Genomic DNA, 227,224 nt, shown 5'->3' on the forward strand with positions numbered 1-227,224 from the left:
TGCTGCGCTCGAGCAACTGGTTTCACTATTCGGCCGATTACCGCATCGGCACGCGTTATATGGGCGAGTTCATCGTCGACAACTTCAAGGCCGAGGCCATGAAGGTGCCCTTCCTGCGCCAGCTGCTGCGCTCGGACTCGATCTATATCTCGTCCAACATCACCTTCGACAATCTGGATCCGCTGTCGACCTATCTCGGCACCCCCGGCAATCCGGACAAGGGCGGCCTGCCGCTAGGCGAATACCAGCGCCGGCAGGAGCAGCATCGCATTGCCGAGGTCGCGGCACTCAAGGACGTCACCCATTTCATCGAGCGCGCCAAGACGCTCTATGGCTATGACGATTTCATCGCCGATACCGGCGGCTCGCTGATCGAGGTGATCGATCCGACCGACCCGGAAGATCCGGTGGTCAAGGCGCTGGCCGCCTCCACGGCCCTGCTCTACATCCGCGGCACCGGCAAGGATGCGTCCGAATTGGTGCGCCGCTTCAAGCAGGCGCCCAAGCCGATGTATTATCGCCCGCCCTTCCTCGTCGAGAAATGGGCCCAGTACAAGCTGATCAACGGTATCGTCGAAGACTGCGACGTCGATCCGGCCGGCTTCGGCGCCTGGGGGTTCGAAGCGCTGCTGCATGACCGCCTGCCGCGCTACCAGGCGCTGGCCGACAATTTCGGCTATGTGGTGGAAGCATCGGACCTGGCGACGGTCCGGGATGGCGATGAATTTATCGATCTGATGGCTGCGGCAATCGAAAAGCGAATGCGCTAGCGCGCCCCTACGCGGGACGCGCCGCCTGAATCGCTTTTCCATCAAATCCTCTCAAGAGGCTGATATGCCTATTCGAATTCCCGACAACCTGCCCGCCCGCAAGACCCTCGAAGACGAGGGCGTCTATGTGATGGATTCAACCCGCGCCGCGCGGCAGGACATCCGTCCGCTCTCCATTGGCCTGCTCAACCTGATGCCCAACAAGGAGCGCACCGAAACCCAGTTCACCCGGCTGATCGGCTCGACGCCGCTTCAGGTAGAGCTGACGCTCGTGCGCATCACCGATCACCAGTCCAAGAACACCTCGGAAGACTATCTCAAGACCTTCTACAAGACCTGGGACCAGGTGAAGGAACACAAGTTCGACGGCTTCATCGTCACTGGGGCGCCTATCGCCAATATCCCCTTTGAGGAGGTGCGCTACTGGAACGAGATGGTCGAAATCATGGACTGGACGCAAACCAATGTGCACCATTCCATGTTCATCTGCTGGGGCGCGCAGGCGGCGCTGCACCATTTCCATGGCGCACAGCGCTACCGCATGGTCGACAAGGCCTTCGGCGTGTTCCGCCATCAGGTGGTCAACCCGCGCTCGCCCTATCTGCGCGGCTTTTCCGACAGCCCGATGATCCCGGTGTCGCGCTATAATGACATCGACCGCACGACCTTGGGCGCCGATCTCGAAGTGCTGATCGACAATGCGGAAATCGGCATTTCCATGCTGGGCGACGACAAGCACCGCGCCGTGCATTTCCTTAACCACCTCGAGTATGACAACCGCTCACTGGCCGACGAATATGAGCGCGACGTCAAAGCGGGGCTGGGCACGGCGCCGCCGGCCAATCTCTTCCCCAATGGCGACACCAGCGCCGTGCCGGAAAACCGCTGGCGCAGCCATGCGCATCTGCTGTTCCAGAACTGGATCAACGAGATTTACCAGACGACGCCGTACGAGATGAGCAAGATCGGTAGCGGCGAAGTCTGAACTGCTTGAACGCGCGGGACAAGTCCCTATCTTGGCCAGAGATAGAGAGACCCGCGCGTGCCCCAGCCTCCCACGACCATTGTCGACGAACTGGGCATAGCCCTTTCCAACCTGGCCGACGCCGCCACCGGCGCCTTTACGCCGACGCTGCGGCTCGGCGTCACCGGCCTTAGCCGCGCCGGCAAGACGATTTTCATCACCGCGCTGGTGCACAACCTTCTTACAGGCGGCCGCCTGCCCGGCTTTGCGCCGCTGACCGAGGGGCGGTTTATCGGCGCCAAGCTCGCCGAATATCCCGACGCTACTATCCCCCGTTTTGCCTATGAGCAGCACCTGGCGGCGCTGACCGGCAAGACGCCGTTCTGGCCGGAAAGCACGCGCCGGATCTCGCAGCTCCGGCTGGTGCTGAAGTTCCAGTCCAAGCATTGGTATGCGGGCATGACGGGACCTTCCACGGTCAATCTCGACATCGTCGACTATCCCGGCGAATGGCTGCTCGACCTGCCGCTGCTCGGCCTCAGCTTTGCCGAATGGAGCGCCGAGGCGCTGGACCGGGCCGACCGTCCAGATTCAGGCAAGGAGGCCGGACCCTTCCTCAAGCTGCTCGAAGAAATCGATCCGCTCAAGGATGCTAGGGACGTGGATGCCGAACGGCTGGCCACGGCCTTTACCGACTATCTGCGCCGCTCGCGCGAACATGGCGCGCTGTCGACCCTGCCCCCGGGCCGGTTCCTGCTGCCCGGTGATCTCGAAGGCTCGCCGGCGCTGACCTTTGCACCACTGCCGCCACAACGGCAGGCGGTGCGCGGCACCAGCCTCTATGCCATGCTGGAAGGCCGCTACGAGGCCTATAAGGACCAGGTGGTGCGGCCGTTCTTCCGCGAGCATTTCGCCCGGCTCGACCGCCAGATCGTGCTGGTCGATACGCTCCGCGCGCTGAATGCCGGGCCGACGGCAGTGGCCGATCTCGAAACCGCGCTGACCGCCGTGCTCGGCTGTTTCCGCCAGGGCGAGACCAATCCGCTGCTGCGGCCCTTCGTGCGCAAGATCGGCCGGATCCTGTTTGCGGCCACCAAGGCCGACCATGTGCATCACACCAGCCACGACAGGCTGGAGAGCATTCTCAATCGCCTGGTGTCCAATGCCAGCAAGCGGGCCCGCTTTGCCGGCGCCGAGACCAAGTCCATTGCGCTGGCCGGTATCCGCGCCACCCGCGAAGGCACGATCAGCGAAGGTGGAGAAACCCTGCCGACCATCATCGGCACGCCGATGGCCGGCGAGGTGCTGGATGGCGTGAGCTATGACGGCAGAACAGAAATCGCTTTATTTCCCGGGGACTTGCCGGAGCGGCCGGATTCACTGTTCGAGGACGGCAATCCTGTTGCGCTGAACTTCCTGCGCTTCACCCGGCCGCAAAAACTCGAGCTCAATGCCAGCGGCGATGTCGTGCTGCCGCATATCCGCTTCGACCGGGCGCTGGATTATCTGATCGGAGACTGGCTCGCATGAAACGCCCGATCGCCCGCCCCACCACCACCCTGACCGACGACACCGAGGCCTATCGCGCGCCGCGAGCCTTTGCGCCGGCCAATGTCGTGGTTGCCGAACCGCAATTCGATGCCGCCGAAGATGATGCCCTGATCGCGCCGACGCCGCGCCGCATGGGCTGGGTCGGACGTCTCGCCTGGACCACGGGTGGCGTTCTGGTCTCGGCCGGTCTCGGCCTTGCGGCAGACCGCCTGATCCGCGACCTGTTCGCCGCCAATGAATGGCTGGGCTGGCTGGGGCTGGGCGTGCTCGGCGCCTTCCTCGTCGCCGTACTGGCCCTGACCGCACGCGAAATTTTTGCGCTGCGCCGCCTGCGCGTGCTGGATGCGCTCAAGCGCGACGCCGCCTTGGCCACGGCTGAGAATGACGTACATCGCGCCAGGCGCGTGGTGGAACATCTGACCGGCATTTACGCGGCGCGGCCCGATCTGGCCCGCGCCCGGCAGAATGTCACCGACAGCCTGCAGCATCTCTTCGATGGCCACGAAACCGTAGCGCTGGCCGAACGCAGCCTGATGGCGCCGCTCGACGCCCGCGCCAAGAGCCTGACAGCCGCATCGGCCCGCCGCGTGGCATTGGTGACCGCCGTGTCACCGCGGGCGCTGGTGGACATCGCCTTCGTCATTTACGAAAGCATCCGCCTCGCCGGGGCCATTGCAGCGCTCTATGGCGCCCGTCCGGGCCTGCTCGGCTTCTTCCGGTTGACCGGTGCCGTCCTCGCCCATCTCGCCGTCACCGGCGGTCTGGTGCTGACCGATGGCGTGGTGGAACAACTGGTCGGCCAGGGCATCGCCGCAAAGCTCTCGGCCCGGCTGGGCGAAGGCGTGGTCAATGGCCTGATGACGGTGCGCGTCGGCATCGCCGCCATGCGCGTCGTCCGCCCCCTGCCCTTCGAAACCCAGAAACAGCCGATGGTGCGGGATTTCATTCCCGAACTCACCAAGCTGGCCGCCGATCCGAAATAGCTATTCAGCCGCCTGCATCAGCGGGCGATGCGCCACCTTGCCCTTGGGCTGCGGCTTGGCCTCGGGATGGGCCATGAAATAGCGCCCGCGCGCCTCGAGCACCCGCGGCCGGTTGTCGACCGCCCAGGCGCCGAGAATCTTCAGCGGCTTCTGCAGGTCATAACCCAGTTCAGTCAGCTCGTAGTCCACCCGCGGGGGAATCGATGGCGTGACCGTGCGGGTCACGAAGCCGTCCATCTCCAGCTCCCGCAAGGTCGCGGTCAGCACTTTCTGGCTGATGCCGCCGATCTGCTTCTTGATCTCGGAGAAGCGGAGCGGACCCCCGCTGAGCAGGTTGATGATCAGCACCGTCCACTTGCCGGCGATCTGATGGAGGATCTCGCCAACCGGCCTGCAGTCATTGTGGATATGGGGCTCAGCCGGTTTCATTTTTGTGCCTCGTGTTTCGAAAAAGTGCCGTCTTGCCGCAATTTAGCTGGTCACTCATATAGCGTCAGTTACCAACGGATACCACGGTTAGTTTTATGAAAAATGTCGTCGTCCTCGTCGCCAGCCCGAGCCCCAAGTCAGTCAATCGCAAGCTGGCAAACACGCTGGAAAAGCTGTCGGAGGGCAAGCTCAAGTTCGACTATCCCGACCTGTTCGCCCTGCCCTATTACGACGACCACCTGTGGGCCAATCCGCCCGCCGTCATTACCGACCTCAAGCGCCGTGTCGAGGCCGCCGATGCGGCGTTGATCGTGACCCCCGAATACAATCGCTCTTTCCCCGGTGTGCTCAAGAACGCGCTCGACTGGGCCTCGCGCCCCTATGCGCAGAGCTCATGGATGGACAAGCCGACCGCTCTGGTCGGGGCGACGCCGGGCGCCACCGGCACCGCAGCCGGCCAAGGCCATCTGCGCTCGGTCCTGCCGGTCTATGGCATGCTGGTGATGGGTCAGCCGGAAGTCTATTTCAACATGAAGCCGGGCCTGATCACCGATGAGCTCGAGATCACCGACGAAACGACCTTTGCTTTCCTCAATGGCTGGGTGCAGAAATTCAGCGCCTTCATCGAGCGCCATGGCGTCGACAAGGCCGAGGCCATCGCTGCCGAATAGGCTCAGGCGTCCTTGGAGGCGCTGGCGGCCAGCGTCAGCTTGAGGCCGTCGAGTGCGTCGCTGCAGAGGATCTGGCAGGAGAGGCGCGAGTTCGACTTCACGTCACCGACAGAGTCGAGCATGTCCTCTTCCTCGTCGCTCGGCGCGCCGACCGCGTCGAGCCAGTCCTTGTCGACATAGACATGGCAGGTGGCGCAGCTCATGGCGCCACCGCATTCGGCCTTGATGTCGAGGCCCCAGTCGCGGATCACTTCCATCACGCGCCAGCCTTCGAGGCCTTCAAGGGCGTGGTTTTCACCCGCCTGGTCGGTGACGTGAATGATCATGGGCGTATCCTCAACAACGGGGCGTCCATACCCCGCCGAGGCCCTTCCCGCAAGGGAAGAGCCCTTAGTTCTATGGTCTAGGCGACGCCCAGCTTCTTCTGCAGCTTGGTCGAGCTGGTGGTGTATTGGAACACCACGCGCTCGCCGGGGGAGACGATCGCCTTGGCGGCCTGGGCCATCAGGGCGGCCTCGTGGAAGCCCGAGAGGATCAGCTTGAGCTTGCCCGGATACCAGTTGATGTCGCCGATGGCGAAAATGCCGGGCACCGAAGTCTCGAAGCGCTCGGTATCGACCTTGATGGTGTTGTCATTGAGCTCGAGGCCCCAGTCGGCCACCGGACCGAGCTTCATGGTCAGGCCGAAGAAAGGCAACAGGCGCGTGGCCGGCACCGACAGGTCGCCGGCATCGGTGGTCAGGTGCACATGGTTGATCTGGCCGTTTTCGCCGTCGAGCTTGCCGATCTGGCCGAGGAGGAAGTTGATCTTCCCCTCCATGACCATTTCCTTCATCTTGTTGACCGAGGCCGGCGCCGCCTTGAAGGCGTCGCGGCGGTGCACCAGGGTCAGCGAGCGGGCGATGGGCTGCAGGTTCAGCGTCCAGTCGAGCGCCGAGTCGCCACCGCCGACGATGACCACGTCCTGGTCGCGGAAGTCGTCCATCTTGCGCACGGCATAGAAAACCGACTTGTTTTCAAAGGCTTCAATATTCTCAACCGGCGGGCGCTTGGGCTGGAACGAGCCACCGCCGGCCGCAATCACCACCACCTTGGTGTGGAAGATTTCGTCGGCATCGGTTTCAAGCTTGAACGAGCCGTCGGCCTGCTTCTGAATCGAATTGACCATGCGGTTGAAGTGGAATTCCGGCGCAAACGGCGCGATCTGCGCCATCAGATTGTCGGTCAGCTGCTGGCCGGTGACCACCGGGAAGCCGGGAATGTCATAGATCGGCTTTTCCGGATAAAGCTCGGCGCACTGCCCGCCGGGGCGATCCAGGATGTCGATGAAATGGCATTTGAGATCGAGCAATCCGAGTTCGAATGCGGCGAACAGCCCGCAGGGGCCGGCGCCGATGACAACGACATCGGTGGTGATTTCAGTGCTCATCTTGTCTCAAGTCCGGTTGCCGGAGGGTCAAGGCCTCCGGGTTAATATGATAGGCGCGATCCACTTAGCTCAGTGGACGCGACGAAGGAAGGGGCGCGTGCCGACGGGGACTTCTGTCACCCCGACCGGCTGGTAGAACAGGGCGACTTCGGGCAGGCGGTTCTCGACCAGTGCCTGGCGGGTCGGTTCGTGAGTGACTACGAAAGCGTTGAAGCCGCAGCGGCGCATCAGCGGGATCTGGTCCTGCAACACGTCACCAATGGCCCTGATCTCGTTAGCGTACTGGTAACGTTCAGCGAGCAGACGTGCGGTGGAATAGCCGCGGCCATCGGAAAAGGCCGGGAACTTGATAGCCACCGAGGCAAAGCGGGCCAAATCGCCTTCGACCTGTTCGACATTGTCGCCGGGAACGATCAGCAGGCCCAGCGGATGCTGGCTGGCGAGGAATTCATCGCGATGTTCGAGGAAGACCGGCAGCGGCACATGCTTGTAGCTGGCCGTGGCGGGCGTGCTCTCTTCGGTCCACTCGTGGAACGGGTCGGCGATGAAGGCGCCATCCTTCCAGAGGGTATGTCGGTTGGCAGCTTGCATAGGAGAGGCGATCGCTCCGCTGAAATCGTAATGGATGCCGCACTCTTTTTTATTGAGGCCGCGCCAGCGTCCGGCGCGCGGATCCTCGCCCTCGGCAACCACCGAGGTGCAGGGCGCGCAACCGATCGACTTATAGCCCTTAGCGAACAGCGGATGCTCGGGCAAGCCGTGGTCGATCTTGTATTGGTTGACGTCGACATCGTTGAAATAGGCCAGCGGATTGACCTTGATGCGATCGTCACTGGTCAGCTCGAAATGCGGCAACACGCCGCGTTCCTTCGTCTGGAAGCGCTTCCGGCCCGTGACCCAGCCGCCATATTGCTCGGTGATCGGCTCAAGCGGCTCGGTCTTACGGATATGGCAGCAGCTATCGGGATCGGTTTCCCACAGCGTGCCGGTCGGATCGAAGCGCTTCACATCCTCGGAATTAGGATGGATCGCGTGCACATTGATCAGGCCGAGGTGCTTTTTGAGGGTCTCGACATAGTCCAGCGTCTCGGCGAAATGCTTGCCGGTTTCGAGGAAATACACCGGCATGCTCGGATCGACCTGCGCCACGATATGCAGCAGCACGGCCGAGTCAGCGCCGAAGGACGAGACGATGGCCAGATCGCCCGGCAGCACGTCACTCACCGCATAGCGCAGCACGCCAACGGCATCCATTTCGTCGAACATGCCATTGAGGGCCAGGATGCCCAGCGCGCGCAGCTTGTCATGCGCAGCCTGGGCAGGCGCCAGTTTAGGCATTGCCATAGAGGGCCTCCTTGAACGGGGCTTCGCCGAGGCGGCGATAGGCCTCAATGAAGCTTTCGTCCTTGCTGGTGCGCTGGGCGATATAGGTATCCACCAACGTCTCGATGGCGCCGGGGACGTTTTCGGCTTCAAAGCCCGGGCCGATGATCTTGCCCACCGAAGCATGCTCGGTGGCGTCGCCGCCCAGGGTGATCTGATAGAGCTCGCCGCCCTTCTTCTCGACGCCGAGAATGCCAATGTGGCCCACGTGATGATGGCCGCAGGCATTGATGCAGCCGGAAATCTTGATCTTGAGATCGCCGATTTCGGCCTGGCGGGTCGGCTCGGCGAACTTGCGCGAAATTTCCTGCGCGATCGGGATCGAACGGGCATTGGCCAGGGCGCAGAAGTCGAGGCCGGGGCAGCAGATCATGTCGGTGATCAAACCCGTATTGCCCTCGGCAAAGCCGGTGGCGACCAGTGCCTCATAGACCGCGCGGAGATCGGCAATGGCGACATGAGGCAGCACCAGATTCTGCTCATGGGTCACGCGGAGTTCGTCAAAGCCATAGCGCTCGGCGATATCGGCAATGTCGTCCATCTGCTTGTCGGTCGCATCGCCCGGTGCGCCGCCGACTGGCTTGAGCGAAATCGTCACCGAGGCGTAGCCCGGCTCGCGGTGCGAATTGATATTGTGGTCGAGCCAGCGGCCATAGGCCGGGTCGATGATCGACTCGTAAGCGACATCGATTTTCGTCGCCTTCTGCGCCTTGAACTGAGGCGGCGCGAAATAGGCGGTGATGCGGTCTACTTCCTCGGATGGCAGGGTGAGAACGCCACCGCGCACTTCGGCAAATTCCGCCTCGACCTGGCCCTTGATGGTCTCAAGGCCTTCTTCATGGACCAGAATTTTGATGCGCGCCTTGTACTTGTTGTCCCGGCGGCCATAGCGGTTGTAAACGCGCATGATCGACTCGAGATAGGCCAGCAGATGCTCATTGGGCACGAAGCTATTGATCAGCTTGCCGATCATCGGCGTCCGGCCAAGGCCACCGCCAACCCAGACTTCCCAGCCGATATCGCCGGCCGCATTGGTCGCGGCCTGCAGGCCAATATCGTGGAAGCGGATGGCGGCGCGGTCATTCGGCGCACCGGTGACTGCAATCTTGAACTTGCGCGGCAGGTAGCTGAACTCGGGATGGAGGCTCGACCACTGGCGCAGGATTTCAGCGATCGGACGCGGGTCGATGATCTCGTCGGCGGCAGCGCCGGCAAAATGATCGGCAGTAACATTGCGGATGCAATTGCCCGAGGTCTGGATGGCATGCATTTCAACCGATGCCAGCTCTTCGAGGATCACCGGGATGTCCTTGAGCTTGGGCCAGTTGAACTGAATGTTCTGCCGCGTGGTGAAGTGGCCATAGCCGCGGTCATAGGTGCGGGCGATATGGGCAAACATCCGCATCTGTCTGGCCGACAGCGTGCCATAGGGCACGGCAATGCGCAGCATATAGGCATGCAGCTGCAGGTAGAGCCCGTTCATCAGGCGGAGCGGTCGGAACTGGTCCTCGCTCAACTCGCCCGACAGGCGGCGCTTCACCTGATCGGAAAACTGCGCGGTGCGGCCTGCAACGAAAGCCGCGTCGAATTCATCATATCGATACATGACCGTCCTCACCCAGATGCTGGCGGTCGTAAATCTCGCCCTTGATTGTCAGTGGAGCCGTCGGCCCGTTGGCGCGAATGCGTTCGCGCAAGCGCTTGGGGGTGATCACCCCGGCCTCCAGCGTCACTTCCTCGATCTCGAGGCTGATGACGCGGCCGGTGCCCTTGGTCGCGACCAAAGCGGCATCACGCTCGGCTGCCTCTTCCTTGGCGAACAGGCGCGCCGCCTGCAGGTCTTCGACCCAGCCTCCCTTTGCGTCGAGATAAACCGTCCCGCCGGACGTCAGTTCATTGCCAGTCAGAATTTCCATGCTGCTACGCTACCTTGAAGCTCATGCCGGCGAGCTGGGCGGCATTCGCCCAGTCTCCGGCCTCAACGGCTTCGCCTACGAGGATGATTGCGGGACCTTCACTGAACGCAACCTGACCGGCGGCCAAGGCTGATAGCGTGCCCGAATAGGTGGATTTGTCGGCCCGGCCAGCATTGACCACAATGCCGACGGGCAGGTCTGCCCGGGCGCCATGCGCGATCAGCCGTGCGGCGACATCTGACGCTATGGACTTGCCCATGTAGAGCGCCAGCGTCAGGCCGGACTGCGCCAGCGCGGCCCAATGGCTGAGGTCGCTGTCATCGGCACCATGGGCGGTGGCCATGATGAAGCCGCTCGACACTTTGCGCAGTGTGACCGGCGTTGCCGTATCGGCAGCAGCGGCCAGAGCGGCGCTGATGCCCGGTACGACCTGATAGGCCAAGCCGGCCTTGCGCAGGGCGGCGATTTCCTCGCCGGCACGACCGAAGACCATCGGATCGCCGGACTTGAGACGGGCGACGCGCTTGCCCTGCCCGGCCAGCCGCACGATCAGCGTATTGATCTGCGCCTGCGAAAAGCTGTGGTGGCCCTTGGCCTTGCCAACAAGGATGCGCTCCGCATCGCGACGGCCCATGTCGACCACGACCGTGGGCACCAGCTGGTCATGCACGATGACATCAGCCTCCTGCAGCAGCCGCTGGGCGCGCAGGGTGAGAAGGTCTTCCGAGCCGGGACCGGCGCCGATCAGCCAGACCACGCCTTGGCTTTCGCCAGTGACGTGCTGGTGCAGCAAGTCGGTTGCAGCGGCAAGCCCCTGCCCGGCCTGTTCGGCGGCCTCGATCTGTGGCGAGGAGACCAGCGCCTCATAGAAGCGACGGCGGGCCGCGCCATCGTGAATCAGGCTCTCAGTGGTTTTCCGTAACTGCCCGGCCAGCCTGGCGATTTTGCCAATGCCCGGCGACAGCATGGCTTCGATCCGGGCGCGGACGAGACGGGCCAGCACGGGCGCATCACCCTCGGTGGAAATGGCAATCGTCAGCGGCGCACGATCGACGATGGAGGGCGTGTAGAAATCGCACTCTGCAGGAACGTCGACGACATTGAGCGGAATGCCACGGGCGCGCGCTTCGGCCTTGGCTAGTTCGGCGTCATCGCTCTCTTCGGCCACGAAGACCAGAGCGGCATTGTCGAGGTCGGCAGCGCCGAAAGCACGCTCGTTCAACTCGACTTCGAAGGCATTGAAGAGGGGTTCGATATGCCGCGCAATAATCACGACCTGGGCGGTAGTCTTAGTAACCAATCGGACCTTGTTGAGGGCTTCTTCTCCACCGCCGATGATGACGATGCGCTGACCCTGTACTTTGTAGCTCAACGGAAATGTGTTGAGTTGACCCATTGGAACCCTGGTGATGGACGGTTGGAAAATAGTCCATACCGGCCTGTTGCTACAAGGCGTTGAAATTCAATCGCTTTTATATTCCCCTTGCGGGGCTGCGCTTGGAAAGCCCGAAGCGTTCCAGGGTAAAAGCCGCTAAATGAATCTTAGTGGGTCAAGCGCGGAGCAAATTTTGCTCGCAAGCCGGCCTAGCCCTGCCGGCTCGGAACGTGGACAACCAGGCCATCCAGCGCATCCTTGACCTTGATCTGGCAGCTCAGCCGGCTCTTGGCGGTGACGTCGAAGGCAAAATCCAGCATGTCTTCTTCCATGTTGGACGGGCCGCCGACCACTTCGGTCCAGGCGTCGTCGACATAGACATGGCAGGTGGCGCAGGTGCAGGCGCCGCCGCATTCGGCGATGATGCCGGGAATGCCGTTCATGATGGCGGTTTCCATCACGGTGGAGCCGTTCTGCGCTTCGGTTTCGACGCGTTCGCCGTCCTGCTGGACGAAGGTGATCTTGGTCATGGGTCTCGGGCTTGCTGTGTGAGACGGATATAGGCGATGGACGCGCCGGACGAAAGGGCTAGAGCCCCAGCAGGCCTTCGAGATAATGCCGCTCGATCCCGAACATCGCCTTCACATCTTCGATCTGCTTGAGCACCGCTTCGCGGTCGCGCCCGGCCCGGGCGTCCTTTTCGGCGACGATCAGGTTGTTCTTGGGCGTATGCGCGTCGGAGACGAATTCGAACACCTTGGTCTTGTAGCCATTGAGCTCCAGCAGCAGCGCGCGCAGCGTGTCGGTGACCATTTCGGCCTGGCGCTCAAGGAAAATGCCGTGGCGCAGCAGCACGTCAAGCTGGGTGGCCGGCTTGCCCGCCTCCATCTGGCGGCGGATCTGCTTGTGGCAGCAGGGGGCGACGGCGATCAGCGATGCACCGGCAGTGATGCCCTTGAAGATCGCGTCGTCGGTGGCCGTGTCGCAGGCATGCAGCGCGATGACCGCATCGGCGCCGCTGGCGTCATAATCGATGATGGTGCCGGGCACGAAGCTGAGGCCGTCAAAGCCTGACGCAGATGCGGTGGCATTGCCGTCGTTGACCAGCCCGTCGCGCATTTCGACGCCGATCACCTCGGCCGCCTTGCCGGTGGTGGAGAGATAATCGTAGAGCGCGAAATCGAGATAGCCCTTGCCGGCGCCCATATCGACAATGCGTGGCTTTTCGGAGCTGATGGCTTGAATCAATGGCGCGAAAATCTCGACCATCTTGTTGATTTGCCTGAACTTGTCCTGCGCATCATTGCGCACGACGCCGTCCTTGCCGGTGATCCCCAGGGCATAGAGATACGGCTTATTGGTCTCGGCGAGCGGGCGGTTCTTGGCGCGGTTATGCTCGGTCGAAACCGCCGTGCGGCCTTCGACTTCGGTCCGCTTGATCCGCACCTTGTCGCCATTGCGCTCGAAGCTCATGTCGAACTCGGTCGTGCTGAGCTGCGCCGAGCGGAACTCGTCCTTCAGCGCGATGCGCAGATTGCCCATGGCCTCGGGCTGGATCTGGTTCTTGATGATGTCGCGCGTCTTGTAGTGGAAGGTGAAGCTGAACTTGTCGCCGCCCTTGACCACGATCTTCTTGACGTCGATCGACTTGAGATCGGGCTCGGCGCCGTGATAGCCGCCGAGCTTGAGCTTGACGAGCGTATTGGCGACGAAGGCCGTCTTAACGGCAGCTAGGAATTCCTCGATGCGCTCGGTGCTCAATGCCGTTCCTTCGTGGTGAGGAAGGCGATCTTGGGGAAATCCTGCTTGGCGCGATCGGCCCACCAGGCGTTCTGCGCCAGGAACACTGGCGCGCCGGTGCGATCCTCGGCCATATTCATCTTCTGCGCGGTGATAAAGCGATCGAGCTCCTTGGGATCCTCGCTCTCAACCCAGCGCGCCACTTCGTAGTTGAGGCTCTCGAAGGTGATAGGCACGCCATATTCCTTGGCGACGCGCGAAGACAGCACTTCGAGCTGCAGCGCCCCGACCACGCCGACGATCCAGTCGGCGCCGACCATGCGGCGGAACACCTGGGTGACGCCTTCTTCGGAGAGGTCAGACAGCGCCTTGGCCATCTGCTTGGTCTTCATGTGATCGGTGAGGCGGACGCGGCGGATGATTTCCGGGGCGAAATTGGGAATGCCCGTGACGTTGATCGTCGCGCCCTCGGTCAGCGTATCGCCCACCGACAGCGTGCCATGATTGGGAATGCCGACGATGTCGCCAGCCACGGCCTGTTCGGCCAGCTCGCGATCATTGCCGAAGAAGAACATCGGATTGGAAACGGCCATGTCCTTGCCGGAGCGCACATTCTTGAGCCGCATGCCGCGGGTGAACGTGCCCGAGCAGAGGCGAACGAAGGCGATGCGATCGCGGTGATTGGCGTCCATATTCGCCTGCACCTTGAAGACGAAGCCAGTGACCTTCTTGTCATTGGGGTCGATGGGTGCAGGGATGGCCGGCTGCGGCCGCGGCTCTGGGCCCCATTCGCCCAGGGTACGCAGCAGTTCGGCCACGCCGATGCCCTTGAGCGCCGAACCGAACAGCACGGGGCTGAGATGGCCGGCATGGAAGGTCTCGAGATCGAAGGGCGGCAGCATAGTGGTGGCCATTTCCAGCGTCTCGAGCGCCGTCATGAACACCGGGTCTTCGATCAGCGTGTCATTGTCGAGCAGGTCCTCAATCGCATCATAATCGGCAATCGGCTTGCCCTGCGGGCTGACGACGCGCTTTTCCAGCAGATCGAGATAGCCATGGAAGTCGACGCCCTGCCCGATCGGCCAGAGCACGGGGGTGAGGTCGAGCGCCAGCTTGCCTTGGATTTCGTCGATCAGGTCGAGCGGGCTGAGGCCCTCGCGGTCCACCTTGTTGATGAAGGTGATGATCGGAATGTCGCGCAGGCGGCAGACTTCGAACAGTTTCAGCGTCTGACTTTCAATGCCCTTGGCGGCATCGATCACCATGATAGCGGCGTCGACGGCGGTCAGCGTGCGATAGGTATCCTCGGAAAAGTCCGAGTGGCCAGGTGTATCAAGCAGGTTGAGCGTCAGCCCGTCATAATCGAAGGTCATCACCGACGAGGTGATGGAAATGCCGCGCTGCTGCTCCATCTCCATCCAGTCCGAACGGGTCGAGCGCGTGCCGGCCTTGCCGCGCACGGCGCCGGCCGACTGGATCGCGCCGGCAGCCGCCAGCAAGCGCTCGGTCAGCGTGGTCTTGCCGGCGTCAGGGTGCGAGATGATCGCAAAGGTACGGCGGGTGCGATAGGGCTCGCTGGATAGGGCGCGGGACGGGCTCTGCGCCACCTGTGTCGACATGCTCATGGAAACTGCTTGGCCTTCGGTCGGCGGCGCCCCAGAGCGCGCGGATCACGGTCACAAATATGGGCGCTCTATAAGGCCAAGCAAGGCGGGGGTCAAACGCTGCCATAATTCTTGTGGCGCGCCGGCACGAAGTTCCCAGCGATACAGGGTTCGGCCCCAATCCATGGCACCGTCATATGCGACTGGAGGACCTCATATGACCGACATGCGCCGCCACAGCTGGCTTGCCGAACTCAAGATCGAGGGGCTGTTTCACGGCAAGCCGCAGCGCTTCCTGGAATGGCGATCCGTCATCGCCGATATCGTCGGCGCGCCGGTACACTATGTTTCGGTGCAGCACCCCTTCGACATTCCCACGACCATCCCCGCCCCGCCTTTGACGCTGGAATTCATCGAGGCAAGGGTGACAGACCAAGCTTGGCTCGCCCAGATGCCCCCGGGTTTTCGCCACGGCATCTGGGATGAGACGCCGGAAGAGCCGCTGTGGATCCTGCTGCTGGCATCGCTGCCTGGCGCGACATTCTACGCACGGCACGCTGCTGCGATATCCCAGCGTCTGGATGAGATCGACGAAATGGTTCACCACGTGGGCAAGGGATGGGTAACCGAACGTCACGAGATCATCCGGCAAAGCTTTGCCGAGCAGGCCAGGACAGGACGCGATATGACGATGTCGGGAGGCTACGAACCCACCGGCTGGTGGACGCCAAAACTGCCCTAAGCCGCGTCACCACTCAGCATGCGGGTGATGAAGCTGCGGCATTCCTCTACCGCGATGCCGAGGTCGGCGATGCGCTCGACGGTCAGGGGACGGCCGGCCTGCAGTTCGGTCTCGCAGGCCTTGGCCAGGTCGGCAATGGTCCAGGCGCCGACGCCTGAGGCGGCGCCTTTGATGGAATGCAGGTTCAGCGCCAGGTCGTCATAGCTCTCGGCCTGCTGCAACCGGCTGAAATAGGTTTTGGCCGTGGTGTCGAACAGGCGGAGGATTTCGAGCTCGAGATTCTCGTCGCCGAGGCATTGCTTGGCCAGATGCACCAGATCGATCGGTCGCATGGCGCGGATAAAGGGCGCCGGCTGGGCCTGCTTGGCACTGACTGCTGACGATGCCATCGGACCGGCTCCTTGCGCGCAAGTGGTGCCCTGCCCCGACAAATCTGGGCATTACCACCCTGTTAGCCTAAAGCGTCCTGGTGAACAGCTGATTAAGCCACATCTTCGCCTTGGTTGGTGGATTGAGGTGGCGCCGCGGTCTTCCCCAAAAAATTAACCTTTGGGTAAGATAGCGCTCGGTTTGCGTAAAATTGAATGTATTAATGAGCTTTGAACCAGCACGCGGCGGCGGAGGTTGGGGGAATGATGCGGGGCATTTGCATCGAATTGTTTCCATTTGGCGACGCGACCGGAAACGGGTGCGGCGCCATTAAAACTCCCGAAGTCCGCCTTGTTGCTGTGAAGCCGACGCGAGAGTTGTAAAGAGTATGGCGAAGAACCCGACCCCCAATAACGATCCTGCCGCGCTGGCCTTCTCGGCGGTGGAAGACGCTCTCAAGGATTCGGTGTTCAACCTCGATAGCACGCCTGAAAAAGCCCCCGAGCGCCGCTCTTCCGATGCTGCGCGCTCGGAACGCCTGCGTGCCGCCGACAAGATCGCCCAGCAGGCCGGCCCCGTCGCCAATGACGACCGCTTCCCGGCCTCGAAAATTCTCTACAACCTGCAGAACCGCTCCTCTTCCACTCCGACTTGGATCGCGCTCGTGCTCTCGGTCGTCTGGCTGGCCGTGTCCGGCGCCGTCGCCTGGCTGCGCTATGGCCCGCAGATGGCCAATTTCGGCCAGTTCGCCAGCACCATCGATTTCGTCGGCCTGCTCGCCATCATCTTCCTGCCGATAGTCGGCTTCTTTGCCGTCGCTACCCTGTTCCGTCGCGCGCAGGACCTGCGCAATGCCGCCTCTTCCATTACTCAGGCTGCCATGCGGCTGGCCGAGCCGGAAGTCACCGCCGCCGACAAGGTCGCCTCGGTAGGCCAGGCCGTGCGCCGCGAGGTCAATGCGCTGGGCGATGGCCTCGAGCGTGCCCTGTCGCGTGCCGGCGAGCTCGAAGTGATGATCCACAACGAGGTCACCGCGCTCGAACGCACCTATTCGGACAATGAATCGCGCATGCGGGCGCTGATCGCCGAACTGGCCAGCCAGCGCGAAAGCGTCCTCACCAATACCGAGCGCGTACGCGAAGCCATCACCGAGAGCCATACCGGCCTCGTCTTCGATCTCGACATGATCAGCCAGCGCATCGCCGGCACCATTGTCGAAAGTGGCGGCAACCTGACCCGCGCCCTCGAAACCGCCGGCAATACGCTGACCAACAGCTTTGGCGAGCGCACCGACAATTTCGTCTCGCTGGTCGACAACCGCACCACCGACTTCATCGGCGCGCTGGATGACAGCGCCGGCCGCCTGGCGCTGACCTTTGACGACAAGACTGCCACCATGGCGCAGGCGCTGGACCAGCGCGCGGCCGAACTCAATTCCGGCGTCGAACACCGTATCGCGTCGCTGACCGATGCGCTGGATTCCCACTCCATGTCGATTGCCGAGGCGATCGATTCGCGCACCCAGGCTATCGAACAGCGCACCGCGGCGCTGACCGGCAGCTTCGAGGATCGCACCCAAACCATCGCGGGGCTAATCGAAGCGCGCGGCCTCGAACTGACCACGGCGCTCGACGAACGCACGGCAAGCCTTTCGACCCTCCTCACCGATGGCGGCGCTTCGCTGCTCGACCAGTTGCGCGACCGCGGCCATGAAGTGACCGGCGGTCTCGACATGATCGGCCAGCGTATTGCCGACGATATCACCGCCCGGTCGCGCGAAGCCGAGGTGCTGCTCAGCGCCCTCACCCGCCAACTCGATGAATCGGTCTCGATCCAGCTCAATGCCATGGATAGCCGCCTGCAGTCGGCGATGATCGAAATCAACGGCGCGCTGGACGATACCTCCGAACGCGCCCGCATCACCTTGGCTTCGGCCGGCCAGGATTCGCTGGGTCAGTTCGACGCCCGCCTCACCGAAATCGCCTCGATCCTTGATACCCGCCTCCATACGCTGGACGGCGTCATCGGCGACAAGGGCGACACGCTGATCGCCCGCCTCGAAGCGCAGGGCACCAGTTTCGCCGCCCGCGCCAATGTGCTGGAAATGGCGCTGAACGAAGAATCCGGTCGCTTCAACGACGTGGTCACCGAGCGCACCCGCGAAATGGGCGAAGTGCTCGGCGCACGCACCAAGGCGATCACCGAGAGCCTCACCAACCGCACCCGCGAAATCTCCGATTCGCTGGACGATCATGCCGGCGTCATCGCCGAAGCCCTCGATGCCCGCACCAGCGCCGTCGACGAGCTGCTGGTTGCCCGCACCACTGAACTCAGCGAAGCCATCCGCGCCCGCGGCACTGAGCTCAGCGAAACCATCAACACCACAACCAGCACTTTCGATCAGGCAATCGCCGGCCGCACCCAGCGCCTTGCCGATACGCTGTCGGAAAAGACCACGGCCCTGTCGCTCGAAATTGACAGCCGCACCGGCACGCTCGCCAATCAGCTCGACGAGCGCACCCTGTCGCTGGTCAACCAGCTGGACGAGCGCACCGGCTCGCTCGGCGTCGGCCTCGAAGACCGCATCGGCACGCTGGTCACCCAGCTCGACGAACGCACCTCGGCCCTGCATGGCGAGCTCGAAGCCCGTTCGGTCGAATTCCGCACGACGCTTGATGGCGGCACCGCCCAGCTGGCCCAGGCCGTTGGCCACCGCACCCAGCAGCTGTCCGAAGCGCTCAACCAGCGCACCCAGGCGCTCAGCGACACGCTCGAAACCCATACTTCGTCGATTGGCGAGACCATCGGCCTGCGCACCAGCGAACTGGCCGATACCATTGCGCTGCAGGGCGAAGACGCTCGCATCAAGATCGACGGCGCGCTGCGCGAAGCCACCGACAACATGGGCCAGCGCGTCGATGCCATGTCCTCGCGCATTGCCGACAAGGTCTCCGAGCTCAACAGCAATCTCGGCACCGGCCTCGACAGCGCCATCACCCGCCTTACCGATGCCGAGCATGGCGTTACCGCCCGCATCGATGCCGCCAGCTCGACGGTCAGCGAAAGCGCCCGCAAGGCTGCCGAACTCATCGAGACCGGCGTCACTTCGGCGCGCAATGCCATCACCGAAATGGTCGACCAGCGCCTGGGCACCCTGCCCGAGGCGATCACCGCCCGCGCCGATATCACGGCCGAGCGCCTGGCAGCACTGAACGCCTCGATCAACACGTCCATTACCCAGTCGATGACCGATCTCGAAGCCGGCGCCGACCGGATCGAGGAGACCATTGCAACCCGCATCACCGTGGCGAGCCAGACCATCGTCGCCGACATCACGGCAACCGCCAACCGCATGGATGGCGCCGTCCGCACGGCGCTGGAGCATATCCGCTCGGCCGCGACCGATATCGACGAGTTGATCAGCGTCAAGGCGGTCAGCGCCGCGACCAGCATCGAATCCCGCCTCACCGACATCAACCAGTCGGTCGAGCAGCACACCTCGGCCTTTGCCCAGCTGGTCAACGAACGCTCCGCTCAGCTGCAGGGCGCCCTCTCCAGCCACGGCAACCTGCTGCGCGATGCCCTGGGCGAGAATGCCCGCGAGGCCGAAGCCATCATGGCCGTCTCGACCTCGCGCATCCTCACCGACGTCACCTCGGCGCTCGGCAAGCTCAATGACAGCAACCTGCTGCTGCAGCGCGTGCTCGATGCCTCCACGGCAAACCTGGCCAATCTCGAAACCAGCGTCGCCCAGCAAACGTCCACCTATTCGACCACGGTGCGCGACGCCATCGGCCAGACCGAACAGGCCGGCGCCATGGTCAGCCAGCACGTCCAGGCGCTGCAGGCCACCATCCGCGGCATGGTCACCGAATTCTCCTCGGTGCTCGGCAAGCTCGACGCCGAAGCCGCGCATATGTCGGAGGCTTCCACGGCCCTCACCATCACCGGCGACAATGCCCTGCAGACGCTGGAAGATCGCCGCGGCGCCATGGATGCGCTGGCCCAAAGCTTCGCCACCCGCGCCGACGATATCGATGGCCGCATGCGCATGTTTGCGCAGTCGATCGCCGATACGGTCAATGATACCGAACGCCGCCTGATCGGCGCCCGTCGCGCCATGGACGAAGCGCTGGTCGCCACCACCGGCACGATCGTCGAAACCATCGAAACCTCGACTACCACTGTCGCCCGGGCCATCCAGGGCAATGCCGACCAAGTCGACAATGCCGTGCAGCGCGCCGCCGACGCCGCCGCCGCCGCCCTCAGCCAGACTGCGGCCTCGGTCCGGATGGCGCTGGGCGACCAGAGTGCCCAGGTCAATTCCGCGCTCGAGGAAAATGCCAACCGCGTCAGCGACATCCTGTCTTCGACGGCCGGCAGCGTGACCGACGTTCTGACCTCGACCACCAGCTCGCTGGCCGACACGATCAACGACAGCTCAGCTTCGGTGCGCAACGCCATCGCCTCCAACACCGGCACCTTCCGTCGCGCAATGGACGAAACCACCGGCACCTTCCGCCAGGCGCTGGATGAAACCACCGGCGAAGTCGCCGAGAAGATGGGCGATTTCCGCACCGCCGCCGATGCCGAAAGTCGCCGCGCCGCCGCTGCCCTGCAGCAGGCACAGGAACAGATGGCCGGCGAAATGCAGCGCGCCATCGAAGCCGCCACCCTGCGCTTCAACGACACCGCCCGCGCCATGCGCGAGACGGCCCGCGAAGTGGGCAGCGAACTCGAAGCCACCCGCGCCGAACTGGCGCGCGGCGTCAACGAACTGCCGGAAGAAACCCGCGCCAGCGCCGCCGCCATGCGCCGCGTCGTGGCCGAGCAGATCGAGGCGCTGAGCGAGCTCAACGCCATCGTGCGCAGCCAGCCGGCCACGCATGACCTCAACGACCGCCGCCCGGCCCGCCCTGCCCCGCGCCAGGAAAGCCGCCCCGAAGCACCGACCTTCCAGCCGCGCCCGGTCGGGCCGGCCCGCGACAGCTATCGCGCCGCTCCCGCTCGCGAGGTACTGACCGATCCGATCCGCACTGTGGAACGCCAGCCCGAGCCCGTGCGTCAGGCCGAGCCGGTACGTCAGGCTGAACCGGTGCGCCAGCCGGAGCCCACGCGTCAGCCCGAGCCTGCCCAGGCCGAAGCTGCACCCGCCGCACAGGGTGACGGCGGCTGGCTGCGCGACGTGCTGCGCAATGCCACCGCCAAGCAGCAGGACAGCCAGCCCCAGCCGAGCCAGCAGAGCCTCTCCGGCCTCACCGAAGAGATCGCCCGCTCGATCGACGATCGCGCGCTGGCCGATGCCTGGGCCCGCTACCAGGCCGGCGAAAGCAATGTCTTCTCGCGCCGCATCTATACGCTCAGCGGCCAGGGTACCTATGACGACGTGCGCAAGAAGCTGCAGCGCGACCAGGATTTTGCCCGCACCGCCCAGGCCTATATGAGCGAGTTCGAGCAGTTGCTGAAGCGCGCCGCCGCCGGCGCCCAGCCCGCCGCCGAAACCCGCGAATACCTGCTGAGCGACCGCGGCAAGGTCTACACGACCCTGGCCCATGCCAGCGGCCGGTTGAACTGAGTGGTCTAAGATGAGTTGAAAACGGCCCCGGGAAACCGGGGCCGTTTTTGTTAGGGGGGTAGCGTCGGCATCGCGCGCAAACCCATCCCCACCCGACCCCTTCGGGGCCACCCTCCCCACAAGGGGGAGGGATAAAGATAGATCGAGACCGCTGAGCCATCCTATCCCTCCCCTGAATGGGGAGGGTGGCCCAGAAGGGGTCGGGTGGGGTGATGGCTAGGCTGGACGTGCCGGCTGTGAGACAGCCTTGGCTACCGCCCTACCCCGTCGCAATCGCATCTTCCTTCGGCTGCTTCATGCGCAGCGACAGCCAGATGCACAGTCCACCCAACCCGGCTGCCACTGACGCACCAAGATAGGCATAGGGCCCGAACCATCCCACCAGTGCCCCGAAGCCAATCAGCGCCACCACCGAGGTCATCTGCTGCAACACGGTGAACAGGCTCTGCGCCTCGGCAGCGATGTCCTCGCTGGTCCAGTTGGCGATGAAATGCACGCAGCCCAAAAAGCCCAGTGCAAAAGTGAAGCCATGCAGCATCTGCAACAGGAGCAGCGCCCAGACCGGGGGTGAAAAGGCCATCAGCAGCCAGCGCAGCAAGGCCACACCGGCGCAGATCAGCATCAGCTGCCGCGCCGAAACCCGGCTGCCAAAGCGCTTCCAGACAAACATCACCGCGGTTTCCGATAGCGAACCCAGCGCGATCAGCGGCCCGATGATGCTCTCGGAAATCCCCTGCTCCTTCCAGATCAGCGCACCAAAACCGCCGATCAGCTGATGGGTGCCGAACACCATGGCAAAGCCGAGCAGCGGCAGGGAAAACCATGGCTGCAGGATGATTTCGCGCAGTTTGCCCTTGGATGGTGTGGCGGCCGAAACCGTCGCCTGTTCGGGCGGTGCGCGGAAGGCCGGCAATTGCAGCGAGACCGCGGCACGCAGCAGCGCCAGGCCGACAAACAACGGTACGAAGATCGCAGAGCCGAACCACACCACCAGAAAGCCGGTCAGCGCGTTGAACATCATATAGCCCACCGTGCCCCAGGCACGGATAGTGGCGAAGTCGCTGCCATTGCGGCGCGCCATGCGCATGGTCGCGGCATCGAGCACTGGCCCTATGGCGCCACCGGGCAAAGCCGCCAGCGTCCAGAACAGCAAGATGCCCCAGAATTCGTTGACGAAAAACAGGCCGATCGGCACCACACCGGCGATCAGCGCGCCGATGACGATAACCTGCCGCCAATCACTTGCCTTGTCGGCCAGCCGCCCGACCACGAGATTGAGCGCCAGGATGATGAACACCGGCACGGCATTGATGATGCCGATCTGCTCGGTGCTGATGCCCTTTTCGCTCAGCCAGATTGGCAGGAACATCACGGCGGCGCCCGGCCCCATGAAGTAGCTGAAATAAAACGCCGTGGTGCGCGTCTCGGGCGTCAGGCGCGGCTGTGCCATCACTGCGCATCCTTGGGTGGCTTGAGGCGCAATGACACCAGCACGCAGGCCATGGCGACGAAAGACAGCGCCGAGAACAGCAGGAAGGAAGCCGAGCCGAAATGCACCACCAGCCAGCCGAACAACGTCAGCATGACGAAGGAGGCGCCCTGCAGCAGCATATTGGCAAAGCCCTGCGCCTCGGCGGCATTGGATTCCTCGGTCCAGTTGGCGACGAAATGCACCGTGCCGAGATAGCCGACCCCGAAGCTGACAGCATGGAGCATCTGCACTGCGAACAGCACGGCGACTGGCGGATTGAAGGCGGTGACGGTGAAGCGGATCAGTGACGCAATGCAGGCGGCAAGGATCATGTTGCGGGCGGTGACGCGGCCGCCAAAACGCCGCCAGCCGAACATCATGATCGCCTCGGCCGTGGCGGCAATGGCCAGCAAGGGTCCGATGAAATAAGACGGCACACCGCCCTGTTCCCAGACCAGCGCGCCAAAGCCGCCAATCACCGCATTGCCCGAATTGACCAGCGCGAAGGCGATCAGCGGCAACACGAACCAGAGCTGCAGCGAATCCTTGAGCCGCGACGGCGTCGCATCGGCCAGCGTCACTTTCGGGCCCGGCGTGCGGAAGCGCGGCAGCAATAGGCTGGCAATGGCGCGGAACAGCGCCATGGCGATGAACAGCGGCACGAAGGCATCGGCACCAAAGACGGTGAGCAGCAGGCCCAGCCCGCCGGCACCGACCACATAGCCGACAGTTGCCCAGACCCGGATCTGCCCGAAATCGCCGCCGGTGCGGCGCGTCATGCGCACGGTGGCGGCATCGATCAGCGGCGGAATGGAGCCATTGCCGAAAGTGCACAGCGTCCAAACCAGCACGATTCCCCAGAAGTCGCTGACGAAATGCAGGGCAAAGGGCACGGTCGCACCGAACAGCGCGATGGCCATGATCACATAACGCCAGTCACGCGCCCGGTCGGCAATGCGGCCAACCATTGTATTGAGCGCCAGCAGCACGAGAATCGGGATGGAGTTGACCAGGCCGATCTGATCGGCGGGAATGCCATGCTCGCTCAGCCAGATGCCAAGAAACACCGAGCTGACGGCGCCAGGCAGATAGACGGTGAACTGAAATAGCGAGGCGCGCAGCTCGGGGCTGGCCGAGCGCGAAAGTGCCGAAGGCATGGAAAAATCAACTCCGGGCAAATCACCGCCCGGCGTCCTTCGTGACTCGCATCCAAGGCAATGGCAAGGCCGTTTGCAACGTTATTGTGCGGCCGAGGCCCGCATTTTTGGAACTGTTGCATGCAGCGGCTGGAGTGCCGTGAAAAACTGCATGCCGCTCGCCGCCCAAGTGAAGCGCTCGCCGTGCGAGCGGGCATCCTCGCGGCGCAGCGTCAGAGCACGTCCGACGGCCACATTGAGATCGGTATGCATCGCGCCGGCTCTGGGATCGCTCAGCACGTCCAGCGGCCCCGTAACCGGATAGGCCGCAACAGGCGTGCCCGAAGCCAGCGCCTCGGTGATGACATTGCCGAAGGTGTCGGTGAGGCTCGGAAACACCATCACGTCGGCACTGCGATAGATCTCCCCCAGTTCTTCGCCATGGCGATATCCGAGAAACACCGCCTCGGGATGGTCGCGCATCAGGCGGGCACGGTCGGGTCCGTCGCCCACCACGATCTTGGTGCCGGCGATATCGAGCGCGAGGAAGGCTTCGATATTCTTTTCGGCAGCAACGCGGCCGATATGCAGCAGGTGTGGGCCCGGCAGGTCTTTGAACCAGGTCTTGGGGCCGGGTCGGAAGCGCTGGCCATCGACGCCGCGGCTCCACAGGCTGAGATTGGCAAAACCGCGTGCCAGGAGGTCATCGCGCAGCGATGGCGTCGGCACCATGGTGCGGGCGGCAGCCGAGTGGAACCAGCGCAGATATCCATAGGTCCAATCCTGGGGCACCGGCATGCGCATCGCCAGATATTCGGCAAAGCGGGTGTGGAAGCTGGTGGTGAAGTTGAGGTTCCGGTCGAGGCAATATTGCCGCGCTAGCAGGCCCAGCGGCCCCTCGGTGGCGATATGGATGTGATCGGCCTCGATGGCGCGGATCTGGCGCGCCACAGCGCTGCCGGTGGCCAGTGACAGCCGGATTTCCGGATAGGTCGGCACCGGCACGGTCCAGAATTTTTCTGGCGTCAGGTAATGCACCTCGTGGCCGGCCGCCATCAGCGTCTTGCCGACGCTTTCAAGGGTGCGGACGACGCCATTGATCTGCGGACGCCAGGCATCGGTGACGATGAGAATGCGAGTGGATTTGAACGCGTCGAGCTGCATGGCGGCACCGCATGGGTTCGAAATACCCCTGCAGTGTCCGCCGAGTCCGCGTCGATGGTGTGAATGTCAGGTGACGGAAGCGTGACGGCTAAACCGCCTTGCGCAGCCGGAACTTACGGGGTTCGCCGACCACCATTTCCGTCCATTTCACCAGTTCGAACTCGCCTTCCGGCGTTTCGACAATGGCGGTGCAGCTTTCGACCCAGTCGCCGGTATTGATGTAATGGATGCCGAGCCGGTCATGCATGTCGGCGAAATGGATGTGGCCACAGATCACGCCATCGACGCCCGATTCCTTGGCCTCATGCACCAGGGCTTCCTCGAAGCGCCCGATCACCGAGACAGCATTCTTGACCTTCTGCTTGGCCCAGGCCGACAGCGACCAATATTGCAGGCCCAGCCGGCGGCGCACCCAGTTGAGCGCCAGATTGATCCGCAGCGCGGCGTTATAGGCCCAGTCGCCGACATGGGCGAGCCACTTGGCATTCATCACCACCACGTCGAACTGATCGCCGTGGATCACCAGATAGGTTTTGCCGGTGGCCGTGGTGTGGACGGTGCGATCGACGAATTCGACCTCGCCGAAATAGGTGCCGAGATATTCGCGCAGGAATTCGTCGTGGTTGCCCGGCAGGTAGATGATGCGCGCGCCGGCTGCGGCCTTGTCGAGCAGCACCTGCACCAGCACATTATATTCGCTCGGCCAGTGCCAGTTCTTGGCGAGGCGCCAGCCGTCAACGATGTCGCCGACCAGATAGATGGTCTCGGCGTCATGGGCGCGCAGGAATTCGATCAGCTGCCCGACCCTGATGGGTTTCATGCCCAGATGAACATCCGAAATGAATATGGCCCGGACCTGTCGGACTTCGCGGTCTTCCGCCATCGAGCAACGACTCCTGCTTCTTGGGGCCGCACTTTATCTGCGGATGCGACACTAGGGAACCGTCCCCAGCGAGAAGATGGGGAAATGCCGCAGGCTCAGCGAATCCGCGCCTTGAGCGCAACGATCCGAGCATAACTCTCCTCGATCCGCGCCTTGAATTCGGGATCAGCCTCGGCCTCTGTCACCAGAATATCCAGCACTTCCTTGCCAAGGCTCGCCCGATAATCTGCGGTGTTGGAAAACAGCAGCACATCCATGCCGGCCCGTACCGCCATCGTGACGGTGTCATGCAGGTCGTAGTGCTCGCGGATGGCGCCCATTTCGAGATCGTCGCTGATCACCACGCCATCAAAGCCCAGGGTCTCGCGCAACACGCCGGTGATCCACTGTCGCGACAGCGAGGCCGGGGTCTGGGTGCCCTTGTCGGCATAGCCGGCGTGATAGAGGTGGCCGATCATGACCATGTCCACGACATCGTCCTTGATCATGGTGCGATAGGGATCGAGCTCGCTGTCCTGCCAGGTCTCGGTGATATCGACAAAACCCTCGTGGCTGTCGGCAGTGGACGAACCATGGCCGGGGAAATGCTTCAGCGCCGTCAGCAGGCCCGCAGCATGATGGGCGGCGATGAAGGCCTCGTCATAGCGTGCCACCACTTCCGGATCGGCGCTGAAGGCGCGGCCGAACTTGGCGATGACCTGATTGTTGGTGTTGAGATTGACGTCGGCCACCGGGCCGAAATTGACGCTGAAGCCCAGCTCGGCCATCGACGCGGCCATCCTGGCGTAGATCGCCTCGGCTTGTTCCGGCGTATTGGCCTTGGCGATAGCCGCGGCATTGGGGATTTCCTCAAAGCCCACGGCCTCGGTCAAGCGCTCGACCGCCCCGCCCTCCTGGTCAATCGTGATGAAGGGCAAAAGCTCCGGCGATGCCGCGCGGAACGCTGCGTTCATGGCGCTGGCCGCGTCGAGCGACTTGATATTGGTCTTGAGAAACATCACCCCGCCGAGGCGCCCGGCAGCCAGTTCGGCCGTCAGCGCCTTGACCGCCGCATCGTCGACATCGTCGCCCTGGAAGCCTGTGACGATCATCTGCCCGGCCATCTCTTCGAGCGTCTGGGCGTGAGCCGCGACGGGCAGGACGGCCAGCGACAGGGCAATGGCAAGGCGGGAGAAGAGGGTTGTCACGGGCAAGTCCGGTGGGGGAATCGATGCGAGACGATGACCGGGAAATGGGGGGGAAACAATGGCGATACGCGTGGAGCTGCATCAACAGGCGGTGTTCCCCCGGCTTGCACCATTGGTTCCCATACCCCCACCCGACCCCTTCGGGGCCACCCTCCCCCCAAGGGGGGAGGGATAAGAAAGAACGAGTGCTCTGAGCGCCGGCTTCCCTCCCCTGAATGGGGAGGGATTGAGGGTGGGGTGATGGCTAGCCACGAAGGCCGACTGACTACCTATTCTGCCGGTTCTCGATCAGATCCGTCACCACTGCCGGATCGGCCAGCGTCGACGTATCGCCGAGCGACCCAAAGTCATTCTCCGCCACCTTGCGCAAAATACGCCGCATGATCTTGCCCGAGCGAGTCTTCGGCAGGCCGGGCGCGAACTGGATCAGGTCCGGCGTGGCAATCGGACCGATTTCCTTGCGGACCCAGTTGCGCAGCTCGGTCTTGAGGGCGTCGTCGCTGCTCTCGCCGGCCATCAGGGTGACATAGCAATAGATGCCCTGCCCCTTGATGTCGTGCGGATAGCCGACCACGGCCGCCTCGGAAACCTTAGGATGCGCCACCAGCGCGCTTTCGACTTCGGCGGTGCCCAAGCGATGGCCGGAGACGTTCAGCACGTCGTCGACGCGACCGGTGATCCAGTAATAGCCATCCTCGTCGCGGCGGCAGCCGTCGCCGGTGAAGTAATAGCCCTTGTACTGGGTAAAATAGGTTTCAACGAAGCGCTGGTGGTCGCCATAGATCGAGCGCATCTGGCCCGGCCAGCTATCCTTGATGGCCAGCACGCCCTCGGCCTTGGTGGCCTCCTGCAGCTTGCCCTCGGGCGACAGCACCACCGGCTGCACACCGAAGAAGGGCTTAGTCGCCGAACCGGGCTTGGTGGCAATGGCGCCGGGGAATGGCGCGATCATGTGGCCGCCGGTTTCAGTCTGCCACCAGGCATCGACGATCTCGCAGCGCTCCTTGCCGACATGCTTGTGATACCACATCCAGGCTTCCGGATTGATCGGCTCGCCCACCGTGCCAAGCAGGCGGAGGCTCGGCATGTCGTATTTGTCGGCAAATTCCGACCCGGCACCCATCAGCGCGCGGATAGCTGTGGGCGCAGTGTGGAAGATGTTGACCTGATGCTTTTCCACCACCTGCCAGAGCCGGCTGGCGTCGGGATAGCTCGGAATGCCCTCGAACATCAGCGTGGTCGCGCCATTGGCCAGCGGGCCATAGACGATATAGGTGTGGCCGGTGATCCAGCCGACGTCGGCGGTGCACCAGAAGACGTCGCCATCCTGATAATCAAAGCTCAACTGATGCGTCAGCGAGCCATACAGCAGATAGCCCCCGGTGCTGTGCAGCACGCCCTTGGGCTTGCCGGTCGAGCCCGAAGTGTAGAGGATGAACAGCGGATCTTCCGCATTCATCGGCTCGGGCGGGCAATCGGCATCAACCGAAGCAACCGCCTCGTGGTACCAGACGTCACGGCCCTCGACCATGTTGACCGGATTGCCGGTCACCTTGACCACGATGACCTTTTCGACGCCCGACACCTTGGTCAGCGCTTCGTCAACATTCTTTTTCAGCGCAATGGTCTTGCCACCGCGACGGCCTTCGTCGGCGGTGAGGATGATCTTGCTGCCGCAGTCGGTGACGCGGCCGGCAATGGAATCGGGCGAAAAGCCGCCAAAAATCACCGAATGCACCGCGCCGATGCGCGAACAGGCCAGCATGGCCACGGCCGTGTCGATGACCATCGGCATGTAGATGGTGACGCGGTCGCCTTTCTTGACGCCATTGGCTTTCAGCACATTGGCATAGCGGCAGACCCGGTCATGCAGCTCGCGATAGGTCGCCTTGCCATCGGTCCCCGGCGTATCGCCTTCCCAGATGATGGCCACTTGGTCGCCACGCGTTTCCAAGTGCCGGTCGAGGCAATTGTAGGAGACGTTGAGCACGCCATCCTCGAACCATTTGATCGAGACATTGGGGTATTCGAACGTGGTGTTCTTGATTTTCGTCGGAAACCTGACCCAGTCGAGGCGCTTCGCCTGCTCGGCCCAGAACCCGTCGGGATCGCTGAGCGATCGCGCATAGAGCGCGTCATACTGGTCTTTGGTCACATGGGTGCGTGCGATCGCAGCCGCACTTGGCTGGAATACGAGCTGCTCGCTCATAGTCATCCTCCCTTATCTCTCCCAGCTCCCGTTCTAGAGAGCGGTCCTGCGCCGGGCAAGGCCTTGACGATATTAACTGACCTGACGTTGCGGGCTTCGGTGGCACGTCGCGCGGTGATATGTTGCGGGCATATCGGATCGGGAGTCCGCCATGAGCGATGCCGTGCTCGAAACAGCCGTGCCAGAGGAAAAGCCAAACGAGCGCAGCGCGCTGTTCCGGCCGGCGACCTATGCCGATATCGCCATGGTGCATGCCCGGCTCGCCGAATGCATCAACGGCATGCCCTTTTATAATGACGAGTTCAAAGCCTTCGAGATCGCCCGGCTGAGCCAGGATTACCTCGCTGCGCTGATCGACGCCGACCCGCATCATGTGATGATCTTCATCTACAAGGGCGAAACCGTCGGCTTCATGGTCTCGGGACCCGAGCTCGGTACGCTCTGGCTCTACTGGACCTATCTGTTCCCCGAAAAGCGCCGCAGCCCGATGGCCATGCATGGCATGCGCGCCTTTGTCGACCATTGGAACAATGGTCGCTTTCACAAGATTTCGACCTACACCATGGCCGGCAATGATCGCGCCCGGCTGATCATGGAGCGCTTCGGCTACACGCTGACGGCGACGCTGGAAAAGCACATCTTTGGCGAAGACTACATGCTCTATGAGCACAAGCTGAACAAGCTCGCGCCCGGCTATGACCATGGCCTCAAGACCGGCCTGCGGCACAGGCTGGTTCGCAGGTTGAAACGCGCCTTCGCCCGCTAATCCGCCTACTCCGCCGCGACGACAACCGCGCGGCGATTGCGGAACCACTGCATGATCGAGACGTCCATATGGGCGGTGCGCAGCGCCACCCACCAGAGGCCGACCGACCAGACGCTGATGGCGATGATGGCCGACAAAGCCGCGCCCATCAGGCCAAAGCTCGGCACCAGCAGCCAGTTGCCGATCACAAGGGTCACAATGCCCAAAGCCATGAACGGCAGGCTGGCATAGGGGCGGTCGTGGATGGAGAGGACCAGCGAGGCTGGGCCGGCCATCGAGCGGATGACCAGCGCCAGGCAGAGGACCGCCAAGGGTGCAGCGCCAGCCGAAAAGCTTGGGCCGAAGATCATCAGCAGGAATGGCGCGGCCAGCAGCATGCCGACGAACAGCGCCACGGAAATGACGCTGGCGACGAAATTGGCATCGCCCACCTTGCGCTTGAAGGCAGCGCGATCTTCATTGGCCTCGCTCTCGAACATATCCGGCAGCGTCACCGCATAGACGGCTGCGACACCAAAGGAGATCAGCGAGAACAGCCGTGTGCAGATGCCAAATACGGCCAGCTCTTCGCGGCTCAGCACCTGGCTGAGCAGCAGCAGGTCGATATCGAAGAAGAAGTCGGTGGCCAGTGAAATGAGAACCCATGGCAGGGCGAAGCGCCACCAGCGCCGCGATTCGCCAACCCGCGCCGGGCCGACATCGAGCACGCTCCGGAGCGAGTAGAGGGTGACCGCCACCTGGATCAGCGACACCACGACAAAGCCAATGGCGATGGCCCACATCATCAGGCGCAGCCCGTCGGCGGGCGTGGCCCATCCCATGATGCCAAGGAAGGCACCGATCACCAGCATCGGCCGGAAGATGGCATCTGCGAAAAAGCCGGCAAAGGGTCGCTTGACGCCGACGAGGATGGCACCGCTGACAAATACATTCGCCGCGGCAAAAGCCATCAGCGCCATCGGCACGAAATGATGCGCCACGGCGCCATCGCCGAGACCAAACAGGTTCAGCACGATCGGCCCGCCCAGCAGCAGCACGACCAGCGCGCCCAGCACATGGCCATAGGCCTGGCGGACAAAGACCCAGAGCTGCTTGCGCTCGCCCCGCGCCCGATATTCGGCAGTGAAATAGGTACCCACCGTGCTGAAGCCCAGCGGCATGACCATGGCGACGAGATTGACCGTGGCCATCACCACCAGATATTCGCCCAAAAGGTCCGCGCCCCAGACGCGGGCGATCAGCGCCTGTGCGACAAAGATCAGCCCGGCCCCGCCGAGGCGGGCACCAAAGATCACGGTCGATTGCGAGGCGAGACGCCGCTGCAGGCTCATTCGGACGCCTCGCCCGGCCGGGCCTGCGTCGGCCGCTTCTTGGGATTGACCAGGCCATCGATGGCGCGGCGCAGCCGGTGATAGGTATCGCGCGCCCAGAAGGCGCCGGTACCCACGAGATAGGCCAGCGGCTTGCTGCCATAATTGGCAACAGGCGGCACCGGCTGGATCACGCCGCGCGTGCCGACCATGCCGGTCTTGAACTGATGCAGGCCCTGGAAACCATCGGTCCCGCCGAGGTCATACCAGGTGGCGCGGGTATTATCGCGCAGCCAGCGGATGATGTGCCAATGCATGAAATAGCCGGCGCGCAACGGCAGCGCCTGGTCATTGGTTGCGCCATAGAGATAGACGGCGCGGTCACCGGCCTTGAAGATCAAGGCGCCGCCGACCAGCACGCCCTCATGGCGGACGTAAAACACTTCCGGGCGCAAAGCCGCCACCTGGATGCCCATCAGCGCAGGCACAGTTTCATAGGCCGAATGATCGGTGAACTGCTTGCGATCGGTCATCGCGTTGTAGAGCACGTCGAAGTCGCCCACGGCCTCGGCCGGCACATGCTCGAAGGTGAGCCCCGCCTTTTCCGACTTGTTGAGCTGGCGCCTCCAGGTCTGGCTGAAGCTTTTGCGCTGCTCCTCGTCGCTGAGGCGCAGGTTGACGATATAGCGATTGGGAAAACCGAGCACCGAGCCCTTCTTGAAGCCGCGGGCGATCAGCTGTTCGTAATCATGATTGGTATCGGTGATCGAGGCGCGCGGCAGGACGGAAAGCATATAGCCCCGCCTGTCGGCATAGTCGGCAATCATGGCCTCGACCATGCCGGCCTGAATGGCGGCGGCATCGACCCGCGACACATCGCGGAGCATAGGCGCCCATTTGGCGACGGCGATCTTGCCGAGATTGAGCGGCAGGCCCTGCAGCATGACCAGCGCACCGCCGACCATCTCACCATTCTGCAGGAACAGCATGGGCTCCTGCTCCACCGACGGCCAGCGCGCAGCGGCGAAGGTGTGCATCTGCTCCTGGCAGACGGCGTCGAAATCGGAAATTGCCTGGTCCCACTCCGCACCGCTGACGATCCGTGTCTCCAGCCGGGCCGCAACCACGCCGGTGGCGCGAGCGGCAGAAACGCTGGACAGGCCCGCAGGGGCAAGACGATCTGCGGTGAGGGACATTTTTCGGAACTTCCCGCTCATAGAACTCGAGCGGGAAGCTAGACTGTGGAGGTGAGTAAATCCCTATCCCGCCACGGCAAATGCCGCAAATCGGGACCAGTGGTTACCAAAGACTAATGGGCGACCGCCACGGCGCCAGCTGCGGCGTGAGGCGTGTAGAGCAGGGGAATTTCTGGAATGGTAACGAAACCGCCCAGACCCTCAAGCGTCATGCGAACAGCAACCAGTAGAATGATCAGCAGGCCAACCCAGGCAATCCAGCGGAAGCGGTGCAGCAGGCCGGCGATGAATGTGGCGCCGACGCCCATCATCACCACAGACAGCGCCAGACCGATGATCAGGGCCTCGAAGTGATGCGCGGCCGCGCCGGCCACGGCCAGCACATTGTCGAGCGACATGGAAACGTCGGCGATGATGATCTGGATGACCGCCTGGCGCAGCGTCTTGCGGGGCGCCTTGCCGGCAACCGTGCCATCGGCATTCGTGTCGCTGTTCTCGAGCGCTTCCTGGGCCTCGTGCTCATCAGCTTCCGACGTCGTCAGCTCGCGATACATCTTCCAGCACACATAGAGCAGCAGCAGTCCGCCGGCGATAAACAGCGCCGGTCCGAGCTGCAGCAGCTGCGTGGTGATCAGCGCGAAGAAGATGCGCAGCACGGTGGCGGCGAGGATGCCGATCAGAATCGCCTTGCGGCGCACATCGCTGGCCAGACCCGCTGCGGCAAGGCCGATGACCACGGCATTGTCACCGGCCAGCACGAGGTCGATCAGGATGACCTGAAGCAGAGAACTCAGGAAACTCGGGTCGAACATGAAGCAATCCTTGGGAACGGCGGAAACAGTTTGTCGCAGGCGGCTATACGCCGAAGCCTTGAGACTGAAAAGCGCTCACAGGCCCGTTATCGACAAAAGTGTTAGATTTATTGGGGTTTCAGCAGGTCTTTGACAGCTAGGCGACAGGTTGAACTCTCGTTCTGGCGCCGGGCGCCATGCCAGCACATCGATAAGCTGAAATTCGCAATTTAGATTCATTCCCCGACTTCGACATCATCATATGGAGTGGTCGCCATGGATGCTTCCACTGCTTCGGCGGGGCTTCTTTTTTTGCGGCTTGCCAGAAACAACAGAGGCGACCCGAAGGTCGCCTGTTACTGTCCCGATTGGGAGACTTTGGTGGGCGAGCACGGATTCGAACCGTGGACCCGATGATTAAGAGTCATCTGCTCTACCAGCTGAGCTACTCGCCCATCTGCTTGGGCTTCCAAAGTGGCGCCTCTATAGCCAACGGATTCTGCCCTGTCTACAGGCACATGACACTTTTCTCACAATCCTTGTTTGCTAGAGTGTCGCAGCCGCAAATTCCGCCAACAATCGGGGCCATATGACGATTACCCAATTCCTGATGATCCCCGTAACCTGGTTGACCCTCAATGCCTTGAGCCTGCTGGCCGCGATCGCCGTGGTGGTTGCCGGCTGGTATCTCGCCCGCCTCACCGCCCGCGCCATCAAGCAGCTGCTGCCGCTAGCCTATGGCGTGGACAAGAATTTTGCCCCCCTGCTCTCGCAGGCTGCGCGCTATGGCATCCTGATCTTTGCCGTGGTGACAGCGCTCAATCTGCTCGGCGTCGCCAGCACCTCGATTCTCGCCGTGTTGGGTGCCGCCGGCCTTGCCGTCGCGCTGGCCCTCCAGAACACCCTCGCCAATATCGCAGCCGGAATCATGCTGATCTGGCTGCGGCCTATCGCCATCGGCGAATTCATCCAGGGCGATGGGGTAGCAGGCGTGGTGGTGGAAATCGGCCTGTTCGGCACCCGGCTGCGCTCCTCGAGCGGGCTCTATATCTTCACGCCCAACCAGAAGCTCTGGGCCTCGGCCATCACCAATCACAGCCGCGAGCCGCGCCGGCGCATCGACGTCAATGTCAGCGTGCCCGACACCATCGACATCGCCAAATCGCGCAAAATCCTGCTGCGCATCGCCAATGCCGACAAGCGCGTGCTGCCCGACCCCATCCCCAATGTGCATGTCGACAGCTTCTCGGGCGCCGCGGTCAACATGCAGCTGCGCGCCTGGGTAGCGACCCCCGATTATCTCGAAACGCTCTATGGCCTGACCGAACAGGCCAAGATTGCGCTCAACCGCGAACTGGTCGGCAGCAAGGAAGACAAGGCGGGAATCACCGTCGGACCCAATCCCGACAATCCCAGTCCCGAAACCCAGGCGGGGAGCTGACCTGCAACACAAGCACGCAACCTTTTGCCATTCCTGAACTTTCGTCTCCAAAGCAATTGCCTGGAGCGAACCAATGAATGACGCCACCTTGTTCGGGATTTCGACCGCCTGGATCATCGCCAACGTCTGGTCACTGCTGACCGCATTGGTGGTCCTCGCCGCTGGCTGGTTCCTCGCCAAGATCGTGTCGCGCCAAGTGGCCACGCTCCTGTCGCAAAAGCTCAAGCGAGATGTGACCATCGGGCCGCTGGTCGGCCAGGTGATCCGCTACGCCGTCCTTTTCGTCACAATCATCGTCGTGCTGGGCCAGTTCGGCGTGCAGACCGCCTCGATTCTCGCCGTGCTCGGCGCTGCCGGCCTCGCCGTCGCTCTGGCGTTGCAGGGCACGCTGTCCAATATTGCCGCCGGCATCATGCTGCTGTTCCTGCGCCCCTTCAATGTCGGTGACTATATCGATGCCGAGGGCACGGTTGGCACCGTGGTGGAGGTCGGCCTCTTCGCCACCATCCTGCGCACCCAGGAAGGCGTGTTCCTGTTTGCGCCCAATTCAAAGCTCTCCAATGCGCGTATCATCAACTATACGCGCGAACCGTCCCGCATTGTCGAGATGAAGTTCACCGTGCCGCGCAATGCCGATCTGGCTCGCGTGCGCGCTGCGCTGGCCGAGGGCCTGAACTCCGCCCACATGCCGGCCAATGCCAAGCCCGAAGTGCTGGTCGATACGCTGGGTGATTCGTCGGTGACGCTGGCCGTTCGCGTGCCGGTGCGCAGCCAGGACTGGACGCAGGCCCGCTCGGACCTGCAGGAAAAGCTGCGGGCCATCCTCGATGACGCCAATGGTTTCGTCTCGGCCGCAGCCTGATCAGTCGCAACCCAGCTGGCGGTCGCGGAAGGCCGCCAGATCCAGCACATTGCCCGGCGTCACAGGTTTTTCCTGTGGCGCTTCATCCATCAGGGTAATGGTTCGCTCGATAATGTAGCGCAATTGCCGTGAGCGGCTGTCCCCGCCTTGCAGGATCGCCGCGGCGCGCTGCAGGTGTTCGCGCGCAATAAGATAGCTGGGCGGCATCGCAAGCTCCTTCGCATCAATCATTGAATATGCCAGGGAGGCAGACGCTGGGTCGACACTGCGCCCTCATGCCTTCCGCTGGCTTGCACATTTCCAACCAAATTGATTCGAAGGCAAATCAACAAACAGGTCGGGAAAAAATGCCCGGATCTGGCCTGTTCGCACCAACAGGTTGCTTGCACCAATTGTGCAAAACTATTCCCTCAAACCAACGCACTGGCAAAGTCGTTCCCTGCAGTCATAATAAAAAGACATTGTACCAAATGGTACAAAGAGGGGTTTGCCGGCCCGAATTGCTGCCGGCATGCGCTGGCTAGAAGCAGCGGAGGCGCTATAGGATCGGCGCCTCACCAGAGAGTCGCCGCATCGTGTCACGCCCGCCATTGTCGCCGATCACCGCCATCCTGCCCGAGACTGTGCCCTTCGTCGGGCCCGAGGCGATTGCCCGGCGCAGCGGCGTGCCCCTGCGCGCCCGCATCGGCGCCAATGAGAGCCCGTTTGGCCCGGCGCCATCGGTGATCGCCGCCATGGCCGCGGCGGCAAGCGAGAGCTGGCACTATGGCGATCCGGAAAATCACGATCTGCGCCAAGCGATTGCCGCCCACCTCGGCATCCCCGCCGCCAATGTCATGCCCGGCGAAGGCGTCGACGCCATCCTCGGCATGGCCGTGCGGCTCTATGCGGCGCCCGGCAGCACGGTGGTGACCTCGCTGGGCGGTTACCCCACCTTCAACTACCATCTGGCCGGCTATGGCGTGCAGATGCACACCGTGCCCTATGTCGGCGAGCGCGAGGATGTGGACGGGCTGGCCCGTGCGGCGCGCGAGACCAATGCGGCCATGGTCTATCTGGCCAATCCCGACAATCCGATGGGCTCCTGGTGGGACGCAGCCTCGGTGGAACGCTTCATCGCCGCCGTGCCCGAAACCACGATGGTCGTGCTCGACGAGGCCTATGGCGAGTTTGCGCCAGAAGGCACCCTGCCGCCTATCGACGTAACCCGGCCCAATCTCCTGCGCATGCGCACCTTCTCCAAGGCCTATGGCCTGGCCGGTGCGCGCGTCGGCTATGTGATCGGCGAGGCGCAAAGCGTTTCGGCCTTCAACCGCATCCGCAACCATTTTGGCATCAGCAATATCGCCCAGGCGGGCGCGCTCGCCGCTCTGGCGGATCAAACGCAGTTGCAGGCCTCCATAGCGGCCGTGCGGTCCTCCTTGGATGACACCGCCGGCATCGCCCGCCGCCATGGCCTGAAACCGCTGCCTACCGCCACCAACTTTGTCGCCGTGGATGCTGGCCGCGACGGCATCTATGCGCGAGCCATCGTCGACGGTCTGGCACAGCGCGGCGTCTTCATCCGCATGCCGGGCGTAGCAGGGCTCAATCGCTGCATCCGCGTCAGTGCCGGCACGGCAGCTGATCGGGCGCTGCTGGACAGTGCTCTGGGCGAAGTGCTGGCCGAACTCGGCTAGTAAAGGTCGACGGTCGCCATCAGGCCCAGGTGGTTTGAGCCAAACGCCTGCGGGGTCGGATCAATGGTCCGGATCAGCGCCGTACCGCGGCTGAACATGTTGTCGATCGGCACGCCGAGCGGCCCGAGCTCGACCGGCCAGGTGCCGGGATAGCGCGGTGGCGGAATGAGATTGGCGGCGGTGGCAAATTCGGAAATCTGGCTCGACCAGGCCGCCGCATTGAAATCGCCGGCCAGCACCAGCGGCCCCTCGACCTGCCCAAGGGCATGGCGCACCTGCTCGATATCATAGAGCACGGTATCGTCGAAATACGGCTTGGTCAGATGCGCCGCCACCACCGTCACCGGATGGTCCTCGCCCACCATGACGCTGACCTGGGTCAGGCGCTGCCGCGACAGCGCCCGCAGCATTTCCTGCTTGCTGGAGAGGAATGGCCAGCGCGACAGGATCGCCAGGTCGCAATCCCCGCCCGGCTCGCAGCCAATGCGATAGGGATAGCGCGCATCGAGCTCGGGCAATTGCGCCCCGATCCCGCGCGCCTCCATCACCACGACAACATCGGCGCCGCTGTCGATGATATATTGCGCCGCATCCGCGCCGGTCGGATTGCTGCCCAGCACGTTAAAGCTCAGGAGCTTGAAGCTCGCCACCGGCGCCGAAGCCTCGAGTGTATCGCGGCGCGCCTGCTGCTCGATGACGATAAAGGCGCCCTGCCCCAGGCTGATGCCGACCAGCACCAGCACCAGAGCACCGCGCAGCCGTGCCCCGGCCAGGATCATGGTCAGGGCCAGCAGCAGCACTAAAATGCCGATGTGGAAGCGCAGCGAATTGACCAATTCCTGGCCCGGCAGGCCAAGATTGACGCTGATGACCACGAGCAGCACCAGGGCCACCAGGGCCAGGCCGCTCAACACGCCACGAATTTCGGAGAGAATCTTCAGCCTGGCCACCGCTTTATTGCGCCACAGTGGTGGCCTAGCACGGCGCCCGAGACAAGAGCGCGACATGACAAGCTGCCATGCCGCGCTGTTCAAATCTTGGTGCTAGCCAGCCATCGCGCCCTGCGCCGAAGCGCCGCGCTCGATCAGCAGGCGGTTATAGGCATTGAGATAGGCACGGGCCGAAGCCACCAGCGTATCGGGCTCTGCCGCATTGCCGGAAACGATACGGCCGTTCATTTCGAGACGCACATGGGCCGAAGCCTGCGCATCGGTGCCTCCGGTGACGCCGTCCACGGCATAGAGCACCAGGTTCGGCTCGGTGCCGACGCCCTGCTTGATTGCATTGAAGATCGCATCGACCGAGCCAGTGCCCTCATAGGTCACAGTGCTCTCTTCGCCATCGATGCTGAGCGTCATGCTCGCGCGATGCACGCCGCCGGTCTTGGAAATGACTTCCATATCGACCAGCTTGATGCGATCGCCCACCGAGCCGACTTCGTCATCGACCAGCGCCACGATATCGGCGTCATAGACATGCTTTTTGCGGTCGGCCAAGTCCTTGAAGCGCACGAATGCTTCCTGGAAGGCATTGTCGCCCAACTCATAGCCCAGCTCGCGCAGCTTGTCCTTGAACGCAGCGCGGCCGGAATGCTTGCCCATCACCAAGGTGGTTTCCTTGATGCCAACGCTGGCCGGGGTCATGATCTCATAGGTCTCGGCATTCTTCAGCATGCCGTCCTGGTGGATGCCGCTCTCATGCGCGAAGGCATTCTTGCCGACGATCGCCTTGTTGTACTGCACCGGAAAATTGGCGGCCGCCGAGACGATCTTGCTGGCGCGGGCCAGATGGGTCGTCTCGATTTCGGTGTGATAGGGCATGGCATCGCCGCGGGTACGCAGCGCCATGACGATCTCTTCCAGCGCCGCATTGCCGGCGCGTTCGCCCAACCCATTGATGGTGCATTCCACCTGGCGCGCACCACCGCGCACGGCGGCCAGCGAATTGGCCACGGCGAGGCCCAGGTCATTGTGGCAATGGGCCGAGAAGATCGTCTTGTCGGCACCCGGCACCTGGCTGATGACGTCGCGGAACATCTTCTCGTGCTCTTCTGGGATGGCGTAGCCAACCGTATCGGGCAGGTTGATCGTGGTGGCGCCGGCCTTGATCGCGGCCTCGACGCAGCGCTTCAGGAACTCCAGCGGCGTGCGGGTAGCGTCCATTGCCGACCATTCGACATCGTCGATCAGATTGCGGGCATGGGCCACGGTGCGGGCGATGATCTCGATGACCTCGTCCTCGGTCTTTTTCATCTGATGCGCCAGATGGATCGGCGAGGTCGAGACGAAGGTGTGGATGCGGCCCTTTTTGGCGTGGCGCACCGCTTCGCCAGCCCGGTCGATATCGGCGGTGATGGCACGGGCCAGACCCGTCACGGTGGCCCGCTTGACCTGCTTGGCCACGGCCACCACGGCTTCGAAGTCGCCATTGGAGGCGATCGGGAAACCAGCCTCGATGATATCGACGCCCATCTCGTCGAGGGCTTCGGCAACCTGCAGCTTTTCTTCCAGCGTCATGGTGGCGCCGGGCGACTGCTCGCCGTCGCGCAGCGTGGTGTCGAAGATGAAGACGCGGTCTTTGTTGGTATCGGTGGTCGCGGACATATTGAAATTCCTATCGATCGGCCCAGAGGTCACAGCTCTGCAGGCCGGACATTTTCTGTTCGGCTTATGGCACTATCCCCTGACGACCCGCTCGTTCGAGCTGCCGGTGATCAGGGGCTGATAAGAAGGAGGAGAAGCGCGGCCGGAAGCAGCAGCATGCCAGCAGCAATCGTCAGGGCGCGGTTACGCTCCTGAGTTTTGGAGATTGCGATGGCAATGGCGCGCTTGCGCTGCATGGGTAAGATCCCGTTGATCCGCCAACAATGCGCGAATCCCCTAAAGCGTGCAAGCCCAGTAGCGGCACTTAATGAATTTTTGCTTTGCATCTTCGACCAAGTCAGTCGCCCAGATCGAGAACGCCCTCGGCGACGATCACCGCGTGCCCGCCAATGCCGCCATGGGTGAGCACGTCATTGTCCTTGCGCAATTGCAGCGTGATACGGCACGGCCGGCCCATTTCATGGCCCTGGCGCAACACCAGATCCAGCTGCCCCGTGCCGATATCGGCATGCTCAGCCAGAAGGCCGATCAGCGCCGCCGCAGCCGAACCGGTGCCTGGATCTTCCGAAAGCCCCATGCCCGGCGCAAACATCCGCGCGGCGAGATCATTGTCGGGCTCGTTCGGCGTCTGGGTGAAGATATAGACCGAGTTGCGGCCATGCGGGAAAACACTCGCCCACTGCCCCATATTGGGGGCAATCCGCTTCAGCACATCGGCATCGCGCACCGGCACCAGATGAAACGCCACCCCGGCACTGAACACAGCTGGCTGATAGGCGCCACAGCCGATTTCGTCGCGCTCGATACCCAGCGCCAGCGCAATCGCGGCGCGGTCATCGATGGACGCCAGCCGAGCCGGCAATTGCGGCAGGGCAAAGCGCGCCTCGCCGGAGCGCTTGTCGGTCTTTTCGAACAGCGCGGTGATCAGCCCAATTTGCTCTTCGAGCCGAACTGCCGAAACCTTGTTCTGCAGGCCAAGCACCACGGCGGCGCCAACGGTCGGGTGACCGGCAAATGGCAGTTCGACGCGTGGCGTGAAGATGCGCACCGAAGCAGTATTACGCTCGGCATGCGCCTTCTGGATGAACACCGTCTCGCTGAGATTGAACTCGCGAGCAAGGGCTTGCATTTCGCCATCGAGCAAGCCATCGGCTTTGCACACAACAGCCAGTTGGTTACCCTTTAGTCGTTCTTCTGTGAACACATCGAGCAGCAGATAATTGAGCTTCATGACCTATGCCTTCGGCAGCGCGTAAGCCGCGCGATCCACCCCGAGATGGTCGCAGATGGCATCCACCGCGACGCCGTGATCGTCGCGACCCGGCAGCCCCGAAATGGTCAGGCAACCGATGATTCCCGCGCCTTTGACGCGGATCGGAAAGCCCCCGCCGGCAATGACGAAATCCACCGGATCGGCACCCGACATTGGCGTGAACGTGACCTCGCCGCGCTCCAGCACCATGCGATAGCTGGCGCGCTGGAAGCGGCGCACCGTATTGATCTTGCGCCGCACCCATTCAGCATTGTCAGCGCTGGTGCCATCCGTCGCCGAAAAAAACATCTGCCGGTCCCAGCTGCGCACGTCGACCACCAGCGACAGCCCTTCAGCCAGCGCCCGTTCGCGAATGGCGCTGCCCAGCGCAAAGGCCACGTTCTCGTTGAACTCAGGCAGAACCAGGTCTTGTTCCTGCTTTTTGACGAGCGCGATGTCTTCGGCGGCGGCCATATCAAGTGTCCTTATGGGTAAATTGCGTCCAGGCGTCATAAAGCGGCGTTCGATCCGTGGCGCCCTTGGAAAAGTTGACCAGCGTTGGATCTATCACCGCCCAGGCGGCCTTGCTGTCGGTCCAGATATTGCCCACCGGCGCGGCCCAGTCGATGTCATCCAGCGTGCCGGCCCGCACGACCTTGATACCGGCCGCCGGCGGATCATTCCACAACCAGCCATGGCAATGGGCACAGAAATTCATGGTGATGACATTGCCGCTTTCTGCCCGTCGCGCATAGGTCTCGACCGCGCCGCTGACGTCGAAATCATCATCCCGCACGATCATCGACATCGACCAGCCGGCGCCCGAAAAGCGCTGGCAGTCCTTGCAATGACAATTGTAGACGCTGAGCGGGCTGGCCGTGAGCCGATAGCGCACCGCGCCACACTGGCATCCGCCCTCAACCGGAAAAGCCGGCAAACCCATCGCACCCTCCCCGATTCCACCGATGCTGACCGCGTCCGGGTTTTAGAGCAAGTTTGTTGCCGGCAGAAGACCTTCCCTAGATGGATGCTGCCGTTTCGCTGGCACCATGGCGGACTTGCTCGAGATGCTTCTCCTTGTTGAGCCATTCCTGCGCATCGGCGGACTGAAACATTTCCAGTTCCTCCTCGTGATCACTGACCGGGGTCATCGCAATATCGCTATAGGCGAGCTTGTCGGGGTCCTTCTCGACGCGGCGAAACACCATGCCATACTTCAGATAGAGCGCCGCCCAGCGCGCCAGCTTGACCGCCGTCTCGCCCCAATAGCGCGGATAGAACACCAGCGGACTTTCCAGGCCAAGTTCCGGCCGTCGTGCATGGCGGAACTTCAGCCGCACGCCGCCACCCTCGAGCGGATGCACCCCCTCGATCTTCACCGAGCCGACGAACCAGGTGGCGAGGAACAGGATATTGGACGGGGCAATGCCGCTGACCACCGCCCGGCGCATGATCGTCTCGACATGCGCGCTTGTGTAATAGCGGTCCCAGGCATGGGCATAAACACCCTCCCATTGCGCCCGGCTCATGATCGGATGCGCCGTCGTCATGTGGTTGAGGTCATATTTGTTGAGATCCTCGTCCATCGCCACGCCGGCGCGATGCAGCTTCTGGTGATCTTCCGAACCCGGCAGCGGGGTCAGGAAGAAAAATTCCAGGACATCGACCGGCAGCTCGCGCTTGATGACGTCGATATCGTGCTGGATGCGCTCGGGCGTATCGCCCGGAAAACCCAGGATATATCCTGCATAGGTGATGACATGCTGCGCCTTCCAGGCCAGCAGCATGGTGCGATATTCGGTGATCTTGTTCTGCTTCTTCTTGGCGCCAATCAGATTGGCCGGATTGACATTTTCCAGTCCGATGAAGACCCGCTTCACCCCGGCGCGAGCGCATTTCTCGACGAAATTCTCGATCCGGTGGCAGAGCGTATCGACCTGGATGATAAAGTTGAAATGTAATTTCTCCACCTCCCGCATGGCGATCAGCCGATCAAGGATCGGCTCCCAATCCTTGTTGCGGGCGAAATTGTCATCAGTGATGAAGAACCGATAGACGCCCTGCGCTAGATTGGCCCGCACGATCTTTTCAATATCGTCCGGTGACCGCCGCCGCGATTTCCGCCCCTGCACATTGATGATGGTGCAGAATGAGCATTGATAGGGACAGCCCCGGCCCGCATCGAAGCTCGTGAGATTATAGGCCGTCTTGCCGACATGGCCGGCCGGCATGAAGGGCACCGGGGAATCCTCGATGCCCGGCAGGTCATTCATGAAATTATACAGCGGCTTGAGCGTGCCGGCATAAGCGTCGCGCAACACCTCTTCGAGCCGGCCCTCAGCCTCGCCGGCAAACAGCGAAATGCCCATCGCCTGCGCTTCCTTGAAGCGCGCATCCTCGCCATCCAGCATGGAGATGACGCCCGAGACATGAAAGCCGCCGATACCGACCTGGATGCCTTTGGCGAGCAGCGGCCGGGCAATGTCCAGGGCGCGGGGAAACTGGTTAGACTGTACTCCGATCAGCATCACCATGCCGCCATCGGCCGCTGCGACATGCGCCGCAATGCGGTCGGTATGCACCTCGGTGTTGGTCTCGTCCATCGCCACGACGTCGATCTCGACATCCGGTCCCAGCACCTGCCGCTCGATGCAATCCTGCGTCAGCCCATAGACGGCGGCTAGCGAATTAGAGGGAATGGGCGACTTCCACCACTGGATCACATAGCCCTCGTCATCGTAATGCGAGGGCTTGATCAAGTAGAGCCTGAACACCTGACGCGATGGCACCATGGACCGAACCTCTCCCGAAGGTTGCCTGCCAGAACATGATCGACGCTGGGCGTAAGGTTAGGCCGAATACTCGAACTTGGAAAGTATTTCGGACATCAGAGACAACAAGGGCCCCGAAGGGCCCTTGCAACGCATCAAATATCTGGTAGCGATCAGTTCTTCTCTTTGTTCACCAGCGCGCCGGCCTTGATCCAGGGCATCATGTCGCGCAGCTGGGCGCCGACGGCCTCGATCTGGTGCTCGTCGGCCAGGCGACGGGTCGCCTTGAAGCGCGAACCGCCGGCCTTGATTTCCTGCATCCAGTCCGAGGTGAACTTGCCCGACTGGATATCATGCAGCACGCGCTTCATCTCGGCCTTGGTTTCCGAGGTGATGATGCGCGGGCCGGTGACATATTCACCCCACTCCGCAGTGTTGGAAATGGAATAGTTCATATTGGCAATGCCGCCCTGGTAGATCAGGTCGACGATCAGCTTCACTTCGTGCAGGCATTCGAAATAGGCCATTTCGGGCGCATAGCCGGCTTCCACCAGCGTTTCGAAGCCGGCGCGGATCAGCTCAACCAGGCCACCGCAGAGCACGGCCTGTTCGCCAAACAGGTCGGTTTCGCATTCTTCGCGGAAATTGGTCTCGATGACGCCCGAACGGCCGCCACCAACGCCCGATGCATAGGCCAGGGCGATGTCATGGGCATTGCCCGATGCGTCCTGATGCACGGCGATCAGGCAGGGCACGCCGCCACCCTTCTGATATTCGCCACGCACGGTGTGGCCCGGGCCCTTCGGCGCGATCATGATCACGTCGACGGTCGACTTGGGCTCGATCAGGTTGAAGTGCACGTTGAGGCCGTGCGCGAACGCCAGGGCAGCGCCGTCACGGATGTTGGGCTCGATGTGCTGCTTGTAGATATCGGCCTGCAGCTCGTCGGGGGTCAGCATCATGATGACGTCGGCCCACTTGGAGGCGTCGGCAACCGACATGACCTTGAGGCCTTCGCCCTCGGCCTTTTTGGCCGACGGGGAGCCGGGACGCAGGGCCACGACGACGTCGGTGACGCCGGAATCGCGCAGGTTCAGCACATGGGCATGGCCCTGCGAACCGTAGCCGACGATGGCGACCTTGCGGGACTTGATGATGTTGAGATCGGCATCCCGATCGTAATAGACGCGCATGGGTATCTCCCTTGAAATGTTATGTTATGCGTTATTGGCTTTCGCCCCGTAGAGGGCGAAAAACTGGTCTGTCGCAGCTTTCACATCGGCTTCGATGTTAGCCTCGATATTGGATTGGGTCAGCGCCTTGTCGCCCAGCAGCAGGCGGATCTGCACGTCGCGGACCACCAACCCGAAAAACGTGCGATAAGCGTCTTCGCTGCTGTCGAAGCGCAACAAGCGCGCATCGCGCCCGGCTTCAAGAATGGGCTTGAGCCGGCGGCGAATGGCCAGCGGGCCGTTCTCCAGCACGATCAGGCCAAGACTGTCTTTTTCCTGTGCCGCGTGCGTCACGGCGGTGCGGTTGAGCGTCACTGACACCTCGCCGACGATCACTGTCAGCAGGTCGCGGGCAAACTGTTCAATGGAAAGGCGCAGCGCCTTGGCATTGAGGTGAGAGCGATCCACCACCGGCATGCGCACTTTGGCGGCCTGCCACTGCACGGTGGCGGTCAGCAGGCCATCGCGATCACCGAACCACTTGTAGAGTGTTTCCTTGGAGCAGGAGGCGCGGCGCGCCACGGCGGTCATGGTCAGGCCATCGCCATTTTCGACGAGCAGGTCCAGCGCAGCAGTCAGCACGGCTTGCTGGCGCGGCGTAAACGTCTCTTCGTTGACCTTGATGGTCACTGGCACGGTCTGTCCCCAACTGACGGGCCGAACGGTTTCGGCACTTTTCGTCCGCTGGCGTACCGTACGGTACGGTTCTAGGCAAGCCCCTATTTGCGGGCGATCAACGGATTCATACCGGGAAAACCGGTTTGCGCCCGCCGACCCAGCGATTGAACCGCGCCAGAGCCAGCCCGAAACCGATCAGCAGCAGCCCGCCACCGAGGATCGACAGCGGCTGCGCGCCCAGCGCCATGAACCATTGCGTGAAGAAGTGGATCGCCCCGAACACAGCGACGGTATTGACCACCCAGCGCCGGTTGGCGAAGACTGCCCAGACGCCGAAGGCCAGCAGCGCCAGCGCCCAGGTCACCGAGAAATAGGCGCCCGGCCAGCCCAGCATCTCGTCGCCAAACACCGAACCGATAAAGAAGGCGGCATTGACCAGCAGGATCGCCGTGCGCATGGCGATGATGGCAAGCCGTTCATAAGCCGCCGGCAGGCGCAGCGACACGGGATAGAGCACCAGGGTCAGCAGCGACAATGCGCCGATCGCCGCCGCGAGATAATGCGTCGGCGTCCACAGATCGACATCCACCGTAATCGCCGCGGCAAACGCCATCACCGAGAGCGACACAAGCAGCCCCGAAAGGGCGGCCACGGCGGCAATGCCCAGCCCAAGCGTCAGCGCAATCCGCACCCAGAGTTCCTCGCCGAACAGCGCGAACAATCCGCCGCCCAGCGCCAGCGCACCGATCACCATGACGATCTGCGCGAACACCGACCATTGCGCGACCTGCGCCATGCGCATGCCGAAACCAAGCACAAACAGCGCCGCGCCCAGCGTGACGACCGTCTCGAGCGCCGGCACCATCACGCCGACACCAACTGCTACCGCCGCCGCGCCCAGTCCGAGCAGCACATTGATCGCCAATTGCCCGGTGTCGGCCGCCGCATAGCTCTTCAGCCGCTCGGCCTCTGCCGCCGTCAACTTGCCCTCGGCAACCAGAGCATCGAGGTCAAGGGTGATCTTCATGCCGCATTCTCCATCCCTGTTGGACCCTAGCATTGCATGCGCTGAGGGCAACACTGCGTCTTTCCATCGGCACTTGCCGATGGAGCGTCGAAGGTCCATCTATGCGCCAGAAATCATGAAAGAGCCGTCCATGTCCCAGCTGTTCTCCCCCATCACCCTGCGCGACCTGACCATCCGCAATCGCACAGTCGTCGCGCCGATGTGCCAATATTCGGCGCAGGATGGCTTTGCCAATGACTGGCACTTTGCCCATCTCGGGCGCTTTGCCATCGGTGGTTTTGGCCTGGTGATTCTGGAGGCGACGGCTGTGGTGCCGGAAGGCCGCATCACCTATGCCGACCTCGGTCTGTGGAAGGACGAGCAGATCGCCCCCCTCACCCGCATCGTCGACTTCCTGCACAGCCAGGGCGCCAGTGCCGGCATCCAGCTGGCCCATGCCGGCCGCAAGGCGTCCACCCCCGTGCCGTGGCGCAAGGGTTTTGACGAGACCGAAGAAGAAAGGCAGGCGCTGCATTTCGAGAGCTGGACGCCGGTCGCCCCCAGCGCCGAAATCCATGCCGAGAATAAGAATTTCACCAAGCCCGAGGCACTTGACGAGGCCGGCATCCGCAATGTGATCGACAGCTTTGTCGCCGCAACCAAGCGTGCCGAGACCGCCGGTTTCGACACTGTGGAAATCCACGCTGCCCACGGCTACCTGCTCGACCAGTTCCTCTCTCCGCTGGCCAACAAGCGCACCGACAATTATGGCGGCAGCCGCGAGAACCGCATGCGGCTGCTGCTCGAAGTTACCGAGGCCGTGCGCGCCGTCTGGCCCGCCCACAAGCCGCTGGTGGTCCGCCTCTCGGTCAGCGACTGGCATCCCGACGGCTGGCAGGTGGAGGACAGCATTGTCCTGACCAAGGCGCTCAAGGCGCTGGGCGTCGATGCCATCGACGCCTCGAGCGGCGGCTTTGAAGGCGCGCAGATGTCGGTTGGCGCCGACTATCAGGTGCCATTTGCCACCGCCATGCGCAACGAAGGCGGTCTGCCCTCCATGGCCGTTGGCCTGCTCGGTGACGTACAGCGCGCCGAAGCCATCATCGCCAATGGCGAAGCCGATTTCATCGCCTTGGCCCGCGGTGCCATGGACAATCCCAACTGGCCGCTGCATGCGCGCCACGAACTGGGTGCCGAGGACTATGACCTATGGCCGGACCAGACCAAGCGTGTGCGTGAACGCGACCGCTCGCTGGGCAAGCGCGCCTGGGCGTAAATATTCAGCAACAAACTTCCCCCAAACCACCTTCGCGGCAACGCAAATTTGCCGCGATTGACCGGCCACTCTTGTGCCGTCGCGACGTGATCACCAGATCAGCGATGGACAGGGAGAAGTTCGATGGATACCAAGGCCGCAATTTTAGCCCTCATGAGCGTCTGGGGCGTTGGCATCTGCACCCTGCCCGCCAATGCCCAGGACGCCGCTGACACGCCAGAAGACGTCAGCGATGACGTCGGCGATAGCGAAAATCCGCTGCTCAACAAGGTCTGGGTCCGCGCCGACTCCGACGAAAATCTCCCCGGTCCGATGCAGATCTTCTTGCAGGATGGCACGCTGGTGACCGACAGCTGCTGGGAAACCTATCGCCTGTCCAAATGGCAGCAGGTTTCCGACACCGCCATCAGCTGGGACGAAGACGGCATGACCATCAATGCCGATATTACCGAACTGACCGAAAGCGAGCTGGTGCTGAACCTCAAGCTGGGTAGCGAGGTTCAGGAGCAGCGCTATGTCACCGCAACCGTGCCGTATCTCTGCCCAGATATGGTGAAGTAGCGCCCCCTACAGCACCACCTGCGTGCCAATCTCCACCACACGCCCCGTCGGAATGTGGAAATACTCCGTGGCGTCGCTGGCATTCTTGGCGAGACGCGTGAAAAGCCGGTCCTGCCAGTAGCGCAGCGGGCTCCCCGATTTCGGCCCGGCCTTCAACGAGCGCCGCGACAGGAAGAACGACGTCGACATGATGTCGAACTTCCAGCCCAGCTTGCGCGCCAGTACCAGCGCCTTGGGGATATTGGGGCTTTCCATATAGCCGAAGGTCACCACCACGCGGCTGAACAGCTCGTTATAGGCGTCGATCGTTACCTTCTCATTGTCCGGCACGCGCGGTGAAACCGAGGTGCGGACTGTCAGGATAACATTCTGCTCGTGCAGCACCTTGTAGTGCTTGAGACTATGCAGCAGCGCCGTCGGCGCGCCTTCGATATCGCTGGTGAGGAACACCGCCGTGCCGGGCACCAGCGTCGGCTTTTTCTTGGCCAAATTGTCGACCAGGAACTGCAACGGCACCTCGTCGCGACGGGTCTTTTCCGCCAGCCGCTTCCGGCCCGCCATCCAGCTCCACATGATCACGGCCACGGCCAGCGCCACCACGGCCGGCACCCAGCCACCCTGGAACAGCTTGGACGCATTGGCGGCAAAGAAGCCGCCATCGATCACCGCAAACACCACGCCGAAGGCCACCACCGCCGCCGGATGCCATTTCCAGTTGCGCCACATCACCACGACCAAAAGCGTCAGCGTCATGATCATGACGCCCGACACCGCAATGCCATAGGCATGCGACAGCGCGCTCGAGCTGCGGAACATCAGCACCAGGATCAGCACGCCGATCATCAGCATAGTGTTGATCTGCGGCATGTAGATCTGGCCGCTCTGGGTTTCCGACGTATGGGTCACCACCATGCGCGGCAGCATGTTGAGCGCGATGGCCTGCTGGGTCAGGCTATAGGTGCCCGAGATTACTGCCTGGCTGGCGATGATCGTCGCCATGGTGGCAAGACCCACGAAGGGCAGCAGCGCCCAGTCGGGCTGCATTTCGAAGAACGGGCTTTCGACATTCTCCGGCCCGACCTGCAACACGAAGGCCGCCTGGCCGAAATAGTTGAGCAGCAGGCAGGGAAAGACCAGCGCAAACCAGACGATGACGATGGGCTTGCGGCCGAAATGGCCGAGGTCGACATAGAGCGCCTCCGCACCGGTCACCGCCAGGAAGATGGCACCGATGACGATGAAGGACAGGCCCAGGTGGGTTGCCAGGAATTCCAGACCCAGGAACGGGTTGAGCGCCAGCAACACGGCTGGATAGGCGATGATATGCACGAGGCCCGACAGGCCCAGCACCAGGAACCATAATCCCGTCACCGGCCCGAATACCACGGAGACCTTCGCGGTGCCGAAGCGCTGCACCGCAAACACGCCGATGATGATGACCAGGGTAATCGGAACAATCCAGCGTTCCATCCCCGGCGCAACCAGCTTGACGCCTTCCACGGCCGATAGCACCGACACGGCTGGCGTAATGATGGCGTCGCCAAAAAACATCGCCGCGCCCATCACGCCGAGCACGGTGATCCAGATCGGCGGATTTGTGAAAGTCTTGCGCGCCAGAGCCATCAGCGACAGCGTGCCGCCTTCGCCATTATTGTCGGCGCGGGTGACGAAGAACACATATTTCAGCGACACGGTCAGGGTCAGCGCCCAGACGATCAGCGACAGCAGGCCGAGGATTTCACTGCTGGTGGTCGAGGCGCCCGGCCGGATATGCATGGCCTCGCGGAAGGCATAGATCGGGCTGGTGCCGATATCGCCAAACACCACGCCCAAGGCGCCCAGCATGAGCATGGGCAGGTGCTTGGAGGAATGGGAATGGCTGGAGTGGTCGGTCACATCGACACCGGCAGGTTTGTCACCGGTCGCATTCTTCTGCGTCATGAAGCTGTTGCTCTTTTGGTCGAAGGCGCGCCGCTATACACCCGCCTATCGTCACACACAACTTCGAAACGTCCCAGAGGGCAAATCGCTCCTGTGGAGCGATTTGAGTTGAGAAGGCCATGAGGGCTATGCCCGAATGGCTGCGCCACAATGGCTCAAAGCAACAGGGGCTGCTCCTTGCGGAACAGCCCCTGCTGGTAAACGAAGATTTTGGAGGTCTTCGAATGGCTTATTCGGCAGCCTGGGCGGTCGCAGCATCTTCAGCGCGCGCAGCCTTGGCAGCAGCCGACCACCAGATGAGCTGGTCAAGGCTGTCCTTGGCGGAGTTGCCGATCGAAGCTTCCAGGTCGTTGAGCGACTTGGTGCCACCGAAACCGGGGTGCACGGCAGCGAAATCGGCGCCACCGATGTGAACGGCCGAACGGGTCGCAACCATCTGCAGCTCGATACCGATCGTGCGCAGGTGCTCGACGGCACGAGCGCCACCAACAGTGCCGTAGCCGACGGCGGTGAAGGCCTTCTTGTTCCAGTTCACATAGGCCTGGTCGAGAGCGTTCTTGAGGGCGCCAGTGATCGAGCGGTTGTATTCGGCGGTCACGAAGATGTAGCCATCGAATTCGCTGATCTTGTTCTGCCACTTGACGGCATTGGCGTTAGCCGAAGGCATCCAGGCATTGGACGCCATTTCGTCAAAGAACGGCAGGTCGAAATCGCGCAGGTCGACGATCTCGGCGTCGATCTCGGGACGCTCATTGGCCTTGGCCAGGATCCACTGGGCCGGGATATCGCCGAAACGGGTCGGACGGGTGGACGAGATGATGATGGCGATCTTGAGTTTGGACATGGGCTGCACTCCTTGGTAACAAATCGTAACTGAGGCGATATATGTGCCTATCGACGATTGCCACAAGGAGGCACTTTGTTGTGGTGCGGGGACAGCAATGACCCTAGGGCACAAAAAGGTAAGTATTGGCTGCGCCTAATAATTTTGAGAAATTATACGGCGCGGGCGGCACCTTGGAACAGCATGGGCTCTCCACCGGAACGCATTGTTCGATTCCAGCGATCAGTTCCGAAATTAACGACATCCAGCGATCTTGCACGGCCAGCGCTGCAACCGCCAAGTCTCCAGTTGCTTAACCCACTGGCGTTGTTGCATTTGGCGCTACGGAATACTCCGTAGACTCAGAGGAATGCATGCGCATCCAATCCATCGCCGCCATCACGCTTGCCGCCGCCGTCTTTGCATTGACCAACAGCGCAGCCATGGCGCTGGACCGCAAGGTACAGATCAACAACCAGACGTCCTATACGATCGTCGAGTTCTACGCGTCCAATACGGGCACGGCCGATTGGCAGGAAGACATCCTGGGCAGCGAAGTCCTGCCCTCCGGCAGCAGCGCAATGGTCAACATCGATGACGGTTCGGGCTACTGCAAGTTTGATTTCCTCGCAGTCTTCGAAGACGGCGACTCGGTGGTCTCGGCTGACAACAATGTCTGCGAACTGGCCACGTTCAACTTCACCGACTAAGTGCCGGCAATCATTGCATGTGGGGCGTCGGCTTTGGCCGGCGCCCTTTTCGTTTTCAGCTGCCCAGTACGGCCCGGTATTGTCGCACCGCTTCGGCAAAGCCGATCAGCAACGCGTCGGCAGTAATACCATGACCGATGGAAACTTCATCGACATGCGGCACGGCAGACTGGAAGGCCGGCAGGTTGGCCAGCGTCAGGTCATGCCCGGCATTGACGCCCATGCCCGCTGCATGCGCTGCCTGAGCGGTATGGGCCAGCGCTGCCAGCTCGCGCACGGCACGGTCGGCATCATCGTAGCAGCCACCATAGGGGCCGGTGTAAAGCTCGATCCGGTCGGCGCCCGTCGCCTTGGCGGCAGCCACGCCCTCGACGCCGGCATCGGGATCGCAGAACAGCGAAATCCGCCGGTTCGGTGCCTTGAGCCGCTGCACCACATCGGTCAGGAAATTGCCCTTGCCGAGAAAATCCCAGCCATGGTCGGACGTCGCCTGGGCAGGATCATCCGGCACCAGCGTCACCTGCTGCGGCTTGACCTCATCAACGAGGGCAAAAAAGTCCTCGCTCGGATAGCCTTCGATGTTGAATTCGGTTTCCGGATACTCATCCCGCAATAGCGCCGCCAGATCGAACACATCCGTACGGCGGATATGCCGCTCATCGGGCCTCGGATGAATGGTCACGCCGCTGGCCCCGGCATCGAGCACCACGCGCGCCAGCCCGACAATGCTCGGCCAGGGCAGATTGCGCCGGTTGCGCAGCTGGGCGACGGCATTGAGATTGACGGAGAGCAGGGTCATGGCAGGGACTCGCGAAACGATGTCCCTGCTCTATAGCAGACTGGGCGTGACGCCCAATCCTGTGTTGTGATGGCAGCGATCAGCGCTGCTGATCACATGCCCTGCGGACCGCGCGAAATTGCCGCCAGCCCGGTCCGCACCACTTCCACCAGCCCGAGCGGCTGCATCAAAGCGATGAAGCTGTCGATCTTGTCGGGCTTGCCGGTGACTTCAAAGACGAAGCTTTCGACCGTCGCGTCGACGATATGCGCACGGAAAGCATCGGCCAGCCGCAGGGTTTCGGCCCGATGCTCGCCCGAACCGGCCACCTTGATCAGCGCCAGCTCGCGCTCGATGCTTGCGCCCTCGGCCGTCAGGTCATGCACCTTGTGCACCGGCACGAGGCGTTCGAGCTGCAGCTTGATCTGGATCAGCGTCTTGGGCGTCGCGATCACCACGACGGTGATGCGACTAAGTCGCCGCCCGTGTTCCGTCTCGCTGACGGTGAGGCTTTCGATATTATAGCCGCGCGCCGAGAACAGACCCACGACGCGAGCCAGAATGCCCGGCTCGTTGTCGACCAGCACTGACAGCGTGTGGCGCTCCTGCTCCTGGGTCTCCTTGGTGATGAAATAGGCCGAACCGGTCGGCTGCAGATGTGCGTTCATGTCTTTGTTCCTCCCCGTGCCTAAACCAGCTGGCGGCCTTTTTCGTCGATGATGTCGCCGATATTGGCCGTATCGGGCAGGATGATCTCGTTGTGCGGCTTGCCCGACGGGATCATCGGCAGGCAGTTTTCGTCCTTCTCGACAATGACGTCGAACAGCACCGGGCCGTCATAGTCGAACATTTCGGCAATCGCCGCGTCGAGTTCGGCCGGGTTCTCGCAGCGGATGCCCTTGCCGCCATAGGCCTCGGCCAGCTTGACGAAATCGGGCAGCGATTCCGAATAGCTATGCGCATAGCGGCTGCCATGCAGCAGGTCTTGCCATTGCCGCACCATGCCCATGCGCTCATTGTTGAGGATGAAGATCTTGATCGGCAGGCGATACTGCACGGCTGTACTCATCTCCTGCATGGTCATCTGCACCGAGGCTTCGCCGGCGATGTCGATCACCAGCGCATCGGGATGCGCCACCTGCACGCCGACGGCAGCCGGCAGGCCATAGCCCATGGTGCCAAGGCCACCCGAAGTCATCCAGTGGTTGGGCTGGTCGAAATGGAAATGCTGGGCGGCCCACATCTGGTGCTGGCCGACTTCGGTGGTGATGAACACCTCCTTGCCCTGCTTCTTGCTCATCTCGTAGAGCCGCTCGATGGCATATTGCGGCTTGATGACCGTGTCCGAGTTCTTGTAGCCGAGCGAATTGACCGCGCGCCACTTCTCGATCTGGTTCCACCACGGCGCAATCGCCTCAGTGCGCGGCTGGTTGGTCTTGCTGCGCCAAACGCGCACCATTTCCGACAACACGCGCTCGCAATCGCCGATGATCGGCACGTCGACCCGCACCACCTTGTTGATCGACGACGGATCGATATCGACATGGATCTTGCGCGAATTGGGCGAGAAGGCGTCGATGCGGCCAGTGATGCGGTCATCGAAACGTGCGCCGATATTGATCATGACGTCGCAGTCATGCATCGCCCAATTGGCCTCGTAGGTGCCGTGCATGCCCAGCATGCCCATCCACTGCGGATTGCTGGCCGGGAAAGCGCCGAGACCCATCAGCGTCGACGTCACCGGGAAACCGGTCAGCTCGGCCAGCTCGCGCAAATGCTTGGAGGCTTCGGGCCCGGCATTGATCACGCCGCCACCGGTATAAAAGATCGGCCGCTCGGCCTTGAGCATCAGGTCCACGGCCGCTTCGATAGCGGCAGCATCACCATCCACCTGCGGACGATAGCTCTGATGACGCAGCGTCTCGAGGTCGGGCTTATAATAGTCGCCCAGCGCGAACTGCACGTCCTTGGGAATATCGATCACCACCGGGCCCGGACGGCCGGTCGTGGCGATGAGGAAGGCCTCATGCATGATGCGCGGCAGGTCTTCGACGCGCTTCACCAAGTAATTATACTTGGTGCAGCTACGGGTGATGCCGACAGTGTCACATTCCTGGAAGGCGTCCGAACCGATCAGCGTGGTCGGCACCTGGGCCGTGATGCAAACCATGGGAATGGAATCCATCAGCGCATCGGTGAGGCCGGTCACCGCATTGGTCGCGCCGGGGCCGGAAGTCACGAGAACCACGCCGCATTTGCCGGTCGAACGCGCATAGCCCTCGGCCATATGCGTCGCGCCCTGCTCGTGCCGCACCAGGATATGCTGCACCACATCCTGCTGGAACATGGCGTCATAGATCGGCAGGGCCGCGCCGCCCGGATAGCCGAAAATATGCTCGACCCCCTGATCGGTCAGCGCCTGGATCACCATTTCGGCGCCGGTCATTCTTTCGGCCATCGTCTATTCCTTCCTCAGTCCAATCCAGCCCAGTCTCGTAGCGGCAAAAACCGGGCAATAAAAAAGGCCCCGTTCGGGACCTGTTCTCGGCGCACCAGCTATCGCGCGGGATATTATCCCACGGTGCCGATGCGCCTGCCTACTACGAGAATGAGTGCCCGCACGGGACCTCTCCTTGAAATTACGGACGCATTGATAGGGTCATAGCGAGGAAACTGTCAAGGCCACATGCCGTTGGGTCCGACCACCCTGGCACGACGACAGGCAAGATACCCAAGAATGCTGGGCCTGAAGACAGGTTTGAATCGACAAAGCCGGCAAAGCATAGTCCTTAGACGCTGCATCCCCCGAAGGACCAAAACGCCACCAATGCCACGGACGATCTTGCCTCTTGGCATTGCCCTGCTGTTCCTGCTGCTGACCGCCTGTCTGGCTAATGTCGCCCTGCCGGCCGGGCCGATGCAGTGGCTGGTGATCCTCGGCGCCGTGGCCGCCGGTTATATGGCGCTTAACATTGGCGCCAATGACGTCGCCAATAATGTCGGCCCCGCCGTTGGCGCAAAGGCACTGACCATGGCCAGCGCGCTGGCCCTGGCCGCCGTCTTCGACGCGGCGGGCGCCCTGCTGGCGGGCAGCGATGTCGTCGATACCGTCGCCAATAACATCATTGCCTACAATGCCGGCCTGACGCCGCTAACCCTGATCCAGGTGATGATCGCCGCGCTCGTCGCTGCCGCCCTCTGGATCAATGCCTCGACCTTTGTCGGCGCTCCGGTTTCCACCACCCATGCCATCATTGGCGGCATTGTCGGCGCAGCGGTGGCTGCGGCCGGCTTTGGCGCGGTGAACTGGCCGACGGTTGGAGTCATTGCGGTCAGCTGGATGCTGTCGCCGCTGCTCGGCGCCATCTTTGCCGCGGCTTTGCATGGTACCATCCGCCGCACCATCACTCGTCGCGCCAACAAGATCGCCGCCGCCCGCATCTGGGTGCCGGTGCTGGTCGCCGCCATGTCGGGCATTTTTGCGATTTACCTGGCGACCAAGGCCCCACCTCATTGGTGGCAGCCTAACCTGCCCTCGATCATTGCCATCGGCATTGCCGCCGCCTCGATCGGCTGGCTCGTCGCCATGCCCTGGGTGCGCATCCGCTCCCTCGGCCTGACCAATCGCAAGAAGCAGGTGGCCAAGCTGTTCCGGCCGCCGCTGATCGTTGCCGCCGCCCTCTTGTCATTCGCCCACGGCGCCAACGACGTGGCCAATGCGCTGGGGCCGCTGGTCGCTATCGTGCGCGCAGCCCATCTTCTCCCTACCAGCGGCACGCTGGTCACCTCTTGGGAACTGGCGATCGGTGCCGCCGGCATTGCGCTGGGTATTGCCCTGTTCGGCCCGCGCGTCATCCATACGGTCGGCGAGCAGATCACCAAGCTCAATGAAATCCGCGCCTTCTGCGTCGCGCTCTCGGCAGCGGTCACGGTGCTGACGGCCTCGGCCTTGGGCCTGCCGGTCTCCTCGACCCATGTCGCCGTCGGCGCGGTGTTCGGTGTCGGCTTCGTGCGCGAATTCCTCGCCATCCGCAACATGAACGGCGCCGCCGTGCCGGTCCGGGCCAGCCTTGTAGATGCCACCATGCTCAATGATCGGCCCGAAGACGCCCTGGCACGCGAGCGGCGCAACGAGCGGCGCTATCTGGTGCGCCGTCTCAAGGTGGCGCAGATCGGGGTTGCCTGGCTGGTCACGCTGCCCGCCGCAGCCGCACTGGCCGCCCTGCTCTATCGCGTGCTGATCGCCTTTACTGGATAAACAGCCGCATGGTCAGGCGTCGGTGCAGCGTCTCGGCAATCTCCACCAGCGTCCGATCCGCCAGCAGACGCCTTGCCTCGGCCAGCAGCACCCAGTGCCGCAAGCGCTGGTCCATCTCGTCCCATGTCTCGTGCTGAACATCGACGCGCAGGGGATACACGTCGATATCGACCAGCGCGCCCTTGTCCGAGTTCTGATAGCTGCCGATCGGCTCGCTGCCGATCTGGCCGGTGACACCGGCCTCTTCCATCGCCTCCTTGGCGGCGCTGTCCCACGGCGTCATGCCGGCAATGATCGAGCCCTTGGGAAAAATCCAGCGCCCGGTCCGCCGCGAAGTTACCAAGAGGAACACCACGCGACCGTCGATCACCGTGTAGGGCAAGGCGCCCGACTGCCGCAGACTTGGCACGGGCTCGACGCTGGGGCTCCACAGGCGCAGAAGATCTCGCAGCATGGACCGCACTCCATCTGTTTGTTCCGGCGCGCAGACTTGCATGACCGGCGTCGCGGAGTCGACCCCAAGGGCCACTCCGGTAAAAAACCAACAAAAAAGGGCCCCATGGGGCCCTTCGGAAGACGCAGCTTAAACGCTTAGTCGAGAAGCGTCAGGTTGGTGGCCGATTCCTTGCCGTCACGGCCGGTCTCGAGCTCATAGGTCACCTTGTCGTTCTCATAGAGGCCCTGCAGGCCCGAACGCTGCACGGCAGAGATATGCACGAAAGCATCCTTGCCGCCGCCTTCTGGCGAGATAAAGCCGAAGCCCTTGGTGGTGTTGAAGAATTTAACGGTACCGGTGATGGTAGCCATGATGTGGTCCTCGCTAGTGGACACCGCCGCAGCGGTTGGGTTGCAAACGGGCAGTCTGGGCCCGCCTAACGATTCACCGATCTGGTAGCCAAGTTTCCGGCGTCTGCCGGTCGTTCAGATAGCGCAAGACAGTGGGTCGCAGATCGAAAATATGGCCGCTGAAGGTGAGAAATTCAAGCCGAATTGATCGCACAAACTAAGAGGCACCCGGCCTGGATTTCTCCGGGACGGGTGCCTTTGGCGCCCTAGGGCGCATGCAGCATGGGGCGATGCTGCAATTCGTATTAGCCGCGCGGGCAGGTGTCGCGGTAGCGGCTGCCGTCTGGACGCTGGTAAACGCAGATGTTGTTGCCGCTGCTCGAGCGGCCGACAACATCGCCGGCTGCTGCGCCAACAACAGCGCCGACACCGGCACCAACGGCGGTGCTGAGCACGCTACCGCCTGCTGCCGCGCCAATGACGCCACCGCCGACTGCGCCAATGGCTGCACCCTGCTGAGTGGTGGTGCAAGCGGCCAGGGACAGACAGGTTGCGGCGATGATCAGGATCTTATGCATTGGAAACCCTCCAGGAAACTATCGAGGGCAAAAATGCACGGCGCCGTGATTGGTTCCGGCTTTGGCCGAACTAAATTAACGAAATTCCGACTTAAGCTCGCCGCCAGACCAGGCCAGCCACGACAACCAGCAGCCAGCCACCGATCATGCCGACGCCACCAATCGGCGCCGCACCGGGAAACAGTCCATGGCCCTGCCATTCCCGCATGCCGAGATCGCCGGCAAAGACGATCGTTCCTACGGCGAGAAACGCCCCAGCCAAGCTCAACAATCGGCCATGCCCTGCAAGCGCCAGCGCCAGCAAAGCCGGTCCATGCGCCAGGCAGATCGCAGCGATAGCCGCCAGATTGCGTGATTCCCCCGCGTGCGACGCTGCCGCAGCGCTGGCCACGCCCACGGCGCCGATCAAGCCGGCCGCTGCCAGAATGGGTCGCATCATTTCTCTATCGGCGGCCATGGCCCAGCCCTCTTCCGCATTGGGGAGCTTTCCTCTAATCAATCCGGGCGAGTAGGACAATCAAATGACCGACCAGATAACGGCTGCGCCCGGCGCGGCCGCCGAGAACCTATCCAGCCGTGACAGCTGGATCGCCGAATTGCGCGCCACTTTTGCCTTGGCCTGGCCATTGGTGATCGCCCAACTGGCGCAGAATGCCCTCCACACCACTGACGTCATCCTGCTCGGCTGGCTCGGCTCCAACTATCTGGCCGCAGGAACACTCGCCACCACCTTCATGATGCCCTTCCTCGTCGGCGGCGTTGGCGTCGTCGGCGCCGTCGCGCCTCTGGTCGCCCAGGCGCGCGGCTCGCGCGACATCAAGGCCGTGCGCCGCATCGTCCGTCAGGGCTGCTGGGCCGCCATCGCCCTAGCCATAGTTTTGGTGCCCATCGTGCTGCAAATCCGCCCGATATTTGGTCTGCTCGGTCAGGACCCAGTGGCCACCGGCATGGCCGAGCAGTTCATCCAGATCGCCGCCTGGTCGCTGTTCCCGGCCATCGGCCTCATCGCCTTCCGCTCGCTGCTCTCGGCCTTTGACGCTACCCGCGCCATTCTGCTCATCACCGTCTTCGGCGTCCTGCTCAACGCCGCCATCGCCTATGTGCTGATCTTTGGCCATTTCGGTTTCCCGCGCCTCGAACTGCGCGGCGCCGCAATTGCCACGCTGGTCACCAATATCGCCATGTTCCTGCTGATGGTCGGCTACGTGCTGCGCCATCGCCGGCTCAAGCGCTTCCATGTGCTGGCGCGTTTCTGGAAACCCGACTGGTTCCGCTTCCGCGAAATCTTCCGCATCGGCACGCCGATCGGCCTGACGGTACTGGCCGAGGTCGGGCTCTTCACCGCCGCCGCCCTGCTGATGGGTCGTTTGGGCACCGATGAGGTCGCTGCCCATGCCATCGCCCTGCAATGCGCCTCCATGGCCTTCATGGTGCCTTTGGGCGTTGGCGTGGCCGCCACCGTGCGCGTCGGCATGGCCTATGGCCGCAGCGACCCCGAAGGCATCCGCAAGGCCGGCTGGACCGCCTTCGTGCTCGGCACCGGCTTCATGGCGCTGACCTGTACGCTGTTCCTGACCATGGGTCCGACCATCGTCACCTGGTTCCTCGATCCCCGCGTGCCCGGCAACGCCAATGCGCTAGCGCTGGCCGCCACCTTCCTCGTGGTCGCAGGCGTGTTCCAGCTGGTCGATGGCGCCCAGGTCACCGCCGCGCATGCCCTGCGCGGGCTCAGTGACACCAAGACACCCATGCTGCTCGCCATTCTCGGCTACTGGGCCGTCGGCCTGCCGATCGCCTACGTGCTGGGCTTCGTGGTCGGCTGGCGCGGCGTCGGCATCTGGATCGGTCTGGCCGCTGGCTTGGCCTTTGTCGCCGTGCTCCTCGTTACCCGCTTCGCCCTGCGCGAACGGCTAGGACTGCTCCGCCCCCGCTAGTCCGCGCCGCGGCCAGTCACCGAAGCGGTTGCGAAACCACGTCCGCTGCCGCTTGGCATATTGCTGCGTCGCGATCGTCGCCAGCTTGATCGCCTCGTCGCGGCCCAGCTTGCCATATAGCCAGTCGCCTATCTCGCGCACCCCGATTGCCTTCATCACCGGCAGCGCCGGATCGAGCTCGAGCGCCAGTAGCGCCTTCACCTCGTCCACCGCCCCGCCGGAAAACATCGCATCGAAACGCTGCGCGATCCGCTGGCGCAGCACGTCGCGATCCGGGTCCAGCACAATGCGATCAATCTGCAAGCAATCCGCAAGCAAGCTTGCTGCAATCTCGTCTTGGTAGGCAGAAAGCATGCGGCCAGTGGCCCGTTTGACGGCGATGGCGCGCGTCAATCTTTGCGGGTCCGCCACCTTCAACCGCGCTGCCGCCACCGGGTCTTCCCGCTCCAACAGCGCCAGCCGCTGCGCGCCATCCAGCGCTTGAATCTCTTGTTGAACTTCAAGCGTCACCGCCGGGGAAATCTCCGGCACATCGGCGAATCCATTCAACAGCGCATCGAAGTAAAGCCCTGTGCCGCCAGTGAAAATCAGTGGACGTGCCGGATCGATGCCCGCCATCACTTCGCTGACCGCCGTCAGCCATTGGCCTGTCGAAAACCGTACCGCCGCCGGCACCGTGCCATAGAGCCGATGCTCCGCCTGTGCCATCTCTTCATTCGAAGGCCGCGCCGTAACCACCTGCAGCGTATCATAAATCTGCATGGCATCGGCGTTGATGATGACGCCGTCCAGCTCCTGCGCCATGGCGAGCGCCAGCGCCGACTTGCCGCTGGCAGTCGGACCCGCTATCAGCACGGCACGCCCACGGACCGTCAAACAGTCCTCCTCAAAAAGGTCCCCATGCCAGTCCTTTGCCTCATCGCCAATCCCAATGATTCCGAACTCGATCCCAAGCTCGCTGAAGCGGTCATCCGCGAGGTCGGCGGCGAGCTGAACTGGCTCAACCATTCCATTGCCTGCGAGATCATCGAGCCGAAGTCAACCGACGCGCTGTCGCTGGCCTGCGAGATCATCGGCAATCGCGCCGTCGATGCTGCTGTGGTTCCTACAGAAAATCGCCGCAAGCAGATCCTCATTGCCGACATGGATTCCACCATGATCAACGAGGAATGCATCGACGAACTGGCGGCAGCCTTGGGCATCAAGGACCAGGTCGCCGAGATCACCGACCGCGCCATGCGCGGCGAGCTCGACTTCGGCCAGGCCCTCGATACCCGCGTCGCTCTGCTCAAAGGTCTTGAGCGCAAGGTCATCGAGGAAATTCGCCGCGAGAACATCACCCTCGCTCCCGGTGGCCGTGCGCTGGTGCAGACGATGAAGGAATATGGCGCCTATACCTCGCTGGTCTCGGGGGGCTTCACCTTCTTCGCCGACTATTTCGGCAAGCGCATCGGCTTCCACGAAGCCATTGCCAATGTTCTCGAATTCGACGGCGACGCGCTGACCGGCACGGTGGCAAAACCCATCGTCGACAAATCAACCAAGCGCGAACGGCTCGAAGCGCTCGCCGCCGAACACAATCTGCCGCTGAGCCAGACCATTGCCGTCGGCGATGGCGCCAATGACCTCGACATGATCCGCATCGCCGGCTTCGGCGTCGCCCTTCATGCCAAGCCCGCCGTCGCGGCCGAAGCCGGCATCCGCATCGACCACGGCGACCTCACCGCCCTGCTCTACCTGCAGGGCTTCAGCGACGAAGAGATCGTCCGCTAGTCTTTGGTCAGCGATCGCTGAAAACAAAAAGCCGGCGCTAAGCGCCGGCTTTCGTATTTTTGGCTAGGTCCCGATTACTGAGCGGCAGGTGCTGCAGCAGGGGCTTCGGCCGGAGCCGGAACGTCGGTGCCGACGGTCGGCGCCAGTTCCGAGCCGTCTTCCAGCGTGATGCTCGGCACGGTGCTTTCCTCGATCCCCAGACCATCGAGCGCAGGCTCGTTGGTCGCGGGCGCGGTGATCGGCGCCGCGGTCGGCTGGATCGGTGCCGCAAGGTTCGGATTGGCCGTTGGCAATTCGCCATTGGAGCCGAAATACTTGAAGAAGGCGCTTTCCGGCGACAGCATCATGGTCGTGCCGGTGTTCACCAGCGCGGTGCGATAGGCTTCCATCGAGCGGTAGAACTCGAAGAATTCCTCGTCCTGGCCGTAGGCAGCGGCGAACAGACGGTTCCGCTCGGCGTCGCCCGTACCACGGATGATTTCCGCGTCACGGGTGGCCGCTGCCACGATTTCGACGGCCTGACGGTCGGCGATAGCGCGCAATGACTGTGCCTGTTCCTGACCACGAGCACGCAGCAGGGCAGCTTCGGCAAGACGTTCGGCGCGCATGCGCTCGAAAGTCGTGGCCGAAACGTCCTGGTCAAGATCGGTACGCAGGATACGCACGTCGACAACGTCCACACCTAGCTCGGCAAGGTCCGGACGGATCAGGTCACGGGTTTCCTGCATCATCTGGGCCCGCTGGTCGCTCAGCGCTGCATTGAATTCGCGGGCTGCATAGACCTGGCGCAGGGCCGAGTCGAGGTTGGCGCCGATACGGTCTTCCACCACCGACAGCTGGCCGGTGGCGCGCTGACGGAACAGGCGGGCATCGGCAATGCGATAGGTCAGGAAGGCGTCGACCTGGTAGAAGGCATTACCCGAAACCTGGACGCGCATATTGGCGATATCATAACGCAGCAGACGATCTTCGATCAGCTGGACGCGATCGACGAAGTCGGTCGGGATCTTGAAATAGATGCCTGGCTCGGTGCGCACATCGGTGATCTGACCGAAGCGCGTGACGATGGCCTGTTCGCGCTCGTTGACCACATAGATCGACGAGAAGAACACATAGAGCGCGGCGAGAACGACCACGCCGATGACAATGAGACGATTTTGCATGGCTTAGTTCCCCGCCGGCGTGTTGGCGCCGGGGCGCAGTTCGGGCAATGGCAGATAGGGTATGACGCCCTGTCCTTCGGCACCGCCCTCGATCAGCACCTTTTCCGAGCTGCTCAGCACTTCTTCCATGGTTTCGAGGAACAGGCGCTTGCGCGTCACTTCGGGCGAATTGACATATTCGGCATAAATGGCGTTGAAGCGCTCGGATTCGCCGGTTGCTTCCTGCACCACGCGGTTGGTGTAGGCGGCTGCGTCTTCACGCAGGGCCGCCGCACGACCACGCGCATCACCCAACAGGGTATTGGCGTAGGAACGGGCTTCTTCCTGCAGACGGGTTTCGTCCTGGCGGGCACGCTGCACTTCATTGAAGGCGTCGATGACTTCAGCCGGCGGGCCGGCATTTTCGATCAGCACCTGGGTGACATTGACGCCCAGACCATAGCTGTCGAGCACGCCACGGATGATCCCCAGCACTTCGGTCTGGATGCCGGCGCGGTCGTCGGAATAGACTTCCTGTGCCGGACGACGGCCCACCACTTCGCGCATCGCGCTTTCCGCTGCATAGCGGATCATGGCTTCCTGGTCGCGCACGTTGAACAGGTATTCGATCGGGTCATTGATGGCCCAGAACACCGAGAACTGCACATTGACGATATTCTGGTCGCCCGACAGCATCATGCCGTCGCTGGCACCACCGGTCGTATTGCGGGTCTGCGTTGCCGCGCCCGAAGCCGTACCGATCTGGGTCTGGTTGAGGGTCAGCGGAACGCGCTCGACGCTCTCGATCGGCCAGATCAGGAAATGCAGGCCTTCACCGGACAGCTCTGGCTTGGGAGCACCAAAGCGCGATTCCACGCCCACTTCACTGGAGTTGATCGTATAGACCGAGTTGACGCCCCAAAACGCGATCAGGGCCAGCACGCCGCCGATAATGGCCCAACGGCCGCCCGGCAGGCCACCCTTGAACTGATCGCGGCCGCGATTGAGAATATCTTCGAGGTTGGGGGTATTGCCGCCCCCTGGTCGGCGCGGACCATTGCCGCCACCACCACCGGGCGCTTGCCCCCAGGGACCGCCATTATTATTGCGGCCACCCCCGCCTCCGTTATTCTCCCAAGGCATCGCGTTCCTTCTCGATCTTTTGGTTTCGTTGAGGACTTATATAGGCAAGCCCTTCACGCGATCAATGCGCAGGGTCTTTACGACGCACGTACACTTTGACGCGGTAGCTCGCCTCGTCCTTTGGACTGGGCGTCACTTCGGGCAGATCGACAACCGCCCAATCCTCGGGCTTTATCGCCGGAAACCGTACGTCGCCCTCGGGCGACAGGTCGATATGGCTGATGTAAAGCCGCTCGGCTTGCGGCATAAGCTGGGCATAAAGTTCGCCGCCACCGATGATCATGATTTCGTCAACGCCATCTGCGGTCGCGATTTCGCCCGCCTTTTGTAGCGCAGTATCGATGTCGTGGAACACCAGCACGCCCTCTGGCTGGTAGCCCTGTTGGCGGGTGATGACGATGTTGGTGCGACCGGGCAGCGGCCGCCCAACCGTCTCATATTGCTTGCGGCCCATCACAATGGGCTTGCCTAGTGTCGTCTTCTTGAAGAAGGCCATGTCGGACGGCACGCGCCAGGGAATGGTCTGGTCGCTGCCGATCACGCCATTCTCGGCCACACCGGCAATCATCGCGATGGTGATGCTCATGCCGCCCCCAGCTTCTTGAGCGCTTCGCCATCGACGCGCACCTTGGTCCATTCGTCCTGCATCACGCCACCCTGCGACTTGTAGAAGTCGATACTGGGCTCGTTCCAGTCCAGCACCCACCATTCGAAGCGGCCCAAGGCCTCGGCGACACAGCGCTGCGCCAGATTGACCAGCAGCGCCTTGCCGACGCCTTTGCCGCGCATCGACGGATCGACAAAGAGATCTTCCAGCCAGATGCCGTACCGACCCTGGAAGGTCGAATAGGTATAGAACCAGAGCGCGAAGCCGACCGGCTTGCCATCCCATTCGGCGATCTCGCAGAACACCTTGGGCTCGGCACCGAACAGGTCGCGGATAATGTCGGCCTCGGTCGCCTTGGCCTCGTGACTCAGCTTTTCATAAGCGGCGAGATCGGCAATGAATTGCACGATCGCGCCGGCATCAGCCGCGACGGCCGGACGAATGGCGAGCGCCATGCTACCAGTCGTTCCGGTTGAGGATCAGGATTTCCAGCTCGCGGTCCGGCCAGAAGTCGGTCTTGACCATTTCAAAGGTGGTCGGGCCGATCTTCTTGACGTCGTCGCCACAGAACGAGATGAGATTGTCTTCGCTGCCCTTGTCGACGACGAGGCGGAAATTGTTGATCACCCCACCGCCCCAGTTGCCGCCCGTGGTCAGGATGTAGGAAATCCAGCTCTCGGTGAAGGGCGCCGAATAGGGCTCGGCGGGATCCTTCAGCGTGCGACGCACTGCTGAGATAAAGGCCTCGTCGGTGCAATATTTGCTGTCGTATTCCCTGCGCGGATCATAGCCTTCATAGGCCTCGCCGAGGAAGGTGACGCCCACCGTGCCGCCAACGCTCGGCTTGTACTTGTGCTCGACCGTGACCAACTCGCCGGCAGGGAAGTCGCCCTCCCAAGTATAGGTCGCCTTGTAGGTCCAGGCCGGGTTGTAATGCATCTCCATGCCTTCGCCGACGTCATATTCGTCGGGGGTCAGCATGCCCAGATGCAGCAGCTGGTTGCGCGTCTCCTCATCCAGCGCATCAGCTGCTTCTCTGGCCTCTTGCGTGATCGGCAGCAGCGGCAGGCCGAGCTGGGTCAGCAGCTTGCTGCGATCGACCCCAAAGGCATAAGCATAGTCGTGCAGCGTTGCCTCGATGGGCTTGCCATTCAGCGTGGTCTCGAATTCGTAGTTATTGTTTTCCAGCCCAGCCGGATAGGCCACATCCGAATACCAATTGGGCACAATGTCGGGCATCGGGAAGGCCACGAGAATATTCTGGTCGGTCTGGCTGGTATTGCGGAACTGATAGACGACACGGATTTCGTCTTTCGAGATGAACAGCTCTTCGCTCTCCATCACGATGTCGAAATTGGTGACGAATTCCAGCCCACCCGTGGTGAGCACCGCCGTCGTGTCATTGGCCAGTGCAGGCGTCGCCGCCAGAAAAAGCAGTCCGGCAAAAATCTGTCGTGACGTCATCGCCTGTCCTCCGTTGCGCTACCAATAGCACCCGACCCTTATGGCGAAAGCAGAATTTGGGTTTCCCAGAGGTTTGAGACCACCGCTGAAGCCTAGACCGAGACCGCCGCCTTGATGTGCGGATGCGGATCATAGCCTTCGAAGGAAAAGTCCTCGAAGACGAAGTCCTCGATGCGCTTCACTTGCGGGTTGATCTTGAGCGTCGGCAGCGGCCGCGGCTCGCGGGTCAACTGGAGCTTCGCCTGTTCGAAATGGTTCGAATAAAGATGCACATCGCCAAAGGTATGCACGAAATCACCGACGCCCAGCCCCGTCACCTGCGCCACCATATGGGTCAGCAGAGCATAGGATGCCATGTTGAACGGCACGCCGAGGAACGTATCGGCCGAGCGCTGATAGAGCTGGCAGCTCAGCTTGCCATTGGCGACATAGAACTGGAACAGGCAGTGACACGGCGGCAGCGCCATGTCATCCACTTCGGCCGGGTTCCAGGCCGAGACGATATGCCGGCGTGAATCGGGCTTGCTCTTGATGCTCTCGATGACTTGCGCCAGCTGGTCGATCTTGCGCCCATCCGGCGCCGGCCAGCTGCGCCATTGCGAGCCATAGACCGGCCCGAGATCGCCATTCTCGTCGGCCCATTCGTCCCAGATCTTGACGCCGCGCTCCTGCAGCCAGCGCACATTGGTCTCGCCCCGAATAAACCAGAGCAGTTCATAGACGATGGATTTGAGATGCAGCTTCTTGGTGGTCAGCAGCGGAAAACCGGCATTGAGATCGAACCGCATCTGATAGCCGAACAGGCTCCGCGTGCCGGTGCCGGTCCGGTCGGCCTTGTCGGCACCGTGTTCGAGAATGTCGGAGATCAGTTTCAGATAGGGCTGCATAACACCACCGATACTGCGATTCGCTGCGGCTTGATGGTAGTCTAATACCGCGTCCCCTGCTGTCAGCAGCTGGCAGCACAACCGTGTCAGGAAACACAGGCGGCGCCACGGCGTTGTGCAGCAATCATCTAGGAGATCGAGAATGGCGGTCCAGCACATCAATCCCGACACCATGTACCACAGCCCCGTCTTTTCCCAGGGCATCATCATCCCGTCCAATGCCCGCATCCTGCTGATCGGCGGCCAGAATGGCGTCGACGAAAAAGGCGAAGTGGTCGACAAGACGGACATGGGCAAACAGACTGCGCAGGCCCTGGTCAATCTGCAGAAGGTGCTGACGGTTGCGGGCGCCAATCTGGAAGATCTCGTTAAAGTCAGCATCATCATGCGCAGCGATGCAGACCTGCGGGCCGGTTTCGGCGAATGGATGAAGGTCTGGGGAGCGCGAGCCAACCCGCCGGTGGTCACCAGCCTGCGCGTGCCGGAACTGGCCAACCCGGACTTCCTGATCGAGATCGAGGCCCAGGCGGTGCTGCCATGAGCCCGGCCCTTCGTCCGCTGCGCAAGCGCGAGGATATGCCCGACTTCGTGCGCGAGGCGCTCGAGGAGCGTGGTCTGCGCGACAAATACGACGCCCGGCCGCCCTATCAGCGCAATGACTACCTGCTCTGGATCAACAAGGTGAAACGCGAGGAGACCAAGGAAAAACACCTCGCCCAGATGCTCGACGAGCTCGAGGCTGGCGGGGTCTATATGGGCATGCAGTGGAACGGCTAAGCGGCCTGAGGCTTGCAAAACTGTCGTCCAATTATGCCAGTCTTTGCCCTGAGACAGGAGAGCACTATGAGATTGTTGCTGGTAGCAATGGCTTGGGCCGTATCGGGAAGTTTGGCGATGGCGCAACACAACCGCATAGATTCGCTACGCCCCGATGCGCCGGAACTGGCAGAGCGCGGCCGGCATGCGGTTGGCGTGCGCACCCTGGAGCTGGTGGATCGTGACCGCGCCGACATTCTCGCCGGCGGCGACGCCACCCAGGACCGGGTGCTGACGGTGGAACTCTGGTATCCCGCCGACGCCGACCCTGCTGCGGAAACCACTTATGAAAATGTCATGCTGCGCGACGGCGTGACTCGCGTCAACCTGACCGGCAGGGCGACCCGCGATGCTGCGCCAGCGGCCGCATCCGGCCTCTACCCGCTGGTCGTGGTCTCGCATGGGTTTCCCGGCAACAGATTCCTGCTCAGCCACTTCGGCGAGAATCTTGCGAGCAAGGGTTACGTGGTTGCGGCGGTGGATCACTTCGAAAGCACCTATGACAACCAGCTCGGCTTTGCCTCGACCCTCGCCAACCGCGCGCCCGACCAGCTCTTCGTGCTTGATGCGATGAGCAGGCTCGATGGCGAGCTGGCCGGCTTGGTGGACGCCGACAACAGCGCCATCATCGGCTATTCCATGGGTGGCTATGGCGCCCTGATCAGCGCCGGGGCCGGAACCTCGGCCGGCGCCGGCGAAGCCGGTTTCGCCCCACCGGAAACCTTCGCCGGCATCACGGCTGGCAGCGACGCCTATACCGAGCTGGCAGATCCCCGCCTCAAGGCCGTTATCGCCATTGGCCCCTGGGGTCGCCAGAACAATCTGTGGGATGCCGACGGTCTGGCGGGGATCGAAATTCCCGTCCTCTTCATGGCCGGCAGCCGCGACGAGGTCTCCAACTATCAGGCCGGTATTCGCCTGCTGTTCGAAGAAGCGGTCAACGCCGACCGCTACCTCCTGACCTTTGCTGAGGCCGGCCACAATGCCGCGGCGCCCATCCCCGCCCCGGCCGAAAGCTATGGGCTGGGCGACGGCGGCCCCTTCGAGCACTATGCCGATTTCGTCTGGGCCAATGAGAAGATGAACAATGTGGCGCAGCATTTCGCCACCGCTTTCCTCGACCTGCACCTCAAGGGCCAGGTCGATAGCGCCCGCTACCTGACCATCACCGAGGGCCAACCCTGGCCCGGCTTCGGCGAACGCAACGCCCGCGGCCTGACGCTGGAACACCTGCCGGCGGAAAAATAGCTCATGCCTCTTTCGGCAAAGGGCGACAGGGCCTATATAGGACCTGCTCGCAAGAGATATGGCGATAAATTGTCATCGTAATAAACCTATCGGACCCGGGGGCAGTACCCGGCGCCTCCACCATCTACTCTTCACGAGGGCAGCCAATGGGGGCGAAACAGGATCGACGAGGGCGTAAAGGGTGTGCTTTTGCTCGGTGAGGTACCACCGTTATCGGTCCGAAACTTATAGTTGCAAATGACAACAATAAGGCTCCAGTCGCTCTCGCTGCGTAAGCAGTGCTAGCATTGGGAAATTAAGTCCTCCACCCCTAGCCGGGTGACAGGCGGGGTCCGCAGGCACCTGGCAACAGAAGCCTGCACCTAATTCCCCTTTGCGTGTGCAAACGCCTTTGTCCTTGAATTCTCGCGGAACGTGAGGCTGATATGGGCCGTTCGGGATTCTATGCCCATTTGCCGTGATTTGACGCGGCAGCCGATATATCTGGAAGGTAGCCATGGCCGAAGATCACATGCGATACGACATTCTCGCTCAGGAAGCCCTGCGCGGCGTCGTGCGCAAGGTGCTGTCCGAAGTGGCCAAGACCGGCCTTCCCGGCGAACACCACTTCTTCATTTCATTCCTGACCCGCGCGCCCGGCGTGCGGCTGAGCGAGAAACTGCTCGGCCAGTATGACAAGGAAATGACCATCGTCATCCAGAACCAGTATTGGGATCTCAAGGCCAATGAGACCGGCTTTGAAGTGGGCCTGTCCTTCGACGGCATTCCCGAAACGCTGGTCATCCCCTTCTCAGCCATCAAGGGGTTCTTCGACCCCTCCGTGCAGTTCGGCCTGCAGTTTGACCCGGCTACGGCGCCTGGCGCTACAGCGGTCGAAGCCGATGCCGACGATGCGGTGGAATCCGCCGCCTCCGAGCCCGGCGATGAAAAGCCCGGCGAAAAGGTCGTGAGCCTCGACGCCTTCCGCAAGAAGCCCTGATCGTTCCTGATGGACAAGCGATCGCTGTCCATTGCCGGCCACCGCACCTCCATAGCGCTGGAGCCCGAATTCTGGGCGGCGCTTGAAACCATGGCCGCCGAAAAGGCGCAGCCCATGGCCGCCCTCATCCGCGACATCGACGAACAGCGCGAAACCGCCAACCTGTCATCGGCAGCGCGGCTGGCGGTATTGCGCTGGTATCAGACCCGGCTCGATCAGGCCTAGAATGGCCGGTTGACTGTCGGCCCGATCGGCTGGTTCACCTGCGGCGGCAGGGTCAGGATCATCGGCCCGGTGGGCGTCGTGGACGGCGCGGTCTGGGCCGGTGGCGCACTCGGTGCAACTTGCTGCTGCTGTTGCTGATCCAAGAGCAGCAGGCGTTGCGCTTCCTCTTCCGCAGCCTGGCGCGCGGCTTCTTCGGCAGCAATACGCGCCTGTTCTGCCGCGCGGCGACGCTGCTCCTCGATCAAACGGTTACGTTCCTCGGCCGCCGCACGCTGCCGGGCTGCATCCTCGGCCTGGAGCACCTCGAGGCGATCGACTTCCAGCTCATTGGCTCGCACCAGAATGGCTGCGATCATTTCCTCGAGGTCCAGCGTCACCGCCGGCGCCAGCAGCGTACCGGCGAGACGGGTGATGATGCGCGAGGTATCGGGGCCGACTAGCCCACTGGAATCCTCGAAGCCCAGCGGTGTCATGGCAAAGCTGCCAGCAAGGCCGAGCGTCGGCAGTGTCATGTTGAGGCTGCCGGCCAGCCCGGCCCCCTCGCCTTCCATGATCAGATTGGCCAGCCGCACCACGCCGCCAGCAATGGTGAAGGCGCCGGTGGCCGTCGGCGCGGTGAAGGCACCCTGCTCCAGCGCCTGCCCCATCAGAATGCCCATGGCATCGGGATCCATGTTGAGCACATCAGTAAAGTCGGCCACCGCCGGGAAGATCTCCGGCGACAGCCGGGTGGCGGACAGATCGGTCAGGGTGAAATTGCCCTCGCCCGCCGTCACCGCAAGCACTTCGGCAAGGCTCGCGCCGCTGCCTTCGAAGCGCACGCCACCGGCAACCTGCCCATCCAGCATGGCGGCGGCGGCAGGCGGCACAACCGCGTGGATCGGCAGGCCTTCCAGTGTCATCCGGCCACTCACCGTGCGATCAACCAGCGGCCCGGAACAACAGACGGAAATATCGAGCCCGAGCTTGCCCTCGCCCGACACCGCCTCGAAACGGGCGAGACGCATGCGGGTCTCATCCCAGCTCAGCTCGAAACTGGTAGCGCCAAACCGCTCCGTACCGCCTGCCGCCAGCGCCCCCGCCGAAACGGCAATGGTCCCGCGCGTCTGGCGGGTTTCGCTATCCATAGCCAGCGGCCCCTCGGGCCATAGGCCGTCGCCTTGTACCAAAGCTGCCGGCCCGAACAACGTCACGGCCAAGCCCTCGGCCGACACGACATCCACGGCAATGTCACCACTGACCGCGGTGGTCGTTCCGGTGCGCGACAGCGCCAGCTCGCCGGCAAAGCCGCTTTCGCCGGATGTGCCGGAAATTTCGGTCAGCCGCGCCAGCCGGTCGCCCTCGAAATGCAATTGCGCGCTACCGCTGGCCATCGGCAGGCTCAGGCCGCGCGCCCCCACCACCTGGGCCAGCGCACCAGCATCGGCAAGATTGGCATCCAAGCTGCCGGTGCCCTGAATCTCTCCATCATCGGTCGCCAGCAAGCTGCCGGAAAAACTGAGGTTTTCCTCGCCAAGGCTGGTGGTCAGGCTGGTGACGAGACTTTCCGTCGGTGACCCTTCGAGGCTGAAGCTGACCAGCATCGAGCCTTCGCCATCGAACAGCTGCGTCTCGCCAAAACCGATCTGCCGGGTCAGGCCCTCGATATCAGTGGATTCAACGGCACCGGTGACCAGCAGCGGCGCCGTGGCCAGTGCATTCAACCCGCCGCTGAGTTCAGCACGCAGGTTGAGATCCCCCGCCCCCAGCGTGCCGCCCAGCGTCACCATCTGCGCGCCATCCAGCGGCTCACCAACATTGACCAGGATTTCGGAAGGCGCGGACAGCGCGAGGAAGTCGCGCCACGCCTGCGGCATGTTCTGCAGGTCATAAAGCGCCGTCAGAGCGGGCGCCGCACCATGGGCGATGCGCAACAGCCCGGAACCCGACAGCTGCGGTTCGGCCAGCGTCCCGGTCGCCAGCAGCGTCGTATCAAAACCCACGCCGCCCCAATCAGCCGCCGACAGCCGCGACATGCTGATCCGGCCGTCGGCCCATTGCCCTTCAGCAACAAGATTTGTGCCGTCGAGGCCAAGTACTCGCGCGCTTTTGCCAGTCAGCGAAAAACTTCCCAGCGGGAAGCTGGTGCCGAAGCTTGGGCCAGAAGTGATGTCCGGCAAGAGAGCGCCAACCAGCGTGCTGCCCGCCGCACCCAATTCGTCGAAATGCCCGACTAGGTCGAGGCGTTTCTCATCGCCAAAGCCCAATCGCACCTCGAGGCCATGGCTGACCTGGTCCAACGTCAGAATGCCATTGGTGAAGCCGAAGGCATCGCCCACCAGCATAACGCGGCCATAAAGCGAGCCCGGCACGTTGAACAGCGGATCATTCTCGGCAGGCTTGCGCCACAGCGCGGCAAGACCGTCCAGCCGCGTGCTATTAAGCGAGACGTCGCCGCGAAAAGTCGGGCGGCCATTTTCGGCCAGCAATTGCCCATTGGCGCGCAATGTCGTCGCGCCCGGCAATTGCGCCGTGAACTGATCGACAGTCCAGCTCGTGCCATCGGTGGTCGCATCGACGCGCAGGTTACGCAGCGAAAAGCCGCGCAGCCCGACTTCGGCGAGATCGATTCCGACCCGGCCGGCCATGGGCGGAATGATCGGCGCCGGCAGTTCGGAGAGCAGCCGCACCGCTTCATAAGGCAGCGTGCTGGTGTCTTCCTTGGCGTCACGCGGCGGCAGCGAGAAGACGCCGCCCGACACCACCGCATCAAAGCTTCGCACATCGCCGAGCTGGATGCTGGCCGCGCCGGTCAGGCGGGTACCGGCGCGGTTCTCATCAGGCCGCAAGGTGTAACCCGACAGCACAACCCGGTCGGTGGACGCGGTGAGCGGGCTCTCGAACACCAGGTCGCCGCGGATCTGTTCGGCCGCCTCGGCCTCTGGCGGCTTCTGGCGATAGACCAGATTGCCCTCAAATTTCGGCGCCATGCCCGGCTGGAACTGCCCCTCGGCCGAGAGCGAAAAGGCGGTCGACAGTGGCTGAAGGAAGCTCGACACGGCGACCTTGCCCGCCGCGTCGGCTTCGCCCGAATTGAGCCGGACGCTATAGGCCTCGCCGCGATAGCTACCGGTACCGGTAAACGACAATGGCCCGCTGAAACTGGACAGCTTGAGGTCGCCGCTGACCTTGTCGGCGACAAAATTCTCGCCCGAACGGCTATCGATCAACCGCACCGTCGCATCGACAATACTGGTCTGCCCGAGCCCGACACCGCCATTGCCGGTATCGAGCGAGACGCCGCTGCCAAACAGCCCGCTTTCATCCACGGTAAAGTCGATCACCGGCTGGCGCAGCACCAGCTTGGTGATGCTGTAATTGTCGCGCAGAAAATCCATCAGCGAGAATTCGGCTTCGACATTGTCGACCGTCGCCGCCGGCTCCTCGGGCGAGCCCACCAGCACATCGGAAAACAACAGGCGCGGCTGTGGCAGCAGGGAAAATTCGATATCGCCGCGCACCGTCACCGGCGTGCCCAGCATGGTGGTCGCCAGCTCTTCCATCCGGCCGCGATAATCGCTCCAGCGGATGAAATTGGGCGCAATGAATGCGCCCGCCAGCACGACGATCGCGAGCAGCCCGACGATGATGTAGATGCGGTTGAGCACGGCCCGTTCTTCACCCGGTTAAGCATGGCAGAGTGTAGGCAACCTCGCCCTGCGCGCAAGCCTGCCACCACCTTGAATACACGACGGAATTGTCTTCGTTGATCAATCCCCGGTCATTGCGCCAAAAATGAAACGGCCGGGCACAGGGCCCGGCCGCTCAAGCTGTATGCATGCCAGTTTTCTTACAGGGCGCCAACCGACCAGAAGTGGGTTTCGCCCGAGGAGTCATCCACGCCGTCATTGTCGGTGATGACGAAGCCATTGCCTTCGGCGTCGATGGCAAAGCTTTCGACCTTGTCCACGACATAGCCGTTGAAGCTCTTGAGGCCGGGGATCAGGTCGAGGGCCAGGGTCTTGCTGACGAGCGGCAGTTCGCCGTCGAGAGCAGCCGGCACCAGATCGGCCAGAGCAACCTTGTAGATGGCCTTGAGGCCAGCCTTGTCGGCGATCTGGTTGTCGCGTTCGACGATATAGGCGAAGTCGCCATGCACGGTGATTTCGCTCAGGCCAACCCAGCCGCCTTCCGGTGCTGCGTCGAGCGGGTAGCGCACAGCGCCCCATTCCTTGGACAAGGGCTTGTAGGACAGGAGCTTCACAAAACCCTTTTCGTCGTCCCATTCGCGCTGCATGGCGACCCAGAGCACCATCTCGTCGCCCTCGCCGACTGAGGCAATGCCCTCAACGCCAAAGCGCTTCTGGCTGGCCAGCAGTTCGACCGGGAGGCCGACTTCCTGCTCGATTTCGCCTTCGGCATTGACATGGATCAGCGCATGCGGGGTCAGCGTTGCTGCGTCGCCCTCATTGGCCAGCCAGTAGCCGCCTTCGCCGTCCAGCGTAATGCCTTCCAGGTCGATCTTCTGGGCGGTGTCACCGTCGCGGGTGATGATGGTCTTGGCGGTGATGCGGGCCGGGGTGGCCGTGGCATCGATCGTATAGATGGCCGGAGCGGCATAGAGTGCATTGTCCGAAACGGCATAGAGTGTTGCTGCCTTTTCGGCATCGGCGACGACGCCGGAAATGGCGGCCCAGCCGATCGGGTGGCCGTCGGCATCGAGATCGGAGATGATGGTCGGGAACGCGGCTTCGCCTTCGGCCAGTTCATAGAGCATGACGTGCGAGCCAACGCCGCCATCTTCACGCAGGTCGGATTCATTGGCCGTGGCCAGCAGGTTCCGCTCTGGGATGGCGATCAGGCCTTCCGGCGAAATGCCCGACGGCAGGGTCTGCACATATTCCGGCTCGGCGCCGGTGTCCTTGTAGACGGCGATCAGCGAGGAACGCTCTTCGGCGATGAAGATATACTGGGTGTCACCAAAGGTGGCGACTTCCAGACCCTCAGGCTCGACGCCCTTCTTGTTGCGGAAATCGGGGTAGTGGCCGAGCTGGGCGGCATTGACGTCGAGCGCATTGCCCGAGTCGAAGTTCACCGAACCATCACGGTTGAAAATGGTGAAACCACGCGAACCGCCATTCCAGTCGCCTTCATTGGCGACGACGAGGCGGTCGGCATCGAGCCACTTGACGGCATCGGGCTCACGCGGAACGGGGCTCGTGTCGGCCGAGAAATCAATCTTGCCGTCATTCTTGGTGTCGACGCCCGACACGCCGGTCTCGCCAGCTTCGAAACCACCGACAACCGTTGCGGTCTTGGCATCGACGATGGCGACGTAGTTGTTTTCCTGCAGCGTGACAGCGATTTCGTCATTGTCGTTGAAGGCGACGAATTCGGCCTCGGCATCGTCCGGCGCAATCGACTGGCCGGTCAGCTCGACCTTCTTGATACCGGCTTCGGTCACGGCGCCATTGTCGAGGGTGACAATGGTGAGGAAACCAGCCGGTGCCTGCGGGATGGCGCCGTCGTTGACGTCTTCATCGCGCTGGTTTTCGATGGCAATGGCAAGGATCGTATTGTCCTTGTTATGGGCGATCGAGTCGGGCTGGCCGCCCAGGTCGAACTCGCCGTCGATCGCCTTGGTCGCGATATCGACAACCACCAGCTTGCCCGACGGTGCGGTCAGGTCTTCGGTGGTGTTGACGGCCACATAGGCCTTGCCGCCGATCACGGTGACCGAGGTCGGCTCGCCGGACATGTCCAGGAAGCCGCCTTCTTTGGGGGCCTTGGCATCGGTGATGTCGATAAAGCCAATGCCGCCGGCCGGGCTGTCCGAATAGATCAGCGTCATGCCGTCATCGGTGGCGGTGATGATTTCCGACGAGGTCGCTTCGGCTTCTGGATTGTTCAGGGCAACCGGGAAGCTCGAAACGCGGTTGAAAAATTCGGCGGCATTGACCGAAACGGTCGTAGCCAGCAGGGCTGCGGTCAGCGCAGTCAGCAGTTTTGGCGAGTTCATCTGGAGTGCCCCTAGAAAGAATGGGTCTCGCTTAGAGCCGGGCCAAGACTCCCCGATGACAGGTCTGTGACGGATCGGTGACAGCCCGCCGTCCTATACATCTCACTCTCGCGCCCCTATATTGCCGATGAGAACAAAATAAGATTCTGCACGTTTGCGCCGCATGCGCTAAGCTTGCGCCACTGCGATGAAAAAGGCCTTTTATGCCCGGTGAAGCCCCTCATTTTGACCGCCCCACCGCCGGGGCGATTACCGGCCAGTTCAAGAAGAACCAGGCGCCGGACTATCTGAGCGGTCTCAACGAAGAACAGCGCGACGCCGTAGTGACCATCGACGGCCCGCTGCTGGTGCTCGCCGGCGCCGGCACCGGCAAGACGCGCGTGCTGACCACCCGCATTGCACATATCATCAATACTAATCGCGCCTGGCCCTCGCAGATCCTCTCGGTGACCTTCACCAACAAAGCTGCGCGCGAGATGAAGGAGCGCATTGAAAAGCTGGTACCCCGCCTCGAAGCCATGCCTTGGATGGGCACGTTCCACTCCATCGGCGCCCGCATCCTGCGGGCAAATGCCGGGCTGGTGGGCCTGACCAGCAGCTTCACCATCCTCGATACCGACGACCAAATCCGGCTGATCAAGCAATTGCTCGACGCCGACGACATCGACGAGAAACGCTGGCCCGCCAAACTCTTCGCTTCGATGATGGACGGCTGGAAGAACAAGGGCCTGCTGCCCAAGGATGTGTCGCCTGCCGACAGCGGTTCCTATGCCAATGGCCGCGGCGCCAAGCTCTATGCCGAATACCAGGCGCGGCTGAAGACGCTCAACGCCGCCGACTTCGGCGACCTGCTGCTCGAATGCATACGTCTGTTCAAGGAAAACCCGGATGTGCTGGCGGAATATCACCGCAAGTTCAAATACATGCTGGTTGACGAGTACCAGGACAGCAATGTCGCCCAATATCTCTGGCTGCGGCTGCTGGCCCAGGGCAAGCCGGCCAGCGAAGCCAATATCTGCGTCGTCGGCGACGACGACCAGTCGATCTATGGCTGGCGTGGCGCCGAGGTCGACAACATCCTGCGTTTCGAGAAAGATTTTCCCGGCGCCAAGGTGATCAAGCTCGAGCGCAACTACCGCTCGACCTCCAACATCCTCAAGGCCGCCTCCAACATCATCGCCTTCAACGAAGGCCGCCTTGGCAAGACGTTGCAGACCGACGTCGGCGAAATCGGCGAACCGGTCGCCGTTACCCAGGTCTGGGACAGCGAGGAAGAAGCCCGCACCATTGGCGAGCAGATCGAGCAATATCAGCGCGCCGGTGACGCCCTCAACTCCATGGCCATCCTGGTCCGCGCCTCGTTCCAAATGCGCGAATTCGAAGAGCGCTTCATTACCCTCGGTCTCAACTACCGTGTTATCGGTGGCCCGCGCTTCTACGAGCGCAAGGAAATCCGCGACGCCATCGCCTACCTGCGCCTCGTCGCGCAGCCGGCCGACGATCTGGCGCTGGACCGCATCATCAATGTGCCCAAGCGCGGCCTCGGCGACTCGACGGTCCAGCTGCTGCACAGTGCCGCCCGATCCGCCAATGTCCCGCTGCTCTCGGCCATCCGCATGCTGGTGGAAACCGAAGAGCTCAAGCCCAAGCAGCGCAGTACCCTGCTCAGCCTCGTGTCGCAGTTCGACGACTGGGCCTTCCATGCCCAGAGCATGAAGCCCTTCGAGCTGGTCGAGCGCATCCTCGAAGAGAGCGGCTATACCGACATGCTGAGCGCCGACAAGTCGGTGGAATCCGAGGGCCGCAAGGAAAACCTTAAGGAGCTCAGCCGCTCGATGGAGGAATTCGACACCCTCGGCGGCTTCCTCGAGCACATCTCCCTGGTGATGGACCGCGACAGCGCCGAAGCCAGTGATGCCGTCACAATCATGACATTGCATGGCGCCAAGGGATTGGAATTCAACACGGTTTTCCTGCCTGGATGGGAAGAAGGCACCTTCCCCAGCCAGCGTTCCATGGATGAATCCGGCCGTGCCGGGCTCGAAGAGGAACGGCGCCTTGCCTATGTCGGCATCACCCGCGGCCGCAAGCGCGTCCGCATTTCCGCCGCTCAGAACCGCCGCATCCACGGCCTCTGGCAATCGGCCATTCCCTCGCGCTTCCTCGACGAACTGCCACCCGACGCCGTGGAAGTCACCGACACCGGCTCGTCGTACGGCGGCTATGGCTATGGTGGCGGCGCGAGTTCCCGCTTCAACAAGGCGGACCCGTTCGAAAGCGTCTATGAAACGCCCGGCTGGCAGCGCGCCCGCAACCAGCAGGCCAATCGCAAGGGCGGCGGCCCGCTGACCATCGACGGCGACCTCGTCGCCCGTTCGGTCGACCTCGGCAATGACAGGTCTGCCTTCGGCATGGGCGAGCGGGTGTTCCACCTCAAGTTCGGATACGGCAGCATAACCGCTATCGAAGGCAATAAGCTGAGTATCGAGTTTGAAAAGGCCGGCCCCAAGAAGGTGCTGGAAAGCTTTGTGAAGAAGGCTTAGTGCCGGCCGAAGGCAAAATCGCTCCAGTGGAGCGATTTTAGGCGCTAAGGCCATGCGAGCTACGCTCGAATGGCACGAAGTTTCCAAGTACTGGGTGCCCAACCTCTCCCATTTGCAGCAGAGGGGGATCACGCTCCTACCCCGGAAACCGCTTGCCGATTTCTGCAATATAGGACCGCGCCAGTCGGCTGAAGCTCTCTGCGTCCAGCACAACTGCCTGCCCTAGTGCAATCCCGGTCAAGCTCTTGGCCGGATCATATTTGATCGTTTTATCACCCGTGAGCACGCCATCATGGCTCATGATGGCATCGCCGAGCATGCGGACTTCGTTGAGCGGATTACCGTCCTTGCCCTCGGCGCCACGCATGCGGTGCATGAAGTGGTGGTCGAGCGCCAGCAGCGCAGTGGCGAAATAGCCTGGTGCAAAAGCCGCCAGCGCCGCTTCGGCAGCCGGCTGCCCCTTGGTAGCATCCGCAAGCGCGGCATAGGCCACGATCTGCTCCTCCACCCTGGCGGCAGCGAGTTGGACATACACTTCTGGATAGCTGGAGACGGCAAGCATGTTTCCCTCCTGCTCTGCGTTCTGAGCCATGTCGCGCCACCGCAGCTTGCTTCGACAATGGCTCCAGCTTTTTTCTAAAGCCCGACCCCGCCCAGCGGCTCCGTCTCGAACCTTTCGCCAAAGCCCGCGATGATCGGCCTTGCCTTGGCAATCATCGCCTGCACATGCGGCAATAGCAGCGATGCCTGATGCTCGGCCTGGCTGTCCCACACCTCGGTGACCCAGATGCCAGTTTCGCTCGCCGGATCGCGCGCCACGGTATAGCTGCGGCAGCCGGGCATGGGCGCATTGTTGTCGAGCAGAATTGCCAGCAACTCCTCGCGTTTACCCGGTGCTGCCAGCATTTTTCCGATCAGTCCGTACATTGTTGCCTCCCTCGATTCTACCTCACCCGCCGCTGCGGGGATAAGTCAGATTGACCTCGGGCCGCTCTTGGCGCAACTAGGCGGCACACAAGGGAATTTCGCCATGGCCGTCGATCAAGTCACCTCCAGCCCACTCACCAAGGACCAGGCTTATGCCTTGGTCGATGCCGTCATGGAGCGGGACGATCTGGCGCTGACCGCTTCGGCGCATGAAAATGAAGAGACCGGCGAATGGTTCTTCGAGGCCGGCTGCGAGGAAGCGCCCGATCTGGCGCCCTTCGTCGGGCTGGCACGCCAAGCCCTTGGCATGGATGTGCAATTTTCGGTGCAGACCATTGATCCCGAGATCAACTGGGTCGCCAAATCGCTGGAAGGTCTCGCTCCGGTGGTGGCCGGCGGCTTCTATGTCTATGGCAGCCACGAAACCGCCCCGGTGCCAGGCGGCATGACGGCGATGAAAATTGATGCGGCCCAGGCCTTTGGCACCGGCCACCACGAGACCACCACCGGTTGCCTCGAAGCCATCAACATCATCCTCAAGCGCAAGAATCCGCGCCATATGATCGATGTCGGCACCGGCACCGGCGTCTTGGCCATTGCCCTGGCCAAGCGCACCAACAAGACCGTCATCGCCAGCGATATCGACCCAATTTCGGTGACGACCACAGTCGACAATGCCACCCAGAATGGCGTCGGCAAGCAGATCATCGCGCTTGAGGCGACCGGGGTAAACCACCCGGCCATCAAGCAAAATGCGCCCTATGACCTGATCGTCGCCAATATCTTGGCGGGTCCGCTGATGGCGCTGGCGCCGTCGATCGGCCACATCGCCCAGAAGGGCGCCACAGTGATCCTGTCGGGCATTTTGCAGCATCAGGCCCGCGGCGTGATCAATGCCTATGCACGGCAAGGCATGGTGCTAAACCAGAAATTGCAGCGCAAGGACTGGACCACCCTGATCCTCGAAATGCCGTAACGCGAGGCGGTAATTCGTTAGCAGACTGTTAGCATTGACACGCGCGATGTGTGAATCGCGTGAGGGGCGTTTCGGGCATCGTCTGCCACCACGCGTCACCCTCGGCCTTGAGCCGAGGGCACTGTACTTCTCTCTACGTTTCGTAAGCGAAGAGCCCTCGGGTCACGCCCGAGGGTGACGGCCGGAGTTTGTGGAAGCGTCGTGCCATTCGGGCCTAGCCCTCATGGCCCTCTCACATCAAATCGCTCCACCGGAGCGATTTGCCCTTCGGGACGGTTCGAAGAAAGCAAAATCCCCGAAGCATGCTCCGGGGATCGTCAGATCGTCAGCAGTAAACTGCAGCGGCCTTACGGGCGCTTGGTGAATGCGCCGATCAGCTGGTGCTGCATGCGATAGCTGACCTGGCGGCTCGATTCACGGCCACGGGCGTCGATGACGGATCCCAGGGCCTTGCGGAAATCGTTCTTGCTCTCGGTCATTTCAGTCTCCATGCACTTAAGCCACGGTCTGTTGCCGTCGCTGCAATCTAGATAGTCTCATATTGGGACTTTCGTTAGAGCTGATTGGTCAGATCAGCCCTGCAAGACTCGCAGGCCCCGTTACCGCTTCGTTAATTTGCCGTTCAGCTTGCCATAGTCGCGCTCGAAGCGGGCGACATAGCGCTGCGCCTCGCGGGCGCGGCCGGCCATCAGCGCATCAAGCGCCTTGGCGAAGAAATTCCTGTCCGATGCCATCTTCGTTCTCCTATCCTGTGCCACTAAGTTAGGACGCGGGCGTGGATTTGCCATGCCCGGCGCCGACACCACAGCCATGACCGGGGCGCAGCCCGGCACAAGGATATTGCCCATGACCGCCCAGAGCTTTCCGCCCACCGTGTTCCAGAGCTTTGAGGAAAAGGCCGAAAAGTGCAATGTCGCGCCGCGTCTCGCCGCCCTGCGCGGGGCGATGACGAAAACGGGCGTGGATGGGTTTCTGATCCCCCGCGCCGATGCCCATCGCGGCGAATCGGTGCCGGCCAGCGAGGCGCGGCTGGCCTGGGTCACCGGCTTTACCGGCTCGGCAGGCCTGGCGCTGGTCGGCAAGGACAAGGCGGGCCTCTTCATCGACAGCCGCTATACGCTGCAGGCGCCGGCCCAGACCGATACCGACCTGATTACCGTGATCCAGACCGATCGGGGTGGGCTCAATGACGAGGCCAAGGCGCTGATTCCCGAGGGCGGCAAGATTGCCTATGACTCGTGGCTGCATACGCCGGGCGAAGTGCGGGAGACGGCCAAGCTGTTCGACGGCCATGCCACGCTGGTGTCGAGCGACAATCTCGTCGACAGCATCTGGTCCGACCGTCCTGCTGCGCCGGTCTCCGCCATCGAGTTCCTCGGGCACAACCGCGCCGGCCAGACCGCGGGTGACAAGATTGCCGAAATCCAGGCATCGCTGGCCTCCAATCATGCCGATGCCGCCGTGCTAACCCTGCCCGAGTCAATCTGCTGGCTGTTCAACATGCGCGGCCGCGATGTGCCCAATACGCCCTTTGTGCTGGGCTTTGCGGTGGTGCCGCAGGCAGGCCAGCCGACGCTCTATCTCGATGCGGCAAAGATCACCGATGAGTTGCGGCAATCGCTGTCCGGCATTGCCGGGGTGGAGAGCAGCGCGGATCTGGGTGCTGCGCTGAAAGCGCTGGGCGAAAGTGGCAAGGCGGTACTGATCGATCCGGCCTCGGCGCCGGACGCTGTTGCCGTCGCGCTGAAGGACGCCGGTGCAAAATTGATCGAGAAGCGCGATCCGGTGATCCTGCCCAAGTCGCGGAAGAATCCGGCCGAACTGGCCGGCATGCATGAGGCGCATACGCTGGACGGCGTGGCGCTGGCGAAGTTCCTGGCCTGGTTCTATGACGAGGCGCCCAAGGGCACGCTGACCGAGATCGGCATTGTAACGGCGCTGGAAGCCTTCCGCCGCGAAGAGGAAAGCTGCGTTGACGCCAGCTTCGACACCATTTCCGGCTCCGGCCCCAATGGAGCAATTGTGCATTACCGGGTCAGCGACAAGACCGACCGCCGGCTCAATGCCGGCGAGATCATGCTGGTCGATTCCGGCGCGCAATATCTGAGCGGCACCACCGACATCACCCGCACGCTCTCGACCGGCAAGCCGAGCGACGAGCAGCGCGACCGCTATACCCGCGTGCTCAAGGGCATGATTGCCATTTCCATGGCCCGCTTCCCCAAGGGGACATCCGGCGCCCAGCTCGACGTTTTGGCGCGGCAGTTCCTCTGGCACGATGGCGTTACCTATAGCCACGGCACTGGCCACGGCGTCGGCGCCTATCTCGGCGTGCATGAAGGCCCGGTCGGCATATCGCCGCGCGCCGTGCTGCCGCTGGAATTGGGCAATGTGATCTCCAACGAGCCCGGCTATTACAAGACCGGCGAATATGGCATCCGCATCGAAAACCTGATCACCGTGGTCGAGAGCGAGGGCTTTCCGGGGTTTTTGGAATTCCAGACCCTGACCCTGGCGCCGATCGACACGCGATTGATCCGCAAGTCGCTGCTCAGCGAGGCAGAGCGGGCCTGGCTGGATGACTATCACCAGATGGTCTGGCAGGCGATCGGACCGAAGGTGAAGGGGAAGGTGCGGGATTGGCTGAAGGAGGCGACGGTGGCGCTGTAGCGGCTGGAAGAGTCACTGTCGGATACCCCCACCTAACCTCCCCCTGATAGGGGGAGGAACAGATCCAGTTTTAGGCACTATGTGTGACTACCCACCGGCCGGATTCCTCCCCCTTTTCAGGGGGAGGCTAGGTGGGGGTATTCTTGCTTCTCTCAAAATCCAAGCGGATCATAGGTCAGCGCCCAGCTGAGCAGCCAGTGCTCCTCATTGCCCATCGAGGACACGTCATCGACCTTCCAGCCGTCGTCCTGCTTGATCATGGCAATGCTCAGAAGCCGTGGCTGGTCGAAATTGTGGTAACTGACGGTGACCAGGGCCCGATCGCCGATCACCGCCGGTTCGCCGATGGCGACGTCGAACAGCAGGGCGTTGAGGTCGGGTAGGAAGGGATTGAACACCGCGTTGAGCGTGAATTCCGACCCGCTCATCGCCGCGTCGCTGGCGAAGACCTTGTTTTCGATCGCCTGATCGAAAATGCCTTTCAGCCGCGTCGAATAGTAGAGCGACGGATCGGCGACCGTGCGGCCGAGGTGGTAGTCGTCATAGATGGCACTGACCAGCGCCTTGGGGTCGTCATAGGTCTCGGCCGCTTGCACGGCCGGCACCAGCATCAGCAGCGCCGTGGCCACCACCAGACTCAATCGCATTTCTTTTGCCCTCGCATTCCTGATGAATGGCTAGCGAGGGCACGCGGCGCGATCGTGATCGGGTGATGGCGGATTTGCGGCGGGCAGATGAAGAGTTGGACAGGTTATTCCGGCGTCATGGCGCCTTCCGCCTCGGCAAAGATGTCGCTCAGGCGGTAGGGATTGTCCGGATTGTTGGAGACAACGTCGTCGATCTTCCAGCCGCCGTCTTCGCGGACCAGTTCGAACATCAGGCTGCGCGGCTCGCCAAAATTGTTGAAGGTAACATCGGCCGAAGCATAGTCACCGGCAATGCCGGCGGCGCCGATTTCGAAATCGGTGATCTCGTAATCCTGCCCATCGACATAGGGATCAAAGCTCAGCGCACCCATTTCGCCCTCGGGGGTGATTTCGGCATCGCGATCATAGAGCGCCTGCAGCTCGGCCGAGCGGAACTGGGTCTCGTCTTCCGGAAACTCGCCGCCAAAATAGGGGGCATAAAAGGCCTCCAGCAATTCATAGGGCTCGGCATAGGGCTGGGCAAAAGACGGTGCGGCGAACGCAAGGAACAGGCCGGCAGCAAGGGGAGCGAGGCGCATGAGGGTCTCCATGAGACGCTAGTTGAACCAGAAGGCGTAGTTGAGCCAGTCGGCCCCGAAGGCCTCATTGGCTGCGGCAAAACTCTGGGCATCGGCGATCGGCCCGGGCTTGATATAGGGCAGCGCAGCTGAACCGGAGATGAGCAGGACGAGATCGGTCTCGGTGGCGGTTTCGAAATAGGCTTTGAGGTCAAAACCCTGGGCAAAGCGCCAATGCGGCACCAGCAGTTCGCCCTCGAAGATCTCGTCGAGCGTATCGAGCGTCGCAATCCAGGCGTCGACCGTCTCCTGCGTCACCGTCATGCCGGGGATGATGGAGGTCTGGCTCGGTGATGGCAGCAATTCACGGTCGTCGTCGGTTTCGGCCATGATCGCCTGCCAGTTCTGGCGCGACAGGGCGGTGACGGCCTTGAGGCGGATCAGGACACTAGCCAGGCGCTGCGTATCGACGACGGGGAAACGCAGGGTGTGAATGCCGGCGATCAGATCGGCAATGCCGCTATCGCTTTCGGCATCGAGAAACAGCATGCCGCCTGGGGTGGCTGCCTGCATCGGCAATCCCGAGCGGGGGAAGATGCGATGCATATAGGCGGCATAAAAGTCCGAAAAATCATGCGCCAGGATGAGATCGAACGGGGTCGCCGCGACGGTGAGATAGCCCGCCAGCCAATAGGCATCGGCGCGATCGAAACCCACGGTGGTATCGGGCGCCTGCGGCTGGCCCTTGGTTTTGCCGGTGGATGGAGCAAGCTCATCGAAGGACATGCCCATCATGTCATCGCCGCTGTCCAGCAGGATAGCGAGGGTCTCGTCGGCCTCCGCCATACCATCGCCGTTGAGATCGATCCGTACCTTGAGCGGGTCGATGCTGATGACATAGTCGCCCGCAGCGGCGGCCAATTCGAATTTGGCCTTGGCGGCATCGGCATCGGTGACGAAGTCATCCAGCACCTGACGCAGGGCCTCATAGGTCAGCGGCTTGGGGTTTGGATTGGCGGGCACCGGGTCTTCTTCCATGCCGAGGCCGAAGAACAGCGCCGCGGCGCTATTGCCGGGCAGCGTGGCGCCATGGCGATAGAGATCCTGCGCCAGGCCTTCATAGGCCAGCACCAGGCCCAGCATGCCCTCGGCAAAGCAGGCTTCCGTGTCGCCAGCCGCACAGCCCAGCGACGCGGCCTCGACGCCATCCGCGGCGGTGCCAGCATAGAGATGGGCCACCAGTGCATCGCCCGCCTCGCCGGCAAAGGCGATGCCGGGCAGCATCGCAGCCACCATCAATCCTCCGAGCAGCTGCTTCATGCGGTCTCCCTGCTATTTCCCGACGCGCGCGAACCACTCGTCTTCGGTGATCACCTCGACGCCCAGCGCCTCGGCTGACTTGAGCTTGGAGCCGGCGCCCGGACCGGCGATCAATATATCGGTCTTGGCCGATACCGAGCCCGCCACCTTGGCGCCCAGCCGCTCGGCCATAGCCTTGGCCTCGGATCGTGACATTTTTTCGAGGGAGCCGGTGAAGACCACGGTTTTCCCGGCGACGACGCTGTCGGCCGAAACATTGACCACATAGGGCTTGGGATGGACCTGTTCGAGCAGACGGTCCAGCACATCGTCATTGCGCTCATTGCCGAAGAAATCGACCAGCGCCTCGATCACCGTGCCGCCGATGCCGTCAACCGAAGGGAAGACCGACTTGGGATCTTCGGCCGCTGCGGTTTCCTTGCCGACGCGGATCAGCTCTTCCATGGTCGAAAAAGTGCGGGCCAAGGTCGCCGCCGTGGTCTCGCCGATATGGCGGATGCCCAATGCAAAGATGAAGCGGTCGAGCTCGGGCTCGCGCCGCGCGTCGATGGCAGCGAACAGCTTGTCGAGGCCTTCGTAATTGCGATCCTCGACACTACGCACGTTTTTCCGCGCCTTGCCGGAGGCCGCCTCGCGGATTTTCGCCTGTTCCTCGCGACGCTCGGCCAAGGCCTTGGTGACGGCCGGGCGACGATCCCTAAGGGTGAAAATATCGGCGGCGGTTTTGACCAAGCCGGCATTGAAGAACAGGTCGATATTCTCGGCGCCCAGGCCCTCGATATCCAGCGCGCCGCGCGACACGAAATGGCGCAGGCCTTCCACCGCCTGGGCCGGGCAGATCAGCTCGCCAGTGCAGCGGCGACGGCTGTCTTCCTTGCCGGTCTTTTCATTGATCTCGCGCGTCGCCGGCGACTTGCAGATCGGGCACTCATGCGGAAACTCATAAGGCATGGCATCGGCAGGGCGCTTCTCCAGAACCACGCGGACGATCTGTGGAATGACATCCCCTGCCCGCTGGATCACCACCGTATCGCCGATGCGAATATCGATCGCCTCGTCACCGCGGATCGGCAGGCCGTTGCTGTCTATCCCCTTGATATAGTCCTCATTGTGCAGCGTCACATTTTCCACGACCACGCCGCCAACGGTGACCGGTTCCAGCCGCGCCACCGGCGCCAGCGTGCCGGTGCGGCCGACTTGGATGTCGATCTTCCTGACCACGGTCATGGCCTGTTCGGCGGGGAATTTATGCGCCACGGCCCAGCGCGGTTCACCGGTGACAAAGCCCCAGCGGCGCTGCAATTCGAGCTGGTCGACCTTGTAGACCACCCCGTCGATGTCATAGCCGAGCGACGAGCGCAGTTCCTCGATCTTGTGATATTGCGCGATCAGCTCCTCGACTGATTTCGCCCGCGACATCAGCGGGCTGACGGCAAAGCCCCAGTCCTTGAACTTCTGCACGGCCTCGTACTGCGTCGGCGCCGGGTCTGCCGTGGTGGCGCCCCAGGCATAGGCGAAGAATTTGAGGTTTCGGCTGGCGGTAACCGACGCATCCTTCTGGCGCAGCGAGCCGGCGGCCGTGTTGCGCGGATTGACATAATCCTGACCGCCGGCGGCGGCCGAACGGGCCTTTAGCGCCTGGAATTCGGCATAGGTCATATAGACCTCGCCGCGGATTTCGATGCTTTCCGGCCAGCCGGAACCCTTCAGCTTGTGTGGGATATCGGCAATGGTCCTGAGATTGGCGGTGATGTCCTCGCCGACGGCGCCATCGCCGCGCGTCGCGCCGCGCACGAAGACGCCATTCTCGTAGAGCAGCGATGCGGACAGTCCGTCGATCTTGGGCTCGGCAGTGAAGGCGATCTCCAGCCCCTCGTCCTTCTGGAAGAAGCGCTTGCCGCGCTCGAGGAAGTCGACCACGTCTTCATCGGTATAGGCCTTGGCCAGGCTCAGCATCGGCACGGCATGGCGGATCTTGGCAAAGCCTTCCGCCGGTGGCGCGCCGACGGAATTATTGGGACTATCCACCCGCACCAGTGCCGGAAATGCCTCTTCGATCGCATCATTGCGGCGGCGCATCGCATCATAGTCGGCGTCGGTCAGTGCCGGCGCATCCTTCTGGTGATAGGCGATATCGGCTGCGGCGATGGCTTCGGCCAGGCGGGCCAGCTCGGCCTCGGCCTCGGCTTCGGTCAGGTCATCAACGGGTTTGTTGGCGAGGTCGGTCATGCGGATCACTCAATTCTGCTTAGCATAACTACCCCAAGGGGCAGCCCGGCTGAAGCCCCAATGCCCCCTTCCCACATAACGCTCTGGCAGTTTGCCCCCCGAACCAACCAATTAACTTCGGAACAAGAAGCAAAGTATAAATATGGGCTGATGAGAGAAAGGCACCTATTTTTGGTTCTAAAGTGACAGAAATCTCCAAATATTAACTATTCATTAATAATTTAGACAAACGCGGTTGGATTGTGCAATGATGACTAGTCAGCGTCGGCTGGCTGTCAGGAAATATATGCGTAACCCAATCGCCGCGCGTGCCTTTGACGATCTCGTTCAGCCCGTGCCTTTTGGAATACAGATCAACGCCAAAACCTCAAGAAACAGTTCGTGGCGCAAGGTGCTGCTAACTGTATTGATGACAATCTCCATCGCACCGCAGGCGCAGGCGCAAAGTCTTGAATCCTTCGGTGTGCTCGGCGGCTCGACGGTGACCAATATTGGCCCCACCGTGATCAATGGAAATGTCGGCGTCAGCCCGGGCTCCGCCATCACCGGCTTTCCGCCGGGCCTGGTCAATGCGCCCTACACCATCTATCGCACCGACGCGGTAGCGCAGCAGGCGCAAAGCGATTTGACCACGGCCTATAACGTTCTGGCCTCGCGCCCCACCACGGCCGACCTGACCGGCGTCGATCTTGGCGGGCAGACGCTCTTGGGCGGTGTCTACAATTTCAACGGCGGCGCCCAATTGACCGGCACGGTGACGCTGGATGGCGGCGGCAATCCCAATGCCGTGTTCATCTTCAACATCGGCAGCACGCTGACCACGGCCGCTGCCTCGAGCGTCGCCCTGATCAATGGCGCGCGGGCCGGCAATGTGTTCTTCCGCGTCGGCAGTTCGGCGACGCTGGGCGCAACGACGGCATTTCAGGGCCAGATACTGGCGCTGACCAGCATCACCCTCATTACCGGCGCCACCGTCAACTGCGGCGCCCTGCTCGCCCGCAATGGCGCCGTCGCGCTCGACAACAATGTCATCAACATCTGCCCGCTAGCGACCGATACTGTGGCCAGCGCGCTGCGTGGTGGCGGCAGCGGCACGGCAAGCCGTGCCTTTACCGCACGCGCGTTCGGCGTGGCTACGGCGATCGACGATTACCGCGCCCGGACCGGCAACCTGCCGTTCTCTTTTGCGCTGCTGTCTGTCCTCTCGCCTGCAGAGCTTGACCTGGCCTTGCGCCAACTGTCCGGCGAGGTCGGCTCGGCGGTCGCGCCGGCCGCCATGCAGTCGACCAATTCCTTCCTCAACGCCGTGCTGGGCGATCGCAGCGGCTTCAGCACTGCGCCCCAAGGCGTCGCCAGCCTGCCGCCAGGGTCTGGCGGTCGCCGCGATGCGCCCTTTGGCCAACCGGGTTCGCCTAGTGCGGGTGACCGCGGCAGCGTCACCGCGCTGAGCTATTTCCCGCAGGCGGCCCGCGCGCCATCGGCCCTCGATGCCTTCGACAGCCTGCCGCAGACCCCGGCGCCCCGCTCGAACTGGACCATCTGGGCCGGTGGCTATGGCGGCTATAGCGACACCACGGGCAATGCCGGCCAGGGCAGCTCCAGCCGCATGGTGCGCGATGCCGGCTTCATCGCCGGCGTGGATTTCCACCTCGATGACAACAGCAGCTTTGGCGTGGCTGGCGCCGTCGGCGGCACCGGCTTTAGCCTCTCGGACGGCCTGTCGAGCGGACGCAGCCAGGATTTCCAGGCGGCGGTCTTCGGCAGCACCCAGTTCGAGGCGGCCTATCTGCGCGGCGCCCTGTCCTATGGCTATCGCGCCATGTCGACCACCCGTGCCGTGACCCTGGCCGGCTTCGACCAATATGCCGCCAGCTTCGGCACCCACACAGTCGCTGCAGAACTGGAAGCCGGCTATAACCTGGGCCTTCTCACCCCCTATGCCGCCGTCCGGGCGCAGAATTTTTCCGCCCCCGCCTATGCCGAGACCACGCAGGCCGGTTCGTCGATCTTCGCGCTGAACTACGATGCCCAGACGGCCACGGCCCTGCGCGTCGAGATCGGCACCCGGATCGGCTGGACCACCGACCTCGGTGACGACAAGCAGCTGCGGCTCCAGTCGAGCATCGCCTGGGCGCATGACTTCGTCTCGGGACCGGCGCCAACCGCCTCGTTCCAGGCCCTGCCCGGCTCGCGCTTCAGCCTTGCCGGTGCGGAAGGGTCAGCGGATTCCCTGCTGCTGTCGGCCGGCGCCGAACTGCTGTTCGACAATGGCCTGTCGCTGGCCGCCTCGGTGGACAGTGCCTTCGCCCAGAACTCGCAAAGCTATGCCGGCAAGCTCAAGCTCGGCCTCAGCTTTTGACAGTGCGCGCGAGCCTGAGGGCGACGCTGGCGATCTTGGCCATGACCATGGCCGCCGCGTCGCCGCCCGCACACGCGGTCGACAATGTGGCGTTTGATCAGGCCACGGCCGGCACCATCGTGGTGCTTACAAAGGAGCGGCAGCTTTATCTGGTGCTCGCTGGCGGCCGGGCCCTGCGCTACAGCGTCGGTGTCGGCAAATTGGCCCGGCAATGGACCGGCACTGCCAGCATTGCCGACATGTATGTGCTGCCCAACTGGATCCCGCCTGCTGCGGTGCGGCACGACAATCCCAACCTGCCGGCCATGGTGGCTGGCGGCGCGGCCAACAATCCGCTCGGTGCGGCGGCCATGACCCTGTCGGGCGGCGACTATGCCATTCACGGCACTAATACGCCCGCCTCGATCGGCGGCTTCGTATCCTATGGCTGCATACGCATGACCAATGCCGATATCATCGACCTCTATGCCCGCGTCATGCCGGGCACGCCGGTGATCGTGGTCAACTAGCTGACTTCGCTCAGCAGCTTGCTGGCGGCCGCTCGCGCCTCGTCGGTGACCTTGGCCCCGGCGAGCATGCGGGCGACTTCCTCTTGCCGCGCGGCCACGTCGAGCGGCTTCACATGCGTGCGCATGAAAGCGCCTTCCTTCACCGCTTGCTTTTCGATCAGCAGGTGGCGCTGGGCGCGGGCGGCAACCTGGGGAGCATGGGTGACGGCCAGCACCTGGACCTTGCCGGCCAGCCGCGCCAAACGACGGCCGATGGCATCTGCCACGGCTCCACCAACGCCAGTGTCGATTTCGTCAAAGATCAGCACCGGCGCCGAGCCGCGATCGGCCAGCACAACCTTGAGGGCGAGCAGGAACCGGCTGAGCTCGCCGCCCGATGCCACCTTGAGCAGTGGACCAGCGGCGGTGCCCGGATTGGTCTGCACGTGGAACTGGATCTGGTCGAAGCCGGAGGCGGCAATGCGATGCTTGTCGATCTGGTGATCGACAATGAATTTGGCCGAACCGAGCTTCAGATCAGGCAATTCGGCGCCGACTGCCTTCCCGAGCAGCGCGGCGGATTTGGCGCGGCCCGCGCTCAGCGTCTCAGCCGTCTTGCGATAGGCCGCCATGGCCTTGGCCTCGGCCTCCACCAGCGTCACGAGACGGGTCTCGCCACCCTGCAGCATGTCGAGATCGGCGCTATACTTGGCGAGCACCTCGGCGAGACCATCGCAGGTGGTCTGGTGCTTGCGGGCCGCGGCGCGTAGGGCGAACAGGCGCTCCTCGACGGCTTCCAGCTCCGATGGGTCATAGGCCATTTCGCGCTTCAGCTCTTCGAGCGCCTCGCTGGTGCGGTCCAGTGCGACAAGCGATGCATCGAGCGTATCGACAATCGGCTGGAACAGCGTCGACCCACCGTCGATCTTGCGCATCAAGCGGCGCATCAGGCTGGAGAGGGCCGGCGCAGGCGCCGAAGCGCCATTGAGCATGTCGTCGATTTCGGTGACGTCTGAGGCTGAGCGCTCGACCTGCTGCAGATGCTGGCGGCGTTCAGCCAGTTCCTCCTCTTCGCCGATGACCGGCTTGAGCTTGCCCAATTCCTCGACAGTGTGGCGGGCATAGTCCTCGGCGGCCAGGGCCTGCGCCACCAGCGCCTTTTGCGCGGCAACCGCCTCCTGCGCATCGCTCAGCGCCTCCCAAGCGTCACGGACCTTGTCGACGTGCTTTTCCAGCTCGCCAAACGCGTCGAGCGCGGCGCGATGCGTGGCGGAATCAACCAGCGCGCGGTCGTCATGCTGGCCGTGAATTTCGACGATCTGCCCGCCGACTTTTTGCAGCAACGCCGCCGACACCGGCTGGTCGTTGATGAAGGCGCGGGTGCGGCCATCGGCAAACTGCACGCGGCGCAGGATTACGTCCTCGTCATCGGGAATCGCATTGTCGCGCAGCGCGGCGCGGGCCGGATGATCCTTGGCCAGCTGCAGCACGGCAACCACCTGGCCGCTCTCCTGCCCGCTGCGCACCAGCGACGCGTCGCCCCTGCCCCCCAGCGCCAGGGTCAGCGCGTCGAGCAGGATGGATTTGCCGGCGCCGGTCTCGCCGGTGAGCACGGTCATGCCGCCATCCAGCGCCAGATCGAGCTGGTCGATCAGAACGATGTTGCGAACCGAAAGCGCGTTCAGCATGCGCATATTCCCAAACTGCGTACCGCCAGAAGCGGAGACTGCGCCCGTCTTACCATTACCGCGTCATTTCCGCGAAAGCGGGATTCGCCTTACGCACAGGAGCTGTCGCACAAACGAACCGGGGCGCATTGTAGCGCCCCGGAACAAACTAGCAACAGCTTAGTTGGAAAGCCTACTTCTTGAGGCCCGCCATCCAGCTACCGCTGTTGACGGTCGGGGCCAGGCCCTGCTTGCCAAGGAGGTCGAAAGCTTCCTTGTACCAGGTGCTGGCCGGATAGTTGTGGCCGAGAACGGCGGTGGCCGTGCTGGCTTCATTGGTCAGGCCAAGCGACAGGTAGGCTTCGGTCAGGCGATAGAGGGCTTCCTCAATATGGGTAGAGGTCTGCCAGGTCTCGACGACGACGCGGAAGCGGTTGATGGCGGCGGTATACTGGCCCTGGCCGAGATAGTAGCGGCCAACCGACATTTCCTTGCCGGCCAGCTGGTCATAGGCCACCAGCAGCTTTTCCTTGGCGTCGGTCGCATATTCCGACTTCGGATAGGTCGAGATCACCAGATTGTAGGTGTCGATCGCATCGGCCGACAGCTGCTGGTCGCGGGTGATGTCTTTGATCTGGGCAAAATAGGAATTGCCCTTGAGGTACAGCACGTAAGCGGCGTCCTTGCCATTGGGATAGAGCGCCATGAAGCGGTCGGCGGCGAGGATTGCCTCCGGCAGCTTGCCGCTGCGGTAATTGGCATAGACCTGCATCAGCTTGGACTTTTCGACCATCGGATCGCGCGGATGCTGGCGATCGAGCTGCTCGAGCGACTTGATGGCAGTGGCAAAATACTGCCGGTCCATATCGTCCAACGCGCGCTGATAGAGGGAAGCCGCCGGGATAACCGGCTCTTCCTTGGCCTTGGGCGGGCCGAACATGCTGCAGCCAGCCAGAACGGCGGCAAACAGGGCAACGGAGAGGAACCGGGCTGTCCGGCTGGTGAAACCACCAATAGCGTCAACTGTCACGAAATGCCCCGTCCTATACGAAACTGCCTGCAGGCGGCGTAGTTAGCAATTGGATCAAAACTGTGGCGCAGCGCGCCATCCTGATCAGGACCGGCCGACCGACCGCAGGTAATGATTGACCGCCAGGCCGTCGGGCTGATCTTCAAAAGCCTCGAATTCGAGCGGCAGGTCTTCGGCACCAACTATTTCATAATTGGCTTCGCTGGAGAAGAGACCGGTCAGGACATGGGCATTGAGCGCATGGCCGCCCTTGTAGGAGCGAAAGCGGCCCCAGATGGGAAGACCACCGAGCGACAGATCGCCGATCGCATCGAGCAGCTTGTGGCGCACGAATTCGTCTTCGTAACGCAGCCCGTCGGGATTGAGGATGCGATCCTCATGCACGGTGATGGAATTGTCGAGGCTGGAGCCAAGCGCATAACCGGCCTGGCGCAGGATCTTGGCATCGCGGACGAAGCCAAAGGTGCGGGCGCGCGACACATCTTCGTAATAGCGGCGCGGCGTCCAGTCGAAGATCATGCGCTGGCGGCCGATGACCTTGCTGTCGAAGTCGATCTCGAGATCGAGCGCGCGTCCGTTATAGGGCTCGAGCGCGGCAAAGGCATCGTTGTTGCGCACGGTGACGGCGCGCAGTACCTTGAGGAACTTGCGCTGGGCCGGCTGGATATCGAGGCCGACGGAGAGGATCGCATCGGCGAAGGGCCGCGAGCTGCCGTCGAGAATGGGGCATTCGCCGCCATCTAGCTTGATCACCGCATTATCGACGCCCATGCCCGAGAGGGCCGAGGTCACATGCTCGATGGTCGCGACACTGACGCTGTCGCCCAGATCAAGAGTGGTGCAGAGCGTGGTGCGTGTGACGCGCGAATAATGCACCGGGACCGGATCGGTGGTGGTGCCGTCGCCGCGTTCGCGGCAGATGGTGACGCCGCTGTCGGGCGCACCGGGAAGGATCGTCAGGGTGACCGGCTGGCCGCTATGAACGCCATAGCCGGCAAAGCTGATCGCGGCAGCAAGGGTACGCTGACGCGTGGACAGTTTGTGCATACTCGAATAACTCCGACCCCGAGCCCCAGAACGCCCAGGATTGTGTTAGCCAAAAAAAACTCGGTGCGAAAGTCGCACCGAGCAATCTTCTCTGAAATTACGCTTAAGACGTTAACCGTGTTTGCGCAGGAAAGCCGGAATTTCGAGGCTATCCTTCTGCGGTGCCGGTGCCGGCTGGCGGCCCTGGGCATCGAGATTGCCGCGGGCACCATCGACTGCTGGTGCAGTACGCGAACCCCTTGCAGGACCTGCTTCAATTGCGCTGCGGGCAGCGGCATCATCGGCAGCCGAGTAGCTGGTTTCGTCACGCGCAACCGGGGCCTGCTGGCCGAGGTTGAGGCCAACATTGGACGCCAATTTCTTGAACAGGGCACGCGCATTACGCGGCTCGGCTTCATGACGTTCCTGCGGCTCCTGTGACCGCCTCGCAACAACTGGCAGCTCCTCGGTGCGCGGCATGCGGCGCTGACCCTCGGGGCGAGCGGCGTGGGACGGCACATAGACGCTCGGAACCGGCGAATCATCCATCGCGACCGGCTCATCGGTCTCGTGCATGGTTTCGGCAGCAGGAATGTAGGGCTCGACGAACACGCCATCGTCTTCGCGGGCATCATAGGCCTGCGGCTGCGACGGGGCATGGGTAGCCATGTTGAAGGCCTGGACCAGGGCCGCTTCGACGTCATGGTCGAAATTCTGTGCAGCCGGAGCCGGCATTGGTGCCGGAGCAGCAGCAGGCGTAGCAAGCGCAGCGCGCTCGATCTGGGCGCGGGTCGGTTCAACCGGCACGTGACGACGCACTTCCAGCGGGGTGCGCGAAGCATGCGGCTTGGCCGGCTCTAAAGCCTGCACCATGGTCGCATCGGTGCCGGTGGCCACAACCGAAACGCGCAGCGTGCCGGTGAGGCTCGGATCGTAGGTGGCGCCGAGGATGATATTGCAATCGGGATCGACTTCTTCGCGGATGCGGGAAGCGGCTTCATCGACTTCATAGAGCGTCAGGTCAGGACCGCCGGTGATAGAGATCAGCAGGCCGCGGGCGCCATGCATCGAAACGTCGTCGAGCAGCGGATTGGCAATCGCAGCTTCGGCGGCGTGGCGGGCACGATCTTCGCCGGAGGCTTCGCCGGTACCCATCATCGCCTTGCCCATGCCGCGCATCACGGCGCGCACGTCGGCGAAGTCGAGGTTGATGAGGCCTTCCTTGACCATCAGGTCGGTGATGCAGGCGACGCCGGAGAACAGCACCTGGTCGGCCATCGCAAACGCGTCGGCAAAGGTGGTCTTTTCGTTGGCGACACGGAACAGGTTCTGGTTCGGGATGACGATCAGCGTATCGACATGGCGATGCAGCTCGTCGATGCCATCTTCGGCCAGACGGGCACGGCGATTGCCTTCAAAGTTGAACGGCTTGGTGACGACACCAACAGTCAGAATGCCCTGCTCGCGCGCCGCACGCGCAATCACGGGCGCCGCGCCGGTACCGGTGCCACCGCCCATGCCGGCGGTGATGAACACCATATGCGAGCCGGAGAGGTGATCATTGATCTCGTCCCAGCTCTCTTCGGCCGCCGCACGGCCGACTTCGGGGTGCGATCCGGCGCCGAGGCCTTCGGTGACATTGACACCGAGCTGGATGATGCGCTGCGCCTTGCTGAGGGCCAGGGCCTGCGCGTCGGTATTGGCGACGACGAAGTCGACCCCATCGAGACCGGACTCGATCATGTTGTTGACGGCGTTACCGCCAGCGCCACCGCAACCGAATACGGTAATGCGAGGCTTCAGTTCCTGAATATCCGGGATGGTGAGGTTGATGGTCATGAATGGCCTCATAGTGGCGTGGTTGGTAAAGATTTACCCCGCCAAACGTTAACCGCTCCCTAACAATTGTCTCACTGGTGTTAACGTGATCGCAATTTGCGACACGTGACGGTTACGCATTCAGCTTTGGGTAACCATGAATTTGGCCCTTGCTGTCGAAGCGCGCATCCGCCGTCCGTCGTGACAGCGAGCAAATGAGGAGAAAACACCGTGACGAGCATCATGCCCTGCTTGTGGTTCGACGATCGCATCGATGACGCGATAAATTTTTACACCGAGACCTTTCCCGATGCGAAAGTGCACCAGCAGGTTCGGCATGCGCCGGACCGGCCGGCCTTCACCGCGGTGATCGAACTGGCGGGGCAGAAATTCTTCCTGCTCAATGGCAGCGGATCGACACCCAGCCAACATCCCTTCTCCTGGGCCGTCAGCTTCATGATCGAATGTGCCGACCAGGCCGAGGTCGATCACTATTGGAACGGCTTCGTCGACAACGGCGGCAAGCCGAGCCAATGCGGCTGGTGCGAGGATCGTTTCGGGCTGAGCTGGCAGGTGGTGCCCAGGCAAATCTATTCGACGGTTATGGGCCCGGACAAAGCCGGATCGCAACGCGCCACCGAAGCCATGCTCAAGATGGGCAAGCTGATCGTCGCCGATCTCGAGAAGGCCTATGCGGGTGTCTAAGTAAGGTGAGCCGGCCGAAGCCAGCTCACCCATTCCAGGACAATCAGGCAGCAGCCCCGGCTGCACGCGCGATTGTGGTGTGGTCAACCGGTTCGGCCGGCGCGGCACGACGGCCAGCGCGCATGGTGTTGGCCCACCAGACCAGATCGTCGAGCATCAGGCCGGCGGCGGTTTCGAGATAGGGATAATCGGCCAGAGTATTGCCCTGCATCAGGATGCCCATGAATTCATGGGCATTGATATGCACGTTGAACTTGAGCGACGCGACCTGCAACTCGGCGAGGATCAGCCGCAGCTGTTCGACCGCACGGGCGCCACCGACGCCTCCATAGCCGAGGAAACTGGCCGGCTTCCGATTGAACTCGACATAGGCATAGTCCAGCGCATTCTTGAGCACCGCGGTGACGCTGTGATTGTATTCGGCGGTGAGGAAAATGTAGCCGTCGAGCTCGGCCATCTTCCGGCCCCAGGCCAAGGCAGCGGGATTGGCGGGCGGCACCATTGCGGGCGAGCGCGTCTCTTCAAAGAAAGGCATGGGATAGTCGCGCAGATCGACCAGTTCGAACTGGGCATCGCCGCGCCGGTTGGCGATGTCGATCAGCCATTTGGCGGGGGTATCGGCAAAGCGCCCCTCGCGGGTGCTGCCGATGATGATGCCGATGCGTGGAGTGGTCATGAAAGCGTCCTCTGCTGTGATGCAGGGGAAATGCGCTTTGCCGGGAAGCCTCTCAAGGAGGCACCAAATGGTGCGGGACGAACAGATTTGTTCGGCGCTATTCGCCGCGCGCGTCGAACTCGCGGCGGGATTCGGCTATCCCCTCCGCTTCGGCATTGGCCCAATGGTGCAAGGCCGTCAACGGCCCCTGCAGCGAGCGTGCACGCTCGGTGAGCTCGTAGTCGACGCGTGGCGGCACAACAGGCGTAACGCGTCGTATGACCATGCCATCTCGCTCCATAGTCCGCAGCGTCAGGGTGAGCATGCGCTGCGAAATGCCCCGGATTTCCTCCGCCAGTTCGGAAAAGCGCTTGGGCCCGCCGTTAAGTGTGCCGAACACCGCCAGCGGCCACTTGCCGCCGAACTGCGACAAGATATCTGCCGTGGGCTGGCAATGCTCCGGCAGGTGGGTGGCGACGTCCTTGAAGATATGCTTGTTCATGTGGTCAAGATAGGCGCCCTGATCCACATGAACAATGGCGACGCTAACGTCGGTGGGCGATCGCCTTGCCGCTGACGAGGCGCGGATTGGCAATCGCCAGTCCCGCCCCGGCCACCAGAGCGTCTTCCACGAGCCCCGTGGCTGTCTGGCCATAGCGCCGCATCCCAGCCTTGCGCAGGCGCAGGCCGAAATAGGACGAAACCAGCGCCGTGCCGACGGCGACAGCGGCGCCCAAGGCACGCTGGTTGCGCGGCGCCAGGGCGGCGCCGGCATAGGCCGAGGTGATGCTGCGGACGAGAAGCCCGATCGGCACGGTGCGATCCGGCGCCGTCTTCATCTTGTCGCCGCCCATTTCGGCCGCCGCCAAGGCAACCGTGCCGGCCGAAATGACCGGATTGAGCAGCAGCTTCTGGAAGGGCAGCACGGCGGGAATTTCACCGCGCTGCGTGGCAATGGCCACGGAGGCCAGCGGGGACAGGCCGCGTTGGCCAGCAACCAGACCGATCAGGATAGAACGAAGCATGAGGCGATCTCCGGGGGCTCGATACCTCTCGGTAACGGCGCTCCCGGCAAATCGATCCTAAAAGCTGGTGCGCAGCCAGTTGCCGACGCGGTGGAAGTAGCCGTCGGTGCCGGTGAGTTTGCGGCTGCCGCGCGGCTCCTGGTATTCCTGCGAGCAGACCTGCGGATAGATCAGCATGCCGGCGACGGTGGCAAAGGCGGCGCCCTTGGCCATTTCGGGCAGGCCCGCAATGCCCATCGGGCGACCGGTGCGGACGTTACGGGCCAGGGTCCGGCGCGCCACCTCGGGCAGGCCGGTCATTTCGCTGGCGCCGCCGGTCAAGACGAAGCGGCGGCCGCAGACATCCATCATGCCGGTGGCCTGCATGCGGTCGCGGATGGCGGTGAGGATTTCTTCGATGCGCGGTCGCATGATGCGGGTCAGCACCGAACGGGCGACCTGCCCCGGCGCTTCGTCATGCGACGCCCCGACGGGCTGGATGGCAATCAGGTCGCGCTCGTCGGCCTGTCCCGGCAGCACCGAGCCGTAGAAGGTCTTCAGCCGCTCAGCATCGGCCACGCTGACCGAGAGCTGGCGGGCGATATCGAGAGTCAGGTGATGGCCGCCAATGGCGATGGCATCGGCGTAGACCAGATGGCCATCGTTGAAGACGGACACCGTAGTGGTGGCGCCACCGAAGTCGATGCAAGCAACGCCGAGCTGGGATTCGTCATCGACCAGCGTGGCAAGGCCCGAAGCATAGGGCGTGGCAATCAGCGCCTCGATCTGCAGGTGGCAGCGATGCAGCACCAGTTCAAGATTGCGCATGGCCAGGGTTTCCGAGCTGACCACGGCGACATCGACGCCGAGCTTGTCGCCGACCATGCCCTTGGGATCGCGGATGCCCTTCTGCCCGTCAATGGCATAGCCGATCGGCAGCGCATGGATGATCGAGCGTTCCGGCCGCACCGATCGCTCGTTGACGGCGCGCAGCACGCGATGCAGGTCGGTCTTTTCGACCTCCTGGCCATCCAGCGACACGGCTGCCGAGAAAGTCTCCGAGCCCAGCCGGCCGGCGGTGACATTGACGATCACCGATTCCAGCGTCAGTCCGGCGGCACGCTCGGCCATACCCACAACCGAGCGAATGGCATGTTCGGCTTTTTCGATATCGGTGACGACGCCCGACTTCACGCCCGCCGAAGGGCCATAGCCGAAACCGATCACCTCGGCCTGGTGCGAACGGCCCTTGAGCGCCCTGCCCTCGGCCCGGGGCGTCAGCCGCGCGATGACGCAGCAGATCTTGGTCGAACCGATATCGAGCACCGCCACCAGCGTGGTCTTGCCGGGCTGGACGGGGCGGAGCCGGGAGGTCATGGCATCGGTCATCATTGCGGGGCAATCGCGGTGGCTGGAGTTTCGGAGGGCGGCGGTTCGGAAAAGGTCTGCGACGGCAGCGTGCGCGGCGGCATGGGATAGGGCTGGCCCGACTTGGCGCGCTCGATGATCGCCTGCTTGCGCTCCTCTTCGTCGGCGGCGATCTCTTCTTCAGTCTTGGTCGGCCGCACCGCGACCAGATTGGCAACGCGCAGGTCGATGACGGTGAGGTCGCGGTCGAGCAGCTGATACTGCGCCTGATAATTTTCGAGATGGCTCAGCGCCCGCGCAACGCCCAGCTCGGGCAACTGCACGCGCAGGCCGGTATCATAGATCAGGTCCCAGCGGCGGTCGGCGATGCGCGACAGCGCCATCAAGCCGTCCTTGAGGCCGGGATATTGGTCGAGCGCCCGGATCATCACCATGGCATCGTCATTGGCGCCATCGCCGACGACCAGCGGCAGCTCGCCATAGGCGCCACGATCCTCGCCGATCTGCTCGCCCGCGCCATCGACCACGAAGGTAATGCCATCGACACGCCAGCGGGCGACCGGGGTCTTTTCGGTGATGTTGACGATCACGTCGCCCGGATAGGTTTTGCGCACGCTGACCGTTTCCACCGCCGGCAGTTCGGCAATGCGCTGGCGGGCGGCTTCGACATCGAAGGAGACAGTGGAAGTATGCGGTTCGACGCCCAGCGCGTCAAAAATCGCCTGCTCGCCGGTCAGCGTCTGGCCGGTGATAGAAATTTCGCCAATGGCAAAGCCGGCATCGGCAAAGCGGCCCTGCGCCACTTCACCCAGGATACCGGCACCAAAGACAATGGGTTCACGCAATTGATAGACGGCGGTCGCCGCGGCCAGCAGGGCCGCAATGGCTACGCCCCTCGTAATGCCCTTGCGGTGCAGCACCCAGGCACGGCCGAAGTTGTTGCGGATCTTGCGCTGCGGCGTACGGACAGGAACAGGCAATGCACGCGGATCGACGATCCGAGCGCCAGCGAGAAAGGCCTCGCTTTTTACCTGTTGCAACTCGCGTCCTCCACCATCCAGGAGACCAAATCTTCGAACGAATGGCCGGCATGCAGCGCTTGTTCTGGCGCGAGCGAGGTGGGGGTCATGCCTGGCTGGGTGTTGATTTCCAGACAGACAAGCTCACCGTCTGGTCCTGCCGCGTCATTGTAACGGAAGTCAGTTCGGGTGATGCCTCGGCAGCCAAGCGCAGCATGGGCCTTGAGACTCATCTTCTGTACTTTGTCGTAAATTTTCGGTGAAATTTGCGCCGGAACCACGTGATGTGATCCGCCATGCGAATATTTCGCCTCGTAATTGTAGAAGGCGAGGTCGGTGATGATCTCGGTCACCGGCAAAGCGACATCACCCATCACGGCGCAAGTCAGCTCGCGCCCGGGAATATAGCGCTCGACCATCAGCTCCTCGCCGCCCTTCCAGTCCTCGCCGAGGATTTCCTGCGGCGGATGGGTCTGGTCGGCCTTGACGATCATGATGCCAAAGCTCGAGCCATCGGCGACGGGCTTGACCACATAGGGCGCCGGCATGACATGGGCGCGACCCACTTCGGCCCTGCTGGCGATGACATGGTCGGTCACCGGCACGCCGGCCGCCTTGAGCATGATCTTGGCCTGGTGCTTGTCCATGGCCAGCGCCGAGGCCAGCACGCCCGAATGGGTATAGGGAATGCGCAGGAACTCCAGCACGCCCTGGATCGTGCCGTCTTCGCCGAAGCGGCCATGCAGCGCGTTGAAGGCCACGTCTGGCGCCAGTTCGCGCAGCACTTCGGCAATGTCATAGCCGACATCGACTTCGGTGACGCGATAGCCGGCGTTGCGCAGGGCTTCGGCACAACCCGCGCCGGAGCTCAGCGAGACCGGACGCTCATTGGACAGCCCGCCCATCAGGACGGCGACGTGCTTGCTCATGACGCTGCCGCCTCTTTGCCGATCAGCGCACCGAGTTCAGCCGGCAGGGCCGCCGCCCATTGGGTGATATTACCGGCGCCGAGGCAGACGACATAATCGCCCTCGGCGGCACGGCTGGCGATCAGCGGGGCCAAAGCTTCGGGCCGGTCGATGACGCGCGCGTCGCGATGGCCGCGGGCGCGGATGCGGTTGACCAGTTCTTCATGCGTGACGCCGGGGATCGGCTGTTCGCCGGCAGCATAGACCGGGGCGACGATCACCGTATCGGCATCGTTGAAGCAGGCGGCGAAATCGTCGAACAGGTCGTTGAGGCGCGAATAGCGATGCGGCTGCACCACGGCGATGACGTCCCGCTTGGTGGACGAGCGCGCGGCCTTGAGCACGGCGGCGATTTCTACCGGGTGATGGCCGTAGTCGTCGATGACGGTAATGCCGCCGACCACGCCGGTCTTGGTGAAGCGGCGCTTGACGCCAGTGAAGCCCTTGAGGCCCTTGCGGATCGCTTCGGCCGGGACATGCAACTGGTCGGCTACGGCAATGGCCGCCGTGGCATTGAGCGCATTGTGCACGCCCGGCATCGGCAGTTCGAGCCCGTCGATGCGCAGCTGGGTCTGACGGATGCGGTCGCGGATTTCGACGGCGAAATGGCTGACGCCATCAATGGTTTCGAGATCGACCAGCCGCACATCGGCCTGCGGATTGCGGCCATAGGTGATGACGCGGCGATCCTTGATCTGGCCGACCAGTGCCTGGACTTCCGGATGGTCGAGGCACATCACGGCAAAGCCATAGAAGGGGACGTTTTCGACGAACTGGTGAAAGGCCTTTTTGACGCCTTCGAAGTCACCATAGTGATCGAGATGCTCGGGATCGATATTGGTGACGATGGCCACATCGGCCGGCAGCTTGATGAAGGTGCCGTCGCTTTCGTCGGCCTCGACCACCATCCATTCGCCGGCGCCGAGGCGCGCATTGGTGCCATAGGCATTGATGATGCCGCCATTGATGACGGTCGGATCGAGATTACCGGCATCGAGCAGGGTCGCGACCAGCGTGGTCGTCGTGGTCTTGCCATGCGTACCGCCAATGGCGATAGCGGTCTTGAAGCGCATGATTTCGGCCAGCATTTCAGCGCGCCGCACCACCGGGAGCGCCCGCGCCCGGGCGGCGACCAGCTCAGGATTGTCCTTCTTGATCGCCGAGGAAATCACCACGACTTCGGCCAGGCCGAGATTGTCGCCACTCTGGCCGATCTCGACCTTGATGCCCATGTCGCGCAGGCGCTGCACATTGGGGTTGAGCGAAGCATCGGAGCCCTGCACGGTATAGCCCTGGTTGTGCAGGATTTCGGCAATGCCGCTCATGCCGATGCCGCCAATGCCGATGAAGTGCACGGGCCCGATATTGCGGGGCATTTTCATGGGCGAGTATCCACTTCGAGGTTCTTGCCGGAGAGCATTTCGGCCATGTCGGCCAGCTTCTCGACGGCGCGCGGCTGGCCCAGAGAGCGGGCGGCAGCAGCAGCTGTGATGAGGGTTGAGGGGTCTGTTAACAGGCTTGTGAGGCGAGTGCCTAGTGATTGCGGCGAGAGAGTGGCCTGTTCGGCCACCCAGCCGGCGCCAGCATTTTCCATCACGAGGGCATTGTTCTTCTGATCGGCATCCAGCGCACCGGGCAACGGCACGAGAATGGCGGGACGGCCCAGCACGGTCAGCTCGGCAATGGTCGAGGCGCCGGAGCGACCGATCACTAGATGGCTGCGCGCCATGCGCTCCGGCAGGTCGGTGAAGAAGGCGGCCAGTTCCACATTGACCTTGGCCTGGCGATAGACCTCGGCGACACGGTCGAGATCATCGGCGCGGCACTGCTGCACCACCTGCACCCGCTGCCGCAGAGCATCGGGCAGGCTGGCGATGGCGGCAGGGACGATATCCGACAAAGCTTTGGCGCCCTGGCTGCCGCCAAAGATCACGAGGCGAATGGGGCTGAGTTCATGCAACTCCGGATAGGGCGTCGTGGCGACGGCCCGCGCGCGATCCCGCACCGGATTGCCGGTGATGACCTTTTCAAGGCTCAGCCGGTCGGCAAACTTGGTCTCGCCAAAGCTCATGGCCAGCAGATCCGCGAAGCGCCCAAGCGCGCGATTGGCCCGGCCCATCACCGCATTTTGCTCATGCAGGATGCCCGGAATGCCGAGCAGGTTGGCTGCCATAAAGGGCGGAAAGGTCGGATAGCCGCCAAAGCCGATGACGCAATCCGGCTTGGACTGGCGCAGCTTGCCGAAGGCGACACCGATGCCGCGCAGAATCTTCACGCCCCCGGTGACGAACTTGACCGGGTTGCGCAGCGACGGGGTGGCCGAGGGCACGATATGCACCTGGCTGGCCGGGAAATCGCCGCCATAGCTTTCGACACGGTGATCGGTCATCAGCTCGACCCGGTGGCCGCGCCGCGTCAACTCCTGCGCCAGCGCCATGGCCGGGAAGAGATGTCCGCCCGTGCCGCCTGCCATCAACATGAACTTTTTCATTCAGCCGGCACCAAAGGCGCGACCGCGCTCCGGTAGGTGGGAATACCGGTGGCCATGCGCTCTTCCGGCTTGGTGCGGGTAAAGGCCAGCATCAGCCCCATGCCAAAGGCCACGGCGATCATCGACGTGCCGCCATAGGAGACGAACGGCAGCGTCATGCCCTTGGGCGGAATGAGATTGAGGTTCACGGCCAGATTGATCCCCGCCTGCATGGCGAACTGGATGGCCAGAGTGGAAGCCGCCAGGCGCGCGAACAGGCTGGTCTGCCTTTGTGCTCCCATCATGGCGCGAATGACGATGAAGGCGATCAGCGTGACGAGCACGAGGCAGAACAGGATGCCGAATTCGCCGGCCGCGGCCGAGAACACATAGTCGGCATGGGCGTCGGGGATGAGCTTTTTGGCGATCGATTCACCCGGACCGCGACCGAACCAGCCGCCCTCGAGCAGCGACTGCAGCGCGCGGTCGATCTGGTAGGTATTGCCGCCGCCCTCGGGGTTGAGGAAGGTGTCGATACGGCGCGACACATGCGGGAAGAACATATACGCGCCAAACAGCAGCGCGCCCGCCGCCCCGGCCATGCCGAAGATGAAAAACCATGAAATACCGGACAGGAACAGCAGTACGGCCCATGTCGCAGTGACCAGCGCCGTCTGCCCGATATCTGGCTGTAGCAGCAAGCCGCCGACAATGGCCATCATGATCAGCGTGGCGAGGATCTTGCCGGGCACATTCTTGTGAATCATCGATTCCGAGAACAGCCAGGCGCCGAGCACGGCAAAGGCGGGCTTGACGAATTCCGACGGCTGGATCGACTGGCCGGCAAAGGAAATCCAGCGCTTGGCGCCCTTGACCTCGGTGCCGAAGCGCAGCGTCGCCCACAAGAGCAATACGCTAACCACCAGCGTCACCAGTGTGGCCAGTCGCGCCTGGCGGTGGTTGAACAACGAAGTCACCAGCATCACCGGCAGCGCAACGGCACAGAACATGGCGTGGCGGATGACGAAGAACCATTCGCTGAGCCCGATACGCTCGGCCACTGGCGGGCTGGCGGCAAAGCTCAGCACCATGCCGCAGGTCATCAAAAGGATCAGCGCGCCGAGCAGTTCCCGGTCAATCGACCACCACCACTCCGCCAGAGGCGTTTTTTCGGCACGGGAGAACATCATGGGGAACAGCCGGAACTCGATACAAACTAGCTGCAATTGTAGCAGCCTGTTGGTTACCGATTTGCCAACCGGCGTTGCGTTTTGCGACTCGCCAAACGACAAAGCACGCGGATCGACAAATCCGCGCGCTTGCTATGCCCCCGCGTGAGGGCGATGGTGATTAGGGCTTACTGCAGGATGGCGATATCGCTGATCGAGCCATCGACGCCTTCGATGGCGCCCCAGGCCTCGGCCGCACCGGTTTCGAGATTGACCGTGTGCAGCGTGTTGTCGATGACGAGATAAGCCGTATTGGTCAGGTCTTCGCTGGCCGAGATATCGAAGCCATAGGCCGAACCGCCCTCGACGCCGAGCTTGCCGATAGCCTTCAGCACGCCGTCATTGGGCGGCGCCTGCTGGATCAGCGCCACAATGGTAGCGTCGATATCATACATGGCGGTCGCTTCGGGCTTGCCAATGGAGTTGGTATAGGCGACGGCGACGATGGCCGGGGTCTCGCCGGCATGCATGTCGGCGGCATCATAGGCCAGCGAACCATCGACGGTGACCGAACCATCATCGACATTGGCGCGGTGATTGGTGCCATCGGCACCGACGATGCGCAGGCGATCGGCCATCGGGTTGAAGTCGACGCTTGCGCCTTCATAGCTGGCAAGCTTTTCCGACAGTGTCGACTTGACGGTGGCAGCACCAGTGGTGGCGTCGATGGTCACGACTTCACCCGCCAGCGACACGCCATAGAGTAGCTTGTCGGCGGGACGTACGTCGATGCCGGCTAGGCCATCGACGCCGGTCACCTCAACGGTGCCGCTGACGGCACGGGTTTCGGTGTCGAAAGTCACCAGGGTCTTGCCACCGACCAGCCCGACGACAGGAGCAGCAAAGGCAGCGCCTGCACCCAGCAAAAGGGTGGAGGTGATCAGGCCGGCACGCAGGACGAAAAGGGAAGTTGCAGTCATGGGACGTCTCCTCGAATGGAGCGCTTTTGCGCTGGTTACGAGGGGGTTACCCGCGGGGTGAGGCGTTTGGATGCAGCAAGCTAAAATAATTCTCGCTGCATCCAAATGGCCGCAGCCGCGGGTAGTCGACAGCAGGAGTGTTTGCATCCATGTTGCGCCTTATGTCCGATCCGCACGACGCCGAACTGCTGTTGCCCCGTATCGCCAAAGGCGAGCGAAGCGCATTGGCGGGACTGTTCCAGGTGGAATCCGGTCGCCTCGTCGCCGTGGCCCAGCGCATCCTGCGCCGCCGCGACCTGGCCGAGGAAGCCGTGCAGGAAGTTTTCGTCGCCGTCTGGCATCGCGCGGGCCAGTTCGATCCTTTGCGTGGGTCTGCCCGCGGCTGGCTGACCACCATGACGCGCAACCGCGCCATCAACATGCTGCGCGATGGCAGCCGCATGGACTATCACGACAGCACCACGCTGGCCGACATGGGCGATCGCGCCGTGGACGCGCAAGAGGCCTTCGATGCCCTCGCGGAACGCGATGCGCTGCGCATCTGCCTCGAACAATTGGATGAACCTCGGCGCCGCGCCGTGCTGCTGTGCTATGTCACCGGCCTCAGCCATGGCGAGGCGGCGGCGACCATGCAGGCGCCGCTCGGCACCATCAAGGCCTGGATCCGCCGCAGCGTCGTGTCCCTGCAGGAGTGCCTGTCATGATGCCCGAACAGACCGAGCAAGTTGGCCTTTATGTGCTGGGCACAATGGAGGACGCAGATCGCGCTGACTTCGGGCGGGCCATGCGGGCAGATCCCGCGCTGCAAGCTGCGGTCGATCGGCTGGCGGCGCATCTGCAGCACCTCGATGACACCGCCGCTCCGGCACCGGTCAATTCAGCGCTATGGCAAACCATCGAGAGCAAGCTCGATGGCGCATCAGCATCGGAAAACGTGGTTGCGTTCCCGACCCACAGACGGGCCTTGCCGCAATGGTATGGCATTGCCGCCAGTGCAGTCATCGCCTTGGGCATCGGCTATCTGGCCGGCAGCATGACCACGACCGCGCCGCGCGAGCCCCTGATGATCGCCGTGCTGCTCAATGAGGGCGACGCCCAGCCCGGCGCCATCGTCGAAGCCTTTGCCGACGACAGCATCCGCCTGGTGCCGCTGGAAGATTTCGCCGTGCCGGAAGGCCGTATCCTGCAGGTCTGGACGCTGCCAGACGCCGGCACCGGCCCGGTATCCCTCGGCACTTTCAGCGATCCGCACACGATCAACCTGACCGGCCCGGAACTGCCCGAGCCCGCCAGCGGCCAGCTCTACGAGATCACCCTCGAACCGGCCCCCGGCTCCCCGACCGGACGGCCGACCGGTCCGATCCTGGTCAAGGGCTTTGCCCGTCCGCCGGTTTAGCGCAGCTTCAGGCTGCTCAACCCGATCAGCGCCAGCACGAAGCTGATGATCCAGAACCGGATCACCACCTGGCTTTCGGTCCAGCCGAGGTGCTCGAAATGGTGATGGATCGGCGCCATGCGGAACACCCGCTTGCCGGTCAGCTTGAATGAGGCGACCTGAACGATCACCGAGACAGCTTCGAGCACGAAAAGGCCACCGATGATGGCGAGAACCAGCTCATGCTTGACCGCGACTGCGATGGTGCCGAGCGCGCCGCCAAGGGCCAGCGAGCCGGTATCGCCCATGAAAATTTGCGCCGGAGGGGCGTTGAACCACAGGAAGCCAAGGCCAGCGCCGATAAGCGCGCCGCAAACCACCGAGAGTTCGGCCGTTCCCGGTACCGCATTGAGCAGCAGATACTCAGAGAAATTGGCGCTACCGACCAGATAGGCGATCAGCGCGAAACAGGCCGCGGCAACCATCACTGGCACAATGGCCAAGCCATCGAGACCGTCGGTGAGGTTCACCGAATTGCCGGCTGCAACCACGACGAAGCCGCCGAACAGAATGTAGAAATAGCCCAGGTTCAGCGCCAGATCCTTGACGAACGGAAACAGCAGCGAGGTCCCGTAGGAGCCTTGGGCGAGCTGCGAAATAAAGAAGGCCGCGATGCAGCCGATCAGCGCTTCGAGCATCAGGCGCTGCCGCCCGCCGAAGCCGGCATGGCTCATCCGCTTGACCTTGAGATAGTCGTCGTAAAAGCCGATGGCGCCGAAGCCGATGGTGACGAACAGCACAACCCAGACATAGCCATTGGAAAGATTGGCCCAGAGCAGCGTCGAAATCACCGCGCCCGACAGGATCATCAGCCCGCCCATGGTGGGCGTGCCCTTCTTGGTGAGCAGGTGTCCGGCTGGACCATCTTCGCGGATCGGCTGGCCCCTGCCCTGCTTGAGGCGCAGCAGCGCGATCATGCCGGGGCCGAACAAGAAGACGAAGAACAGCGCGGTGACGACGGCGCCGGCCGTGCGAAAGGTGATGTAGCGGAAAACGTTGAAGGCCGTGAGGGCATCACCCAGCTGACCAAGGAAATACAACATGAAGCGGAGCGTCCTCGTTGGGTGGGTTCAGTTACTGCCGAACTGCTGGCGGATCTTGTCGACGATACGCGCGAGCCCCACGCCGTTGGACCCTTTGACCATAACAGCGTCGCCATAGGCAAGGTCGGATAGCACGATCTCCGCCATCTCCTGCGCCGTCTGTGTATGGGCGGCAACACGGCCTGGCCCGAGCGCATCAGCCAAGGCCGCCATGCCGGCGCCCACCAGATAGATGCCTTCGGCACCAGAGGCATTGACGGCCGGAACAAGGCTGGCGTGCAGGCTCGCCGATTGCTTGCCCAGCTCCAACATGTCGCCAAGAATGACAAGCTTGCGGCCACCCGGCGCAGTTTGGGCGGCGAACACATCCAGCGCCGCGGTCATCGAGGCCGTATTGGCATTATAACTTTCATCAGTGAGCAGCAGCGGCCTGTCCGATGGCCCCAGGGTCAGCCGCTGGCCACGTCCCGGCTGCGCGCCAAAACCGGCCAAGGCCCGCAGCGCCACGGCCGGCTCGATGCCGGCGAGATGGCTGACGGCCAGTGCTGCCGTGGCATTGGCGACCATGTGGCGGCCGGGCACATTGAGCACCAGCGCATGGCGGGTGCCGTCATGTTCCACAGTGGCAAAGCTCTTGTCGGCAGCGATTTCCATATCGAGGATCTGCCAATCCACGCCGCGCGCCTCGCCATAGGTGACGATCCGGCCAACGCCGGCCGCATTGGCCTCATCGAGAAGGACATTGAGCTGCGGATGATCGGCATTGAGCACCACCGTACCGCCCGGCTCCAGCCCGGCAAATATCTCTGCCTTGGCGCGGGCGATGCCGTCCAAGGAGCCGAAGGCTTCAAGATGCGCTGCGGCAATCGTGGTAATGACAGCAATATGCGGCCGCACCAGTTGGGCCAGCGGGCGGATTTCGTCAGGCCCGCTCATACCCATTTCGAACACGCCGAACTGCGCCGTTTCGGGGAACCGTGCCAGCATCAGCGGCACGCCCCAGTGATTGTTGAAGCTCTTGATCGAGGCATGGGTTTCCCCCGCCGCCTCGAACACCACGCGAATGGCTTCCTTGGTCGTGGTCTTGCCGACGCTGCCGGTTACGCCGACAACAATAGCCCTGCTGCGCGAACGGGCAGCGGCACCCACAGCCCGCATGCCTTCCAGTGCATCGGGAACCATGACGCGCTTGTTGCCCTCACCCCGGCTGACCAGAGCGGCGACCGCGCCATTGGCCAGTGCCGTATCGACGAAATCATGCCCGTCGAAGCGGTCGCCCTTGATGGCAACGAACAGCGCATCAGGCCCGATCTCGCGGGAGTCGATGCTGATGGCATTGATCGGCGTCGACGGATCGAGACTGCTCGACCCGCCGGTCGCGGCAAGAATTTTGGCAATAGTGTAGAGGGGCTTGCTCATGACGCGATCCTGCCGCAGGCGGCACCTCTCCCAAAGGCAGAGGTGTGGTTCGGTGCCAGCCTGTCGCTCAAAATCTTACCCCTTGATCGCCTCCGCCACGACCTCATGGTCGGAGAAATGGTGCTTCGTCGTGCCGACGATCTGGTAGTCCTCGTGGCCCTTGCCGGCAACCAGCAAGACGTCACCCTTTTGCAGCGACTTGACTGCCGCAACAATAGCTTCCTTGCGGTCGCCGATTTCCTTGGCGCCCTTGGCCGTGGCGAGGATTTCCTTGCGGATCGTCGCGGCATCCTCGGTGCGGGGGTTGTCGTCGGTGACAATGACATCGTCGGCCATGCGCTGGGCCACTTCGCCCATCATCGGCCGCTTGCCCTTGTCGCGATCGCCCCCTGCCCCGAAGACGACTCGCAGCTTCCCCTTGGCATATGGCCGAAGCGAGGCAAGCGCCGATTCCAGCGCCACCGGCTTGTGCGAATAGTCGATGAAAATAGCCGCGCCATTATGTTCGCCCACCAGCTCCAGTCGGCCCTTGGCGCCGACCAGTTCGGAAAGCGCCGGGAAGGCCTGCGCCTTGTCGACGCCGCTCGACATGGCGAGCGCTGCCGCGACGATGGCATTGGAGACCTGGAATTCGCCGGTCAGCGGCAGGTGGAAGCTAAGCTTTTCGCCGACATGGCGCACCTCGACGCGCTGGCCATAGCCCTCCGGCTTGACCGACAGCACCTCGATATAGGCGCCCTCGCGACCAACCGTCAGCAGCGTGGCGCTGGCGCCGAGCGCTGCGAACATGAAGGGTTCGTATTCCGGGTCATCGACATTGACCACTGCCGCGCCGCCATCGACCAGCAGGTCGGTGAACAGGCGCAGCTTGGCATTGCGGTATTCGTCCATGTCAGCGTGATAGTCGAGATGGTCGCGGCTGAGATTGGTGAAGGCCACCGCCTCGAAATGCATGCCGTCGAGCCGGCGCTGGTCAAGGCCATGGCTCGACGCTTCAAGCGCCACATGGTCGATGCCCTGGGCCTTGAGTGCGCGCATCGACTGGTGCAGCGTGCGCGAATCCGGCGTGGTCAGGCTGCCTTCGATATGGCGCGTGGCCGTATCGACGCCGAGCGTACCGATGCTGGCACCGGGCACGCCGGCATAGTTCCAGATCTGGCGCACGAAGGAAGCGACCGAGGTCTTGCCATTGGTGCCGGTGACGGCAACGGTGATTTCCGGCTGCGGCTCGAAAATCCGCGAGGCGGCGCGGGCATAGGCGGCCCGCACATCCTTGACGACGACAACGGGCACGCCCGGATCGCCCACCGGGGCGGCATCGGTGATAATGGCCAACGCGCCGCGTTTGACCGCGTCGGGCACGAATTGGTTGCCATGCACATTGTGCCCCGGCAGCGCAAAGAAGATATCCCCCGGCTCGATCCGGCGGCTGTCGGAATTGAGGCCGAAGACCGCGCCCAGGCCCTTCTTGGGGCGGGCGCCGGAGCCTTCGAGCAATTGTGTTACGCTGAGTGACACGGAGGCAAATCCTTCTGGATCAGTTGAATTGTGAACCCGGCGGGCCGTTGCGAAGCGCAGCGGGCACCAGGCTATCATCGATCAGTGGCGAAAAATCGGGGGCAATGCCGAGCATCGGCGCAACGCGCTGCACGATACGGCCGGTCACGGTACCGGCATTCCAGCCAGCGGTCGTGCCGGTCTGGGCGCTTTCGGCCTTGGGCTCGTCAACCATGATCACCATGGCATAGCGCGGATTATCCAGCGGGAAGGCCGAGCCGAAGAAGTTGGTCACCTTGCTGGACGAATAGCGGCCATCGACCACCTTTTCGGCGGTACCCGTCTTGCCGCCGACGCGGAAGCCCAGCGCCAGTTTGTTCATCTGTCCGCCCGAACCACCCGACCCGATCGCATTGAGCCGCATCAGATAGCGGATCGCCTCGCTTGTGGAAGGCTGCACGACGCGGCGATACAGCGGCTCGGCATCGGCCATGCTGCGCTTGTAGAGCGTCGGCGAAATGTAATTGCCGCCATTCACGAACGCCGAATAGGCGGCGACCATATGCAGCGGTGACACCGACAAACCATGGCCGAAGGAGGCCGTGGCCGCGCCGACTTCCGAAAAGCTCTTGGGCACGGTGGGCAGGCGCATTTCCGGCAGTTCGAACTGCACGCGCTCGTCAAAGCCCATGGTCGACAGGAACGCCCGGTAATTGTCCTTGCCCATGGCCTGCATGACGCGGATCGTGCCGATATTGGAGGAGTATTTATAGACTTCCGGCAGGCTCAGAATGCGGTGCTTGCCGTGGAAATCGTCGATGGTGAAGCGGCCGAAACGCACCCCGAAGCGCGCATCGAACTGGTCGGTCACCCGCACCGAGCCGCTATCCAGCGCCCCGGCCAAGGTCACCGTCTTGAAGATCGAGCCCGGCTCGAAGATGCCGGCGGTGATGCGGTTGAAACTGTCCTTGACCAGGGCGGTCTTGGGATCGTTGGGATCGAAATCAGGCAGCGAGGCCAAGGCGATGATCTCACCGGTATGGATATCCATCATCACGCCGGCGGCCGCGATGGCCTTGTAGCGCGTCATCGCATCGGCCAGTTGCTCGTGCATGATGTGCTGCACGCGCATGTCGACGCTGAGCTCGACCGGCGCCAGTGCATTGCCGCGCGCCAGGCCTAGGTCCTGCAGCAGGGCGATGGAATCGCTGTCCATATGCTTTTCGATGCCGGCGATGCCCTGGTTGTCGATATTGGTCGAGCCCAGGATATGGCTGGCTTCGCTCATTCCGGGATAGAATCGCTTGGACTCAGTGATGAAGTCGATGCCGGGAATGCCCAGCCGCATCACCTTGTCCTGGATGGCGGGCGACAGCTCGCGCTGCACCCAGACAAAGCCCTTGTCGCCAGTCAGGCGATTGCGCAGGAAATCTTCGCTCAGATCGGGCAAGACCGTGCGCAGTTTCTGCACCGCCTCTTCCACATCGATGATGCGGCGCGGCTCGGCAAACAGCGACGGCACGCGGATATCGACGGCCATTTCGAGGCCATTGCGATCAAGGATCGGCGGCCGCGTCGCGGTGATGACGTCGCGCGCCTGCCCCTCGATGGTGGAATCGGTTTCCACCATGCCGAGCTGCACGAGACGACCACCGACCAGGCCAAAGCCCAGCACCATGGCCAGCACCATCCATCGGATGCGCGCCTGGGTGAGATTGCCGCGCGCCTTGCGCGCGCCTTCGATCGAAATGGTGGGGGCGAAATCGTCGGCAACGGCCATTATTCGATCCCTTCCAGCTCGAGGATGGCATCGATCGGATCGACACCGGCGGCGAGCGATTCAAACAGCGAATTCATCGCCGATGTATTGGGCTGCTGCCGCACTGGACGCATCGGCAGGGCTTCGAAGGCGCCGAACTGCTCCTGCTTGACCGGGGCGATGGCCAAAGCCAGCTCGTGCCGCGCCACGATCGGCCCGATATGACCCGGCTGGCTCAGCACTGCTTCGTCGGCCTTGAGGATGGAGAGTTCGCCCTCCTGGCTGTCGATCTGGGCGATCAGTTCGGTGCGCTGGCTGGCGGTATTTTCGATCGAGAACTTGATCGCATAAACGCCCGACAGCATCAGCACGCTGGTGAAGATCAAAAAGATGTTGAGATTGCGGATCATGCGCCCCTCACCTGCGGCACGCTGAGACCGTCATAGCTGACGGGACGCTGTGCGGCATCGGAGCGGGTCGCGGCGCGCAGGATGGCCGAGCGGGCCCGTGGGTTGCGGCCAAGTTCAGCCTCGCCGGCCTTGCGCGCCTTGGCAACCTCGACCCAGCGACGAGCCTCAGCCTCGACCTGCGGCAGGTGGCGCGACTGGGCTGGACCACCCTTGTCGGGATCAAAGAAGCGTTTAACGATACGGTCTTCCAGCGAGTGGAAGGTGACGACGACCAGCCTGCCGCCCTCGTCCAGCAGCCGCTCGGCGGCAAACAGCGCCTCAGCCAACTGCTCGAACTCGGCATTGACCGCAATACGCAGCGCCTGAAAGGTGCGCGTGGCCGGATGCGCATCGCCCGGCTTGCGGCCGATAGCCTTCTCGACGATCTTTGCCAGCTCCAGCGTCGTCGCGATCGGCGCAATGTCGCGCGCTGCGACGATGAACTGGGCAATACGGCGCGACTTGCGCTCTTCGCCAAAGGCATAAAGCAGGTTGGCCAAAGGCTCCGCATCGAGCTTGTTGACGAGGTCGGCAGCGCTTTCGCCCTGCCCGCTCATCCGCATGTCGAGCGGTCCTTCGCGCATGAAAGAAAAGCCGCGTTCGGCCTGATCGAGCTGCATCGAGGACACGCCGATATCGAGCACCACGCCGTCGATCGGCCCATGTTCGGCCGCCAGGGTATCGAGCTCGGAAAAGGTGCCCGGCACGAAGATCAGCCGGCCTTCGAACTCCGCCATCAGCGCGTCGGCAAACGGCTTGACGCTCGGGTCGCGGTCAATGGCGATAACAATCGCGCCCGCTTCGAGCAAGGCACGCGAATAGCCGCCGGCACCAAAGGTGCCGTCGATGATGCGCTTGCCGTCGAGCGGAGACAGCGCCGCAAGAACCTCGTCCAGCAGGACGGGAACATGCGGGCCATTATCTTGGCTGGTTTCGGGCAGGAAACGCTTGCCCATAGATGCCGCTACTCCACTCCGGCCGAAATCCGGTCCGTAAACATTTCCGCACTTTTGACCACACAGGTTTAAGATTCTGTTTCCCATGAGCGATTAGCCGGTGTTTTGAAGCTTCGGATTCAGAAATTATTGCAATGAAACCTTGGTGGAACTGCTTTTCTGTGTTGTGTGGCCCTGCCCTTTGCGCCATGAACACGGATACTGCGCGCCGGGAGCGTAAATGCCGATTTCCACTAATGTTTTTGTACGTTCGACGACCCTGTTGCTGGCCGTCGCCTTCCTGGCGCTGGCCACCATTGTCGGCACCACCATCTGGCTGGTCGAAAACAACAATTACTGGTTCAACGAAACCACCAACGCGCGCGTTGCCCGCGCCGTGACAGTCAGTGTGCGCAATGCCCTGCAGGATGCCGAAACCGGCCAACGCGGCTATCTGCTGACGCAGGACGAACGTTACCTCGAGCCCTATGACGCCGCCCTGCCGGAATTGCCAGGCTTTCTGGATCGGCTGGAACAGGTTCTCGCCCCCTATGCCGAGGCCAATGGCGTAGCGGACATGGTGCGCACCAATACCAACAACAAGCTGGCCGAATTGGCCGAGACGGTAGAGCTGACCCGGGCCGGACGGTTCGATGAAGCGCTCGCTATTGTTCGCGGTGACAGTGGCAAGGTCGACATGGACGCCCTGCGCACCATGTTTACCGGCATTATCGACGCTGCCGACGCCCGCACCATTGAGGGCCTTGAATATCAGCGCAATGGCACCGTCGCCCTTCGTTGGGTCACCATCATCGGCGGCGTGATCATCTTCGCCTTCGTCGGGGCCGCAGCCTGGACGGTGGTCACCTATAATGGCGAGATCGCCGCTGCCCGTGCCGAAGTCGAAGCCGCTAATGCCGGGCTGGAAGAGCGCGTCCGCGAGCGCACCTCCGACCTCGGCCGCGCCAACGAGGAAATCCAGCGCTTCGCCTATATCGTCACGCATGACCTGCGGGCGCCGCTGGTCAATATCATGGGCTTCACCAGCGAGCTGGAGACCAGCGTCGGCGAACTGGCGGGTTATATGAAGGACCGCCCAGACGACGGGAACCCCAATTTCGCCGATGCCAAGCTCGCGGCAACCGAAGACCTGCCCGAGGCCATCACCTTCATTCGCGCCGCCACGCGCAAGATGGACAGCCTGATCAACGCCATCCTCAAGATCTCCCGCGAGGGCCGCCGCCAGCTCAAGCCCGAAACGCTCGACCTGGCCGAGATCGCCAATGCCACGGTAACCACGGTGCAGCACCAGATCGTCGAAAATGGCGGCACTGCCACTGTCGATGTCCGCCTGCCCCGCATCGTCACCGACAAGCTGTCGCTCGAACAGGTGCTGGGCAACCTGCTCGACAATGCCATCAAGTATCAGCAACCGGGGCGCCCTCTCGAAGTGACTGTCCGCGCCAGGCCGGCGCAGGGCAATCGTATCGAGATCGAGGTCGAGGACAATGGCCGCGGCATCGCCGCCAATGACCACGAGCGCGTTTTCGAGCTGTTCCGCCGCGCCGGAACCCAGACGCAGCCGGGCGAAGGCATCGGTCTCGCCCATGTCCGCACCATGGTGCGAAGCCTCGGCGGCGATATTACCTTGCGCTCAGAGCTGGGCACAGGCACCACTTTCATCATCATCCTGCCGCGCGATCTGCGCAGCTTTATCGGGAGCCAGTCCGCATGAGCAATGACGGCAAGCCAGTTACCATCATCATGATCGAGGACGATGAGGGCCATGCCCGCCTCATCGAGAAGAACATTCGCCGTGCCGGCGTCTCCAACCAGATTCTGCCCTTTACCAATGGCAGCGATGCGCTGGCCTTCTTGATGGGGCCGGACGGCACCGGCGCGGTCAACAAGGGCCGCCAGCTGCTGGTGCTGCTCGACCTCAACCTGCCCGACATGACCGGCGTCGACATCCTCGAAAAGGTCAAGGGCAACGAGCACACCAAGCGCTCGCCCGTCGTTGTCCTCACCACCACCGACGACCAGCGCGAAATCCAGCGCTGCTACGACCTCGGGGCCAATGTCTACATCACCAAGCCCGTCGACTACGAAGGTTTCGCCAATGCGATTCGTCAGCTCGGCCTGTTCTTTTCGGTGATGCAGGTTCCGGAAGCCGACTGACCATGACCCAGCGCGTGCCGCATGTGCTCTATATCGACGACGATCCAGGCCTCGCACGGCTCGTGCAGAAGGCTCTGGAGCGGCGCGGCTATACGATAGAGCTGGCGGCAAACGGTGAAGCGGGTCTTGAACGCATCCGCCAGGGTGGCATCGACGTGGTCGGGCTCGACCACTACCTGCCCAGCGGCACCGGTCTTGACGTCTTGGCGCAGATGGCCGACCTCACCGACAAGCCGGCCGTGGTCTATGTCACCGGCACGGTGGAAACCGCCGTCGCCATCGCGGCGCTGAAAGCCGGCGCTGCGGACTATGTGCTCAAGACTGTCGATGCCGATTTCCTCGAGCTTTTGACCAGTGCCATCACCAATGCGGTTGACCTGATCAGCCTCAATCGCGCCAAGGCACAGGCCGAACTCGAAATGCGGGAGGCGCGCGAACGGGCCGAGATGCTGCTGGGCGAGGTCAATCACCGCGTCGCCAACAGCCTCGCCATGGTTGCGGCGCTGGTGGGACTGCAGGCCAATGCCGTCGCCAATGACGATGCCAAGCAGGCACTGGCCGAAACGCAGGCCCGCATCCAGGCCATCGCCGGCGTGCACCGCCACCTCTATACCAATGAAGACGTCCGCTCGGTACAGATCGGCGATTACCTGCAGAGCCTTGCTGCCGAGCTACAGACCTCCATGCGCGCCACCGGCAACGATTCCCGCATCGTTGTCACCGCCGAAAACATCGCCATCCCGACGGAGAAGGCCGCCTCGATCGGCGTCATCGTCACCGAGCTGGTCACCAATGCCATCAAATATGCTTATGCCGGCTCCAACAAGGGCGACGTGCGTATCCTGATGGCACGCGGCCTGGGCGAAAGCATCGACCTTGCCGTCGAAGACGATGGCGTGGGCTGGGACGGCACCGGCAAGCCGCAGGGCACCGGCCTCGGCAGCCGCATCGTCAAGGCCATGGCCAGCAGCCTCGGCGCCACTGTCGCCTACCGCAGTGAAGGCGGCGGCACCCGGGTGAGCCTGCAGTTCTCCGCCTAAGCCATTTCCACCACAACAGCACCGGACTTTAGCCCCGCCTCGACATAGGCATGGGCCGCAGCGACCTGCGCCAACAGATAGCATCGGTCGCTGACGGGCCGCACCGCGCCCGACTGCACCAGAGCGACCAGTTGCAGCAGATCCTTATGCTTGTCCAAGGCAGGCCGTAGCCCGGTCAGCATCACCTGCGCGCGTCTCGCCGATTTGCGCGTGCTCAGCATGTGCCAGAAGGTGGCCGGGCTCGGCACTGTTGTCAGATAGATCCCGCCCTGCCTGAGCGCGGCCTTGCAGCGCCGAAAGCTCGACTTGCCCACTACATCGAAAATCACGTCATAGGCATTCTGCGCTGTAGTAAAATTCACGGCATGGCGGTCGATCACGTGGGTAGCGCCAAGCGAGCGGATCAGGCCGGCATGGCGCGCACTGCACACCGCCGTAACCTCGGCGCCGAAATGCACCGCCAGTTGCACGGCAATCACCCCGATACTGCTGGAGGCACCATTGATCAGCACCCGATCGCCTTGCTTAAGCTGCGCTGCATCGCGCAGGAACGGCATGGCGGTGAGATAGGCATAGCTCAACCCCGCCGCATCGCCCGCATCGAGCCCCTCCGGCCGCCGCACCACGGCCGCATCCTCAGCCAGGCAGACATAGTCGGCACAACCACCCAGCGCGCTGCCAATGCTGCCGAACACCGCGTCGCCAACCGCAAAGCGCGTGACATCGCGGCCCACTGCCGCCACTACGCCGCCGATGTCACTGCCCAGCACAAGCTTTCTGGGCCGCAAAAATCCATTAAACAGCCGGGTAACGAACGGATCAGCCTGGCGAAACGCGCAATCGGCCAGTGTCACGCTGACGGCCTTGACTTGGATCAGCACCTCATTGTGCTTCGCGACCGGCCGCGGCACCTCGCGGACTTCCAGCACATCCGGCGCGCCATAATGGCTCTGCGTCACCTGTCTATTGCCCATCTCCATGCGTCATAGCGCGCCGCCGAGCCATGCTCGCGGCCTTTCAATCCACTCAAAGATCGAAACCGTTCAGTCCTGCCCGTCAGCCGGCGCCCATTGGAACACCTGCTCAAGTGGCACCTCAAAGGCAGCCGCAATGCGAAACGCCACTTCCAGCGATGGCGAATAGCGCCCCTGCTCGATCGCAACCACGGTTTGCCGCGTCACACCCACTTTCTCCGCCAGCGCCGCCTGGGTCATCTCCCCGGCATTGAAGCGCAGCACCCTGATGGTGTTGGTGATGCCTGACTGTCCCTTGCCCATTGGCCTAGCCGACCCGGTAGTAATAGAGCTGTGCCGCAGAACTGACCGTGCCGCCGATCATCGGCGCCCCGAACAGCCCATAGACGGCAAACACCGGGTCCACGCCCATGGCCAGCGGGACCAGCGCCAGGCCTGCCAGCGCAGACGTCACGATTCCCCCCAGCCGCAGGCTCCTCGCATCGATTGCCAGGTCCCGCTCATCGGCCGGTGCCTCCCGGAATGCCTCGCGCCGGACCGCAGACACCGCGATGCTCATCACGATCGTCGACACGATGCCGACGACGATGACCGCTCCGATCACCCACAACAGCTTGCCCGCAACGCCGGCCACCGTGGCCCCCACCAACCCGCCATTCAGCAGATCATATCCCAGCCAAACGGCAACCAGCAGCGCCGCCACCAGCTGTATCCAAGAAACCATCTCCCGATGCGTCATTGCACCCCCTTTCGCAAACGTTGAAGCATGAGTATGAATAACCGGACTAGATGTCAAGTTTTTCATACATCACAGGATGGACTGTTCCCTTGGAGGAGCAGAAGCCTCTATTGAGCCTGCACAAGGAAAACGCCAGTTGACCTATAAGCCGGGTTCTGTAGGGCCTGCGCCTTGCGGGCAGACGTGGTGACCATTCATCTATGGCGCCTGTTACCAGGACGCTCGTGCAACCAACCCGGATGATCTGGCCTCAAAACAGGCTGGGGCCGAGGCCCCGCGTCATCCCTATTTGGTCTTGCTCCCGGTGGGGTTTACCGTGCGGCTTCCATTGCTGGTCGCCCGGTGCGCTCTTACCGCACCCTTTCACCCTTACCTGTCCGAAGACCGGCGGTTTGCTTTCTGTGGCACTTTCCCTGGGGTCGCCCCCGCCGGCCATTAACCGGCACCGTGTTTCAAAGGAGCCCGGACTTTCCTCCAGCAGCAGGTTACCCCACTGCCAGCGGTCACCCGGTCAACTGGCGTGGCGTGATGTAGTAAGTTGCATGGCCCCGCGTCAAGCGCTGGCGGGATCGGCCGTCAGCAATGGGTGCTGTACCGGCTTGGTCAGCGCCTGATAGGCCAGGTTGATCGCCTTCATCCGGTCGGTTGCCACGTCGATCAACGCCTCGGGCACGCCCTTGGCGATCAGCCGGTCGGGATGATGCTCGGCCACCAAAAGCCGATAGACACGGCGGATTTCGGCCGGATCGGCCTTGGGATCCAGCCCCAGCACCGCATAGGGATCAACGCCCGCCTCGAGCCGCACATGCTGGCTGGCCATCTGCTCGAACCGCACATCGTCGAAGCCGAAAATATCGCTGACCGACTTGAGGTAATCGAGCTCGGCCTCATGCACCATGCCATCGGCCGTGGCGATATAGAACAGGCTGTCGAGCACATGCTCCAGCGTATCGGGACTGTCGTGGAAAAAGCGCGTCACTTTTCGGGCATAGGCGTCATAGCCGGCCACATCCTGCTTGGCGAGATTGAACACCCGAATGACCTGATCTTCATGGCCGGCGGCGATTTCTACCGTGGCGCGGAAGGCGCGTTCTTCCGAGGCTGTCACCACGCCATCGGCCACGGCCATCTTGGCGGCCAGGGCAATCAGCGCCAGCGTGAAGGCGGCATCGCGCCCGCCGGGCAGCCAATTGTCGGGGTCAAGCGCATTGGCCAGCGAGCCGGCAAAGCCCGTGCGCTGGCTGAAGGAGCCGACAAAGTCGCCCAGTCTCTCCCACATGTCGGTGTGCTTTTCGCAATTGCGCATGCTCGTGACGACCCGCTGCGCCTCGTGAGGGGAATCGTGCGGCAGGCCCGCGCGATCAGGAGGCGCAACCTAACGGCTGGCGACCAAACGGTCCACCGCCCAAAGCTGCATGGCTGCTTGCCTCAGTCCGCGAAGAAGGAGAAGCCCGGCTCTTCCCAACCGATGACGCGGTCACGGCGCTGGTTGTTCGGGCCCTGATCGAGGAAAAAGCCATTGGGATCATAGTCATTGGTCACGGTGGCCGAGCTACCGCCCTGACCCTGCCGGCGCGCCAGAAATTCCGACAGCGGCCCGGTTTCCCAATCCGCCAGATCCGCCTCGTTGACCATGGCGGGCAGTGGCTGTTGCTGCGGCGCGATACCGGGCGGGATGACGATGGCGCCGGGCGCCGTGACGGCCACCGGCACGCGGATCGGCTCGGGCCGCATCGATAGCGGCATGGGCACCGGCGCCACCTTCTGCGGCGGAATGGCAGCGACCTGCACCGGATCGACCGCGGCTGGCGTGGTCACGATAGGCGTGCGGACGGGCTGGGTAGCGGCCGTCTGCGCCGGCGCGGGCGCTGCACCTGCGCCAGTGATATAGCTTGGCAAAGGCTTGCCGGACTGCAGGAAACTATCGACCGCGGTGGCGGCCTGCGCAGCCGGAGCGGCTGGCTTCACCACAGCAGGCTTGGCTGGCGCTGCGACCGCAACCTCGACGGCCGGCTTGGCAACCGGCGCATCCGGGCGCTGGCTCAGCGGCGCGGGCGTGGGAGCAACGGGGGAGATCATCGCCACCTGTGCCGGTGCGGCATCGCCGGAAAATTGCGCCGACAACAGATCCGCCGCCGGCACGCCGATGACGAGAACAACCCCGGCCCAGGCCAGGCCATTGGTGATGCGGCGGTCAAGTTTCATGCTTCACGTCCCGAATTGCTTCGCCTCCGGTGGGCGAAAGAGCCGGATTTTCGTGGCCGTTTTATGGAAATCGGCCACGCGACCAGCAATGCGACCCGCAAGCTGAACGGAAGCTGAATGACGCAAAGTCAGCTTCCAGCCCACGGGCCGAGACGCCATCGCACCAGATCATGGTGAACGCAAGGTTAAAGCCCTGCGTCCGCCTCCGGCCGGCGACCCAGAATGCGCGCCAAAGCCAAGGCCAGCGGCGAGCGGTTATGCGTATAGATGTGGAATTCGGTCACGCCCTCGTCGAGCAATTCCGTCACCTGCTCGGCGGCCACGGCCGAAGCAACCAACGCGTGGGTTTCCGGCTCGTCGTCCAGGCCATCGAAACGCTCGGCCAGCCAAGCCGGGATCGACGTGCCGCAGCGCGCGGCAAAGCTAGCGATTTGCTTGAAACTGTGGATCGGCTGGATGCCCGGCACGATCGGCGCCGTGATGCCGGCAGCGCGGGCGCGCTCGACATAACGCAGGTAATCGCTGTTGGTGAAGAACATCTGCGTGATGGCGCGGTTGGCACCGGCATCGATCTTGCGCTTGAGATTGTCGATCTCGAACGCCATGTCCGGGCTCTGCGGATGCTTTTCCGGATAGGCGGCGACCGAAATGTCGAAATCACCGATGCGGCGCAGCCCGCCGACCAGATCGGCAGCATTCTGATAGCCTTCGGGATGTGGGGTGAACGGCTGGCCGACACCCTCCGGCGGATCACCGCGCAACGCAACGATGCGGTTGACTCCAGCCTGCTGGAAATCGCGCACCACGGCATCGACCTCGTCGCGCGTCGCGCCGACACAGGTCAGATGGGCGGCGGCATCGACGCCGGTCTCCGCCTTGATGCGGCTGACCATGCGCAGCGTGCGCTCGCGGGTCGAACCGCCGGCGCCATAGGTCACAGAAACAAAACGCGGCTTCAGCGGCGCCAGCTTGTGAACCGAGTCCCAGAATTTTTCCTCCATGACGTCGGTCTTGGGCGGGAAGAATTCAAAGGAAATCTGCAGGTCGGGGCGCTGGTCGGCGGTTTGGCGGCTGGCGCGAAGATTGTCGTCAAGCATGGTTCGGTTCCGTCTTCTTGTCGCTGAGGCGCCACAGGCACACTGTCAGGCCACGGTCATTGCTCTGGCTGGGAAATTCGCGCACCGCCTCCACAGTGAGATCGGCGGCGGCGGCCCAGCCGCTCATCTGGCTCTGCGACAGGCCCAGCCGGCGATGGGCATGCTCCTGGCGCAAAAATTCGAGGTCATGCGGGGCGAAATCGACGATCACCATCTGCCCGTCAGGCTTCAGCAGGCGTCGCGCCTGCGCCAGCATGCGGCCCGGATCGTCGAAATAATGCAGCACCTGATGCACCACAATGACATCGGCCGGCCCGGCCGTCAGGTCGACATCGCCGATATCGCCAAGCCGCACCTGCGCATGATTGATGCCGGCACTCGCCAGCCGCGACCGCGCCACGGTCAGCATTTCCCGGCTGGAATCGATGCCAATGCCGCGCTTGTAGCTGTCCACCAGCACTTCCAGCATGCGGCCAGTGCCGGTGCCAAGGTCGATCAGCGTCTCGACCTTTTTGCCATCCAGCGCCGCCACGACGGCCGCTTCCACGGCCTCTTCGGGCACATGCAGGGTCTTGAGCAGGTCCCAGCTGCTAGCCACCTTGGCAAAATACTGGCTGGCCTGCGCCTGTTGGCTGTCGCGCACCTTCTGCTGCCGCTCGATATCGCGCGCTCGCTCGATATCAGTGTCATCGACCCGGGAAATCAGCCATTTTGCCAGGTCGCCCGCATCGCCATCCTGCGTCAGCCCGTAATAGGCCCAGGCACCCTCGGCATTGCGCTCGATCAGCCCGGCATCGGCCAGAAGCTTCAAATGCCGCGACACACGCGGCTGACTCTGCTTGAGAATTTCGGTCAGGTCCTTGACCGAATGGTCGCCATCGGCGAGCAATGCCAGAAGCCGCAGCCGGGTCCCCTCACCCGCCGCCTTCAGCACCATCACCAATTCGTCCAGCTGAGCCATCGCCCCTCACGAGATATAAAGATGTCTTTATATCTGGATTGAAGGCGCGGTCTAGTGGCTTCGCAGGGCCAAAACAAAAATCCCCGCTTTCGCGGGGATCTTGTCAGGCCACGCTTTGCGCGCGGTCTTCGCTGACCGCCCGTTTGCGGAAGGCGTGGGCACGCCAGAGTTCGAAAATGCCGAGAGCTTCCTCGGTGTCGAGTGCAGCAAAGCGGCTGGCGATCATGGTCTTGTCGGCTTCGCTCGGCAGGTCGCGCCATGGCAAGGTGGCAACCACCGCCTCGAACAGATCAGTCGAGAGGCCGGCAGCGCGCAGCGCCACGGTGATGGCGACATAGTCTTGGCTGGCCAGCCATTTGACGAAAACTTCTGGCGCGACGCTCAGCATCACCGTCAGCGCAGCAGCAGCATGGTGGCCATAGCCGAAGCGGGCAAAGCGGGCCAGCGCGCGATCATCGAGCTGCTTGCGATCGCTGAGCGCCTTGACCTGATTATAGGCCACTTTCCACTCATTGGCGGAAAAGCCGGCGCGATTGCGCATGCGGTTATAGACCACGGCATTGACCTTGCCGGCCGCGACCGGATCAAGCGTGCGGCTGCGGTCGACCTCGCCCAGCGATTCCAGCACCTTGTTGGCCACCGAGTCGATTTCGCCGCGCAGCGACTTCCAGTCGATGTCGTGACGGTTGCGCAGGTCGGCGGCGATCTCCACATCGCGCACCGCGCGTTCCACCAGCTTTTCCAGCGTCGTCTTGTCCAGCTCGGCGCCGACATTGCGCACCAGCCGCACCACCGAGGCGCGCTCGCCATGCTCGACGATGGCCTCGCCGACACGATCGGTCACCGTGCTGCGGCCGGCAATGGCCACGCGATGCTCTTCGCTCTGATGCGAGACGATGTCGATCAGGTCGTCATCGCTGAGCACATTGGAGAATTCGAGCAGCGGCTTGGCCACTTCGATATCGTCATTGGCCAGCCGCACCACCACAGTGCCCGGTGCCCGGTCGAGCGGCGCTAGCAGCTTGGCGACATGCACCCGTGCCTCGACCTCGACCAGCGCGGCCAGCTGGCACAGCACTTCGTCATACTGGGCGACCTGCTCGTCGTCGCAGCGATCCGAGACATAGCTGAACAGCTGCGCCATGTTGCGGAACAGCTGATCGCGCTCGGAGTGATGGTCCTCGCCATGGGCACCACTCAGGACACGAAAGCTGGAAAAGGCGCGTTCGCCTTGATCGAGTTCTGACATGGTTGGTCCCGTTCTAAGCGGTGGATCTTGCCCCTCAGTGTGACGCCCATGTGCTCAGGCCGCCTGAAAGGGATCGGGCCAATTCAATTCAAGTTTTATCCGTCTGAAACTTTCCCCACGGCGGTCCTGTTGCTTTCGCCAGAAGGCGCACCGGGTTGTGCGGAATACAATTTTCTTAAAATGAAAAGGGCCCCGGCGTGATGCCGGAGCCCTTCAATTTTTTTACGCGTCAGAGGTTTAGCGCAGGTCGAACCGGTCGGCGTTCATCACCTTGGTCCAAGCGGCGACGAAGTCCTTGGTGAACTTTGCCGACGAATCCGACTGACCGTAGATTTCGGCCACGGCGCGAAGCTGCGAGTGCGAACCGAAAATCAAATCGACACGGGTGCCGGTCCAGCGAAGTTCGCCACTCTTGCGGTCACGGCCCTCGTAAACGCCCTCTTCGTCACCCTTGGGTGACCAAACCGTCGCCATATCGAGCAGGTTGGTGAAAAAGTCATTGCTCAGCACTTCAGGTCTGTCGGTGAAGACGCCATGCGCGTTGACGCCGGCCTTGAGCACGCGGAGGCCGCCGATGAGCACGGTCAGTTCCGGTGCGGTCAGGCGCAGCAGCTGGGCCTTGTCGACCAGCGACTCCTCGGGCTCGAGGAAAGCACGCGGGCTGTAGTAGTTGCGGAAGCCATCGGCGCGCGGCTCGAGCGCGGCGAAGGAGGTGACATCGGTCTGTTCCTGGCTCGCATCCATGCGGCCCGGGGTGAACGGCACCACCACATCCTGGCCGCCAGCCTTGGCCGCCTGCTCGATGCCGACGCCACCGGCGAGCACGATCAGATCGGCCCGCGAGAGCGTCTTGCCCGAGGCCTGGAACTCGGCGCGGATGGCTTCGAGCTTCTCCAGCACGCGGGCCAGCTGGCCGGGCTGGTTGACCACCCAGTCCTTCTGCGGCGCCAGACGAATGCGGGCACCATTGGCACCACCGCGCTTGTCCGAACCGCGATAGGTCGCGGCGGAGGCCCAGGCGGTGGATACCAGTTCCGAGACGGTCAGGCCCGACGCGGCAAGCTTGCCCTTGAGCACTGCGATGTCGGCATCATTGACCAGCTCATGATCGACGGCCGGAATGACATCCTGCCAGATCAGGTCTTCAGCCGGCACTTCGGCGCCGAGGTAACGCACCTTGGGGCCCATGTCGCGGTGGGTCAGCTTGAACCAGGCGCGGGCAAAGGCGTCGGCAAACTGCTCCGGGTGGTCATGGAAGCGCTTGGAGATCGGGCCATAGATCGGATCAAAGCGCAGCGCCAGATCCGAGGTCAGCATGGTTGGCAGGTGCTTCTTGGATGGGTCGAAAGCGTTGGGGATAACGGCATCGGTGGTCTTGGCGACCCACTGCTTGGCGCCGGCCGGGCTGGCCGAGAGTTCCCACTCATATTTGAACAGGTTCTCGAAGAAGAAATTGCTCCACTGCGTCGGCGTCTGCGTCCAGGTGACTTCAAGGCCCGAGGTGATGGCATCGGCGCCGAGGCCGGTGCCATGCTTGCTCTTCCAGCCCAGGCCCTGGTCTTCGAGATCAGCGCCTTCCGGCTCGGCCGCGATCAGCGACGGATCGCCCGCGCCATGCGTCTTGCCGAAGGTGTGCCCGCCGGCGATCAGCGCCACGGTCTCTTCGTCATCCATGGCCATGCGGCGGAAGGTTTCGCGAATGTCGCGCGCCGAGGCGATCGGGTCAGGATTGCCGGCAGGACCTTCCGGATTGACATAGATGAGGCCCATCTGCACGGCGCCCAGCGGCTCGGAGAGCTCGCGTTCGCCCGAATAGCGCTCGTCGCCCAGCCAGGTGCCTTCCGGACCCCAGAACAGCTCTTCGGGCTCCCAGACGTCGGCGCGGCCACCGGCAAAGCCGAAGGTCTTGAAGCCCATGCTCTCGAGCGCGACATTGCCGGTGAGGATCATCAGATCGGCCCAGCTCAGCGCATTGCCGTATTTCTGTTTGATCGGCCAGATCAGGCGGCGCGCCTTGTCGAGGCTGGCATTGTCCGGCCAGGAATTGAGCGGCGCAAAGCGCTGCTGGCCCTGCCCCGCGCCGCCACGGCCGTCGGTGATGCGATAGGTGCCGGCGCTGTGCCAAGCCATGCGAATGAACAGGCCACCATAGTGACCAAAGTCGGCCGGCCACCAGTCCTGGCTATCGGTCATCAGCGCAGTGAGGTCGGCCTTGACGGCGGCCAGGTCGAGCGTCTTGAACGCCTCGGCATAGTCGAACCCATCGGCCAGCGGATTGGAGAGGTGGGAATTGCGGTGCAGCATCTGCACGTCGAGCGCCTTGGGCCACCACTGTCTGTTGCCGCCATGCTTCTTGGGGGCGCCACCGCCGTGATTGACCGGGCACTTGGCTTCAGACGCGTCGGCGCCATGGGGATTGGTGTCGGACATGCCGAGTCTCCTATTGCTTGCTGCTGGCCGCTTTATAGGAAGGTGACAATCATTAGGCCAATTGATAATACAACCATCGTGTATAGGTGGAGCTTATCGTGCATCTCTCGCTCAAACAGATGCGCTATGCGGTGGCCGTGGCCGAAACCGGCCATTTCGGCCGCGCCGCCAAAGCCTGCAATATCAGCCAGCCGGCACTGAGCCAGCAGGTGCAGGCCATCGAGGAATTGTGCGGCACGCCATTGTTTGATCGGCTGAAGGCTGGCGTGCGGCCGACACCTTTTGGCCTGGAATTCGTCAGCCGCGCCCGCCAGGTGCTGGATAGCGCCGACGCACTTTCGGCCTTCACCCTGGGTCATGCCGGCGAGCCGGATCGGCCGATCCGCTTCGGCCTGATCCCGACCGTCGCGCCCTATCTGCTGCCGGAAATCTTTCCGGCCCTCACCGCTGGCCTGCCGGGCCTCGACTTCACCGTCAGCGAGAACCGCACCGATGCGCTGATGGCAGGGCTCGTCGAGGGCAGCCTCGACGTCGCGCTGATCGGCACAGAGGCGCCGGAGCAGGGTCCGAAACTGGTCAGTCGGTCGCTGTTCGAGGATCCCTTCGTGCTGGCCACCAGCTTGAGCGAAACCACGAGCACGCCTGTTTCCTTGGCCAGTCTGGCGCCCGAACGCATCCTGTTGCTCGATGAGGGCCATTGCTTCCGCGACCAGACCATTGCCGCCTGCCGGCTCGACAGCGATCCCAGCGCCCGCACCTTTGCCGCCACCTCGCTCTCGACCATTGTCGAATTCGTCGCCAATGGTCAGGGCGTGACGCTGCTGCCGAGGATTGCCCTGCGCAAGGAAGCCAGCGACCCGCGCATCGCCATCCACGACCTCGGCGCCCCCGGCGCCGGACGGCTGCTGTCGCTGGTCTGGCGCGAAGCGACGCCGTTTGGCGCCACGTTCGACAAGATGGCCGAGGTGATCAGGTCTCTCTATCCAGCGGCATCGCCATCAGGGCGGTGAAGCCTTGGTAGTTTTGCCGCAGATAGCGCTCGTCGGTCTTGGCGATGATGGCGCGGATCATCTTGTCGCCGGCCGCCGCCAAGATGGCCATTCCCGCCGCCGTCGGCCGCATCTGATAGTCGAACCGGCGCTCGTCCCTGATCTTCTCGATCAGTCCACGCGCCATCAGCGCCCGAAGCTGGTCGGTGATCATCTCCTTTGGCCGCAGCACCGAGCTGCTCTGCAGCGCCAGCACCAGCATGGCACGGACATCGGTCTCCCGCTCGTCCAGCATGCTGAGATCCTTGACCACCATCGTCATGTAGGCACCCAGACCGTGGCGCTTCAGATAGGCCCGGCCCTTGTCGGTCAGCGGCACAGATGCGCCGCGCTTCTTGCCCAGGAAGCCCCGCTTGATCAGCTGCGCCACCATGCCGAGGTTGGAGGGCGCATAATGCTTGAGATCGACCCTGAGCTGGCCGCTACCGGCGGCACAGCACAGATAATAATTCCGCTCAGCGGCCAGGGTCTTGAAGCGTGGGGCATTTCCAACGTGGTGGGCGGGCATGGCGTGATCTCCAGTCTGCTCCAACAATGACAGAGGCCCGGCGTAGGCGCTGTTCCGCGCGAAACATTCGTCAGGCGGCCACCCGCTTGCGGCGCTGGAAACTGTCGTAGCTGAACACCAGCAGAGACAGCCAGATCAGCGCAAAGCTGAACAGCCGCACGCCGTCGAGATGCTCGCCGAACAGCAGGATGGCGAGCAGGAACTGGATCGACGGCGCGATATACTGGAACATTCCGATCGTCGTCATCCGCAGCCGCTTGACTGCAAAGGCGAACAGCAGCAGCGGAATGGCGGTGGCCGGACCGGTGATCACCAGCCAGGTCATCAGATAGGGATCGGCATGCGCGCCCGGCCCGACCGTGGCAAAACTATAGGCGATATAGCCCAGGGCAAACGGCACCATGATCAGGGTTTCGGCAAACAGGCCCGAGGCCGGGCCCATATGGGCTGTCTTGCGGAAATAGCCATAGAACCCGAAGGTCAGCGCCAGCCCGAGGGCAACAAAGGGAATATTGCCCAGGGCAATCGCCTGAACGGCGATGGCCACGGCCGCCATGGCGATGGAAATGGTCTGCAGCCGGTTCTGGCGCTCGCCGAACAGCAGCATGCCGATCAGCACATTGACCAGCGGCGTGATGAAATAGCCAAAGCTCGCCTGCAGCACCTGCCCGCTCTCGATGGCCCAGACATAGAGCAGCCAGTTGGCCCCGAGCAGCGCGGCCGAGAACAGTGAGCCAAGTAGCCGGCGCCGATCGGCAAACAGCGCCCGCACTTCGGCAAAGCCACCCCAGATGGTGAGGATCGGGACCAGCACCACCAGCGACCACAAGGTCCGCTCGGCCACGACCAGCACCGATCCGGCCGCCTCCACCTGCTTGAACAGCAGGGGCAGAAAACCCCACAACCCATAGACCAGGATTGCCGCAGCGACCCCCTTGCTGCCATCGGACATCGGTCGTCCCGGCGGCTGTGTCGCGGCTAGGGCCTCGGGTGCGGATTCGGGAAGCGACATGAAAAACTCCGCATCCGCCGGGGATGCTCTGAGGCCTCTGATAGCAGCGCGTCCCCGCGCTCGCCAAGCAGAGTTTGTGATCCGCGCTCGCGCTAAAGCTGATAGCTGGCGCCAACCTTTTGCCGCGGACTGCGTTGACCTCCTGCAAGACATTCACCAGCAGGAGTTCATCATGAAGAAAACCGTCACCTGGGTTCTGATCGCTGACGGCGCACAGGCGCGCGTCCTCGAACACCATGGCCCGGGCAAGGGACTCAAGCAGGTCGAAGGTCTCGACTGGGCCATCGAACCGCTGCAGGCTCAGGACATTGTCTCCGACCGCCCCGGCAGCAAGAGCGGCACCGGCACGCACGGCGGCTTCGAAGCCAAGACCGACCCGGTCGCCTATCGCGAAACCGAATTCGTCAAATCCGTCGCCGCCACGCTCGACCGCCACCAGCAGAAGGGCGATTTCGACCGCCTGGTGATCGCGGCTGCGCCGATTGCGCTGGGCGATCTGCGCAAGGCCATTTCGGCCGCGGTGCAGAAGACCGTGGTGGCCGAGCTGAACAAGGATCTGACCAATACACCGACGGCGCAATTGGACAAGCATCTCGACGGTATTCTGGCCGCGTAACTTTAGCGCAGCAAAATCAACACGCTAAATGACGAGGCCGATGCAACTGGTTCAACAGTTGAATCGGCCTCTTAATGTGTTGAATCTCTTTCTCAGCGGATACCCCGAACGGCTGGGCGGCCGGCATCACCCCACCCGACCCCTCCGGGGCCACCCTCCCCATTCAGGGGAGGGATAGGAGAGTTCAGCACACTCGATGCTTCTTATCCCTCCCCCTTGTGGGGAGGGTGGCCCCCGAAGGGGGTCGGGTGGGGGTACTTCCTAATCCTCGTCAGACTCTTCGCCGTCCTCATTCTCATCATCCCCGCCCTCAATCGCATCGAGAAACTCGATCAGCATCGTATTGACCAGTTCCGGCCGCTCGATGCTGGGGATATGGGCCACGCCTTCCAGCACGGCCGCAAAGGCATTGGGCATTTCTTCCGACAGCGTCTCGTGCCGCTCGATCAGCGCGGAAAAATCCTCGTCGCCGACCAGCAGCATGGTCGGCGCACCAACCTCGCCCACCCGCGTCCAGGCGCTTGGCCGTTCCTCTTCCAGCGTCAGCTGCGGCTTGCTCAGCACAATCGCATTCATGTCCAGAAACAGCTCGCGCGGCGCGCCCGTCACACGGCCGCCAGAGGTGCGCGGACCATCGAGCCATTCATGCGCCTGCACGCGATTGATCATCTCGAGATCGCCGCGCTCATAGGCATCCTCTTCGGCCGCCTCGATCTGGTTCTCGACATCGGTTGCGCTCCAGGGCGCGCCGGTGATGGAGGTGCCTATGAGAACCAGCCCGATCACCTGCCCCGGATGGCGCAGCGCAAAATCCACTGCCAGCCCGCCGCCCATCGAACAGCCGACAAACACGGCCGCATGGATATCCAGCGCCTTGAGCAGCGATTCAAGATCATCGACATGGTTGAAGGCGACGTCGGGGCTTTCGGTCTCGCCATAGCCCCGCCGGTCATAAGCAATCGCCTGCCAGCCCTCGTCGGCCACCATGGCCATCTGCTCGGCCCACATCCGCTTGTCGCAGACCCCGGCATGCAGGAACACCACCGGCAGTCCTTCGCCCAGCCGGCGCCCCATCAATTGCGCGCCGCCGACAGAGACCGAGAACTTTTCACCAATCATAACCAGATCGGGCAAACCGGCCCGCCTCCTATTCCGCGACGAGCACGCAGAACGCAAAGTCGTCGTCGCGCGCCCAGCAGCCGGGTTGACCATCCACCGGCGACAGGTCCTCGATCTCATCCGGCCGCGATCCCGGCGCCGCATCGGCCTCGATCAGATAGCCGGTGCCAACCCCGTCCTGCTCCAGCGCAAAGGCAAAAGTGCGACCATCCGGCAGACCGAACGTCAGCCCACCGCCATCCAGCGCCACATCGCAATCGAACGTGCCATAGCCCGTCATGGTACACTGCCCCGGCGCCGCATAAGCCGCCACCGCCATCGCGCCCCAGATCAGGGTCGCCGCAACAAACTTCATCTTGCCCCCACAGCAACGGGCGTCCACGGACCCGCAGTCAAATATACCAACGAAATCTGTGTTGCACAGTTTCGCGCGGCCCGCAAAACCCCAGTGTCTCCATGGTTTCCGCGGGTCGATGCAAAAGAGGCGCCCTTGCGGGGCGCCTCGGATGGTTACCGCGTCAGCGGCTTATACGTCGCGCGCTTCGGGTTGACCGCATCGGCGCCCAGGCGGCGGATCTTGTCGGCCTCGTAGTCCGCGAAATTGCCTTCGAACCATTCGACATGGCTGTCGCCTTCGAAGGCCAGCATGTGGGTGGCCAGACGATCGAGGAACATGCGATCGTGGCTGATGATCACCGCGCAGCCGGCGAATTCTTCCAGCGCTTCTTCAAGGGCTGCCAGGGTTTCGGTGTCGAGGTCGTTGGTCGGCTCGTCGAGGAGCAGGACGTTCGAGCCAGACTTCAACATCTTGGCCAGGTGCACGCGATTGCGTTGGCCGCCCGAGAGATTGCCGACCTTCTGCTGCTGGTCGCCGCCCTTGAAGTTGAAGGTGGAGGTATAGGCGCGCGAGTTCATTTCGCGCTTGCCCAGCATCAGCACTTCGTCGCCCTCGGAGATTTCTTCCCAGACGGTCTTGTTGGGGTTGAGGCTGTCGCGGCTCTGGTCGACATAGCCGAGATGCACATTCTCGGCCACGGTCACAGAACCGGTATCGGGCTGTTCCTGGCCGGTCAGCATCTTGAACAAGGTGGTCTTACCGGCGCCGTTCGGCCCGATGATGCCGACAATGCCGCCCGGGGGCAGTTTGAAGGTCAGGTTGTCGATGAGCAGGCGATCGCCGAAGCTCTTGGACAGGCCTTCCACGTCGATCACATTGTGGCCGAGGCGTTCGCCGGGGGGAATAATGATCTGGGCGCTCTGGCTCTGGGTGCGGGCGTCGTTGATCTTGACCAGTTCGTCATACGCCTTGAGACGCGCCTTGGACTTGGACTGGCGCGCCTGGGGAGACTGGCCCATCCATTCCTTTTCGCGTTCCAAGACCTTGGAACGAGCCTGATCTTCGCTCTTTTCCTGCGCATAGCGCTTGGCCTTGGCGCCGAGATAGGCCGAGTAATTGCCCTCATAGGCAACGCCGCGGCCGCGATCGAGCTCGAGGATCCAGCCGGTGACATTGTCGAGGAAGTAGCGATCGTGGGTGATGATCAAGACGGCGCCGGCAAATTCGCGCAGGTGGCGTTCGAGCCAGGCGGTGGTTTCGGCATCGAGATGGTTGGTCGGCTCGTCGAGCAGCAGCAGGTCGGGCTTGGAGAGCAGCAGGGCGCAGAGCGCCACGCGGCGGCGTTCGCCACCCGAGAGCTTGGTCACATCGGCATCGCCGGGCGGGCAGCCGAGCGCTTCCATGGCCACTTCGACCTGCGATTCGAGATCCCACAGGTTCTCGGCATCGATCTGGTCCTGCAGCTTTGAGGCTTCATCGGCGGTCTCGTCCGAATATTCCATCATCAGCTCGTTGTAGCGATCGACGATGGCCTTCTTTTCCTTGACGCCGGTCATCACATTGCCGAGCACATTGAGCGCCGGATCGAGCTCTGGCTCCTGGCTCAGATAGCCGACGCGGGCGCCCTTGTCGGCCCAGGCTTCGCCCTGGAATTCGGTATCGACACCAGCCATGATCTTGAGCAGCGTGGATTTACCCGAGCCGTTGGGGCCGAGCACGCCGATCTTGGCGTCGGGGTAGAAGCTGAGGTGAATATTGTCCAAGACCTTCTTGCCGCCGGCATAGGATTTGGACATTCCGTGCATGTGATAGATGAACTGGCGAGCCATCGGCTTGCTGACCTCTTCGGCGTTGCGTGATTGGCCGTCTATGTAGGGCAAGCCGCTCGTTCGGGCAACGGGTCGCAGGGATTGGTCGGAATTACGCCCCATTGACCCGCGAAGGGTGATGCCGCTGTCACAGCCCTCGCCTATCACCTTGTCCTGACTGACCTTTCCGGAGCGCACATGCTGATCAGACCTCTCCTTACGCTGACCATGGGCGCCCTGCTGTCGGCCAGCGCCTGGGCGCAGGCTGCGCCGGAGCCGGCGAAGGTGGTCGATTTCACACTGGAGAACGGGCTTGAGGTAGTGGTGATCCCCGATCGCCGCGCCCCGATCGTCACCCATATGGTCTGGTACAAGGTCGGCAGCGCCGACGAAGCGCCCGGCAAATCCGGCATCGCCCATTTCCTCGAACACCTGATGTTCAAGGGCACCGAAAAGCATCCGGCCGGTGAGATGGATCGCGTCATTGCCGAGATCGGCGGCTATACCAATGCCTTTACCACCAATGACGTCACCGTCTATCACCAGACCGTGCCGCCGGAATTTCTGCCCGAAATGATGGATTTCGAGGCCGACCGCATGCGCGGCCTGGTGCTCACCGAAGAGGTCATCGGCGCCGAGCGCGACGTGGTGATCGAGGAGCGCAACCAGCGCGTCGAAGGCAGCCCGCAGGCGCTGCTGAGCGAGGAGGTCTCGGCCACGCTCTACCAGAACCACCCCTATCGCATCCCCACAATCGGCTGGCTGCACGAGATGGAACAGCTTAACCGCCAGGATGCCGTGGATTTCTACGACCGCTATTACGCGCCCAACAATGCCGTGCTGGTCGTGGCCGGCGATGTCGATGCTGAGGAAGTCCGCAAGCTGGCCGAGGAGACCTATGGTAAGGTGCCGCGTGGTCCCGAGCTGCCGCCGCGCATCCGCCCCTCCGAACCCACCCATGACACCGCCCGCACGGTGACGCTGAGCGATCCGCGCGTCGGCCTGCCCAGTTTCAGCAGCAGCTGGGTGACGCCCAATTATCGCACCGCCGAAGCTGGCGAGGCCGAAGCACTCGACCTTTTGTCGGAAATCCTCGGCGGCGGCTCGCGCAGCCGATTTTACCAGGAAATCGTGGTCAAGACCGGGATCGCCTCGGCGGCCGGCGCCAGCTATGACGGCGGCGCCTATGACCCGGCCAGCTTCACGCTCTATGGCATGCCGCAGGGAGAGCACACGCTCGCTGACGTCGAGGCGGCAGTGAGCGAACAGGTGGCGCGTCTGATCAAGGATGGCGTGACAGCCGAGGAGCTTGAGGCAGCCAAGATGCGCTATGTGCGCAGCCTGATCTTTGCCCGCGACGAGCAGGACAGCATGGCCAATATCTATGGCAACCGCCTCGCCAATGATGGGACCATTGCCGATATCGACGCCTGGTCCGACCGCATCAAGGCGGTGACGCCCGAACAGGTGCAGGCCGTCGCCCAGAAATATCTCGACCCGAAAATCGCGGTCACCGGCTACCTGCTGCCCACCGAAAACGGAGCCCCGTAATGACTTTTTTTGCCACGCTCCGCCGCCGCATTGCGCTTGTCGCCGCGCCAGCCCTGCTGCTGCTTGCCGTATTGCCGGCCCAGGCCGAAGTGCAGTTCCAGCAGATCACCTCGCCCAAGGGCATCAAGGCCTGGCTGGTGGAAGACTATGCCGTGCCGATCATCACCATCCGCTTCGCCTTCGACGGCGGCAGCACGCAGGATCAGCCGGGCAAGGAAGGCACCGCCAACCTGATCACCGCGCTCTTCGATGAAGGCGCCGGCGACCTCGACAGCGACGCCTTCCAGATCGCGCTCGATGCGGCCGGCGCCGAAATGGGCTTCACCGCCGATCTGGATACCGTCTATGGCTCGATGCGCCTGTTGGCCGAGCAGAAGGACGAGGCTCTGGGCCTGCTCAAGCTGGCCATTGAAGAGCCGCGCTTCGACCAGAACCCGATTGACCGCATGCGCGCCCAGATCCTCAGCGGCATTGCCGCCGACGCGCAGAACCCGGCCACTGCCGCGCAAAAGCTGTGGAACGAAACGCTCTACGGCACGCATTCCTATGCCCGCCCGGTCGACGGCACGCCCGAGACCATCAACACCATCACCGCCGATGACCTGCGCGCCTTCCACAAGGCCACCTTTGCTCGCGATAATCTTCACATCGCCATCGTCGGCGCTGTCGATGCCGAAACCGCCGCAAGCATGATCGACGACCTGTTCGGCGCCCTGCCCGAGCATGCCGAGCTGACGCCGGTGGCCGATATCGCGCCGGCGCTGGGCAAGGATCTGGCGGTGGATTATCCCCTGCCCCAGACCAGCATTTTCATGGCCTTCCCGGCCGTTAGGGTTGGCGACCCCGACTATTACGCCGCCACGCTGATGAATGAAATTCTCGGCGGTGGCAGTGTGCTGTCGCGCCTCAATGCCGAAGTCCGCGAAAAGCGCGGGCTGAGCTATGGCGTCAGCTCAGGCCTGTTCAACCAGCAGCATGCCAATGGGCTGGTGCTCAACACCTCCACCCGCGCCGATCGCGCCGGTGAAACGCTGGGTGTCATCGAGGACGTGCTGGCCAAAATGGCGGCCGAAGGCCCGACCGATGAAGAGCTGGCTTCGGCTAAGAAATACCTGATCGGCTCGGCTCCCCTGCGCGAACTCGGCTCGTCGCAGGCCATCGCCAGCACGCTGATCGGGTTGCAGCTCTGGGACCTCGGCATCGACTACCTGCCCCAGCGGGCCGACCTGCTCAATGCGGTGACGGTGGACGATGTGAAGGCGGTGGCGGCGAAGCTGTTGGGGACGAAGCCGACAGTGCTGCTGCTGGGGCCGAAGGTGGCGCAATAGTCGCATCCACCTTCGGATTTGCATCGGACGACCCGTACCCACGGTGTCACCCGGCCTTGAGCCGGGGCCCATCCTGAGGTCCATCCCCACGCCGCCAGATCGCACCACCTTGCGGCTGTGGCGCGATCTCGAGATGGATCCCGGCTCAAGGCCGGGATGACACCATGGGTGTGAACGTTCGTAGATAATCAGGCACTTGCGGGGTGGTTTGGGCAAACACCCTGCGCTACCCTCCCCCCAAAATCCAGTCCGAGGGGCACTGCATTGACCTATTCCTTCCCGCGCCGCGGCCGCACTCTGGCTGCCGGGCAGCGCGCTGAGCTGACCGTCATCGACCTCGCCGGCAATACCCAGGTCATCTTCACCGCTGATGAAGTGATCGAGGCGCCGAACTGGTCAGCCGATGGGCAATGGCTGGTGTTCAATGCCGGCGGCAAGCTGTTCCGCATCGCCGCGACTGGCGGCACGCCCCAGCCGATCGACAGCGGGCATCTCGCCGATCTCAACAATGACCATGTGCTGTCACCGGATGGCACAACCATCTATGTCAGTTCCGACGACGGCCACCTCTACGCCCTGCCCTTTGCCGGCGGCACGCCACGCCGCGTCTCCAACAGCCATGCCACGCCCTTCCACTATTACCTGCACGGCATTTCGCCCGACGGCCTGACGTTGAGCTATGTCGCCATCGAGCAGCGCGAGGATGGCGAGCGGCAGGTCAATGTCTTCTCCATTCCCGCCGCCGGTGGCGCGGATACCCGCCTGACCGATCTCTCCATGCCCAATGACGGGCCGGAATATTCGCCCGACGGGCGCTGGATCTATTTCAACTCCGAACTCGCCGCCAGCCGCCCCGGCCATGCCCAGGTCTTCCGCATGAGCGCCGTTGACGGCAGTGGGCTGGAACAGCTGACCTTCGACAGCCTCGTCAACTGGTTCCCGCATCTGTCGCCCGACGGCAAGCAGGTGGCAGTGCTGAGCTATCCGCAGGGCACGACCGGCCATCCAGCCGACAAGGATGTGCTGCTGCGCCTGATGGGGCCGGACGGTGGCCCGCTGCGGGTGCTGGCCAGTTTCTTTGGCGGTCAGGGCACCATCAACGTCAATTCCTGGTCGCCTGACAGTCAGCGCCTCGCTTATGTCGCCTATCCCAAGGTCTAGGCGTCACTTGCCGAAACTGGCCCAGACCAGGCCGAGGTTGATGATCGGCACCAGATAGACCCAGAAGCGCATCGGCACGAAGAAGAATGAACCTCTGGCATCGACATCAAATGTCACGCCGGTGCGCTGGTCGATCAGGGTGCGGCGCGTCATATGCACAATCACCCGGTCCAGTCCCCAGATCAGTGCGCTGATCACCAGGCTCCCTGCGAGCACAATGGCGACCATGGTGACCGGCGCATCCACTATGCCCTTGCTGGTATTGTAGATCACGCAGCCGATCGTCGCCCAGACCAGCGCCACCAGAAATCCCCAACCGCTCCAAATCAACATCATCGCTCTTGTCCCCTGCATCAGCGGCCACCGCGGCCGTCTGTGCAGAGACCTTAGGAGAGGTTGAGAGGCGCCGCTGTTCCGGACGGAACAGGCCTATCCGGTGATGCCGTAGCGCGGCTCCAGCGCATCCATGCTGACCACGCGATTGCGCCCCGCCGCCTTGGCGTCATAGAGCCTTCCATCGGCGACCGACATCAGCGCCGAGCCATTGCTGCCGGTGGCGACGCCGATGCTGGCGGTGACGGTCAGGCCCTCGCCCAAGGCCTGCCAGTCCACCGCGGCGATTTCGGCGCGGATCGCCTCGCAATGGCGTGCGGCGCTGTCCAGATCGTCCTGCGGGAAGATCAGCGCGAACTCCTCGCCACCCAGCCGGAAGGCCTGCACGCCATTTTCCGCATGCGTCGCCAACAGCGCCCCGACCTGCCGGAGCACGGCATCGCCCACCACATGGGAGAACAGGTCGTTGACCGATTTGAAGAAATCGAGATCCACGATGGCGAGAGCAAACTCGGTCCCCTCCAGCCCGAGCATCGCCTGATCGAAACTGCGCCGGTTCGACAGCCCGGTCAGCCCGTCATGCGCCGCCTCTTCGGCCAGCCGTTCCGCCGCCGCACGCAGCTTGCTGGTTTCATCGCGAATGTCGGCCACATGGGCGCGCCGCCGCGTCACTTCACTAAGCTGACGCTCATAGAGCCCGTGGTAGCGCTTGTGCAGGGCCAGCGCCGCCTCGAAATTACCCATGGCCTCATGCACATCCGACAGTCGCCGTACCGCATTGGCCTGATGGTCGGTATGCGTCGTGCCATCGGCCAGTGCCACCGCCTGCTCGCAAATCTCCAGCGCTTCGGCCAGCCGTCCGGTCAGCGTCAACACCTCGCCCTTTGTATAGAGCAGATGGATACGCTCGCGCAGGCCCGGCTCACCCGCCACGCCGGCCCAGCGCCCGAGATAGTCATGCGCCTGCTCGGGCCGGTCGAGCAGAACATGATATTCGGCGCCATTGCATAGCGCGGTGCGCAGGTTCCAGCCGTCGCCACTGGCTTCGGCTGCGGCAATTGCCGCATCATTGGTGTCGACGGCGAGGTCGCGCCAATGTCGCCCGGCTTCGGCATCGCCTTCAAACTCGGCCATTTCGGCGCTGGTCACCTGCCCATAGGCGCGGTTGATCAGCAGCAGCGCCATCAGCCCCGGCTCCTGATGCATCTCCACCAGATCCATGGCGCGATCCAGCAGCGGACCCGACAGTTCCGGCTGCCGGCTATACATCAAGACAATCGCCTTGGCATTGAGCGCGCGGGCCAGCATGGCCGGATCGCTCTGCCGCTCGGCCAGTTCCAGCGCCCGATCGGCCTCCTCGAAGGCTTCTTCGGTCAGGCCCATTTCGAGCAGCAGCCAGCTGGCAATCGCCGTGGCGTGGACTTCGCCGCTTGTGTCCTCGCAGCGCCCCCACAGGCGCTTGGCCGCATAGGCGCAATCGAGACCATGCTCGGCCTGTCCAAGCTGCAGGCAGAACCAGGCGATCTGGGTGAGGCAGGCGGCAATCGCCCGGTCGTCGCCGCTGTCTTGAAGGCGCTTGAACAGCAGCTTGGCCCGGCTCAGCGCCACGACCGACTGCCCGGAGCAGGCCAGGCGCCAGCTCTCGGCCAATTCATCAGACAGGGCGGCGTTTTCGGACATCGGGCTTCCCGACCGCTGCAACATCCGATCAGGCTAGACCTGCCCCGTTAAGAAAGCAAAAAATCGCCCGTGCAAAGCCGCTGCATCAGCGGGCCATGCCCAGCGCTTGGCGGATCGTGTCGTCCTGCTCGGTGCGCTGCAGCACCACGCCCCACCAGCCGAGCCCGTCATATTCCTGGTAGCCCAGCGTCTGGGCGAAGGCGATGATATTGCCCTGCCCGTCGTAATAGCTGCCGCGCTGCCGGTTCTCGTGCCGCAGGTCGAATGTCGTGAACAGGCTCTGCGCCCGCGTCGAGGCGATCACCCGCCCCTTGCCGTCGAGCAGCATCACCTCGGTCCGCTCGGCAACCTTGGGCGGCAGGGCGGCTTCGGTCTCGACGATGGACAGCCCCTGGTTCTGCCAGTCGAAATAGACACCGAGCGTCCCCAGCACAGCGCCGTTGCTCCGCCCGCCAGCCCGCACGGCCGTCGAATATACCAGCACGTCCTGCCCGCCGTGATGGGCGCTCTCGGTCACCTCGCCCACAGCATAATCGTCGCCGCTGGCCAGCCCGCGCGCCGCGCGGAACCACGCCTCGCGGGAAAAATCCGCGCCCATCAGGCTGCGCGCATAGGCGCCATTGGCGCTGGCCACGACGCGCCCCTGCGCATTGGTCAGCACCAGGTCGGCATAGACGCTGTAGAATTTGTTGATCGTCGCCAGCCGGTCGGCGGCGAAGGCAAGAGCACCGGAATTGGCATCGGCTTCGAGCGCCTGCCAGAAGGCGGTGTCTGTCGCCCACCAGCGCACGTCGGCGGTGCGTTCATAAAGATTGCGCACGATCAGCTGCACCAGCGATTGCGCCAGATCGATCAGTCGCACGCCCTCCATCTCGTCGACCAGCGTCTCGCTCATCGTCCGGCTCAGCGAAATCCGCCCGACCAGCACATCCTGGAAGCGCACCGCGATATCGGCAGCCCGGTCAGCCAGCCGTTGCACCTCGTCGGCGACAACGGCAAAGCCCTTGCCGGCATCGCCCGCCCGCGCCGCCTCGATAATCGCATTGATCGCCAAGAGCTTGGTCTGCTTGACGATCTGCAGATTGCTGTTGGAATAGCTCTGCAGCTCGCCGCTGATCCCGTCCATCACCACGCGCATGGCCCGCGGCGACGCTGCCACGGCCGGCTCCCGATTGCTCGACATATCCCGCGCCCCAATGCCCACTGGGTGGACACTGTGGACAAACATGGTAACCGAGCCGTTAATAGCTGCCGGTTCCGCGCAAATTAGGCAGCCTTCTCGATCCACACCGGCACCGACTTGAACGCCGGCGTCTTGCTGCGCGGATCGACCTCCGTGCCAACCAAGACATTGGCCTCGGGATAATAGGCCATGGCACTGCCGCGCGGCAGGTCGAACTGGGTCACTACCGCCGTCATCCGGCCGACGTCGGAGGCCAGCGTCACCGCCTGCCCTTCGCTGACGCCGAAGGCCGCCATGTCCTCGCCATTGAGGAACACCGCATGCCGCCCGGCGCCGCCGCGATAGCTGTCCTTTTCCTCATAGATGATGGTGTTGAACTGGCCCTCGCTGCGCATCGTCGCCAGCGTCAGTTTTCCGCGCGGCAATGCGGGGAGCGGCGTCACCACGAAATGCGCTTTGCCATCCGCGGTGCCAAATTCGGGCGTATGCATGACCCGGTTCCTGATGTGGAACTCGCGCTTGGCCACATCGATATCGGCCAGCTCTTCCATTCCCGGCACGATATTGGCGATCGCATCCCGCACCCTGGCATGGGCCGAGAACTCTTTGAATTGTATCGGAGAATTGGGCAGCAGCCCCTCGCCGATCTCACCGAGGATCCAGCTTTCCGGCCGCACATTCTCCAGCCGGCGAATGCCGCCGTCCGAGAGCCGCACATAGTTGAACATGGATTCCTGCGTCGTCGGCTCCCACTCCTCATCGCGCGCCGTCACCGGCAGGATCAGCACCTCGCCCTCGCCCAGCCCATGCACATGGCCCATGTTGAGCGTCGTCGTGAGGAACAGCTTGAAGCCGATCGATTCTATGGCCCGGCTGGCAAACGCCCGGTCCGGCGTGGCGCCCCAGAGGTTCCCGCCCATGATCACTGCGCTGTCGACATCGCCGGCCTCGGCCGCCTTGAGGCAGGCCATGGTGTCAAAGCCCTTCTCCTCGGGGAATTTCACCCCGAACTCGGCCTCCATCTTGGCCAGCACATCCTTGGCCAGCACCGGCTTGACCCCGATGGTCCCGATGCCCTGCACATTGGAATGGCCGCGCAGCGGCAGCAGCCCGGCATAACACTTGCCCACCATACCGCGCAGCATGGCCAGATTGGCGATCGCCTCGACATTGGCCACGCCATGAATGTGATGCGTCATGCCCATGCCCCAGGCAAACACGGCGTGCTTGGCCCGACCATATTGCCGCGCGATATGCTCTATCTCGGCGCGCTCAATCCCGCAGGCAGCGACGATCTCTTCCCAGCTCAGCGCTTCCAAATCGGCCTGGAATTCGGCAAAGCCCGATGTATGCGCGGCGATGAAGCCGGTGTCGGCCAGCCCCAGTTCCAGCACAGCCTTGGCAATACCCTTCATCAGCGCGATGTCGCTGCCGATGCGCGGCTGCACATAATCCGAGGCAATCTCGCTGCCGCCCTTCAGCATGGAGCTCGGCGATTTCGGCACGGCAAACTTCACCAACCCCGGCTCCTTGGCCGGATTGATCACAATCACCTGCCCGCCCCGCTCGCGACAGTTCTTCAGCATATGGATGAAGCGCGGGTGGTTGGACGATGGATTGGCGCCGATGACAAAGATCAGGTCGGCGCCGGTCAGATCCTCCAGCTCGACGCTGGATGTACCCTTGCCGATGGTGGTGGCCAAACCTTCGCTGGTCGCCTGATGGCAATAATACGAGCAGTTGTTGACGTTATTGGTCCCATAGGCCCGCGCCAGCAGCTGGAAGATAAACCCGGCCTCGTTGGACGACCGGCCCGACGAATAGAAAAAGCTGCGCTTCGGATCGGTCGCCTTGAGCCTTTGCACGGCATGGGAAATGGCGAAGTCCCAATCCACCGGATGGAAATGGTCAGCGCCCTCCGCCTTGAACAGCGGCGTGCCGAGCCGGCCGAGATGCTCCATCTCCTTGCCGGTCAGCTCCTGCAGATCGGCGAACGCATGCTCGAAAATCTCGTGCGGGATGGCCGGCTGGATATCGGTCGATTGCGCCTGCACGCTCTTGTTGCAGACCGAGGGGAACTCATCGAGCTCATTGGTCATGCCGCCGCGCTGCCCGCCCATGCCATAGGCGCAGGCCTTGCAGGCATTCTTGGCGGTCAGCGCCTTGCCGGCCTTACCCACGCCCATGCGGGCGATGGTAGCGAGAGTATAGAGGACCTTCTTGGGTCCGCCGCCCACGATGTGGCTGGTATCGGCCAATGCACTGCTCCGGCTTGCTGCATGGCCATTTTCGGACTGCTCGGCCGCGCATGCAAGCGATCAAATCCTTGCGGACGCAGGAACAGGCCGGACTCCGCTCCGTTGTGCGCACAAGCGTCCCACAGACAGGAAGGATTTTCAGATGCAAAGATTGACCCTGAGCGCCGTCGCCGCCCTTGCCCTCGTCATTCCCGCCATGGCGCAGGACCCCGGCACGGCAATGGCCACTTTCATAGATGCGCAGGGCGCCGAAGTCGGCTCCGTCATCCTGGCGCAGGGCGGAAGCGGCGTCACCATTGTCGGCGACTTGACCGACCAGACCGCTGGCGAACATGGTTTCCATTTCCACGAGACCGGCAGTTGCGACGGTGCCACGGGTTTTGAATCGGCCGGCGGCCATTTCAACCCGACCACGCACCAGCATGGCCTCGAAAATCCCGAAGGACCGCATGCCGGGGACCTGCCCAATGTCACGGCCGGCGAGGACGGCATTGTTGCGGTGAACCTCACCACTGACACCATCTCGCTGACCGAAGGCGACCCAGCCTATGTATTTGACACCGACGGCACCGCCCTCGTCATCCACGCCGGCCCCGATGACAATGTCACCGACCCGGCTGGCAACTCCGGCGACCGCATGGCTTGCGCGGTGATCGAAGCCAATACCGTTCCGTAACGCTCTTCACCTCTCCCTTTGGGGAAAGGTCGACCCTCATCAGTCGGGTGAGGGGGCCATGGCTCAGCAGTCTGAAGGCCCCCTCATCAGTCGCTACGCTCCGACCTCCCCCACAGGGAGAGGCAAGCGCCTATTAGTAGACCGACTTGACCTTCATTTCCTTGGGGATCGGGCCGCGGGCATAGTCCGGATGGCGGATACGCTCGGGCAGCACGACGTCCTGCTTGGGAACATCGCCATAGGGGATGGCCTCGAGCAGATGCGCGATGGTGTTGAGCCGCGCGCGCTTCTTGTCATCGGCATCGACCACCCACCACGGCGACTCCGTGGTGTGGGTGCGGTTCAGCATGTCTTCCTTGGCCTTGGTATAGTCTTCCCAATGGCGGCGGGATTCCATGTCCATCGGCGACAGCTTCCACTGCTTCAGCGGATCTTCTATGCGCATCTTGAAGCGGAATTCCTGCTCCTCATTGCTGATCGAGAACCAGAACTTGATCAGGATAATGCCCGAGCGGACCAGCATCTTTTCAAATTCCGGCACCGAGCGGAAGAACTCTTCCAGCTCGTCCGGCGTGCAGAAGCCCATGACGCGCTCGACGCCCGCGCGATTGTACCAGGAGCGGTCGAACAGCACCATTTCGCCGGCTGCCGGCAGATGGGGCACATAGCGCTGGAAATACCACTGCGACTTTTCGCGGTCGCTCGGCGCCGGCAGCGCCACAACGCGGCAGACGCGCGGATTGAGCCGCTGGGTGATGCGCTTGATGGCGCCGCCCTTGCCGGCCGAGTCACGGCCTTCGAAGACCACGGCGACCTTGAGCTTGTTATGCGCGATCCAGTCCTGCAGCCGCACCAGTTCATGCTGCAGCCGGAACAATTCGCGGAAATACACGCGCCGGTCGAGCGTCGCGCCACCCGGGCGCTCTTCGCCGCCGGCCAGCATTTCGAGCTGGTCGTCTTCGAACTGCAATTCCAGTTCTTCGTCGAAACTGTCGGAAATTTCCTCGCGGATGCGGTCGAGTTCGGCTTGCAGGTCGGGATTGGACATGAGGCAGCTCCAGTGTCAGGCGCCACTGTTCATACCGCCATGACAGTTTTATGAAAGCGCCCAGCAGGATAGGCGTCCGGCGCAAAACAAGTCTCCACACCGCGTGAAAACCCGTAATCGACGCCAAACCGCGCCGAACTTGAATCCTGATGTGCATATGACCATGTTGATCATACGCAACCGCTTGACCGCAACGCGGCAGGCGGGCAGTTTGCGCAGGTCTCCCCCACACAACTATCGTGAAGCGCACGCCGAACGGATTGGCTGGGGGTTAGCCTATTAAGAGCATCGTGCAGACAAGTGGAAAGCCACTTTCGGCAAGACGATGCGATAACAAATACATGGAGCCGGCGATCCGAGATTGGATCGCATGGCTCCATCGTGCCGATTGGAGGCAAGGAATGGACAAGATCCCGATGACGATCGGTGGCCACAAGGCCCTGAGCGCAGAGTTTGAGCACCGTACTGCCAGCGAGCGCCGTCGCATCATCGACGCGATTGCCGAAGCACGTGCCCATGGCGATCTGTCTGAAAACGCTGAATATTCGGCCGCCAAGGAACAGCAGAGCCTCAACGAGGGCCGGATCAAGGAACTCGAGACCATCCTGGCTCTCGCCGACATCATCGATGTCACCAAGCTGAGCGGCAAGACAGTCAAGTTCGGCGCCACCGTCACCTATCTCGACGAGGACACCGAGGAAGAAAAGACCTATCAGGTCGTCGGCGATCCGGAGGCTGACGCCTCGGGCGGCCGCATCTCGATTTCCTCGCCCATCGCCCGCGCCATGATCGGCAAGGAAGAGGGCGATTCGTTCGAGGTTTCCGCTCCCGGTGGGGCCAAGAGCTACGAGATCATCAAGATCAAGTACGTCTAGCGCTCAATCCGTGGGCATTTGCCCTGCGCCGTGTGACATTTACGCCTGTTCCACAGGCAGGTGCCCCACAAAACAACAGTTTGCCTTGAAAGAGTGCGCCTTCGCCCCTTAACTAGCGGGCGAGGGAATACTCGCATTTGTCGGAGAGCCTCGCGATGCACGCGAAAGTCATCATCATTGGGTCTGGCCCTGCCGGCTATACCGCCGCCATCTATGCGGCGCGCGCCATGCTGGAGCCCGTGATGATTCAGGGTCTGCAGCCGGGCGGCCAGCTGACCATCACCACCGATGTCGAGAATTATCCAGGCTTTGCCGACGTCATCCAGGGCCCCTGGCTGATGGACCAGATGAAGGCGCAGGCCGAACATGTCGGCACCAAGATCGTCAATGACCTCATCGTCAATGTCGACTTCGACAAGCGCCCCTTCGTGCTGACCGGCGACGGCGGCGAGATTTACACCGCCGACAGCCTGATCATCGCCACCGGCGCCCAGGCCAAATGGCTGGGCCTGCCTTCCGAGCAGAAATTTCAGGGCTTTGGCGTCTCCGCATGCGCCACCTGCGATGGCTTCTTCTATCGCAACAAGCAGGTGCTGGTGGTCGGCGGCGGCAATACCGCTGTCGAGGAAGCTTTGTTCCTGACCAATTTCGCCGACAAGGTGATCCTGGTGCATCGCCGCAACGAATTCCGCGCAGAGCGGATCCTCCAGGATCGCCTGTTCAAGCATCCCAAGATCGAAGTGCGCTGGAACCACGAGATCGCCGAAATCGGCGGCTCGGCTATGCCGCCCTCGGTCAACAGCGTGACCCTTCGCGACATCGCCACAAACCGCACTTATGAGCAGCCGATCGATGGCATTTTCATCGCCATCGGCCACGCCCCGGCAACGTCCATCTTTGCTGGCAAGCTCGACATGAAGCCCGGCGGCTACCTGCAGGTGAAGCCCGGCACGACCGAAACCAACATCCCCGGCGTGTTTGCCGCTGGAGATGTGACGGACGACGTTTACCGTCAGGCAATCACGGCCGCTGGCATGGGTTGCATGGCGGCTCTGGAAGCTGAACGATATCTCGCTGAACACGAGCTCGCCGAAGCGGCGGAGTAAGCCGACCCCGAACTAGAAAGCGTCAAAAGAAATGCTCGACTGGGACAAACTCCGGATTTTCCACACCGCCGCCGAGTCGGGCAGCTTCACCCATGCCGCCGAAAAGCTCGGCATGAGCCAGTCAGCCGTCAGCCGGCAGATTTCGGCGCTCGAGGATGACCTGGGCCTCAAGCTCTTCATCCGCCATGCGCGCGGGCTGGTGCTTACTGAAGTCGGCGAACAGCTGTTCCGCACCGCCCATCGCATGCATTGGGAGCTGCAGCAGGTCGAAACCCAGATGTCGGAGTCGCAAGACGTTCCGACCGGCCCGCTGATCGTCACCACGACCGTCGGTATCGGCTCCACCTGGCTGTCGTCGCGGCTCGACGAGTTCCTGAAGCTCTATCCGCTGATCCAGCTCGAAATCCGCCTCAACGACGCCGAGCTCGATCTGGCCATGCGCGAGGCCGACGTGGCCATCCGCCTGCACCGCCCCAACCAGTCGGAAATGATCCAGCGCAAACTGTTCACCGTGCACAATCATTTCTATGCCTCGAAGACCTATGTCGACGAATACGGCATGCCGGCCAGCGGCGAACAGCTCGACGATCACCGCATCATCAGCTTCGGCGAGCCGGTGCCGTCCTATCTGGGCGACATCAACTATCTCGAGCGCATGGGCCGCACCGATTCCAGCCCGCGCCGCGCCGCGCTCAAGGTCAATTCCATCTATGGAATGCTGCAAGCCTGCCGCGCCGGCACCGGCATCGCCATGCTGCCGGCCTATGTCACCGAGACCGAAGACGCCCTGGTCCAAGTGCTGCCCGAGATCGAACTTCCAGCCTACGAAGCCTATTTCGTCTATCCGCCGGCGCTGAAGAACTCGAAGCGCGTCGGGGTGTTCCGGGACTTCCTAGTCGCCAAGGCAAGAGAGTGGTCGTTCTAATTTGGGTTGTGGGCTGCTGACGTTCGCTTGACGCCCCACACCCGCGATGTCACCCCGGCCTTGAGCCGGGGCCCATTCTGAGATCTTGCCGCACGCCGCCAGATCGAACCACCTTGCGGCTGCGGGACAATCTCGAGATGGATCCCGGCTCAAGGCCGGGATGACATAGTGCTTGTGAATAGCGCCGTGCACTAACGTCACCAATCGTGAGGTGCCCCATGCCCATCACCACCATCGCCTTCGATGCCGATGACACGCTCTGGCAGAACGAACAGTTCATCCGCCTGACCGAGCAGCGCTTTGCCGACTTGCTGCGCCCCTATGCCGACGCGACCGATCTCAACGAGCGCCTGTCCGCCGCCAGTGTGCGCAACCTTGCCTTCTACGGCTATGGCATGAAGGGCTTTACCCTCTCAATGATCGAGACGGCGCTGGAGGTGACCGAGCATCGCGTCCCCGGCACCGTCATCGCCGAACTGCTCGCCGCCGGCCGCGAATTGCTGAGCTATCCGATCGAGACCCTGCCCTATGTCGATCAGGCGCTGACCCAGCTGCAGCAGAGCCATCGGCTGATCCTCATCACCAAGGGCGATGTCATCGACCAGGAGCGCAAGCTCGCCGCTTCCGGCCTTGCCGAATATTTCGCCGCGATCGAAATCGTCCCCGACAAGACCGCCGCGGTCTATGCCCGGATCTTCGCCCGCCACACCGACGGCGCCGAACGCACGGTCATGGTCGGCAATTCCCTGCGCTCCGACATCCTGCCTGCGCTGGAGGCCGGCAGTTTCGCCGTCTATGTGCCGCATGAGATGAACTGGTCGCATGAACATGCCGACGAGCCGGTCAACAACCCGCGCTATGCCCGGATCACCCATCTCGGTGAACTGGCCGAAACCCTCGCACAACTGGACGCCCAGGGTTAGAATCGTCCACCCGGACCACTGCATCCCAACCGGCCAATGTGACAGTCGGCGCCAAAAAAGCATGCACCCACTGCATAACTAACATGCTCGACGCCCAATTGTTGAGCAGAAGCTCACCCCCTATATCCCTCGTCACACAGCGGGCGCTTCTCCTCCTCCCTTGCGCCTGTTGCGTTCCCTCCTGCGGGATCCCGATCCCGCACCCTTGTGGCTCCGCTCTCCCCTCGAGCGGGGCCATATTTTTTCGATTGACCCATGCAGTTCTGCATGGCTGACATGTCCGACATCCCATTGTCTATCAGCGCAGTAGAGTACATATGTGGGTGGTCGCTGAGGCGCGCTTCGTATCCTCCTCCCTCGAAGCAAGTATCGCGACACCGAACCGGGATCGTATCCTCCTCCCTCGATCAAGGTTCACTGGCAGAGCGCATATCCTCCTCCCTTGCTCTCTGCCCCACTTTCGATTTGGCTTCGGCCCAGTCATCAGGCCCTGTCTTCGGACAGGGCCTTTTTTTCGACGCAACCTACCGCTCACAGCGACGTTACCTCACCGCGCGACCTGCGCGCCTGGAGCGTCACATGTCTATTCTCATTTCCATCCTGATCACCTTCCTGGTGGTTGTCCTCATTCTCTGGCTGGTGCAGCGCCTGCCGATCGAAGGCAATATCCGCCAGATCCTGCAGATCGTGGTGATCGTCATCGGCATTATCTCGCTGCTGAAATACCTGGCCGTATTCTAGGCGAGCCGAGGGCCAAGGCCTTCGCTGTCGCTAACACCTTGTATGGTTGACACAATGTCGCTGTGCGAAATGCATGGCAGTCATGTTGACCTATGCATTGCTGACCGGACGGTCAAAATCTATAAAGGTTTTGTCGCTGGTGAAGCCGCTCCGTATCCTCCTCCCTCGGACCCGCTTCTTGCGACACCGGATTTAGGTCGTATCCTCCTCCCTCGGCCTGGGTCCAACCGGTTTAGCGCATATCCTCCTCCCTTGCGCTGGGCCACACTTACGATTTGGCTTCGGCCCTATCATCAGGCTCCAACTTCGGTTGGAGCCTCTTTTTTTTGCCCCGATTTGGCAAAACTGCATGCCAGCATTTCCCATTCTGCGTTTGTGCACGGCCCCACCCGGATCGATAGTTGATTGATCAGCGGCAGGTTCACGCCGCGCCTCCAAGGTCAGACGCTTCGGCTGATGACCCCCGGGCCCTGCCCATCCCCTCGGGCGGGGCCCTTCTCTTTCCGGCCATTCCTGCCGCTCTCACCCGGCAAATCCTGCCGCCTGGCAGCATAGCCAAAATCTAAACAACTGATTAAGAACAATATTTTTGCGGCACGCCGCTTGCAATACGGTCCCTGACCGATCGCAGGAGCGTCCGATGGTTTCCGTGACCACCGCCTATTCGACCAGCACCTATTACAAGCCCGCCACCGCAGCCGTAGCGGCCAGCGTCACCGGCTCGGCCAGCGGCACCGCAGCCGCTGTGAGCGCTGCCCAGGCGGCGACCTCGGTCACCCTTTCCGACGAAGCCAAGGCAGCCCTCGCCGCCAAGGATTTCACCACCGTCCTCGCCGAAGCCCGCAGCAAGCTCGTCGCTTTGCTCAAGGAGGCCGAACAGACCTCTCCGCTCAAAGATGGCCAGCTGGCGGTCGATCTCTCGAGCCTCGATCCGCGCGAACTCTTCGCCATGGCCAGTGACGACAGCTTCCCCCCCGACGAGCAGGAAGCCGCCGGTCTCGAAATGCAGCGCCGCTTCGAAAACGCCCTGTCCGGCCCGGCGGCACTTGCCAAGGTCACCGGCAATTTCACCGCGCTGTACAAGGCTGCCGCCGAATATCTCGATGGTCTCGGCTCCGAGGAAAAGGCCGGCGCCGACTGGATCGCCGGCCGCGCTGCCGTCACCGATGCGCAAAAGCAGCTTGCTGCCGATCCCAAGACCCTGCCCGATGCCGGCGAGGACGATCCCGTCGCGCTCTATCTGGCGCTTGTGGAAGCCGGCGAGCAGATCAAGCCGCAGCCGATTGCCGATGTTGCCAGCACCGCCCGCAAGACGCTCGACGCGCTCTATGCCGAGGCAATCAAGAACGGCAAGGCGCCGACCTTCAACAAGGCGACCACCGTCGGCACCTATATCGACATGTCCAAATTCGACAGCCGCACGCTGTCCTCCATCGTGGTCGACACCACGGGCAAGTTCTCGACCGAAGAGGTCAATGCGGCGCAGGCAGCCATGCGCGGCAAGAGCGGCGCGGCCCTGCTCGCCGGCTTCCAGAGCGCCGCCAAATCCAGCGACCCCACCGCCTTCAGCCAGAACATCATGTCGCTATTCGGCGCCATGAGCGTGGAAGAGCGCCAGGCCGCCGGCTGGAGCGACAAGTTCTACCAGGCGGCGGTGGACAGCTACACGGCAACCAGCAAACTGACGCAGATGTTCGCTGAAGCCGGCGGGGACAGCACCGGATTTATGAGCTGGATGGGGAAGTAGGGTTATCTTGGGAGCCCTGACTGGCAAAGGCCACCGGCCCTACCCTCCCCCTTGCGGGGAGGGATAGCGAGATAGGACTTAGCGTTTGCGAAGTCCGTCATCGAGCCGGGAGGGGGTGTGAGAGCCCCGATATTCGGGCTAACCGCCCCCACCCTTGAGCCCTCCCCGCAAGGGGGAGGATGTCGACTGAGAAATCAGCGTCCGAAAGTCAGCGGATCCCCGCACAGAACCCCTGGATCCGCTTCACCGCTTCTTCCAGCTCGGCATTGCTCGCCGCATAGCTCAGCCGGAAATGCCCCGGCAGGCCGAACGCCGTGCCATGCACCAGTGCCACGCCGGTTTCTTCGAGCAGCGCCATGACGAAATCCTCGTCGGTCGTCAGCGTCGCCCCACCCGCGCTGGTCTTGCCCAAGAGCCGCTTGCACGACGGGAACACATAAAAGGCCCCCTCCGGCGTCAGGCAATCGAGCCCGGTATTGGCATTGAGCCCCTTGACCACAAGATCACGCCGCGCCTGGAACACATCGCGCCATTCGGCCAGAAATTCCTGCGGCCCGTTGAGCGCTTCCACTGCCGCCCATTGCGCAATCGAACTTGGATTGGTGGTCGACTGGCTCTGCAGCTTGGTCATCGCTGCCAACAGGTGCCGCGGCCCCGTGCAATAGCCGATGCGCCAGCCGGTCATGGCATGCGACTTGGAGACGCCATTCATTGTCAGTGTGCGCGGCTGCAATTTCGGCTCGACCTGCGCGATCGTGGCAAATGTGCCGCCGTCATAGACCAGCACTTCATAAATATCGTCGGTCAGGATGTGCACATGCGGATGGCGCAGCAGCACATCGGCCAAGCCGCGAAGCTCTGCTGCCGAATAGGCGGCGCCGGTCGGATTGCTCGGCGTGTTGAGGATCAGCCACTTGGTCTTGGGCGTGATCGCCGCTTCCAGCACCTCGGGTGCCAGCTTGAAGCCCGTCGTATCATCGGCCACGGCAAACACCGGCGTCGCACCGCACAGCCGCACGATTTCCGGATAGCTCACCCAATAGGGCACCGGCACCACGACCTCGTCGCCCGGATTGAGCGTCGCCATCAGCGCATTGAAGATGATCTGCTTTCCGCCCGAGGCGACGAAGCAATCCGCGGCCGTCACATCCAGCCCATTGTCACGCTTGAACTTGGCGGCGACCGCAGCCTTCAGCTCGGGAATGCCGTCGACATTGGTATAGCGCGTCTTGCCTTCGTTCATCGCCCGGATCGCCGCTTCGCGCACATTGAGCGGCGTATCGAAATCCGGCTCGCCGGCGCTGAGCGCGATGATATCACGGCCCTCCTGCGCCAGGTTACGCGCCTTCTGGCTGATCGCCACGGTCGCCGACGGCGCCACGCGCTCCAAAGCCTCGGACAGAAAACCCATCATCACTCTCCCGGAAATACCGGCCCGAACTGATATTGTGTCCTAGGGCCTTGAGCAAGCTTTAGCCGCGTGGTGGCGCGGTACTCTCGCGCACCATCAGTTTTGTAGTCAGGATTCGGCGTCCCTCCACCTGCTTGCCGCCCAGCGCCGCATCCACCGCCAGCCGCGCAATCTCGGCCATTGGCTGCGCCATGGTGGTCAGCTTGGGCGTCGCCACGCCCGCCTCGGGCACATCGTCAAAGCCGATCACCGACACATCGCCCGGCACCGAACGGCCTGAGCGGAACAGCCAGTCCACCGCCCACATGGCAATCTTGTCCGACATGGCCAGCACCGCCGTTGGTGCCGCCTCGACGGCAAACATCTCGGCCATCATCGCATGCGTGCTGGCCTCGTCCTCGTGCGTTTCAAAGATCGGCACCGCGTCCCGCGCTATGCCTGCGGCGGCCATCGCCTCCCAATAGCCCAGCGCGCGATCGCGCGAGGTGGAATAGAGCGCCGCCAGCATCTCATCGGGCGTGCGAAGGCCTGCGCTGCTGCATTCGTTGATCAGCGTCGAGAGGATGGCCAGCCTACGGTGCCCCAGCCCGATCACATGCTCGGCCGCCATGCGCGCGCCGCCGGCATTGTCCACGCCGATCGCCGGAATGGTGCTGTCCGCTGCGCCGATCGCCAGCGCCACATAGGGCAATTGCCGTTGCCGTGTGACATCCACCAGCTTCTCGCCACCCTCGACGCAGAGCAGGATAAAACCATCCACCAGCGCCGATTGAATATTCCACGCCAGCCGCTCGTCATTAAGCGCCGAAACCAAGGCCACTCCGGCCCCGCGCGCATCGCAGATTTCCGAAATCTGCGCCATCAGCTGCCGGGCCCAGAGATCCTCGAAGAAATAGCTGATCGGTTCGATCGCCGCGACGCCGACAGCATTGACCTTGCCGGCCCGCAGCAGTCGCCCGGTCACACTGGGCCCGGCATAGCCCAGCTCCTTGGCGACCTGCAGCACATGCTCGCGCACTTCCTCACGCACCACATCGGGCTTGCTGAACACGTTGGACGCTGTGCCCTGCGACACGCCAGCCGCCTTGGCGACATCCTTGAGCTTGATGCTGGAATCCAATTTTGTGCTGGTGGATTTGCTTTTCAGTGCCATGTCCCTGCCATAGCACGATTTTTGTATCGGTTCAATTTCTGCTTGACTCCGGATATCGCAAGGCGCAAATTTGAACCGGTTCAAGAAAATCCATACTCAGAAATTGAACCGATTCAATATGGAGACTGAAAATGATCCCGGCAAGCTATCTGTTCAAGCAAGTCTATAACCAGTCCTGGAACGAGCCCGAGGCTCCGGCGATGACCGAAACCAACAGGCGCTTTCTCGATGGCCTCAGCATTCCCCTGGCTGCAGCTGTTATCGCGCTGTTTGCCCATCGCCCGGCGACAAGCAACCAGCGCTTCGGCCACCCTGCCTATGACTGAATATCTGTCAGGCGCCGGTATCGCCGTCAGATCGCGATGCCGGCAGCCTTGCGCAGCGCCACGCCGATCACCCGCCAGCCTTCACCGGGTTCATTCCGCAGCTGATACGCAGCTTCGTAGAGCGACTGATCCGGCGCCACGAACTTGACCACCTGCAGGACCGTATCCTCGCCTACCTTCTCGAATGTCCCAAAACTATGCGAGCGCGACTCGATGATCGCCGCATAGCCCGAGGCCGCGATGGCGGCATAAAACGCCTCCGGCTGCCCTTCGAACTGCGTCCGGAACGCCTCGCCGGCAAAGGTCAGTGCCGTGGCGCCATCGCCAGCGCGAAACGCCTCGATCTGTCCTGTAACGCTGGCCTGCCAGGGCGTGTGGTCGGTCTGCGCCAGCACCGGCGCGGCCAGCGCAAACAGCAGCATGGCAAAGGCAAAAATCACGCGCATAACCGGCTCCCCTTGAAACACTCTAGCCACAGCGGCCACAGTTTCGCCATCAAATGGTACCGGACCGACCCAATTCGACACAAACTCGAACCGCATTCCGGTGGCTAATAGCGCCCATCGCAACGACAAGGTTTGACGTCGATCCCATGCACAAATCTACGTCCCCCAAGCGGAAAAGTTTCAGGCGCGTCGTCTTGGCCACCACAGCCCTGGTGACCGGCGGCGCAACGGCAGCCTTCGTGGCCGGCGTTACCCCTGCGACGGCCGCGAACCTGGCGAGCCAGCCGGACACCCAGATTGCGGTGTTCATGGTTCCGCTGACCATCCTCGTCCTTGCGGTGATGTTCGAAGTCGCGCGTTTTGCCTTGCGCGGCAACCTGCCGGTTGAGGCCCCTGCCCGCCGGCGCGCTCCCCGCCACTGGTCCCCCGGCCGCGGCGAGAGCTGACCTCCATTTCTCCCTGACCTGACGACTGGGCCGGCCTTGCGCCGGCCCTTTTTTATTGCCCTCAGTGCGATGCGGGTTCAAAATCCTCCCTGAGGAGGACTTCACCATGTTTGTCGAGACCATCCTGCAGACCAAGGGCGGCACGGTCCACACCCTGCCCGCCAGCGCCACGCTGGCCGAAGCGGTCGCTGCCCTCAACGCCCACAATATCGGCGCCCTGGTCATCACCAGTCCCGGTGGCGCCATTGCCGGCATTCTCTCCGAACGCGACATCATCCGCCGCCTCGGCACCGACCCGGCCGCCACTTTGGCCCTGCGCACCGCCGACTGCATGACCCAGCGCCCCACCACCTGCAACCGCGACACGGCCATTGCCGAGGTCATGGAGCAAATGACCCGGCTGCGCATCCGCCACATGCCGGTGCTGGAAAACGGCGCTCTGGTCGGCATCATCTCCATCGGCGACGTGGTCAAACGCAAGATCGAGGACGCGGAGCACGAGGCGGATGCGCTCAAGGAATATATCGCGAGCTAGGCCAGCCGCTTCAGCCCCGCCGCCGTCGGGGCAAAGCCGGCCTTGCGGTAAAAGCCCTCGAGCCGCGCCTCGAAATCCACATGCAGCCATAGCGCGCCGCGTTGCCGCGCCAGTTGTTCCGCCCGCTCCAGCAGGCGCAGCGCAATGCCTTGCCGCTGGTAGTCCGCATGCACGCACGTATCGAGGATGAAGGCATGTACGCCGCCATCCCAGGCAATATTGACGAAGCCAATCAAGCGCTTGCCGTCAAAAGCGCCGACATGACCGAGACCATGTGTCAGAATTTTCGCAAAACTTTCCGGTCCGCCATCACCCCATGCCGAGAGCCAAAGCGCCCGCAGTGCCGCGTCTTCCGGATTGGGGTCGCTGACGATCTCGATCATGGCACTCTCCCTTCATTACCAACGTGACCAACTCTTCATGCTCTCGCAAGGTCACGAACAGGTCGCCTGCTCTAGGGTCGTTTTCGCCGGACCAACCGGCTCCCATGCAAAGGATTCGACAATGAAGACGACCTCCAAAGCAGCCATCGTGGCCGTGATGACCACTGCCATCGGCTTTACCGCCATTGCCCCTACCTTCGCCCAGGACGCTGCACCCATCCAGGTGCAGCAGCAGAAATTCCGCCATCACGAGCAGGGCCCGCGCAATGGCGGCCCCGGCGGCGATATCCTGGGTTTCGAGCGTGGTGCCGAAGCCGTCGAGATCGCCCTGGTGCGCCTCAGCCATCGGCTCGAACTGACCGCCGAGCAGCAGCCGCTGTTCGACACGTTCAAGACCGATGCCCTCAAGGCGGCCAATGATTTTGCCACCACCACCGAAGGCCTGCGCCCCACCCCGCAGGCTGAAGGCGAAGAACCCGCCGTACCGAACTTTGTCGATCGTCTCGACAAGACGATTTCCCTGCAGGCTGCTCGTCTCGCTGCCCTCGAAGCGGTGCAGCCCTCCGCCACGGCCTTCTTTGAAAGCCTGACCGAAGACCAGCTCGCCGGCCTCCGTCCGCAGCGCCCCGAGGGCGATCGTGGTCCCGGCGGCCTCGGCCAGCACGGTCCGCGCCATCAGGGTGAACACGGCGACCGTCGTGGCCCCGGCGCCCCGGGCGAAGCTCCGTCCGACGCGCCGGCTCCCCCGCCAGCCAACGGCTAACGGCACCCCCGGCGCCGCCCACCCTCCTTCATCGGCGGCGCCTCATGCGGCGGGTGAACACCCCCTCGCCCGTCGCACGACCCCGGCTCTCAACAGCCGGGGTTTGCTTTTTCCGTTTCATCGCCTACCAATCGGCCAAACGCCATTGGATAGACCATGACCACCCTGCCTCTCGATCCGGCCCGCCTGCGCGCGCATTTCCCCGCCTTTTCCGAACCGTCGCTCAAGGGCCAGGCCTTCTTCGAAAATGCCGGCGGCTCCTATACCTCGCGCCAGGTTCTCGACAAGCTCGACCACTTCTTCCGGGCCACCAAGGTCCAGCCCTATGGCGTCTATCCCGCCTCGCGCGAGGGTGGCGAAGCGATGGACCGCAGCTTTGCCCGCATGGCACAGGCGCTCAATGTCACCGCCGACTGGATCCATTTCGGCCCCTCGTCCTCGGCCAATACCTATGTGCTGGGCAATGCCTTTGCCGGCTGGCTCAAGCCGGGTGACGTGGTCATCGTCACCAATCAGGACCACGAAGCCAATGGCGGCGCCTGGCGCCGGCTGGCCAAGATGGGCGCCGAAATCCGCGAATGGAAGGTCGATCCGGAGACCGGCCGTCTCTCCCTCGCTGACCTCGACAAGCTGCTCGACAGCAAGGTCAAGCTGATCGCCGCGCCGCATTGCTCCAATATTGCCGGCGAGATCAACCCGGTGGCCGAGATCGCCGCCCGCGCCAAATCCGTCGGCGCCGTCACCGCCATCGACGGCGTCAGCTATGCCCCGCACGGCCTGCCCGACCTCGCCGAACTGGGCGCCGACATCTATTTCTTCTCCGCCTACAAGGTTTATGGCCCGCATCAGGGCGTCATGGCCGTGCGGCCGGAACTGGCCTTGTCGCTGCCCAACCAGGGCCACTACTTCAACGACAGCAAGCCGCGCTATCGCCTGACCCCATCCGGTCCCGACCACGCCCAGATCGCGGCTGCGTCTGGCATCGTCGACTACCTCGAAGCCGTCTCCGACATCGCCGGTGACAGTGTCGAGGGCACAAATCCCTACCGCCGCGCCCATGCTGCCATGCGCGCCCAGGAAATCGCCCTGGCCAAGCCGTTGCTCGACTATCTCCGCGGCAAGAACAGCGTTCGCATCATCGGCCCCGATGACGCCGAAACCCGCGCCCCGACCGTCGCGCTGGCCCTCTCCGAACCCGGCGCCGTCGTCGCCGCTCGCCTCGCCAAACACAACATCATGGCCAGCGGCGGCCACTTCTATGCCTACCGCCTGATGGAAGGCGTCGGCATCGCGCCGGATCATGGCGTGCTGCGGCTGAGCTTCGTGCACTACACCACGCCGGAGGAAATCCAGCAGCTGATTGCAGCGCTGGATGAAGAACTCCCCTGACACCAAGCTGGCAGTCGACCACCCTCCCCCTTGCGGGGCTTCGAACCGGCCCACAGGGCAAATCGCTCCGATGGAGCGATTTGAGGAGAGAAGGCCATGAGGGCTACGCCCGAATGGCTGGAAGCGAGATAGGACTTAGCCCTTAGCTAAGTCCGTTATCGAGCAAGAAGGGGGTGTCCTTCGGTAAGCTCAGTGCTTGTGGCTTACCCCCCCTTGATCCCTCCCCACAAGGGGGAGGGTGTCGACTGAGACCCCTGCGCCCAAGCCCCTACCCCAGAAAAGACCAAAAATGTCCCGCCCCGTTGCCATTCTCATGCTGCTGATCTGCACCGCGCTCTGGGGCTTTGCCTTCGTCGTCCAAAAGTCGGCCATGGAAACCATGGGCCCACTGACCTTCATCGGCGTGCGCAACCTGCTCGGCGGCGTCGCCATCCTGCCGTTGGCCCTATTCCTCACCCGCCGCAGCAAACCTCAACCCTTCACCAGCCGCCAATGGTGGTTCATCGCCGGCATGAGCCTGGCGCTGATGCTCGGCTCCTGGCTGCAGCAAGTCGGCCTGCTCACCACCACCGTCACCAATGGCGGCTTCCTCACCAGCCTCTATGTGCTGCTGGTCCCGCTAATCGGCCTTGTGGTCTTCCGCAGCTGGCCGCATCCGGTGATCTGGGTCGGCGTGCCGCTGGCGCTGGTCGGCATCTATTATCTCAATGGCGGCGGGCTCGACACGCTCAACTTCGGCGACGCCCTGGTCGTCGGCAGCGCCGTGTTCTGGGCTGTGCAGGTGATGATGCTGGGCTATATCGCCCGCACCACTGGCCAGCCGATCCTGATCTCCTGCATCAGCTTCCTGCTCGCCGGCGGCTCGGCCCTCGCACTGGCCTTCGTGTTTGAAACACCCAGCATCGCCGGCATCATGGGCGGCTGGGAAGAGCTGGCCTATGCCGGCCTGTTCTCCACCGCCATCGCCTTCACCCTGCAGGCGGTCGGCCAGCAGCACCTGCCCTCGGCCAATGCGGCGATCATCCTGTCCTCGGAAAGCCTCTTCGCGGCGCTGGGCGGCGCCATCTTCCTCGGCGAACGACTGCCAGCCGTTGGCTATGCCGGCGCCACGCTGATCTTCATCGCCATCCTTGCCGTGGAAGCCTTGCCGCCGCTCTGGGCGAGGCGGCAGGCCAAGCTCACCAACTGATTATTCGACGAACCGGTACATCTGATACGTCTTGCAAATGATCCCCAGCACGCAGCCTTTCAGCGTGATCTGGTCTTCACTGACCTGGGTGATCGTCCCGCCCGCGGTCTGCCCATAAATATGCAGGTCGCCCTTCCACTGGTTGGGCTGCACTGGCCGGGCATGGTCGATCATCATGGTGTTGAGATAGGGCAGGTTTTCCGCATTGTCGGCTCCATTGCCAAGCCATATCAGCGTGCCGCAGAGCTGCGTGCCGTCGCCGCACATTTCGACCTTGTAGCGGGAATCCCGCATTTCGATTTCCCAGGTACCGACGGGCGATGCCATCACCGGCTGCGCCAGCAGCGCCAATGCACCAAGAACAAAAACCGGCTTCCGCATCGCCAAAACTCCATCCTGCAACTGTATCGACCTTGCAATCGCCCGGCTGAACCGGACCTGAACGCCAGCTTGCCGATCCTGTCACGCCCGCGTCATCAAAGCCGTCTAGCCTCTGCCTCGTTCCCGGCCTTTTCCCCATCGGCCCGGACCCCGCCGCGCCCCACGTACCCCACGTCGCGCCCGGCCCATTGGAGAGTCTGGCCGCCAACCCCGGCTCTTCGCCGATAGTTCGGCTTTCTGGCCGCCCCCGTCGGGCGGCCTCTTTTTTGTGTGGAGCAGGCCTCTTTCCGCTCGCACGCCAATCGCCGCTGCGGCACAACGGCAGCATGGCCAAGCTCTACTTTTCCTATGCGGCGATGAATGCCGGCAAGTCCACCTTGCTGCTGCAGGCCGCCTATAACTATCGCGAGCGCGGCATGCGGCCGCTGCTCTATACCTCCTCGCTCTATGTCGAGAATGGCGTCGGCCTGATCTCCTCGCGCATCGGTATTTCCGAGCCAGCTGCGCTCTATTCCTCCGAGGACGATCTCTACCACGCGATCTTCGAGGAGACCCAGACCGGCAAGGTCGATTGCGTCTTCGTCGACGAGGCGCAATTCCTCACCCCCGACCAGGTCTGGCAGCTCGCGCGCGTCAGCGATCGCCTGCGCATTCCGGTGATGTGCTTTGGCCTGCGCACCGATTTCCGCGGCAATCTCTTCCCCGGCTCCCAGCAATTGCTGGCCATCGCCGACGTGCTGCGCGAAATCCGCACCATTTGCGAATGCGGCGCCAAGGCCACCATGGTGGTGCGCCAGAATGCCGAGGGTCGCGTGCTGACCGATGGCGAACAGGTGTCGATCGAAAAGTCCGTCTATATTTCGCTGTGCCGCAAACATTGGGAAGAGGCCGTCGGCCGCTGGCCCGTCAAAGGACCCTGATCATGCATCATGAAGACGAACCCCAGCCCACGGGCGCCCTGACCATCCGCACCCTCGCCATGCCCGCCGATACCAATCCGGCCGGTGACATCTTTGGCGGCTGGGTGCTGAGCCAGATGGACATCGCCGGCTCCATCGCCGCCGTCGAGCGCAGCGGCGGCCGCACCGTCACCGTGGCCGTCGAAGCCATGACCTTCATCGCCCCGGTCAAGGTCGGCGACGTGCTGTGCGTCTATACCAGCGTCGAGCGCGTCGGCACCACGTCCATTACCGTCGGCGTCGAGGCCTGGGCCCGTCGCAACCGCCTGTCCGACCGCGTCAAGGTCACCGAAGGACGCTTTGTTTTCGTCGCCCTCAATGAAGACGGCACCAAGCGCAAGATAGCTAACTGATCCGTTCAGGCAGCGTTCAGCCGGCCCTCGCTAGAGACCGTCACGACAGGGTTGTTGCACGGCAACACCCAGTCTCGACAATTTTACGGGGTCCGGAACTCTTTGCTCTATCGCCCCGTTTCTTCAGCAAAATAACTGATCGCCGCATGCGTCGCCCATTTGGGCCGGAGGATCAGAACACAGGAGCGCCAAGCATGAACCGTCGTACTCGCAAGACCTTGCTGAATGTTGCCACCGGCATCGCCGTCGCGGCCACGGCCGTCGTGGTGTTCCTGCCGGCTGCCTATGCAGCGCCTGGCACCGTCACCAGCAATGTCAACGTGCGCTCCGGCCCGGGCACCAATTATGGCGTGGTCGATACCGTTCGCCGTGGCACCCAGGTCGACGTACAGCAGTGCGAAGGCTCCTGGTGCTATATCGCCAAGCCCGGTCCGGACGGCTGGATTTCCTCCAGCTATCTGAGCGCTGGCGGCGGTTCGCCGGTTAATCCGCAGCAGCCCGGCCTGTCGTTCGGCTTCTCCACCGGCCCCGGTGGCCCGACCATCAATTTCGGCGTCGGCCAGCAGCCGCAGATCCAGCCGCCGCGTCCGCCACGCCCGCAGCCTCCCGTGGTGGTGCAGCCGCAGCCGACCTTCGGCGAAGTCTGCTTCTATGACCGCACCCGCTTCCGTGGCGAGAGCATCTGCATGGACTCCGGTGAAAGCACCCGTAACCTCGGCGATTGGGCCGATCGTATCTCCTCGATCGACAATCCCGACGGCCTGCAGGTTCAGGTCTGCTCGGAAAGCAATTATCGCGACTGCCGCACCTATACCACCAGCGCCTCCTCGCTGGGCGACTTCGACGACTACATCGTCTCGGTCCGTGTGCGCTAAGCGCCTCACCTCTATCCCTCGCAAGGGCGCAACTTCGGTTGCGCCCTTTGCTTTGACCGCTTGGATGCCGCGCCATCTCGCGCTAGGCTCCGCCCAAATCAGCTACAGGATTTCGCGATGCACCTTTTCCGCCGCCTGCTGACCGCCCTGACCGGCGCCGCGCTGCTTATCACCCTTGGCCAGGCGCCCGCCATCGCCGACACCGAATCCGGCACCCATGCCTGGAGCGCCGATACGCTGATCGTGCGCACCGGCCCCAGCACCGCCTATCAGTTCACCGGTGAGATTCCCGCCGAACTCGCCATAAAGGTGCTGCGCTGCCAGAAGCTCTGGTGCCTCGTCGATGCGCCCGGCATTCGCGGCTGGACCTACAAGCGCAATATTTCCTTCGGCAAGACGCCCAATCGCTGGCCTAACAACGGCCCGATCTATGCCTTTGCCGGCCCCGGCAGCGCCTGCTTCTACACCGGCACCAATTATACCGGTCAGTCCTGGTGCCTGACCTCGGGCAAGACCATCAAGGACCTGGCTTTGCTCGGCCTCGACAATGGCTTCGCCTCGCTGCAGATCGAGGGCAATGTCTCGGTCTCGGCCTGCCGCGACCGCTTCTTCCAGAGCTATTGCGAGCATATCGCCGTGTCCCAGCCCGCTCTCGATCCGTACCTGCTGCGCAACCTCTCCTCGCTGCGCGTCCACTAGCGGGCTTAACCTGTATCAACCCTGCCGGCGAACTGCCCTTTTTGGGCGTGACGCCCCAGTGTTCGGCCCCTAATGTCGGGGCCGAACCGGAGCCTGATTTGACCGACCTCAACTTGCGAAGCGCCCTGCGCGCTCGAACCACCCAAAGCCACGAAGAGCTTGATCGCGCCGTCGGACATTTCGCCGACCTCGCCACCTATGGCAAGTTTACCCGCGATACCTATCTGTTCCGCCGCGCCGTCGAGGCAAGCTTTGTGACCGCTCCGGCCGGTTGGGAAATCGACCCGATCGCAGCCCTGACGGCCCAAGACCTGGCTGACCTGGAACTCGATGTCCCATCGAGCACTGACGTCGCGCCCGCCATCACCACGCCGGCCCAGCGTCTCGGCGTGGCCTATGTGCTGGAAGGCTCTTCGCTTGGCGCCCGCATGCTTGTGCGCGAAGCGCTGAAGCTCGGCCTGCGCGAGGATTTCGGTGCCCGCCATCTGGCGCGTCAGGCCGGCGACCACGAACGCTGGCGCCGTTTCATGGCCGAACTCGACGCCACCAGCGCCTCGCATGACGAGGTCATCGCCGCTGCCGAAGCCACCTTCCGCTTCGCCCTCTCCATCTACGCGAAAGCCGCGCATGAACGAGCATAACCCGGTCAACCTGACCAATTGCGACGTCGAACCCATCCACATCCCCGGCAGCATCCAGCCTCACGGCTGTCTGATCGCCTGCAATGTCGCCGCAACCGCCATCGTGCGCCACTCGATCAATTGCCAATCCACGCTCGGCCTTGAGGGCGACCTCAATGGCCTCGAGCTGGCGACCATTCTCGGCCACAGCCTCGAGCACGACATCCGCAATGCCCTCGCCCGCACGCCTGAAGGCACACGCTCGGCGCTGATGTTCAACAAGGCGCTGCCCAATGGCCGGCGCTTCGACATTGCCGTGCACCGCTTCAAGGGCAATGCCATCATCGAGTTCGAGCCGGCCGGCGACGATGTCGCCAAGCCGCTCGAAATCGCCCGTGCCATGCTGACCCGCATCGGCTCGCTCAATTCCATCGACCGGCTGACCCGCGACACGGCGCGCCTGGTGCAAGGCATGCTCGGCTATGATCGTGTCATGATCTACCAGTTCGGCCCCGATGGCGCTGGCAAGGTGATCAGCGAGGCCAAGCGCGCCGATCTCGAAAGCTTCCTCGGCCAGTATTTCCCCGCGACCGACATTCCGGTGCAGGCCCGCGCGCTCTATCTCAAAAACACCATCCGCATCATTTCGGACGCCAATTTCGAGCGCATCCGCATCAGCCCGCAATTCGACGCCTCGGGCGAACCGCTTGACCTGTCCTTTGCCCACCTGCGCAGCGTCTCGCCCATCCATTGCGAATATCTGCGCAACATGGGTGTCGGCGCCTCGATGTCGATCTCGGTCATCGTCGATGGCCAGCTCTGGGGCCTCATCGCCTGCCATCACTACAGCCCGCGCACCCTCTCGATGGCGCAGCGCGTTGCCGCCGAAATGTTCGGCGACTTCTTCTCGCTGCACCTGACGGCAATGCGCCACAAGCAATCGCTCGACGCCGCCACCGCCGCCCGGGACTCGCTCGATGACCTGCTGCAGGCAGCCATTCGCGTCGAAGACATCAACGTCCTGCTGCGCGAGCGCCTCGGCGATTTCGGCAAGCTGATCAAAGCCGATGGCCTTGCCATGTGGCTCGACGGCCAGTTGACCCTCTCCGGCACCACGCCGCCCGCCGAAGCCATCCCCACCCTCGCCCGCTTTGCCGAAACCGTTGCCGAAGGTCGCATCTGGGCCAGCCACAAGCTGTCCGACGTCGTCGCCGGCGCCGAGCACTATGCAACGATCGCCTCCGGCATGCTGGCCCTCCCCCTGTCTCAAAGACCCAGGGACTATGTCTTCCTGTTCCGCAAGGAAGTGGTGCAGACCCTTGATTGGGCCGGCAACCCGGAAAAGACCTATGAATCCGGCCCGCTTGGCGATCGCCTGACCCCGCGCAAGAGCTTCGCCATCTGGAAGGAGACGGTGCATCACCAGTCCTCCCCCTGGACCGAGCAGGAACGCGAATTCGCCGAGGCCGCCCGCTCGGCGCTGGTCGGCGTCATCCTGCAGCATTCCGAACTGCTCGCCGACGAGCGCGCCAAGGCTGAAGTGCGCCAGCGCATGCTCAACGAAGAGCTCAACCACCGCGTCAAGAACATCCTCGCCGTCATCAAGTCGCTCGTCACCAATCCGGTCGAGCAGGACCAGAGCCTCGAGGATTACGTCGAGAGCCTGCGCGGCCGCATCCAGGCCCTGTCCCTGGCCCATGATCAGGTGATCCGCGGCGAAGGCGGCGGCGGGTTGCAGGACCTGCTCGAAGCCGAGCTCCTGCCCTATCGCAATGGCACCACTTCCATCACCCTCTCCGGCGCCAACGTCTGGATGGACGCGCGATCGTTCTCGATCATGGCGCTGGTGCTGCATGAACTCTCGACCAATGCCGCCAAATATGGCGCCCTGTCGCGGCCCGGCGGCAAGCTCGCGGTCAGCTGGACCGTCGATGCGGTCGGCGCCTGCGAGCTCAACTGGGTCGAAAGTGACGGCCCCATCGTCACTCCGCCCAGCCGTCGCGGCTTCGGCACCGTGCTCATCGACCGCAGCCTGCCCTTCGATCTCGGCGGCGAAAGCGACGTGCAATATCTGCCCTCAGGTGTCGTGGCCCTCTTGCGCATTCCGCCGCGCTTCATCTCGCTGCGCAATGCGCGTCCTGAAACCAAGGCCGCCACGCCCACCTTGCAGCTGGCCAAATCCGGTATCAGCCTTGCCGGAAAGCGCGCGCTGATCGTCGAAGACCAGATGCTGATCGCGCTCGATCTCGAACAGATTCTCGAAGACGCCGGGCTCAGCGTCGTCGCCACCGTAACCTCGCCACCAGAGGCCCTCGCCTATCTGGCCAAGGACCTGCCCGATGTCGCCATTCTCGATATCAATCTGGGGGATGGCAATTCCGAGAGCATCGCCCAGGCCCTGCAGGCCCGGTCTGTGCCCTTCATGTTCGCCACCGGCTATGGCGATGGCGGCATCGGTGCCGAATTCGCGTCAGTCCCGGTCGTGCGCAAGCCCTATTCCCGCGAAGCCATCGTCGCCGAACTCAAGCGCCTGCTCGGTTAGCCAGCCTAGAGGATCTTGCGCCGCATTGCCTCGGCGACGGCATGGGTGTGATTGGCGGCCTTCAGTTTGTCGATGATCTTGGCCATGTAGTGATGCACAGTCCGCGTGCCGATCCCCAGGATTTCTGCGGTGACGTCGGCGGTCTTGCCCTGGGCGCTCCAGTGCAGCACTTCGAGTTCGCGTGGCGTCAGCAGCCGTTCCTCCGGCCCTTCTGCCATGGCGCCGGGTGGCCCCGACACCACGGTACCTTCGACAAAGATGCCGTAATTGCCGCCCTTTGGATCGGCGATCGCCGAGTACAGCAGGTTGATGCGAAACGTATCGCGCGGCTGGCCCTCCTGCCGCTCGATCACCAGTGGAATGTCTCGCGCCACATAAGGCTCGCCGGTTGCATAGACCCGGTCGAGAATTTCAAAAAATCCCTGATCCGCGACATCAGGCGCCACTTCGCGTACCGGCCGGCCGACGAAGTCGCGATCGCCCATCAGCTTGCGATATTGCGCATTGGCCAGCTCATAGACGTGCTCGGGACCGCGCAGCACCGCAATGAAGGCCGAAGCATTTTCGAACGCATCCAGCACTGTCTTTGGGACCACGCTATCCTCGACAGGTGACGCAACCGACTGCTGTTTGGAATCCTCGTCCGGCAAAATTTCGCTCCACTTGTCCGCAGCAGGACTCAGTACGTCAACGTGTGCGGAACCGTACATTTACAGGTTATCCAGATCGCTCCGTAAATGCGATGAGATAATAGGGAAATGCAGTAACAAGTCTAAGAACCATGATTTTTTCTTGAGGTATCCCAGCATAATGCCCGCTGCTGACGCTTTACTATCCTCGACTAACCGCATGCAAAATCGATTGTTTTCCACAACGCCGACATGGCCGGTTTGGTACGGATTGTACGGTCTATTGCGCGGGAAGAACAGGGCGATTACCCCGCTATGGACATGACTGGCACGCGGGCGAATATTTCACCTCCTGCCCGGGCGGGAGATCGTTGTGGCGTTCGTCAACTTGCTGCTTAGGGCGATGGACGAACCCACGCTTGCATTGCTGGTTCCAGCAATGGAGCTGATCCCCCTCAAAGCCCGTGACACGCTGGCCTCTGCCGGTGGTCATTCCGAATGGGTGTATTTCGTCGAAGACGGCCTGATTTCGCTGGTTTCGGAATATGAACCCGGCACCGTTATCGAGGTGGCCATGGTCGGCCGCGAAGGCCTGTTCGACATTGGCCATGCCCTCGGCGATAATGTCGCTGCCTTCGATGGCAAGGTTCAGGTAGATGGCAGTGCCTATCGTCTGCCGCGCGCCGTGTTCCAGCAGGCCATGGAAACCATCCCCTCCTTTAATGCCACCATGCTGACCTTTGTGCGCGCTTTCGAACTGCAGGTCGCCTCCACCGTCTCGGCCAATGGCCGCGCCAGGCTCGAGGAACGGCTCGCCCGCTGGCTGCTGATGGTGCATGACCGCGTCGACAGCAACCTGATCCACATCACCCATGAATTTCTGGCGCAGATGCTGTGCTGCCGCCGCCCCGGCGTGACCGTGGCCCTGCACCTGCTCGAGGGCAAGGGCATGATCCACTCGTCGCGCGGCCAGATCGAAATCCGTGATCGCGACGGCCTCATCGCCGAGGCCAATGGCGCCTATGGCCGGGCCGAAGCCCATTATACCCGGCTGTTCGGGCAGGACTTCCGCCGCCGCCAGGGCTAGCGCTCGGGTGTCACGATTCCCGCTGCTTCCACAAAGCTGATCCTCGCCACCACCTGATCGTCGGCCATCACCTCGATCGCCCCCGACCAGTCGACCGTTTCGCCACCGATCAGGCTGCGCGCCACCAGTTCTCGCGCCACCGAGGCAGCCTCGACACAGGCCGCTTCAAGCGACACGAAGTCTCCGCCCTCCGCATCAAGGAAGGATCGTGCACCGCTGCGAACGTTGAAGAAATACCGCATCGATCAGCCCGGCCGAAACGTCGCTGGCGACAACGATAGCGCATCTGCCCCCCAGATTGCCATCCTACGCACAGCAATCGATTTTCAGCCGGCTTTCAGTCCCAACCGATCGGTCGCCTTGCGATACAGCCGCACCATGGAAAGCGCCTGGCCCGGATGCTGAAAATACACCCGGGCCTGCAGGTCGCGCTTCGCTCCGCTGCGCACCAGATCCATGCCCAGGGCCAGCTTGGCGGCAGCCTCTGGGCTGCTCGCCTTCACGACCAGGTCAAGCGCCACGATACGCTCCTCCTGCATGTCGATCACGCGGTATTCAATCATGATCAAATCTGTTGCACGCGGCCCCCGCAAAGTGGGCCCAGGCAGAGCGTAGCTCTGCCGCTCCTGCAGTCAACGCTCAGTCCGCAAGCGTACTTTTTCGCCCCTCAGACCGTCATTTCAGCAGCGGAAACACGGCGCGCACGCGCGGCTCGCGCAGCCACAGCGCGCCCCACACCATGACACCGAGGTAGACGCTGAACAGCGTGTGGCTGAACAGCGGATTATCCACCCGCAGATTGGCCGCCAACGACCCGCCCAACAGCCCCGTGGTCAGCACCGCGCCGAGCAGCGCCGTGCGCGGAATGAGAAACAGCACCACGCAGACCACCTCGATACAGCCGATCAGCAGCAGGTATTTCACCGGCCAGCCCACCACATCCATCGCATCGGTCGCCGCCGCCATGCCCATGAACTTGGGCAGCGCCGACGCCAGGCCCAGAAACAGCGCAATCAGCCCACTCAAAACCCAACCGGCAATCTTCATCATTGTCTCCCGGCAGCACCACGCTGCCTCTATGCCATGCCGACGACCGGCCAGCGCCCATTTCGACGGCGGCGCCGAGGTTTTTCCGGCCCGCCCGAGCCTTGCTATTTTTCGACCGGTCCTTGCTGAATCAAAAGTACTTTTTTTGCTGAGATGCGATACCTTCCCGCCAAGCCTCGGCAACCACGCGTTCCCCCGCGATGGGACGCCGTAACAAGACCGATTGCCGGCGCTGTCGATCAGCGCCGCCCCCAAAAATGTTGAGAACGCGATGACCCTTTATTCCGACTACCTGGCCGAAATCGACAGCCGCAAAGAACAAGGTCTCGCACCCAAGCCGATCGACGCCGGCGGGCTCACCGGCGAAATCATCGCTCTGATCCGCGATACCGGCAATGAACACCGCGCCGGCGCGCTCAACTTCTTCATTTACAACACCCTGCCCGGCACCACCCCGGCCGCCTCGGTCAAGGCTGCCTTCCTCAAGCAGATCATCCTCGGGGAAACCATTGTCCCCGAGATCACGCCCGCCTTCGCGCTCGAACTGCTGTCGCATATGAAGGGCGGCCCTTCGATCGACGTGCTGCTCGATATCGCGCTTGGCGACGAACAAGTGATCGCCGCCCAGGCCGGCGATGTGCTGAAGACCCAGTTCTTCCTATATGACGCCGACATGTTCCGTCTGCGCGATGCCTATGCGGCCGGCAATCCGGTGGCCCGCAGCGTGCTGGAAAGCTATGCCAAGGCCGAGTTCTTCACCAAGCTCCCCGATGTGGAAGACGACATCAAGGTCGTCACTTACATTGCCGCCGAAGGCGATATTTCCACCGACCTGCTCTCCCCCGGCAACCAGGCCCATTCGCGCTCCGACCGCGAGCTGCATGGCCATTGCATGATCACGCCGGAAGCCCAGGCGGAAATCCAGGCGCTGCAGAAGCAGCATCCCGACAAGCGCGTCATGATGATCGCCGAAAAGGGCACGATGGGTGTCGGCTCGTCGCGCATGTCCGGCGTAAACAATGTCGCGCTGTGGACCGGCAAGCCGGCCAGCCCCTATGTGCCCTTCGTCAACTATGCCCCGATCGTTGCCGGCACCAACGGCATTTCGCCGATCTTCGCCACCACCGTCGACGTGACCGGCGGCATCGGCCTCAACCTCAAGAACTGGGTTAAAAAGCTCGGCGAGGACGGCAAGCCGATCCTCAACAACGAAGGCAATCCGATCCTCGAGCAGAAATATTCGGTCGAGACCGGCACCGTGCTGACCATCGACGCCAAGACCAAGACGCTGCGCGACGCTAACGGCAACGAACTGGTCGATGTCGCCTCGGCCTTCACGCCGCAGAAGATGGAATTCATGAAGGCCGGCTCGTCCTATGCCATCGTCTTCGGCAAGAAGCTGCAGACCTTTGCCGCCCAGACGCTGGGCATTGAAGCCACCCCGGTGTTCGCCGCCAACAAGGAAATCACCGTCGAAGGCCAGGGCCTCACCGCGGTCGAAAAGATCTTCAACCGCAATGCCGTCGGCGTCACGCCGGGCAAGGTGCTGCATGCCGGCTCCGACGTTCGGGTGAAGGTCAATATCGTCGGCTCGCAGGACACCACCGGCCTGATGACCGCCCAGGAACTGGAAGCCATGGCGGCCACCGTCATCTCGCCACTGGTCGATGGCGCCTATCAGTCAGGCTGCCATACCGCTTCGGTCTGGGACAAGAAGGCCCAGGCCAATATCCCAAAACTCATGGCTTTCATGAACAATTTCGGCGTCATCACTGCGCGTGACCCGCTGGGCAGCTATCACGCCATGACCGACGTGATCCACAAGGTGCTTAACGACATCACCGTCGATGACTGGGCCATCATCATCGGTGGCGACAGCCACACCCGCATGTCCAAGGGCGTGGCCTTTGGCGCCGATAGCGGCACCGTCGCCCTGGCGCTGGCCACCGGCGAAGCCACCATGCCGATCCCGCAGTCGGTCAAGGTGACCTTCAAGGGCCAAATGCAGTCGCATATGGACTTCCGCGACGTCGTGCATGCCACCCAGGCCCAGATGCTGAAGCAGCATGGCGACAACGTCTTCCAGGGCCGCATCATCGAGGTGCATCTGGGCACGCTCCTGGCTGACCAGGCCTTCACCTTCACCGACTGGACGGCCGAGATGAAGGCCAAGGCGTCCATCTGCATTTCGCAGGACGCGACGCTGATCGAGTCCCTGGAGATCGCCAAGTCGCGCATACAGATCATGATCGACAAGGGCATGGACAATCCGGCCCAGACCCTCAAGGGCCTGATCACCAAGGCCAACGCCCGCATCGCAGAAATCCGCTCCGGTGAGAAGCCGGCTCTGGCCCCCGATGCCAATGCCAAATATTTCGCCGAAGTGGTGGTCGATCTCGACATCATCGACGAGCCGATGATCGCCGACCCCGACGTCAACAATTCCGACGTCTCGCGCCGCTACACCCACGATACGATCCGCCCGGTGTCCTATTACGGCGGCACCAAGAAGGTCGACCTCGGCTTTGTCGGCTCCTGCATGGTGCATAAGGGTGACATGAAGATAGTCGCCCAGATGCTCAAGAACATCGAAAAGTCCGAAGGCAAGGTCGAGTTCAAGGCGCCGCTTGTCGTCGCCGCCCCGACCTACAACATCATCGACGAGCTCAAGGCCGAAGGCGACTGGGAGATCCTCCAGAAGTATTCCGGCTTCGAATTCGACGACCTGATGCCCAAGACCGCCAACCGCACCGAATACGAGAACATCCTCTATCTTGAGCGCCCCGGCTGCAATCTCTGCATGGGCAACCAGGAAAAGGCCGAAAAGGGCGACACCGTTCTCGCCACCTCGACCCGCCTGTTCCAGGGCCGCGTCGTGGAAGACACCGCCGAAAAGAAGGGCGAATCCCTCCTCGCCTCGACCCCGGTCGTCGTCCTCTCCGCCATCCTCGGCCGCACCCCAAGCACGGCCGAATACAAGGCCGCGGTGGAAGGCATCGACCTGACCAAGTTCGCCCCGCCGACCAGCGCCAACCCGCTCGATCCGAAGTCCGTGCATTACTAAGACACTGGGTCAAACCAACAGCGCCTGGCCCTCCGGCCAGGCGCGCTAGGTTATCTCACCGAAGACCAGAACACCGCTGCGGCCGCTTGCGACCCCATTGCGGTCTTTAGTGCGTGTTCTGAGCAAACTCAAAAGCGGACGCATTTTTGGGTGAGTTATTTTTATCCAAGAGCCGGAAAACGCCGCCCACCAAGACCGGTGCCGGCTTTTATGAGCACCTAATCTTGCCCATAAATGCCGGCTGCGAAACACGCCAGGGGCCCACCAACGCGGACCTCGGACATGCCGCGTGCCGCGTTGCCATACGGGCCGCTTTGCAACGTGGCCGAGAGGTCGTCGTCTACCTTGCCTGACATCAAGTATGGTGTGACCCACACACGCATGCTGCCGTTAAGAACATGTGCAAGTTCGGGAGAGGCGATCGAGGAGCCATTTCCGTCGCCACCGTCCGGACACGACAGGGCGTGACGCTGATTGAGTTCAGGAAACTTCGAGGACGCCACCATCCACTCGACTGCGTCCTTCAGGGAGCGTCCGCTCGAGGTGAACTCATGAAGGTCCGCGTCGACAACGTCACCCAGCGTAGCCAATGCGACCATCATCATGGTTGATCGGTTGCTGTAATGAAGCCCACTACCGCCTCGGCCGCTATCTACCGGAAAGCTTCCATCCGGTCGCATGTCGTAGATTGCATTCTTATAGGCCTCAATGCCGGCATCAATCATGCTGGGCTCATCGATGAGAACCCCCCAGAGCATAACAATATAGGCTACTAGGTAGGCTTTGTTATCCTGACGATCCATGAATGGAGACTTGCCTGTCACATCAACGAGACGTGTCAGCCATTTTCCGACCACCATCTTCTCTTCCATGCTCATCGCATCGGCGACTTCGGAAAATGCAATGATCGCACCAGGCAGAACGCTCAGGACATGAAAGTCGAGGCGGCTGCTGCCGGGAAAGTAAATGTTTTGGGAGAGCGCGTTAGCACTGGCCCATTCCGTCAAGAAAGTAACGAGCGATTGGGTCAGCTCCGGCGTTGCCGCGTAGCGATAAGCGGCGAGGGTTCGGCTGAGAAAAAGGTAAGACGGCTCGAAAGGCACCCAATCACTTCCACCATGGTAGTCGCCGGTAATTCCAGCATCAATGAGTGGCTTGGGAGGATTGCCACCTCCAGTCATGTCACATTCCGGCGCGCCTGGGGCGGGCGGAAAAATGGGTTTAATTCCAGCCGCAATACTTTCCGTAAACGCCGGGGTCGTGTCCATGAGGGGAACACGAAAGCTGGCGCCGCGCTGAAATGACGCCCCAAAGCACACATCTGTCCGATTATCAGCTGACCAGAAGTCCGCAGGACCCTCCTGCTCACTCATGGCAACTGTTCCGAGAATGGACCGCTGTGTCAGGATCATCTGACCGGCGTCAGAGGACAACTTCTCGCACCACTGGTTCATTGTTTCCGAGGAAAGCTCCGGCAGGTCGAGCATCTTGTAACGCGACTGGAGCAGCTTCGCCGCGGCAAAAGTACGTCTGCCAGCTTGGCCATCCACCACTCCAATTTCGTAGTGAGCATCCGACAAGAATTGCTGAACACAGGTAGTTACCTCGTCGGCCACCGCAGAAGAAAAAGTGCAAAGCGAGGCGACCGCAAAAAATCCTATAGCCAGTTTATTCATGAAGGTTCTCCCGCTTCACTGTGCAGATTGCCGTAGCACCAGAAATCTTCAAGACATTTTTGGAATATTAGAGTGGGCCGTAATTTGGGCCTTCGGCTGCGACTTACTCGTTTGAGACGACTTGCTATAGGTAACGGAAGGCATACAGGCCGAAGCCAAAGTCGCTTGTACTCACACCATCTGCTTACCTCGACCAGGCCGTCATAAGCGGTCTGTCCGCTTCCCACCCCCAAGACGCCGTCCTACCCCCTCAACTCCACCTCCGGCGTATCCAGCGCCAATACTGGCGACTTGAACCCCATCGCTGCCCAGGCCGCCAGCAGCCTGCCGTAGAATTTCGTCGTCTCCCAACCGCCGGCCGGCACCGCGTCATCAAGGATCGAACCGTCCGGTGCATTGGTGGTCTGGGTGCGCAAGTCGGCCTTGGGCAACGCCTGGCCGTGCCACAGATTGCCATAGAGACTGGCCCAGTGGCCGCCCTTGAGTTCGGTCAGCACCGGCGTATTGCAGCAGCTGGCGATCACCCGCCGCGTCGGCGATTTCGGCCCCAGCCGGAAATTGCGCAGCCATTCCTTGCCCTGGCTGATCTGCACCCGGTCCTTGCGATACATCACATAATGGCTGCTGCCATAGGCACCCACGACCTTGGGTGCACCCGGCAGAGCCTCCATGCGCCGCACCGCCTCGCGGCAGGAGTTGCAATAGCATTCCGCTACCATGATCGGCTCTTGCGAGACCACCAGATGCACCTTGCCACATTGGCAGCTCAAATCCGTCACCATGGTATCGCCCCTCGTTTTATCCGGACGCCATAGAAGCCGCTTCCTCGCCCCGTCGTCCACCCCATTCCTGACACCCCCTGTCAGCAGAGCCTGTTCCCTCTCCGTTCGTTAGCGGCTAAACTGCGGGGAACATTGCATTGGCGCGCCTCGTTCCCCATTTGAGTCGCCTCCCCCACCCCAGGTTCCCCCATGGCCGACAAGTCCGCACGTCCCGGCAAAGCCGAATTCTCCATCGACGACTTCCTCGGCGAGATCGAGAAGGCCGAGGACCTCAAGGCCAACAAGCCGCTTTATGCCGAGCGCATGAAGAACAAGCGCGCCCTCGATCGCGCCGACCAGAAGGCGGCCGCCGACGCAGCCCAGGTCGAAGCCGATGCGGCAAAGGCGCTGGCTGACGCGGCCAAAAAGAAGACCGCACTGGAGAAGCGCCGCTCCACCAAGTCCTCCCATGACTCGGTGACTGGCATGTCGGCCAAGGCGCCCAAATCCAAGGCCAATTCCGTCGAACGCGTCGACTTCTCCGGCATGGGCGAAGCCCCGCAGGCCGGCTTCGGACACATGCCCTCGCCCGCCACCATGAATGCCCGCGACATCGCCCGCGCGGCCGCGGCCGATCCGGAAGCCCAGGCCAAGCTGCGCGAGGCGCTCGATGCCTCGGTGAAAAAGAACAAGGCGCGCAAGGGCGAGAGCCTCGAAAACGCCCAGACCGTCGGCATCACTGCCACGGTGAAGGCGCTGGAACAGATCATCCTGCACGGCCGCAAGGAGGTGGAGGGCTCCTCCCCCTGGGTGCCGCACAAGGCCCAGTCCAACCTCAAGCGCCTGGCCGGCCAGCCCTTCCGCATGCAGACCAATTACAAGCCTGCCGGCGACCAGCCCACCGCCATCGCCGAACTGGTGGAAGGCGTCAACAATGGCGAGAGCGACCAGGTGCTGCTCGGCGTCACCGGCTCCGGCAAAACCTTCACCGCGGCGCAAGTCATCGCCGCCACCAACCGGCCAGCGCTGATCCTCGCCCCCAACAAGACCCTCGCCGCCCAGCTCTATGGCGAGTTCAAGAGCTTCTTCCCCGACAATGCCGTGGAATACTTCGTATCTTACTACGACTACTACCAGCCCGAGGCCTACGTCCCCCGCACCGACACCTATATCGAGAAAGAATCCACCATCAACGAGCAGATCGACCGCATGCGCCACTCGGCGACCCGGGCGATCCTCGAGCGCGACGACGTCATCATCGTCGCCTCGGTGTCCTGCATCTACGGCATCGGCTCGGTGGAAGACTACACCGCCATGACCATCGACGTGCAAAAAGGCCAAAAAATCGACCAGCGCGAGCTGCTCGCCAAGCTGGTGGCCCTGCAATACAAGCGCGGCGACACCGGCTTCGTCCGCGGCACCTTCCGGGTGCGCGGCGATACCGTGGAAATCTTCCCCGCCCACTATGAAGCCGCCGCCTGGCGCGTCTCCCTCTTCGGCAACGAGATCGAGTCCATCGTGGAATTCGACCCCCTGACCGGCAAGAAATCCGCCGACCTGACCTTCATCCGCGTCTTCGCCAATTCCCACCACGTGACGCCGCGCACCACGATGAACCAGGCGGTCAAGCTGATCCGCGCCGAGCTCGCCGCCCGCCTGCAGGAGCTCAACGGCGCCGGCCGCTTCCTCGAAGCCCAGCGCCTCGAGCAGCGCACCCTGTTCGATCTCGAAATGATGGAGGCCACCGGCTCCTGCGCCGGCATCGAAAATTACAGCCGCTACTTCTCCGGCCGCAAGCCGGGCGAGCCGCCACCGACCCTGTTCGAATATCTCCCCGACAATGCCCTGGTCTTCGTCGACGAAAGCCATGTCACCATCGGCCAGCTCGGCGCCATGTATCGCGGCGACCTGCGCCGTAAGGCGACCCTGGCCGAATATGGCTTCCGCCTCCCCTCCTGCATGGACAATCGCCCCCTCCGCTTCGAGGAGTGGAACGCCATGCGCCCGCAGTCGGTCTATGTCTCGGCCACGCCCGGCTCCTGGGAAATGGACCAGACCGGCGGCGTCTTCGCCGAACAGGTCATCCGCCCCACCGGCCTGATCGATCCCCCGGTCGAAATCCGCCCGGCCAAGGCCCAGGTCGATGACGTGGTCGACGAAATCCGCCAGACCAACAAGGCCGGCTACCGCACCCTCCTCACCGTCCTCACCAAGAAAATGGCCGAGGACCTCACCGAATATCTGCACGAACAGGGCATCCGCGTCCGATACATGCACTCCGACGTCGACACCATCGAGCGCATCGAGATCATCCGTGACCTCCGCCTCGGCGCCTTCGACGTCCTCGTCGGCATCAACCTGCTGCGCGAAGGCCTCGACATCCCCGAATGCGGCCTCGTCGCCATTCTCGACGCCGACAAGGAAGGTTTTCTGCGCTCGGAGACCTCGCTGATCCAGACCATCGGCCGCGCCGCGCGTAACGTCGACGGCAAGGTCGTGCTCTATGCCGACAAGATCACCGGCTCGATGGAACGCGCCCTGGCCGAAACCAACCGCCGCCGCGAAAAGCAGATGGCCTATAATGAGGCCAACGGCATCACCCCGCAGTCCGTCCGCTCCAACATCCACGACATCGTGGATAGCGTCTACGAGCAGGACCACGTCACCGTCTCGATCGGCAAGGGCCGCGATGGCAAGGAACAGGTCCAGGTCGGCGCCAACCTCGCCGCCGTCATCAAGGACATCGAAGCCCAGATGCGCGAGGCAGCGACGAATTTGGAGTTCGAGAAAGCTGCCCGCCTCCGCGATGAGGTCAAGCGCTTGCGGGAGATGGAACTGGATACGCTGCAGGGCGAAGTCAACTAGCCTTACCGCATCCCCGATCTTATCCCTCCCCCTTACAGGGGGAGGCTAGGTGGGGGTCCATCACCGGCCCCCTCAGCAAGACCCCCACCCAACCTCCCCCTGAAAGGAGGAGGAGCCAGAAACCGTGCCCATCACAAAACACGCCCCATCCCCGATGGTATCCCTCCCCCTTACAGGGGGAGGCTAGGTGGGGGTCCATCACCAATCTCTCAGCAAGACCCCCACCCAACCTCCCCCTGAAAGGGGGAGGAGCCAAACATCGTGCCCACCAACACCTCACCCACCCGCCCCCGGCTGCCCCAAAATCCCCACCAACACCTCGCCCACCCCATCCGCATTGCGCAGCACGTCATCATTGCTGAACCGCACCACGCGATAACCGGCCAGTTCCAGCACCGCCGTCCGTCGCGCATCCCGCGCCGCGCCGTCATCGCTGTAATGACCACCACCATCAATTTCGAAGATCAACTTCTCGCGCTTGCAGACAAAGTCGGCGACATAGACCCCGATTGGCGCCTGCCGCCGAAAGTGCCAGCCGCTGCATCGCCACGGATACAGCAGCGCCCAGAACCGCCGCTCGGCATCGGTCTGCTCCCGCCGCAACCGCCGCGCCACTGTCACCGGATCCCGCATCCGCTCCCCCCAGCAGATTTTCATCAGGTCAGCGTGGCTCAACACCGCCCCATCGGCAAGCCCGCCAATACCACCGCATCCCCGATGGAATGCCTACCTCTGAAACGAGAAGAAGCCAGACAGTGCCCATCGCAAAACGCGCCGCAGCCTCGATGGGATTCCTCCCCCTTTCAGTGGGAGGCGAGGTGGGGGTCCATCACCGCCCATCGGATGCATGAATTATGCTCAGCTGCCTGAAGCACAACTACCCATCACGCCTCAGCAGCCCCTACCCCACGAGCCAGCGGTCGGCGGTCGGCGGTCCGTCATTTTTGTGTATTGGAAGCAACATGCTTTAGCGCTTCAAAGCCTGCAACTATCGAAAGTCGCTCGGATTCAGAATAGAACGGCTGTATAACACGCACTATTGGTCGCTTTTGATCCTTTATATAATCTACCAGACGACCGTCCGGACCTTTTCTTTTTCCACGCTCGAAAAACTCTCGATATCGACGCGGCGTCACCCCAAAGAAATGATCGAATTTTACTTTGTTATAATCATCAAATCGACCAGTTCTCTGGCCGTCAACCTCCAGTGAGTCTTCGTGCAGATCTTGCGCCAAACTCTTTGGATAAGGTTCTAAGTAGACTACACGATCAATTCCACTTGCTACTATGTGTTTGGCACATATGTGACACGGAAAAGTCGTACAGTACAAAGTCGCAGCACGAACTGCATGCCCCACCCTCGCGGCATCAGTCAGGGCATTCATCTCAGCATGAACCATTCTTCCATATTCGATGGCGTCCATGGCTCTCGATGACTTGACATCCTCCCTAGTTAGAAAATTTTCGAACTCGTCTTCTGAAAATTTCCCTTGTTTAACTAGAGAATAAAGCTCTCGAATAACAAGTTTTTTGCGGCGATCATTGGTGTCTACCTTCAATACATATTCGCGGGCATCCAAGCCGGTGCCGTCATCCCAGTAAGTTCCCCCTCTCGCCTTAGGCACTTCATTGGAACCTAGAGCTAGCACCTCGCCGTGGGGAGAGAAAATGGCGGCCCCCACTTGTCGAGATAGATCCAGTGTCCTAAGGGCCGAAACTTTCGCGGCATAAAGACCATACTCATCGCGAGTGGGCGAAATTGTATTTGAACCAAATAGCAATTCGCCAAACCTTCTGATTTGGTCATGAACAGATTTCGACGAAGAATCAGTATTAATTATAAAATCAGCATCGTGGAATGTGTTAGTAACTCTCTGCCCAAATTTATCGGTTACCTCATCTTCGTCCTGAGCAACTAGCCCTCGAGCCATTCCTTCCGCATCATATGTATCGCCAAATTGCTTTTCACTTTCGATGCGTCGGGCGATGTTAGAAATTCTCGTCCCTTTTCGGCTATAAACAGAAATTTGAAAGAACAACTGACCATAAATCCTCCTAAGAAGATCGACTTCTTCAGGCCTCTTGAATTGATTTAGGATGAAAACACGTTGTTTGAAAGTTGGAGGACTTTTTTTGGTACGCACATCACGGTCTGCGCGCCTCCTATATAGCTGAATCATTGAGGCGGATGCAGTCGCCAAAATACTAGCGTCGTTGAAAGACCGCCTTACTTGATTTCCGTAGGATATGTGGCTTTTGACGCGTTCAACGTATGGATGCTGCTTAAGATCGACCTCAGGTTTCAAATATTTCTGAAATGTACCAAACGAGTCCGTTACCTTTACAGGTATAACATCATAGAACACAGCATCAAAAAATGAAGTAATCTCTCGGATTACTTCTGTAGTATCAACGCCGACAGGCGCAACTAAGCCAATGAATATTTCGGGGAACTGGATTTCAGTTAACATCTGAACTTTTTTCTTAACCAACCGTTAATATTCTGGTACCAAAATGGTAATAGATTCTGGGAAGGAAGCCGAGATGCGCGAAAGTAACATCGAAAGACTCGGGTCGTTGGTTGATAGAATAGTAACGTCTTCAGAGAAGAATTATCAACAGTGGCTTACCTGTGCCATTGAGGATATCCGCGCATCTAGCACTAGCGTGGATGAAGATGTGGACCACGCTTCTACCGATAGCTTTGGAAGCACGCAGCACCGGCAAGAGTCCGAAACGCTGCGTTAAAGTACCCAATATTTTCATTCAAGCGGCAACAGATACCAGCGGAATTTTGCTCACTTAATAGAATTATGAATCGTATAAAGGTTATGGTCGCGCGCACTTAAGCCTGCGGCCAAGAAGACGTGATAATTGCGAATTTCGTTCAGTTAAATGGCAGCGGCAAATACCTGAAATAATTCGGGGCTGGCCGGCAGGATGCCTCTGGCAGTCACTCTTGTTAAGATTTGGTGTGACGCGGTAGGCTTACTACTAGATCACCCCGCCCGCAAAAATATCCCGCGCAACCTCCGCCCCGCCCAGCCATTCACCCTGCCCCACCAGCAGGAACCATGGCAAAATGACCAAGCAACAAGACCACTCCGACAAGACGCCCGCCGAAGTTCAGGACCGCATCTGGGACTTGGCGAAAGATATCGACATCTGCATGTTCACCACCTGGGACGGTGAGCGCCAGCGCTCGCGGCCGCTGTCGGCCCGCGTCTATCGCGATCGGCACGCCATCTATTTCCTGGTCGATGCCGAGGGCGAAAAGAACGCCCAGATCGAGAAATTCCCCTTCGTCTCCGCCGCCTGGGTCAATTCCGGTGGCCATAAGTACGCCGTCATGTCCGGCCCGGCCAAGCTCAGCAATGACCGTGCCCTGATCAAGGAACTCTGGACCGATTTCGACAAGGCCTGGTGGGAGGACGAGCACGATCCCGCCATTCGCGTCATCACCCTGTCGCCCGAGGATGGCGAACTCTGGGACAGCCCCAATCGCGCCGTGGCCTTCGCCAAGATGGCCGTCGCCGCCGTCACCGGCAATGCCCCCGATTTCGGCGACAATGCCAAGGTCGATTTGTAGGCTTCGCAGGTGGTCCGCGCAGCGGATGAAAGGCTCCAGTGGAGCCTTTCAAACCCACTTCGAACCGGCCCGCAGGGCAAATCAGCGCCGGTGGCGCTGATTTAGGCGAGAAGGCCATTCGGCCTATGGCCGAATGGCACGACGTTCCGCATACTCGATCTTCACCCTCCCCTTGAAGGGCTTCGCGTCGTCCCGAAGGGTCAATCGCTCCAGTGGAGCGATTGAAGACAAGAAGGCCATGAGAGCTAAGCTCGAGTGGCTGGTTGCGAGATAGGACTTAGCCCTTCGCTAAGTCCGTGATCCAGCAGGAAGGGGGTATCCTTCCAAAAGCTCAATGGCTGTGCCTACCCCCTCCCTTGATCCCTCCCCTCAAGGGGCTTCGTAGCGTCCGAAGGCAAATCGCTCCAGCGGAGCGATTTGAGCGGAGAAGGCCATGAGAGCTATGTTCGAATGGCTGGTGTCGACTGGACTGTCAGTGAACTACAGGGCCGTACAACGGCCGTCACCCTCGGGTGACGGTCGCATCCCGTTGCCTCACCAACAAAACCCAAAATCTATCCCCGCCCCCAAAACCGCCTCGCCTGCCTCCTCTCCCTTCCTGCCTTATCGTTCTCCTGCCCCCCGGCCTCACCCCGACGCCCTCCTCCGCGCCTCTCGTCTTGCAAATCACTCTCAATTGCATCTCTTGCTTTCCCACCACTTGTGATCAGCCCGCGCTAGACTCCTGACACCAATCCATTTTAGAACAAAACAGGAACATCAAGAACCGAGCCCGCTATGCCCAGCTTCACCACCGAACTTGCCAACCGGACCACCCGCGAACTGTCCCTGACGCTTGCCGAAGCCAGCCAGATGGCCGAGGCGGGTTTCAAATTTGCCGAATTCGAACCCGAATATGGCCGCTACCGCCTGAGCCGGCCCTATGAACTGGTGATCATCCGCGACAGCAATTCCCTCACCATCCGCCAATAGCGCCGGCTGTCCTGCTTATCCACAGACCGCCCAGCGCTGTTAGTCTTGCCGGTTTCACATCGGAGACGCCGCATGACCAAACCGCACCTCAGCCAACGCGCTATCGTGGCCTATAACCGTCTGTCGCTCGAAGTCGCCGCGCTGAACTATCTCACCCGGATCGCCAAGCCGGCCGGCACGCTGGGCCTGGAGGGCCGGATCGCCCTCGACCGCACGCTCAAACTGGCTTTTCGCCTCTATCGTCGTGAGCCGGGGCTGCCGTTTAGCGGCCGGATCGATACCAGCGCACCGCTGACCAATGCCGACCTGGTCCTGCTGGTCGCCCGGCTGACGACTTGCTGCACCGCCTTCGAGGAGCGCTATGCCCACCTCAAGGAGGACGGCGGCGGCGTCAGTTTATCCAGCAAGGCCATGTCGATAGGGAGCACCTGACCGGGGCGCTGCGAAAATCTATCCACCTCCCCCTGGCCGCATGGCATCATCAGCCCACCTCGCCAGTCACCGGTTCCGACGCAGGACCGGGCGGGGTGACCGTGGGATGGGGGCGCCTGTCCAGTGGGGTTGGAAACTCGGCAGCCGGACCTGCAAGAATGGTACCGCCTGAACCGGACCCTGTGCAAAAGCGGATCGTGACGGGCGGCCTTTGGCTCCCCTAGACTAAACTGGTCGAGTCAAAGGCCGCCCGTTACCGTGAACCCGCAGGTCGGCAGACCGTGCGGCGTCTCGTGACGCCTTGAAACCGCCCGCCGGCTGGCGCATTGCAGGGGGAACGGAGTTTTCCCCATGCGCCGCGCCCTCATTCTCGCCGCCCTCTGCCTTGCCACCACGCCCGCTTTGGCGCTGACCATCACCGCCCGCGTCTCGGGCGGTAACATCGCCATTCACGCCGGCCCGCATGAGAGCACCGCCATTGTCGGTCGCGTCGCCGATGGCACGGAAATCCCGATCGACGAATGCACCCAGGTCGATAGCGACAGCCGTTTCGGCAGTTTCGGCGATGCCGGCTATGGCCTGCGCGGCCGCAACGCCACCCAATGGTGCCGCATCCCCGACGTGGGCTGGGTGCGCCGCGACGAGATCGTCGGCCGCGGCCTCGTCAACGTCACGCCACCGGACTTTGCGGGGCCTGGGTGGTAAGCGACCCGTAGGGGCAAATCGCTCCGCTGGAGCGATTGAGTGAACCAGGCCATGAGGGCTACGCCCGAATGGCGCGGGACGGGGCATCTGCCCATTTCCTGACCACCACTTTTCCACAGCCGCCAAAATACGCATTCCTGCCTGCACTGCGCTTGCCAAGCTCCAATCCATTTGTCAGACATATGGCATCGGCCGATTTCTGAGGGGAAATGGCTCGCATTGGAGGGAATGCAATGAACGCACTGCTGAAAATCGCCGGGGCACTGGCTGTCGCCACGGCGCTGACACTGCCGGCACTGGCGCAGACCACCGTGGTGGCGCCCGGACAATCGACGTCCGGCACCTATATGGACTATATGAAGACGGTCTATGACCGCGCCACTTTCGCCGAATTGCTACAGGTGCCGATCGCCACTTTCGACAAGGAATTCGAGCTGACGCCGATGGCGGCCGAAAGCTGGAGCCAGTCCGAGGACGGCCTCACTTGGACCTTCAAGCTGCGCCCGGGCCTCGTCTGGTCCGACGGCGAACCGCTCACCGCCGAAGACTATGTCTTCGCCCTGCAGCGCGCCGCGACTTCCGGCTATGACTTTGCCTGGTACTGGGATTTCGCCGGCGGCATCAAGGGCTGGAAGGAAGTCACCGAAGGCACTGCCGACGTTTCCACCCTCGGCCTCAAGGCCGTCGACGACCTGACCATCGAAGTCACCACCGTCGCACCCAAACCCTATCTGCCCTCGGTCACCAGCCTCTGGTACCCGGTGCCCAAGCACAAGGTCGACGAACTCGGCGATGACTGGGCCGTCAATGTCGACTCCATCGTCTCCTCGGGCCCGTTCCAGATCGAGAGCTGGGAAAAGTCCAACAACTCCGTCGTCTTCACCAAGTCGGAAACTTATACCGGCCCCTGGCAGGCCCAGATCGACCGCCTCGAGGTCGACCCAACCCTCGGCGCACCTGAAGTCGGCCTGCCCGCCTTCCTCGCCGGCGATGCCGACTATTCCTTCCTCAACACCGGCCAGGTGCCGGTCGCCAGCCAGCGTTATCCGGACGGCATCCGCAAGAACGCCGTCTTTGCCACCTCCTACATTTCCTACGATCTCGACTCCGAGCCGTTCAACGACGTCAACGTCCGCCGCGCCTTCTACTATGCGGTCGACCGCGCCGAGCTGACGTCCACCGTTCTCAAGGACATCGCCATCCCGGCCGGCTCGATCCTGCCCCCAGGCTACCCCGGCTACAATGCCGATATCGCCGCCGAGGCCGTGTTCGATCCTGAAAAGGCCAAGCAGTTCATGGTGGATGCCGGCTTCCCGAATGGCGAAGGCTTCCCGGAAATCGAGATCTGGTACCGCGAAGAGGGTGGCTATAACGGCGCCATCATCCCGGCCATGGCGCAGTATCTCCAGGCCGAATTCAAGGAAGTCCTGGGCGTCACCATGAACATCCGCGTCCTGCCGGGCGCCGAATGGATGGATGGCCTGCGCAACAAAACCAACAACATCTTCATCGCGCCGTACGAATACGACTATCTCGATCCGTCGAACTTCTATGGCATCTTCTATAATGGCGGTCGTCACGGCTATCATATCCCCGAATATGATGCCCTGGTCGCCAAGGCCGATAGCGAAAGCGATTGGGACACCCGCTTCACGCTCTATGGCGAAGCCGAGCAGATCATGATCGATCAGGGCCTGATCGTGCCGCTGGTTCATCCGGTCACTATTGCCGTCATCTCCGACGAGCTCGGTGGCGACGCGGCGCAGCCCAATGCCCTGGGCTTCACCCCGCTCGACCGCCTCGGCCATTATTTCTTCACGCACCTAACCAAGCAGTAGTCCAAGCATTCTACTCCCCGGCGTCACGCCGGGGAGTATTCTTGTTTCCCAACCCGGGTTGCCCATGCCGCTTGTCGAAATCCAAGATCTCAAGGTCAGCTTCAGCCAATATGGCGGCGAGATCCACGCGGTGCGCGGCATCAGCTTTTCGGTCAATGAAGGCGAGAGCCTCGGCATCGTCGGCGAAAGCGGCTCCGGCAAATCCGTCTCCTGCAGCGCCCTGCTCCGCCTGCTGCCGGCTACGGCCAAGGTCAGCGCCAAGTCCATCACGCTCGACGGCGTCGATGTTCTGAAGGCCAACAAGGAAGACCTGGCCCGCCTGCGCGGTCGCTCCGCTGCGATGATTTTCCAGGACCCGATGACTGCCTTCGATCCGGTCTTCACCATCGGCCACCAGATCGCCGAAACCATCCAGTCGCACCGTAAGGTATCCAAGCGCGAGGCCCTCGCCGAAGCCGAACAGCTGCTGCTGCGCGTCGAGATCAAGAACGCCAAGGACATTCTCACCTATTATCCGCACCAGCTGTCCGGGGGCATGCTGCAGCGCGCCATGATCGCCATGGCCCTGTCCTGCCGTCCGAAAGTGCTGATCGCCGACGAGCCGACCACCGCGCTCGACGTCACCATCCAGGCGCAGATCCTGCAGTTGATCAAGAAGGTGCAGGCCGAGTTCGGCATGGCGCTGATCATGATCACCCACGACCTCGGCGTCATCGCCGAAACCGTCGATCGCGTGCTGGTCATGTATAATGGCGAGGTGATGGAACAGGGCCCGGTGCAGCAGATCTTCGATGCACCGCAGCACGCCTATACTAGGACCCTACTCGCGAGCCTCCAAACAACATTCGAACCGAGCCGCGGTGACGGCTCCGCTGCTCCGGCCCTTGAATTGCGCGGCCTCGCCAAGGCCTATCGCATCAAGCGCCGCTCCGGCTTTTTCACCAGCTATGGCGATTTCCACGCCGTCCGTCCGGTCGACATCACCCTGCCGCGCAATTCCATTGTCGGTCTCGTCGGCGAAAGCGGCTCGGGCAAGACCACCACCGGCATGATGGCTATGCGCCTCACCGAGCCCAGCTCCGGCCAGATCCTGGTCGACGGCGTTGATATCACCAGCCTGACTCCCGACCAGCTCAAATCGCATCGCCGCAGCATGCAGATCGTCTTCCAGGACAGCTATTCGGCCCTCGACCCGATGATGACGCTGACTCAGATCATCGCCGAACCGCTGCATATCCATGGCATCGGCACCACGCGGGAACAGACAGAAAAGGCCCTCGGCTGGCTCGAGCGTGTCGGCCTGCCGCGCTCTTTCGGCAATCGCTATGCCCACGAACTCTCCGGCGGACAACGCCAGCGCGTCGCCATTGCCCGCGCCTTGATCCTGGGTCCAAAAGTCCTCGTCGCCGACGAGCCGACCTCGGCACTCGACGTCACCGTCAAGGCCCAGATCATCGGGCTTCTAAAAGAGCTGCAGGCCGAAATGGGCCTCTCCATCCTCTTCATCAGCCACGACCTGTCGACGGTAAAATCGCTGACCGACTCTGTGGTCGTCATGTATCGCGGCCGCGTCGTCGAACAGGCACCGACCTCCGCCATCTTCGCCGATCCGCAGCATCCCTATACCCGCGCCCTGCTCGACGCGATCCCGGCCAGCAATCCCCGCGACAAGCGAGAGCGCACCTTCCTCGCCGCCGCCGATCTCGAAGCGCAAACCCCGCGCTACACCGTGATCCAGACCGGCCTCGCCCCCAATGCCACCCCGCAACTGGTGACCATCGCCCCCAACCATCGCGTCGAAGCGATCGTGACCACATGAGGAGGCCAGCATGATCTTCTACATCCTCCGCCGCCTCGTCTCCGTCGCAGTCACCTTCATCGTGGTGTCGCTGATCATCTTCTTCATGATGCATGCCATCCCCGGCGGCCCCTTCGACGCCAATGACATGCCGGTCTCGGCCGCCGTCCGCGAAAAACTGATGGCTAATCTTGGCCTCGATCAGCCGCTCTGGGTGCAATACACGCGCTACATGTGGGGCGTGCTGCATTTCGATTTCGGCGTGCCCTACCAGAGCCCCGGCGAAACCGTCACCCAGCTGCTCTCCCGCGCCTGGGTGCCCAGCCTCGTGCTCGGCGGCCTCGGCGTGCTGATTGGCGCCCCGCTCGGCATCCTGCTCGGCATGGCCGCGGCCCTCAATCGCAACACCTGGATCGATTACCTCGCCTCGACCCTGGCAACGCTGGGCCTCACCATTCCGGTCTTCGTCACTTCGATGCTGCTGATCCTGGTGTTTGCCGTCTGGCTCAACTGGCTCCCCGCCAGCGGCTGGGGCAAGCCCGAGCGCTGGATCCTGCCGATCACCGCCTATGCGCTGATCCCGCTTGCCACCTATGCCCGCTACACCCGCTCGGCTATGCTCGACACGCTTAACCGCCCCTTCGTCACCGTGCTGCGCGCCAAGGGCCTTTCCGAGCGTCGCATCGTCTTCCAGCATGTGCTGCGCAATTCGGCCATTCCGCTGGTCACCGTCTTCCTGCCCATGTTCATCGGCACCGCCACCGGCTCGATCTTCGTCGAGGCCATGTTCCGTGTGCCGGGCCTCGGCGCCTATTTCGTCTCCTCCATCGAGGGCCGCGATTATCCGCTCGAAATGGCGCTGATGCTGATGATCACCTTCATGTACTGCATCGCCTATCTGCTCAGCGACATTGTCTACGCCCTGATCAATCCCCGCATCCGCGTGGGAGGTACGCCATGACCGTCGAACTCGCGCCCGTCGCCCCACCGGCCCACCGTCAGCGCAATCCGCTGTGGTTTGCCTGGCAGCGCTTCATCGGCAACAAGGCCGCCATTGTCGCCGGCGGAATACTCCTCCTGCTGATCCTGATGGCAATCTTTGCGCCACTGATCACCCCGGCCAATCCCGATGCCCAGAGCTTCCTCGCCGAAGCCCTGGCCTTCCCCTCGGCACAGCACTGGTTCGGCGTCGACAATCTCGGCCGCGATTTCTACACCCGCGTCGTCTATGGCGCCCGCGTCTCGCTGACCATCGGCTTCACCGCCGCGCTATTCTCCGTGCTGATCGGCATTCCGCTCGGCGCCCTCGCCGGCTATTTCGGCGGCAAAACCGACTGGTTCATCATGCGCGTCATCGAGCTCTTCTCGGTGGTGCCACCCCTGCTGGCCGCCATGTTGCTCGGCGCCCTCACCCGCGGCGGCTATTTCACCATCCTGCTCATCGCGGCTCTCTTCGGCTGGGTCCAGGTTTGCCTCTTGGTCCGTGCCCAGGTGAAAGCCCTGCGCGAAAAAGAATTCGTCCGCGCGGCTCAGGCCCTTGGTGCCTCGCCCTGGTACATCATCCGCCGCCACCTCATCCCCAATTCGATCTCCTCGATCATCGTCGGCTTCGTCCTCGCCATTCCCCTGGCCATGATGCTCGAAGCCAGCCTCAGCTTCCTCGGCATCGGCGTTCCGCCACCGACGCCCACCTGGGGCCAGATGATCAACGAGGGCATCGACTTCATGTTCTTCTATTGGCATCTCGCCGTCTTCCCCACCGCCGCCCTCGCCATAACCGTTTTGGCGACTACGCTGTTCGGCGACGGCTTGCGTGATGCCCTCGACCCGACCCTGAAAGGCCGCTGACGTGTCCGAAAATCTTGCCCGGCAATTCCTCATTCGCGAGGATGTCGTCTTCCTCAACCACGGTTCCTTCGGCGCCTGCCCGCGCCCGGTGTTCCAGGCCTACCAGAACTGGCAGCTCGAGCTCGAAGGCCAGCCGGTGGAATTCCTCGGCCGCCGCCTGACCGATCTGTTGCGCGCGCCGCGCATTGCGCTGGCTGGGGAGCTGGGCACCTCGCCCGACGATATCGTCGGCCTGACCAATGCCACCACCGGCCTCAACATCGTCGCCCAGTCGCTCAACCTCCAGCCCGGCGACCAGATCCTCACCACCGACCACGAATATTCGGCGCTGGAAAAAACCTGGGCCTATGTCTGTCGCAAGACCGGCGCCGAGATCGTCGTGGTAAAGGTGCCCATGCCGCTGCTGACCGAGCAGCAGTTCACCGACACCGTGATCGCAGGCATGACCGACCGCACCAAGGTTCTCTTCCTCAGCCATATCACCTCCCCCACCGCCCTGCTCTTCCCCATCGAACGATCGATCGCCGAAGCCCGCAAGCGCGGCATCTGGTCTGTCATCGACGGCGCTCATACCCCCGGCCATATCAAGCTCGACCTCGACGCCCTCGGCGCCGATTTCTATTCCGGCAATTGCCACAAGTGGATGATGTCGCCCAAGGGTTCGGCTTTCCTCCATGCCCGCCCCGAAGTGCAGGGCCTGCTCGACCCGCTGGTCATCAGCCATGGCTGGACCAAGGACTCGAAAGAGCCCGGCGCCAAGGGCGCCTTCGGCAATTCGCCCTTCATCGACGAAATCGAAATCCAGGGCACCCGCGACCCCGCCCCCTGGCTGACCGTCACCGCCGCCATCGACTATCGCCGCGACAATGACTGGACCGCCGTCCAGACGCATTGCCAGGCCCTGGCGCAGGACACCGCCCGTCGTCTCGGTGAACTCACCGGTCTCGCCCCGCTCAGCGCGCCGGAGTTCTGTGCCCCGCAAATGGTCGCCATGCCAATCCCCGACTGCGACGTCGACCAGCTCAAGCTCGACCTCTACGACAAATATGCCATCGAAATCCCGGTCTTCAAATGGCAGGACACCTGCATCTGCCGCCTGTCGGTGCAGGGCTATAATTCCAAGCCGCAGATGGACCTGCTGATCGAGGCGCTGACCGACCTGCTCAGCCTAAAGGCCCAACCGCGAAAATCATCGCAAGGCTGACAAATCCTCCGAACTGTGTTGTTGCTGGAACTGTTGAGGCCGCCGAGAGGAAACACGCGTGACACAAGGGGCATTGAGCTATCTCGAGCCGCTCGAAAGCCGCACCCGCGGGGTGGCGGTGCTTGATGCTCTGGCCAGCATGGTCGAGCGCTCCGGCCTCAAGATCGGCGATCGCCTGCCGCCTGAAGTCTCGCTGGCGGCGACGCTCGGCGTTGGCCGCTCCACCATTCGCGAAGCGCTCAACCGCTGGGAAGGCCTCGGCATCATCCGCCGCCGCCGCGGCGACGGCACCTATCTCTCGGCCCGGGTGCAGACCTCGCGCGGCCTCGTCCCCACGATGGTCCGCCTCGAAGGCGAAGCCCTGCTCCGTCTGATGGAAATCCGCCGCACGCTCGAAAATGACGTGGTCCGCAAGGCGACGCTGGCCGCGACGACCAAGCAGCGTCTGGAGATCGCTCAGCTCTGCGACGTGCTGCTCAATGATGTCGACGCCGGCCGCCCCTGGCGCAAGGCCGACCACGCCTTCCATGGCGCCATCTACGACGCCTCGGGCAATCCCATGTATGGCCAGCTGCTGCGCAATCTCGACCATGCGCTGGAACGCTCGGGCACCTCGCCCTTCAATGCCGACGCCTTCGGCCTCGGCTCCTTCCCCATGCACCGCGACCTCGCCAACGCCATCCTGGCCAGCGATGCGCCAGCCGCGGTCGCGGCGATCAACGCCATCCTCGATGCGGTGGAAGTGGAAGTCAAAGCTATCATCGAAGGCGGCCGGGCGACCTAAAACTTTAGCGGCCCAGTAAGGCACCCTGACCGGTCGATATTCAGCTCAGGCTGAGCCGAAAATGCCAGTTTTCGAGAAGCGGAGCGGAGCGTACGTTCTGTACGTGAGCACCGGAAGCGCAGAAAACTGGTATTTGCAGGCCAGCATCAGCTGAATTGCGACTGGTCAGAGCCAGCCGCTCAATTCCCGACGCACCATATTCTCGATCATGTCCATCCCACCCGGGCTGGCATTGAGGCACGGAATATAGGCAAACTTCTCGCCTCCGGCATGCATGAAGCTCTCGCGGCCCTGCATGTTGATCTCTTCCAGCGTCTCGATACAGTCCGCCGAAAAGGCCGGTGCCAGGATCGCCACCTTCTTGACGCCCTTGCCCGGCAGCGCTTCCAGTGTCACGTCGGTATAGGGCTCCAGCCACTTGGTCGGCCCGAACCGGCTCTGGAAGGTCACCATCAGCTTGGACTTGTCCCAGCCGAGATATTCCCGCACCAGCCGCGTCGTCTTGAAACACTGGCAATGATAGGGGTCGCCGCGCTCGAGATATTCAACCGGCATGCCGTGATAGCTGGTGATCACCAGGTCCGGCTCGAAGTCGAGCGCCGCGACGCCATCACGAATGGAATTGCCCAAGGTCTCGATATATTTCGGATCCTCGAAATAGGCCGGCGCCGTGCGCACCGCCGGCTGCCAGCGCATCTCGGCCAGGGCCTCGAAAGCCTTGTCATTGGCCGTCGCCGTCGTGGTCGCCGAATATTGCGGATAAAGCGGCACCAGCAGGATCTTCTGGCATCCCGCCTGCTGCATCTTCTCCAGCACGCTCTTGGTGGACGGATTTCCATAGCGCATGGCAAAATCCACCATGACATTGTCATGGCCCGCCAGCCGCTGCGCCAGCGCTTCGGTCTGGTCGCGGGTGATCACCCGCAACGGGCTCTCGTTCTTGTCCTTGTCCCAGATCTGCGCATAGGCATGGCCGCTTTTTTGCGGCCGGAAGCTCAGGATCACGAGATTGAGAAGCGGCCACCACAGCCATTTCGGCGTCTCGATGACGCGCGGATCGCTGAGGAATTCCTTCAGATACCGGCGCACGTTCCAATAATCGGTCCCGTCCGGCGTGCCCAGATTGAGCAGCACGACGCCGATTTTGGGTGATTTTACAACGGGATGATCAGCAGGTTTGGAAGCGGACATGAGGCGCCAGTTTGGAGGGATTCTAGGCTTGGCCGCACCATACTCGCTCGCCCGCCATCCGCAAGGCGGCGATGGGTCGCGCTACAAACTCGCAATCAGCAGCAGCACGCCAAAACACAGCACCGCCACTGCCCCCAGTAGCTCCACCCACCAGACCACCGCGCCCGTCACCGGATTGTCCACGCCGCCGATCCGCTTTGCCAAGCCCTTGGCCGTCACCGCGATCGTCGCCAGCAGCGACACGGTGATCGCCGTGCCCAGGCCCATCAGCAGCACCGCCGCGATGCCCGCCGCCAACAGCCCCTGCGACAGCGCAAACACCAGCACCACCAGCGCGCCTGAACAAGGCCGCATGCCCACCGCCAGCACCACGCCGATCTGCTCGCGCAAGCTGCCCGTGGTTGCCTCTGGGGTCACCACATGGGCATGGCCGTGGTTATCATGCCCATGGCCATGGTCGTGATGGTGATCATGGGCGTGGTGATCATGGTGATGACCGTGCTCGTCATGCCCATGCAGATGCTCATGCGCCTTGTGCGCCATGTCCTCGTGATGGTGGTGATGGCCCCAGCCGAACACTTTGCGCAGCACCAGCCACAGGCCGAGCAGCGCCACCATGCCGTAGGAGATGATGCCGATCCAGTTCGCCGCATCGCCCATGGCAATGCTGGTCATGCCCAGCACGCCCGCCGCGATCAAAACGAAGACAATGGCCACCAGCGACTGCAGCAGCGCCGAGATCACGCTCAGCGTTACCCCGCGCCTGAGCTGCGTCTCATTGGCCAGCATGTAGGACGAAATCACCACCTTGCCATGCCCCGGCCCCGCGGCATGGAACACGCCGTAAAGGAAACTCAAGCCGCCCAGCACCCAGAAGGCCGTCCAGTCGGTGCGCAAGGCATCCAGCGACGCCGTCAGCGCATGATAGAAATCCCGCTGCTGGTTCTGCAACCAGTCAAAAAATCCGGTTCGCGGCAGGTTGAGCCCAACCTCGGGCGGCGGCCCACCAAACGGCATGGCCGGCCGTGCTTCCGCCACCTGCGTCACCGCATCGAGCGCCGTAGTGGCAGCCGCCACCGGCACATCACCACAGGTCACCGCGATCAGCCCCTGCGTGCCGCGCATCGCTGCCGCCAGGTCCGGCGGCAGTTCCAGCACTTCCGGCCCCAGCGCATAGAGCCGGTCTTCCACTGCCGGATTCATCGGCTTGGGCGGCTCAACCACGGCAGCGCAACTGTCCGGCGCATTTTCCAGCGTCACATCGCTGACATCGGCAATGCCGATCGCCACGTAGTATTCCGGGTCATAGACCGCCAGCTCGAACCGCCCGGTGACCGGCAGCGGCGCCGTCGCGTTGACCGAATAGCGCAGCACCACATGGCCGTCTTCATAGGCCATGCGCTGGTCACCGACCGGCGTAAACGCCATCTGCGCATCGCCCTCGCCGGCATAGGTATAAAAACCATAGTCCGCCAGCCCGACCATGTTCTCGTCAGCCAGCCCCTGCATCTCCTCGGGACTGGTCACCTTGTCACCATTGACGTCCAGACCCTGGATCATCCAGGCCGAAAAGGCCGTATCGAAGCGCCACTCATGCCGCAGCCCGCTGACCGCGCCATTGCCGTCGAAGACAATCGTCGCCTTGGCATCGATCAGAATATGCGGATGCGCCAAAGCCGGCGCCGTCAGCGCCAGCAAGCCGAGCGCGCCGGCAGCCAGCCGTGTTCCGATCGTGCGAAGTGTCACTTCAAGCCCCAGCGTCGCCTAGTGAATAGGATGCGTGGCAAACCACTCGACCAGGTGGTCGATCAGCGCCCGCACCTTGCCGGCCAGATGGCGCCGATGCGGATAGACCGCCTGCAGCGTCTGGCCCGTCGGCAGAAAGCTGGACAGCACAGGAACGAGCTCCCCACGCGCCACTGCCGGCTCCGCCAGATAGGACGGCAATACGACAAATCCGAGACCCATGATTGCCGCCGTACGCGCCGCCAGAGGCGAGTTCACCCGCAGCGGCCCATTGATCGGCACGGATATGGTCTTGCCATCTTCCACAAAGCGCCAGTTCGACTGCCCCTGCAGGTTCACATCGACGATGCAGGGCAATGGCCGCAGGTCTTCGGGATGTTTCGGCGTGCCGAACTGCTTCAACAGCTCCGGCGCGGCCCCCACCACCACATGCATGTCGGCAATCTTGCGCGCGATCAGTGAGCTATCGGCCAGCGTCGAAATGCGCAGCGCGACATCGATCCCCTCGTCGACGAGGTCGACATAGCGATCCTCCAGCCGCAGGTCCAAGGTCACCTTGGGATATTTCTTGAGATACTCGTAGATCGCCGGCGCCAGCGTGGATTCACCGAAATTGCGCGGCGCCGACACCCGCAGCATGCCGCGCGGCTCGGCCGTCTGGTCGGTGATCGTCGCATCGAGATCGTCGAGCTGCTGCAGCAGCGCACTGGATTCCCGGTAATAGGCTTCGCCGGCCTCGGTCAGGCTGAGCTTGCGCGTCGTGCGGTTCATCAAACGCACCCCGAGATAGTCCTCGAGATCGGTGACATATTTGCTGAGCAGCGCCTTGCTGCGGCCATGCTGCCGGGCAGCCGCAGAAAATCCGCCTGAATCAAACACTTGAACGAAAGCACGAATCCGGGCGAGGTCTTGCGTCATGGTGTTCCGTTCACAGGATCATCGTAATGAACGCATAACTCATCTGCGTCTCGTGAACAATAACGGGCCTTGGCCCCTCCACGATTAACGATAGGATGGGATGGCCAATCGACGCGCCAGAGGAGTTCGGACTATTTTCCCGCCCATGTCCAGACCTTCATCCCGTTCCACGCTCTATCGGCTCATCGAAGCCGGGCAATTGGCGCATCAGGCGCTGTTGCAGCCTTTGCTGGAACGCGGGCTCGAACCCGGTGACGATGCCATCCTGTTCGAGCTGGGCCGCGCCGGCACCACCGAAATGGAACTGGCCGCCGAACTGGGCCTCAGCGAAGTCTCGCTGACCACCCGCCTCTCCCGCCTGATCGACCGCGGCCTTGTCGCCCGCCAGGCCGTCGGCCCCGAGCTCGCTCCCGGCATCGCCCTCACCGAACGCGGGGTTCGCATCCGAAATGGCCTGGCCGATCACTGGACGCAGCTGGAGGAAGCTCTGATGGGCGAACTCAAGCCCAAGCAGCGCAAGAAACTCGGCGACCGTCTCAAGCGTTTCGTCGATCTGCTCCGGCTGTGATTGCTTCCTGAACCAACCTGAAGAAGCCATTCAGGTACCGTTCATCGGCAGGGTGATTATCTCCGGGTCACAGGCAGCAATGCCGATCAGACAACAGGAGATCAACAATGACTCTGGGTAAGAAACTCATCGCAGGCGGCCTCGCAGCCATGGCGCTGCTGGCGACGGCCGGCGCCGCATTTGCCGCTCCCGCCTATGCCACCGGCAATGTCAACGTCCGCTCCGGCCCCGGCACCGGCTATGCGCAGGTCGACGTGCTGCGGCGCGGCGAACAGGTCGAAGTCGTGCAGTGCCGCGGCAGCTGGTGCTATATCGAAAAGCGCGGCCCCGACGGCTGGGTCTCGGCCAATTACCTCGACCGTGGTCGTGGCGGCGGTTGGGATAATGGCCCGGGTTGGGACAATGGTCCCGGCTGGGATAACGGCCCAGGCTGGGGTCGCCCGCCGGTCTACAATCCCCCGCGTCCGCCGCGCCCACCACACTGGAATCCGCGTCCGCCACGCCCGCAGCCCCTGCCCTATCCGGACAATAGCGGCAGCGTCTGCTTCAATGGCCCGAACGGTTACTTCTGCGTCGGCCAGTAAGCCAAGCGTCAACGCCGCCCTTCGGGGCGGCGTTTCCCTGTCTGGAACAACGCAACCTCCTCGGTGCTGGCCCGTTGGTTTGCCAACAGAGGAAGGACTTGCTCATGGCAACCGCAGCAACGACCACCGAAGACAAAAAACCCGCCCGCACCGCCACCAAGGCGACCCCGGCCAAAACCGTCGCCAAATCGGCCGCGGCGAAAAAGCCGGCAGCGAATGCCGGCGCCGCCAAGACCTTGAAGGCCAAGGCCGCTAGCAAGCCGACGAGCACCAAAGCCACGGCCAGTAAGGTCGCCAAGCGTGCCACCGCCAAGGCCGGCAACAAACAGTCCCGCGACAGCTCGATGACCGGCAAGGAACACGACGACCACGTCGCCCGCGTGTGGGAACTGGCCGAACGCATCGGCATCGCCATGTTCGTCACCTGGGATGGCGCCGAGCAGCGTGCCCGTCCACTGGCCGCCACGGTCGAAAAGGAAGAAGGCGCCGTCTATTTCCTCACCGATGTGTCGGGTGAAAAGGACGATCAGATCGCCGAATTCCCCCATGTCAGCGTCAGCTTCGCCGACCACAAGAAGTCCAAATATGTGGCGCTCTCCGGCAAGGCGACCATTCTGAACGATCGCGCCAAGATCAAGGATCTCTGGTCGCCCTTCGCCAAGGCCTGGTGGGATAGCCCGGAAGATCCAGCCATCCGCGTCATCAAGCTGGTGCCCGCCGATGCCGAACTTTGGGACAGCCCCGGACGCATCGTGACCACAATTTCCATGCTGGCCGCTGCCGTCACCGGCCGCTCGCCCAAGATCGGCGAAAACGCCAAGGTCACGCTCTGATCCAGCCGCCGGGATGATGCGTATCAACTGCATCATCCCGGCGCGGAGACTGCATCGTGACCAAATATTTGATCCTCTACGCAGCCTGCGCTGTGATTTTCTTTCCGCTCGACTTCATCTGGCTGTCGACCATGGGCAAAACCTTCTACCAGAAGGAAATCGGCGCCCTGCTGCTGCCCAATCCCAATCTCGTCATCGCCGGTCTGTTCTACCTCGCCTATCTCATTGGCTTGGTTGCGCTGGTCGCGGCCCCGGCTGAAGGCGATGTGGTCAAGGCCCTGATCTACGGCGCTGTCCTCGGTTTCGTCGCCTATGGCACCTATGACCTGACCAACCTCTCCACCGTCAACGGCTTCACCCCCGCCGTCGCCATGGTCGACATGGCCTGGGGCACGGCGCTGACAGCCGCCACAGCGGCAGGCGGCGTGTGGATCAGCAAATTCTTCGCCTGACCCCGATCGTCACCCTCGGGCTTGACCCGAGGGCTCTACACTTTCGAACGGCCGCTCACTCTCGATCCATCATCACCGCATCTGGCACCGGCACTTTCCGTATCCGCTCCCGCGCCATCACAACCAGCCCCGCCGCAACCACTATCCCCGCACCAACCAGCGACACCGGATCGATCCAGTCGTTGAAGATCACCACGCTCAGCAAAATCGCCCAGGGCAGCGAGAAATAGTTGAACGGCTGCACCGTGCTGGCCGGCGCCATCGACAGGGCAAAAATCATCAGCCCATGCCCGAGGCAGGTCGTCACCACGATCGCCAGCACCACTAGCAAATCGCTCCACGGCATGGCCTGCCAGTGAAACACCCCGACCGTGCTCGACAGCAACAGGCCCATCAACCCGGTATAAGCCATGCTGGTCGTCGCACTATCCTTGCCGCTGACTTTGCGCGTGACGACGATATAGATCGCGTAAAGCGTCGCCGAAATCAGAGCAAAACCCACGCCCCAATCCAGCGGCAGCCCGCCCGGCCGCACAATGATCAGGGCGCCGGCAAAACCCGCCCCCACTGCGGCAAAGCGGAAAATCCCGACCTTTTCGCCGAGGATCGGAATGGCAAACAGCGTGACCAGCAGCGGATAGACCAGCGAAATCGCCTGCAATTCCCCCAGCGGCACCCGCTGCAGCGCCAGCGCGAAAAACCAGATCTCGATGATCAGCAGCGAGCCGCGCAACACCTGCCAGACCGGCACCTTTGAGCGCAACGCCTGCTTCAACGGTGCCTGCCGCAGCACCAGAAACAGCGAAAACAGGGCAAAGCCCCAATAGCGCATCATGGTGATCTGGAACGGCGAATAATTCTGCATCAGCGTCTTGGACATGGCGTCCTGCACGCCAAACACGCCAACGGTGACGATGGTGAGCAAGATGGCCCGGCCGACATTATCGGTGCGGGTTTGAGGCGTGGAGGTCATGTGCGGGCGCAATCGCGAGGCTGGAGAATTGCCCCGGAGCGGAGCGCCAAAGCGCTAACCCAAAGGTCTGCGCTTGGCCAGAGCGGACTTGAGCAGCCCGACCAGAGCCGTCAGCACCCCGCCACCGACCAGCCCTACGGCGCCCTGCCCGGCCAGCGCACCAAGATCGAAGCTGCCCACTGTTCCCGGCGCCCCCGGCGTCACATCCACCAGCGCCACCAGTCCCGGCAGCATGCCCGCCAGCCAGACCCCGGCAAGCCCGCCCACGGCCCCGACCAGCGAATTGCCCAAGGTGCCGAGGTTTAGCCCATGCGCAATCTGCCCGACGACATTGCCGCCAGCAGCGCCCGTGATAAGTTGAAACAGAATGGGCACGACGACTTCCATGCCAGTCTCCTGTCCGCAAAGCCACGCATATCCTCTTGCTGCGACCCAAAAACTCTACGCCCGGTGCCGGCAAAACAAAAGGCCAAGCCTGCTGCCCGAATGTGTCAGGAGAGGCTGTTACCCCCGACCAGCATTGAAGATCAGTGCCGAAGCAGAATAAGGTTCGGCCACAAGGTCCTACGCCCATCATGACGAATCGTTCTGCCCCATCGCCTGCCATTTCCGTTGCGCTCGTCACAGGCGCCAGCGATCGCATCGGCGCGGCTATCGCCAAGAAACTCGCCGCGGCCGGCCATGCCGTAGTCATCCACTATCGCGGCAATGCCGAAGGCGCCCGCGCCGTGCGCAAAGACATCCGCGACAATGGCGGCCAGGCCGAAGTGCTCAAGGCCGACCTCGCCAATCGCAAGCAGCGCGCCGCGCTTGTCGCCAAGGCCGCCGGCTTTTTCGGTCCGCTTACCGTGCTGGTCAACAATGCCTCGGTGTTCGATCCTGACAGCGCCCGCGACGTCGACGAAGCCCATTGGGACCAGCATTTCGCCATTCATGCCGAGGCGCCGATCTTTCTAGCCCGCGACTTCGCCAACCAGCTGCCCGCAGGCGTGGACGGCAATATCGTCAACCTCGTCGACGAACGCGTACTGCATCCGACGCCGGCCTATTTCAGCTACAGCCTGTCCAAATCCGTACTCTGGACCGCGACCCGCACCCTGGCCCAGTCCTTGGCGCCGGCCATCCGCGTCAATGCCATCGGCCCCGGTCCAGTCCTACCGCACACCCGCCAAAGCCAGGCCGAATTCGACCGGTCTGTCGCGGCCCTGCCGCTGCAGCGCCATGCCGGCCCCGATGCCATTGCCGATGGCGTCATAATCTTGCTCAATACGCCGACCATGACCGGACAGATGCTCGCCCTCGATGGTGGCGAACATCTCGAATATCTGCCCAAGAGCAAGCCGACACCCCGGTCATGAGCGACGTCCCGACATCCCCGCCCAGCGGTCCCGAAGCCATCAAGAGCTTCGTCCGCACCCTGCCCGCCGCCCCCGGCGTCTACCGCATGCTCGATGCGGCCGGCGAGGTCATGTATGTCGGCAAGGCGCGCAACCTCAAGGCCCGCGTCACCAACTATACCCGTCCCGACGGCTTGGAGGTCCGCCTGCAGCGTATGATCGCGGCGACCGTGACCATGGAATTCGTGCGCACCGAGACCGAGTCCGAAGCGCTGCTGCTCGAAGCCAATATGATCAAGCGGCTGAAACCCCGCTTCAACGTGCTGTTGCGCGACGACAAGAGCTTTCCCTATATCCTGATCGCCACCGATCACGAGGCGCCCGAGCTGACCAAGCATCGCGGCACCCGTCGCCGCCAGGGCCACTATTTCGGTCCCTTTGCCTCCGCCACCGCCGTCGGCCGCACTATTGCCAGCCTGCAAAAGGCTTTCCTGCTGCGCAATTGCTCGGACAGCTTCTACGCTGCCCGCACCCGCCCCTGCCTGCAGCACCAGATCAAGCGCTGCGCTGCGCCTTGCACCCGCGAGATCAGCCTCGAAGGCTATGCCGAACTGGTGGAAGACGCCCGCCAGTTCCTCTCCGGCAAGTCCAGCGCCGTGCGCAATCACCTGCAGGCCGATATGCAGACCGCCGCCGAACAGCTCGATTTCGAACGCGCCGCCCTGATCCGCGACCGCCTCGGGGCCCTGGCCCTCGTCCAGTCGCAGGGCGACGCCACCGCCAAATCGGTGGAAGAGGCCGACGTCTTCGCCATCCATCACGAAGGCGGCCAGTTCTGCGTCCAGGTCTTCTTCTTCCGCGCCTTCCAGAACTGGGGCAATTACCCCTATCGCCCGCGCGCCGATTCCACCCTCACCGATGCCGAAGTGCTGGAAGCCTTCATCGGCCAGTTCTACGAAAACCGCACCCCGGCCCGCCTGGTCCTGATCAGCCACGACCTGGCCGAGCCCGAGGTCATGGAAGAAGCGCTTTCCACCCGCGCCGGCCGCCGCGTCTATATCGAACAGCCCAAGCGCGGCGAAAAGCGCGATCTGGTCAACCACGCTCTCAACAATGCCCGCGAAGCGCTCGGCCGCCAGCTCGCCGAAGGCGCCAGCAATCGCACTTTGCTGGAGGGCGTAGCCGAGACCTTTGGATTGGAAGAAGTCCCGCGCCGCATTGAGGCCTATGACAACTCGCATATCTCCGGCACCAATATGGTTGGCGCCATGGTGGTGGCCGGCGAGGAAGGCTTTTCCAAAAAGCACTATCGCACCTTCAACATCAAATCCGACATCGTCGCTGGGGACGACTTCGGCATGATGCGCGAAGTGCTCACCCGCCGCTTCACCCGCCTCGTCAACGAGAGCGAGGAGGATGCAGAGGACGACAATACCGGCATGCCCGACTGGCCTGACGTCGTCTTCATCGACGGTGGTGCCGGCCAGATGAGCGCCGTGCGCGGCGTCATCGCCGAACTCAACCTGCCCAAGGAAGTAATCTTCATCGGAATCGCCAAGGGCGAGGAGCGCGACGCCGGCCGCGAAAAATTCTTCATGGAAGGCCGCGAGGCCTTCATGCTGCCCCATCGCGACCCCGTCCTCTACTACGTCCAGCGCCTGCGCGACGAAGTCCACCGCTTCGCCATCGGCACCCATCGCGCCAAGCGCAAGAAAGAGCAGATCAAGAACCCGCTCGACGAAATCGACGGCATCGGCCCAACGAGAAAGCGCGCGCTGCTCAACCACTTCGGCTCGGCCAAGGCGGTCGGCCGCGCTTCGCTGACCGATCTTGAAGCCGTGCCAACGATTTCAAAGGCCATGGCCCAGCTGGTGTACGATCATTTCAACAGGACCTGATCGTTCTGTCGAAACCGCGCAGCTTCACTCGTCGTCCCGATGAACACCGGAGAACGCCATGAAGTTCATCACCTTCGTCACCACTACCAATCCAGCCGAGGTCGGCGCGCCACCGCCCGCTCTGATGCAGGCCATCATGCAGCTCGGCATGGAAGCCGGCGCCCGCATGGTCGAGAATGGCGGCATGTCCGACACCGCCACGGTTCGCGTGCGCGGCAAGCAGGTCGTCACCGACGGCCCCTTCGCCGAGAGCAAGGAACTGGTCGGCGGCTATGCCGTCTACGAACTGGCCTCCGAAGCCGAAGCCGTCACCTGGGCCGAACGCTTCGCCGACCTGCACCGCCAGCACTGGCCGGAATGGGAAGGCCAGATCGCCATCCAGCAGCTGCATGTGTTTGAGATGCCGGGCTGACCACCGCAGCCTCTACACCCACGATGTCATCCCGGCCTTGAGCCGGGATGACATCGAGTTTGTGGACGTCTCGGGGTTGTCCAAAAGTCGGAGTCGACAACCCGCAAATCCCGCGCTACATCTCTGCACATGATCAACGTCGCCACCTACTCGTTTTGGTACTTTAGCTATCCGCATCCGGCGGAGGCTACCGCGCGCTTGATCTGATCTTCCAGGATTACGACCAAACCCGAAGCCCACCGCCCGAACATTCGAGGCGGTTTTTTTGTGCCCCTCGACCCCCAAAAAGCTCCCGAGGACACAATGCTCAAATCCACCGACGACCTTCGCATCACCGCCATCAAACCGCTGACCACGCCGATCGAGGTCATGCGCCAGCATCCGCGCACCGATGCCGCCACCAAGACCGTGATCTCCTCCCGCCACGACGTTCACAATATCCTGGCCGGCATCGATGACCGCCTCGTCGTGGTGGTTGGTCCCTGCTCGATCCACGATCCCAAGGCCGCAATGGATTACGCCAAGCGCCTCGTCGCCCTGCGCGAACAGCTTGGTGATCGCCTAGAAATCATCATGCGCGTCTACTTCGAAAAGCCACGCACCACGGTCGGCTGGAAGGGCCTGATCAACGACCCCAATCTCGATGGCAGCTTCGACATCGACACCGGCCTGCACACCGCGCGCGCCCTGCTGCTCGACATCAACAATCTAGGCCTGCCAGCCGCCTGCGAATTCCTCGACATGACGACGCCGCAATACATTGCCGACCTCGTCTCCTGGGCCGCCATTGGCGCCCGCACGACGGAGTCGCAGATCCACCGCGAGCTGGCCTCTGGCCTCTCCTGCCCGGTCGGCTTCAAGAACGGCACCGATGGCAACGTCAAGATCGCCCTCGACGCCGTCGCCTCGGCCAGCCAGCCGCACCATTTCCTCGCCGTCACCAAGGACGGCCGCTCCGCCATCGCCGCCACCACCGGCAATGAGGACTGCCACATCATCCTGCGCGGCGGCAGCAAGGCCACCAACTATGACGCAGCCAGCGTCGATGCCGCTGCCAAGGCTGCCGAAAAGTCGGGCCTGGCACCCAGCATCATGATCGACGCCAGCCACGCCAATTCCTCAAAAAACCCGGAGAACCAGCCGCTGGTCCTCGCCGATATCGGCCATCAGCTCGCCGCCGGCGACAAGCGCATCATCGGCGTCATGGTCGAATCCAACCTCGTGGCCGGCCGCCAGGACCTCGTCGAGGGCCAGGAACTCGTCTACGGCCAGTCCATCACCGACGGCTGCATCGACTGGGCAACCACGGTGACGGCGCTGGAAGCCTTGGCCGAGTCGGTTACCGCGCGCCGGGCCGTGACCAATCAGGCTGTGGCGTAAGAAAGAATACCCCCACCCAACCTCCCCCTGAAAAGGGGGAGGAGCTGATCCAGCTTGCGGCAGCATATTGCCAGAAGCACCGCGCGGATTCCTCCCCCTATCAGGGGGAGGCTAGGTGGGGTTATCCTACAGAAACGCTTCTTCGCCGTTCCTCTTGACCCCTCCCGCCCATTCCTGTTCTGTCCGAGCATGGCCAGAAACCCGCTCACGCTCGTTCCGAACATCATCACCATCGCCCGCATCGCGGCGATTATTCCGATCGTCTGGCTGGTGATGCAGGGTGACCCCACCCTCCGCATCATCGCTTTGGTGATCTATGTCATTGCCGCCGCCAGCGACTGGATCGATGGCTATCTCGCCCGCGCCTGGAACCAGTATTCGCCCTTCGGCCGGATGCTCGACCCGATCGCCGACAAGCTGCTTGTCGGCATCCTCATCGCTGCACTGGCCTGGGATGGCAGCTTCTCCGCCTGGGACATGATCCCCGTCTCGGCCATCCTGTTCCGCGAATTCTTCATTCCCGGCCTGCGCGAATTTCTCGGCCAGACCAAGGTCGTGCTCAAAGTCACCCCGCTCGCCAAGTGGAAGACCACGCTGCAATTGGTCGCCCTCGCCGTGGTCCTGCTCGAACGCCCGGTCCCTGCGCTTGGCCTCGTCAGCGATATCCTGCTCTGGACCGCCGGCATCCTGACCGTCTGGACCGGCTTCCAATATCTGCGCGCCAGCTGGCCCCATCTGGTCGAAGACCCCAAATGAAAGTGCTCTACTTCGCCTGGTTGCGCGAACGCCTCAATCGCGGCGAGGAAGAGGTATCGCCGCCCGCCGAGGTCGCAACCGTGGCCGACCTGATCGACTGGCTCGCCAGCCGCGACGAGGCTTTCGCCCATGCCGTCGAAAAACGCGCGCTGATCAAGGCCGCCGTCGACGCGAGATTGGTGAAACCCGAAGCCTCTATCATCGGCGCAAAAACCGTCGCCCTCTTCCCGCCCATGACTGGTGGCTGAGATGAGTGTCCGCGTCTCAACCGACAGCTTTGACCCAGGCGCCGAAACCAACGCCTTCCTTGCGGCCGGCAATGGCGCCGGCGCTGCCGTGACCTTTACCGGCGTCGTCCGCTCCAAGCCCGACGACCCGATCACCGCCCTCACCCTCGAATGCTATCCCGAGCTCGCCATCAACCAGCTCACAGCAATCGTCGAGCAAGCCAACGCCCGCTTCGGCCTCCTCGCCGCTACGGTGATCCACCGCTACGGCAGGCTCGGCCCTGGCGAGCCCATCGTCCAGGTCATGACCCTCTCCCCCCATCGTGACGCCGCCTTCAAGGGCGCTGAATTCCTCATGGATTACCTCAAGACCGACGCGCCGTTCTGGAAACAGGAGACCGGGCCGAACGGGACGCATTGGGTGGAAGCCAAGGAAGCCGACGACGCGGCAAAGGCACGCTGGGAATAACCCAAACTAAAAAGCCGGACCTTCCGGCCCGGCTTCTTGACTCTCTACTGTAACTTCAACTCACTCGGCCGCAGCACGCTTGGGTTGGACTTCTGCCGAATAGGCATCGATCAGCGTCCGGCAGGCGTCGCCCGGGGTAAACTTGTAGTCCCCGATCACGCTGACCGGCGTCACTTCCGCGGCCGTGCCGGTGAGGAAGCATTCGTCGAACTGGCTCAGCTCTTCCGGCATGATGTGGCGCTCGGTCACCGTGTAACCATTGCGCTTGGCCAGGTCGATCAGCGTCTGACGAGTAATGCCATTGAGGAAGCAATCCGGGGTCGGCGTGGTGATTTCCTTGCCCTTGATGAAGAACACATTCGCGCCCGTGGCTTCCGCCACATAGCCGCGATAATCCAGCATCAGCGCATCGGCATAGCCATTGGCCATGGCCGCGTCTTTCGACAGCGTGCAGATCATGTAGAGACCGGCGGCCTTGGCCGAAGACGGAATGGTGTCGGGAGCTGGACGACGCCACTTGCTCCACTCGAGGCGAATACCCTTGAGCTTTTCCTCGGTCGAGAAATAGCTCGGCCACACCCAGGCGGCGATGGCGACATGCACCTTGTTGTTGCGTGCCGGAACGCTCAGCTCTTCCGACCCGCGCCAGGCGACGGGGCGGAGATAGGCATCGACAAGGCCGTTCTTCTCGAGCACCTGCCGCTTGGCGGTCTCGATTTCGTCAACCGAATAGGGAAATGGCATATCCAGGGTTGCCGCCGAACGGATCAGCCGCTCGGTATGTTCGCGCGACTTGAAGATCTCGCCGCCATAGGCGCGTTCACCTTCAAACACCGAGCTGGCATAATGCAGCCCGTGCGTCAGCACGTGGATCTTGGCATCTTTCCAAGCCTTGAATTCACCATCAAACCAGATCCAGCCTTCACGCTGGTCCATGGGCACGCCGGCCATGATCCTCTCCCGCAATTTCGTTGAGGTGCCGCGATTGCGCGGTCGCCCGATTTGGCGCCGATCATGCCCCAGGCTCAAGGCCTTGGCAAACCACAAAGGCTGAGGGATAAGACATCAACGGCGTCCTGATGGGAACACAATGGCAGCACCCCAAAAAAATGTCAACATAGCTGACATAAATTCTCAGCCACCGGGTGGGGAGTCCCTCCCCCTCGACATTATGGGACTGTTCTTTTTCGCCTACCGCGACTTTACCGGCGACGCCGATGCCATGCTCGAACGCCAGGGTTTCGGCCGCGCCCATCACCGCGTGCTGTATTTCGTCAACCTGCGCCCCGGCATGCCTGTTGCCGACCTGCTCGATATCCTCAAGATCACCAAGCAGAGCCTGGCCCGCGTTTTGCGCCAGCTGATCGACAATGGCTATATCGAGCAAAAGACCGGCCATGCCGACCGCCGCCAGCGCTTGCTGCATGCCACAGACAAGGGTCGTCAGCTATTTGCCACGCTGTCCGCCACCCAAGCCAGCCGAATTACCGACGCCATCGCCGCCCTGCCCCCCGAGTCGCGCAAGGTCGTCACCCGCTTTCTCGTCGGCATGGTCGACCCTGCCGATCGCATGGTGCTGGATCGCTTGAACCTGACCGTCGGCCTCTAGAGACCGACGGTCAGCGCACAATCAGCGGGGAAGGCGAGCAGGTCCTCGTCGACAAGCCACTGCTTGTGCGTTCCCGGAATGCCATCCTGCTCCCAATACAAGTCGGCGCCACTGATGTGGTTCAAGCGGCGCCGATCACTTTTCGGACGGGGCTCAGTTGCTCATCGTCGACCGATGCGCCCAGCCGGTCATGCGCCTCTCGAGCCAGGCCATCAGCGCGTACATGGCGATGCCTTCAACCGCCAGCATCAGCAGCCCAGCAAACACCAGAGGGACGTTGAAGTTCGACTGTGCCGACGCCATCATATTGCCCAGGCCATTGTTGGAGGCCACGGTCTCGCTAACCACCGAGCCGACAAAGGCCAGTGTGATCGACACTTTAAGCGAACCGAAGAAATATGGCATCGAGCGCGGAATGCCGACCTTGAGCATGATATCCATCTTCTTGGCGCCCAGCGCTCGCAGCACATCCTCGGTTTCCGGCTCGATCGTCGCGAGACCCGTCGCCACATTGACCACAATGGGAAAGAACGAGATCAGGAAAGCCGTCAGCACTGCCGGCACCGTCCCAATGCCAAACCAAATCACGAGGATCGGCACCAGCGCCACCTTGGGAATGGCGTTGAAGCCGATCATGATCGGATAAAGCCCGGCATAGATGGTCTTGGACCAGCCGATGAACAGGCCAATCCCCAGTCCCGCAATCACCGCGATGAAAAAGCCCAATACGGTCGTGTAGAGCGTCTGCAGCGAATTCTTCCAGATCGGCGACCAGTACTGAACGATCGCTTCGAAAATCCGGCTCGGCGTTGGCAGGATGGTATGCGGCAGGCCGGAGATGCGCACCCCGATCTCCCAGACCACGAACAGCCCGATGGTGTAGAGCCATGGCGCCAGCCGGATCCAGTTGATCTGGAACGCATCCCGGGGCGGTGGCAGCGTGGAAGCGGCGATAACGCTTTCGACACTGGTCATGCTGCAGCCCTCGCGGTGGCAATTTCGCCCTGCAGCGCCTGCACCATGTCGTTGAACTCCGGCTTGTAGAGAATATCGAGCTGCCGCGGCCGCGCGAATGGCACCACATGCTCGGAAATCACCCGCCCCGGGCGCGCGCTCATCACCACCACCTTGTCGGCCAGAAACACCGATTCCCGCAGGTCATGCGTCACCAGCACGATGGTCACATCCTGGCTGGCATGCAGGTCGCGGATCACGCACCACAGCTCCTCGCGGGTGAAGGCGTCGAGCGCGCCAAACGGCTCGTCCAGCATCAGCAGTTCTGGCTCGTGGATCAGTGCCCGGCAAAGATTGGCGCGCTGCTGCATGCCGCCCGACAATTGCCAGGGAAACTTGTCGCCAAAACCCTTGAGACCCACCGTCTCCAAAAGGGCCTCGGCCTTGGCGACATATTCCTTCTTGTTCGCCCGCAGCCGATGGCGGTGCCGCTCGACGATCTCTAGCGGCAGCAGGATATTTTCCAGCGTCGTCCGCCACGGCAGCATGGTCGGGTTCTGGAACGCCATGCCGACGATGGAAACCGGCTTGGTCACTTCCTGATTGGCGACGATCACCGTGCCGCCCTGCGGAATATGCAGCCCCGTCGTCAGCTTCATCAGCGTGGACTTGCCGCAGCCCGACGGCCCGACAACGGCCACAAACTCCCCGCGCTCGATCTTGAGGTTGAGCCCGCTCACCGCCAGCGTGCCCCCCGGCCCGCCATAGCGCATGTCGACATTTTCGATGGAAACCAGTGGAGACATGATGACCGCCTGCTTCTGAGTGAGACCCGCCCCGGGCAGTTCGCGTTCCCTCAAAGGAATCGCCCGGGGCAGTAGCATCGGGCCCCCTCAGGCCCGGCTGCGCGAGTGCAGGCTAGGGCAGCATGCGCTCTTCGGCCGGCGGCAAATACTGCGCATCGAAGACGTCAGCCGCCGTCACCGCGCCCTTGAGCCCCATGGACACCTTCAGCGTCTCAAGAGAAGCGGTCAGCCGTGCAACATCAACATCGCCAAAGCCATTCTCGATCACATAGGGCGTCTTGATGTTCATCTCATTGGCCATGGTCAGGCGGGCAATCTCGCTGTCGAGATTGAGCGTCTCGTTGCGTGCCAGGACAGCCGCCGCACCGGCCGCCGGATCAGCCACAGCATCAGCAAAGCCTTTGGTCAGTGCCCGCAGGAAGCCCTTTACGGCTTCCGGGTTTTCCTCGGCAAAAGCCTCATTCACCAGGATGGCATTGCCATAGAGATTGAGGCCATGGTCGGCGAAGAGGATGGTCGAGATATCGTCTTCCGGCACGCCATTGGCGATCAGGTTGAGGATCACCGAGAAGGCAAAGCCGAACACGCCGTCCACATCGCCGCTTGCCAGCATCGGCTCGCGCACCGGGAAGCCAATGTTTTCAATGGTGATCGTCGATGCATCGAGGCCCGCGGCCGGAATGAACGCCTGCCATTGCGCAAAGGCCCCATCCGGCGGCGGCGCGCCCAGTTTCTTGCCTTCGAGCGACTTCGGATCGTCGGTAATGCCCAGCGACTTGCGGCCGATGATCGAAAACACCGGCTTCTCATAGACCATCATGATCGACTTGACCGGCTGGGCCGGATCTTCGTCGAGGAACTTGATCAGCGAATTGATGTCGCCAAACCCAAACTGATAGGCACCGGTCGCCACGCGCGGAATCGCTTCCACCGAACCATTACCGGTGTCGATGGTCACATCGAGACCCTCTTCGGCAAAATAGCCCTTGTCCTGCGCCAGCAGAAAGCCGGCTGCCGGACCTTCGAAACGCCAGTCGAGCGTCAGCTTGACGGCAGTCTGGGCAAAGGCCGGCATGCTGGAAAAGCCCGCCAGCGCCAAGGCGGCGATTGTGGATGCGGAAAACAGCCTGCGATTGAGCATATGTGAGGTCCCCGGTTCTGGTTATACCTCAGACAAGCCTACGAATTTCACGCATGCAAGAAAAATCGCCCACAAAGGCGCCACAAAATTACTTTGCATAAATTCTACGCATTCTGCGTTTATTTGGCACAAAAAAGCTCCCGGCGCAGGGCACCGGGAGCTTCGGACGATACTCGTCTTTAGCGGTTAGTAGACGTAGACGATCAGCTGGCTACCCGACTGCTTGACGGCCAGCACGCGGTCGGCACCGTAGCTGGTGCGGCTCAGCGAGGCATTGACCAGCGAGTCAGACTGAACTGCAGAACGCAGGGCCGCGCCGAGGTTCGAGCCACTGAGCTGCGAGGTCAGCCACTGGCGGACGTCGGAGCAGACGGCGATCGGCTGGACCTTGACGCCGGAAGCGCGGCTCCACGAGGAGTCAAAGCGCGTCGACTGCAACAGGCGGGTCACCTGATTGGCCGGCATGCCATCGCAGGCAGCAGCAACACCGCGGCTATTATTGCCATTAATCCCGTTGTTGCCGTTGACGCCATTGTTCCCGTTGTTGGCAGTCACGCCATTGCCATTGTTGCCGTTGCGGCCATTGGTACCGGGGGTCCCAGGTGCACCGGGCGTACCAGGCGTGCTGCCGGGCAGGCCGATGCTGAGGTTGACCAGATTATCGCCGCCAAGACCCACATTGGTCGTCAGCAGATTGCTGCCGCCGCCGACACCGATGTCGGCCGTTGCGGTGCCGCTGAGCACGTCTGCACCAACACCCAGGCCACCATTGTTGTTGCTGACACTGACATCAGCGATCGGAGCCGAGCTACCGCCAAGATTGACGTCGAGAATATTGCCGCCACCGCCGCCGAGACCAACATTGACCAGACCCTGATTTGAAGCAGCGCCAGAGTCAACGTTAAGTACAGAACCAAGACCGTCACCACCCAAGAGGCCCCCAAGCAAGTCTTGGGCGTGTACGGGAATACCCGTAGTGGCAAAAAGGACACCGGCAAGCACTACGGCGATATAAGACTTCATAGCATCTCTCCTCGGACGAGCCCCAATTGGCTGCAATCAAGATACGTCTTCTTCTCAGATATGTTTCAAGACTCAAAGCGAGTCATCAAGACTCGGTTTTTGCGTGATGAATCCTTCATCGATATTTGAATCGAGTCATTTTCACATTTGAAAGGATTTTAAATTGGGGCGCAGCAAGGACTTGAATCGACTTGCAAAACAAAAAGGGCGCGAAACCGAAGTTTCGCGCCCCCACCGGAGACACCACAAAGGAGCGTCAGCCTCTGCAGCCGTCTACCGATCGGATGGCACCCCTGGAGGATTGGGCGCCAAAACCTGTCCGGATCATTTTCATCGTATCCGGTTCGGTCGAATAACGAGGCTAGGGATCAAGGGTTCCCGACGGAGCCGCCGCTATTGTCGCGTACGAGGCCGAACGGCTGTCACCGTGGATATCAAATGCCCGCCAGCCCCCGCCGGAACCTGGGGTCGATGCCATTTGTCCAAACAGCTTCGGACGAAGAAAATCTTTGGTGTCAGACATTACCTTAGCCTTCGGCGGCGTACGGGCGGCCTGACAGCCCAGGCTTCCAACAGCGAAAGTGCACACCGCTCAGTTATTAATCAGCCATGAATATCACTGCCCATAAAAGCAGCAGCACCTGCATGCAGCAGCCGAACATAAGCATTGCTGCACCTGGCAAAAATCCGCCTGACACAAGCTGAATCAATATCTTAGCTGTCATGCCAAAGCACTGGCACGGGCTTTGCAATTTACTCGACGGTGCAAACACACATCTGTCGGAGGTAAACATGACAGTAGTAAACCGCGCAATTGCGGGTCTGGGGCTGGGCGTGGCTATGACTATGGGCGCAATTGCCGTTCCGGCATTCGCTCAGGACGACACGATCAAGGTCGGTGTCCTCCACTCGCTGTCGGGCACGATGGCTATCTCCGAAACGACGCTCAAGGACACCATGCTGTTCCTGATCGACGAGCAGAACAAGAAGGGCGGCCTCCTGGGCAAGCAGCTCGAAGCTGTTGTCGTCGACCCTGCTTCCGACTGGCCGCTGTTTGCTGAAAAGGCCCGCGAGCTGATCGAAGTCAACGGCGTCGCCGCCGTCTTCGGCTGCTGGACCTCCTCCTCGCGCAAGTCGGTGCTGCCGGTGTTTGAAGAGCTCAACTCGATCCTCTTCTACCCTGTGCAGTACGAAGGCGAAGAATCCCAGCGCAACGTGTTCTACACCGGCGCTGCACCGAACCAGCAGGCCATCCCTGCTGTCGACTACCTGATGGAAAACGAAGGTGTCGAACGCTGGGTTCTGGCCGGCACCGACTATGTCTATCCGCAGACCACCAACAAGATCCTTGAGCAATACCTCATGGACAAGGGTGTCGCCAAAGAAGACATCATGATCAACTACACGCCTTTCGGTCATTCCGATTGGCAGACCATCGTCTCCGACATCAAGACTTTCGGCTCGACTGGCAAGAAGACCGCCGTCGTCTCGACGATCAACGGCGACGCCAACGTGCCGTTCTACAAGGAACTCGCCAACCAGGGCATCAAGGCCGAAGACATCCCCGTCGTCGCCTTCTCCGTCGGTGAAGAAGAACTCGCCGGCTTCGACACCACCCCGCTGGTCGGTCACCTCGCTGCCTGGAACTACTTCCAGTCCGTCGATGTCCCTGCCAACGAGGAGTTCATCTCCGCCTGGCAGACCTTCATGAACGATCCGGAAAAGGTCACCAATGACCCGATGGAAGCCACCGTCATCGGCTTCCACCTCTGGGTTGCGGCCGTCGAAAAGGCCGGCACCACCGACACCGACGCCGTGCTCGACGCCATCATCGGCCTCGAAACCCCGAACCTGACTGGCGGCATCGCCAAGATGCTCCCGAACCACCACATCACCAAGCCCGTGCTGATCGGTGAAATCCAGGCCGACGGCCAGTTCGAAGTCGTCTCGGAATCCGATCTCGTCCCCGGCGATGCCTGGTCCGACTTCCTGCCCGAGTCCAAGATGATCGAAGCCGATTGGACGGCGCCGATCTCCTGCGGCAATTACAATACCGAGACCAAGACCTGCGGCGGCGATACCGCCACGCCGTAACCGGCTCTGAACTCCGGACGAAGGCGGTTCGCCGCCTTCGTTCTCCTGCCCGACCAAACGCCGAGGCCAAAGATGAACGCTATTCTGTTCCTCCAGCGCATTGCGCTCTTCCTTGTCCTTACGCTCGGCCTCGCCGTTCCCGCCCAGGCCCAGATCGCCGATGCCGACCTGTTGCCCCTGGTCGATGCCCTGGCGCCCGGCAATTTCAAGGACCGCGAAGGCGCCATCGGCGTGCTCGTCACCACCGGTGACCAGCGCGTCGTCCCGATCCTCGAAGTGCTGCTCGAAGGCGAACTCTATTTCGATGATGCCACCGGCAAGGTGGTCTTCACCTCCGCCCCCTCAGGCAAGGGCACCATATCGGACCCGGTCACCGGCGCCGAACTGCCAACCCTCACTGAAGATGGTCTCGAAAAGGTCAAGGTCAACAACGGCCTTCGCCGCGTCCTGCGCACCGCCATCGGCCAGATGACCCTGCTCAGCGAAGACGCCGGTGTCCGCCGCTTTGCCGCCCAGTCCATCCTGCGCGACGCCGACCCGGCCCAGCTCGAACTGCTCGACAGCGCCATTGCCGCCGAAACCGATGACGACATCCAGCTGATCATGCAGCGCGCCCGCGCCGTCATCATGCTGAAGACCCCCGAAGCCTCGATCGAGGAAAAGACCGCCGCCGTCCCGATTGCCCAGGCCATCGGTGGCCGCGACGCCCTCAATATCCTCACCACCGCTCTGGCCGGTGCCCCCGCCGAACTGCAGCCGACCATCCAGTCGGCCATTGACGGTCTGGCCCGCGATCGTGCTGTCTGGGATGTCGCCCAAAATGTCTGGTTCGGCATCTCGCTCGGCTCGGTGCTGCTACTCGCCGCCATCGGCCTCGCCATCACCTTCGGTGTCATGGGCGTCATCAACATGGCCCACGGCGAAATGGTCATGCTCGGCGCCTATACCACCTTCGTGGTGCAGGAGATCATCCGCCAGAATTTCCCGGGCCTGTTCGATTGGTCCCTGGCCATCGCCCTGCCCTTGGCCTTCCTCGTCACCGGCCTTATCGGCATTGCCATCGAGCGCGGCATCATCCGCTTCCTCTACGGAAGGCCGCTCGAAACCCTGCTCGCCACCTGGGGCCTGTCGCTGATCATCCAGCAGGCCGTGCAACGCATCTTCACGGCCAATATCCGTGAAGTCGGCAATCCGAGCTGGATGTCCGGCTCCTTCGAACTCGGCGGTCTCGCCATCACCTGGAACCGCTTCTACATCGTCATCTTCGCCATCATGGTCTTCCTGACCCTGCTCTGCGTGCTCAAATACACCGCCATTGGCCTGCATATGCGCGCCGTCACCCAGAACCGCCGCATGGCCTCCTCCATGGGCATCCGCACGCCCCTGGTCGATGCCATGACCTTCGGCCTCGGCTCGGGCATTGCCGGCCTCGCCGGCGTGGCGCTCAGCCAGATCGGCAACGTCTCGCCAAACCTCGGCCAGGGCTACATCATCGACAGCTTCATGGTCGTGGTCTTCGGCGGCGTCGGCAATCTCTGGGGCACCCTGGTCGGCGCCCTGACCCTGGGCATCGCCAACAAATTCATCGAGCCCTATGCCGGTGCGGTGCTGGGCAAGATCATTATCCTCGTCCTCATCATCCTGTTCATCCAGCGCCGTCCCCGCGGCCTCTTCGCGCTCAAGGGACGCTCGATCGAAGCATGATTACGCAAGCCCTGTTCCGCGCCCTCGACAAAAAGGCCATTTGGATCGTCGCCATCCTCTTGGCCGTCGCCATCCTGGTTCCCGCCTCAAATCTCTTGCTGCCCACCGGCCACCCGCTGCGCCTGCCCAATTATGTCGTGCCGCTGTTCGGCAAATATCTGACCTATGCCATGCTCGCCTTGGCACTTGATCTGGTCTGGGGCTATTGCGGCATTCTCTCGCTCGGCCACGGCGCCTTCTTTGCCATCGGTGGCTATGCCATGGGCATGTATCTGATGCGCCAGATCGGCACCCGCGGCGTCTATGCCAATCCCATCCTGCCCGACTTCATGGTCTTCCTGAACTGGAAGGAACTGCCCTGGTACTGGTATGGCATGGACAATTTCTGGATCGCCATGATCGCCGTGGTCGTGGTCCCTGGCCTCCTCGCCTTCGTCTTCGGCTTCCTCGCCTTCCGCAGCCGCGTCACCGGCGTCTATCTCTCGATCATCACCCAGGCCATGACCTATGCCCTGCTGCTGGCCTTCTTCCGCAACGACATGGGCTTTGGCGGCAATAACGGCCTGACGGACTTCAAGGATATCCTTGGCCAGTCGATCTCTGCCCCCGGCACCCGCGCCAGCCTCTTCGCCGCCTCGGCCATTGCCTTGGCTCTGGCCGTTCTAGCCTGCTCCATGGTGGTCAATTCAAAGCTCGGCAAGGTCATGGTCGCGGTGCGCGATGCCGAAAGCCGCACCCGCTTCATCGGCTACCGCGTCGAATATGTGAAACTCTTTGCCTTCGTCGTCTCAGCCATCATCGCCGGCATTGCCGGCGCGCTCTATGTGCCGCAGGTCGGCATCATCAACCCGTCCGAATTCGATCCGGCCAATTCCATCGAGGTCGTCATCTGGACCGCCGTCGGCGGCCGCGGCACCATCATCGGGCCGATCATCGGCGGTATCCTGGTCAATGTCGGCAAAAGCTACTTCACCGGCGCCTTCCCCGAATATTGGCTGTTTGCCCTCGGCGCCCTCTTCGTCGTAACAACGCTGTTCCTGCCCAAGGGCATCGTCGGCCTGATCGGCCAGTATCGCGCCGCCACCACCAAGCGCGAGCAGCATGATCGCGGCGACCCGACGCCGAAGCAGGTCGAGGCCGGCGTCGATCCCCAACCCAATCCGGCGGAGTAGAGCCATGACCGACAAGACCGGCACCATGCTCTATCTCGATGGCGTCTCCGTCGCCTTCGACGGCTTCAAGGCCATCAACAACCTATCTATCATCGTCCACCCGGCCGAAATGCTGGCCATCATCGGCCCGAATGGCGCCGGCAAGACCACCATGATGGACATCATCACCGGCAAGACCCGGCCCGACGATGGCCAGGTGCTGTTCGATGGCCGCACCGATCTCACGAAGCTCGACGAGGCCGCCATCGCCAATCTGGGCATCGGCCGCAAGTTCCAGAAACCTACGGTCTTCGAAAGCCACACTGTCTGGGACAATATCGAAATGGCGCTGAAGAAGCCGCGCGGCGTCTTCGCCACGCTGTTCTACACCGCCGACGCCGCTGATATCGCCCGCATCACCGAAATCCTCGAAACGGTTCGTCTGATCGCGCGTAAGGACGACTATGCCGCCAATCTCAGCCACGGCCAGAAACAGTGGCTCGAAATCGGCATGCTGCTGGCGCAGGATCCAAAACTCCTGCTCGTCGACGAACCCGTCGCCGGCATGACCGACAGCGAAACCGTCGAAACTGCCAAGCTGCTCAAGGATATCGCCAAGACCCGCTCAGTCGTCGTCGTCGAGCATGACATGAGCTTCGTTCGCGAGCTGGGCTCGCGCGTCACCTGCCTCGCCGAAGGCTCCGTCCTGGCCGAGGGCAGTCTCGATCAGGTCAGCGCCAATCCCGTCGTCATCGAAAGGTATCTCGGCCGATGAGCACCGCCCTCTCGATCAATGCCATCGACCTGCACTACGGCGCCGCCCAGGCGCTGAAGTCCGTCTCGATCACCTGCCAGCCCGGCCGCATCACCGCCGTGCTTGGCCGCAATGGCGTCGGCAAATCCTCGACCCTGCGCGCCATCACCGGCGTCAACAACATCACCGCCGGCGACATCAAGTTCGGCGAGGAGGTCTTGAAAAAATCCCCGCCCTACAAGCGCGCCCGCATGGGTATCGGCTATGTGCCGCAGGGCCGTGAAATCTTCCCCTTGCTGACGGTGAAGGAAAACCTCGAAACCGGCTTTGCCGGCCTGCCCCGGTCTGAAAAGAACATTCCGCCCTACATCTTCGAGCTTTTCCCCGTGCTGAAGTCCATGCTGGGCCGGCGCGGCGGTGACCTCTCGGGTGGCCAGCAGCAACAGCTCGCGATCGGGCGTGCGCTGGTCACCCGACCCAAGGTTCTGGTGCTCGACGAACCCACCGAGGGTATCCAGCCCTCGATCATCAAGGACATCGGCCGCGCGCTGCAATTTCTGCGCGACGAAAAGGGCATGACGATTCTGCTCGTTGAACAGTTTCTCGATTTCTGCCGTGAGATTGCCGACGACATCTATGTCATGGATCGCGGCGAAATCCAGCATGCAGGCCCCTCCAGCGATCTCGATCTGCCAGAGGTGCGCCGCCATCTCATGGTCTAGACAACAAAAAACGCCCGGCAAAAGCCGGGCGTTTCTTGAATTCTACAGTAGTCGATTAGTTGGCGATCAGGCCAGCTTCGACACACTGCTCGAGGGTGATGGTGTCGAGTTCGATCAGGCCGGCAGTGCCTTCTTCAGTACCCTGTTCGCCGTCACCTTCGGTCGTGGTGCCCGCAGGGGTAGGAACATTGGCGGTGGTGTCGGTGCTACCATCGCTGGCTGCAGTGGATGCTGCGCTCAGCTCGTCGCAACGGGTCTGAACGAGAGGCATTTCGGCCTCGGTAACGGTATGGGCGCCAAGGGTCACGGCCTGCGCGAACGCTGGGCCGGCAAAGCCAAGGGTGATTGCGAGGGCGGCTGCAGAGATAATGGTCTTGGTGTGCATTTGAATAGCCTTCTGTAATGTCTCATTAAATGAGCACCTGCTCGCTTAGGAAACGCCGACCTTTGACAATCGTTGCCGAAAAAAATGTTGGAACAGCAAACAGTACACCAAGCACCCGCATGCAACGTGCATTTGGCGTGGGCGGCGTTTCTAGCAAGCAGCGCGATGGCGTCACCCATCTGGCCACGCTCTACCAGGAAGGCTGCGCCAAGATTCGCCTGCCCAATACCCATTCGCCGGCGCTTGAGGCCGTACTGATCAATACCGCGGGTGGCCTCACCGGCGGCGACGTCATGCGCTGGTCCGCCGATCTGGCTCCCAATGGCCGCATGGTCCTGACCACCCAGGCCTGCGAACGCATCTATCGCTCCATTGGCGGCCCGGCCCGTGTCGAGACGCGCCTGTCGGTCGCGGAAAATGCCCATCTCGACTGGTTACCGCAGGAAACCATCCTGTTCGCCGCCAGCCAGCTCGACCGCAAGATCGAGATCGACTTGGCGAATGGCAGCAGCCTCACCGCCGTCGAAGCCATTCTCCTGGGCCGCGACGCCATGGGCGAGGCCGCCCTCGATGCCCGCCTGCGCGACAATTGGCGCATTCGCCGCAATGGCCGGCTGATCCACGCCGAGGCCACCCGGCTCGATGGCACGCTGACCGAGCGCAACGGCCTGTCGCTGCTCGCCGGCAAGCGCGCCTTTGCCACCATCCTGCACGTCGCGCCCGATGCTGAACAATGCCACGCCCAGCTCGCGCGCATCCGCACTATTCTGCCGCAGGATGGCCGTATCGCCGCCAGCGCCAATGGAGAACGGCTGGTCATTCGCGCTTTATCGCAAACCGGGCTTGCCTTGCGCCGCCTGATCGTTCCAATTCTGGCCGAACTCTCCGGCGCCGGTTCGCTGCCGCGCCTCTGGCATCTCTAGGATCTCATTATGAACCTGACCCCCCGCGAAAAAGACAAACTGCTGATCGCCATGGCGGCCATCGTCGCCCGCAAGCGCCTCGAGCGCGGCGTCAAGCTCAACCATCCCGAAGCCATCGCGCTGATAACCGACTTCGTCGTCGAAGGTGCCCGCGACGGCCGCCCCGTCGCCGAACTGATGGAAGCGGGCGCTCATGTCATCACCCGCGCCCAGGTCATGGAAGGCATCCCCGAGATGATCCACGACATCCAGGTCGAAGCCACTTTCCCCGACGGCACCAAGCTCGTCACCGTTCACCAGCCGATCCGATAGGTGCCCTCATGATCCCAGGCGAAATCATCCCCAAGGCTGGCGAAATCCTGCTCAATGCCGATGCGATGCAGCTGACCTTGGAAGTTGCCAACACCGGCGACCGCCCGATCCAGGTCGGCTCGCACTACCATTTCTTCGAAGCCAATGCCGGCCTCAGCTTTGACCGCGACAAGGCACGTGGCATGCGCCTCGATATCGCGGCCGGCACGGCGGTTCGCTTCGAACCGGGCCAGGCCCGCGAGGTGCGGCTGATCCCACTTGGCGGCGATCGCGCGGTCTATGGCTTCCGCCAGCAGATCATGGGAGCCCTCGACTAGCACTGTGCCTGCCGTGCGAACCGCACTACAAGGCCGGCACAGTCCTCAGGAGCCAGACATGCCCCACAAATCCGAGACCATTCTGCTCAGCAAGATCACGACACTTCTCGACGATCTCCGCCGCGAAGGCGCCGAGAATGGCGAAGCCATGTTCCTGCTCGGTGCCGCCGCCGCCAATCTCGTCGACATGGGCAAGGGCCTCAACAGCTGGGCCGACTTCAAGGCCGCCGTGACCCGCGAAGACATCATCAAGCTGCTCCAGCAGATCGATGCCGAAGGCAACCGCATGCTCGACGAGGACAAGGTGAACTACGCCTATGCCCTCCAGATCATCGGCATGTCGCTGGCCGCTCTCGGGAGCGACTATCCGCAACTGCAGCAGGGCGGGGCCCTGCTCGACGACATCATCGAAACCACCCACACAAATTACCGGAATTACGTCCAGTCGCAGACGGATTCCCAGAACTAGCCGGAGGCACCATGCCCGCTCGCATTTCTCGCGCCACCTATGCCGACATGTATGGTCCCACGACCGGCGACAAGGTGCGCCTGGCCGATACGGAGCTCTTCATCGAGGTCGAGAAGGATTTCACCACCTATGGCGAAGAGGTGAAGTTTGGCGGCGGCAAGGTCATCCGTGACGGCATGGGCCAGTCGCAGCGCACGCGCGCCGAGGGCGCCGTCGATACCGTCATCACCAATGCGCTGGTCGTCGATGTCACCGGCATCTTCAAGGCCGACGTCGGCCTCAAGGATGGCCGCATCCACGCCATCGGCAAGGCCGGCAATCCCGACACCCAGTCGGGCGTCACCATCATCATCGGCCCCTCTACCGAAGTCATCGCCGGCGAGGGCCGCATCCTGACCGCCGGCGGCATGGACGCCCATATCCACTTCATCGCGCCCCAGCAGATCGAGGAAGCGCTTATGAGCGGCGTCACCACCATGCTGGGCGGCGGCACTGGCCCGGCCCATGGCACGCTGGCCACCACCTGCACCGGCGCCTGGCATATCCAGCGCATGATCGAGAGCTTCGACGGCTTCCCGATGAACCTGGCGCTGGCCGGCAAGGGCAATGCCTCCCGCCCCGCTCCGCTGGCTGAAATGATCCTGGCCGGCGCATCCTGCCTCAAGCTGCATGAGGACTGGGGCACCACCCCAGCCACCATCGACAATTGCCTCTCGGTCGCCGACGACTATGACGTCCAGGTGATGATCCATACCGATACGCTCAATGAGAGCGGCTTCGTCGAAGACACCATCGCCGCCTTCAAGGGCCGCACCATTCACGCCTTCCACACCGAAGGCGCCGGCGGCGGCCATGCCCCCGACATCCTGCGTGTCGCCGGCCTCCCTAATGTCATCCCGAGCTCGACCAACCCGACCCGGCCCTACACGATCAACACCATTGCCGAGCATCTCGACATGCTCATGGTCTGCCACCATCTCTCGCCCAACATTCCGGAAGACGTCGCCTTCGCCGAAAGCCGCATCCGCAAGGAAACCATTGCCGCCGAGGATATCCTCCACGACATGGGCGCCCTTTCGGTCATCTCGTCCGACAGCCAGGCCATGGGCCGCGTCGGCGAAGTGCTGATCCGCTGCTGGCAGACCGCCGACAAGATGAAACGCCAGCGCGGCAAGCTGGCCCAGGAAATCGGCGACAACGACAATTTCCGCGTCAAGCGCTACATCGCCAAATACACCATCAACCCCGCCATCGCCCACGGCATGAGCCAGCACATCGGCTCGATCGAGCCCGGCAAGCGCGCCGACCTGGTGCTCTGGCACCCGGCGTTTTTCGGCGTGAAGCCGGAAATGGTGCTGCTCGGCGGCTCCATCGCCGCCGCCCCGATGGGTGATCCCAATGCCTCGATCCCGACGCCGCAGCCGATGCACTACCGCCCGATGTTCGCCAGCTTCGGCAAGCTGCTGACCAATTCCTCGGTCACCTTCGTCTCCCAGGCCGCCTATGATGACGGCCTGCGTGGCAAGCTCGGGGTCGCCAAGCAGATGCTGCCGGTCACCAATACCCGCGGCGGCATCGGCAAGCATTCGATGATCCACAATTCGGCGACGCCCGACATTCAGGTCGATCCGGAAACCTACGAAGTCCATGCCGATGGCGAATTGCTCACCTGCGAGCCCGCCACCGTCCTCCCCATGGCGCAGCGCTACTTCCTGTTCTAGACAGGGCGTATGACCGATACACCAACGCTGGCCGACGCCTGGCAATTGCGCCGCGGCGGCCAGCTCGACGCCGCCCGATCGCTCGCCACCACCATCGCCCAGCGTGAGCCCGAAAGTCTCGGCGCCCAGCGCCTGCTCGCCGCACTTGCCATGCAGGCCGGCGATCCGTCAACGGCCGTCGAGCACCTGACCCTGGCCGCCCAGCAGCCCGATCCCTCGCCAGACCTGCTGGCCGAACTCGGCGCTGCCCAGCTCGCCAGCGGTGACCCCGCCACCGCCCTCAAAAACTTCCGCGGCGCCCTCGACCAGCGCCCGCGCGACGCCACCGCCCTGCGCGGCCTCGCCCAGTGCCACCAGCTGCTCGGCAATCCCGCCGAAGCACTGACCGCCTTCAAGGCCGCCCTCGCCGTGCTGCCCTATGACAAATACGCCGCCCACATGGTCGCCGCCCTCTCCGGCGCCAATCCGTCAGCCTCGGCCAATTATGTCGCCGACCTGTTCGACACCTATGCCGAAACCTTCGACAGCCATCTGACCGGCACCCTTGGCTACCGCACCCCCAGCTATATCCGCGACCTCATCGCCCCTTATGCACCGCAAAGCCTGCTTGACCTCGGCTGCGGCACCGGCCTTGTCGGCGCGGCGCTGCAGGATCGCATCGCCATCATGGACGGCATCGACATCGCCGCGCAGATGGTGCGCAAGGCCCGCGAGCGCGACATCTACCGCCACCTCCGCGTCGGCGATGCGACCGAACTCCTCGCAACCGACCCGGCCCTCGCCGGCCCCTATGATCTCGCCGCCGCCGGCGATGTCTTCGTCTACTTCGGCGATCTCGCGCCGATCTTTGCCGCCACCACCAAAGTCCTCGCCCCGGCGGGCCTCTTCGTTTTTTCGGTTGAAACTAACGAGGACCAGAACATCACCCTGCGCACCAGCGGCCGCTATGCCCATTCCCCCGCCTATATTGCCTATCTGGCGGAAGCGCATGGATTTATCATCCTTGAACAACAGCAGATGACCCTGCGCCAGGAACGCAATCAGCCCGTTCTGGGCACGCTTTACTTGCTCCGGCGTTCCTGAACGCCTCTTGTTGACCGCCCCCGAAAGCGCCAATACTGCTGCGCGGCGCTTGGCCGCCAAGGGGCTTTCGTCATGATCTATCTTCTTGCCATCGTGATTGGCATTACTGCAGGCCTGCGCGCCATGACGCCGCTGGCCGCCATCTCCTGGGGCGCATATCTCGGCTGGATCGACCTCAGCGCCACGCCGGCCGCCTTCCTCGGCAATATCATTGCCGTCATCATCATTACCCTGCTGGCCCTTGTCGAACTGGTCACCGACCAGCTGCCCAATACGCCCAGCCGCAAGGTACCGATGCAGTTCGGCGCCCGCATTGTGCTCGGCGCCCTGACCGGCGCGCTGCTGCTGCCTACCAACTGGATCATCGGCGCGCTGCTCGGTGCTGTCGGCGCGGTTATCGGCACCTATCTCGGCGCCGATATTCGCGGCCGCCTGGCCAAAGCCTTTGGCCGCGACCTGCCCGCCGCCCTGGTCGAAGACGTCGTGGCCGTGGCCCTCGCCTTCCTGGTCGTCTACCTCGCCTGATGCAAACGGGCGAGCCATCACCCGGCTCGCCCGCCAAATCATCACGACTTTGCCATGCGACTCGGCCACCTTGCTTGCAAAGAGGAGCCCGAGACATGACACGTGCGCTATTCGTCGCGGCCATCGCCGCCCTGCTCTTGCCGACCGCCGCCAATGCCGCCCAGACCTCGTTGCAGATCGAACTCAATGCCGGCCGCGATTTCGAGCGCCACGTCATGACCTATGACTGCGCCATCGAGACCCCGATCACCGTCACCTACATCAACGCCGCGCCCAATTTCCTGGCCCTGGTCCCGATCGCCGAAGAGCCCGAGGAACTGGTCTTCGTCTCGACCGTCGCAGCCTCCGGCGTGCGTTACGTCTCGGGCAAATGGGCCTGGGAAACCCGCGGCTCCGATGCCAGCCTTTACGACACCACGCTTGGCGACGATGTCGAAGCCGTGCTTACCTGCTCGGAATTCATCAACACCCCATAGGCCCATGGATCAGCTTTCGCCGGTCGAACTCTTCCCCCATGTCCGCATCGTCATGGGCATGATCGTCGGCCTGGGCATCACTCGCCTGCTGATGACCGTCGCCGGCATGATCCAGCATCCGCAGCGGGCGAAACTGTCATCTCTCCACCTGCTGTGGATCGTCTCGATCCTCGTCGAACTGGTGCTGTTCTGGTGGTGGGAATTCGCCCTCTACAAGCTGGAACACTGGACCTTCGCCATCACGCTTTTCCTCATCGTCTATGCGGTGACCCTGTTCCTGCTGGCCGCCCTGCTCTCGCCAGACAATATTGCCGAATATGACGGCTACGAGGATTTCTTCCTCAAGCGCCGCCGCTGGTTCTTCGGCCTGTTCGCCGCGACCTTTTTCCTCGACGCAATCGATACGCTGATCAAGGGCGGCACCTATTGGCAGCGTTTCGGCTGGGATTATTTCATCCAGGTGCCCTTCGGCCTGGTCATCTGCATCATCGCTATTCGCTCCTCCGACCGCCGCATACAACTCGCCGCAGTAATGGTGCATCTGGCCTATCAGGCCTATTGGATCAGCCGGTTTTTCTATACGGTGACCTGACGACCACAGAGATCCTTATCAAGCCCATGCTGCGCGCCGTATCCATCCTCCCGCCCGACCATGGCCGGGGCCTCCCCTATGACAGCGTCACCCTCGAACACACCGAACGCCGACTGCGCCGCAAGCTGTTGCGCCTCAAGGGTGGCGACGAGGTTATGGTCGACTTCCCCCAGACGCTGACGCTCGAACACGGCAGTGCCCTTGAGCTGGAAGACGGCCGTCTCGTCGGCATCATCGCGGCCGAAGAGCTGCTCTACGAAATCCGCGCCCGCGACACTGCCCACCTCGTCCGCCTTGCCTGGCACATCGGCAACCGCCACACCTCAGCCCAGCTCGAAGAAGCCCGCATCCTCATCAAGCGCGACCATGTGCTCAAGACCATGCTGGAAGGCCTCGGCGCCACGATCAGCAATGTCAGCGAGCCCTTCTATGCCGAGCATGGCGCCTATCACAGCCACGCCGACAGCGGCCACGCCCTCCTCGCCCGATGACGGCAAATTCCGACCTGCAAAAACTGCTGACCTGGCTATCGCCGGCCTTCCCGGTCGGCGCCTTCGCCTGGTCGGCAGGCCTTGAATCCGCCATCGCGTCGCGTGCGGTGCATGACCGCCTCACCACCGAGGACTGGATTTCCGGCGCGCTCAACCACGGCAGCCTGCGCACCGACGGCATTCTCTTCGCCCACGCCCATCGCGCCGCCCACGATCCTTCCGCGCTGCGCGACTTGGCCGATCTCTGCCTCGCCCTGACGCCCGCCCGCGAGCGCCACGACGAAACCACCATCACCGGCCACGCCTTTGCCACGGCCGCCAAAGCCTGGCCAACGCCGGTTCTCGCCAATCTGCCCGATCCCTGCCCCTATCCCATAGCCGTCGGCGCCATCGCCGCCGGTCACGGCATCGACCTCGAAGCGGCACTCCTCGCCTACCTAACCGCCACCATCCACAGCCAGGTTTCCGTCGCCGTCCGGCTGATCCCCATCGGCCAGTCCGACGGCCTCGCGATCTTGGCCGCGCTTGAAAGTTCCATAGCCAGCATGGCATCGCTGTGCCAGCATGCCGCGCTGGACGACATCGGCTCGGTGGCCTATGCCGCCGATATCGCCCAAATGGCGCACGAAACCCTGACCACGAGAATCTTCCGCTCATGAGCATGCTCATCGCCGCCTTCATGTTCATCGCCCTGCTGGCCGTCTCCACCGCCCACTTCCTGTGGTCGATCGGCAAGACCTGGCCGATCCGTGGCGAAAAACTCTTGGCCCAGACAGTGGTCGGTACCGCTGGCATCGAGCACATGCCACCGCGCCTCGCCTCCTTCGGCGTTGCCGTCTTCATCCTGCTCGCCGGCATTGCTGCACTGGCTTTGGCCGATCACGATGGCAACGGCCTCTGGCTGACCATTGCGGGCTTCGTCTTTGCCCTGCTGTTCCTCGCCCGCGGCGGTATCGGCTACACCGCCTGGTGGGCCAATCAGACCCCCGAACCCAATTTCCGGCTCAACGACCGGCGCGTCTATTCCCCGATGTGCCTGTTTGTCGGCGCCGGCTTCCTCGCACTCGCCATCATGAGGCTGCTATGAAATCGGAAGGCTTCATTTCAGAATTCGCTCATGCGAGTCGAATGGCGTGGTTTTCGAGAACCGGAGCGGAGCGTACGTTTGGGTACGTGAGCACCGGAAGCGCAGAAAGCCGCGTCAGGCGGCCGTAGGAGTAGAATTATGGAACGAAGCCTTAACGGTCCTCTTCGCATCGGCATCGGCGGCCCCGTCGGCTCCGGCAAGACGACGCTTTGCGAGATGCTGCTCAAGGCGATGCGCGACCGCTATTCCATGGCCGTCGTCACCAATGACATCTATACCCGCGAAGACGCCTTGATCCTTGCCCGTGTGCAGGCCATTTCCGAGGACCGCATCGTCGGCGTCGAAACCGGCGGCTGCCCGCACACCGCCATCCGCGAGGACGCCTCACTCAACCTCGCCGCCATCGACGACCTCAACAAGAAATTCCCCGATCTCGACATCATTCTTATTGAGAGCGGCGGCGACAATCTGGCGGCCACCTTCTCGCCCGACCTGGCGGATCTGACCATCTACGTCATCTCCGTCGCCCAGGGCGAAAAGATCCCCCGCAAGGGTGGCCCCGCCATTTCCCGCTCGGATCTCCTCGTCATCACCCACACCGACCTCGCCCCCTATGTCGGTGCCAGCCTCGAAGTGATGGAAAGCGACACCCAAAAAGTCCGCGACGGCCGCCCCTATATCTTCACCGACCTGCTCCGCCGTGAAAGCCTCGACCAGATCATCGCCTATATCGAACACGCCGGCGGCCTGTCGGACGCTCAAGCGGCCGAGTAGGTCGGAGTGGGCGGCGTATTGCGCCTCCGCAAGCATCTGTCGGGACCGCTATTGGCGCCGGCCTGGCCGGCCGGAGTGCGGCTATTGCCTGTGAGCACCGTGGCACCGGAGGCCCTGCACGCCATCCTGGAAACAGCCTACGCCAACGGCTTCGGCAGCGTGCCGGCCTTTGCCGACTGGTGGCTATCGATCACATCTGACGAAGAATACGACCCCGCCCTGGTCTTCATCGCCGCCGACGAAACCGACCAGCCCATTGGCCTCGCTTTGTGCTGGACCGGCGGCTTCATCAAGGACATCGCCGTCAGCCAGCCCTGGCGCGGCAAGGGCATAGGCGAAAGCCTGCTCCACGCCGTCTTCGCTGCCTTCAAGCACCGCGGGCTCGAGCACGTCGATCTCAAGGTCATGGCTGCCAACGCGCCAGCAATTTGCCTCTACCACCGGGTCGGCATGGTCGAAGTCGCGCTTTAGGGCTACTGGGCCGGTGACTAGCCATCACCCCGCCCTCAATCCCTCCCCCTTGTGGGGACGGTGGCCCCGAAGGGGTCGGGTGGTGGTGCCTTCTCTTCGGGCCTTATTCAGCCGCCCGCACCAGCGCCACCAC

Annotated in this window: 224 protein-coding genes, 1 tRNA gene and 2 other RNA genes (2 of these 227 running past the window's edge); 102 read left to right on the forward strand and 125 right to left on the reverse strand. The window is 62.6% G+C overall.

What is annotated here, in order from left to right; all coding sequences use genetic code 11:
• The 4 genes from BM045_RS07125 to BM045_RS07140 all read left to right on the forward strand — a co-directional run.
• Window positions 1-770 carry the 3' portion of an ATPase gene (locus BM045_RS07125; protein ID WP_092181467.1) on the forward strand. Its footprint begins 97 nt before the window's first position, so the window shows 770 of its 867 coding nt (coding positions 98-867); its start codon lies off the left edge, out of view; it ends in the stop codon at window positions 768-770.
• A gap of 64 nt (window positions 771-834) precedes the next feature.
• Entirely contained in the window at window positions 835-1,755 is a 921-nt protein-coding gene (metA, locus tag BM045_RS07130; protein WP_092181470.1) for a homoserine O-succinyltransferase, read from the forward strand.
• A gap of 57 nt (window positions 1,756-1,812) precedes the next feature.
• Window positions 1,813-3,264, forward strand: a complete 1,452-nt coding sequence (locus BM045_RS07135) for a YcjX family GTP-binding protein (RefSeq protein ID WP_092181473.1) — start codon at window positions 1,813-1,815, stop codon at window positions 3,262-3,264.
• The gene (locus tag BM045_RS07140; RefSeq protein WP_092181475.1) at window positions 3,261-4,268 is read left to right on the forward strand and encodes a YcjF family protein; all 1,008 of its coding nucleotides are present in this window, start codon (window positions 3,261-3,263) and stop codon (window positions 4,266-4,268) included. The genes BM045_RS07135 and BM045_RS07140 overlap by 4 nt, the downstream gene beginning before the upstream one ends.
• Here the strand turns inward: BM045_RS07140 and BM045_RS07145 are convergent, their stop codons facing one another.
• Window positions 4,269-4,697: a winged helix-turn-helix transcriptional regulator gene (locus tag BM045_RS07145; protein ID WP_092181477.1), complete on the reverse strand. Its 429-nt coding sequence runs from the start codon at window positions 4,695-4,697 to the stop codon at window positions 4,269-4,271.
• Window positions 4,698-4,792: 95 nt separating this feature from the next.
• Here BM045_RS07145 and BM045_RS07150 point away from each other — a divergent pair, with 95 nt between their 5' ends.
• A complete protein-coding gene (locus BM045_RS07150) occupies window positions 4,793-5,368 on the forward strand; it encodes an NADPH-dependent FMN reductase (RefSeq protein WP_092181479.1) in 576 nt (191 codons plus the stop codon).
• 2 nt (window positions 5,369-5,370) lie between these two features.
• Here the strand turns inward: BM045_RS07150 and BM045_RS07155 are convergent, their stop codons facing one another.
• The 9 genes from BM045_RS07155 to BM045_RS07195 form a co-directional block, all read right to left on the reverse strand.
• Entirely contained in the window at window positions 5,371-5,694 is a 324-nt protein-coding gene (locus BM045_RS07155; protein WP_092181482.1) for a 2Fe-2S iron-sulfur cluster-binding protein, read from the reverse strand.
• Window positions 5,695-5,771: 77 nt separating this feature from the next.
• On the reverse strand, window positions 5,772-6,797 hold the full coding sequence (locus tag BM045_RS07160) for an NAD(P)/FAD-dependent oxidoreductase (protein WP_092181485.1): 1,026 nt from the start codon (window positions 6,795-6,797) through the stop codon (window positions 5,772-5,774).
• A gap of 69 nt (window positions 6,798-6,866) precedes the next feature.
• Window positions 6,867-8,141 carry a phosphoadenylyl-sulfate reductase gene (locus BM045_RS19065; RefSeq protein ID WP_139198739.1) on the reverse strand — a complete coding sequence of 425 codons (1,275 nt, stop codon included), beginning with the start codon at window positions 8,139-8,141 and terminating at the stop codon, window positions 6,867-6,869.
• The gene (locus BM045_RS07170; RefSeq protein ID WP_092181490.1) at window positions 8,128-9,786 is read right to left on the reverse strand and encodes a nitrite/sulfite reductase; all 1,659 of its coding nucleotides are present in this window, start codon (window positions 9,784-9,786) and stop codon (window positions 8,128-8,130) included. Before BM045_RS07170 ends, BM045_RS19065 begins: the two co-directional genes overlap by 14 nt.
• Complete coding sequence (locus tag BM045_RS07175; protein WP_092181492.1) at window positions 9,773-10,096, reverse strand: DUF2849 domain-containing protein; 324 nt, start codon at window positions 10,094-10,096, stop codon at window positions 9,773-9,775. The genes BM045_RS07170 and BM045_RS07175 overlap by 14 nt, the downstream gene beginning before the upstream one ends.
• Window positions 10,097-10,100: 4 nt before the next feature.
• Window positions 10,101-11,468, reverse strand: coding sequence for a siroheme synthase CysG (cysG, locus tag BM045_RS07180; RefSeq protein WP_244522918.1), 1,368 nt, complete (start codon window positions 11,466-11,468; stop codon window positions 10,101-10,103).
• A 212-nt stretch (window positions 11,469-11,680) separates the two neighbouring features.
• Window positions 11,681-12,001 (reverse strand): 2Fe-2S iron-sulfur cluster-binding protein, encoded by a 321-nt coding sequence (locus tag BM045_RS07185; RefSeq protein WP_092181498.1) that lies wholly within the window; start codon window positions 11,999-12,001, stop codon window positions 11,681-11,683.
• A 58-nt stretch (window positions 12,002-12,059) separates the two neighbouring features.
• Window positions 12,060-13,232 (reverse strand): class I SAM-dependent methyltransferase, encoded by a 1,173-nt coding sequence (locus BM045_RS07190; protein ID WP_092181500.1) that lies wholly within the window; start codon window positions 13,230-13,232, stop codon window positions 12,060-12,062.
• Window positions 13,229-14,836, reverse strand: coding sequence for a peptide chain release factor 3 (locus tag BM045_RS07195; protein WP_092181503.1), 1,608 nt, complete (start codon window positions 14,834-14,836; stop codon window positions 13,229-13,231). The genes BM045_RS07190 and BM045_RS07195 overlap by 4 nt, the downstream gene beginning before the upstream one ends.
• A 196-nt stretch (window positions 14,837-15,032) precedes the next feature.
• Between BM045_RS07195 and BM045_RS07200 the strand changes: the two genes are divergently transcribed.
• Entirely contained in the window at window positions 15,033-15,557 is a 525-nt protein-coding gene (locus tag BM045_RS07200; RefSeq protein ID WP_092181506.1) for a hypothetical protein, read from the forward strand.
• Here BM045_RS07200 and BM045_RS07205 read toward each other — a convergent pair.
• The gene (locus tag BM045_RS07205; protein ID WP_092181509.1) at window positions 15,554-15,946 is read right to left on the reverse strand and encodes an Hpt domain-containing protein; all 393 of its coding nucleotides are present in this window, start codon (window positions 15,944-15,946) and stop codon (window positions 15,554-15,556) included. The genes BM045_RS07200 and BM045_RS07205 overlap by 4 nt on opposite strands.
• 368 nt (window positions 15,947-16,314) lie before the next feature.
• On the opposite strand from BM045_RS07205, the gene BM045_RS07210 reads away from it, so the two are divergent.
• Window positions 16,315-21,501 carry an apolipoprotein A-IV repeat region-like domain-containing protein gene (locus BM045_RS07210; protein ID WP_092181512.1) on the forward strand — a complete coding sequence of 1,729 codons (5,187 nt, stop codon included), beginning with the start codon at window positions 16,315-16,317 and terminating at the stop codon, window positions 21,499-21,501.
• A gap of 259 nt (window positions 21,502-21,760) precedes the next feature.
• Here the strand turns inward: BM045_RS07210 and BM045_RS07215 are convergent, their stop codons facing one another.
• The 6 genes from BM045_RS07215 to acs all read right to left on the reverse strand — a co-directional run bounded on the left by BM045_RS07215 (window position 21,761) and on the right by acs (window position 29,551).
• Complete coding sequence (locus tag BM045_RS07215) at window positions 21,761-22,951, reverse strand: MFS transporter (protein WP_092181514.1); 1,191 nt, start codon at window positions 22,949-22,951, stop codon at window positions 21,761-21,763.
• Window positions 22,951-24,129 carry an MFS transporter gene (locus BM045_RS07220; RefSeq protein WP_092181517.1) on the reverse strand — a complete coding sequence of 393 codons (1,179 nt, stop codon included), beginning with the start codon at window positions 24,127-24,129 and terminating at the stop codon, window positions 22,951-22,953. Before BM045_RS07220 ends, BM045_RS07215 begins: the two co-directional genes overlap by 1 nt.
• A gap of 81 nt (window positions 24,130-24,210) precedes the next feature.
• Entirely contained in the window at window positions 24,211-25,272 is a 1,062-nt protein-coding gene (locus BM045_RS07225; protein WP_092181520.1) for a glycosyltransferase family 4 protein, read from the reverse strand.
• 88 nt (window positions 25,273-25,360) lie between these two features.
• Entirely contained in the window at window positions 25,361-26,155 is a 795-nt protein-coding gene (locus BM045_RS07230) for a UDP-2,3-diacylglucosamine diphosphatase (RefSeq protein WP_092181523.1), read from the reverse strand.
• A 95-nt stretch (window positions 26,156-26,250) separates the two neighbouring features.
• On the reverse strand, window positions 26,251-27,342 hold the full coding sequence (locus BM045_RS07235; RefSeq protein ID WP_139198740.1) for a glycoside hydrolase family 3 protein: 1,092 nt from the start codon (window positions 27,340-27,342) through the stop codon (window positions 26,251-26,253).
• 265 nt (window positions 27,343-27,607) lie between these two features.
• Window positions 27,608-29,551 carry an acetate--CoA ligase gene (gene acs, locus BM045_RS07240; protein WP_092181529.1) on the reverse strand — a complete coding sequence of 648 codons (1,944 nt, stop codon included), beginning with the start codon at window positions 29,549-29,551 and terminating at the stop codon, window positions 27,608-27,610.
• A gap of 151 nt (window positions 29,552-29,702) precedes the next feature.
• On the opposite strand from acs, the gene BM045_RS07245 reads away from it, so the two are divergent.
• Complete coding sequence (locus tag BM045_RS07245) at window positions 29,703-30,317, forward strand: GNAT family N-acetyltransferase (protein WP_092181532.1); 615 nt, start codon at window positions 29,703-29,705, stop codon at window positions 30,315-30,317.
• 5 nt (window positions 30,318-30,322) lie between these two features.
• Here the strand turns inward: BM045_RS07245 and BM045_RS07250 are convergent, their stop codons facing one another.
• The 4 genes from BM045_RS07250 to BM045_RS07265 all read right to left on the reverse strand — a co-directional run bounded on the left by BM045_RS07250 (window position 30,323) and on the right by BM045_RS07265 (window position 34,069).
• Window positions 30,323-31,648, reverse strand: coding sequence for a lipopolysaccharide biosynthesis protein (locus tag BM045_RS07250; RefSeq protein ID WP_092181535.1), 1,326 nt, complete (start codon window positions 31,646-31,648; stop codon window positions 30,323-30,325).
• Window positions 31,645-32,823: a lipid II:glycine glycyltransferase FemX gene (locus tag BM045_RS07255; protein ID WP_170848419.1), complete on the reverse strand. Its 1,179-nt coding sequence runs from the start codon at window positions 32,821-32,823 to the stop codon at window positions 31,645-31,647. The genes BM045_RS07250 and BM045_RS07255 overlap by 4 nt, the downstream gene beginning before the upstream one ends.
• 113 nt (window positions 32,824-32,936) lie before the next feature.
• Window positions 32,937-33,635: a TerC family protein gene (locus BM045_RS07260; RefSeq protein WP_092181541.1), complete on the reverse strand. Its 699-nt coding sequence runs from the start codon at window positions 33,633-33,635 to the stop codon at window positions 32,937-32,939.
• A gap of 358 nt (window positions 33,636-33,993) precedes the next feature.
• Window positions 33,994-34,069: transfer RNA gene (locus BM045_RS07265), tRNA-Lys, on the reverse strand.
• 134 nt (window positions 34,070-34,203) lie between these two features.
• On the opposite strand from BM045_RS07265, the gene BM045_RS07270 reads away from it, so the two are divergent.
• Window positions 34,204-35,055: a mechanosensitive ion channel family protein gene (locus BM045_RS07270; RefSeq protein WP_092181544.1), complete on the forward strand. Its 852-nt coding sequence runs from the start codon at window positions 34,204-34,206 to the stop codon at window positions 35,053-35,055.
• Between the two features lie 73 nt (window positions 35,056-35,128).
• Window positions 35,129-35,917 carry a mechanosensitive ion channel family protein gene (locus BM045_RS07275; protein ID WP_092181547.1) on the forward strand — a complete coding sequence of 263 codons (789 nt, stop codon included), beginning with the start codon at window positions 35,129-35,131 and terminating at the stop codon, window positions 35,915-35,917.
• Here the strand turns inward: BM045_RS07275 and BM045_RS07280 are convergent, their stop codons facing one another.
• Window positions 35,918-36,124, reverse strand: coding sequence for a hypothetical protein (locus BM045_RS07280; protein WP_139198741.1), 207 nt, complete (start codon window positions 36,122-36,124; stop codon window positions 35,918-35,920). It abuts the gene before it with no gap.
• A gap of 368 nt (window positions 36,125-36,492) precedes the next feature.
• Between BM045_RS07280 and BM045_RS07285 the strand changes: the two genes are divergently transcribed.
• Window positions 36,493-37,596 (forward strand): pyridoxal phosphate-dependent aminotransferase, encoded by a 1,104-nt coding sequence (locus tag BM045_RS07285; RefSeq protein ID WP_244522919.1) that lies wholly within the window; start codon window positions 36,493-36,495, stop codon window positions 37,594-37,596.
• Here BM045_RS07285 and BM045_RS07290 read toward each other — a convergent pair.
• The 10 genes from BM045_RS07290 to BM045_RS07330 all read right to left on the reverse strand — a co-directional run bounded on the left by BM045_RS07290 (window position 37,593) and on the right by BM045_RS07330 (window position 47,099).
• Window positions 37,593-38,546, reverse strand: coding sequence for an endonuclease/exonuclease/phosphatase family protein (locus BM045_RS07290; protein WP_170848420.1), 954 nt, complete (start codon window positions 38,544-38,546; stop codon window positions 37,593-37,595). The two genes, BM045_RS07285 and BM045_RS07290, sit on opposite strands and share 4 nt — an antisense overlap.
• A gap of 93 nt (window positions 38,547-38,639) precedes the next feature.
• A complete protein-coding gene (locus tag BM045_RS07295; protein WP_092181559.1) occupies window positions 38,640-40,199 on the reverse strand; it encodes a 2-isopropylmalate synthase in 1,560 nt (519 codons plus the stop codon).
• 110 nt (window positions 40,200-40,309) lie between these two features.
• Window positions 40,310-40,435 (reverse strand): hypothetical protein, encoded by a 126-nt coding sequence (locus BM045_RS19285; protein ID WP_280139444.1) that lies wholly within the window; start codon window positions 40,433-40,435, stop codon window positions 40,310-40,312.
• A gap of 101 nt (window positions 40,436-40,536) precedes the next feature.
• On the reverse strand, window positions 40,537-41,430 hold the full coding sequence (locus tag BM045_RS07300) for a PhzF family phenazine biosynthesis protein (protein WP_092181562.1): 894 nt from the start codon (window positions 41,428-41,430) through the stop codon (window positions 40,537-40,539).
• A gap of 3 nt (window positions 41,431-41,433) precedes the next feature.
• Window positions 41,434-41,925: a heme-degrading domain-containing protein gene (locus BM045_RS07305; protein ID WP_092181565.1), complete on the reverse strand. Its 492-nt coding sequence runs from the start codon at window positions 41,923-41,925 to the stop codon at window positions 41,434-41,436.
• A 1-nt stretch (window position 41,926) separates the two neighbouring features.
• Window positions 41,927-42,394: a GFA family protein gene (locus BM045_RS07310; protein ID WP_092181567.1), complete on the reverse strand. Its 468-nt coding sequence runs from the start codon at window positions 42,392-42,394 to the stop codon at window positions 41,927-41,929.
• A 76-nt stretch (window positions 42,395-42,470) separates the two neighbouring features.
• Entirely contained in the window at window positions 42,471-44,243 is a 1,773-nt protein-coding gene (locus BM045_RS07315; RefSeq protein ID WP_092181570.1) for a B12-binding domain-containing radical SAM protein, read from the reverse strand.
• A gap of 152 nt (window positions 44,244-44,395) precedes the next feature.
• On the reverse strand, window positions 44,396-45,415 hold the full coding sequence (ilvC, locus tag BM045_RS07320) for a ketol-acid reductoisomerase (protein ID WP_092181572.1): 1,020 nt from the start codon (window positions 45,413-45,415) through the stop codon (window positions 44,396-44,398).
• A 24-nt stretch (window positions 45,416-45,439) separates the two neighbouring features.
• On the reverse strand, window positions 45,440-46,090 hold the full coding sequence (locus BM045_RS07325; protein ID WP_092181575.1) for a TetR/AcrR family transcriptional regulator: 651 nt from the start codon (window positions 46,088-46,090) through the stop codon (window positions 45,440-45,442).
• A gap of 106 nt (window positions 46,091-46,196) precedes the next feature.
• Window positions 46,197-47,099, reverse strand: coding sequence for a hypothetical protein (locus BM045_RS07330; protein ID WP_092181578.1), 903 nt, complete (start codon window positions 47,097-47,099; stop codon window positions 46,197-46,199).
• Window positions 47,100-47,229: 130 nt separating this feature from the next.
• Here BM045_RS07330 and BM045_RS07335 point away from each other — a divergent pair, with 130 nt between their 5' ends.
• Window positions 47,230-48,354, forward strand: coding sequence for an NADH:flavin oxidoreductase/NADH oxidase (locus BM045_RS07335; RefSeq protein WP_092181581.1), 1,125 nt, complete (start codon window positions 47,230-47,232; stop codon window positions 48,352-48,354).
• A gap of 123 nt (window positions 48,355-48,477) precedes the next feature.
• Window positions 48,478-48,915, forward strand: a complete 438-nt coding sequence (locus tag BM045_RS07340; RefSeq protein ID WP_092181584.1) for a hypothetical protein — start codon at window positions 48,478-48,480, stop codon at window positions 48,913-48,915.
• 6 nt (window positions 48,916-48,921) lie between these two features.
• On the opposite strand, the gene BM045_RS07345 is transcribed toward BM045_RS07340, so the two are convergent.
• The gene (locus tag BM045_RS07345) at window positions 48,922-50,766 is read right to left on the reverse strand and encodes a potassium transporter Kup (RefSeq protein WP_244522958.1); all 1,845 of its coding nucleotides are present in this window, start codon (window positions 50,764-50,766) and stop codon (window positions 48,922-48,924) included.
• Window positions 50,767-51,085: 319 nt separating this feature from the next.
• On the reverse strand, window positions 51,086-51,700 hold the full coding sequence (locus BM045_RS07350; RefSeq protein ID WP_092181590.1) for an NADPH-dependent FMN reductase: 615 nt from the start codon (window positions 51,698-51,700) through the stop codon (window positions 51,086-51,088).
• Between the two features lie 353 nt (window positions 51,701-52,053).
• Between BM045_RS07350 and BM045_RS07355 the strand changes: the two genes are divergently transcribed.
• Window positions 52,054-52,389 carry a hypothetical protein gene (locus tag BM045_RS07355; protein WP_092181593.1) on the forward strand — a complete coding sequence of 112 codons (336 nt, stop codon included), beginning with the start codon at window positions 52,054-52,056 and terminating at the stop codon, window positions 52,387-52,389.
• Window positions 52,390-52,444: 55 nt separating this feature from the next.
• On the opposite strand, the gene BM045_RS07360 is transcribed toward BM045_RS07355, so the two are convergent.
• From BM045_RS07360 to BM045_RS07370, 3 genes are all read right to left on the reverse strand, one after another.
• The gene (locus BM045_RS07360; protein ID WP_092181595.1) at window positions 52,445-53,188 is read right to left on the reverse strand and encodes a pyridoxine 5'-phosphate synthase; all 744 of its coding nucleotides are present in this window, start codon (window positions 53,186-53,188) and stop codon (window positions 52,445-52,447) included.
• Window positions 53,189-53,280: 92 nt separating this feature from the next.
• Complete coding sequence (gene ilvN / locus BM045_RS07365) at window positions 53,281-53,835, reverse strand: acetolactate synthase small subunit (protein WP_092181598.1); 555 nt, start codon at window positions 53,833-53,835, stop codon at window positions 53,281-53,283.
• Window positions 53,836-53,855: 20 nt separating this feature from the next.
• Window positions 53,856-55,625 carry an acetolactate synthase 3 large subunit gene (locus BM045_RS07370; RefSeq protein WP_092181601.1) on the reverse strand — a complete coding sequence of 590 codons (1,770 nt, stop codon included), beginning with the start codon at window positions 55,623-55,625 and terminating at the stop codon, window positions 53,856-53,858.
• A gap of 369 nt (window positions 55,626-55,994) precedes the next feature.
• Between BM045_RS07370 and BM045_RS07375 the strand changes: the two genes are divergently transcribed.
• Window positions 55,995-57,425: an inorganic phosphate transporter gene (locus BM045_RS07375; RefSeq protein ID WP_170848421.1), complete on the forward strand. Its 1,431-nt coding sequence runs from the start codon at window positions 55,995-55,997 to the stop codon at window positions 57,423-57,425.
• On the opposite strand, the gene BM045_RS07380 is transcribed toward BM045_RS07375, so the two are convergent.
• The 4 genes from BM045_RS07380 to BM045_RS07395 form a co-directional block, all read right to left on the reverse strand.
• Complete coding sequence (locus BM045_RS07380; protein WP_092181607.1) at window positions 57,415-57,879, reverse strand: NUDIX hydrolase; 465 nt, start codon at window positions 57,877-57,879, stop codon at window positions 57,415-57,417. The two genes, BM045_RS07375 and BM045_RS07380, sit on opposite strands and share 11 nt — an antisense overlap.
• A 137-nt stretch (window positions 57,880-58,016) precedes the next feature.
• A complete protein-coding gene (locus BM045_RS07385) occupies window positions 58,017-58,232 on the reverse strand; it encodes a cold-shock protein (protein WP_092181610.1) in 216 nt (71 codons plus the stop codon).
• Window positions 58,233-58,516: 284 nt separating this feature from the next.
• Window positions 58,517-58,789: a YMGG-like glycine zipper-containing protein gene (locus BM045_RS07390; RefSeq protein ID WP_092181613.1), complete on the reverse strand. Its 273-nt coding sequence runs from the start codon at window positions 58,787-58,789 to the stop codon at window positions 58,517-58,519.
• Window positions 58,790-58,880: 91 nt separating this feature from the next.
• Window positions 58,881-59,228, reverse strand: coding sequence for a DUF423 domain-containing protein (locus BM045_RS07395; RefSeq protein WP_170848422.1), 348 nt, complete (start codon window positions 59,226-59,228; stop codon window positions 58,881-58,883).
• An 82-nt stretch (window positions 59,229-59,310) separates the two neighbouring features.
• Here BM045_RS07395 and BM045_RS07400 point away from each other — a divergent pair, with 82 nt between their 5' ends.
• A complete protein-coding gene (locus tag BM045_RS07400) occupies window positions 59,311-60,723 on the forward strand; it encodes an MATE family efflux transporter (RefSeq protein WP_092181619.1) in 1,413 nt (470 codons plus the stop codon).
• Here BM045_RS07400 and miaA read toward each other — a convergent pair.
• A complete protein-coding gene (gene miaA, locus BM045_RS07405) occupies window positions 60,700-61,599 on the reverse strand; it encodes a tRNA (adenosine(37)-N6)-dimethylallyltransferase MiaA (RefSeq protein ID WP_244522920.1) in 900 nt (299 codons plus the stop codon). The two genes, BM045_RS07400 and miaA, sit on opposite strands and share 24 nt — an antisense overlap.
• Before the next feature lie 24 nt (window positions 61,600-61,623).
• Here miaA and serB point away from each other — a divergent pair, with 24 nt between their 5' ends.
• A complete protein-coding gene (gene serB / locus BM045_RS07410; RefSeq protein ID WP_092183121.1) occupies window positions 61,624-62,496 on the forward strand; it encodes a phosphoserine phosphatase SerB in 873 nt (290 codons plus the stop codon).
• 74 nt (window positions 62,497-62,570) lie between these two features.
• Here serB and BM045_RS07415 read toward each other — a convergent pair whose 3' ends face one another.
• The 6 genes from BM045_RS07415 to BM045_RS07440 form a co-directional block, all read right to left on the reverse strand.
• Window positions 62,571-63,659, reverse strand: a complete 1,089-nt coding sequence (locus BM045_RS07415) for a protease modulator HflC (RefSeq protein WP_092181622.1) — start codon at window positions 63,657-63,659, stop codon at window positions 62,571-62,573.
• A gap of 3 nt (window positions 63,660-63,662) precedes the next feature.
• Window positions 63,663-64,781 (reverse strand): FtsH protease activity modulator HflK, encoded by a 1,119-nt coding sequence (gene hflK / locus BM045_RS07420; protein WP_092181624.1) that lies wholly within the window; start codon window positions 64,779-64,781, stop codon window positions 63,663-63,665.
• Window positions 64,782-64,842: 61 nt separating this feature from the next.
• Window positions 64,843-65,367 carry a dihydrofolate reductase gene (locus BM045_RS07425; protein ID WP_092181627.1) on the reverse strand — a complete coding sequence of 175 codons (525 nt, stop codon included), beginning with the start codon at window positions 65,365-65,367 and terminating at the stop codon, window positions 64,843-64,845.
• Window positions 65,364-65,843 carry a GNAT family N-acetyltransferase gene (locus BM045_RS07430; RefSeq protein ID WP_092181630.1) on the reverse strand — a complete coding sequence of 160 codons (480 nt, stop codon included), beginning with the start codon at window positions 65,841-65,843 and terminating at the stop codon, window positions 65,364-65,366. Before BM045_RS07430 ends, BM045_RS07425 begins: the two co-directional genes overlap by 4 nt.
• 1 nt (window position 65,844) lies before the next feature.
• The gene (locus BM045_RS07435) at window positions 65,845-66,852 is read right to left on the reverse strand and encodes a DUF4424 domain-containing protein (RefSeq protein WP_092181633.1); all 1,008 of its coding nucleotides are present in this window, start codon (window positions 66,850-66,852) and stop codon (window positions 65,845-65,847) included.
• A gap of 92 nt (window positions 66,853-66,944) precedes the next feature.
• Window positions 66,945-67,739: a thymidylate synthase gene (locus BM045_RS07440; RefSeq protein WP_092181636.1), complete on the reverse strand. Its 795-nt coding sequence runs from the start codon at window positions 67,737-67,739 to the stop codon at window positions 66,945-66,947.
• 142 nt (window positions 67,740-67,881) lie between these two features.
• On the opposite strand from BM045_RS07440, the gene BM045_RS07445 reads away from it, so the two are divergent.
• From BM045_RS07445 to BM045_RS07470, 6 genes are all read left to right on the forward strand, one after another.
• Window positions 67,882-68,280 carry a RidA family protein gene (locus BM045_RS07445; protein WP_092181639.1) on the forward strand — a complete coding sequence of 133 codons (399 nt, stop codon included), beginning with the start codon at window positions 67,882-67,884 and terminating at the stop codon, window positions 68,278-68,280.
• A complete protein-coding gene (locus BM045_RS07450) occupies window positions 68,277-68,516 on the forward strand; it encodes a YdeI/OmpD-associated family protein (RefSeq protein WP_092181642.1) in 240 nt (79 codons plus the stop codon). The genes BM045_RS07445 and BM045_RS07450 overlap by 4 nt, the downstream gene beginning before the upstream one ends.
• Window positions 68,517-68,633: 117 nt before the next feature.
• The gene (locus BM045_RS07455; protein ID WP_210184993.1) at window positions 68,634-69,803 is read left to right on the forward strand and encodes an alpha/beta hydrolase family protein; all 1,170 of its coding nucleotides are present in this window, start codon (window positions 68,634-68,636) and stop codon (window positions 69,801-69,803) included.
• Window positions 69,804-69,809: 6 nt separating this feature from the next.
• Window positions 69,810-70,166: a transfer-messenger RNA gene (gene ssrA / locus BM045_RS07460) on the forward strand.
• Between the two features lie 133 nt (window positions 70,167-70,299).
• Entirely contained in the window at window positions 70,300-70,782 is a 483-nt protein-coding gene (locus BM045_RS07465; protein WP_092181648.1) for an SspB family protein, read from the forward strand.
• A gap of 9 nt (window positions 70,783-70,791) precedes the next feature.
• Window positions 70,792-71,007, forward strand: a complete 216-nt coding sequence (locus tag BM045_RS07470; RefSeq protein ID WP_348271239.1) for a ribbon-helix-helix domain-containing protein — start codon at window positions 70,792-70,794, stop codon at window positions 71,005-71,007.
• On the opposite strand, the gene BM045_RS07475 is transcribed toward BM045_RS07470, so the two are convergent.
• Window positions 71,004-74,654, reverse strand: coding sequence for an AsmA family protein (locus BM045_RS07475; RefSeq protein WP_092181654.1), 3,651 nt, complete (start codon window positions 74,652-74,654; stop codon window positions 71,004-71,006). The two genes, BM045_RS07470 and BM045_RS07475, sit on opposite strands and share 4 nt — an antisense overlap.
• Before the next feature lie 182 nt (window positions 74,655-74,836).
• A complete protein-coding gene (locus tag BM045_RS07480; protein ID WP_092181657.1) occupies window positions 74,837-77,005 on the reverse strand; it encodes an esterase-like activity of phytase family protein in 2,169 nt (722 codons plus the stop codon).
• Between the two features lie 203 nt (window positions 77,006-77,208).
• On the opposite strand from BM045_RS07480, the gene BM045_RS07485 reads away from it, so the two are divergent.
• The gene (locus tag BM045_RS07485; protein ID WP_092181660.1) at window positions 77,209-79,548 is read left to right on the forward strand and encodes an ATP-dependent helicase; all 2,340 of its coding nucleotides are present in this window, start codon (window positions 77,209-77,211) and stop codon (window positions 79,546-79,548) included.
• 136 nt (window positions 79,549-79,684) lie between these two features.
• Here the strand turns inward: BM045_RS07485 and BM045_RS07490 are convergent, their stop codons facing one another.
• Entirely contained in the window at window positions 79,685-80,110 is a 426-nt protein-coding gene (locus BM045_RS07490) for a hypothetical protein (RefSeq protein WP_092181663.1), read from the reverse strand.
• A 74-nt stretch (window positions 80,111-80,184) separates the two neighbouring features.
• Window positions 80,185-80,475, reverse strand: a complete 291-nt coding sequence (locus BM045_RS07495; protein WP_092183125.1) for a putative quinol monooxygenase — start codon at window positions 80,473-80,475, stop codon at window positions 80,185-80,187.
• 103 nt (window positions 80,476-80,578) lie between these two features.
• Here BM045_RS07495 and BM045_RS07500 point away from each other — a divergent pair, with 103 nt between their 5' ends.
• A complete protein-coding gene (locus tag BM045_RS07500; RefSeq protein ID WP_170848423.1) occupies window positions 80,579-81,451 on the forward strand; it encodes a 50S ribosomal protein L11 methyltransferase in 873 nt (290 codons plus the stop codon).
• A 347-nt stretch (window positions 81,452-81,798) separates the two neighbouring features.
• On the opposite strand, the gene BM045_RS19290 is transcribed toward BM045_RS07500, so the two are convergent.
• Both BM045_RS19290 and BM045_RS19295 read right to left on the reverse strand, forming a co-directional pair.
• Window positions 81,799-81,930, reverse strand: a complete 132-nt coding sequence (locus BM045_RS19290; protein WP_263574796.1) for a hypothetical protein — start codon at window positions 81,928-81,930, stop codon at window positions 81,799-81,801.
• Between the two features lie 120 nt (window positions 81,931-82,050).
• A complete protein-coding gene (locus BM045_RS19295; protein ID WP_280139445.1) occupies window positions 82,051-82,185 on the reverse strand; it encodes a hypothetical protein in 135 nt (44 codons plus the stop codon).
• Window positions 82,186-82,237: 52 nt separating this feature from the next.
• Between BM045_RS19295 and BM045_RS07505 the strand changes: the two genes are divergently transcribed.
• Window positions 82,238-84,121 carry an aminopeptidase P family protein gene (locus BM045_RS07505; protein WP_244522921.1) on the forward strand — a complete coding sequence of 628 codons (1,884 nt, stop codon included), beginning with the start codon at window positions 82,238-82,240 and terminating at the stop codon, window positions 84,119-84,121.
• Between the two features lie 152 nt (window positions 84,122-84,273).
• Here the strand turns inward: BM045_RS07505 and BM045_RS07510 are convergent, their stop codons facing one another.
• From BM045_RS07510 to ligA, 4 genes are all read right to left on the reverse strand, one after another.
• On the reverse strand, window positions 84,274-84,768 hold the full coding sequence (locus tag BM045_RS07510) for a hypothetical protein (protein WP_139198744.1): 495 nt from the start codon (window positions 84,766-84,768) through the stop codon (window positions 84,274-84,276).
• A 104-nt stretch (window positions 84,769-84,872) separates the two neighbouring features.
• Complete coding sequence (locus BM045_RS07515) at window positions 84,873-85,346, reverse strand: DUF3828 domain-containing protein (RefSeq protein ID WP_170848424.1); 474 nt, start codon at window positions 85,344-85,346, stop codon at window positions 84,873-84,875.
• 18 nt (window positions 85,347-85,364) lie between these two features.
• Entirely contained in the window at window positions 85,365-86,645 is a 1,281-nt protein-coding gene (locus tag BM045_RS07520) for a hypothetical protein (RefSeq protein ID WP_139198745.1), read from the reverse strand.
• A 12-nt stretch (window positions 86,646-86,657) separates the two neighbouring features.
• The gene (gene ligA / locus BM045_RS07525) at window positions 86,658-88,874 is read right to left on the reverse strand and encodes an NAD-dependent DNA ligase LigA (protein WP_092181679.1); all 2,217 of its coding nucleotides are present in this window, start codon (window positions 88,872-88,874) and stop codon (window positions 86,658-86,660) included.
• A gap of 409 nt (window positions 88,875-89,283) precedes the next feature.
• On the opposite strand from ligA, the gene BM045_RS07530 reads away from it, so the two are divergent.
• Window positions 89,284-91,233: an ice-binding family protein gene (locus BM045_RS07530; protein ID WP_092181682.1), complete on the forward strand. Its 1,950-nt coding sequence runs from the start codon at window positions 89,284-89,286 to the stop codon at window positions 91,231-91,233.
• A 47-nt stretch (window positions 91,234-91,280) separates the two neighbouring features.
• Complete coding sequence (locus BM045_RS07535) at window positions 91,281-91,742, forward strand: L,D-transpeptidase (RefSeq protein WP_244522959.1); 462 nt, start codon at window positions 91,281-91,283, stop codon at window positions 91,740-91,742.
• Here the strand turns inward: BM045_RS07535 and recN are convergent.
• From recN to ftsZ, 4 genes are all read right to left on the reverse strand, one after another.
• The gene (gene recN / locus BM045_RS07540) at window positions 91,739-93,409 is read right to left on the reverse strand and encodes a DNA repair protein RecN (protein ID WP_092183127.1); all 1,671 of its coding nucleotides are present in this window, start codon (window positions 93,407-93,409) and stop codon (window positions 91,739-91,741) included. The two genes, BM045_RS07535 and recN, sit on opposite strands and share 4 nt — an antisense overlap.
• A gap of 172 nt (window positions 93,410-93,581) precedes the next feature.
• Window positions 93,582-94,418 (reverse strand): outer membrane protein assembly factor BamD, encoded by an 837-nt coding sequence (locus BM045_RS07545; RefSeq protein WP_244522922.1) that lies wholly within the window; start codon window positions 94,416-94,418, stop codon window positions 93,582-93,584.
• A gap of 84 nt (window positions 94,419-94,502) precedes the next feature.
• Window positions 94,503-95,465 carry a UDP-3-O-acyl-N-acetylglucosamine deacetylase gene (gene lpxC / locus BM045_RS07550; RefSeq protein ID WP_092181684.1) on the reverse strand — a complete coding sequence of 321 codons (963 nt, stop codon included), beginning with the start codon at window positions 95,463-95,465 and terminating at the stop codon, window positions 94,503-94,505.
• A gap of 111 nt (window positions 95,466-95,576) precedes the next feature.
• The gene (gene ftsZ, locus BM045_RS07555) at window positions 95,577-97,283 is read right to left on the reverse strand and encodes a cell division protein FtsZ (RefSeq protein ID WP_092181687.1); all 1,707 of its coding nucleotides are present in this window, start codon (window positions 97,281-97,283) and stop codon (window positions 95,577-95,579) included.
• Between the two features lie 210 nt (window positions 97,284-97,493).
• Here ftsZ and BM045_RS07560 point away from each other — a divergent pair, with 210 nt between their 5' ends.
• Window positions 97,494-97,967, forward strand: coding sequence for a VOC family protein (locus BM045_RS07560; protein ID WP_092181690.1), 474 nt, complete (start codon window positions 97,494-97,496; stop codon window positions 97,965-97,967).
• Window positions 97,968-98,010: 43 nt separating this feature from the next.
• Here the strand turns inward: BM045_RS07560 and BM045_RS07565 are convergent, their stop codons facing one another.
• The 10 genes from BM045_RS07565 to BM045_RS07610 form a co-directional block, all read right to left on the reverse strand.
• Complete coding sequence (locus BM045_RS07565; RefSeq protein ID WP_092181693.1) at window positions 98,011-98,643, reverse strand: NADPH-dependent FMN reductase; 633 nt, start codon at window positions 98,641-98,643, stop codon at window positions 98,011-98,013.
• Window positions 98,644-98,740: 97 nt separating this feature from the next.
• The gene (locus BM045_RS07570) at window positions 98,741-99,124 is read right to left on the reverse strand and encodes a winged helix-turn-helix transcriptional regulator (protein ID WP_092181696.1); all 384 of its coding nucleotides are present in this window, start codon (window positions 99,122-99,124) and stop codon (window positions 98,741-98,743) included.
• Window positions 99,125-99,167: 43 nt separating this feature from the next.
• A complete protein-coding gene (locus BM045_RS07575) occupies window positions 99,168-99,647 on the reverse strand; it encodes a DUF4126 domain-containing protein (protein WP_092181699.1) in 480 nt (159 codons plus the stop codon).
• Between the two features lie 57 nt (window positions 99,648-99,704).
• Window positions 99,705-101,003 (reverse strand): cell division protein FtsA, encoded by a 1,299-nt coding sequence (ftsA, locus tag BM045_RS07580; protein ID WP_244522923.1) that lies wholly within the window; start codon window positions 101,001-101,003, stop codon window positions 99,705-99,707.
• 11 nt (window positions 101,004-101,014) lie between these two features.
• Window positions 101,015-102,034: a cell division protein FtsQ/DivIB gene (locus BM045_RS07585; RefSeq protein WP_092181705.1), complete on the reverse strand. Its 1,020-nt coding sequence runs from the start codon at window positions 102,032-102,034 to the stop codon at window positions 101,015-101,017.
• Window positions 102,022-102,942, reverse strand: coding sequence for a D-alanine--D-alanine ligase (locus tag BM045_RS07590; protein WP_092181708.1), 921 nt, complete (start codon window positions 102,940-102,942; stop codon window positions 102,022-102,024). The genes BM045_RS07585 and BM045_RS07590 overlap by 13 nt, the downstream gene beginning before the upstream one ends.
• Window positions 102,939-104,363: a UDP-N-acetylmuramate--L-alanine ligase gene (murC, locus tag BM045_RS07595; RefSeq protein WP_092181711.1), complete on the reverse strand. Its 1,425-nt coding sequence runs from the start codon at window positions 104,361-104,363 to the stop codon at window positions 102,939-102,941. The genes BM045_RS07590 and murC overlap by 4 nt, the downstream gene beginning before the upstream one ends.
• Window positions 104,360-105,472: an undecaprenyldiphospho-muramoylpentapeptide beta-N-acetylglucosaminyltransferase gene (gene murG / locus BM045_RS07600; protein ID WP_092181714.1), complete on the reverse strand. Its 1,113-nt coding sequence runs from the start codon at window positions 105,470-105,472 to the stop codon at window positions 104,360-104,362. Before murG ends, murC begins: the two co-directional genes overlap by 4 nt.
• The gene (locus tag BM045_RS07605) at window positions 105,469-106,638 is read right to left on the reverse strand and encodes an FtsW/RodA/SpoVE family cell cycle protein (protein WP_092183133.1); all 1,170 of its coding nucleotides are present in this window, start codon (window positions 106,636-106,638) and stop codon (window positions 105,469-105,471) included. The genes murG and BM045_RS07605 overlap by 4 nt, the downstream gene beginning before the upstream one ends.
• A 170-nt stretch (window positions 106,639-106,808) precedes the next feature.
• On the reverse strand, window positions 106,809-107,600 hold the full coding sequence (locus tag BM045_RS07610; protein WP_092181717.1) for a DUF4394 domain-containing protein: 792 nt from the start codon (window positions 107,598-107,600) through the stop codon (window positions 106,809-106,811).
• 149 nt (window positions 107,601-107,749) lie between these two features.
• On the opposite strand from BM045_RS07610, the gene BM045_RS07615 reads away from it, so the two are divergent.
• Window positions 107,750-108,304 carry a sigma-70 family RNA polymerase sigma factor gene (locus BM045_RS07615; protein ID WP_092181720.1) on the forward strand — a complete coding sequence of 185 codons (555 nt, stop codon included), beginning with the start codon at window positions 107,750-107,752 and terminating at the stop codon, window positions 108,302-108,304.
• On the forward strand, window positions 108,301-108,996 hold the full coding sequence (locus BM045_RS07620) for an anti-sigma factor (protein WP_092181722.1): 696 nt from the start codon (window positions 108,301-108,303) through the stop codon (window positions 108,994-108,996). Before BM045_RS07615 ends, BM045_RS07620 begins: the two co-directional genes overlap by 4 nt.
• Here the strand turns inward: BM045_RS07620 and mraY are convergent.
• The 6 genes from mraY to rsmH form a co-directional block, all read right to left on the reverse strand.
• Window positions 108,993-110,078 (reverse strand): phospho-N-acetylmuramoyl-pentapeptide-transferase, encoded by a 1,086-nt coding sequence (gene mraY, locus BM045_RS07625; protein ID WP_092181725.1) that lies wholly within the window; start codon window positions 110,076-110,078, stop codon window positions 108,993-108,995. The genes BM045_RS07620 and mraY overlap by 4 nt on opposite strands.
• A gap of 27 nt (window positions 110,079-110,105) precedes the next feature.
• Window positions 110,106-111,497 carry a UDP-N-acetylmuramoyl-tripeptide--D-alanyl-D-alanine ligase gene (gene murF / locus BM045_RS07630; RefSeq protein ID WP_092181728.1) on the reverse strand — a complete coding sequence of 464 codons (1,392 nt, stop codon included), beginning with the start codon at window positions 111,495-111,497 and terminating at the stop codon, window positions 110,106-110,108.
• Between the two features lie 75 nt (window positions 111,498-111,572).
• The gene (locus BM045_RS07635) at window positions 111,573-113,015 is read right to left on the reverse strand and encodes a UDP-N-acetylmuramoyl-L-alanyl-D-glutamate--2,6-diaminopimelate ligase (protein ID WP_244522924.1); all 1,443 of its coding nucleotides are present in this window, start codon (window positions 113,013-113,015) and stop codon (window positions 111,573-111,575) included.
• Window positions 113,016-113,034: 19 nt separating this feature from the next.
• Window positions 113,035-114,774, reverse strand: a complete 1,740-nt coding sequence (locus BM045_RS07640; RefSeq protein ID WP_092181734.1) for a peptidoglycan D,D-transpeptidase FtsI family protein — start codon at window positions 114,772-114,774, stop codon at window positions 113,035-113,037.
• Window positions 114,774-115,163 (reverse strand): cell division protein FtsL, encoded by a 390-nt coding sequence (locus BM045_RS07645; RefSeq protein ID WP_092181737.1) that lies wholly within the window; start codon window positions 115,161-115,163, stop codon window positions 114,774-114,776. Before BM045_RS07645 ends, BM045_RS07640 begins: the two co-directional genes overlap by 1 nt.
• Window positions 115,160-116,158, reverse strand: coding sequence for a 16S rRNA (cytosine(1402)-N(4))-methyltransferase RsmH (gene rsmH / locus BM045_RS07650; protein ID WP_092181740.1), 999 nt, complete (start codon window positions 116,156-116,158; stop codon window positions 115,160-115,162). Before rsmH ends, BM045_RS07645 begins: the two co-directional genes overlap by 4 nt.
• Before the next feature lie 220 nt (window positions 116,159-116,378).
• On the opposite strand from rsmH, the gene BM045_RS07655 reads away from it, so the two are divergent.
• From BM045_RS07655 to BM045_RS07665, 3 genes are read left to right on the forward strand one after another with little or no spacing between them, the layout of a single operon-like run.
• Window positions 116,379-117,872 (forward strand): sensor histidine kinase, encoded by a 1,494-nt coding sequence (locus tag BM045_RS07655; RefSeq protein WP_092181743.1) that lies wholly within the window; start codon window positions 116,379-116,381, stop codon window positions 117,870-117,872.
• Window positions 117,869-118,315: a response regulator gene (locus BM045_RS07660; protein WP_092181746.1), complete on the forward strand. Its 447-nt coding sequence runs from the start codon at window positions 117,869-117,871 to the stop codon at window positions 118,313-118,315. The genes BM045_RS07655 and BM045_RS07660 overlap by 4 nt, the downstream gene beginning before the upstream one ends.
• 2 nt (window positions 118,316-118,317) lie before the next feature.
• The gene (locus BM045_RS07665; RefSeq protein ID WP_092181749.1) at window positions 118,318-119,355 is read left to right on the forward strand and encodes a histidine kinase dimerization/phosphoacceptor domain -containing protein; all 1,038 of its coding nucleotides are present in this window, start codon (window positions 118,318-118,320) and stop codon (window positions 119,353-119,355) included.
• On the opposite strand, the gene BM045_RS07670 is transcribed toward BM045_RS07665, so the two are convergent.
• From BM045_RS07670 to katG, 10 genes are all read right to left on the reverse strand, one after another.
• Window positions 119,352-120,329, reverse strand: a complete 978-nt coding sequence (locus BM045_RS07670) for an NAD(P)-dependent alcohol dehydrogenase (RefSeq protein WP_170848425.1) — start codon at window positions 120,327-120,329, stop codon at window positions 119,352-119,354. The two genes, BM045_RS07665 and BM045_RS07670, sit on opposite strands and share 4 nt — an antisense overlap.
• 69 nt (window positions 120,330-120,398) lie before the next feature.
• Entirely contained in the window at window positions 120,399-120,632 is a 234-nt protein-coding gene (locus BM045_RS07675; protein ID WP_092181754.1) for a helix-turn-helix transcriptional regulator, read from the reverse strand.
• Window positions 120,633-120,636: 4 nt separating this feature from the next.
• Window positions 120,637-121,032, reverse strand: coding sequence for a hypothetical protein (locus tag BM045_RS07680; RefSeq protein ID WP_139198746.1), 396 nt, complete (start codon window positions 121,030-121,032; stop codon window positions 120,637-120,639).
• Window positions 121,033-121,196: 164 nt separating this feature from the next.
• Window positions 121,197-121,587, reverse strand: an RNA gene (gene rnpB / locus BM045_RS07685) — RNase P RNA component class A.
• Window positions 121,588-121,621: 34 nt separating this feature from the next.
• Window positions 121,622-122,347 carry a molecular chaperone DjiA gene (locus BM045_RS07690; protein ID WP_092183135.1) on the reverse strand — a complete coding sequence of 242 codons (726 nt, stop codon included), beginning with the start codon at window positions 122,345-122,347 and terminating at the stop codon, window positions 121,622-121,624.
• A gap of 149 nt (window positions 122,348-122,496) precedes the next feature.
• Entirely contained in the window at window positions 122,497-123,273 is a 777-nt protein-coding gene (locus BM045_RS07695) for a hypothetical protein (protein ID WP_092181760.1), read from the reverse strand.
• A gap of 185 nt (window positions 123,274-123,458) precedes the next feature.
• Window positions 123,459-124,370 (reverse strand): methylenetetrahydrofolate reductase [NAD(P)H], encoded by a 912-nt coding sequence (metF, locus tag BM045_RS07700; RefSeq protein ID WP_092181763.1) that lies wholly within the window; start codon window positions 124,368-124,370, stop codon window positions 123,459-123,461.
• On the reverse strand, window positions 124,363-125,331 hold the full coding sequence (locus BM045_RS07705; RefSeq protein ID WP_092181766.1) for a metalloregulator ArsR/SmtB family transcription factor: 969 nt from the start codon (window positions 125,329-125,331) through the stop codon (window positions 124,363-124,365). Before BM045_RS07705 ends, metF begins: the two co-directional genes overlap by 8 nt.
• Before the next feature lie 103 nt (window positions 125,332-125,434).
• Window positions 125,435-126,580 carry a DUF2336 domain-containing protein gene (locus BM045_RS07710; protein WP_092181769.1) on the reverse strand — a complete coding sequence of 382 codons (1,146 nt, stop codon included), beginning with the start codon at window positions 126,578-126,580 and terminating at the stop codon, window positions 125,435-125,437.
• Window positions 126,581-126,817: 237 nt separating this feature from the next.
• Window positions 126,818-129,010, reverse strand: coding sequence for a catalase/peroxidase HPI (katG, locus tag BM045_RS07715; protein ID WP_092181772.1), 2,193 nt, complete (start codon window positions 129,008-129,010; stop codon window positions 126,818-126,820).
• A gap of 98 nt (window positions 129,011-129,108) precedes the next feature.
• On the opposite strand from katG, the gene BM045_RS07720 reads away from it, so the two are divergent.
• A complete protein-coding gene (locus tag BM045_RS07720) occupies window positions 129,109-130,020 on the forward strand; it encodes a hydrogen peroxide-inducible genes activator (protein WP_139198747.1) in 912 nt (303 codons plus the stop codon).
• On the opposite strand, the gene BM045_RS07725 is transcribed toward BM045_RS07720, so the two are convergent.
• Both BM045_RS07725 and rarD read right to left on the reverse strand, forming a co-directional pair.
• Window positions 129,980-130,567, reverse strand: a complete 588-nt coding sequence (locus BM045_RS07725; RefSeq protein ID WP_092181778.1) for a hypothetical protein — start codon at window positions 130,565-130,567, stop codon at window positions 129,980-129,982. The two genes, BM045_RS07720 and BM045_RS07725, sit on opposite strands and share 41 nt — an antisense overlap.
• A gap of 70 nt (window positions 130,568-130,637) precedes the next feature.
• A complete protein-coding gene (gene rarD, locus BM045_RS07730) occupies window positions 130,638-131,579 on the reverse strand; it encodes an EamA family transporter RarD (RefSeq protein WP_170848426.1) in 942 nt (313 codons plus the stop codon).
• 172 nt (window positions 131,580-131,751) lie between these two features.
• Here rarD and BM045_RS07735 point away from each other — a divergent pair, with 172 nt between their 5' ends.
• Entirely contained in the window at window positions 131,752-132,195 is a 444-nt protein-coding gene (locus BM045_RS07735; RefSeq protein WP_170848427.1) for a host attachment protein, read from the forward strand.
• Between the two features lie 261 nt (window positions 132,196-132,456).
• Here BM045_RS07735 and BM045_RS07740 read toward each other — a convergent pair whose 3' ends face one another.
• The 3 genes from BM045_RS07740 to ettA form a co-directional block, all read right to left on the reverse strand.
• A complete protein-coding gene (locus tag BM045_RS07740; protein WP_170848428.1) occupies window positions 132,457-133,329 on the reverse strand; it encodes an alpha/beta fold hydrolase in 873 nt (290 codons plus the stop codon).
• A 13-nt stretch (window positions 133,330-133,342) separates the two neighbouring features.
• A complete protein-coding gene (locus BM045_RS18705) occupies window positions 133,343-133,669 on the reverse strand; it encodes a hypothetical protein (RefSeq protein WP_139198748.1) in 327 nt (108 codons plus the stop codon).
• Window positions 133,670-133,824: 155 nt separating this feature from the next.
• On the reverse strand, window positions 133,825-135,480 hold the full coding sequence (gene ettA / locus BM045_RS07745; protein WP_092183139.1) for an energy-dependent translational throttle protein EttA: 1,656 nt from the start codon (window positions 135,478-135,480) through the stop codon (window positions 133,825-133,827).
• 207 nt (window positions 135,481-135,687) lie between these two features.
• Between ettA and BM045_RS07750 the strand changes: the two genes are divergently transcribed.
• The 3 genes from BM045_RS07750 to BM045_RS07760 all read left to right on the forward strand — a co-directional run bounded on the left by BM045_RS07750 (window position 135,688) and on the right by BM045_RS07760 (window position 139,499).
• The gene (locus tag BM045_RS07750) at window positions 135,688-137,010 is read left to right on the forward strand and encodes a M16 family metallopeptidase (protein WP_244522961.1); all 1,323 of its coding nucleotides are present in this window, start codon (window positions 135,688-135,690) and stop codon (window positions 137,008-137,010) included.
• A complete protein-coding gene (locus tag BM045_RS07755) occupies window positions 137,010-138,338 on the forward strand; it encodes a M16 family metallopeptidase (protein WP_092181790.1) in 1,329 nt (442 codons plus the stop codon). The genes BM045_RS07750 and BM045_RS07755 overlap by 1 nt, the downstream gene beginning before the upstream one ends.
• 264 nt (window positions 138,339-138,602) lie before the next feature.
• On the forward strand, window positions 138,603-139,499 hold the full coding sequence (locus tag BM045_RS07760) for a TolB family protein (protein ID WP_092181793.1): 897 nt from the start codon (window positions 138,603-138,605) through the stop codon (window positions 139,497-139,499).
• Between the two features lie 3 nt (window positions 139,500-139,502).
• Here the strand turns inward: BM045_RS07760 and BM045_RS07765 are convergent, their stop codons facing one another.
• From BM045_RS07765 to BM045_RS07780, 4 genes are all read right to left on the reverse strand, one after another.
• Window positions 139,503-139,835: a hypothetical protein gene (locus BM045_RS07765; RefSeq protein WP_139198749.1), complete on the reverse strand. Its 333-nt coding sequence runs from the start codon at window positions 139,833-139,835 to the stop codon at window positions 139,503-139,505.
• A 93-nt stretch (window positions 139,836-139,928) separates the two neighbouring features.
• Window positions 139,929-141,512, reverse strand: coding sequence for a GGDEF domain-containing protein (locus tag BM045_RS07770; RefSeq protein WP_170848429.1), 1,584 nt, complete (start codon window positions 141,510-141,512; stop codon window positions 139,929-139,931).
• 85 nt (window positions 141,513-141,597) lie between these two features.
• Window positions 141,598-142,650: a methyl-accepting chemotaxis protein gene (locus BM045_RS07775; RefSeq protein ID WP_280139460.1), complete on the reverse strand. Its 1,053-nt coding sequence runs from the start codon at window positions 142,648-142,650 to the stop codon at window positions 141,598-141,600.
• 128 nt (window positions 142,651-142,778) lie between these two features.
• The gene (locus tag BM045_RS07780) at window positions 142,779-144,953 is read right to left on the reverse strand and encodes an FdhF/YdeP family oxidoreductase (protein ID WP_244522925.1); all 2,175 of its coding nucleotides are present in this window, start codon (window positions 144,951-144,953) and stop codon (window positions 142,779-142,781) included.
• A gap of 142 nt (window positions 144,954-145,095) precedes the next feature.
• On the opposite strand from BM045_RS07780, the gene BM045_RS07785 reads away from it, so the two are divergent.
• Window positions 145,096-145,629: a superoxide dismutase family protein gene (locus BM045_RS07785; RefSeq protein ID WP_092181805.1), complete on the forward strand. Its 534-nt coding sequence runs from the start codon at window positions 145,096-145,098 to the stop codon at window positions 145,627-145,629.
• A 133-nt stretch (window positions 145,630-145,762) separates the two neighbouring features.
• Here BM045_RS07785 and ppk2 read toward each other — a convergent pair whose 3' ends face one another.
• Window positions 145,763-146,677: a polyphosphate kinase 2 gene (gene ppk2, locus BM045_RS07790; protein ID WP_092181808.1), complete on the reverse strand. Its 915-nt coding sequence runs from the start codon at window positions 146,675-146,677 to the stop codon at window positions 145,763-145,765.
• A gap of 401 nt (window positions 146,678-147,078) precedes the next feature.
• Here ppk2 and greA point away from each other — a divergent pair, with 401 nt between their 5' ends.
• The 5 genes from greA (at window position 147,079) to BM045_RS18875 (ending at window position 151,247) form a co-directional block, all read left to right on the forward strand.
• A complete protein-coding gene (gene greA, locus BM045_RS07795) occupies window positions 147,079-147,552 on the forward strand; it encodes a transcription elongation factor GreA (RefSeq protein ID WP_092181811.1) in 474 nt (157 codons plus the stop codon).
• Window positions 147,553-147,707: 155 nt separating this feature from the next.
• Window positions 147,708-148,658 carry a thioredoxin-disulfide reductase gene (gene trxB, locus BM045_RS07800; protein ID WP_092181814.1) on the forward strand — a complete coding sequence of 317 codons (951 nt, stop codon included), beginning with the start codon at window positions 147,708-147,710 and terminating at the stop codon, window positions 148,656-148,658.
• Between the two features lie 31 nt (window positions 148,659-148,689).
• Window positions 148,690-149,583, forward strand: coding sequence for a LysR family transcriptional regulator (locus BM045_RS07805; protein WP_092181817.1), 894 nt, complete (start codon window positions 148,690-148,692; stop codon window positions 149,581-149,583).
• Window positions 149,584-149,801: 218 nt separating this feature from the next.
• A complete protein-coding gene (locus tag BM045_RS07810) occupies window positions 149,802-150,506 on the forward strand; it encodes an HAD family hydrolase (RefSeq protein ID WP_092181820.1) in 705 nt (234 codons plus the stop codon).
• A gap of 579 nt (window positions 150,507-151,085) precedes the next feature.
• Complete coding sequence (locus tag BM045_RS18875) at window positions 151,086-151,247, forward strand: Thivi_2564 family membrane protein (protein ID WP_092181822.1); 162 nt, start codon at window positions 151,086-151,088, stop codon at window positions 151,245-151,247.
• Window positions 151,248-151,540: 293 nt separating this feature from the next.
• On the opposite strand, the gene BM045_RS19300 is transcribed toward BM045_RS18875, so the two are convergent.
• Window positions 151,541-151,672, reverse strand: a complete 132-nt coding sequence (locus tag BM045_RS19300) for a hypothetical protein (RefSeq protein ID WP_280139449.1) — start codon at window positions 151,670-151,672, stop codon at window positions 151,541-151,543.
• A 215-nt stretch (window positions 151,673-151,887) separates the two neighbouring features.
• Here BM045_RS19300 and BM045_RS07820 point away from each other — a divergent pair, with 215 nt between their 5' ends.
• Window positions 151,888-152,994 carry a hypothetical protein gene (locus BM045_RS07820; protein ID WP_092181825.1) on the forward strand — a complete coding sequence of 369 codons (1,107 nt, stop codon included), beginning with the start codon at window positions 151,888-151,890 and terminating at the stop codon, window positions 152,992-152,994.
• A 208-nt stretch (window positions 152,995-153,202) separates the two neighbouring features.
• On the opposite strand, the gene BM045_RS07825 is transcribed toward BM045_RS07820, so the two are convergent.
• Window positions 153,203-154,405, reverse strand: coding sequence for a pyridoxal phosphate-dependent aminotransferase (locus BM045_RS07825; RefSeq protein WP_092183143.1), 1,203 nt, complete (start codon window positions 154,403-154,405; stop codon window positions 153,203-153,205).
• A gap of 61 nt (window positions 154,406-154,466) precedes the next feature.
• Entirely contained in the window at window positions 154,467-155,558 is a 1,092-nt protein-coding gene (locus BM045_RS07830) for a LacI family DNA-binding transcriptional regulator (RefSeq protein ID WP_092181828.1), read from the reverse strand.
• A 131-nt stretch (window positions 155,559-155,689) separates the two neighbouring features.
• Between BM045_RS07830 and BM045_RS07835 the strand changes: the two genes are divergently transcribed.
• Window positions 155,690-155,884 carry a hypothetical protein gene (locus BM045_RS07835; RefSeq protein ID WP_092181830.1) on the forward strand — a complete coding sequence of 65 codons (195 nt, stop codon included), beginning with the start codon at window positions 155,690-155,692 and terminating at the stop codon, window positions 155,882-155,884.
• Window positions 155,885-155,910: 26 nt separating this feature from the next.
• On the opposite strand, the gene BM045_RS07840 is transcribed toward BM045_RS07835, so the two are convergent.
• Window positions 155,911-156,330: a DUF4864 domain-containing protein gene (locus BM045_RS07840; RefSeq protein WP_170848430.1), complete on the reverse strand. Its 420-nt coding sequence runs from the start codon at window positions 156,328-156,330 to the stop codon at window positions 155,911-155,913.
• Between the two features lie 194 nt (window positions 156,331-156,524).
• Between BM045_RS07840 and BM045_RS07845 the strand changes: the two genes are divergently transcribed.
• Together BM045_RS07845 and BM045_RS07850 are read left to right on the forward strand one after the other, a co-directional pair.
• A complete protein-coding gene (locus BM045_RS07845; RefSeq protein ID WP_092181836.1) occupies window positions 156,525-156,776 on the forward strand; it encodes a hypothetical protein in 252 nt (83 codons plus the stop codon).
• Window positions 156,777-156,882: 106 nt separating this feature from the next.
• Window positions 156,883-157,311 (forward strand): CBS domain-containing protein, encoded by a 429-nt coding sequence (locus tag BM045_RS07850; protein WP_092181841.1) that lies wholly within the window; start codon window positions 156,883-156,885, stop codon window positions 157,309-157,311.
• Here BM045_RS07850 and BM045_RS07855 read toward each other — a convergent pair.
• Window positions 157,308-157,694 (reverse strand): GNAT family N-acetyltransferase, encoded by a 387-nt coding sequence (locus BM045_RS07855; RefSeq protein ID WP_092181844.1) that lies wholly within the window; start codon window positions 157,692-157,694, stop codon window positions 157,308-157,310. The two genes, BM045_RS07850 and BM045_RS07855, sit on opposite strands and share 4 nt — an antisense overlap.
• Before the next feature lie 121 nt (window positions 157,695-157,815).
• On the opposite strand from BM045_RS07855, the gene BM045_RS07860 reads away from it, so the two are divergent.
• From BM045_RS07860 to BM045_RS07870, 3 genes are all read left to right on the forward strand, one after another.
• Entirely contained in the window at window positions 157,816-158,457 is a 642-nt protein-coding gene (locus BM045_RS07860) for a Spy/CpxP family protein refolding chaperone (protein WP_170848431.1), read from the forward strand.
• A gap of 156 nt (window positions 158,458-158,613) precedes the next feature.
• Entirely contained in the window at window positions 158,614-159,846 is a 1,233-nt protein-coding gene (locus tag BM045_RS07865) for an aminotransferase class V-fold PLP-dependent enzyme (RefSeq protein ID WP_092181850.1), read from the forward strand.
• A gap of 289 nt (window positions 159,847-160,135) precedes the next feature.
• Entirely contained in the window at window positions 160,136-161,035 is a 900-nt protein-coding gene (locus BM045_RS07870) for a DMT family transporter (RefSeq protein WP_092181853.1), read from the forward strand.
• Here BM045_RS07870 and BM045_RS07875 read toward each other — a convergent pair whose 3' ends face one another.
• Complete coding sequence (locus tag BM045_RS07875; RefSeq protein WP_092181855.1) at window positions 161,036-161,416, reverse strand: DUF2147 domain-containing protein; 381 nt, start codon at window positions 161,414-161,416, stop codon at window positions 161,036-161,038.
• A gap of 326 nt (window positions 161,417-161,742) precedes the next feature.
• Between BM045_RS07875 and BM045_RS07880 the strand changes: the two genes are divergently transcribed.
• The 6 genes from BM045_RS07880 to BM045_RS07905 all read left to right on the forward strand — a co-directional run bounded on the left by BM045_RS07880 (window position 161,743) and on the right by BM045_RS07905 (window position 167,464).
• The gene (locus BM045_RS07880) at window positions 161,743-162,336 is read left to right on the forward strand and encodes a thymidine kinase (RefSeq protein WP_092181858.1); all 594 of its coding nucleotides are present in this window, start codon (window positions 161,743-161,745) and stop codon (window positions 162,334-162,336) included.
• A gap of 2 nt (window positions 162,337-162,338) precedes the next feature.
• On the forward strand, window positions 162,339-162,728 hold the full coding sequence (locus BM045_RS07885) for an acyl-CoA thioesterase (RefSeq protein WP_092181861.1): 390 nt from the start codon (window positions 162,339-162,341) through the stop codon (window positions 162,726-162,728).
• 194 nt (window positions 162,729-162,922) lie between these two features.
• Window positions 162,923-163,603: an SH3 domain-containing protein gene (locus BM045_RS18880; protein ID WP_092181864.1), complete on the forward strand. Its 681-nt coding sequence runs from the start codon at window positions 162,923-162,925 to the stop codon at window positions 163,601-163,603.
• Between the two features lie 117 nt (window positions 163,604-163,720).
• Window positions 163,721-164,302 (forward strand): SH3 domain-containing protein, encoded by a 582-nt coding sequence (locus tag BM045_RS07895; RefSeq protein ID WP_092181867.1) that lies wholly within the window; start codon window positions 163,721-163,723, stop codon window positions 164,300-164,302.
• 98 nt (window positions 164,303-164,400) lie between these two features.
• Window positions 164,401-164,943 carry a biliverdin-producing heme oxygenase gene (locus BM045_RS18885; protein ID WP_170848432.1) on the forward strand — a complete coding sequence of 181 codons (543 nt, stop codon included), beginning with the start codon at window positions 164,401-164,403 and terminating at the stop codon, window positions 164,941-164,943.
• Window positions 164,930-167,464, forward strand: coding sequence for an HWE histidine kinase domain-containing protein (locus tag BM045_RS07905; RefSeq protein ID WP_092181870.1), 2,535 nt, complete (start codon window positions 164,930-164,932; stop codon window positions 167,462-167,464). Before BM045_RS18885 ends, BM045_RS07905 begins: the two co-directional genes overlap by 14 nt.
• Window positions 167,465-167,469: 5 nt before the next feature.
• Here BM045_RS07905 and BM045_RS07910 read toward each other — a convergent pair whose 3' ends face one another.
• Window positions 167,470-168,060, reverse strand: coding sequence for a helix-turn-helix transcriptional regulator (locus BM045_RS07910; RefSeq protein WP_170848433.1), 591 nt, complete (start codon window positions 168,058-168,060; stop codon window positions 167,470-167,472).
• Between the two features lie 406 nt (window positions 168,061-168,466).
• On the opposite strand from BM045_RS07910, the gene BM045_RS07915 reads away from it, so the two are divergent.
• On the forward strand, window positions 168,467-169,180 hold the full coding sequence (locus BM045_RS07915) for a Crp/Fnr family transcriptional regulator (protein ID WP_139198751.1): 714 nt from the start codon (window positions 168,467-168,469) through the stop codon (window positions 169,178-169,180).
• Here BM045_RS07915 and BM045_RS07920 read toward each other — a convergent pair.
• From BM045_RS07920 to BM045_RS07930, 3 genes are all read right to left on the reverse strand, one after another.
• Complete coding sequence (locus BM045_RS07920) at window positions 169,177-169,356, reverse strand: hypothetical protein (protein ID WP_139198752.1); 180 nt, start codon at window positions 169,354-169,356, stop codon at window positions 169,177-169,179. The genes BM045_RS07915 and BM045_RS07920 overlap by 4 nt on opposite strands.
• A gap of 150 nt (window positions 169,357-169,506) precedes the next feature.
• Window positions 169,507-169,743 (reverse strand): hypothetical protein, encoded by a 237-nt coding sequence (locus BM045_RS07925; protein ID WP_092181882.1) that lies wholly within the window; start codon window positions 169,741-169,743, stop codon window positions 169,507-169,509.
• A gap of 112 nt (window positions 169,744-169,855) precedes the next feature.
• Window positions 169,856-170,227: a DoxX family protein gene (locus BM045_RS07930; protein WP_092181885.1), complete on the reverse strand. Its 372-nt coding sequence runs from the start codon at window positions 170,225-170,227 to the stop codon at window positions 169,856-169,858.
• A 271-nt stretch (window positions 170,228-170,498) separates the two neighbouring features.
• Between BM045_RS07930 and BM045_RS07935 the strand changes: the two genes are divergently transcribed.
• A complete protein-coding gene (locus BM045_RS07935) occupies window positions 170,499-173,291 on the forward strand; it encodes a bifunctional aconitate hydratase 2/2-methylisocitrate dehydratase (protein ID WP_092183147.1) in 2,793 nt (930 codons plus the stop codon).
• A 218-nt stretch (window positions 173,292-173,509) separates the two neighbouring features.
• Here the strand turns inward: BM045_RS07935 and BM045_RS07940 are convergent, their stop codons facing one another.
• Together BM045_RS07940 and BM045_RS07945 are read right to left on the reverse strand one after the other, a co-directional pair.
• Window positions 173,510-174,967, reverse strand: a complete 1,458-nt coding sequence (locus tag BM045_RS07940) for an alginate lyase family protein (RefSeq protein WP_092181888.1) — start codon at window positions 174,965-174,967, stop codon at window positions 173,510-173,512.
• Window positions 174,968-175,209: 242 nt separating this feature from the next.
• Window positions 175,210-175,749 (reverse strand): GFA family protein, encoded by a 540-nt coding sequence (locus BM045_RS07945; RefSeq protein WP_092181891.1) that lies wholly within the window; start codon window positions 175,747-175,749, stop codon window positions 175,210-175,212.
• Between the two features lie 465 nt (window positions 175,750-176,214).
• On the opposite strand from BM045_RS07945, the gene uvrB reads away from it, so the two are divergent.
• A complete protein-coding gene (gene uvrB, locus BM045_RS07950) occupies window positions 176,215-178,593 on the forward strand; it encodes an excinuclease ABC subunit UvrB (protein WP_092183149.1) in 2,379 nt (792 codons plus the stop codon).
• 276 nt (window positions 178,594-178,869) lie between these two features.
• Here the strand turns inward: uvrB and BM045_RS07955 are convergent, their stop codons facing one another.
• Window positions 178,870-179,268, reverse strand: a complete 399-nt coding sequence (locus tag BM045_RS07955; RefSeq protein WP_210184995.1) for an endonuclease domain-containing protein — start codon at window positions 179,266-179,268, stop codon at window positions 178,870-178,872.
• 263 nt (window positions 179,269-179,531) lie between these two features.
• On the reverse strand, window positions 179,532-181,064 hold the full coding sequence (locus BM045_RS07960) for an anti-phage dCTP deaminase (RefSeq protein WP_139198753.1): 1,533 nt from the start codon (window positions 181,062-181,064) through the stop codon (window positions 179,532-179,534).
• 611 nt (window positions 181,065-181,675) lie between these two features.
• On the opposite strand from BM045_RS07960, the gene BM045_RS07965 reads away from it, so the two are divergent.
• The 10 genes from BM045_RS07965 to BM045_RS08010 all read left to right on the forward strand — a co-directional run bounded on the left by BM045_RS07965 (window position 181,676) and on the right by BM045_RS08010 (window position 191,763).
• Window positions 181,676-182,182 (forward strand): pyridoxamine 5'-phosphate oxidase family protein, encoded by a 507-nt coding sequence (locus tag BM045_RS07965; RefSeq protein ID WP_092181899.1) that lies wholly within the window; start codon window positions 181,676-181,678, stop codon window positions 182,180-182,182.
• A gap of 777 nt (window positions 182,183-182,959) precedes the next feature.
• Window positions 182,960-183,154: a hypothetical protein gene (locus BM045_RS07970; protein WP_092181902.1), complete on the forward strand. Its 195-nt coding sequence runs from the start codon at window positions 182,960-182,962 to the stop codon at window positions 183,152-183,154.
• A 72-nt stretch (window positions 183,155-183,226) separates the two neighbouring features.
• Entirely contained in the window at window positions 183,227-183,586 is a 360-nt protein-coding gene (locus BM045_RS07975) for a hypothetical protein (protein ID WP_092181905.1), read from the forward strand.
• Between the two features lie 351 nt (window positions 183,587-183,937).
• Window positions 183,938-184,291 (forward strand): SH3 domain-containing protein, encoded by a 354-nt coding sequence (locus BM045_RS07980; RefSeq protein WP_092181908.1) that lies wholly within the window; start codon window positions 183,938-183,940, stop codon window positions 184,289-184,291.
• A 233-nt stretch (window positions 184,292-184,524) separates the two neighbouring features.
• Complete coding sequence (locus BM045_RS07985) at window positions 184,525-186,129, forward strand: peptide ABC transporter substrate-binding protein (RefSeq protein ID WP_170848434.1); 1,605 nt, start codon at window positions 184,525-184,527, stop codon at window positions 186,127-186,129.
• Between the two features lie 64 nt (window positions 186,130-186,193).
• A complete protein-coding gene (locus BM045_RS07990; RefSeq protein ID WP_092181914.1) occupies window positions 186,194-187,948 on the forward strand; it encodes an ABC transporter ATP-binding protein in 1,755 nt (584 codons plus the stop codon).
• A 10-nt stretch (window positions 187,949-187,958) separates the two neighbouring features.
• On the forward strand, window positions 187,959-188,888 hold the full coding sequence (locus BM045_RS07995) for an ABC transporter permease (RefSeq protein ID WP_092181917.1): 930 nt from the start codon (window positions 187,959-187,961) through the stop codon (window positions 188,886-188,888).
• Window positions 188,885-189,775, forward strand: coding sequence for an ABC transporter permease (locus BM045_RS08000; RefSeq protein WP_092181920.1), 891 nt, complete (start codon window positions 188,885-188,887; stop codon window positions 189,773-189,775). The genes BM045_RS07995 and BM045_RS08000 overlap by 4 nt, the downstream gene beginning before the upstream one ends.
• Before the next feature lies 1 nt (window position 189,776).
• A complete protein-coding gene (locus BM045_RS08005; RefSeq protein ID WP_092181923.1) occupies window positions 189,777-190,979 on the forward strand; it encodes an aminotransferase class V-fold PLP-dependent enzyme in 1,203 nt (400 codons plus the stop codon).
• 58 nt (window positions 190,980-191,037) lie between these two features.
• Window positions 191,038-191,763 carry a FadR/GntR family transcriptional regulator gene (locus BM045_RS08010; protein WP_139198754.1) on the forward strand — a complete coding sequence of 242 codons (726 nt, stop codon included), beginning with the start codon at window positions 191,038-191,040 and terminating at the stop codon, window positions 191,761-191,763.
• Window positions 191,764-191,928: 165 nt separating this feature from the next.
• Here BM045_RS08010 and hemH read toward each other — a convergent pair whose 3' ends face one another.
• From hemH to BM045_RS08025, 3 genes are all read right to left on the reverse strand, one after another.
• Entirely contained in the window at window positions 191,929-192,954 is a 1,026-nt protein-coding gene (gene hemH / locus BM045_RS08015) for a ferrochelatase (RefSeq protein WP_092181927.1), read from the reverse strand.
• Between the two features lie 81 nt (window positions 192,955-193,035).
• Window positions 193,036-194,700 carry a HoxN/HupN/NixA family nickel/cobalt transporter gene (locus BM045_RS08020; RefSeq protein WP_092181930.1) on the reverse strand — a complete coding sequence of 555 codons (1,665 nt, stop codon included), beginning with the start codon at window positions 194,698-194,700 and terminating at the stop codon, window positions 193,036-193,038.
• A gap of 18 nt (window positions 194,701-194,718) precedes the next feature.
• Window positions 194,719-195,618, reverse strand: a complete 900-nt coding sequence (locus BM045_RS08025; protein ID WP_092181932.1) for a LysR family transcriptional regulator — start codon at window positions 195,616-195,618, stop codon at window positions 194,719-194,721.
• A 145-nt stretch (window positions 195,619-195,763) separates the two neighbouring features.
• Between BM045_RS08025 and BM045_RS08030 the strand changes: the two genes are divergently transcribed.
• From BM045_RS08030 to BM045_RS08045, 4 genes are all read left to right on the forward strand, one after another.
• Window positions 195,764-196,186, forward strand: a complete 423-nt coding sequence (locus BM045_RS08030; protein ID WP_092181935.1) for a MarR family winged helix-turn-helix transcriptional regulator — start codon at window positions 195,764-195,766, stop codon at window positions 196,184-196,186.
• 107 nt (window positions 196,187-196,293) lie between these two features.
• Window positions 196,294-196,770: an SH3 domain-containing protein gene (locus BM045_RS08035; RefSeq protein WP_092181939.1), complete on the forward strand. Its 477-nt coding sequence runs from the start codon at window positions 196,294-196,296 to the stop codon at window positions 196,768-196,770.
• 344 nt (window positions 196,771-197,114) lie between these two features.
• The gene (locus tag BM045_RS08040; protein WP_092183151.1) at window positions 197,115-197,603 is read left to right on the forward strand and encodes a pyridoxamine 5'-phosphate oxidase family protein; all 489 of its coding nucleotides are present in this window, start codon (window positions 197,115-197,117) and stop codon (window positions 197,601-197,603) included.
• Between the two features lie 56 nt (window positions 197,604-197,659).
• A complete protein-coding gene (locus BM045_RS08045; protein WP_244522926.1) occupies window positions 197,660-198,055 on the forward strand; it encodes a DUF2177 family protein in 396 nt (131 codons plus the stop codon).
• 55 nt (window positions 198,056-198,110) lie between these two features.
• On the opposite strand, the gene BM045_RS08050 is transcribed toward BM045_RS08045, so the two are convergent.
• Together BM045_RS08050 and BM045_RS08055 are read right to left on the reverse strand one after the other, a co-directional pair.
• A complete protein-coding gene (locus BM045_RS08050; protein ID WP_092181945.1) occupies window positions 198,111-199,028 on the reverse strand; it encodes a DMT family transporter in 918 nt (305 codons plus the stop codon).
• 54 nt (window positions 199,029-199,082) lie between these two features.
• A complete protein-coding gene (locus tag BM045_RS08055; RefSeq protein WP_092181948.1) occupies window positions 199,083-199,415 on the reverse strand; it encodes a hypothetical protein in 333 nt (110 codons plus the stop codon).
• Window positions 199,416-199,603: 188 nt separating this feature from the next.
• Here BM045_RS08055 and BM045_RS08060 point away from each other — a divergent pair, with 188 nt between their 5' ends.
• The 7 genes from BM045_RS08060 (at window position 199,604) to BM045_RS08090 (ending at window position 205,507) form a co-directional block, all read left to right on the forward strand.
• Window positions 199,604-200,386 carry an SDR family oxidoreductase gene (locus BM045_RS08060; protein WP_092181951.1) on the forward strand — a complete coding sequence of 261 codons (783 nt, stop codon included), beginning with the start codon at window positions 199,604-199,606 and terminating at the stop codon, window positions 200,384-200,386.
• Window positions 200,383-202,263 carry an excinuclease ABC subunit UvrC gene (uvrC, locus tag BM045_RS08065; RefSeq protein WP_092181954.1) on the forward strand — a complete coding sequence of 627 codons (1,881 nt, stop codon included), beginning with the start codon at window positions 200,383-200,385 and terminating at the stop codon, window positions 202,261-202,263. The genes BM045_RS08060 and uvrC overlap by 4 nt, the downstream gene beginning before the upstream one ends.
• A 58-nt stretch (window positions 202,264-202,321) precedes the next feature.
• Window positions 202,322-202,675: a YciI family protein gene (locus BM045_RS08070; RefSeq protein ID WP_092181957.1), complete on the forward strand. Its 354-nt coding sequence runs from the start codon at window positions 202,322-202,324 to the stop codon at window positions 202,673-202,675.
• Window positions 202,676-202,978: 303 nt separating this feature from the next.
• Window positions 202,979-204,055, forward strand: a complete 1,077-nt coding sequence (locus tag BM045_RS08075) for a 3-deoxy-7-phosphoheptulonate synthase (RefSeq protein WP_092181960.1) — start codon at window positions 202,979-202,981, stop codon at window positions 204,053-204,055.
• A gap of 189 nt (window positions 204,056-204,244) precedes the next feature.
• A complete protein-coding gene (gene pgsA, locus BM045_RS08080) occupies window positions 204,245-204,811 on the forward strand; it encodes a CDP-diacylglycerol--glycerol-3-phosphate 3-phosphatidyltransferase (RefSeq protein WP_092181962.1) in 567 nt (188 codons plus the stop codon).
• Window positions 204,808-205,059, forward strand: coding sequence for a molybdopterin converting factor subunit 1 (gene moaD / locus BM045_RS08085; protein ID WP_092181965.1), 252 nt, complete (start codon window positions 204,808-204,810; stop codon window positions 205,057-205,059). Before pgsA ends, moaD begins: the two co-directional genes overlap by 4 nt.
• Entirely contained in the window at window positions 205,049-205,507 is a 459-nt protein-coding gene (locus tag BM045_RS08090) for a molybdenum cofactor biosynthesis protein MoaE (protein WP_092181968.1), read from the forward strand. The genes moaD and BM045_RS08090 overlap by 11 nt, the downstream gene beginning before the upstream one ends.
• 60 nt (window positions 205,508-205,567) lie before the next feature.
• Here the strand turns inward: BM045_RS08090 and BM045_RS08095 are convergent, their stop codons facing one another.
• Complete coding sequence (locus tag BM045_RS08095) at window positions 205,568-206,458, reverse strand: branched-chain amino acid aminotransferase (RefSeq protein WP_092181971.1); 891 nt, start codon at window positions 206,456-206,458, stop codon at window positions 205,568-205,570.
• A 220-nt stretch (window positions 206,459-206,678) separates the two neighbouring features.
• Between BM045_RS08095 and BM045_RS08100 the strand changes: the two genes are divergently transcribed.
• Window positions 206,679-207,116, forward strand: a complete 438-nt coding sequence (locus BM045_RS08100; RefSeq protein WP_092181974.1) for a MarR family winged helix-turn-helix transcriptional regulator — start codon at window positions 206,679-206,681, stop codon at window positions 207,114-207,116.
• Here the strand turns inward: BM045_RS08100 and BM045_RS19305 are convergent.
• The 5 genes from BM045_RS19305 to BM045_RS08120 form a co-directional block, all read right to left on the reverse strand.
• Window positions 207,113-207,241 (reverse strand): hypothetical protein, encoded by a 129-nt coding sequence (locus tag BM045_RS19305; RefSeq protein WP_280139451.1) that lies wholly within the window; start codon window positions 207,239-207,241, stop codon window positions 207,113-207,115. The genes BM045_RS08100 and BM045_RS19305 overlap by 4 nt on opposite strands.
• Window positions 207,242-207,269: 28 nt before the next feature.
• Window positions 207,270-208,091, reverse strand: a complete 822-nt coding sequence (locus BM045_RS08105; RefSeq protein ID WP_092181977.1) for an ABC transporter permease — start codon at window positions 208,089-208,091, stop codon at window positions 207,270-207,272.
• Window positions 208,088-208,876 (reverse strand): ABC transporter ATP-binding protein, encoded by a 789-nt coding sequence (locus BM045_RS08110; protein ID WP_170848437.1) that lies wholly within the window; start codon window positions 208,874-208,876, stop codon window positions 208,088-208,090. The genes BM045_RS08105 and BM045_RS08110 overlap by 4 nt, the downstream gene beginning before the upstream one ends.
• A 112-nt stretch (window positions 208,877-208,988) precedes the next feature.
• Window positions 208,989-210,017, reverse strand: a complete 1,029-nt coding sequence (locus BM045_RS08115) for an ABC transporter substrate-binding protein (protein ID WP_092181980.1) — start codon at window positions 210,015-210,017, stop codon at window positions 208,989-208,991.
• A 186-nt stretch (window positions 210,018-210,203) separates the two neighbouring features.
• Window positions 210,204-211,040, reverse strand: a complete 837-nt coding sequence (locus tag BM045_RS08120) for a hypothetical protein (RefSeq protein ID WP_139198756.1) — start codon at window positions 211,038-211,040, stop codon at window positions 210,204-210,206.
• Between the two features lie 840 nt (window positions 211,041-211,880).
• On the opposite strand from BM045_RS08120, the gene urtA reads away from it, so the two are divergent.
• The 5 genes from urtA to urtE all read left to right on the forward strand — a co-directional run bounded on the left by urtA (window position 211,881) and on the right by urtE (window position 217,465).
• Window positions 211,881-213,134, forward strand: coding sequence for an urea ABC transporter substrate-binding protein (urtA, locus tag BM045_RS08125; RefSeq protein WP_092181985.1), 1,254 nt, complete (start codon window positions 211,881-211,883; stop codon window positions 213,132-213,134).
• 72 nt (window positions 213,135-213,206) lie between these two features.
• Window positions 213,207-214,838, forward strand: a complete 1,632-nt coding sequence (gene urtB / locus BM045_RS08130; protein WP_092181988.1) for an urea ABC transporter permease subunit UrtB — start codon at window positions 213,207-213,209, stop codon at window positions 214,836-214,838.
• Window positions 214,835-216,010: an urea ABC transporter permease subunit UrtC gene (gene urtC, locus BM045_RS08135; RefSeq protein WP_092181991.1), complete on the forward strand. Its 1,176-nt coding sequence runs from the start codon at window positions 214,835-214,837 to the stop codon at window positions 216,008-216,010. The genes urtB and urtC overlap by 4 nt, the downstream gene beginning before the upstream one ends.
• A 4-nt stretch (window positions 216,011-216,014) precedes the next feature.
• Complete coding sequence (urtD, locus tag BM045_RS08140; protein ID WP_092181994.1) at window positions 216,015-216,764, forward strand: urea ABC transporter ATP-binding protein UrtD; 750 nt, start codon at window positions 216,015-216,017, stop codon at window positions 216,762-216,764.
• Entirely contained in the window at window positions 216,761-217,465 is a 705-nt protein-coding gene (gene urtE, locus BM045_RS08145; protein WP_092181997.1) for an urea ABC transporter ATP-binding subunit UrtE, read from the forward strand. Before urtD ends, urtE begins: the two co-directional genes overlap by 4 nt.
• Window positions 217,466-217,520: 55 nt before the next feature.
• Here the strand turns inward: urtE and BM045_RS08150 are convergent, their stop codons facing one another.
• A complete protein-coding gene (locus BM045_RS08150; RefSeq protein WP_092182000.1) occupies window positions 217,521-217,850 on the reverse strand; it encodes a hypothetical protein in 330 nt (109 codons plus the stop codon).
• 119 nt (window positions 217,851-217,969) lie between these two features.
• Between BM045_RS08150 and BM045_RS08155 the strand changes: the two genes are divergently transcribed.
• From BM045_RS08155 to BM045_RS08220, 14 genes are all read left to right on the forward strand, one after another.
• A complete protein-coding gene (locus tag BM045_RS08155; RefSeq protein WP_244522927.1) occupies window positions 217,970-218,773 on the forward strand; it encodes an urease accessory protein UreD in 804 nt (267 codons plus the stop codon).
• 9 nt (window positions 218,774-218,782) lie between these two features.
• Window positions 218,783-219,085, forward strand: coding sequence for an urease subunit gamma (locus tag BM045_RS08160; protein WP_092182005.1), 303 nt, complete (start codon window positions 218,783-218,785; stop codon window positions 219,083-219,085).
• Window positions 219,086-219,093: 8 nt separating this feature from the next.
• Window positions 219,094-219,402: an urease subunit beta gene (locus tag BM045_RS08165; RefSeq protein ID WP_092182008.1), complete on the forward strand. Its 309-nt coding sequence runs from the start codon at window positions 219,094-219,096 to the stop codon at window positions 219,400-219,402.
• 58 nt (window positions 219,403-219,460) lie between these two features.
• Window positions 219,461-219,871, forward strand: coding sequence for a hypothetical protein (locus BM045_RS08170; RefSeq protein WP_092182011.1), 411 nt, complete (start codon window positions 219,461-219,463; stop codon window positions 219,869-219,871).
• An 11-nt stretch (window positions 219,872-219,882) separates the two neighbouring features.
• On the forward strand, window positions 219,883-221,592 hold the full coding sequence (gene ureC, locus BM045_RS08175) for an urease subunit alpha (RefSeq protein ID WP_092182014.1): 1,710 nt from the start codon (window positions 219,883-219,885) through the stop codon (window positions 221,590-221,592).
• A 9-nt stretch (window positions 221,593-221,601) separates the two neighbouring features.
• The gene (locus tag BM045_RS08180) at window positions 221,602-222,675 is read left to right on the forward strand and encodes a tetratricopeptide repeat protein (RefSeq protein ID WP_092182017.1); all 1,074 of its coding nucleotides are present in this window, start codon (window positions 221,602-221,604) and stop codon (window positions 222,673-222,675) included.
• Between the two features lie 72 nt (window positions 222,676-222,747).
• Entirely contained in the window at window positions 222,748-223,200 is a 453-nt protein-coding gene (locus BM045_RS08185; protein WP_092182020.1) for a DUF4126 family protein, read from the forward strand.
• A gap of 95 nt (window positions 223,201-223,295) precedes the next feature.
• The gene (locus tag BM045_RS08190) at window positions 223,296-223,676 is read left to right on the forward strand and encodes an MliC family protein (protein WP_170848438.1); all 381 of its coding nucleotides are present in this window, start codon (window positions 223,296-223,298) and stop codon (window positions 223,674-223,676) included.
• 4 nt (window positions 223,677-223,680) lie between these two features.
• Window positions 223,681-224,268, forward strand: a complete 588-nt coding sequence (locus BM045_RS08195; protein WP_092182025.1) for a hypothetical protein — start codon at window positions 223,681-223,683, stop codon at window positions 224,266-224,268.
• 26 nt (window positions 224,269-224,294) lie between these two features.
• Window positions 224,295-224,759 carry an urease accessory protein UreE gene (locus BM045_RS08200; RefSeq protein ID WP_092182028.1) on the forward strand — a complete coding sequence of 155 codons (465 nt, stop codon included), beginning with the start codon at window positions 224,295-224,297 and terminating at the stop codon, window positions 224,757-224,759.
• Window positions 224,756-225,418 (forward strand): urease accessory protein UreF, encoded by a 663-nt coding sequence (locus tag BM045_RS08205; protein WP_092182031.1) that lies wholly within the window; start codon window positions 224,756-224,758, stop codon window positions 225,416-225,418. The genes BM045_RS08200 and BM045_RS08205 overlap by 4 nt, the downstream gene beginning before the upstream one ends.
• Window positions 225,415-225,846: a DUF3995 domain-containing protein gene (locus BM045_RS08210; RefSeq protein ID WP_092182034.1), complete on the forward strand. Its 432-nt coding sequence runs from the start codon at window positions 225,415-225,417 to the stop codon at window positions 225,844-225,846. Before BM045_RS08205 ends, BM045_RS08210 begins: the two co-directional genes overlap by 4 nt.
• 138 nt (window positions 225,847-225,984) lie before the next feature.
• Window positions 225,985-226,620, forward strand: coding sequence for an urease accessory protein UreG (ureG, locus tag BM045_RS08215; RefSeq protein ID WP_092182037.1), 636 nt, complete (start codon window positions 225,985-225,987; stop codon window positions 226,618-226,620).
• Between the two features lie 90 nt (window positions 226,621-226,710).
• Window positions 226,711-227,091, forward strand: a complete 381-nt coding sequence (locus BM045_RS08220) for a GNAT family N-acetyltransferase (protein ID WP_244522962.1) — start codon at window positions 226,711-226,713, stop codon at window positions 227,089-227,091.
• 103 nt (window positions 227,092-227,194) lie between these two features.
• Here BM045_RS08220 and glgX read toward each other — a convergent pair whose 3' ends face one another.
• Window positions 227,195-227,224, reverse strand: the end of a protein-coding gene (glgX, locus tag BM045_RS08225; protein WP_092182043.1) for a glycogen debranching protein GlgX. 1,974 nt of this gene lie beyond the right edge of the window; only the last 30 of its 2,004 coding nucleotides appear in the window; its start codon lies beyond the right edge, outside the window; its stop codon occupies window positions 227,195-227,197.

The organism is Devosia sp. YR412 (assembly GCF_900110945.1).
Taxonomy (GTDB): Bacteria; Pseudomonadota; Alphaproteobacteria; order Rhizobiales; family Devosiaceae; genus Devosia.

Bases quoted from the DNA above. Each gene is read 5' to 3' on its own strand.
- BM045_RS07315 (WP_092181570.1), bottom strand. From the start codon at position 44,243: ATGGTGCCATCGCGTCAGGTGTTCAGGCTCTACTTGATCAAGCCCTCG.
- BM045_RS07385 (WP_092181610.1), bottom strand. From the start codon at position 58,232: ATGGCTACCATCACCGGTACCGTTAAATTCTTCAACACCACCAAGGGC.
- BM045_RS07655 (WP_092181743.1), top strand. From the start codon at position 116,379: ATGCCGATTTCCACTAATGTTTTTGTACGTTCGACGACCCTGTTGCTG.
- BM045_RS07335 (WP_092181581.1), top strand. From the start codon at position 47,230: ATGTCCCAGCTGTTCTCCCCCATCACCCTGCGCGACCTGACCATCCGC.
- BM045_RS08095 (WP_092181971.1), bottom strand. From the start codon at position 206,458: ATGGCCGGCGTGCCCATGGACCAGCGTGAAGGCTGGATCTGGTTTGAT.
- BM045_RS07615 (WP_092181720.1), top strand. From the start codon at position 107,750: ATGTTGCGCCTTATGTCCGATCCGCACGACGCCGAACTGCTGTTGCCC.
- BM045_RS07300 (WP_092181562.1), bottom strand. From the start codon at position 41,430: ATGAAGCTCAATTATCTGCTGCTCGATGTGTTCACAGAAGAACGACTA.
- BM045_RS08050 (WP_092181945.1), bottom strand. From the start codon at position 199,028: ATGACCTCCACGCCTCAAACCCGCACCGATAATGTCGGCCGGGCCATC.
- BM045_RS08025 (WP_092181932.1), bottom strand. From the start codon at position 195,618: ATGACGCAAGACCTCGCCCGGATTCGTGCTTTCGTTCAAGTGTTTGAT.
- BM045_RS07340 (WP_092181584.1), top strand. From the start codon at position 48,478: ATGGATACCAAGGCCGCAATTTTAGCCCTCATGAGCGTCTGGGGCGTT.
- BM045_RS08150 (WP_092182000.1), bottom strand. From the start codon at position 217,850: ATGCACACCAAGACCATTATCTCTGCAGCCGCCCTCGCAATCACCCTT.
- BM045_RS08105 (WP_092181977.1), bottom strand. From the start codon at position 208,091: ATGACCAGTGTCGAAAGCGTTATCGCCGCTTCCACGCTGCCACCGCCC.
- ilvN (WP_092181598.1), bottom strand. From the start codon at position 53,835: ATGAACGCACATCTGCAGCCGACCGGTTCGGCCTATTTCATCACCAAG.
- BM045_RS07935 (WP_092183147.1), top strand. From the start codon at position 170,499: ATGACCCTTTATTCCGACTACCTGGCCGAAATCGACAGCCGCAAAGAA.
- uvrB (WP_092183149.1), top strand. From the start codon at position 176,215: ATGTCGGCCAAGGCGCCCAAATCCAAGGCCAATTCCGTCGAACGCGTC.
- BM045_RS07170 (WP_092181490.1), bottom strand. From the start codon at position 9,786: ATGTATCGATATGATGAATTCGACGCGGCTTTCGTTGCAGGCCGCACC.
- BM045_RS07875 (WP_092181855.1), bottom strand. From the start codon at position 161,416: ATGCGGAAGCCGGTTTTTGTTCTTGGTGCATTGGCGCTGCTGGCGCAG.
- BM045_RS07885 (WP_092181861.1), top strand. From the start codon at position 162,339: ATGCATCATGAAGACGAACCCCAGCCCACGGGCGCCCTGACCATCCGC.
- BM045_RS07755 (WP_092181790.1), top strand. From the start codon at position 137,010: ATGACTTTTTTTGCCACGCTCCGCCGCCGCATTGCGCTTGTCGCCGCG.
- BM045_RS07270 (WP_092181544.1), top strand. From the start codon at position 34,204: ATGACGATTACCCAATTCCTGATGATCCCCGTAACCTGGTTGACCCTC.
- BM045_RS07230 (WP_092181523.1), bottom strand. From the start codon at position 26,155: ATGGCGGAAGACCGCGAAGTCCGACAGGTCCGGGCCATATTCATTTCG.
- BM045_RS07840 (WP_170848430.1), bottom strand. From the start codon at position 156,330: ATGCGCGTGATTTTTGCCTTTGCCATGCTGCTGTTTGCGCTGGCCGCG.
- BM045_RS07870 (WP_092181853.1), top strand. From the start codon at position 160,136: ATGTCCCGCCCCGTTGCCATTCTCATGCTGCTGATCTGCACCGCGCTC.
- BM045_RS07495 (WP_092183125.1), bottom strand. From the start codon at position 80,475: ATGTACGGACTGATCGGAAAAATGCTGGCAGCACCGGGTAAACGCGAG.
- BM045_RS07380 (WP_092181607.1), bottom strand. From the start codon at position 57,879: ATGCTGCGAGATCTTCTGCGCCTGTGGAGCCCCAGCGTCGAGCCCGTG.
- BM045_RS07470 (WP_348271239.1), top strand. From the start codon at position 70,792: ATGGACAAGCGATCGCTGTCCATTGCCGGCCACCGCACCTCCATAGCG.
- BM045_RS07430 (WP_092181630.1), bottom strand. From the start codon at position 65,843: ATGGCGCTCGCCATTCGTCCGGCCGTCGCGGCTGATGCCGGCGCGATC.
- moaD (WP_092181965.1), top strand. From the start codon at position 204,808: ATGAAAGTGCTCTACTTCGCCTGGTTGCGCGAACGCCTCAATCGCGGC.
- BM045_RS08155 (WP_244522927.1), top strand. From the start codon at position 217,970: ATGCAACGTGCATTTGGCGTGGGCGGCGTTTCTAGCAAGCAGCGCGAT.
- ftsA (WP_244522923.1), bottom strand. From the start codon at position 101,003: ATGACCTCCCGGCTCCGCCCCGTCCAGCCCGGCAAGACCACGCTGGTG.
- BM045_RS08180 (WP_092182017.1), top strand. From the start codon at position 221,602: ATGACCGATACACCAACGCTGGCCGACGCCTGGCAATTGCGCCGCGGC.
- BM045_RS07990 (WP_092181914.1), top strand. From the start codon at position 186,194: ATGCCGCTTGTCGAAATCCAAGATCTCAAGGTCAGCTTCAGCCAATAT.
- BM045_RS07445 (WP_092181639.1), top strand. From the start codon at position 67,882: ATGGCGGTCCAGCACATCAATCCCGACACCATGTACCACAGCCCCGTC.
- BM045_RS07510 (WP_139198744.1), bottom strand. From the start codon at position 84,768: ATGCGATTGAGTCTGGTGGTGGCCACGGCGCTGCTGATGCTGGTGCCG.
- uvrC (WP_092181954.1), top strand. From the start codon at position 200,383: ATGAGCGACGTCCCGACATCCCCGCCCAGCGGTCCCGAAGCCATCAAG.
- katG (WP_092181772.1), bottom strand. From the start codon at position 129,010: ATGTCCGACACCAATCCCCATGGCGCCGACGCGTCTGAAGCCAAGTGC.
- BM045_RS08075 (WP_092181960.1), top strand. From the start codon at position 202,979: ATGCTCAAATCCACCGACGACCTTCGCATCACCGCCATCAAACCGCTG.
- metA (WP_092181470.1), top strand. From the start codon at position 835: ATGCCTATTCGAATTCCCGACAACCTGCCCGCCCGCAAGACCCTCGAA.
- BM045_RS07225 (WP_092181520.1), bottom strand. From the start codon at position 25,272: ATGCAGCTCGACGCGTTCAAATCCACTCGCATTCTCATCGTCACCGAT.
- BM045_RS07195 (WP_092181503.1), bottom strand. From the start codon at position 14,836: ATGAGCATGTCGACACAGGTGGCGCAGAGCCCGTCCCGCGCCCTATCC.
- BM045_RS07860 (WP_170848431.1), top strand. From the start codon at position 157,816: ATGAAGACGACCTCCAAAGCAGCCATCGTGGCCGTGATGACCACTGCC.
- BM045_RS08170 (WP_092182011.1), top strand. From the start codon at position 219,461: ATGCCCCACAAATCCGAGACCATTCTGCTCAGCAAGATCACGACACTT.
- BM045_RS07895 (WP_092181867.1), top strand. From the start codon at position 163,721: ATGCACCTTTTCCGCCGCCTGCTGACCGCCCTGACCGGCGCCGCGCTG.
- BM045_RS07975 (WP_092181905.1), top strand. From the start codon at position 183,227: ATGACCAAACCGCACCTCAGCCAACGCGCTATCGTGGCCTATAACCGT.
- BM045_RS07415 (WP_092181622.1), bottom strand. From the start codon at position 63,659: ATGCAAAATCGTCTCATTGTCATCGGCGTGGTCGTTCTCGCCGCGCTC.
- BM045_RS08055 (WP_092181948.1), bottom strand. From the start codon at position 199,415: ATGGAAGTCGTCGTGCCCATTCTGTTTCAACTTATCACGGGCGCTGCT.
- BM045_RS08195 (WP_092182025.1), top strand. From the start codon at position 223,681: ATGGATCAGCTTTCGCCGGTCGAACTCTTCCCCCATGTCCGCATCGTC.
- BM045_RS07960 (WP_139198753.1), bottom strand. From the start codon at position 181,064: ATGTTAACTGAAATCCAGTTCCCCGAAATATTCATTGGCTTAGTTGCG.
- BM045_RS08120 (WP_139198756.1), bottom strand. From the start codon at position 211,040: ATGAAGTCTTATATCGCCGTAGTGCTTGCCGGTGTCCTTTTTGCCACT.
- BM045_RS07765 (WP_139198749.1), bottom strand. From the start codon at position 139,835: ATGATGTTGATTTGGAGCGGTTGGGGATTTCTGGTGGCGCTGGTCTGG.
- BM045_RS07215 (WP_092181514.1), bottom strand. From the start codon at position 22,951: ATGGCACAGCCGCGCCTGACGCCCGAGACGCGCACCACGGCGTTTTAT.
- BM045_RS07695 (WP_092181760.1), bottom strand. From the start codon at position 123,273: ATGAAACTTGACCGCCGCATCACCAATGGCCTGGCCTGGGCCGGGGTT.
- BM045_RS08030 (WP_092181935.1), top strand. From the start codon at position 195,764: ATGTCCAGACCTTCATCCCGTTCCACGCTCTATCGGCTCATCGAAGCC.
- BM045_RS07735 (WP_170848427.1), top strand. From the start codon at position 131,752: ATGAAGAAAACCGTCACCTGGGTTCTGATCGCTGACGGCGCACAGGCG.
- urtA (WP_092181985.1), top strand. From the start codon at position 211,881: ATGACTATGGGCGCAATTGCCGTTCCGGCATTCGCTCAGGACGACACG.
- BM045_RS07775 (WP_280139460.1), bottom strand. From the start codon at position 142,650: ATGCGCGTGGTGATGGACGGGATCAGCGGCGAGCTGCAGAGCTATTCC.
- BM045_RS08185 (WP_092182020.1), top strand. From the start codon at position 222,748: ATGATCTATCTTCTTGCCATCGTGATTGGCATTACTGCAGGCCTGCGC.
- BM045_RS07310 (WP_092181567.1), bottom strand. From the start codon at position 42,394: ATGGGTTTGCCGGCTTTTCCGGTTGAGGGCGGATGCCAGTGTGGCGCG.
- BM045_RS07375 (WP_170848421.1), top strand. From the start codon at position 55,995: ATGCCACGGACGATCTTGCCTCTTGGCATTGCCCTGCTGTTCCTGCTG.
- BM045_RS07505 (WP_244522921.1), top strand. From the start codon at position 82,238: ATGCCCGGCGCCGACACCACAGCCATGACCGGGGCGCAGCCCGGCACA.
- BM045_RS07305 (WP_092181565.1), bottom strand. From the start codon at position 41,925: ATGGCCGCCGCCGAAGACATCGCGCTCGTCAAAAAGCAGGAACAAGAC.
- BM045_RS07455 (WP_210184993.1), top strand. From the start codon at position 68,634: ATGGCGCAACACAACCGCATAGATTCGCTACGCCCCGATGCGCCGGAA.
- BM045_RS07155 (WP_092181482.1), bottom strand. From the start codon at position 5,694: ATGATCATTCACGTCACCGACCAGGCGGGTGAAAACCACGCCCTTGAA.
- BM045_RS07750 (WP_244522961.1), top strand. From the start codon at position 135,688: ATGGGCGCCCTGCTGTCGGCCAGCGCCTGGGCGCAGGCTGCGCCGGAG.
- BM045_RS07530 (WP_092181682.1), top strand. From the start codon at position 89,284: ATGACAATCTCCATCGCACCGCAGGCGCAGGCGCAAAGTCTTGAATCC.
- BM045_RS07515 (WP_170848424.1), bottom strand. From the start codon at position 85,346: ATGCGCCTCGCTCCCCTTGCTGCCGGCCTGTTCCTTGCGTTCGCCGCA.
- BM045_RS07440 (WP_092181636.1), bottom strand. From the start codon at position 67,739: ATGCAGCCCTATCTGAAACTGATCTCCGACATTCTCGAACACGGTGCC.
- BM045_RS18875 (WP_092181822.1), top strand. From the start codon at position 151,086: ATGTCTATTCTCATTTCCATCCTGATCACCTTCCTGGTGGTTGTCCTC.
- BM045_RS07825 (WP_092183143.1), bottom strand. From the start codon at position 154,405: ATGGGTTTTCTGTCCGAGGCTTTGGAGCGCGTGGCGCCGTCGGCGACC.
- BM045_RS07590 (WP_092181708.1), bottom strand. From the start codon at position 102,942: ATGAGCAAGCACGTCGCCGTCCTGATGGGCGGGCTGTCCAATGAGCGT.
- BM045_RS18880 (WP_092181864.1), top strand. From the start codon at position 162,923: ATGAACCGTCGTACTCGCAAGACCTTGCTGAATGTTGCCACCGGCATC.
- BM045_RS07350 (WP_092181590.1), bottom strand. From the start codon at position 51,700: ATGTCCAAACTCAAGATCGCCATCATCATCTCGTCCACCCGTCCGACC.
- urtB (WP_092181988.1), top strand. From the start codon at position 213,207: ATGAACGCTATTCTGTTCCTCCAGCGCATTGCGCTCTTCCTTGTCCTT.
- murC (WP_092181711.1), bottom strand. From the start codon at position 104,363: ATGAAAATGCCCCGCAATATCGGGCCCGTGCACTTCATCGGCATTGGC.
- BM045_RS07880 (WP_092181858.1), top strand. From the start codon at position 161,743: ATGGCCAAGCTCTACTTTTCCTATGCGGCGATGAATGCCGGCAAGTCC.
- BM045_RS07980 (WP_092181908.1), top strand. From the start codon at position 183,938: ATGCGCCGCGCCCTCATTCTCGCCGCCCTCTGCCTTGCCACCACGCCC.
- BM045_RS07245 (WP_092181532.1), top strand. From the start codon at position 29,703: ATGAGCGATGCCGTGCTCGAAACAGCCGTGCCAGAGGAAAAGCCAAAC.
- BM045_RS07145 (WP_092181477.1), bottom strand. From the start codon at position 4,697: ATGAAACCGGCTGAGCCCCATATCCACAATGACTGCAGGCCGGTTGGC.
- ppk2 (WP_092181808.1), bottom strand. From the start codon at position 146,677: ATGTCCAATCCCGACCTGCAAGCCGAACTCGACCGCATCCGCGAGGAA.
- BM045_RS07940 (WP_092181888.1), bottom strand. From the start codon at position 174,967: ATGAATAAACTGGCTATAGGATTTTTTGCGGTCGCCTCGCTTTGCACT.
- hemH (WP_092181927.1), bottom strand. From the start codon at position 192,954: ATGTCCGCTTCCAAACCTGCTGATCATCCCGTTGTAAAATCACCCAAA.
- BM045_RS07425 (WP_092181627.1), bottom strand. From the start codon at position 65,367: ATGAGCATCACCATCGCGATGATTGCCGGTGTGGCCGAGAATGGCGTG.
- BM045_RS07535 (WP_244522959.1), top strand. From the start codon at position 91,281: ATGGCCGCCGCGTCGCCGCCCGCACACGCGGTCGACAATGTGGCGTTT.
- acs (WP_092181529.1), bottom strand. From the start codon at position 29,551: ATGAGCGAGCAGCTCGTATTCCAGCCAAGTGCGGCTGCGATCGCACGC.
- BM045_RS07710 (WP_092181769.1), bottom strand. From the start codon at position 126,580: ATGTCAGAACTCGATCAAGGCGAACGCGCCTTTTCCAGCTTTCGTGTC.
- BM045_RS07250 (WP_092181535.1), bottom strand. From the start codon at position 31,648: ATGAGCCTGCAGCGGCGTCTCGCCTCGCAATCGACCGTGATCTTTGGT.
- BM045_RS08165 (WP_092182008.1), top strand. From the start codon at position 219,094: ATGATCCCAGGCGAAATCATCCCCAAGGCTGGCGAAATCCTGCTCAAT.
- BM045_RS07260 (WP_092181541.1), bottom strand. From the start codon at position 33,635: ATGTTCGACCCGAGTTTCCTGAGTTCTCTGCTTCAGGTCATCCTGATC.
- BM045_RS07690 (WP_092183135.1), bottom strand. From the start codon at position 122,347: ATGTGGGAGAGACTGGGCGACTTTGTCGGCTCCTTCAGCCAGCGCACG.
- lpxC (WP_092181684.1), bottom strand. From the start codon at position 95,465: ATGCACAAACTGTCCACGCGTCAGCGTACCCTTGCTGCCGCGATCAGC.
- BM045_RS07670 (WP_170848425.1), bottom strand. From the start codon at position 120,329: ATGGGCAATAGACAGGTGACGCAGAGCCATTATGGCGCGCCGGATGTG.
- BM045_RS07640 (WP_092181734.1), bottom strand. From the start codon at position 114,774: ATGGCCGTTGCCGACGATTTCGCCCCCACCATTTCGATCGAAGGCGCG.
- BM045_RS07925 (WP_092181882.1), bottom strand. From the start codon at position 169,743: ATGATTGAATACCGCGTGATCGACATGCAGGAGGAGCGTATCGTGGCG.
- BM045_RS07660 (WP_092181746.1), top strand. From the start codon at position 117,869: ATGAGCAATGACGGCAAGCCAGTTACCATCATCATGATCGAGGACGAT.
- BM045_RS08110 (WP_170848437.1), bottom strand. From the start codon at position 208,876: ATGTCTCCACTGGTTTCCATCGAAAATGTCGACATGCGCTATGGCGGG.
- BM045_RS19295 (WP_280139445.1), bottom strand. From the start codon at position 82,185: ATGGCATCGGACAGGAATTTCTTCGCCAAGGCGCTTGATGCGCTGATG.
- BM045_RS08205 (WP_092182031.1), top strand. From the start codon at position 224,756: ATGACGGCAAATTCCGACCTGCAAAAACTGCTGACCTGGCTATCGCCG.
- BM045_RS08035 (WP_092181939.1), top strand. From the start codon at position 196,294: ATGACTCTGGGTAAGAAACTCATCGCAGGCGGCCTCGCAGCCATGGCG.
- BM045_RS07175 (WP_092181492.1), bottom strand. From the start codon at position 10,096: ATGGAAATTCTGACTGGCAATGAACTGACGTCCGGCGGGACGGTTTAT.
- BM045_RS07785 (WP_092181805.1), top strand. From the start codon at position 145,096: ATGCAAAGATTGACCCTGAGCGCCGTCGCCGCCCTTGCCCTCGTCATT.
- BM045_RS07965 (WP_092181899.1), top strand. From the start codon at position 181,676: ATGACCAAGCAACAAGACCACTCCGACAAGACGCCCGCCGAAGTTCAG.
- BM045_RS07705 (WP_092181766.1), bottom strand. From the start codon at position 125,331: ATGGCTCAGCTGGACGAATTGGTGATGGTGCTGAAGGCGGCGGGTGAG.
- BM045_RS08070 (WP_092181957.1), top strand. From the start codon at position 202,322: ATGAAGTTCATCACCTTCGTCACCACTACCAATCCAGCCGAGGTCGGC.
- BM045_RS19285 (WP_280139444.1), bottom strand. From the start codon at position 40,435: ATGCAGCGCAAGCGCGCCATTGCCATCGCAATCTCCAAAACTCAGGAG.
- BM045_RS07855 (WP_092181844.1), bottom strand. From the start codon at position 157,694: ATGATCGAGATCGTCAGCGACCCCAATCCGGAAGACGCGGCACTGCGG.
- BM045_RS07725 (WP_092181778.1), bottom strand. From the start codon at position 130,567: ATGCCCGCCCACCACGTTGGAAATGCCCCACGCTTCAAGACCCTGGCC.
- recN (WP_092183127.1), bottom strand. From the start codon at position 93,409: ATGCTGAACGCGCTTTCGGTTCGCAACATCGTTCTGATCGACCAGCTC.
- BM045_RS19290 (WP_263574796.1), bottom strand. From the start codon at position 81,930: ATGACCGAGAGCAAGAACGATTTCCGCAAGGCCCTGGGATCCGTCATC.
- BM045_RS07360 (WP_092181595.1), bottom strand. From the start codon at position 53,188: ATGACCCTGCTCTCCGTCAATCTCAATGCCGTCGCCCAGCTGCGCAAC.
- BM045_RS08160 (WP_092182005.1), top strand. From the start codon at position 218,783: ATGAACCTGACCCCCCGCGAAAAAGACAAACTGCTGATCGCCATGGCG.
- BM045_RS07970 (WP_092181902.1), top strand. From the start codon at position 182,960: ATGCCCAGCTTCACCACCGAACTTGCCAACCGGACCACCCGCGAACTG.
- BM045_RS07140 (WP_092181475.1), top strand. From the start codon at position 3,261: ATGAAACGCCCGATCGCCCGCCCCACCACCACCCTGACCGACGACACC.
- BM045_RS07205 (WP_092181509.1), bottom strand. From the start codon at position 15,946: ATGGCATCGTCAGCAGTCAGTGCCAAGCAGGCCCAGCCGGCGCCCTTT.
- BM045_RS07395 (WP_170848422.1), bottom strand. From the start codon at position 59,228: ATGATGCGACCCATTCTGGCAGCGGCCGGCTTGATCGGCGCCGTGGGC.
- urtE (WP_092181997.1), top strand. From the start codon at position 216,761: ATGAGCACCGCCCTCTCGATCAATGCCATCGACCTGCACTACGGCGCC.
- rarD (WP_170848426.1), bottom strand. From the start codon at position 131,579: ATGTCGCTTCCCGAATCCGCACCCGAGGCCCTAGCCGCGACACAGCCG.
- urtD (WP_092181994.1), top strand. From the start codon at position 216,015: ATGACCGACAAGACCGGCACCATGCTCTATCTCGATGGCGTCTCCGTC.
- BM045_RS07485 (WP_092181660.1), top strand. From the start codon at position 77,209: ATGCCCGGTGAAGCCCCTCATTTTGACCGCCCCACCGCCGGGGCGATT.
- BM045_RS07355 (WP_092181593.1), top strand. From the start codon at position 52,054: ATGCGCATCCAATCCATCGCCGCCATCACGCTTGCCGCCGCCGTCTTT.
- BM045_RS07150 (WP_092181479.1), top strand. From the start codon at position 4,793: ATGAAAAATGTCGTCGTCCTCGTCGCCAGCCCGAGCCCCAAGTCAGTC.
- urtC (WP_092181991.1), top strand. From the start codon at position 214,835: ATGATTACGCAAGCCCTGTTCCGCGCCCTCGACAAAAAGGCCATTTGG.
- BM045_RS07400 (WP_092181619.1), top strand. From the start codon at position 59,311: ATGACCGACCAGATAACGGCTGCGCCCGGCGCGGCCGCCGAGAACCTA.
- BM045_RS07835 (WP_092181830.1), top strand. From the start codon at position 155,690: ATGATCCCGGCAAGCTATCTGTTCAAGCAAGTCTATAACCAGTCCTGG.
- murF (WP_092181728.1), bottom strand. From the start codon at position 111,497: ATGAGCAAGCCCCTCTACACTATTGCCAAAATTCTTGCCGCGACCGGC.
- BM045_RS07160 (WP_092181485.1), bottom strand. From the start codon at position 6,797: ATGAGCACTGAAATCACCACCGATGTCGTTGTCATCGGCGCCGGCCCC.
- BM045_RS08040 (WP_092183151.1), top strand. From the start codon at position 197,115: ATGACCGGCAAGGAACACGACGACCACGTCGCCCGCGTGTGGGAACTG.
- BM045_RS07465 (WP_092181648.1), top strand. From the start codon at position 70,300: ATGGCCGAAGATCACATGCGATACGACATTCTCGCTCAGGAAGCCCTG.
- BM045_RS07770 (WP_170848429.1), bottom strand. From the start codon at position 141,512: ATGTCCGAAAACGCCGCCCTGTCTGATGAATTGGCCGAGAGCTGGCGC.
- BM045_RS07570 (WP_092181696.1), bottom strand. From the start codon at position 99,124: ATGAACAAGCATATCTTCAAGGACGTCGCCACCCACCTGCCGGAGCAT.
- BM045_RS19065 (WP_139198739.1), bottom strand. From the start codon at position 8,141: ATGGCAATGCCTAAACTGGCGCCTGCCCAGGCTGCGCATGACAAGCTG.
- BM045_RS07985 (WP_170848434.1), top strand. From the start codon at position 184,525: ATGAACGCACTGCTGAAAATCGCCGGGGCACTGGCTGTCGCCACGGCG.
- greA (WP_092181811.1), top strand. From the start codon at position 147,079: ATGGACAAGATCCCGATGACGATCGGTGGCCACAAGGCCCTGAGCGCA.
- BM045_RS07520 (WP_139198745.1), bottom strand. From the start codon at position 86,645: ATGAAGCAGCTGCTCGGAGGATTGATGGTGGCTGCGATGCTGCCCGGC.
- BM045_RS07645 (WP_092181737.1), bottom strand. From the start codon at position 115,163: ATGATCCGCAATCTCAACATCTTTTTGATCTTCACCAGCGTGCTGATG.
- BM045_RS07820 (WP_092181825.1), top strand. From the start codon at position 151,888: ATGGTTTCCGTGACCACCGCCTATTCGACCAGCACCTATTACAAGCCC.
- hflK (WP_092181624.1), bottom strand. From the start codon at position 64,781: ATGCCTTGGGAGAATAACGGAGGCGGGGGTGGCCGCAATAATAATGGC.
- ureC (WP_092182014.1), top strand. From the start codon at position 219,883: ATGCCCGCTCGCATTTCTCGCGCCACCTATGCCGACATGTATGGTCCC.
- BM045_RS07930 (WP_092181885.1), bottom strand. From the start codon at position 170,227: ATGAAGATTGCCGGTTGGGTTTTGAGTGGGCTGATTGCGCTGTTTCTG.
- BM045_RS07665 (WP_092181749.1), top strand. From the start codon at position 118,318: ATGACCCAGCGCGTGCCGCATGTGCTCTATATCGACGACGATCCAGGC.
- BM045_RS07565 (WP_092181693.1), bottom strand. From the start codon at position 98,643: ATGACCACTCCACGCATCGGCATCATCATCGGCAGCACCCGCGAGGGG.
- BM045_RS08200 (WP_092182028.1), top strand. From the start codon at position 224,295: ATGCTGCGCGCCGTATCCATCCTCCCGCCCGACCATGGCCGGGGCCTC.
- BM045_RS07370 (WP_092181601.1), bottom strand. From the start codon at position 55,625: ATGGCCGAAAGAATGACCGGCGCCGAAATGGTGATCCAGGCGCTGACC.
- BM045_RS08190 (WP_170848438.1), top strand. From the start codon at position 223,296: ATGACACGTGCGCTATTCGTCGCGGCCATCGCCGCCCTGCTCTTGCCG.
- rsmH (WP_092181740.1), bottom strand. From the start codon at position 116,158: ATGGGCAAGCGTTTCCTGCCCGAAACCAGCCAAGATAATGGCCCGCAT.
- BM045_RS07620 (WP_092181722.1), top strand. From the start codon at position 108,301: ATGATGCCCGAACAGACCGAGCAAGTTGGCCTTTATGTGCTGGGCACA.
- BM045_RS07275 (WP_092181547.1), top strand. From the start codon at position 35,129: ATGAATGACGCCACCTTGTTCGGGATTTCGACCGCCTGGATCATCGCC.
- BM045_RS07865 (WP_092181850.1), top strand. From the start codon at position 158,614: ATGACCACCCTGCCTCTCGATCCGGCCCGCCTGCGCGCGCATTTCCCC.
- ureG (WP_092182037.1), top strand. From the start codon at position 225,985: ATGGAACGAAGCCTTAACGGTCCTCTTCGCATCGGCATCGGCGGCCCC.
- BM045_RS08000 (WP_092181920.1), top strand. From the start codon at position 188,885: ATGACCGTCGAACTCGCGCCCGTCGCCCCACCGGCCCACCGTCAGCGC.
- BM045_RS07330 (WP_092181578.1), bottom strand. From the start codon at position 47,099: ATGAAGATCACCCTTGACCTCGATGCTCTGGTTGCCGAGGGCAAGTTG.
- ilvC (WP_092181572.1), bottom strand. From the start codon at position 45,415: ATGCGCGTCTATTACGATCGGGATGCCGATCTCAACATCATCAAGTCC.
- BM045_RS07575 (WP_092181699.1), bottom strand. From the start codon at position 99,647: ATGCTTCGTTCTATCCTGATCGGTCTGGTTGCTGGCCAACGCGGCCTG.
- BM045_RS08100 (WP_092181974.1), top strand. From the start codon at position 206,679: ATGGGACTGTTCTTTTTCGCCTACCGCGACTTTACCGGCGACGCCGAT.
- BM045_RS07200 (WP_092181506.1), top strand. From the start codon at position 15,033: ATGACCGACATGCGCCGCCACAGCTGGCTTGCCGAACTCAAGATCGAG.
- murG (WP_092181714.1), bottom strand. From the start codon at position 105,472: ATGAAAAAGTTCATGTTGATGGCAGGCGGCACGGGCGGACATCTCTTC.
- mraY (WP_092181725.1), bottom strand. From the start codon at position 110,078: ATGTTGTATTTCCTTGGTCAGCTGGGTGATGCCCTCACGGCCTTCAAC.
- BM045_RS07210 (WP_092181512.1), top strand. From the start codon at position 16,315: ATGGCGAAGAACCCGACCCCCAATAACGATCCTGCCGCGCTGGCCTTC.
- BM045_RS07850 (WP_092181841.1), top strand. From the start codon at position 156,883: ATGTTTGTCGAGACCATCCTGCAGACCAAGGGCGGCACGGTCCACACC.
- BM045_RS07185 (WP_092181498.1), bottom strand. From the start codon at position 12,001: ATGACCAAGATCACCTTCGTCCAGCAGGACGGCGAACGCGTCGAAACC.
- metF (WP_092181763.1), bottom strand. From the start codon at position 124,370: ATGCTTGACGACAATCTTCGCGCCAGCCGCCAAACCGCCGACCAGCGC.
- ligA (WP_092181679.1), bottom strand. From the start codon at position 88,874: ATGACCGACCTCGCCAACAAACCCGTTGATGACCTGACCGAAGCCGAG.
- BM045_RS07345 (WP_244522958.1), bottom strand. From the start codon at position 50,766: ATGCTCATGCTGGGCGCCTTGGGCGTGGTGTTTGGCGATATCGGCACC.
- BM045_RS07830 (WP_092181828.1), bottom strand. From the start codon at position 155,558: ATGGCACTGAAAAGCAAATCCACCAGCACAAAATTGGATTCCAGCATC.
- BM045_RS07995 (WP_092181917.1), top strand. From the start codon at position 187,959: ATGATCTTCTACATCCTCCGCCGCCTCGTCTCCGTCGCAGTCACCTTC.
- BM045_RS08210 (WP_092182034.1), top strand. From the start codon at position 225,415: ATGAGCATGCTCATCGCCGCCTTCATGTTCATCGCCCTGCTGGCCGTC.
- trxB (WP_092181814.1), top strand. From the start codon at position 147,708: ATGCACGCGAAAGTCATCATCATTGGGTCTGGCCCTGCCGGCTATACC.
- ftsZ (WP_092181687.1), bottom strand. From the start codon at position 97,283: ATGACCATCAACCTCACCATCCCGGATATTCAGGAACTGAAGCCTCGC.
- pgsA (WP_092181962.1), top strand. From the start codon at position 204,245: ATGGCCAGAAACCCGCTCACGCTCGTTCCGAACATCATCACCATCGCC.
- BM045_RS07450 (WP_092181642.1), top strand. From the start codon at position 68,277: ATGAGCCCGGCCCTTCGTCCGCTGCGCAAGCGCGAGGATATGCCCGAC.
- BM045_RS08060 (WP_092181951.1), top strand. From the start codon at position 199,604: ATGACGAATCGTTCTGCCCCATCGCCTGCCATTTCCGTTGCGCTCGTC.
- BM045_RS07390 (WP_092181613.1), bottom strand. From the start codon at position 58,789: ATGCATAAGATCCTGATCATCGCCGCAACCTGTCTGTCCCTGGCCGCT.
- BM045_RS07255 (WP_170848419.1), bottom strand. From the start codon at position 32,823: ATGTCCCTCACCGCAGATCGTCTTGCCCCTGCGGGCCTGTCCAGCGTT.
- BM045_RS07805 (WP_092181817.1), top strand. From the start codon at position 148,690: ATGCTCGACTGGGACAAACTCCGGATTTTCCACACCGCCGCCGAGTCG.
- serB (WP_092183121.1), top strand. From the start codon at position 61,624: ATGCCAGTCCTTTGCCTCATCGCCAATCCCAATGATTCCGAACTCGAT.
- BM045_RS07675 (WP_092181754.1), bottom strand. From the start codon at position 120,632: ATGGGCAAGGGACAGTCAGGCATCACCAACACCATCAGGGTGCTGCGC.
- BM045_RS18705 (WP_139198748.1), bottom strand. From the start codon at position 133,669: ATGAAGTTTGTTGCGGCGACCCTGATCTGGGGCGCGATGGCGGTGGCG.
- BM045_RS07480 (WP_092181657.1), bottom strand. From the start codon at position 77,005: ATGAACTCGCCAAAACTGCTGACTGCGCTGACCGCAGCCCTGCTGGCT.
- BM045_RS07490 (WP_092181663.1), bottom strand. From the start codon at position 80,110: ATGCTTGCCGTCTCCAGCTATCCAGAAGTGTATGTCCAACTCGCTGCC.
- BM045_RS07280 (WP_139198741.1), bottom strand. From the start codon at position 36,124: ATGCCGCCCAGCTATCTTATTGCGCGCGAACACCTGCAGCGCGCCGCG.
- BM045_RS07605 (WP_092183133.1), bottom strand. From the start codon at position 106,638: ATGTTCTCCCGTGCCGAAAAAACGCCTCTGGCGGAGTGGTGGTGGTCG.
- BM045_RS07810 (WP_092181820.1), top strand. From the start codon at position 149,802: ATGCCCATCACCACCATCGCCTTCGATGCCGATGACACGCTCTGGCAG.
- BM045_RS07905 (WP_092181870.1), top strand. From the start codon at position 164,930: ATGAACGAGCATAACCCGGTCAACCTGACCAATTGCGACGTCGAACCC.
- BM045_RS07610 (WP_092181717.1), bottom strand. From the start codon at position 107,600: ATGACTGCAACTTCCCTTTTCGTCCTGCGTGCCGGCCTGATCACCTCC.
- BM045_RS07500 (WP_170848423.1), top strand. From the start codon at position 80,579: ATGGCCGTCGATCAAGTCACCTCCAGCCCACTCACCAAGGACCAGGCT.
- BM045_RS07945 (WP_092181891.1), bottom strand. From the start codon at position 175,749: ATGGTGACGGATTTGAGCTGCCAATGTGGCAAGGTGCATCTGGTGGTC.
- BM045_RS08115 (WP_092181980.1), bottom strand. From the start codon at position 210,017: ATGCTCAATCGCAGGCTGTTTTCCGCATCCACAATCGCCGCCTTGGCG.
- BM045_RS07295 (WP_092181559.1), bottom strand. From the start codon at position 40,199: ATGTCCGCGACCACCGATACCAACAAAGACCGCGTCTTCATCTTCGAC.
- ettA (WP_092183139.1), bottom strand. From the start codon at position 135,480: ATGGCTCGCCAGTTCATCTATCACATGCACGGAATGTCCAAATCCTAT.
- BM045_RS07220 (WP_092181517.1), bottom strand. From the start codon at position 24,129: ATGCCTTCGGCACTTTCGCGCTCGGCCAGCCCCGAGCTGCGCGCCTCG.
- BM045_RS07435 (WP_092181633.1), bottom strand. From the start codon at position 66,852: ATGACGTCACGACAGATTTTTGCCGGACTGCTTTTTCTGGCGGCGACG.